This window comes from Polyangium spumosum (assembly GCF_009649845.1).
Classification (GTDB): domain Bacteria; phylum Myxococcota_A; class Polyangia; order Polyangiales; family Polyangiaceae; genus Polyangium; species Polyangium spumosum.
The window spans coordinates 228,052-458,737 of record NZ_WJIE01000005.1; the positions used below are offsets into that span (position 1 = coordinate 228,052).

176 protein-coding genes and 2 pseudogenes (1 of these 178 cut by a window edge) are annotated in these 230,686 nt (G+C 70.0%); 90 read left to right on the forward strand and 88 right to left on the reverse strand.

Going from position 1 to position 230,686, the window contains the following annotated elements; translation table 11 throughout:
• The 6 genes from GF068_RS18380 to ftsH form a co-directional block, all read left to right on the forward strand.
• Positions 1-632: the final stretch of a serine/threonine-protein kinase gene (locus tag GF068_RS18380; protein WP_153820712.1), read on the forward strand. The gene continues 1,981 nt to the left of window position 1, outside the view; the window shows 632 of its 2,613 coding nt (coding positions 1,982-2,613); its start codon lies beyond the left edge, outside the window; its stop codon occupies positions 630-632.
• A gap of 12 nt (positions 633-644) precedes the next feature.
• Positions 645-2,039, forward strand: a complete 1,395-nt coding sequence (locus GF068_RS18385; protein WP_153820713.1) for a sigma 54-interacting transcriptional regulator — start codon at positions 645-647, stop codon at positions 2,037-2,039.
• 199 nt (positions 2,040-2,238) lie between these two features.
• Complete coding sequence (locus GF068_RS18390) at positions 2,239-2,784, forward strand: AgmX/PglI C-terminal domain-containing protein (RefSeq protein ID WP_170319560.1); 546 nt, start codon at positions 2,239-2,241, stop codon at positions 2,782-2,784.
• A 48-nt stretch (positions 2,785-2,832) separates the two neighbouring features.
• Entirely contained in the window at positions 2,833-4,662 is a 1,830-nt protein-coding gene (locus GF068_RS18395; protein WP_153820715.1) for an FG-GAP repeat domain-containing protein, read from the forward strand.
• A gap of 50 nt (positions 4,663-4,712) precedes the next feature.
• Entirely contained in the window at positions 4,713-5,027 is a 315-nt protein-coding gene (locus GF068_RS18400; RefSeq protein ID WP_153820716.1) for a hypothetical protein, read from the forward strand.
• A 110-nt stretch (positions 5,028-5,137) separates the two neighbouring features.
• Positions 5,138-7,018 carry an ATP-dependent zinc metalloprotease FtsH gene (gene ftsH / locus GF068_RS18405; RefSeq protein WP_153820717.1) on the forward strand — a complete coding sequence of 627 codons (1,881 nt, stop codon included), beginning with the start codon at positions 5,138-5,140 and terminating at the stop codon, positions 7,016-7,018.
• A gap of 6 nt (positions 7,019-7,024) precedes the next feature.
• Here ftsH and GF068_RS18410 read toward each other — a convergent pair whose 3' ends face one another.
• Positions 7,025-7,459: a hypothetical protein gene (locus GF068_RS18410; protein ID WP_153820718.1), complete on the reverse strand. Its 435-nt coding sequence runs from the start codon at positions 7,457-7,459 to the stop codon at positions 7,025-7,027.
• A gap of 193 nt (positions 7,460-7,652) precedes the next feature.
• Between GF068_RS18410 and GF068_RS18415 the strand changes: the two genes are divergently transcribed.
• From GF068_RS18415 to cheB, 7 genes are all read left to right on the forward strand, one after another.
• Positions 7,653-8,414, forward strand: a complete 762-nt coding sequence (locus GF068_RS18415) for a class I SAM-dependent methyltransferase (protein WP_206079498.1) — start codon at positions 7,653-7,655, stop codon at positions 8,412-8,414.
• Between the two features lie 125 nt (positions 8,415-8,539).
• The gene (locus tag GF068_RS18420) at positions 8,540-9,004 is read left to right on the forward strand and encodes a chemotaxis protein CheW (RefSeq protein WP_153820719.1); all 465 of its coding nucleotides are present in this window, start codon (positions 8,540-8,542) and stop codon (positions 9,002-9,004) included.
• Entirely contained in the window at positions 9,001-10,500 is a 1,500-nt protein-coding gene (locus GF068_RS18425) for a CheR family methyltransferase (protein WP_153820720.1), read from the forward strand. Before GF068_RS18420 ends, GF068_RS18425 begins: the two co-directional genes overlap by 4 nt.
• 27 nt (positions 10,501-10,527) lie before the next feature.
• The gene (locus GF068_RS18430) at positions 10,528-12,003 is read left to right on the forward strand and encodes a CHASE3 domain-containing protein (protein ID WP_338046449.1); all 1,476 of its coding nucleotides are present in this window, start codon (positions 10,528-10,530) and stop codon (positions 12,001-12,003) included.
• A complete protein-coding gene (locus tag GF068_RS18435) occupies positions 12,000-12,515 on the forward strand; it encodes a chemotaxis protein CheW (protein ID WP_153820721.1) in 516 nt (171 codons plus the stop codon). The genes GF068_RS18430 and GF068_RS18435 overlap by 4 nt, the downstream gene beginning before the upstream one ends.
• Positions 12,516-12,537: 22 nt before the next feature.
• Positions 12,538-14,610, forward strand: coding sequence for a hybrid sensor histidine kinase/response regulator (locus GF068_RS18440; protein ID WP_153820722.1), 2,073 nt, complete (start codon positions 12,538-12,540; stop codon positions 14,608-14,610).
• A complete protein-coding gene (gene cheB / locus GF068_RS18445) occupies positions 14,607-15,701 on the forward strand; it encodes a chemotaxis-specific protein-glutamate methyltransferase CheB (protein WP_153820723.1) in 1,095 nt (364 codons plus the stop codon). Before GF068_RS18440 ends, cheB begins: the two co-directional genes overlap by 4 nt.
• 110 nt (positions 15,702-15,811) lie before the next feature.
• Here the strand turns inward: cheB and GF068_RS18450 are convergent, their stop codons facing one another.
• The 4 genes from GF068_RS18450 to GF068_RS18465 form a co-directional block, all read right to left on the reverse strand.
• Positions 15,812-16,294, reverse strand: a complete 483-nt coding sequence (locus GF068_RS18450) for a DUF6968 family protein (protein ID WP_153820724.1) — start codon at positions 16,292-16,294, stop codon at positions 15,812-15,814.
• Positions 16,291-16,986: a hypothetical protein gene (locus GF068_RS18455; RefSeq protein WP_153820725.1), complete on the reverse strand. Its 696-nt coding sequence runs from the start codon at positions 16,984-16,986 to the stop codon at positions 16,291-16,293. The genes GF068_RS18450 and GF068_RS18455 overlap by 4 nt, the downstream gene beginning before the upstream one ends.
• A gap of 381 nt (positions 16,987-17,367) precedes the next feature.
• Positions 17,368-18,495 (reverse strand): transposase, encoded by a 1,128-nt coding sequence (locus GF068_RS18460; protein WP_153820726.1) that lies wholly within the window; start codon positions 18,493-18,495, stop codon positions 17,368-17,370.
• A 162-nt stretch (positions 18,496-18,657) separates the two neighbouring features.
• The gene (locus GF068_RS18465) at positions 18,658-19,272 is read right to left on the reverse strand and encodes a hypothetical protein (protein WP_153820727.1); all 615 of its coding nucleotides are present in this window, start codon (positions 19,270-19,272) and stop codon (positions 18,658-18,660) included.
• Between the two features lie 28 nt (positions 19,273-19,300).
• Between GF068_RS18465 and GF068_RS18470 the strand changes: the two genes are divergently transcribed.
• Positions 19,301-19,489 carry a hypothetical protein gene (locus tag GF068_RS18470; RefSeq protein WP_153820728.1) on the forward strand — a complete coding sequence of 63 codons (189 nt, stop codon included), beginning with the start codon at positions 19,301-19,303 and terminating at the stop codon, positions 19,487-19,489.
• A gap of 207 nt (positions 19,490-19,696) precedes the next feature.
• Here the strand turns inward: GF068_RS18470 and GF068_RS18475 are convergent, their stop codons facing one another.
• Positions 19,697-19,954 (reverse strand): hypothetical protein, encoded by a 258-nt coding sequence (locus GF068_RS18475; RefSeq protein ID WP_153820729.1) that lies wholly within the window; start codon positions 19,952-19,954, stop codon positions 19,697-19,699.
• On the reverse strand, positions 19,951-20,304 hold the full coding sequence (locus GF068_RS18480) for a hypothetical protein (RefSeq protein ID WP_153820730.1): 354 nt from the start codon (positions 20,302-20,304) through the stop codon (positions 19,951-19,953). The genes GF068_RS18475 and GF068_RS18480 overlap by 4 nt, the downstream gene beginning before the upstream one ends.
• Positions 20,305-20,674: 370 nt before the next feature.
• Between GF068_RS18480 and GF068_RS18485 the strand changes: the two genes are divergently transcribed.
• The 5 genes from GF068_RS18485 (at position 20,675) to GF068_RS18505 (ending at position 23,978) form a co-directional block, all read left to right on the forward strand.
• Positions 20,675-21,208, forward strand: coding sequence for an NUDIX hydrolase (locus GF068_RS18485; RefSeq protein WP_153820731.1), 534 nt, complete (start codon positions 20,675-20,677; stop codon positions 21,206-21,208).
• Between the two features lie 16 nt (positions 21,209-21,224).
• Positions 21,225-21,557 carry a hypothetical protein gene (locus GF068_RS18490; protein ID WP_206079499.1) on the forward strand — a complete coding sequence of 111 codons (333 nt, stop codon included), beginning with the start codon at positions 21,225-21,227 and terminating at the stop codon, positions 21,555-21,557.
• Positions 21,481-22,290 carry a Smr/MutS family protein gene (locus GF068_RS18495; RefSeq protein ID WP_153820732.1) on the forward strand — a complete coding sequence of 270 codons (810 nt, stop codon included), beginning with the start codon at positions 21,481-21,483 and terminating at the stop codon, positions 22,288-22,290. Before GF068_RS18490 ends, GF068_RS18495 begins: the two co-directional genes overlap by 77 nt.
• 111 nt (positions 22,291-22,401) lie before the next feature.
• Positions 22,402-23,328: a branched-chain amino acid transaminase gene (locus GF068_RS18500; protein ID WP_153820733.1), complete on the forward strand. Its 927-nt coding sequence runs from the start codon at positions 22,402-22,404 to the stop codon at positions 23,326-23,328.
• A gap of 2 nt (positions 23,329-23,330) precedes the next feature.
• The gene (locus GF068_RS18505) at positions 23,331-23,978 is read left to right on the forward strand and encodes a hypothetical protein (protein WP_153820734.1); all 648 of its coding nucleotides are present in this window, start codon (positions 23,331-23,333) and stop codon (positions 23,976-23,978) included.
• On the opposite strand, the gene GF068_RS18510 is transcribed toward GF068_RS18505, so the two are convergent.
• Genes GF068_RS18510 through GF068_RS18520 form a run of 3 tightly spaced genes read right to left on the reverse strand, consistent with a single transcriptional unit; the run spans position 23,975 to position 26,552 of the window.
• Entirely contained in the window at positions 23,975-24,595 is a 621-nt protein-coding gene (locus GF068_RS18510; protein WP_153820735.1) for a hypothetical protein, read from the reverse strand. The two genes, GF068_RS18505 and GF068_RS18510, sit on opposite strands and share 4 nt — an antisense overlap.
• A gap of 17 nt (positions 24,596-24,612) precedes the next feature.
• On the reverse strand, positions 24,613-25,704 hold the full coding sequence (locus tag GF068_RS18515) for a hypothetical protein (RefSeq protein WP_153820736.1): 1,092 nt from the start codon (positions 25,702-25,704) through the stop codon (positions 24,613-24,615).
• On the reverse strand, positions 25,701-26,552 hold the full coding sequence (locus GF068_RS18520) for a hypothetical protein (protein ID WP_153820737.1): 852 nt from the start codon (positions 26,550-26,552) through the stop codon (positions 25,701-25,703). The genes GF068_RS18515 and GF068_RS18520 overlap by 4 nt, the downstream gene beginning before the upstream one ends.
• 502 nt (positions 26,553-27,054) lie before the next feature.
• On the opposite strand from GF068_RS18520, the gene GF068_RS18525 reads away from it, so the two are divergent.
• Positions 27,055-27,909 carry an OmpA/MotB family protein gene (locus GF068_RS18525; RefSeq protein WP_153820738.1) on the forward strand — a complete coding sequence of 285 codons (855 nt, stop codon included), beginning with the start codon at positions 27,055-27,057 and terminating at the stop codon, positions 27,907-27,909.
• 35 nt (positions 27,910-27,944) lie between these two features.
• Here the strand turns inward: GF068_RS18525 and GF068_RS18530 are convergent, their stop codons facing one another.
• Entirely contained in the window at positions 27,945-28,673 is a 729-nt protein-coding gene (locus tag GF068_RS18530) for a hypothetical protein (RefSeq protein WP_153820739.1), read from the reverse strand.
• 44 nt (positions 28,674-28,717) lie between these two features.
• On the opposite strand from GF068_RS18530, the gene GF068_RS18535 reads away from it, so the two are divergent.
• Positions 28,718-30,109: a cytochrome P450 gene (locus GF068_RS18535; RefSeq protein ID WP_338046450.1), complete on the forward strand. Its 1,392-nt coding sequence runs from the start codon at positions 28,718-28,720 to the stop codon at positions 30,107-30,109.
• Here the strand turns inward: GF068_RS18535 and GF068_RS18540 are convergent, their stop codons facing one another.
• On the reverse strand, positions 30,110-30,787 hold the full coding sequence (locus GF068_RS18540) for a VTT domain-containing protein (protein ID WP_338046451.1): 678 nt from the start codon (positions 30,785-30,787) through the stop codon (positions 30,110-30,112).
• A gap of 504 nt (positions 30,788-31,291) precedes the next feature.
• Here GF068_RS18540 and GF068_RS18545 point away from each other — a divergent pair.
• From GF068_RS18545 to GF068_RS18555, 3 genes are all read left to right on the forward strand, one after another.
• Positions 31,292-32,005, forward strand: coding sequence for a hypothetical protein (locus GF068_RS18545; protein WP_153820741.1), 714 nt, complete (start codon positions 31,292-31,294; stop codon positions 32,003-32,005).
• 112 nt (positions 32,006-32,117) lie between these two features.
• Positions 32,118-33,263, forward strand: a complete 1,146-nt coding sequence (locus GF068_RS18550; protein ID WP_153820742.1) for a hypothetical protein — start codon at positions 32,118-32,120, stop codon at positions 33,261-33,263.
• 96 nt (positions 33,264-33,359) lie between these two features.
• Positions 33,360-35,120, forward strand: a complete 1,761-nt coding sequence (locus GF068_RS18555) for an N-acyl-D-amino-acid deacylase family protein (RefSeq protein WP_153820743.1) — start codon at positions 33,360-33,362, stop codon at positions 35,118-35,120.
• Between the two features lie 6 nt (positions 35,121-35,126).
• On the opposite strand, the gene GF068_RS18560 is transcribed toward GF068_RS18555, so the two are convergent.
• The 3 genes from GF068_RS18560 to GF068_RS18570 are packed head-to-tail and all read right to left on the reverse strand — an operon-like array spanning position 35,127 to position 40,106.
• The gene (locus tag GF068_RS18560) at positions 35,127-35,951 is read right to left on the reverse strand and encodes a nucleotidyltransferase domain-containing protein (RefSeq protein WP_275939180.1); all 825 of its coding nucleotides are present in this window, start codon (positions 35,949-35,951) and stop codon (positions 35,127-35,129) included.
• A gap of 7 nt (positions 35,952-35,958) precedes the next feature.
• Complete coding sequence (locus GF068_RS18565) at positions 35,959-37,224, reverse strand: DNA polymerase beta superfamily protein (RefSeq protein WP_153820744.1); 1,266 nt, start codon at positions 37,222-37,224, stop codon at positions 35,959-35,961.
• 32 nt (positions 37,225-37,256) lie between these two features.
• Positions 37,257-40,106 (reverse strand): CHAT domain-containing tetratricopeptide repeat protein, encoded by a 2,850-nt coding sequence (locus GF068_RS18570; RefSeq protein ID WP_170319561.1) that lies wholly within the window; start codon positions 40,104-40,106, stop codon positions 37,257-37,259.
• Between the two features lie 50 nt (positions 40,107-40,156).
• Here GF068_RS18570 and GF068_RS18575 point away from each other — a divergent pair, with 50 nt between their 5' ends.
• The 7 genes from GF068_RS18575 to GF068_RS18605 all read left to right on the forward strand — a co-directional run bounded on the left by GF068_RS18575 (position 40,157) and on the right by GF068_RS18605 (position 52,264).
• Positions 40,157-43,867, forward strand: coding sequence for a WGR and DUF4132 domain-containing protein (locus tag GF068_RS18575; protein WP_153820746.1), 3,711 nt, complete (start codon positions 40,157-40,159; stop codon positions 43,865-43,867).
• Positions 43,864-44,949 (forward strand): AAA family ATPase, encoded by a 1,086-nt coding sequence (locus GF068_RS18580; protein ID WP_170319534.1) that lies wholly within the window; start codon positions 43,864-43,866, stop codon positions 44,947-44,949. The genes GF068_RS18575 and GF068_RS18580 overlap by 4 nt, the downstream gene beginning before the upstream one ends.
• A gap of 3 nt (positions 44,950-44,952) precedes the next feature.
• Positions 44,953-47,193, forward strand: a complete 2,241-nt coding sequence (locus GF068_RS18585) for a DUF5682 family protein (RefSeq protein ID WP_153820748.1) — start codon at positions 44,953-44,955, stop codon at positions 47,191-47,193.
• Positions 47,190-48,329 (forward strand): VWA domain-containing protein, encoded by a 1,140-nt coding sequence (locus GF068_RS18590; protein ID WP_153820749.1) that lies wholly within the window; start codon positions 47,190-47,192, stop codon positions 48,327-48,329. Before GF068_RS18585 ends, GF068_RS18590 begins: the two co-directional genes overlap by 4 nt.
• The gene (locus GF068_RS18595) at positions 48,326-50,158 is read left to right on the forward strand and encodes a hypothetical protein (RefSeq protein WP_153820750.1); all 1,833 of its coding nucleotides are present in this window, start codon (positions 48,326-48,328) and stop codon (positions 50,156-50,158) included. The genes GF068_RS18590 and GF068_RS18595 overlap by 4 nt, the downstream gene beginning before the upstream one ends.
• Positions 50,159-50,268: 110 nt before the next feature.
• Entirely contained in the window at positions 50,269-51,021 is a 753-nt protein-coding gene (locus GF068_RS18600; protein WP_153820751.1) for an SDR family NAD(P)-dependent oxidoreductase, read from the forward strand.
• Positions 51,022-51,046: 25 nt separating this feature from the next.
• Positions 51,047-52,264, forward strand: coding sequence for a 1-aminocyclopropane-1-carboxylate deaminase/D-cysteine desulfhydrase (locus GF068_RS18605; RefSeq protein ID WP_153820752.1), 1,218 nt, complete (start codon positions 51,047-51,049; stop codon positions 52,262-52,264).
• Between the two features lie 5 nt (positions 52,265-52,269).
• Here the strand turns inward: GF068_RS18605 and GF068_RS18610 are convergent, their stop codons facing one another.
• From GF068_RS18610 to GF068_RS18620, 3 genes are read right to left on the reverse strand one after another with little or no spacing between them, the layout of a single operon-like run.
• Positions 52,270-53,109 carry a hypothetical protein gene (locus GF068_RS18610; RefSeq protein ID WP_153820753.1) on the reverse strand — a complete coding sequence of 280 codons (840 nt, stop codon included), beginning with the start codon at positions 53,107-53,109 and terminating at the stop codon, positions 52,270-52,272.
• A gap of 43 nt (positions 53,110-53,152) precedes the next feature.
• Positions 53,153-53,854: a hypothetical protein gene (locus tag GF068_RS18615; protein ID WP_153820754.1), complete on the reverse strand. Its 702-nt coding sequence runs from the start codon at positions 53,852-53,854 to the stop codon at positions 53,153-53,155.
• Positions 53,854-54,666: a hypothetical protein gene (locus GF068_RS18620; protein WP_153820755.1), complete on the reverse strand. Its 813-nt coding sequence runs from the start codon at positions 54,664-54,666 to the stop codon at positions 53,854-53,856. The genes GF068_RS18615 and GF068_RS18620 overlap by 1 nt, the downstream gene beginning before the upstream one ends.
• A gap of 115 nt (positions 54,667-54,781) precedes the next feature.
• Between GF068_RS18620 and GF068_RS18625 the strand changes: the two genes are divergently transcribed.
• Complete coding sequence (locus GF068_RS18625) at positions 54,782-56,560, forward strand: FG-GAP-like repeat-containing protein (RefSeq protein ID WP_153820756.1); 1,779 nt, start codon at positions 54,782-54,784, stop codon at positions 56,558-56,560.
• Between the two features lie 43 nt (positions 56,561-56,603).
• Here the strand turns inward: GF068_RS18625 and GF068_RS18630 are convergent.
• Positions 56,604-56,909, reverse strand: a pseudogene (locus tag GF068_RS18630) (ArsC family (seleno)protein); the annotation flags it as partial.
• Between the two features lie 197 nt (positions 56,910-57,106).
• Here GF068_RS18630 and GF068_RS18635 point away from each other — a divergent pair.
• Positions 57,107-58,411, forward strand: a complete 1,305-nt coding sequence (locus GF068_RS18635) for an APC family permease (protein WP_153820758.1) — start codon at positions 57,107-57,109, stop codon at positions 58,409-58,411.
• A gap of 10 nt (positions 58,412-58,421) precedes the next feature.
• On the opposite strand, the gene GF068_RS18640 is transcribed toward GF068_RS18635, so the two are convergent.
• Together GF068_RS18640 and GF068_RS18645 are read right to left on the reverse strand one after the other, a co-directional pair.
• On the reverse strand, positions 58,422-60,005 hold the full coding sequence (locus tag GF068_RS18640) for a phytoene desaturase family protein (RefSeq protein WP_153820759.1): 1,584 nt from the start codon (positions 60,003-60,005) through the stop codon (positions 58,422-58,424).
• A gap of 96 nt (positions 60,006-60,101) precedes the next feature.
• The gene (locus GF068_RS18645) at positions 60,102-61,415 is read right to left on the reverse strand and encodes a glycosyltransferase family 4 protein (protein WP_153820760.1); all 1,314 of its coding nucleotides are present in this window, start codon (positions 61,413-61,415) and stop codon (positions 60,102-60,104) included.
• Positions 61,416-61,576: 161 nt separating this feature from the next.
• Between GF068_RS18645 and rseP the strand changes: the two genes are divergently transcribed.
• A complete protein-coding gene (gene rseP, locus GF068_RS18650; RefSeq protein WP_338046452.1) occupies positions 61,577-63,247 on the forward strand; it encodes an RIP metalloprotease RseP in 1,671 nt (556 codons plus the stop codon).
• On the forward strand, positions 63,240-64,589 hold the full coding sequence (locus GF068_RS18655; protein WP_153820762.1) for an RsmB/NOP family class I SAM-dependent RNA methyltransferase: 1,350 nt from the start codon (positions 63,240-63,242) through the stop codon (positions 64,587-64,589). Before rseP ends, GF068_RS18655 begins: the two co-directional genes overlap by 8 nt.
• A 3-nt stretch (positions 64,590-64,592) precedes the next feature.
• Here the strand turns inward: GF068_RS18655 and GF068_RS18660 are convergent, their stop codons facing one another.
• From GF068_RS18660 to GF068_RS18680, 5 genes are all read right to left on the reverse strand, one after another.
• The gene (locus GF068_RS18660) at positions 64,593-65,996 is read right to left on the reverse strand and encodes an FAD-dependent oxidoreductase (RefSeq protein ID WP_153820763.1); all 1,404 of its coding nucleotides are present in this window, start codon (positions 65,994-65,996) and stop codon (positions 64,593-64,595) included.
• An 80-nt stretch (positions 65,997-66,076) separates the two neighbouring features.
• On the reverse strand, positions 66,077-66,616 hold the full coding sequence (locus GF068_RS18665; RefSeq protein WP_153820764.1) for a potassium channel family protein: 540 nt from the start codon (positions 66,614-66,616) through the stop codon (positions 66,077-66,079).
• A gap of 4 nt (positions 66,617-66,620) precedes the next feature.
• The gene (locus tag GF068_RS18670) at positions 66,621-68,783 is read right to left on the reverse strand and encodes a flotillin domain-containing protein (protein ID WP_153820765.1); all 2,163 of its coding nucleotides are present in this window, start codon (positions 68,781-68,783) and stop codon (positions 66,621-66,623) included.
• A gap of 99 nt (positions 68,784-68,882) precedes the next feature.
• Positions 68,883-69,686 carry an OB-fold-containig protein gene (locus tag GF068_RS18675; protein WP_170319563.1) on the reverse strand — a complete coding sequence of 268 codons (804 nt, stop codon included), beginning with the start codon at positions 69,684-69,686 and terminating at the stop codon, positions 68,883-68,885.
• A gap of 40 nt (positions 69,687-69,726) precedes the next feature.
• Positions 69,727-71,241: a HEAT repeat domain-containing protein gene (locus GF068_RS18680; RefSeq protein ID WP_153820767.1), complete on the reverse strand. Its 1,515-nt coding sequence runs from the start codon at positions 71,239-71,241 to the stop codon at positions 69,727-69,729.
• Between the two features lie 67 nt (positions 71,242-71,308).
• Between GF068_RS18680 and GF068_RS18685 the strand changes: the two genes are divergently transcribed.
• Positions 71,309-72,265 (forward strand): amidohydrolase family protein, encoded by a 957-nt coding sequence (locus tag GF068_RS18685; RefSeq protein ID WP_153820768.1) that lies wholly within the window; start codon positions 71,309-71,311, stop codon positions 72,263-72,265.
• Here the strand turns inward: GF068_RS18685 and GF068_RS18690 are convergent.
• The 3 genes from GF068_RS18690 to GF068_RS18700 form a co-directional block, all read right to left on the reverse strand.
• Positions 72,257-73,021 carry a DUF1295 domain-containing protein gene (locus tag GF068_RS18690; protein ID WP_153820769.1) on the reverse strand — a complete coding sequence of 255 codons (765 nt, stop codon included), beginning with the start codon at positions 73,019-73,021 and terminating at the stop codon, positions 72,257-72,259. The genes GF068_RS18685 and GF068_RS18690 overlap by 9 nt on opposite strands.
• Before the next feature lie 10 nt (positions 73,022-73,031).
• Positions 73,032-74,006: an NAD-dependent epimerase/dehydratase family protein gene (locus tag GF068_RS18695; protein ID WP_153820770.1), complete on the reverse strand. Its 975-nt coding sequence runs from the start codon at positions 74,004-74,006 to the stop codon at positions 73,032-73,034.
• 66 nt (positions 74,007-74,072) lie between these two features.
• Entirely contained in the window at positions 74,073-76,550 is a 2,478-nt protein-coding gene (locus GF068_RS18700; protein WP_153820771.1) for a tetratricopeptide repeat protein, read from the reverse strand.
• Between the two features lie 445 nt (positions 76,551-76,995).
• On the opposite strand from GF068_RS18700, the gene GF068_RS18705 reads away from it, so the two are divergent.
• Complete coding sequence (locus GF068_RS18705; RefSeq protein WP_153820772.1) at positions 76,996-77,790, forward strand: enoyl-CoA hydratase/isomerase family protein; 795 nt, start codon at positions 76,996-76,998, stop codon at positions 77,788-77,790.
• Here the strand turns inward: GF068_RS18705 and GF068_RS18710 are convergent.
• A complete protein-coding gene (locus GF068_RS18710; protein WP_153820773.1) occupies positions 77,787-78,683 on the reverse strand; it encodes a 3-hydroxyacyl-CoA dehydrogenase family protein in 897 nt (298 codons plus the stop codon). The two genes, GF068_RS18705 and GF068_RS18710, sit on opposite strands and share 4 nt — an antisense overlap.
• A 312-nt stretch (positions 78,684-78,995) precedes the next feature.
• Between GF068_RS18710 and GF068_RS18715 the strand changes: the two genes are divergently transcribed.
• The 3 genes from GF068_RS18715 to GF068_RS18725 are packed head-to-tail and all read left to right on the forward strand — an operon-like array spanning position 78,996 to position 91,779.
• The gene (locus GF068_RS18715; protein WP_153820774.1) at positions 78,996-90,236 is read left to right on the forward strand and encodes a tetratricopeptide repeat protein; all 11,241 of its coding nucleotides are present in this window, start codon (positions 78,996-78,998) and stop codon (positions 90,234-90,236) included.
• Complete coding sequence (locus tag GF068_RS18720; protein ID WP_153820775.1) at positions 90,233-90,880, forward strand: DUF374 domain-containing protein; 648 nt, start codon at positions 90,233-90,235, stop codon at positions 90,878-90,880. The genes GF068_RS18715 and GF068_RS18720 overlap by 4 nt, the downstream gene beginning before the upstream one ends.
• Before the next feature lie 20 nt (positions 90,881-90,900).
• Entirely contained in the window at positions 90,901-91,779 is an 879-nt protein-coding gene (locus tag GF068_RS18725) for an aminotransferase class IV (protein ID WP_153820776.1), read from the forward strand.
• 59 nt (positions 91,780-91,838) lie between these two features.
• On the opposite strand, the gene GF068_RS18730 is transcribed toward GF068_RS18725, so the two are convergent.
• The 4 genes from GF068_RS18730 to GF068_RS18745 are packed head-to-tail and all read right to left on the reverse strand — an operon-like array spanning position 91,839 to position 95,291.
• Entirely contained in the window at positions 91,839-93,866 is a 2,028-nt protein-coding gene (locus GF068_RS18730; protein ID WP_153820777.1) for a hypothetical protein, read from the reverse strand.
• A 33-nt stretch (positions 93,867-93,899) separates the two neighbouring features.
• Positions 93,900-94,280 (reverse strand): RidA family protein, encoded by a 381-nt coding sequence (locus GF068_RS18735; protein WP_153820778.1) that lies wholly within the window; start codon positions 94,278-94,280, stop codon positions 93,900-93,902.
• Between the two features lie 15 nt (positions 94,281-94,295).
• A complete protein-coding gene (recR, locus tag GF068_RS18740; protein WP_338046453.1) occupies positions 94,296-94,967 on the reverse strand; it encodes a recombination mediator RecR in 672 nt (223 codons plus the stop codon).
• Positions 94,968-95,291 carry a YbaB/EbfC family nucleoid-associated protein gene (locus GF068_RS18745; RefSeq protein ID WP_153820779.1) on the reverse strand — a complete coding sequence of 108 codons (324 nt, stop codon included), beginning with the start codon at positions 95,289-95,291 and terminating at the stop codon, positions 94,968-94,970. It lies immediately after the preceding gene.
• Between the two features lie 149 nt (positions 95,292-95,440).
• Here GF068_RS18745 and dnaX point away from each other — a divergent pair, with 149 nt between their 5' ends.
• From dnaX to GF068_RS43645, 3 genes are read left to right on the forward strand one after another with little or no spacing between them, the layout of a single operon-like run.
• A complete protein-coding gene (dnaX, locus tag GF068_RS18750; protein ID WP_153820780.1) occupies positions 95,441-97,483 on the forward strand; it encodes a DNA polymerase III subunit gamma/tau in 2,043 nt (680 codons plus the stop codon).
• A gap of 8 nt (positions 97,484-97,491) precedes the next feature.
• The gene (locus GF068_RS18755) at positions 97,492-98,832 is read left to right on the forward strand and encodes an MYXO-CTERM sorting domain-containing protein (protein WP_153820781.1); all 1,341 of its coding nucleotides are present in this window, start codon (positions 97,492-97,494) and stop codon (positions 98,830-98,832) included.
• Positions 98,829-99,290 carry a peroxiredoxin gene (locus GF068_RS43645; protein ID WP_240807029.1) on the forward strand — a complete coding sequence of 154 codons (462 nt, stop codon included), beginning with the start codon at positions 98,829-98,831 and terminating at the stop codon, positions 99,288-99,290. Before GF068_RS18755 ends, GF068_RS43645 begins: the two co-directional genes overlap by 4 nt.
• On the opposite strand, the gene bioA is transcribed toward GF068_RS43645, so the two are convergent.
• Positions 99,287-100,624 (reverse strand): adenosylmethionine--8-amino-7-oxononanoate transaminase, encoded by a 1,338-nt coding sequence (gene bioA / locus GF068_RS18770; RefSeq protein ID WP_338046454.1) that lies wholly within the window; start codon positions 100,622-100,624, stop codon positions 99,287-99,289. The genes GF068_RS43645 and bioA overlap by 4 nt on opposite strands.
• A complete protein-coding gene (locus tag GF068_RS18775) occupies positions 100,621-102,168 on the reverse strand; it encodes a sensor histidine kinase (RefSeq protein ID WP_153820784.1) in 1,548 nt (515 codons plus the stop codon). The genes bioA and GF068_RS18775 overlap by 4 nt, the downstream gene beginning before the upstream one ends.
• A gap of 372 nt (positions 102,169-102,540) precedes the next feature.
• Here GF068_RS18775 and GF068_RS18780 point away from each other — a divergent pair, with 372 nt between their 5' ends.
• The 20 genes from GF068_RS18780 (at position 102,541) to gspN (ending at position 124,588) form a co-directional block, all read left to right on the forward strand.
• Positions 102,541-105,414 carry a vWA domain-containing protein gene (locus GF068_RS18780; RefSeq protein ID WP_153820785.1) on the forward strand — a complete coding sequence of 958 codons (2,874 nt, stop codon included), beginning with the start codon at positions 102,541-102,543 and terminating at the stop codon, positions 105,412-105,414.
• The gene (locus GF068_RS18785; protein WP_170319564.1) at positions 105,411-106,595 is read left to right on the forward strand and encodes a DUF4215 domain-containing protein; all 1,185 of its coding nucleotides are present in this window, start codon (positions 105,411-105,413) and stop codon (positions 106,593-106,595) included. Before GF068_RS18780 ends, GF068_RS18785 begins: the two co-directional genes overlap by 4 nt.
• 37 nt (positions 106,596-106,632) lie before the next feature.
• Positions 106,633-107,004, forward strand: a complete 372-nt coding sequence (locus tag GF068_RS18790) for a (2Fe-2S) ferredoxin domain-containing protein (RefSeq protein WP_275939181.1) — start codon at positions 106,633-106,635, stop codon at positions 107,002-107,004.
• Complete coding sequence (locus GF068_RS18795; protein WP_338046455.1) at positions 107,001-107,444, forward strand: hypothetical protein; 444 nt, start codon at positions 107,001-107,003, stop codon at positions 107,442-107,444. Before GF068_RS18790 ends, GF068_RS18795 begins: the two co-directional genes overlap by 4 nt.
• Before the next feature lie 19 nt (positions 107,445-107,463).
• Positions 107,464-108,024, forward strand: coding sequence for an isochorismatase family protein (locus GF068_RS18800; RefSeq protein ID WP_153820788.1), 561 nt, complete (start codon positions 107,464-107,466; stop codon positions 108,022-108,024).
• A gap of 134 nt (positions 108,025-108,158) precedes the next feature.
• Positions 108,159-109,562 carry a sigma-54-dependent transcriptional regulator gene (locus tag GF068_RS18805; protein ID WP_153820789.1) on the forward strand — a complete coding sequence of 468 codons (1,404 nt, stop codon included), beginning with the start codon at positions 108,159-108,161 and terminating at the stop codon, positions 109,560-109,562.
• A gap of 181 nt (positions 109,563-109,743) precedes the next feature.
• Complete coding sequence (gene gspC / locus GF068_RS18810) at positions 109,744-110,715, forward strand: type II secretion system protein GspC (protein WP_153820790.1); 972 nt, start codon at positions 109,744-109,746, stop codon at positions 110,713-110,715.
• A 50-nt stretch (positions 110,716-110,765) separates the two neighbouring features.
• Positions 110,766-111,059 carry a hypothetical protein gene (locus tag GF068_RS18815; protein WP_153820791.1) on the forward strand — a complete coding sequence of 98 codons (294 nt, stop codon included), beginning with the start codon at positions 110,766-110,768 and terminating at the stop codon, positions 111,057-111,059.
• Between the two features lie 40 nt (positions 111,060-111,099).
• Positions 111,100-113,694, forward strand: coding sequence for a type II secretion system secretin GspD (gene gspD, locus GF068_RS18820; RefSeq protein ID WP_153820792.1), 2,595 nt, complete (start codon positions 111,100-111,102; stop codon positions 113,692-113,694).
• 2 nt (positions 113,695-113,696) lie between these two features.
• Positions 113,697-115,478 (forward strand): type II secretion system ATPase GspE, encoded by a 1,782-nt coding sequence (gene gspE / locus GF068_RS18825; protein WP_153820793.1) that lies wholly within the window; start codon positions 113,697-113,699, stop codon positions 115,476-115,478.
• Positions 115,479-115,490: 12 nt separating this feature from the next.
• On the forward strand, positions 115,491-116,717 hold the full coding sequence (gene gspF, locus GF068_RS18830) for a type II secretion system inner membrane protein GspF (RefSeq protein ID WP_338046456.1): 1,227 nt from the start codon (positions 115,491-115,493) through the stop codon (positions 116,715-116,717).
• Positions 116,718-116,732: 15 nt separating this feature from the next.
• Positions 116,733-117,146, forward strand: coding sequence for a type II secretion system protein GspG (locus tag GF068_RS47070; protein ID WP_338046457.1), 414 nt, complete (start codon positions 116,733-116,735; stop codon positions 117,144-117,146).
• Between the two features lie 7 nt (positions 117,147-117,153).
• Positions 117,154-117,591, forward strand: coding sequence for a type II secretion system protein (locus tag GF068_RS18840; protein ID WP_153820794.1), 438 nt, complete (start codon positions 117,154-117,156; stop codon positions 117,589-117,591).
• A 9-nt stretch (positions 117,592-117,600) separates the two neighbouring features.
• Positions 117,601-118,362 carry a pilus assembly FimT family protein gene (locus GF068_RS18845; protein WP_153820795.1) on the forward strand — a complete coding sequence of 254 codons (762 nt, stop codon included), beginning with the start codon at positions 117,601-117,603 and terminating at the stop codon, positions 118,360-118,362.
• Positions 118,363-118,379: 17 nt separating this feature from the next.
• Complete coding sequence (locus GF068_RS18850) at positions 118,380-119,048, forward strand: type IV pilus modification PilV family protein (protein WP_153820796.1); 669 nt, start codon at positions 118,380-118,382, stop codon at positions 119,046-119,048.
• Positions 119,045-119,743: a type II secretion system protein GspJ gene (locus GF068_RS18855; protein ID WP_153820797.1), complete on the forward strand. Its 699-nt coding sequence runs from the start codon at positions 119,045-119,047 to the stop codon at positions 119,741-119,743. Before GF068_RS18850 ends, GF068_RS18855 begins: the two co-directional genes overlap by 4 nt.
• 5 nt (positions 119,744-119,748) lie before the next feature.
• Positions 119,749-121,110 (forward strand): type II secretion system minor pseudopilin, encoded by a 1,362-nt coding sequence (locus tag GF068_RS18860; RefSeq protein ID WP_153820798.1) that lies wholly within the window; start codon positions 119,749-119,751, stop codon positions 121,108-121,110.
• 27 nt (positions 121,111-121,137) lie between these two features.
• Positions 121,138-122,664, forward strand: coding sequence for a type IV pilus biogenesis protein PilM (gene pilM, locus GF068_RS18865; RefSeq protein WP_153820799.1), 1,527 nt, complete (start codon positions 121,138-121,140; stop codon positions 122,662-122,664).
• Positions 122,661-123,266, forward strand: coding sequence for a hypothetical protein (locus GF068_RS18870; protein ID WP_338046458.1), 606 nt, complete (start codon positions 122,661-122,663; stop codon positions 123,264-123,266). The genes pilM and GF068_RS18870 overlap by 4 nt, the downstream gene beginning before the upstream one ends.
• Positions 123,263-124,588 carry a type II secretion system protein GspN gene (gspN, locus tag GF068_RS18875; RefSeq protein WP_153820800.1) on the forward strand — a complete coding sequence of 442 codons (1,326 nt, stop codon included), beginning with the start codon at positions 123,263-123,265 and terminating at the stop codon, positions 124,586-124,588. Before GF068_RS18870 ends, gspN begins: the two co-directional genes overlap by 4 nt.
• Positions 124,589-124,663: 75 nt before the next feature.
• Here the strand turns inward: gspN and GF068_RS18880 are convergent, their stop codons facing one another.
• Both GF068_RS18880 and GF068_RS18885 read right to left on the reverse strand, forming a co-directional pair.
• The gene (locus tag GF068_RS18880) at positions 124,664-125,227 is read right to left on the reverse strand and encodes a cytochrome c maturation protein CcmE (RefSeq protein WP_153820801.1); all 564 of its coding nucleotides are present in this window, start codon (positions 125,225-125,227) and stop codon (positions 124,664-124,666) included.
• A 113-nt stretch (positions 125,228-125,340) separates the two neighbouring features.
• A complete protein-coding gene (locus GF068_RS18885; RefSeq protein WP_153820802.1) occupies positions 125,341-126,033 on the reverse strand; it encodes a hypothetical protein in 693 nt (230 codons plus the stop codon).
• Positions 126,034-128,047: 2,014 nt separating this feature from the next.
• On the opposite strand from GF068_RS18885, the gene GF068_RS18900 reads away from it, so the two are divergent.
• From GF068_RS18900 to GF068_RS18910, 3 genes are read left to right on the forward strand one after another with little or no spacing between them, the layout of a single operon-like run.
• Positions 128,048-129,469: a hypothetical protein gene (locus tag GF068_RS18900; RefSeq protein WP_153820803.1), complete on the forward strand. Its 1,422-nt coding sequence runs from the start codon at positions 128,048-128,050 to the stop codon at positions 129,467-129,469.
• A gap of 58 nt (positions 129,470-129,527) precedes the next feature.
• Entirely contained in the window at positions 129,528-130,328 is an 801-nt protein-coding gene (locus tag GF068_RS18905; RefSeq protein WP_153820804.1) for a hypothetical protein, read from the forward strand.
• Positions 130,329-130,382: 54 nt separating this feature from the next.
• Positions 130,383-130,562 carry a hypothetical protein gene (locus GF068_RS18910; protein ID WP_153820805.1) on the forward strand — a complete coding sequence of 60 codons (180 nt, stop codon included), beginning with the start codon at positions 130,383-130,385 and terminating at the stop codon, positions 130,560-130,562.
• On the opposite strand, the gene GF068_RS18915 is transcribed toward GF068_RS18910, so the two are convergent.
• On the reverse strand, positions 130,559-131,578 hold the full coding sequence (locus tag GF068_RS18915) for an SUMF1/EgtB/PvdO family nonheme iron enzyme (RefSeq protein WP_153820806.1): 1,020 nt from the start codon (positions 131,576-131,578) through the stop codon (positions 130,559-130,561). The genes GF068_RS18910 and GF068_RS18915 overlap by 4 nt on opposite strands.
• A gap of 16 nt (positions 131,579-131,594) precedes the next feature.
• Entirely contained in the window at positions 131,595-133,271 is a 1,677-nt protein-coding gene (locus tag GF068_RS18920) for an FHA domain-containing protein (RefSeq protein WP_153820807.1), read from the reverse strand.
• Between the two features lie 332 nt (positions 133,272-133,603).
• On the opposite strand from GF068_RS18920, the gene GF068_RS18925 reads away from it, so the two are divergent.
• Positions 133,604-134,578 (forward strand): NYN domain-containing protein, encoded by a 975-nt coding sequence (locus tag GF068_RS18925; RefSeq protein WP_153820808.1) that lies wholly within the window; start codon positions 133,604-133,606, stop codon positions 134,576-134,578.
• Between the two features lie 26 nt (positions 134,579-134,604).
• On the opposite strand, the gene GF068_RS45175 is transcribed toward GF068_RS18925, so the two are convergent.
• Positions 134,605-135,486, reverse strand: coding sequence for an MBL fold metallo-hydrolase (locus GF068_RS45175; protein WP_338046459.1), 882 nt, complete (start codon positions 135,484-135,486; stop codon positions 134,605-134,607).
• Between the two features lie 44 nt (positions 135,487-135,530).
• A complete protein-coding gene (locus GF068_RS45180) occupies positions 135,531-135,695 on the reverse strand; it encodes a hypothetical protein (protein WP_240807032.1) in 165 nt (54 codons plus the stop codon).
• 142 nt (positions 135,696-135,837) lie between these two features.
• Between GF068_RS45180 and GF068_RS18935 the strand changes: the two genes are divergently transcribed.
• The 5 genes from GF068_RS18935 to GF068_RS18955 all read left to right on the forward strand — a co-directional run bounded on the left by GF068_RS18935 (position 135,838) and on the right by GF068_RS18955 (position 141,415).
• Positions 135,838-136,995, forward strand: a complete 1,158-nt coding sequence (locus tag GF068_RS18935; RefSeq protein WP_153820810.1) for an acyl-CoA dehydrogenase family protein — start codon at positions 135,838-135,840, stop codon at positions 136,993-136,995.
• A 257-nt stretch (positions 136,996-137,252) separates the two neighbouring features.
• The gene (gene kaiC / locus GF068_RS18940; protein ID WP_153820811.1) at positions 137,253-138,983 is read left to right on the forward strand and encodes a circadian clock protein KaiC; all 1,731 of its coding nucleotides are present in this window, start codon (positions 137,253-137,255) and stop codon (positions 138,981-138,983) included.
• Positions 138,980-139,294: a circadian clock KaiB family protein gene (locus tag GF068_RS18945; protein WP_153820812.1), complete on the forward strand. Its 315-nt coding sequence runs from the start codon at positions 138,980-138,982 to the stop codon at positions 139,292-139,294. Before kaiC ends, GF068_RS18945 begins: the two co-directional genes overlap by 4 nt.
• A gap of 10 nt (positions 139,295-139,304) precedes the next feature.
• Positions 139,305-139,697, forward strand: coding sequence for a circadian clock KaiB family protein (locus GF068_RS18950; protein WP_153820813.1), 393 nt, complete (start codon positions 139,305-139,307; stop codon positions 139,695-139,697).
• Positions 139,694-141,415 carry a hybrid sensor histidine kinase/response regulator gene (locus GF068_RS18955; protein WP_153820814.1) on the forward strand — a complete coding sequence of 574 codons (1,722 nt, stop codon included), beginning with the start codon at positions 139,694-139,696 and terminating at the stop codon, positions 141,413-141,415. Before GF068_RS18950 ends, GF068_RS18955 begins: the two co-directional genes overlap by 4 nt.
• Positions 141,416-141,564: 149 nt before the next feature.
• Here GF068_RS18955 and GF068_RS18960 read toward each other — a convergent pair whose 3' ends face one another.
• Positions 141,565-142,296: a YqjF family protein gene (locus tag GF068_RS18960; protein WP_240807033.1), complete on the reverse strand. Its 732-nt coding sequence runs from the start codon at positions 142,294-142,296 to the stop codon at positions 141,565-141,567.
• A gap of 66 nt (positions 142,297-142,362) precedes the next feature.
• Between GF068_RS18960 and holA the strand changes: the two genes are divergently transcribed.
• Positions 142,363-143,421 carry a DNA polymerase III subunit delta gene (gene holA / locus GF068_RS18965; RefSeq protein WP_338046461.1) on the forward strand — a complete coding sequence of 353 codons (1,059 nt, stop codon included), beginning with the start codon at positions 142,363-142,365 and terminating at the stop codon, positions 143,419-143,421.
• A gap of 3 nt (positions 143,422-143,424) precedes the next feature.
• On the opposite strand, the gene GF068_RS18970 is transcribed toward holA, so the two are convergent.
• Positions 143,425-144,243, reverse strand: coding sequence for a lysophospholipid acyltransferase family protein (locus GF068_RS18970; RefSeq protein ID WP_153820816.1), 819 nt, complete (start codon positions 144,241-144,243; stop codon positions 143,425-143,427).
• 168 nt (positions 144,244-144,411) lie between these two features.
• The gene (locus tag GF068_RS18975; RefSeq protein WP_153820817.1) at positions 144,412-145,710 is read right to left on the reverse strand and encodes a hypothetical protein; all 1,299 of its coding nucleotides are present in this window, start codon (positions 145,708-145,710) and stop codon (positions 144,412-144,414) included.
• Positions 145,711-145,934: 224 nt separating this feature from the next.
• Here GF068_RS18975 and glmU point away from each other — a divergent pair, with 224 nt between their 5' ends.
• Positions 145,935-147,350: a bifunctional UDP-N-acetylglucosamine diphosphorylase/glucosamine-1-phosphate N-acetyltransferase GlmU gene (gene glmU / locus GF068_RS18980; protein WP_153820818.1), complete on the forward strand. Its 1,416-nt coding sequence runs from the start codon at positions 145,935-145,937 to the stop codon at positions 147,348-147,350.
• 12 nt (positions 147,351-147,362) lie between these two features.
• Here glmU and ribA read toward each other — a convergent pair whose 3' ends face one another.
• Positions 147,363-148,043, reverse strand: a complete 681-nt coding sequence (gene ribA / locus GF068_RS18985; protein ID WP_153820819.1) for a GTP cyclohydrolase II — start codon at positions 148,041-148,043, stop codon at positions 147,363-147,365.
• 239 nt (positions 148,044-148,282) lie between these two features.
• Here ribA and GF068_RS18990 point away from each other — a divergent pair, with 239 nt between their 5' ends.
• Complete coding sequence (locus tag GF068_RS18990) at positions 148,283-149,539, forward strand: ArsB/NhaD family transporter (RefSeq protein WP_153820820.1); 1,257 nt, start codon at positions 148,283-148,285, stop codon at positions 149,537-149,539.
• Position 149,540: 1 nt separating this feature from the next.
• On the opposite strand, the gene GF068_RS18995 is transcribed toward GF068_RS18990, so the two are convergent.
• The 6 genes from GF068_RS18995 to GF068_RS19020 form a co-directional block, all read right to left on the reverse strand.
• The gene (locus GF068_RS18995) at positions 149,541-151,964 is read right to left on the reverse strand and encodes a metallophosphoesterase family protein (RefSeq protein ID WP_153820821.1); all 2,424 of its coding nucleotides are present in this window, start codon (positions 151,962-151,964) and stop codon (positions 149,541-149,543) included.
• A gap of 723 nt (positions 151,965-152,687) precedes the next feature.
• The gene (locus tag GF068_RS19000; RefSeq protein WP_338046462.1) at positions 152,688-155,789 is read right to left on the reverse strand and encodes an efflux RND transporter permease subunit; all 3,102 of its coding nucleotides are present in this window, start codon (positions 155,787-155,789) and stop codon (positions 152,688-152,690) included.
• The gene (locus tag GF068_RS19005; RefSeq protein WP_153821191.1) at positions 155,786-157,003 is read right to left on the reverse strand and encodes an efflux RND transporter periplasmic adaptor subunit; all 1,218 of its coding nucleotides are present in this window, start codon (positions 157,001-157,003) and stop codon (positions 155,786-155,788) included. Before GF068_RS19005 ends, GF068_RS19000 begins: the two co-directional genes overlap by 4 nt.
• 2 nt (positions 157,004-157,005) lie before the next feature.
• The gene (locus GF068_RS19010; RefSeq protein WP_153820822.1) at positions 157,006-158,715 is read right to left on the reverse strand and encodes an alpha/beta hydrolase; all 1,710 of its coding nucleotides are present in this window, start codon (positions 158,713-158,715) and stop codon (positions 157,006-157,008) included.
• A 74-nt stretch (positions 158,716-158,789) separates the two neighbouring features.
• Complete coding sequence (locus GF068_RS19015; RefSeq protein ID WP_153820823.1) at positions 158,790-159,665, reverse strand: hypothetical protein; 876 nt, start codon at positions 159,663-159,665, stop codon at positions 158,790-158,792.
• Positions 159,662-160,030, reverse strand: a complete 369-nt coding sequence (locus GF068_RS19020) for a hypothetical protein (protein ID WP_153820824.1) — start codon at positions 160,028-160,030, stop codon at positions 159,662-159,664. Before GF068_RS19020 ends, GF068_RS19015 begins: the two co-directional genes overlap by 4 nt.
• 253 nt (positions 160,031-160,283) lie before the next feature.
• Here GF068_RS19020 and GF068_RS19025 point away from each other — a divergent pair, with 253 nt between their 5' ends.
• The 5 genes from GF068_RS19025 to GF068_RS19045 all read left to right on the forward strand — a co-directional run bounded on the left by GF068_RS19025 (position 160,284) and on the right by GF068_RS19045 (position 163,735).
• The gene (locus GF068_RS19025) at positions 160,284-160,787 is read left to right on the forward strand and encodes a hypothetical protein (protein WP_153820825.1); all 504 of its coding nucleotides are present in this window, start codon (positions 160,284-160,286) and stop codon (positions 160,785-160,787) included.
• Between the two features lie 64 nt (positions 160,788-160,851).
• Positions 160,852-161,469: an RNA polymerase sigma factor gene (locus tag GF068_RS19030; RefSeq protein WP_240807035.1), complete on the forward strand. Its 618-nt coding sequence runs from the start codon at positions 160,852-160,854 to the stop codon at positions 161,467-161,469.
• Positions 161,466-162,299, forward strand: coding sequence for a hypothetical protein (locus GF068_RS19035; protein ID WP_153820827.1), 834 nt, complete (start codon positions 161,466-161,468; stop codon positions 162,297-162,299). The genes GF068_RS19030 and GF068_RS19035 overlap by 4 nt, the downstream gene beginning before the upstream one ends.
• 127 nt (positions 162,300-162,426) lie before the next feature.
• Positions 162,427-163,422 (forward strand): MopE-related protein, encoded by a 996-nt coding sequence (locus GF068_RS19040; protein ID WP_153820828.1) that lies wholly within the window; start codon positions 162,427-162,429, stop codon positions 163,420-163,422.
• Positions 163,423-163,486: 64 nt separating this feature from the next.
• Positions 163,487-163,735: a hypothetical protein gene (locus GF068_RS19045; protein ID WP_153820829.1), complete on the forward strand. Its 249-nt coding sequence runs from the start codon at positions 163,487-163,489 to the stop codon at positions 163,733-163,735.
• Positions 163,736-163,872: 137 nt separating this feature from the next.
• Here the strand turns inward: GF068_RS19045 and GF068_RS43650 are convergent, their stop codons facing one another.
• The 24 genes and pseudogenes from GF068_RS43650 to GF068_RS19160 form a co-directional block, all read right to left on the reverse strand.
• Positions 163,873-164,895 carry a formylglycine-generating enzyme family protein gene (locus tag GF068_RS43650; protein WP_170319565.1) on the reverse strand — a complete coding sequence of 341 codons (1,023 nt, stop codon included), beginning with the start codon at positions 164,893-164,895 and terminating at the stop codon, positions 163,873-163,875.
• On the reverse strand, positions 164,895-167,555 hold the full coding sequence (locus GF068_RS19055) for a MopE-related protein (RefSeq protein ID WP_240807037.1): 2,661 nt from the start codon (positions 167,553-167,555) through the stop codon (positions 164,895-164,897). The genes GF068_RS43650 and GF068_RS19055 overlap by 1 nt, the downstream gene beginning before the upstream one ends.
• Positions 167,556-167,753: 198 nt before the next feature.
• Positions 167,754-167,873 (reverse strand): annotated as a pseudogene (locus tag GF068_RS47385) (MopE-related protein); the annotation flags it as partial.
• Positions 167,874-167,960: 87 nt separating this feature from the next.
• A complete protein-coding gene (locus GF068_RS19060) occupies positions 167,961-168,863 on the reverse strand; it encodes a hypothetical protein (protein WP_153820832.1) in 903 nt (300 codons plus the stop codon).
• Positions 168,864-168,911: 48 nt separating this feature from the next.
• Positions 168,912-170,555 carry a PP2C family protein-serine/threonine phosphatase gene (locus tag GF068_RS19065; protein ID WP_153820833.1) on the reverse strand — a complete coding sequence of 548 codons (1,644 nt, stop codon included), beginning with the start codon at positions 170,553-170,555 and terminating at the stop codon, positions 168,912-168,914.
• Between the two features lie 92 nt (positions 170,556-170,647).
• On the reverse strand, positions 170,648-173,368 hold the full coding sequence (locus tag GF068_RS19070; RefSeq protein WP_153820834.1) for a serine/threonine-protein kinase: 2,721 nt from the start codon (positions 173,366-173,368) through the stop codon (positions 170,648-170,650).
• A 75-nt stretch (positions 173,369-173,443) separates the two neighbouring features.
• Positions 173,444-174,193, reverse strand: a complete 750-nt coding sequence (locus GF068_RS19075) for a hypothetical protein (protein ID WP_153820835.1) — start codon at positions 174,191-174,193, stop codon at positions 173,444-173,446.
• Positions 174,194-174,252: 59 nt separating this feature from the next.
• Positions 174,253-175,473, reverse strand: coding sequence for a hypothetical protein (locus GF068_RS19080; protein ID WP_153820836.1), 1,221 nt, complete (start codon positions 175,471-175,473; stop codon positions 174,253-174,255).
• A 53-nt stretch (positions 175,474-175,526) separates the two neighbouring features.
• Positions 175,527-176,654 carry a hypothetical protein gene (locus GF068_RS19085; protein ID WP_153820837.1) on the reverse strand — a complete coding sequence of 376 codons (1,128 nt, stop codon included), beginning with the start codon at positions 176,652-176,654 and terminating at the stop codon, positions 175,527-175,529.
• Between the two features lie 192 nt (positions 176,655-176,846).
• Positions 176,847-177,410 (reverse strand): hypothetical protein, encoded by a 564-nt coding sequence (locus GF068_RS19090; protein ID WP_153820838.1) that lies wholly within the window; start codon positions 177,408-177,410, stop codon positions 176,847-176,849.
• A complete protein-coding gene (locus tag GF068_RS19095; protein ID WP_153820839.1) occupies positions 177,407-178,000 on the reverse strand; it encodes a hypothetical protein in 594 nt (197 codons plus the stop codon). The genes GF068_RS19090 and GF068_RS19095 overlap by 4 nt, the downstream gene beginning before the upstream one ends.
• Positions 178,001-178,022: 22 nt before the next feature.
• Positions 178,023-178,595 (reverse strand): hypothetical protein, encoded by a 573-nt coding sequence (locus tag GF068_RS19100; protein ID WP_153820840.1) that lies wholly within the window; start codon positions 178,593-178,595, stop codon positions 178,023-178,025.
• Between the two features lie 664 nt (positions 178,596-179,259).
• The gene (locus GF068_RS19105; RefSeq protein WP_153820841.1) at positions 179,260-180,048 is read right to left on the reverse strand and encodes an SAM-dependent methyltransferase; all 789 of its coding nucleotides are present in this window, start codon (positions 180,046-180,048) and stop codon (positions 179,260-179,262) included.
• A gap of 95 nt (positions 180,049-180,143) precedes the next feature.
• On the reverse strand, positions 180,144-180,419 hold the full coding sequence (locus GF068_RS19110; protein WP_153820842.1) for a hypothetical protein: 276 nt from the start codon (positions 180,417-180,419) through the stop codon (positions 180,144-180,146).
• Positions 180,420-180,585: 166 nt separating this feature from the next.
• On the reverse strand, positions 180,586-183,189 hold the full coding sequence (locus GF068_RS19115) for a protein kinase domain-containing protein (RefSeq protein ID WP_153820843.1): 2,604 nt from the start codon (positions 183,187-183,189) through the stop codon (positions 180,586-180,588).
• Positions 183,190-183,264: 75 nt separating this feature from the next.
• Positions 183,265-184,068: an SAM-dependent methyltransferase gene (locus GF068_RS19120; protein ID WP_170319566.1), complete on the reverse strand. Its 804-nt coding sequence runs from the start codon at positions 184,066-184,068 to the stop codon at positions 183,265-183,267.
• A 69-nt stretch (positions 184,069-184,137) separates the two neighbouring features.
• The gene (locus GF068_RS19125) at positions 184,138-184,398 is read right to left on the reverse strand and encodes a hypothetical protein (protein WP_153820845.1); all 261 of its coding nucleotides are present in this window, start codon (positions 184,396-184,398) and stop codon (positions 184,138-184,140) included.
• A 279-nt stretch (positions 184,399-184,677) separates the two neighbouring features.
• Positions 184,678-187,383, reverse strand: a complete 2,706-nt coding sequence (locus tag GF068_RS19130; protein WP_153820846.1) for a serine/threonine-protein kinase — start codon at positions 187,381-187,383, stop codon at positions 184,678-184,680.
• Positions 187,384-187,420: 37 nt separating this feature from the next.
• Positions 187,421-188,218: an SAM-dependent methyltransferase gene (locus GF068_RS19135; RefSeq protein ID WP_153820847.1), complete on the reverse strand. Its 798-nt coding sequence runs from the start codon at positions 188,216-188,218 to the stop codon at positions 187,421-187,423.
• 40 nt (positions 188,219-188,258) lie between these two features.
• Positions 188,259-191,180 carry a serine/threonine-protein kinase gene (locus GF068_RS19140; RefSeq protein ID WP_153820848.1) on the reverse strand — a complete coding sequence of 974 codons (2,922 nt, stop codon included), beginning with the start codon at positions 191,178-191,180 and terminating at the stop codon, positions 188,259-188,261.
• Between the two features lie 174 nt (positions 191,181-191,354).
• Positions 191,355-191,585: a hypothetical protein gene (locus tag GF068_RS19145; RefSeq protein WP_153820849.1), complete on the reverse strand. Its 231-nt coding sequence runs from the start codon at positions 191,583-191,585 to the stop codon at positions 191,355-191,357.
• Positions 191,586-191,767: 182 nt separating this feature from the next.
• Positions 191,768-193,519 (reverse strand): acyl-CoA mutase large subunit family protein, encoded by a 1,752-nt coding sequence (locus GF068_RS19150; RefSeq protein ID WP_153820850.1) that lies wholly within the window; start codon positions 193,517-193,519, stop codon positions 191,768-191,770.
• Between the two features lie 53 nt (positions 193,520-193,572).
• Positions 193,573-194,052 carry a hypothetical protein gene (locus GF068_RS19155; RefSeq protein WP_153820851.1) on the reverse strand — a complete coding sequence of 160 codons (480 nt, stop codon included), beginning with the start codon at positions 194,050-194,052 and terminating at the stop codon, positions 193,573-193,575.
• A 74-nt stretch (positions 194,053-194,126) separates the two neighbouring features.
• Positions 194,127-196,010 carry an OmpA family protein gene (locus GF068_RS19160; RefSeq protein ID WP_153820852.1) on the reverse strand — a complete coding sequence of 628 codons (1,884 nt, stop codon included), beginning with the start codon at positions 196,008-196,010 and terminating at the stop codon, positions 194,127-194,129.
• Positions 196,011-196,165: 155 nt separating this feature from the next.
• On the opposite strand from GF068_RS19160, the gene GF068_RS19165 reads away from it, so the two are divergent.
• From GF068_RS19165 to GF068_RS19175, 3 genes are all read left to right on the forward strand, one after another.
• Positions 196,166-197,296 (forward strand): hypothetical protein, encoded by a 1,131-nt coding sequence (locus GF068_RS19165; RefSeq protein ID WP_153820853.1) that lies wholly within the window; start codon positions 196,166-196,168, stop codon positions 197,294-197,296.
• Positions 197,297-197,494: 198 nt separating this feature from the next.
• Positions 197,495-199,087, forward strand: coding sequence for a zinc-ribbon domain-containing protein (locus tag GF068_RS19170; protein ID WP_153820854.1), 1,593 nt, complete (start codon positions 197,495-197,497; stop codon positions 199,085-199,087).
• A gap of 56 nt (positions 199,088-199,143) precedes the next feature.
• A complete protein-coding gene (locus GF068_RS19175) occupies positions 199,144-200,337 on the forward strand; it encodes a DUF4384 domain-containing protein (protein ID WP_153820855.1) in 1,194 nt (397 codons plus the stop codon).
• 16 nt (positions 200,338-200,353) lie between these two features.
• Here the strand turns inward: GF068_RS19175 and GF068_RS19180 are convergent, their stop codons facing one another.
• The 5 genes from GF068_RS19180 to GF068_RS19200 all read right to left on the reverse strand — a co-directional run bounded on the left by GF068_RS19180 (position 200,354) and on the right by GF068_RS19200 (position 210,719).
• On the reverse strand, positions 200,354-203,674 hold the full coding sequence (locus GF068_RS19180; RefSeq protein ID WP_153820856.1) for an AAA family ATPase: 3,321 nt from the start codon (positions 203,672-203,674) through the stop codon (positions 200,354-200,356).
• 61 nt (positions 203,675-203,735) lie between these two features.
• Positions 203,736-204,839, reverse strand: a complete 1,104-nt coding sequence (locus GF068_RS19185; protein ID WP_153820857.1) for a UDP-N-acetylmuramate dehydrogenase — start codon at positions 204,837-204,839, stop codon at positions 203,736-203,738.
• Positions 204,840-204,895: 56 nt separating this feature from the next.
• Positions 204,896-208,699, reverse strand: a complete 3,804-nt coding sequence (locus GF068_RS19190; protein ID WP_153820858.1) for a hypothetical protein — start codon at positions 208,697-208,699, stop codon at positions 204,896-204,898.
• Between the two features lie 54 nt (positions 208,700-208,753).
• A complete protein-coding gene (locus GF068_RS19195) occupies positions 208,754-209,068 on the reverse strand; it encodes an Mpo1-like protein (protein WP_153820859.1) in 315 nt (104 codons plus the stop codon).
• Positions 209,069-209,084: 16 nt separating this feature from the next.
• Positions 209,085-210,719 (reverse strand): tetratricopeptide repeat protein, encoded by a 1,635-nt coding sequence (locus GF068_RS19200; protein WP_153820860.1) that lies wholly within the window; start codon positions 210,717-210,719, stop codon positions 209,085-209,087.
• Between the two features lie 222 nt (positions 210,720-210,941).
• Here GF068_RS19200 and GF068_RS19205 point away from each other — a divergent pair, with 222 nt between their 5' ends.
• The gene (locus GF068_RS19205; protein WP_153820861.1) at positions 210,942-211,925 is read left to right on the forward strand and encodes a WD40/YVTN/BNR-like repeat-containing protein; all 984 of its coding nucleotides are present in this window, start codon (positions 210,942-210,944) and stop codon (positions 211,923-211,925) included.
• A gap of 5 nt (positions 211,926-211,930) precedes the next feature.
• A complete protein-coding gene (locus tag GF068_RS19210; protein WP_240807110.1) occupies positions 211,931-212,530 on the forward strand; it encodes a Uma2 family endonuclease in 600 nt (199 codons plus the stop codon).
• Positions 212,531-212,533: 3 nt separating this feature from the next.
• Here the strand turns inward: GF068_RS19210 and GF068_RS19215 are convergent, their stop codons facing one another.
• The 6 genes from GF068_RS19215 to GF068_RS19235 all read right to left on the reverse strand — a co-directional run bounded on the left by GF068_RS19215 (position 212,534) and on the right by GF068_RS19235 (position 223,908).
• Positions 212,534-213,295, reverse strand: a complete 762-nt coding sequence (locus GF068_RS19215; RefSeq protein WP_153820863.1) for a hypothetical protein — start codon at positions 213,293-213,295, stop codon at positions 212,534-212,536.
• 328 nt (positions 213,296-213,623) lie between these two features.
• Positions 213,624-214,952: a tetratricopeptide repeat protein gene (locus GF068_RS19220; RefSeq protein WP_170319567.1), complete on the reverse strand. Its 1,329-nt coding sequence runs from the start codon at positions 214,950-214,952 to the stop codon at positions 213,624-213,626.
• Positions 214,953-215,181: 229 nt separating this feature from the next.
• The gene (locus GF068_RS43655) at positions 215,182-216,513 is read right to left on the reverse strand and encodes a hypothetical protein (protein WP_170319568.1); all 1,332 of its coding nucleotides are present in this window, start codon (positions 216,511-216,513) and stop codon (positions 215,182-215,184) included.
• A 56-nt stretch (positions 216,514-216,569) separates the two neighbouring features.
• On the reverse strand, positions 216,570-219,191 hold the full coding sequence (locus GF068_RS19225; protein WP_153820865.1) for a CehA/McbA family metallohydrolase: 2,622 nt from the start codon (positions 219,189-219,191) through the stop codon (positions 216,570-216,572).
• 104 nt (positions 219,192-219,295) lie between these two features.
• Entirely contained in the window at positions 219,296-219,904 is a 609-nt protein-coding gene (locus GF068_RS19230) for a DUF924 family protein (protein ID WP_153820866.1), read from the reverse strand.
• A complete protein-coding gene (locus GF068_RS19235; protein ID WP_240807038.1) occupies positions 219,901-223,908 on the reverse strand; it encodes a transglutaminase-like domain-containing protein in 4,008 nt (1,335 codons plus the stop codon). Before GF068_RS19235 ends, GF068_RS19230 begins: the two co-directional genes overlap by 4 nt.
• An 85-nt stretch (positions 223,909-223,993) precedes the next feature.
• Between GF068_RS19235 and GF068_RS19240 the strand changes: the two genes are divergently transcribed.
• From GF068_RS19240 to GF068_RS19250, 3 genes are all read left to right on the forward strand, one after another.
• Entirely contained in the window at positions 223,994-224,488 is a 495-nt protein-coding gene (locus GF068_RS19240; RefSeq protein WP_153820868.1) for a hypothetical protein, read from the forward strand.
• A 60-nt stretch (positions 224,489-224,548) separates the two neighbouring features.
• Entirely contained in the window at positions 224,549-224,971 is a 423-nt protein-coding gene (locus tag GF068_RS19245) for a hemerythrin domain-containing protein (RefSeq protein WP_153820869.1), read from the forward strand.
• A 73-nt stretch (positions 224,972-225,044) separates the two neighbouring features.
• On the forward strand, positions 225,045-226,916 hold the full coding sequence (locus tag GF068_RS19250) for a serine/threonine-protein kinase (RefSeq protein ID WP_153820870.1): 1,872 nt from the start codon (positions 225,045-225,047) through the stop codon (positions 226,914-226,916).
• A 92-nt stretch (positions 226,917-227,008) separates the two neighbouring features.
• Here the strand turns inward: GF068_RS19250 and dnaK are convergent, their stop codons facing one another.
• Positions 227,009-228,913, reverse strand: a complete 1,905-nt coding sequence (gene dnaK, locus GF068_RS19255) for a molecular chaperone DnaK (RefSeq protein WP_153820871.1) — start codon at positions 228,911-228,913, stop codon at positions 227,009-227,011.
• A gap of 334 nt (positions 228,914-229,247) precedes the next feature.
• Here dnaK and rpmE point away from each other — a divergent pair, with 334 nt between their 5' ends.
• Together rpmE and GF068_RS19265 are read left to right on the forward strand one after the other, a co-directional pair.
• Positions 229,248-229,460 carry a 50S ribosomal protein L31 gene (gene rpmE / locus GF068_RS19260; protein ID WP_153820872.1) on the forward strand — a complete coding sequence of 71 codons (213 nt, stop codon included), beginning with the start codon at positions 229,248-229,250 and terminating at the stop codon, positions 229,458-229,460.
• A 100-nt stretch (positions 229,461-229,560) separates the two neighbouring features.
• Positions 229,561-230,676 carry a DUF1385 domain-containing protein gene (locus GF068_RS19265; RefSeq protein WP_240807039.1) on the forward strand — a complete coding sequence of 372 codons (1,116 nt, stop codon included), beginning with the start codon at positions 229,561-229,563 and terminating at the stop codon, positions 230,674-230,676.
• Positions 230,677-230,686: the final 10 nt, after the last annotated feature.

The following is a 230,686-nucleotide window of genomic DNA, read 5'->3' on the forward strand; positions in this document are numbered from 1 at the left end:
TCGAGGAAGCGCGGGAAGCCGAGCTGATCCGGCGCGAGCTCGGCGCGGAGACGGCCACGCGCGCCGAGCTCGCGCGGGATCGTGCGCTCATCGCGTTCGCCTCGCTCGACGGGAAGGCGGCGCGCGCGGCTGCCGAGGAGATGCTCGGCGAGCCCGATCCCGAGGCGAACCACGAGGGCGCGGAGCTGCGCATCGGCGCGATGCTGCTCGCGGGAAAGGTCGACGACGCGCTCGCGTCGTTCGGCTACGAGGTCGGCCGTCAAAAGGCCCTCGGGCGCGCGAAGCAGGCCGGCGAGCTCGCCGAGGAAGAGCAGCGGATCCGACGCTTGCTCGGGCGCACGTCGAAGGGCGAGGTGGTCGCGGCCGCGGCGGAGGAAGATCGCTCCGACTTCGAAAAGGGCCTCGCTCTCGAGGCGCGCGGCAAGCGGAGAGAGGCAGAGGCCGCCTACCGAGCCTGCCTCGTGCGGCCGTGGCAGAGGCCCTTCGACACGATCGCGGCGCGTGTCCGGCTCGCCGAGCTCGTGCGCGCCGCGGGCAAGGCGGACGAGGCGCGCGCGCTCGACGCCGCCGTGAACGAGGCCTGGGCCGGGGCGGATCCGGGCCTAGGCGACTTCGTTCGCCGCATGAAGTAAAACGGTCCGCGCATGACGAGCGGCGACACGAAGACGCTCTCGCCGACGAGGGACGCGGGCTCCGATCGCGCGGCCGTCCGCGCGCCTTTGCTCTTCCTCTGCCTCGAGAGCCACCGCCCCTTCGCCCCCGCCGCGCGCCTCTCGCTCGCGGGGATCGACGAGGTCACCTTCGGCCGCGGCGCGCCGCGCTCGTTCGAACGCCCGTCGCCGCGGCGGCTCGCCGTGCGCGTCGACGACGCCTGGATGAGCACGAACCACGCCCGGATCGGCAAGGTCCTCGGCCGCTTCACGATCGAGGACCTCGGCTCGAAGAACGGCACGCGCGTCAACGGCGAGGCCGTCACGCGCGCCGCGCTCGCGGACGGCGACCTCCTCGAGCTCGGCCGCACGTTTTTCGTCTTCCGCGAGGGCCTCGTGGTCTCACCGGATGAACCTCCGATCGTCGAGGTCTCCGCGGACGGGGCGAAGGCGCCCGGCCTCGCGACGCTCCTGCCCTCGCTCGGCCGCGCGTACGAGACGCTCGCCGTGATCTCGCGGGCGACCTTGCCGATCCTCGTGACGGGCGAGACGGGCACGGGCAAGGAGGTGACGGCGCGCGCGATCCACGCGCTCTCGGGGCGTCCGGGGGCGTACGTCGCTCTGAACTGCGGCGCGCTTCCCGAGTCGCTCGTCGAGGCGGAGCTCTTCGGCCATCGGCGCGGCGCGTTCTCCGATGCGAAGGAGGATCGACCCGGCCTCGTGCGCGCCGCCGATCGTGGCACCTTGTTCCTCGACGAGATCGGCGAGCTCCGGCCGCCTGCGCAGGCGGCGCTCCTGCGCGTGCTCGAGGAGCGCGAGGTGCGGCCGATCGGCGCGACGTCGCCGGTGAAGGTCGACGTTCGCTTCGTCTCGGCCACGAACCGTGGCCTCGAAAAGATGGTCTCTGCCGGCGCGTTCCGCGCGGACCTCTTCCATCGGCTCGCGGGCCATCACATCGAGCTCTCGCCTCTGCGGGAGCGCCGCGAGGATCTCTTCCTCGTCGCGGCCTCGCTCATCGAGCGTCACGCGGGGGCCGAGGCCTCGCGGGTGCGTTTTCACCCGTCGGCGGCGCGCGTGATGTTCGAGTATGGTTTTCCCGGGAACGCGCGGGAGCTGGAGAAGGTGCTCGGCGCGGCGCTCGCGCTCGCGGGCGGGGGCGAGGTCGGGCTCGAACACCTCCCGCCCTGGGCGCGCGGCGAGGCCGCGGACGAGCCAGCGGCGGCGGTGAAGGAGGGCGAGGGCGAACCGCTGCGCGAGGAGCTCGTACGCCTCTTCCGCGAGCACAAGGGCAACGTCTCGGCCGTGGCGCGCGTGATGGGCAAGGCGCGGATGCAGGTGCAGCGGTGGATGAAGCGGTACGGGATCGATCCCGAGGCGTTCAAGAAATAGGGGGGTCGAGCTGGTGCAACACCTGCAACAGGGGGGTGCAACCGGTGCAACCGCCACGATCGGCCCTGCAACAGCCGCATTTCGGAGAGCCAACCCACGAATTGCCGCCCTCGCGGCCTCCTTTCGACCTGGCACGCCCGCTGCAATGCCTCCTCGACGAAGCCGACGACAACCCCGGCAGAAATGAATGGAGGTTCCCATGACGACGCTCAAGCACTCGTTCCTCTCGCTCGCGATTGGCCTCTTCTCGGCGATGTTCATCGGTGGCTGCGCGGCCGAGGCGGCGAGCGTGGAGGACGAAACGACGGCCGAGGCGGCCTCGGAGGCGGGCCACGCAAAGAAGGGTGATTACGGGTATGAAATGCAGGATCTCCGCCTCGTCTCGGGCGAGGCCGCGCCCGCGGCCGACGCGGTGACGCCGGACGGGCGTATCGCTCCCGAGGAGGTCCTGCGCCAGGCGACGGCGAAGATCCCGGCGCTCCGGGCCTGTTATGCGGAGGCGCTGAAGAAGGACCCGGGCCTCGGCGGCAAGGTGATCGTCCGGATGCACGTCGAGGCGGACGGCAAGGTGAGCTCGTCGCGCGTCACCGGCGGCTCGATCGGCGACGCCGCGCTCGGGAAGTGCCTGGCCCAGGAGCTCGGCTCGATGACGCTGCCGGCCGCTCCCAAGGGCGCGCTCGAGGTCGTCTATCCGATCGAGCTCTCGCCCGACGATCTCGCGAAGAGCGCGCCCTCCGGCGCCTGATCCCTGGACGCTCGACACCGAGGCGCGTGCCGGCCTACCCTGCCCGGCATGCGCCTTCGACTTTCTGCTTCGCTCGTCTTTTTTTCCCTCACGAGCGTCCCCTTCACCGCGGCCGCCGCGCCGCTCTTCGTCGAAAAAACGGAGAACCTCGGCTCGCCCCAGCCCTGCGCGGCCTCGAACGAGGGCTGCTATTCGCATTACGTGCTCCTCGTCGACCTCGACCGCGACGGCGACCTCGACGCCGTCTTCGCGAATGGCGGCGGTTATTACACGCCCGCCACGACCGCTCCCCTCGCGGCCTACCTCAATGACGGCGCGGGCAACTTCGTGGAGATCGGCCCGACCTCGTTCGGCGGTTTCTCCGGGCGGGTGCGGCAGATCGCGGCGGCCGACGTGGACGCCGACGGCGACCTCGACCTCTACGCGCCGGACGCGTATGGCATGCAGCCAGACGCGCTCTTCATGAACGACGGACAAACCCCGCCCGGGTTCACGGACGAGGGGCCGGCGCGGATCGGCGTCTCGTCGCGCTCGGCGGGCGCGCGGTTCGGCGACCTCGACGGCGACGGCGACCTCGACCTCGTCTCGACCGACTGGGGTGCGTCCCCGCCAAACTCGGCCGGCACGGCGCGGGTGTACCTGAACGACGGGGCCGGGTTTTTCCAGGAGAAGCTCGAGGCCGTCCCGCAGGGCACGCAGGCGATCGGCACGGGGCCCATCGACGCGGACCTCGTCGACGTGGACGGCGATTTCGATCTCGACCTGCTCCTCGCCAGCCGCAAGGGAGAGTCGCTCCTCTTCCGGAACGACGGCGCGGGCGCGTTCGTCGACGCGAACGGGGACCTGCCGGACCAACCGGGCCCCTACGTGTACGGCCCCGACGCGTGTGACGTCGACGGCGACGGCGACCTCGACCTGTGGCTCGACAATGGCGCGGCGGACCTGCGCGAGCAGCTCGTCATCAACGACGGGAAGGGCGTCTTCTCGGACGAGACGGCGGCGCGGGTCGTGGGCAACCCCGGCGCGGACGACAACGAAGTGCAATGCGCGGACGTCGACGGAGACGGCGATTTCGACGCGGTGATCGCGTCGCTCTCGGGGAACGAGCGGATCCTCCTGAACGACGGCGCGGGGCATTTCACGTTCCCCCCGGAGCCCACGTTCCCCACGGTGAACGATTTCACGCTCGGCCTCGACCTCGGCGACGTGAACGGCGACGGGATCCTCGACGTGATCACGGCGCAGGGGGAGGGCGGAGACTTCTCGAACCGGCTCTATTTCGGCGTGGCGCCGCTCCCCAAGGACACGCGCCCGCCGGTCATCCGGGCGGTCGAGGCGCTGCCGAGCGGAATGCCGGGCGGAGAGCGGATCGTGCGTTTCGCGGTGAGCGACGAATCGACGACGGACGCGGGTCCGAGGCTCGCGAGGGCGTTCGTCGAGATCGAGGCCGCGGGCGGCGTCGCGGACGCAAAATTCATCGGGGGAGACCTGTTCCGAGCGACGTTCGTGGCCCCGCCGGACGCGACGGTCGTGTATCGAGCTTGCGCAGAAGATCGGCAAGGAAACAAAGCTTGTAGCGCACCCTTGAGTTTTGCGAGCGGGAGCGGAAGCGGCAGCGGCGGCGCAGGCGGCAGCGGCGGCGCAGGCAGCACCAGCAGCAGCAGCGGCGGCGCGGGCGGAAACGGCGGAATGGGCGGCGCGGGCGCGGGTGGCAATCCCGGGCCCGTGCTCGACGACGAGGCGGGCTGTGGCTGCCGGATCCCGGCCGCGCGAGGGCACGGCGGCGGCGGCATCGGGCTCGTCGCGCTCGTCCTCGGATGGCTCCTGCGACGTGGGCTGTCCCGTGACCACCGGGCGACGCCGCCGCGAAAACGTTGAAATCGAGCGCCGGGTCGCGCGCCCCGGGTCCTTCGTGGTAGCATCGGACCATGAAGAACTTGCTCCTTTCCTCGGCCCGCTCGCTCCTCCTGCTCGGCCTCCTCACCGCGGGCCTGCCCGCGTGCAGCACCGACGCCGAGGCCGTCTGCGAAGCCAAGTGCGATTGCGAGGGTTGCAGCCGCTCGCAGCTCGACGACTGCTATTTTCACGCCGAGCGTGAAGAGATCGACGCCGACCGCGCGAGATGCCTCGACCTCTGGGATGAGCTCCAGGCCTGCGAATGGGACACCGGGCGCTGCCGGGGCTCGGATTGGGACACGAGCTGCGGCCCCGAGCGTGATCGCTGGAACAAGTGCCGCAACTGAGGCCACGCGCGCGCCCGTTTCGCTCGTCCGCCCGCTCCCCGGTGCGCGCGTGAAAACGCCATGCGCAACCGGTTGCTGGGACACCGCGTCGTCTCCATGGCCCCCTCGGAATGCCCGAGACAAGCCAGAAACAACGCGGGTGGGGCTGGGTTTTCTATCTGTTCCTGATCCTCGCCGCGCTCTCGTTTTCGGGCGTCTTCGGGGCCACGAGCGCGCGCTCGATCCCCTACGACGAGGCGGTGCGGCTGGTCCAGGCAGGGCGCGTCGCGTCCGCCTCCATCACGGCCGAAGACGTCGTCCTCCACTTGAAGACGGAGGGCGCGCCTCCCGCGGAGACCACGAAAAAACCGCCGAGCTTCCTGCCCGCGCCGCCACCCGCGAAAGGCGAGGAGGTGCGCACCGGCCGCATCCCGGGCGTCGAGAAGGAGCCGCTCGTCGAGGCGCTGCTCTCGAAGGGCGTCACCGTCGAGGCCCGGCCCTCGCGCACGCCCTTCTGGGTCATGGCGCTCTGGTGGATCATCCCCCTCATCGCCATCAACCTCCTGTTCTTCGCGGCCTTCCGCAGGTCGACCGGCGGAGGCGTGGGCGGCCCGCTCGGGCTCACCCGCTCGCGCACGCGCCTCTACGATCGCACGGGGCGTGACCCGGTCCGCTTCGCCGACGTCGCCGGCGTCGACGAGGCGAAGGACGAGCTCGTCGAGGTCGTCGACTTCCTCAAACGCCCGGCCCGCTACCGCTCGCTCGGCGGCAAGATCCCGCGCGGCATCCTGCTCGTCGGCCCGCCGGGGACCGGAAAAACCCTGCTCGCCCGCGCCGTGGCCGGCGAGGCCGAGGTGCCGTTTTTTTCGCTCAACGCGAGCGAGTTCGTCGAGATGTTCGTCGGCCTCGGCGCCGCCCGCGTCCGCGACCTCTTCACCGAGGCCCGGAAAAACGCCCCCTGCATCGTGTTCATCGACGAGATCGACGCGGTCGGCCGCAGCCGCGGCGGCCTCGGCGCCCTCGCCACGCACGACGAGCGCGAGCAGACCCTCCAGCAGCTCCTCGCCGAGCTCGACGGCTTCGACCCCCGCGCCACCGTCATCCTCATGGCCGCCACGAACCGGCCCGAGGTCCTCGACCCCGCGCTGCTCCGGCCCGGCCGCTTCGATCGGCAGGTGATCGTCGATCGGCCGGACCTCGCCGGCCGCGAGGCGATCCTCGCGGTGCACGCGCGGCGCTTGCCGCTCGGGTCCGACGTCGACCTTGGCGCCGTCGCGCGCAGGACGCCCGGCATGGCCGGCGCCGACCTCGCCAACATCGTCAACGAGGCCGCGCTCGCCGCCGCGCGCCGCAGCGGCCTCGACATCACGCAGGCCGACTTCGACGACGCGCTCGACCGCGTGCAGCTCGGCCTGCGCCGCCGCGGCCTCATGATGACGCCCGCCGAGCGGCGCCGCGTCGCCGTGCACGAGTCCGGTCACGCCCTCGTCGCGCTCGCCTTGCCCGAGGCCGATCCCGTCGAGCGCGTATCGATCGTCGCGCGCGCGGTCTCGCTCGGCGTGACCATCCAGGTCCCGCGCGACGAGCGGCACGTGCTCACCGAGTCCGAGCTCGAGACGCGCGTGATGGTGCTGCTCGGCGGGCGCGCGGCGGAGGAGCTCTGCCATGGCTCGCCCTCGACGGGCGCGCATGACGACCTCGGCCGCGCGACCGCGCTCATGCGGGAGATGATCACGCGCTTCGGCATGAGCCGGCGGCTCGGCCTGCCTGCGCTGACGCGTAACGTGGGCGCGCCGCTGCTCGGCGTGACGCAGGAGGAGCGGATGTGCAGCGACGAGACGGCGCGCGAGATCGACGAGGAGGTGCGCGACCGGCTCGCCGAGCTCTTCGGGCGCGCCAAATCCCTGCTCGAAGGCCGGCGCGCGGGCTTGCTCGCCGCGGCGGAGGCGCTCATCGCGCGCGAGACGTTGACCGGCGCCGAGATCAAGCGGATCGCGGACGAGGCGGCCTGAGCGTCTTCAGTGAGCGGGGGCCTCCGCGGCCCTCCGCGGGGTCTCCACGCGGTGCTTGGGGGGAGTGGAAGGGGTCGCGTGGATCGCCCCGCGGAGGGCCGGCAGAAGTCCTACGAGGCCGATCGCGAGCAGCGGATAACCGGCGAGGATGAAGGCCAGGTCGCCGATGGCGAAGCCGACGAAGAGCATCATCAGCACGATGCACACGGACACTTGCGCTTTTTCGCGGTACGAGAGGCGCCGATCGACCGCCGCGAGCCCGACGGCCGCGACGCTCGCGCCCACGGAGCCGATGGAGCCGGCGATCATGACGCCGAGCCCGCCGCGGCCGATGATCACGGCGGCGAGGCCCACGGCCGTGAAGAAGCTCGCCAGGACGAGGTCCTTTCGGGACGAGTCGTCTGCCGCTCGCCCTTCGCGTGCCGATTCCGTGCGCTCCATGAACGTCCGCGCGGTTGCACCCCGCGTGCCCGCCGAATTCACCGGTAAAACCGGGCCAAACGCGGCACGAATCGAAGAAACCTGACGCTACGGAAGGCGCGCGGATTGCGCGTCACGCGCATGTTTTGCGTTTCGAATGGGCCGCGACGACGTGTATCGTTACGCAACGAAAGTCCGATCGAGGGAGCTTGCAATGTCGATGCCCGATCATGTCGCGAAGAACCGGGAGTACTGGAACCGTATCGCCTCCGAGTACCAGAAGGAGCACGAAACGCAGCTCGGCATCGTCGAGCCGACCTGGGGCGTGTGGGCCATCCCGGAGCGCGAGCTCGGCCTGCTCGGGGACGTCGCGGGCAAGGACGTGCTCGAATTCGGCTGCGGCGGGGCGCAGTGGTCGGTGGCCCTCGCGCGCCGCGGGGCGCGGATGACGGGGCTCGACCTCTCCGACGAGCAGCTCCGCCACGCGCGGGAGCTCACCACGCGCGAGGGCGTCTCGGTGACGCTCCTGCAAGGCAGCGCCGAAGCGGTGCCCCTGCCGGACGCGAGCTTCGACCTGGTGTTCTGCGATCACGGGGCGATGACGTTCGCCGACCCGTACAAGACCGTACCCGAAGCGGCGCGGCTCCTGCGCCCGGGCGGGCTCTTCGTGTTCAACATGGCGACGCCGTGGCTCTACGTCGCCATCGACAAGGCGACGGATCGTGTGGTGCCCCAGCTCCTCAACGATTACTTCAGCCTGCATCGCGTGGAGGAGGACGACGGCTCCACGTCGTTCAACCTCCCGTACGGCGAGTGGATCCGCCTCTTCCGGCGCTCGGGGCTCGTGGTCGAGGACCTCGTCGAGCTCCGGCCGCCCGAGGGCGCCACGACGACCTACGAGGGATATGCGCCCCTCGAATGGGCGCGCAAATACCCCGCCGAGCACGTCTGGAAGGTGCGGCGCGAGGCGCGCTGACGCGCAACCCTCGACGCCTCGCCGGCAAATCGTGTTTTGCCGGTGAAGAGACCGCTGTCCGCGCAGGGCAGCGCCGGGATACGCTTTACAAGCGCCGTCCGCGCGTGCGATGGACGAGGGTGGCCATGGGAGACCCCACGGTTCGACGCACCTTTTTGCTCGTGCGGGCGCGCTCCTGGATCTGCGCGTTGCCCGCATCCTCGGTCGTCGAGACGATGCGCCCCCTGCCGATCGATCCCGTCGCGGACGCGCCGCGCTTCGTCGCGGGCCTCTCGGTGGTGCGGGGCGAGGTGATCCCCGTGCTATCGATATCGAAGGTCCTCGGCGGAGCCGAGGCGAAGGAGGCGCGGCGGCTCGTGCTCGTGCGGGCGGGCGAGCGGCGGATCGGGCTCCTCGTCGAGGACGTCGTGGGCATCGAGGAGCTCGACGAGGCGCGCCTCGAGGCCGCGCCGCCGCTCCTCGGCGAGGCGCTGCCGCGGGAGGTCGAGCGCCTCGGATCCCTCGACGGGCAGGCGCTCGTGGTGCTCGACGCCGCGCGCCTGCTCCCGGCCTCCGCCTTCGACGCGCTCGCCGGTGCCGGAGCCCGATGAGCGCGCCCCGCGACGCCAAGGGAATCGAGGACCTCGTCGAGGCCCGCTTCGGCCTCGCGCCCTCGGGCTTTCAGCGGGACCGCATCGAGGTGCTCCTCGGGGAAAACCCGCCGCGAGGTGGGCCCATCCCGCTCGAGCGCCTGGTCGAGGCGGTGACGGTCGGCGAGACCTATTTCTTCCGCGAGCCCATGCAAATCGAGGCGCTCGTGCGGCGCGTGCTCCCCGAGCGCGCGCTCGTGGGGCCGCGGGGTCGAAAGGTGCGGATCCTCTCGGCCGGCTGCTCCTCCGGCGAGGAGCCTTATACGATGGCCATCGCGGCCGAGGTGAGCGCGCCGGAGCTCGCGCCGCTCCTCTCGATCACGGGGCTCGATCTGAATGGGTCCGCCATCGAGAAGGCCCGGCGGGCGCGGTATTCGTCGTGGGCCGTGCGCGGGGCCTCGCAGGAGATCCGCGAGCGGTTTTTCCAGAGAGACGGCGACGCGTTCGTCCTCGATCCGCGCATCCAGCGCCGCGTGGGCTTCGAGGAGGGCAACCTGCTCGAGGTGCTCGCGCGCTCGCCGGAGGCGAGCTACGACGTCGTCTTCTGTCGCAACGTATTGATCTATTTCTCGGAGCGCGCGCTCCGCCGGGTGCTCTCGGGTTTCTCCCGGGCGCTCGCGCCGGGCGGGTATCTCTTCCTCGGGCACAGCGAGTCGCTCCGCGGGGTCACGGACGAATTCGAGCTCGTGCACGAGCACGACGCATTTTATTATCGCTCGAAGGGCCCGGGCCCGTCCTCGACGACGGCGGCGCCGCTCCCCCCGCCCCCGCGCCGCGCGTCCGAGCCGACGATACCCGCGGTTCCGGCCACGCCGGAGGAAGCGGCGCCCTCCTGGGCGGAGGAGATCCAGCGCTCGACCGCGCGGATCGCCCGGATCGCAGAGACCCGCGAGGCCGAAGGCGCGGCGAGCGCGAGCCCCGCGCCGCCGGTGGCGGGCGCGCCCTCCGCGCTCGCGCGCGTGCTCGATCTGCTCGAAGCGGAGCGGCACGACGACGCGCTCTCCGTGGTGGCGGCGGCGGGGCCCTCTGCGCCGCCGGAGCTCGAGCTCTGCCGGGCGGCGATTTACGGAGAAAAGGGCCGCTCGCGGGACGCGGAGCGCACCCTCGGCGCCCTGCTCGCGCGGGGGCAATGCGAGACAGGGGCCCATTACCTGCTCGGGCTCTTGCGTGAGAACGAGCGCGACGTCGAGCGGGCCGCGTGGCATTACCGCGAGGCGAAGCGGAGGGATCCGCGGTTCTCGCTGCCGCACCTGCGGCTCGGCATGGTGCTCCGGCGCGAGGGCGAGCGCGCTTCTGCCCGCGCGGAGCTCGAGAGGGCCCTCGAGCTGCTCCGGACCGAGGAGCGCGCGAGGATCGTGATGTTCGGCGGGGGCTTTCGAAGAGAAGTATTGCTCGAGCTGTGCAGGGCGCAGCTCGGCGCGCTGGGCGTCCAGACACCGGAGCCGACGCCCATTTGATCGACAAGGACGAGGGAGGCGGGCTTCGTGGGAAAATCATGGACCGTGGGGCAACAGATCGCGGCGGGCTTCTTGCTCCCGCTGCTCATCCTCATCACGCTGGGCTCGTTCTCCTACCGGTCGAGCCAGCGGCTCCTCGCGACGAGCGAGGCGGTCACGCAGGCGCACGAGGAGCTCACGGGGTTATCGAACTTCCTCGCGTCGCTCGACGAGACCGAGACGGGCAAACGTGGCTACGTGATCACGGGCCGCGACGATTTCCTGAAGCCCTATTACTCGGGTAAAAAAGGCGTCGCGACCGAGCTCCGGCAGCTCGAGGAGCTCTTCGGCGACGACCCCATCCAGAAAGAGCGCATCGGCGAGCTCCGCCCCCTCGTGGAGGAGCGCCTGCGCGAGATCGACGAGACGATCGAGGCACGCAGGGAGAGCGGGTTCGACGCGGCGCTGAAGATCGTCCTCGAAGGCACCGGCGCGCGGGTGATGGAGAACATCCGGCGCATCGTCGCCGAGATGAAGGCGCACGAGCACAAGCTCCTCACCGAGCGGAACACCGAGGCGAAGCAAGCCGCCGCGTGGCTCAGCCAGATCCTGATCTTCGGCACGCTCGTGGCCGTGCTGATCGTCGCGGCCGTGGGCCTCGTCGTGACCCGCGGCCTCGGGGCGCGTATCGGCGCGGCCGTGCAGCACATCCGCAGCGCCGCGGCCGAGCTCGAGGCGGCCGCGACCCAGCAGGTCAAGGGCGCGAAGGGGCAGGTCTCGGCGGCGACCGAGGTGAGCACGACGGTGCGCGAGCTCGTCACGACGTCGCGCCAGATCTCGGAGAGCGCGCAGCGGGTGACGCTCGTCGCGAGCGAGACGGCGCAGGCGGCCCGCGGCGGCAACCAGACCGTCGAGGGCGCGCAGGAGGCGATCGAGACCGTCCGGCGGCAGGTCGACCAGATCGTCGAGCACATGCTCGATCTCGGCCGCAAATCCCAGGAGATCGGCGGGATCCTCGACATCGTCTCGGAGCTCGCCGAGCAGACGAACATCCTCGCGATCAACGCGACGATCGAGGCCGTCGGCGCCGGGGAGTCGGGGCGGCGCTTCGGCGTCGTGGCGAGCGAGATCCGCAAGCTCGCCGATCGCGTGGGCGGGTCGGCCAAGGAGATCCGCCGGCTCATCGAGGAGATCCGGACCGCGGCGAACACCACGGTGATGGCCACCGAGGACGGGGCGAAGGCGGTGGAGGCCGGGACGCGCCGGTTCGGCGAGGTGGCGCAGAGCTTCAAGCGGATCGTCGACTACGTGGGCTCGACGGCCGAGGCCTCCCGCGAGATCGAGCTCAGCACGAAGCAACAATCGAGCGCGATGGAGCAGGTCGCCTCCGCCATCGCGGACGTGGCCCAGACGGCGCGCGAGAGCGAGGCCGGATCGTCGCAGACCCTGAACACCGCGTCGCAACTCGCTGGTTTGTCCGGGGACCTCGTGCGCCTCATCCGGCGCGAGGAGTCGTCGGCTTGAGCGCGCACGCGCTCGCGCTGCGCCGCGCCTTCGACGCCTCGTTCGCCGCGCCGTCCCGCGACGCCGAGCAGGCGGGGGCGCTCGTCCTCGCCATTCGAGCGGGCAGCCAGAGCTACGCGGTCCGGCTCTCCGACATCGACGGCGTCCACGAATGCCGCAAGATCGTGCCCCTTCCCGGGAGCCCCCCGGGCCTGCGTGGCATCACCGGGATCCGCGGCCGCCTCTTCGCCGTACACGCGCTCGCCTCGCTCCTCGGCCTGCCCGAGCCTCGCGAGAGGCCGCGCTGGCTCCTCCTCGCGGGCGGCGACGCGCCCATCGCCCTGAGCGTCACGGCCATCGAAGCCTGCCTCGAGGTGAGCCCGGCCGATCTCGTGCCCGCCGAGGGGGACGGCGAGGGCTTCGTCCGCGAGCTCGTCACGATCGCCGGGCAGACGCGCGGCGTGCTCGTCCTCGAACCCCTCGTCGAGCTGGCCAAAACGCGGGCCGGCGAGCGCCACGAGGGGGCGCCATGAGCGAGCGCCGGGAGGGTCGGCGATGAAGGAGCTCGAGGATTATTTCCGGGACGAGGCGCACGAGATCGTCGAGGGCCTCACGCGGGACCTGCTCGTCCTGGAGAAGAACCCGACGGACACGGGGATCCTCGCCCGCTGCATGCGCCTCGCGCACACGCTGAAGGGGGCGGCGCGTGTGGTGCGGAAGAACCGCATCGGCGAGATGGCCCATACCATCGAGGACGCGCTGGCCCCGTTCCGGGACGGCGAGGAGCCGATCACCCGCGATTACGTGAGCGACCTCTTGCGGATCCTCGACCGGATCCGCGAGGAGACGACGAAGCTCGGGGCCGCGCCGTCGGAAATGGACGAGGCGCAGGGGCCCGCCGCGCTCACTTCGCCGCCGGAGGGCGACCGGCTGGAGACGGTGCGCGTCGACATCACCGAGATGGACGCCCTGCGCGAAGGTTTGTCGGAGGCGGCCATCCAGATCGGCCCGCTGAACGGGGGCCTCGGCGCGCTGCAGCACGCGCTCCGGCTCGTGGTCCTCTTGCGGAGCGAGCTCGCAGCCGGGGCAGGCGCGGGCGAGCGCGGGCGAGGCGCGAGGCTCGGCGCGGCGATACACGAGATCACGCAGAGCCTCCTCTCGGCCGAGCGAGACATCGGGTCGGCGGTCGGGCGGATCGAGCGCGAGCTCGGCGAGGTGCAGGAGCGCGCGTCGACGTTGCGGCTCCTGCCGGTGGGCGCGATCCTCGGCACGCTGGAGCTCACGGCGCGCGACGCGGCCGAGGCGCTCGGCAAGGACGTGAGCTTCTCGGCGCGTGGCGGCGACGTGCGCCTCGAAGGGCACGTGCTCTCCGCGGTGCGCGAGGCCTTGCTGCACGTGATCCGCAACGCGGTCGATCACGGCATCGAGCCTGTCGACGAGCGCATCGGCTGGGGCAAGCCCGAGGTCGGCCGCATCCACCTCGAGATCGAGCGGCGCGGCCGGATGGTCGTGTTCCGCGCGAGCGACGACGGGCGCGGGATCGACGTCGCGGCCGTGCGGCGAGCCGCCGCGGCGCGTGGCCTCGCCTCGGGGAGCGAGGCGCTCGGCGAGCAGGAGGCGCGCGACCTGGTCTTCCGCCCGGGGCTCTCGACGGCCCCGCAGGTCACGGAGATCTCGGGGCGAGGCGTGGGGCTCGACGTCGTGCGCGAGGTGGCCGATCGCCTGCGGGGATCGGTCCGGCTCGAGAGCAAGCTCGGCGAGGGCACGACGGTCGAGATCGAGGTGCCCGTGTCGCTCTCGTCGATCCCGGTGCTCTCGGTGATGTTCGGCGGATCGACGGCGCTCGTGCCGCTCGACGCGGTGCGGGGCACGCGGCGCGTGACGTCGAATGAGCGGCTCGCCGATCCCGAAGGCGAGCGGATCCTCTTTGGTGATCGGGCCGTGCCCTTCCTGCCGCTCGGCGTGGTGCTCGCGCCCGAGGGCGAGGCGCGCGAGTTGCCCGAGGTCTGCTCGGCGGTGATCATGCAGTCGGGCGAGGCGTGGATCGCGCTCGGCGTGGATCGTCTTCTCGGCACGATGGATGTCGTGCTCCGGCCGCTGCCGCCGGGCGCGGGGGCCCCGGCGGGCGTGGCGGGTGCGGCGTTCGACGCGCAGGGCGATCCGATGCTCGTGCTCGATCCCCCGACGCTGTCGAGGGTGAACACGCGCGAGATGACGACGGGCGCGCCGGCGACGCGGCGCCCGGCGCCGAAGCGTCTCCCGATCCTGGTCATCGACGACTCGCTCACGACGCGTATGCTCGAGCAGAGCATCCTCGAGTCGGCGGGTTACGAGGTGGACCTCAGCGCGTCGGCCGAGGAGGGGCTACGCAAGGCGAAGGCGCGCAGGTACGGCCTGTTCATCGTGGATGTCGAGATGCCGGGCATGAACGGCTTCGAGTTCACGAAGGCGACGCGCGCCGATCCTGCGCTGCGCGACGTGCCCGTCATCATCGTCACCTCGCTCGCGACGACGAAGGATCGCGAGCGAGGCGCCGAGGCCGGAGCGTCGGCGTACATCGTGAAGGGCGAGTTCGACCAGAAGCTCTTCGTTCGCATGGTCGCGGAGCTCCTCGGGACGGCCTCATGAGCAAGACACGTGTCCTCGTCATCGAAGACTCCCTCACCGTGCGCCGCCGTCTCGTGCTCGCGCTCGCGGCCGATCCTGGCTGCGAGGTCGTGGGCGAGGCCGGGGACGGCGAGCGAGGCATCACGCTCTGCGAGTCGCTCCGGCCCGACGTGGTCACGCTGGATCTGATCCTCGAGCGGGGCACCGGCATCGAGGTCACCGAGCACATCATGGCGTTTTGCCCGACGCCGATCGTGATCGTGTCGGCCGCGTCGAACCGTGGCGACATGACCAAGACCTACGACGCGCTCCGGGCCGGCGCGCTCGAGGTGATCGAGAAGCCGACGGGCGACGCGCCCGACGAGGAGTGGTCGCGGCGCTTCGTGGAGACGGTCAAGCTCGCCGCGAAGATCCGGGTGATCACGCACCCGCGCGGCAAGCTGAAGGCGAACCCGAGCGCGCCGCCCGTCCTCGCGCCTGCCCCGCTCCCGGCGCGGCCGGTGTCGCTCGTGGAGCCGCCCTCGAGCCACGGGCTCGTCGCGATCGGCGCCTCCACCGGCGGCCCTGGCGCGCTCGTGCAGATCCTGCGCCAGTTGCCCGCGACGTTCCCGCTGCCGGTGCTGCTCGTGATCCACATCGGCCTGCCGTTTGGCCGTGCGTTCGCCGAGTGGCTGGACGGCATGGTGCCGCTCTCGGTGGTGGAGGCGAAGCACGGCGATCTGTTGCCTCCGCCGGGCGCGGGGCGTGTCCTGATGGCGCCTCCCGACCGGCACCTCGTCGTGCGAGGCGGCAGGCTCTGGCTCGACGACGGTCCGGAGCGCCACTCGTGCAAGCCCTCGGTCGACGTCCTCTTCGAATCGGTCGCCGAGGAGTTTGGTCGTGCGGCGATCGGCTGCTTGCTGACGGGCATGGGCAAGGACGGCGCGCTCGGCCTGCTCGCGATGAAGCGCGCGGGCGCGATGACGCTCGTGCAGGACGAGTCCACGTCGGTCGTCTTCGGGATGCCACGCGAGGCGATCCGGCTCGGCGCGGCGAGCCGCATCCTGCCGGTCGGCGAGTTCGGTCGGACGTTGCTGATGCTCGGTCGCGCGGGGCGAGGGGGGAATGTGTAAAAGGAAAGGTCGGGGCAGAGGAAGCCACATATCCTCGTGGTCGACGACAACCTCACCGTGAGGGGCCGCGCGGCTCGTCTGCACGACGGGGCCGGGTGCCTCCACGAGCGTCATTCCGTCTTCGGCTTCGCCCGCGCCTTGCGGCGGGCTTCGCGACGCTCGTGGCGCTCGCGAATGGGGCGGACGAGCTCCTCGATCTCCCCTTGGATCATTTTTTCCATACGCTGTTCAAATGCGAGGCCAAATCCCGAAGGCATGACCATGTGAAAACCAGTGTCATTTTCCGCGTCTTCTGGGAATCCCTCCCATCGAAGCGGAATGCCGCTCTGCACGAGCTTGCTGCGGATACCTATGAGGGCATTTTGGAGCGCCGCCATCGAATCAATGCTTTTGCCGAATTGCATCGAGTCGTCCCCCAACCCCAGGATGACGAAGGGGCATCTCCACACATCGTCCCCAGGGGGTAATTCAGGAGAACCGACGCGGACCACGACGATGCCGCCAACGGCATCACGTCGCTCGAGGCGGCGCTCGGCGATCCAGCGTGTTCGTTTGGTTTTCGAGGTGGTCTTTTTAGGCTTGGACATTATCATTTCCCAAAATTTCTGTGGCAATAGCCGCGCTTCTCCTGTTCGGTCAGCAGGGTCTTTTCCCAGCACCTCGCACGGTCGTCACGCCTGCGAATCGCGTTGCAAAAGTTCTCCCACATCACGCCGCCGGCCGCGGCCGCGTCGAGGCAACGGTTCAGGTTCGGCGGGGGCTGCTTCGGTTTCCGAGCCACCTCCGCAATCTCCCCCGTGGCCTCCACCGCCGCGGCAATCGCGACGGCGACGGGGGCCGCATCGATGACGATCTCCGCGAGAGCGACCACCACCAGCACAAACGCCGCGGCGTTCCCGACGAGCGCACGCTCGGCCGCCGTTTGCCCGTTCGCAGGCGCGGGCGACGCGGACACGCGCAGCTTGCCGAGCAGCTCCTCCGACACCGTCATCCCTCGCAGCGCGATCCGCATGCAGATCGCGAGCTCCGGATGCGGCACGCCTCTTCCCTCGACCTCCACGACGCGGCCCTCTTCGTCGACCTTCACCGTCGCATCGAACGTGTAGTACCCCCCTCCGAGCTCGCCACCGAGCTCGTCGACACACGCCCGCAATCGCTCCGCGGTGGCGGCGGGGAGGCGCGGGCGATCGTCCGGGTGGTGGCGGATCGTGGCCGAGGAGCAGCCAAACGGCACGAGCGCCACCGTCGCGAGGCCGAGCAGCCCGAAGGAAACGAAGGTTCGCATCCGCTGAAGCCGCATGACCAAGATGCGACCAGACGTCTCGAGCTCCGTCAACCTGACCAGTACGCACCATCACCAAACGACGCGTCTCGAAGTCTCGCGCGGCCGTCTCGAAGTCTCGTGCGCGAACCCCGAAGGTCTCGCCCACGCGTCTCCAGGTCTCGCCCACGCGTCTCAAAGTCTCGTGCGACCGTCCCGAAGGTGAGCGAACGAACCCCGAAGGTCTCGCCCACGCGTCTCCAGGTCTCGCGCACGCGTCTCAAAGTCTCGTGCGCCCGCCTCGAAGGTGAGCGAACGAACCCCGAAGGTCTCGCCCACGCGTCTCCAGGTCTCGCCCACGGGTGGTGCGGTAATTACCGCAGTCGCGCGTCAATTGACCGCAGTTTACTCCCCTCCTTTCGGGTCATCGAACCCAGGGAACAGGGAGAGTTGGCCGATCGGCGGAGCCTTCGGGCGCCACGCGAAGAGGTCAAGCTGCCCGGTCGGATCGGCAACCGGCTCGACGGGGATCGCAACGGGCACCGGGGCGACCGGAGGCGGTTCATGGTGACGCTCTCCCGATGCCTTCCCGCCCCCCACGACGCGGAGGAAGCCGCGCCCGTTCGGAAGCTCCCGCGCCGTTGTCTCGGGGACGCGGGCCGCAAGCGGCTGACGTTCCGGGGGCTCGCACGGGCCCGCGGTGAGCAGGGCGGCCTGGAACTCTTCGATCGTCCACACGTGGTCGGTCAAGCCGAGCTGCATCGCCGGGGTCACGCGGAGCGTCTTCACGACCGTTCCCAGGTTGTACCAGGCGTAGTTCAGCGCGACGGCGGCCTTGTGCCTGTCGATGCGCTTGCTGAACGCGAGGCAAAGCCGACGCATGCGCCCGATGTGGTGACGCATCGTCGCGTTGTTCCGCTCGACGTAGGCCGTGCTCGCCGCGTCCAAATCCGGGGCGCCGAAGATCGCCCGCTTCGTGATGAACGGATCCCGGGGGGGCTCGTACCGATGATCGGCCGAACCCTCGCGCCGCCCGCGCTTCGTGTAGTTCTTCACGGTCTGCGCGTAATCGACGCCGGGACCGAACGCGGAGCCGATCGCAGAGACGTAGGGCGCGAACCCGTCCGAGGTCATGGCTGGCATCACGACCAGGCGGGCGCGAAGGTCGGTCATGAAGGCGTCCGTCGATGCCTGGTCGCGCTTGCCCACGTACCAGGCGATGACGAAGCGGCTCGACGCGTCCAGGGCGACGAAGGTGTACGCCTCGCCGACGTCCGGCCCGTCCTCTGGGGTCACGCGGGCCTGCTTCTTCCCGACGTAGCTCCAAATCTCATCGACGGTCACGAGGCTGCAATGCAGGCCCCGCGCGAGCCGGTTGTGAAGGTTCACCGCGCCCTCGCCAAGGGAGAGCGCGAACCGTCCGATCGTCTTCTGTTGGACGCCGGTCATACGCTCGACGGCGCGCTCGCTATTGCCCTCTACCAGGGCCGCAAGGACGCGGAGACGCTTCTCTTCGGAAAGGAAGTTCGCCATCGGGCACCAGCCCCGGCGACGGTCTATCGGGCGCCCCTCTGCGCCCTCGCCGCGTCGCCGTTGACGAACTTAAAGTACCACGAAACGCGCCGACAACGCGGAGAATCGGCGCGCAGGTCGGACACGGAATGTCCTAGCGATGTGGTGGGCCCGAAGTGCCGGTCAGTGCTTCGTCGCGATCCAATCGACGATCATCTTGATGATCGGTCCCATGGTCACAAGAAGCGAGACGAGGGTCTTGCCATAGCTCTCCACACGCCCCTTGCGAGGCTTGTCCAGCTTGGCTTCTTCCTCAAGTCCCTCGACCATTTCGATCGCTGTACTGCGCTTGTCCTCGGGCAGCCTCTGGGCCGCTTCGCGAAGCGCGGCGAAGTGCCCGATAATCTCGGCTGGCGCATTGATCTGCTGTGCCACGCTCATCGTATTGTGCGAGCCGGTCTGGACGCCACCCACCGTCCCGTGGAAGTGGTTGACTTGATGAATCACGGCCGCTGGAAAATGGTCCGTGTCTTCGTCCGGTGCTTCGCGAGACTGTTCGATCTCTACAACGCCTTGGTGTTTGATCATTAACAGGCTGCCGTGAAACTTGGCTAGCCCTTCGTCTGCAAGCCACCGGAACGCCGATTCGGCGTCACTGGGGGAGATACCCTCCTTGGTGAACCCATCGAAGAACTGATCGCCAATTACGTATGCATGTGTATCGCCGTCGGTCTCGTCGTAAAGGCGATTTAGAACGCACAGTCTGTGCTGCTTCTTTTGTTCAATTCGAGCAATCACACGAACTCCGTTCTCGTAGAGGTACTACATGAGTGACAGACAAGAGCAGGCCAATGGCACAACGTTGACGAACGCGCAGATCGCCACGATCATTGAAGCGGCGAATGAGGTGCGCATCGCTCGGAAGGTGCTGAGCCATAAGCTCATTCACCTTGATGACGTGCTCGAAGATGTTGGTTTGGGGAAACGGCGCGAGCAGGTGCAGGAGCACGGCTAACTCGTGAGGTACGCGATCCCCTTGACCTGGAATCGCCGCCCTGCCATGGTCGGCCGCATCCCTGGCAGGATGTTGGGCGAGCATGACGGGGCGCAAGCCTCACGGCTCGCCCTTCTACTTGGTGGACCCGACGAGCCCGACATGGGCGCGCCGACCGGACGGCGAACCGCCCGGCGCGTGCATGGATGGTCGGTTACAGACGGGGCGTCAAGAGGCGGGAGAGGTGGCGGGCGCGGCGGTGTCGATCCGGGCTTCCAACTCCCGGATGCCGCGGAGCAGTTCCCGACGCAGGTAGGCGCGGGCGTGGACGCGTTGCGACGGCGCCGCCGTGGCATCTTCGGCGAGGGCCCGAAGGTTCGCGACGACGGGGCGCAGCTCGCCCGCGTAGGCCGCCAGCGCGGCCGGGTCGGTCGTCTCGACGGGCGCCCGAAGCCGGGCCCGATCCCGAACACGCGATCGGCTCATGCTGCCCTCCCGATGACCGGCGTGGTCACGACGAGCTTGCCGCCGAGAAGCACCTCGACCGCGACGCCCGCGGCGGCGGCGATGCGGATGGCGAGCGTGCCCGTGGGGGAGCTCTTCGGGTTCGCGGCGCGGCGGAGCGTGCTCGCCGGGATCCCGGTCATGGCGGAGAGCGCGCGGAAGCTCCCGAACGCGCGGCGGAGCTTGCGGATCGCGACGCGCACGTGGCGCGCTTCGTCCTCGGAGAGCATGAGCGCGCCCGACTTGCGGCGGCGCGGCGTCTCGGGTTCGGTGGGCGGGCAGGGCGGATCGTTCTCTTGGCCGTATGAACCGGGCCATGACAGATCGTGCATGGGCGTGACCTCGTGCAAGCGTGGTTGCGTCAAGTCCGCCTCGGAGGTCGGTAGCCCTCCGGGGCGGGCGTCTTTCGGACGACGCACATCCTACGCGTTTCCGATCACGATTCGGCCGAATGACCGCAGTTTCAGCCAAATGACTGCACTACCCGCCCACGCGTCTCGAAGTCTCGTGCGACCGCCTCGAAGTCACGCGCGGGCGCCCCCCACCTGCGCCCCTTCGAACCCAGCCGACACGAAGACGACCCCCTGAGCCCCCGCGCCCGCACACTTCTCGCTTGACTTCCACGCCCGCTCTCCCCCTGCCCCCGCCTCCCCATCCGCCCCTCTCCTCTTGCCCGGCGCGTGCTATCCGTTCGAGGCCGCCATGCCTCTTCCTCCCGTTCAGAGACTGTCGAGCGCCATCATCGGACGGCACGGCATCTTCGACATCGTGCGCCACGAGATCGAGGGCACCGACGGTCCGCGTGTCTACTTCACGCTCCAGATGCCCGACTGGGTGTCCATCGCGGCCGTGACCACCGACGGGCGTATCGTGCTCGTGCAGCAGTACCGACACGGCATCAACGAGGTCACGCTGGAGACCGCGGGCGGCATCGTGGACGAGGGCGAGACGCCCGAGCTCGCCGCGCGGCGCGAGCTCCGCGAAGAGACGGGCTTCGCGTCGAAGGACCTCGAGCCCCTCGGATGGGTGCACCCGAACCCCGCCGTGCAGAACAACCGCTGCCACCTCTTCCTCGCTCGCCGCGCCGAGGCCGCCGGCGCGCCCGCGCCGGACGAGGACGAGCACATCGAGCCCGTCGTGCTCTCCGTCGGCGAGGTGCAGAAGGCGCTCGACGAGGGCACGATCGGCCACGCGCTCGCCGTCGTCACGCTCGAGCGCGCGCTCCGACGCCTGTAGCGCTACGCTCCCGCGCATGAACGGCGCGCCGGACACGAAGCAGCTCTTCGATCGGATCCTCGGCCTCGTGGAGGCGATGGAGGAGAACCAGAAGCAGAAGGTCCTCGACCTGGCGCGCCGCCTCTTGCCCCACCTCACGCCGGAGGACATCCGCAATCCCCACGATTTCCCGGACCTCGACGACCCCGACTGGCACTTCGAAGACGGGCAATTGACGGGAATTCAGTCCGTGCGGTTTGCGCTGCGGGCGCTCTCGGGCGAAGTTCTCTCTCATGGCGACCAAGGCGCGAGCCGGGCGGACGAGCTCCAAGAAGACGCAGAAAAAGCCGAACAAACAGGCGGCCGATAGCCCGTTCTTCCGCCCGTTCGCCAAGCTCGCCGCGAAAAAAAGCAAGAAGGCCGAGAAGCCAGAGAAGGCCGAGAAGCCCGAGAAGTCTGCGTCCTCGACGAAGCAGGAGGGCAGCGCGAAGAGACAAGCCGCGCAACGTGTACCTGTACAGCCAACGGCCGAGCAGGCCGAGCCGCAGACGGGGCCGAGCGAGGCCGAGACGTTCGCGATGTACATGGCAGGCGTGCGCGCGCTCGAGGATCGCAAGGCACGCGTCCCGCGCTCCTCGACGCCGATCGAGCCGAAATCCAAGGCGCCACGCGTGACCCAGGACCTCGACGAGGGCGCTCGTCACATGCTGCACTCGCTCGTCGCCGAGGGCGTCCGCTTCGAGGTCACCGACGACGGCGAGCGCATCGAGGGGCGAAGGCTCGACGTCGATCCACGCGAGCTGCGCCGCCTTCGACGCGGCGCGTATACCGTCGACGGTCGGCTCGATCTGCACGGCATGAACGCAGGCGAGGCGCGACGCGAGGTGGAAAAGTTCGTGCGCAAACGAAGAGCGGACGGAGATCGCGTGGTGGCTCTGATCCACGGGCGCGGCAACCACTCGCCGCGGGGGATCGGCGTGCTGCGCGGCGAGATCGCGGCCTGGCTGAGCCAGGGTCCGGTCGCCCACCATGTGGCCGCGTTCGCGTCCGCGCCCGAGGACGAGGGCGGAGCGGGAGTCGTACTCGCGCTCTTGGCACGCTGACGGGATCGGGCTACTTCCTCTCCCGCGCGCCCCTCACGCGCGGACGTGGCAACGAGAGGGGCGAGGCATGAAGAAGAAGCTCGGAACGACGAACCTCCGAAGGAGCGCGTGATGGTCGACAAGCTGAAGAAGATCTGGATGGAAGGCGAGTTCGTCGACTGGGACGACGCGAAGGTCCACATCCTGACGCACTCCTTGCACTACGGGCTCGGCGCCTTCGAAGGCATCCGGGCGTATCGCAGGGCCGACGGCGGCACGTACGTGTTCCGCTTGAAGGAGCACATCGATCGCCTCTTCGAGACGTGCAAGCTGCTCGCGATCCAGCCCCGGTTCACGAGGCAGCAGGTCGCCGACGCGAGCGTGGAGTTCCTCCGCCAGAACGACATGCAGGAGGGTTACCTCCGGCCGCTCGTGTACATGGGCGACGGGCCGATGGGCGTCTACGCGCACGACAACCCCGTGCGCACCACGGTCGTCGGCTGGCACTGGGGCGCGTACCTCGGCAAGGGCGCGACGGAGACCGGCATCCGCGCCAAGATCTCCGCCTTCGCGCGCCACCACATCAACGTGGGGATGCCCAAGGCGAAGATGATGGGGCAATACACGAACTCCTCGCTCGCCAAGCGCGAGGCGCGCATCGCCGGCTACAACGAGGCGATCCTGCTCGATGCGCACGGCTACGTCAGCGAGGGCTCGGGCGAGAACATCTTCATCGTGCGCCGCGGCCGGCTCATCACGCCGCCGCTCTCGGCCTCGATCCTCGAGGGCATCACGCGCGACACGATCCTCACGCTCGCCCGCGAGGAGGGCATCCCCACGGCCGAGGAGATGATCACGCGTGATCAGCTCTACCTCGCCGAGGAGGCGTTCTTCACGGGCACGGCCGCCGAGGTCACGCCGATCCGCGAGGTCGACGATCGCACGATCGGCGAAGGCGCGGTCGGCGCGATCACGCGCAGGCTGCAGCAGCGCTTCTTCGGCATCGTGCGGGGCGAGGACAACTCGCACCCCGAGTGGCTCACGCGCGTCCCCGCCTGACCGTGCGCGCGCCCCTCGCGCTCACCCTCGCGCTCCTCGCAGCCTGCGGAGGCGCGCCCGATCAACCCCCGACAAACCCGCCGCCGCGCCCGCTCCCCTCGGGGAGCACGAGCGCGGCCGCCGCGCCGCCCGACGCGATCGCCGCGGCCTCGTCGTTCACGACCTTCACCTCGGCGCGCTTCGACCTCGCCTTGCCGCTGCCCGAGGGCGCGTCGTTTCGTGTCGACGACCGGACCGAACGGTGGCTCGTGGCGCGGCACGACGCGACGAGCTCGGTCTTGCTCGTGCGCGCGTGGCGCGAGGACGAGACCATGAACCACGCGCGATGCGAGGCGCGCGCGCGCACCTGGCGCGACCTGCCGACCCGCGATGGAAGGCGCCTCGTCTCTGCGTCGCGCCTCGGGGTGCCCGCCGATCACGACACGCTCGTCGAGATCCTCCTCGGCTCCGCCGCGCCGAGCGCCGGCCCCGCCGAGGGCTTCGTGCTCGCGTTCGGCGGCTGGGCCAAGCGATGTTTCGTGTACGTCTTCAGCACGCGCGACACGAGCGAGCGCGTCGTCATGGAGCGCCTCGCCGTCATGGCCTCGGGCTCCCTCGCGCGGATCCGCGTCCAGAGCGACCTCGCCCCGCGGCGCTCGTCCTCCCCCTAGAGCCCCGCGAACGTCTGGCAGAACTTGCTCGCCTTCGCCTCGTCCTCCACGAGGATCCACGTCCCTTGCGAGGTCTCGCCGTTCGGCGGCATGTCGAGCATCTCGGGCAGGACGAGGCAGACCACCTCGTAACGCCCCTCGATCGTGCCCGCGGCGAACGCCTCGTCCGACGTCTCGAACTGCCCGTTGAGCTTGCCGGACGAGGTGCGCAAGGAGATCGTGCCCGGCCCGATGATCCGCGCGCCGCTCTGCGAGAGATGCGCGAGCGTCCCGCCGCCGTAGCCGTCGGAGAGCGCCACCGAGAAGGTCCCCTCGAGCAACGTCTCGGTGCTGATGTCGAACGCGACGCTGAGCCCGTAGCCTCTTCGATCCGCCGTCGAGAGCGTGACCGACGCCGTCGCCGATGGTCCGTCCGGCAGGGGCGCCCGCACCTCGATGCTCGCCGGATCGCCGCGGAAGATACGCCCGTCGGCGGTGCGGATCGTGAGGTCCTCGTTCACGACCGTCGACCGGAACGCGAACAGATCACTCACGTCACCCACCGAGCACGCCGCGCTGCTCGTGGCAACAAAGGCCGCACAGACGCGGAGCAGGAACCGGTTTTTCTCGTCCTTCATCGACGTATCCTCTGCCTTCAGCACCCGCAGTCGAGCACCTGGATGGTGAGCGGGTTGTGGATGACGTTGTCGCTCTCCGAGCTCTCCACGACGGCGTTGTTCGCGTCGACCTGGTGGTAGAGCCAGTACAGACCCTTCGGCGTCCCGCACGGCACCGTGGTCGTGATGCTCGGGTGGACCTGCTTCTCCGCGTTCACCGTCGCGCCGTACCACGTGCCGAGCGTGATCCCCGTCCACGCGTGCGCGGTGGGGCTCTGCGCGATGAAGAAGCGCTGGTCCGAGGCCACGGTCTTCGTGCCCGTGTTGGCCGTGGTGAAGTGGAACGAGAACGCCTCGCCGCGGCAGCGCTGGATCGTCTTCCACGGCGCCGTGCTGCGGATCGTGCCGCTCGTCAGGCGCTGCGCGGAGGCCATCAGGTTCGTCTCGCCGAGCGAGGACGGGTAGAGAAAGCGCCCGCCCGCGGCGTCGTCCGGCATCGGCTGCGCGAACATGGCGCTCGGCCCGCCGCCGAGCGGGACGGGCGGCGAGGGGCGCATGACCGTGAAGTCGAACGTGTGGTTGTCCGGGCCGCCCGCGGACGTGATCGAGAGGCCGTGCGCGTGACCGAGCTCGTGCAGGAACGTGGACCGGCCCGTCCGCGTGGGGCTGTAGGGACAGGCGCCCGAGGCGAACGCCTCGTCGGGGTTGTCGAAGCTCTGCGTCGAGAGGTTCGCGAGCAGGATGTTGACCTCTTCGATCCGATCGCAGCTCCGCACGACCACCGTCGTCCCGAGCGAGCCGTCGATGCTCGACGCCTCCACGAGCGCGACGTCGTTCCACCCGTCGTCGAGGTCGACGAAGCAGTGGTTCGTGGACCAGGAGCCGTAGTGGTAGACGGCGTCCTGCATGCCGCCGATGCCGCGCCACTGCCCGATCGACGCGGCGTAGGCCTTCGCCTGGCTCGAGCCCGAGGGGATGCTGCAGAGGTTCTGCACGAGCCCGAACGACGACTTCCAGCGGACGTTCTTGCCGTTGCACGTGAGGTACCGGAACGACTCGGCCCGGCTCGTGAGCGTCATGCAGACGAGGAGCACGCACGCCGCGACGAGCAGGAGCGGGACACGCGTCACGGGGCACCTCCGTCGTCCGTGCAAACGTCGAGCTCCTTGCTCGTCGTGTCCGAGACACCCACGGGCGGAGCAAAACACGCGAGCAGGTCGTCCGTGCTCGCGGCGCTCTCCGTGGGCGTCGGCGCGCGCCAGGTGTTCACGCGGCCCCACGGCCCGGCCGACATCGGCGCGGGCGAGAACGAGCCACGTGGCCACGCGCCCGTCGCGCGCGCGAACGTGCGCAGCGCCTCGGCGAGCTCCTCGGGGTCGAGGGCGCGATCGACGTCGGCCTCGGTGATCCAGGTGGCGCGCCGCGGCGGCGTCGAAGGATCGAGCGGGCCGCTCGGCCGCGTCCAGAAGAGCGGCCCGGTGAGGACCTCCTCCGCGCCCACGCCGACGACGAGGCGCCCGTAGGCATCCACGAGCGCTCGCTTCGCGCCGAGCGTCTCCAGGGAGAAGACGTGACCGAAGGCGATCGGCGAGAGCGTCCACTCGGTGCTCCGCAGGAACAGGAAGTAACGTTTGCCCGGGGCGAGCTCCGGCACGTGCGTGGCGATGATCTCCCTCCCGTCGGGGAGGTAACCTCCGAACGAGCGGATCTCGACGGAGCTCGGTGTCGACGGGCCGAGCGAGCCCAGGTGGACGGACACGTTCGTCAGGGTCGCGACCGTGCGCGGCCCTTCGACCTCGTCGAACCGGAAGCTCACGTCGGTGACGTCACCTTCGATCACGGCGGAGGTTTGTCGGAGCACCGCGGCGAGCGTGTCCGCGGGCGACGGGAGCGGTGCTGCGTGGGCCCCGCGGGCCCCGAGGGATGCGCAGACGATCACGATCAAACGAGCGACGAAACTCGGACGGATGGATCGCATCGGATCTCCTCCGGCGGATGGGTCTTTCTCGACGCGGCGGCGCGACCGGGCCGGGACGAACTTGGTCCCGACGAACGCGAACGATCTGGCGCATCGGGAATAAGCGAGCCATCGGGACATCAGGGCCGAGTGGAGGAGGCGCTCCCCGGCTCTGTCGGGAAAGGGATGTACGCGGCCATGATCGGCGCGATCCCGCGAGGGATCGCGGGTCCGCCCGGTTTGTCTCCCTGGAGGCTGGTTTGTCCTCCTGGATGACTTTGGTTTGTCCTGCGCGCGTGCCGCCTGCGAGGCAGATCACGGGTCGGGCGTGGACCGGAACCGTCAGGCAGGGGGCGGCCCGACTCTCCGAAGAGAGAATCCCTACATGGGGGGCGGAGAGCTCGGGATCTGCCCAGGGCTTTTGGTGGAATGGACTTTCGCGGGAGGGGCGACCTCGCTACGGTGCAAGAGAAAGCTCGTCCCAGGGACGTATTTCCCCCTGGGATCCACCGGGGAGAACGTCATGAACGTGCGCATCTTTGCTGCCTCCACGCTCGCCGCTTCGCTCGCCCTGAGCGGCTGCGGTTACTCCGAGGAAGAGTGGCAGGCGCAGCTCGACAAGTACAACCAGCTGCTGGCCGACAAGAACGCGAGCGACGCGGCCGCGGCGAACGCGCAGAAGAAGCTCGCGGCGGAGCTCGCGGCGGAGCAGGCGAAGGCCGCGGACCTGACGAAGAAGCTGTCGGACGCCGGGGTCGACATCAGCAAGCTGAGCGAGAGCCTGCAGGCGTCGGCGACGAAGGTCTCGGCGCTGAGCTCGACGCTCGAGGAGCGCGAGAAGGCGCTCGCGGAGTACAAGGCGCGCGCCAAGCAGCTCGAGCAGATCAAGGCTCGCTTCGAGATGCTGCGCAAGAAGCTCGACGAGCTCACGAAGCTCGGCCTCGCGGTGAACATCCGCAAGAACCGCATGGTGATCTCGCTCCCGGGCGACGTGCTCTTCGACTCGGGCCGCGAGACGCTGAAGAAAGAGGGTCAGGAGATCCTCGTGAAGGTCGCGAACATCATCAAGAACGACGCCTCGTTGCTCGGCCGCGACTACCAGGTCGCGGGGCACACGGACAACAAGCCCCTCGCGGGCGGCATCTTCCGCGACAACTGGGGCCTGTCGCTCATGCGCGCGCGCGAGGTGTTGCTCTACCTGGTGAGCCAGAAGGGCGGCAACATGCCGAGCTCGAGGTGGAGCGCCGCCGGCTTCGGCGACACGGACCCGATCGCCTCGAACGACACGGACGACGGCCGCCAGAAGAACCGCCGCTGTGATCTGATCGTGGTGCCGAGCGTCGAGGAGATGCTCGACCTCAAGGCGATCACGCAGTAACGCACCCCCGCCTCGCGGCCCCCCCTCGGCCCTCCTCAGCAGCCGCCGTCGTCGTACCAGGGGTTCTGGCTCTGGATCAGGCTACACTGATCGAAGCACGCCCCCCCGGCGCAGCCCTTCGCCTTCACCCCGTTCACGTCACACGAAATGGGGATGCCCCAGCAAACGCCCGTCGCCGTGGGCGCGCAGGCGTTCGCCGCCTCGACCCTTCGATTGCAACGGCGACCCGCCGGGCAAGGCGTCTGCGCATCGCAGGCCACGGCCTCTCCCGCCGGACATTCGCCCATCGATTTGATGCTCGACCCGAACACCGGCGCGTGCTCGGAATTCCAGTACGTCACCCCGTCACAGCCGCACACCGGGTTCCGCGCCTGCGATTGCAGCCCCGCCGGCGGTATCTGCGCGCAAACCCCGGCCCCGCACCCCGGCGCATTACAATAAAGCCCCGGCTCACAGCCGCCCACGCCCCCGTTGCAAGGCGCCCCGACGCCATTGCCTCCGCCAGCACCGCCGCCGCCGCTGCCGCTCGTGCTCGCGCTGCCGCCGCCGCTCGCGCTGCCACCGCCGCTCCCGCTCGTGCCGCCGCCGCTGCCGCCTCCTCCACCTCCGCCGCCGCCGCTGCCGCCGCCGCCCCCGGACGCACCCGTCCCCGCGCCGGAGGCGCCGCTCCCCGCGTCCCCCTCGCCTCCGTCGCCGCAGCCTGCGACGAGGGCCGAGAGGCCCCCCGCGAGCATCACCCAAATCAGGATCGATTGCGCTCTCATTCGGGCATCTTACACCGACGCGCCCTCGCTGCTACGCTCGCCGCGTGACCACCGCCGCCTCTCCGCGTGTTGCCGCCGTCGCGCCGGGACCTCCGGGCGCGCCGCTGCTCGGCAACCTGCCCGAGCTCCGCCGCGACAGGATCCGCATCTTCCTCGACGCCGCCGATACCTACGGCGACGTCGTACGCTTTCAATTCGGCCCCGGCCCCGGGCGCACGGCCCACCTCCTCCGCCACCCCGACCACATCAAGCACGTCTTCGTCGACGCCGCCGATCGTTTTACCAAACAAACCCCCGGCGTCCGCGAGGTCCGCGCCCTGCTCGGCGACGGCTTGCTCACGAGCGAAGGCGCCCTCTGGAAGAGGCAGCGCCGCATCGCACAGCCCGCCTTCCAGAAGCAACGTATCGCCGCGTTCGCCGACGTCATGGTCCGCGCCGCCGACGAGCTCGTCGACGGATGGATGCGCAGGCCCCGCCCCGACGCGCCCGTCGACGTCGCCAGCGAGATGATGCGCCTCGCGCTCCGCATCGTCACCGAGACCCTGCTCGGCACCGACGTCCCCATCGACGCCGCCGCGACCGCCGAGGCCCTCGACCTCATCCTCGAGGACGTGCGCAAGGGAGTGACGCGTATCCTCAAGATCCCCCGCGGCGTACCGACGCCGGACAATCGAAGGTTTCACGCGGCCGTCGCCGTGCTCGACCGCGAGGTCCTGCGCATCATCGAGCACCGCCGCAAGGCGCCCGGGGGCGGGACCGACCTCGTCTCCATGCTCATGGCCGCGCGTGACCCGGAGACGGGCGAGGGGATGACGGACCGCCAGCTCCGGGACGAGGTCATGACCATGTTCGCCGCGGGCCACGAGACCACAGCGAACGCCCTCGCCTGGACGTTTTACCTGCTCTCCACGCACCCCGACGTGCGGCGCCGCGCCCGCGCCGAGATCGGCCGCGTCACGGAGGGCCGCCTGCCCGACTTCAAGGACCTCGGCGCCCTCGACCTCGTCGGCCGCGTCTTCCAGGAGTCGATGCGCCTCTATCCGCCGGCCTGGATGATCTCGCGCCGCGCGGCCGACGACGACGTCATCGGCGGGTATTCGATCCCGAGCGGCTCCCTCGTCTTTTTGAGCCCCTACGTCACCCACCGGCACCCTTCGTACTGGGAGAACCCCGAGGGCTTCGACCCGGATCGATTCGCGGGCGGCGCGCTCGCCCGGATGCCGCGATTTGCTTATTTTCCGTTCGGCGGCGGGGCGCGCCAGTGTATCGGGTCGAGCTTCGCGATGGTCGAGGGGACGCTCGTGCTCGCCACGATCCTCCGGCGCGTCCGCCTCGACCTCGTGCCCGGACAGACCATCACGCCCGAGCCCGGGATCACGCTCCGGCCTCGGGGCAGCATCCAGATGCGCGTCGTCCCCGAGCCTCTGCCGGCTTGATCACGACGACTTCGCCTTCTCCGCCGCCGCCGCCTTCTTCGAGGCGAGGTGCGTCTTGATGGCGCCGATGACGGGCGGCATCACGGAGATCACGATGATCAGGTAAACGACCTTCTCGATGTCCTTCGCGCCGAGCACCTTGCCGAGGAAGTAGCCGAGGAACGTCATCGACACGACCCAGCCGATGCCGCCGAACACGTTGAACATGATGAATCGGCGATAACTCATCTTGCCGATGCCCGCGACGACGGGCGCGAACGTGCGGGCGAAGGGCATGAAGCGGGCGAGGACGATCGTCTTGCCGCCGTGCTTCTCGTAGAACTTCTGCGTCGCGATGAGGTAATCGCGCCGGAAAAACAGGCTTTGCTCCCGGTTGAAGAGCTTCGGGCCCGCCTTGTAGCCGATCGAGTACCCCACCGTATCCCCCACGATCGCCATCACGCAGAGCACGGCGTTCATGAGAAGGAGGTTCGAGAAGGTCGAGAGCCCGAGGGGGTTGATCAGATTCGCGTTGACGAGCACGCCCGCCGTCACGAGCAAGGAGTCACCCGGAAGGAAGAAGCCGACGAGGAGCCCGGTCTCGGCGAAGATGATCGTCATGAGCACCGGGTAGCCGCCCCAGGTGAGCAGCTCCTCGAGGTGGCGCAGCTTGGAGAAGAACTCGCGTAGAAGGTCCACGGGCGACCGACTAGCGCACCTTCGCGTTTTTGTCGATGACGTGCGCTCCTCCGTCCTCGACGCCGAGCTCCCCTCCTGCTGCACGCGCACGTCATGTACACCCTCGACGGGAGGGAGGTCCCTTCGGAGCCCACCTCCACACGCGCGCGCCGTGAACTTTCACGCTTTGGCGTGAAACGGCCTCCGTGCCTTCCCGTTCCTGACGAATCGGCGCGGTGTGCCAGGGCGGAGCGATGCTTCCCTGCATGGACGGACGCAGGGCGACTCCGTATCGGTCGGGCGTGACGGTCCGTGCCGGTCATGTGCGGGAACACGCCCGCTCCCTGGCTCCGTCCGGATCGGACCGCAGGGACTCCCGCGAGCTCGAACCCGCGATTCAACGCTGAAATGCGCTCCGGACCGGGGACGGCAAACGCCTTGCAATGAGCACCGGCAGCGTGAACGAAGCCGGCCGAGGCGCGCTCGCCCGGTCTCGGAACGCGGAACGAAGTGGAGGAGGATCCCATGCTCAAGCTCATCGCAGCCGCCGCTCTCGTCTCGACCACGGTTCTCGGCGCCACGGCCATGGCGCAGACGGGTCAATCCGGTCAGAGCGCGGGGCTGAAGCAGCTCTCGTGGCAGCAGCTCCAATCGGCCTGTCAAAACCCGGCGGCGTTCCAGAGCCAGCGTGCGCCGAACGCCATCCGGCTGACCTGCGAGGATACCCAGCTCGTCTGGGAGGCCGAGCAGAGCGAGGCGGTGTCGATGGAGGGACAGCGTCGCATCACGGCGTCGCTGAGCTCGGACAAGTATTACATCATTCGCCACGACCAGTCGATGGCGCTGCCCGACGTGGAGACGACGTGCCCGAAGTTCCGCGAGGTTCAGGTCAACTACACGCAGAGCTTCTCGCTCTCGTGCCAGGAGATCCAGAACTTCCAGGGCAACATGAACGACTTCTGCAAGGCGCGCCTCGACACCGCGAGCAAGGGCAACCAGGCGCTCGCGACCCGGACGGCGACGGGCCGCGTGTACGACATGTGCGCGGCGCCCTCGCTCGTGACCGAGGAGCCGAAGGCCCCCGAGCCGCCGGCGGCGCAGAACGGCGGCAAGGCCGCGCCGGTGCCGGCGGCGCAGCCGGCGCTGCCCAAGGCGGGCGGTCAGGTCGGCGGCGCGCGTCCGGGCATCGGCGGGCAGGTCACGCTCCCGGGCTTCGTGGCCGGCAGCAAGTCGCGCTGAAATGAAATAGGGCGCGCGTTCGTCAGGCGGCCGAGCCGCGTGGCTCGGCCGCCTGGCCATTTTTCCAAAAATCCCCTGAGCATTCCGGGAAAACCATCCAAGGAGACGGCTCATGGCGATTCGCATCGTGACGACCTCTTCCCTGCTCGCGATCGGCCTCGTAGGCGCCGGTTGCGGCACCGACGGCTTCTGGACGGTCGACGGCAAAGACGAGCCAGCGTGCGAGCAGGCAGGGGATTGTCCTGACAATACGAACGGAACGGGAGGTGGGAACGGAGGCGGCGGTGGTGGTACGGGTGGAGGCGACACGGGCGGCGGCGGCACCGGCGGCGGCGGCACCGGCGGCACCGGCGGCGGCACCGGCGGCACCGGCGGCGGCGGAGCCGGCGGCGGCGGTGGCAGCTCGGCGACGTATCAACCGCTCTACTGGGTGGAGAAGGGAGAACGCACGGCGGAGGTCAGCCGAAAACCCTGGTCGTCCTGGTGGTACCCGCTCTGGGAGGACACGCTGTTCCAGGGGAAAAATGAGGAGCTCTCGACGCTCGAGAAATACGACGCGTGGGCGGCGAAATTCGCCAACACGCGCACGGCGGCCGCGGCCTACGAGCGCAAGGAGCTCTACCAGCCGCGCGCGGCCTCGTGGTCGGGCCTCTGCGACGCCTGGGCCCTGGCCTCGATCCTCGAGCCCGAGCCGACGCGCAGCGTGAAGCACGGCGAGATCACGTTCACGGTGGCCGACCAAAAGGCGCTCCTTTTGAAGACGTACGAGAAGGTCCCGCCGCTGAAGCTCGTCGGCTCCCGTTTCGACGGCGAATGGGACGACGTCTACGAGGACGTCTTGCCTCACGAGCTGCACGGGATCATCGAGACCGAGCTCATCGGCCGCAAGAGGGCCTTCATCATCGACAACGACGCCGGCCCCGAGGTGTGGAACGAGCCGGCGTGGAAGGTCATCACGCGGATCGAGAGGGACGCGGACGACGAGGAGGTCGCGCACGTCCGCACCTGGCTGTTCCTCGCGAGCCCGCACGTCGAAGACAAGGATTTCGTGGGGATGATCGAGGACACGCGCGAGTACACCTACGACCTCCAGGGCAAGTGGCAAGGCGAGCGATTCGGCGTGTCGTCGAGCGCCTGGACGGACCGATCGCAATGGGACCACCCCGATTACGCGATCGTCGTTCCCGACCGCATCCCGCGCGGCAGCCACAACCCGCACATCCGCGCCCAGTTCGTCGACCGCATCCGCGAGCCGTGATTCCACACGCGGGGGCTGGGCTCGGGACACCCGGGCCACGCCCCCGATTTTTTTCGGCCTTGCCAAGGAGTCGCCCCTCGGCCGATGATCGGCGCCATGTACGACGTCAAGATCGTGGGTGGCACCCTCGTCGACGGGACGGGCGGGCCGCGCTTCGCCGGCGATATCGGCATCAAGGACGGCAAGATCGTCGACGTCGGCGCGTGCCCCGAGGGCGCGGCGCGCACGATCTCGGCCCACGGCGCCCTGGTGATCCCGGGGTTCACCGACATCCACACGCACTACGACGGCCAGATCTCCTGGGACGAGGAGCTCGCGCCCTCGTCGCTGCACGGCGTCACGACCTGCGTGATGGGCAATTGCGGCGTCGGATTCGCGCCCGTGCGGCCGACCGATCACGAGAAGCTCGTCGAGCTCATGGAAGGCGTCGAGGACATCCCCGGCAGCGCCCTCGCCGAGGGCCTGACCTGGGGCTGGGAGAGCTTCCCCGAATACATGGACGTCCTCGAAAAGAGGCCCCGCGTGATCGATTTCCTCTGCCAGGTCCCGCACGACGCCCTGCGCGTGTACGTGATGGGCGAGCGCGCCGTGGCCGAGGAGAGCGCGACGGCGTCCGACATCGAGGCCATGCGCGCGCTGCTCCGCGAGGCGCTCGTCGCCGGCGCGGCGGGCTTCTCCACCGGGCGCACCGACAACCACCGGAGCGCCCGGGGCAAACCCACCCCCGCCTCCGAGGCCCGGGGCGAGGAGCTCGCGGGCATCACGCGGGGCTTCGCCGGCCTCTCGCACGGCGTCGTCCAGGCCGTCAGCGATTTCGACATGTTCCGCGGCGAGGAGTTTTTCCAGGGAGAGTTCGACCTGCTCGAGCGGATGGCCGAGGCCTCGGGCCGCCCGCTCAGCGTGTCCACCATGCAACGCGACCACGCCCCGAAGCAATGGGAGCGCATCTTCGAACGCGCCGAGCAGGCCACCCGCGCCGGCAAGGACGTCCGTTGCCAGGTCGCCGCCCGTCCCATCGGCGTCTTGCTCGGCCTCTCGGCCACGTTCCACCCCTTCATGGGCTTCCCGAGCTACAAGGAAATCGCCTCCTTGCCGCTCGAGGCGCGCGTCGCGCAGATGCGGGATCCCTCCTTCCGCGCCCGGCTCCTCTCGGAGAAGAGCGGCAAGGTCGCCGGCGACGGGAGCCCCCTGCCCCCGCTCGCGGACTTTTTCCTGGCAAACCCGCTGCTCGTGGCGATGCGCCTCTTCCGGCTCGGCGAATCGCCGAACTACGAGCCTTCCGGGCTCGAGAGCCTCGCGGGCGACGCGACGCGCGGGGGTTTGCCCCTGCTCTCGGTCATCTACGACGCGATGCTCGAGCAGGACGGCCGCGCGCTCCTGTATTTCCCGCTCTACAATTACACCGAAATGAACCTCGACGTGGTGCGCCGCATGCTCCTGCACCCGCTCTCGTTGCCGGGCCTCGGCGACGGCGGCGCGCACGTGGGGACCATCTGCGACGCGAGCCTGCCGACGTTCTTGCTCACGCACTGGGCGCGCGACCGGGCCGAGGGCCGGATCCCCCTCGAATACCTCGTGAAGATGCAGACCCGCGACACCGCGCGTTTCCTCGGGCTCGACGACCGCGGCACGCTCGAGCGGGGGCAACGGGCGGACATCAACATCATCGATTTCGACAACCTGCGCCTCCGCGCCCCCTTCATGCAACGCGACCTGCCGGCCGGCGGGTATCGGCTCATGCAAAAGGCGGAAGGGTACGTGGCCACGCTGGTCGCGGGCGAGGTCGTCGTCGAGAAGGGGGCCTTCACGGGGGCGCGGCCGGGCAGGCTCGTCCGGGCCGGGAGAAGACGCGGCTGAGCGGCCTCAGAACCGCGCTTTCCGCAGCGCGATGAGCCAGTTCGAGAGCGCGCGGAACGCCTCGTCCGTCGGCGCCTCGGGCAACGTCGAGCCCTCGCGCGCCTCTCCGAGCAGGCGCATCGCCCGATCGAGGCTCTCGCGGAACCGCTTCACGTCCCCCGCCGAGAGCTTCGTCTTCTCGCCGGCCTGCTTCATGGTGACGAGCTCGCGCGCCTCCTCGAAGCCGTATGCAGGGAAGAGCGCGGCGACGTCCGTCACCACCTCCCCCGCGCGGAGCAGGTGCGTGCCCGTGAGCGCCGTGCGCAACACGTAGAGCACCCGCTTCGCCGTCGTCCCGCCCTCCTCCTCGGCCGCCTTGCGCTGATTCTGGGCGAAACCCGCGTAATGCCGGTGCACGCGCCGCGACAGGGCCGCGCGCACGAGCGGGCGCAATTCACCGAGCAGCGGGCTCGTGACGAGCGCGGGCGCCCCGAGGATCCGCTCCACGTAATTGCCGTTTCCCCCGAGGATCCCGGCGAGCACCGGGCCGATCTCGTTCGAGGTGTAATCGATCTCCACCCCGTCGATCACCTCCATGCGGTCCCGCGCCGCCGGCGCCATGTCGAGCCCCACGAGCAGCGACGTCGGCACGACGTGCACCGCCTTCAGATCGAGGTCGCTGTCGGGCGAGGCGAACCCGTACGCGTGCGCGCCGCTCAAAAGAACGACGAGGTGCTCGCGGGCCCTGCCCTCCTCTTCGAGGACGCCCCGCGCCACCCTCGCCTGCGCCTCGGGCAGGACGCCGAAATGCATCACGAGCTCGATCGCCTGTCGATCCTTCTCCGTCGTCATGAATCCCTCATTCGTCCCAGCGCGCCTCCGGCGGTGCCGGAGCGTCCTTGCCGAAGGGCCCCTCCCTGCCCTCGAAAAACCTCCGCGCGGCCTCCTCCCGGACCCGGCGCAGCGCCACTTCGGCGCGCCGCACGTCCGCGCGCCGCGGCAGCTTGCTCTCCCTGCGCGCCGCTTCGAGCTCCGGCGTCAGCGACTCCGCCAGCCGGATGACCTCCGCGAGCGGCACGCGCCCCTTCTTGATGTCGAGCAACACGGGCCGCAGCTCGTCCCGCACGCAGAGCTCCGGCGCTCCCGTCCGGAGCCACCGGATCGACAGATCGATGAGCCGCACCAGGTTGTACGCGTTCTTCGGCCGGAGCTCACGCGACGCCGGCAAGGACGAACCCTCGCCCGCGCGCGCGTACGCGGCGAGCGCTGACCACTCGCGCCCCTCGAGCAGGCCCTGATCGGCCATCGATCGGTAGAGCTGCTTCAGATACTCGCGCGCCCGGAGCATCGCGTCCTCGGCCGTCGGCGCGACGATGTGTGTCTCCTTCGCGAGCCTCGCCGCGGCCTCGTCGAGCGCGAGGCTCGGGTCCTCGCGCAGCCAGCCGAGCACGATCGAGCGGTGCTCGGCGAGGCGCGTGTCGTGCGAGAGGCGCGAGAGCTGCGAGAGCGCGTATCGCCCGAAGCTCCCGTGGATCTCCACCGAGACGAACGCGTCGCGCGCCTCGACGAGCCATTCGCCCATCGGGTCCTTCACGCTCGCCGGCTGCGACGCGGCCGCGAAGAGCATCTCCAGCGTGTTCGGGTCGGCCCGCAGCGCCTGCCGGATCGCCTTCCCCATCTCCCAGTACGTGCGGCTGCCGTCCTCGGAGACGAGGTCCTGCGGCGGCTCGACGAGCCCGGTCGTGAACGGGAACGGCAAGACGAACACCCCGCGCCGGTCCTCGTCCGAGTTCTCGTCCGACAAACCCCACGTCCGCGAGCCGACGACCGCGTCGACCACCACGCAAGGCAAGAGCGCGGTCCATGCGTCCTCGCGCCGCCGCGCGTAACGCACCTGCCCGACCTTGCGGGGGACGAGCTCCTCGCGCGAATACCGCACCGTGCCCACGCCGACGACGAGGACGTCGAAGAATCCCTCACCCGATCCCACCACCCGCCCGAGCGCGCCTTGCGGGACCAGGCGCTCGCCGAGCGTCCGATCCACGCGGGTCGTCACCTCGGTCCCGTGCGGGAGCGGCACGGCGAGGGGATCGACGTCCCCCATGCCGGAGAGCCTTCGCGACATGGCGCGAGCTTATCGCCACCCCGCGCGCGGAGCTACCCGCTCCGCGCCCGGCGCGCGGCGGCGAGCGCGAGGACGAACAGGGCGCCCGCCCAGGCCGCCTGCGTGCTCTCCTGCGCGCCCGCGACGCGACAACCGCAGCCCCGCGCGCCGCCGGGAGGGACGGCCGAGCGCCCCGCCGATGGGGCCGGGCCCTTCGCGGCCGTGACGCCTTCGAGCGGGCCCCACGCGCCGGACACGATGAAGCTCGCCCAGTAAAACGGGTGCTTCTGCGCGGGCCTCGCGAAGAGCATGAGCTGGGCCTCGCGCATCGCCTCGCTGCGGCCTTTCCCCTCGCGGAAGAGCTTCTGGTAATACGCCGTCATGAGGTCGCGCGTGGCATCGTCGTCGACCTGCCACAGGCTCATCACCTGCGTCTCCGAGCCGGCGAGCACGAGCGCGCGGCGCAGGCCCATGACGCCCTCGCGCACGAACCGGCGGTTGCCCTTCTCGAGCTCCACCGTGTCCACGTCGCCGATCCCCGTCTCACATGCGCTGAGCACGACGAGCTCGGTGCCCGACAGATCGAGCGCGGAGGCCTCGTACGCCGTGAGGATCCCGTCGTCGATCTGCCCCTTGCGCACGTTCGCGCCCGCGAGCGCGATGCCCGAGAGCAGCATCGGGTTCGTCACGCGAACCCGGCTCGTGGCTTCGCCCGCCGCGGGGATCTGCGGGAGCGCCTGGGTCGGCACTTCGAGCTCGAAGCCGCGCTTCCGGCCCTGCGCCGCCTTCCCGTCCTCGCTCAGGAAAAACCCGTGCGTCGCGACGTGCAGGATCCGCGGCGACGCCACCTGCTTGAGGGCTGTCTCCGTGGCGATTCGATCGATTTGCACGCGCGGCGAGGGCAAGAGCGGGCGCACGGCCGCCGCCTCCTCGGCCGTGCCCGGCAAGGGCGTGAATTTCACCCGCGAAATGAGGGGGAGCGACCCCTTCGGCGCTTCTGCCAGCGGAGCGGCGCCGGCATCCCCTGGGGCGTCGTAATCGGGGCTCGCCACGAGCACCGGCGCCGAGCGCTTCGGATCGCGCTCTCCGAGGCGCAACAGATCACGCCCGCTCGAGAGGTACGTCACCGCGTACTCCTGGAGGAGGAACTTGCCATTATCGAGCAGGAGCGCGCCGAACGGCAGGAGCGCGAGATCACCGTCCGGGGCCACGAGCAGGTGTTTCACCCCTTTGAGATGCGGGAGCAGCCGACCGAGCAGGAGGTTCTGGAGCAGATAGAGCTCCTTGTAGAACTTCGTATCACCCGGATCCTGCATGCCCGCCCGGATGCGGGCGATCTTCGCGTCCACGACGTTCGCCGGGACGTAGATCTGGCTGTGAAGGAGCGTCCCGTCGCGCCGGAGCACGTAGACCAGGTATTCGTCCCTGACGTTCACCCCCCTCGCGCTGTAATGGTTCAGCTTCTTCACCGTGTACCGGACGAACTCGACGAGCGCCGCGTCCTCGGGGATCCGCTCGGCGACGGCCTCGATCGTCACGGGCTTGCGCGCGCGGCGAAAGCCCACGCTGCGCGTGGTGATCTGCGCGTCGATCGCGTCGGCCTCCTTCGCCAGGCGCTCGACCTCCTTCTCGAACGCCTCCGTCGTCATGCCGCGGGGCCCGCGCCTGATCGCCGAGGCGAGCGCGCCGCGGACACGCGCGAGCTCGTCGAGCAGCGCCCGATCCTCGGGGCTCATACGTTCGCGCAGCGCGCCCATGCTCGCCGCCGTCGATTCGAGGACACGCGCCTTGTGGCGCAGGACCGTGCGGAGCACGAAGCGGGTCGTGTCCAGGCTCCTACCGCCGCGCGCCCACTGGAACGACAGGGCCGTCCGCATGGTCTCCTCGAGCTGCGCCGCGTAGGCGAGTTTGTCGTCCTCCGTGCCGCTCGCGAGGGCGTTCTCCAGGTGCTTCTCGTCGATGTCCTGGCCCTTCATCCGGAGCGCGAGCGCGCGGTCCATGTCCCTCCGCACCCACGCCTCGGCCCAGTCGTTGTAGAGGTCCGCGACGGAGGGGTGCCCCGGCCCGAGCGTCTTCCGCAGGATCCCCTCGGCTTTGAGGTAATACGCCTCTGCGCGGTCCTTCTGGTTCTCCGAGGCCAGGAACACCGCGATGTTGTGGTACAGCCGGCCCACCTCGGGGTGCATCGTTCCATAAAGGTTCTCGGCGATGGGCAGGGCGCGGTTGTATTGATCGGCCGCCTTGTGGTGCTCCCCCGTGCCGCGGTAGAGCGCGCCGAGGTTCGCGAGGTCGATGACGAGCGAGCGCTCGAGGCCGGGTTTGTCGTGCAGGGAGATGGCCCGCAAGAGGAGCTTCTCCGCCTGCGTGAGTTTCCCGGTCGCCATGTAGAGGCCCGCGAGGTTCCCGAGCACCGTCCCGAGGGCCGCCTCGCGCGGGGCGCCTCCCTTCTCTTCGAGGGCGACGGCGCGCTCGTAGGCTCGCTCGGCGCCCTTCATGTCGCCCTTTTTCTTGAGCAAGGTGGCGAGGTTCCCGAGCGCCGTGGCGAGCAGATCGCCCTGCCCCTTCGTGGCCTCGAGGATCTCGACGGCGCGGCGCAAGAACCCTTCGGCCTTCGGGTAATCGCCGGTCGCGAGGTACATCCCGCCGAGATCGGAGAGCGCCGAGCCCGTCTTCGGGTGCTCCTTGCCGAGGTTCTGCTCGCGGAGCGCGACGAGCTTCTGCGCGGCCGCGAGCGCCGCCGCATACTTTCCCGCGAGGTAAAGCGACTCGACCTCCTTTTCGAGCGCGTCGCCCTCGGCGACGGCGGCGGCGGGTTTCGCGGGCGTGTCTGCGCGCGCGAGGCCCCCCGAGAGCGTGCCGAGGGCGAGGGTGAGGGCGAAAGCGGCGTTCGCGAGGCGGCGCATCACTTTCGGTTCTACCATCGCTCGCGGGACGCGTGGTAGCCTCCCGCGCCATGCGTCGGTTCGAGTTCGTCGATGGGTCGTCGAAGAAGTTCTGGCAGATCGAGCGCGAGGGCGCGAAGCTCACGATCCAATGGGGCAAGATCGGCACGGCCGGTCAAAGCCAGGAGAAGGATCTTCCGAGCGAGCAGAAGGCGCAGGCCGAGCACGACAAGCTCGTCACGGAGAAGACCAAAAAGGGATATGTCGAGGTCGCGGCGGCTATGGCCGGCGCATCGAGCCCGAGCCCCGCGCCGAGGGCCGCGAAAAAGGCCGAGCCGCCTCCGGCCGAGCCGGCCCCGGCGCCCGCGCCTGCGCCCGCGTCCGCGTCCGCGGACGAGAAACCCGTCATTGAGCTCGACGCGGCTCGTTTCGTCTACCCCAGCACGTCCGTGCCCCATCGCAAGGGGCTCTTGCGCCCCTCCGCCGCCGATCTCGCGGCCGATCCCTGGCAGGCCGTCCGGACGGCGTGGATCCCGTGGGCGCCGCATTGTCCCTGGGACGAAATGGAGATCCCCGTCGAGATCGCGCCGGCCATTCGCGAGGCGCGCGCCTTCCTCGAAGGCACGGGCCCGACCGCGCTCTCTCCGCTCGCCGCGGCCGCGGTCTTCTCGCTGCTCGAAGTGCCTTTCGGAGGGGGCGCGTATCCCATTCTGCGTGCGCTCGCCGCGGCATCCGTCGCGAAGGACGGCCCGGCGTGGCTCATCGACATGGTCCTCGCCGCGATACGCGTCCGCCTCGAGCCGTCGCCCTACTACATCCGCAACAAGGAGGCCCCCGCGTTCCGCGGGTTCGTCCATCTCCCGGAGACCGTGGGCGTCTCCGAGATCGCGGGGGGCCCGACGAGCTTCTTCGCGTTTTACACGCAAAACCTCCCCGAGGACACCTACGCCGCCCTCGTCGAGGCCGTCTCGGCCCGCTGGCCCACGCTCTCCTACTGGCAGAAGCGCACCGTCCTCGCCTTGATCCCCGATCACACGCCCCTCGCCGACGCGCTCGGCGAGGAGTGGCTCGCGTGTGATGGTCACGTCGAAGGCTACGTCAAGCCCTCGTACGACAAGGACGGCATCAAGCCGGACTTCTATTTCGCCTATTCGCGCCCCATCCTCGTCAAGCTCGCGAAGAAGAGCGTGGCGATGTCGTTCTCGGGCAGCTACCTCGGCAACCATCTCTGGACCCTGCTCGGCCTCTGCGGCGCGGACGTCGTCCCCGTGTGCCGGATTCATTGCGACAACGCCGATTACGCGGCGTCCATCCGCGACGCGCTCGAGGTCGCGGGGTGCGTGCGCGGGGCCGAGACCGCCTCGCTCATGGCCTCGCAGCTCGCGCAGAAACGCGAGATCGCCGAGGTCGCCGAGAAATGGCTCCTGAAGAACCCCGCGCTCGCCGTCCCCCCGCTCGCGGACGCGATCGCCGCGGCCTCGGCGCTCGGCGATCGCGCCGCGCCGGTTTTTTTGCAGATCGACCGGACAACCCCTGGCCTCGCCGACAAACTCGACCTCCGCCCCGCCGCGCGCTCGGCGCTCCAGAAGCTCCGCGAGAAGATGGCCCCGCGGCCCGAGGCGTCGCCGGACGAGTTGCCCCGCATCCTCGCGAATCCGCCCTGGCTCTCGGGCAAACGCGCCGCCGCGCTCCCCGTCGTCGCGAACGTCGCGATGAAGGCGTACCCCGAGGTGCTGCACGACGAGGACGGGAGCCTCGCGCTGGTGAAAGCGGAGCGCGAGGCCGCGTGGAAAGGCTACAAGATGTCGTTCGCCACGGCCTCCGAGAACGTGGGCAAACGCTGGTACGGGAAGTACGTCTCGCAAAACTCGATGCAGCTCTCGGAGGCGGACCTGAGACGAGCCTTCGCCGAGTGGCCCGCCGACGCATGGGGCGCCGGGTATCACCCGCTCGTCCCGCTCGCCGTCCTCGGCCCCGACGCGATCGGCGGGTATCCGCGCATCGCCCAGAGCAATACGGCGCTCTTTTCGGCCGCGCTCGCCGACATCATGGAATCTCCGCGGCTCGCGGCCTTCTTCGCCCACGCCCGCTCGGTCAAATCCGCGCGGAAATCGGCCGAACGATGGTTCTCGAAGTTCCCGAAGGCCGCGGCCGTCGGCCTCGTCCCCGTGGCCGTCGGCGCACATACCCAGGCGCGGGAACGCGCGGAGGAAGCGCTGCGCTTTCTGGTCGCGAAGGGCCACGGTGAAATCGTCCGCGAGGTCGCCGAATCGTACGGCCCCGAGGTCGAGGCCGCCGTGAAGGCCGTCCTCTCCGCGGATCCGCGGGACCGGATCCCCGCGAAATTGCCGAAGATCGGCGATTGGGCCCGAAGCGAGGCCCTGCCGACGTTGCTGCTCGCGGGCCGCGAAAAGGCCCTGCCGAAATCGGCCGTCGAGGCCCTCTTCGTCATGCTGGCGATCTGCACGCCGGAGAACGTGTACGCCGGCGTGGAGGACGTGATCGCCGCCTGCGATCGGGCCTCACTGGAGGATTTCTCCTGGGCGATCTTCAACGAATGGCAGCGCGCCGGCGGCCCCTCCAAGGAGGCGTGGGGGATGCAGCAGCTCGGGCTCCTCGGCGGTGACGACGTCGCGCGCAAGCTCACGCCGCTCATCCGCGCGTGGCCCGGGGAGAACCTCCAGGCCCGCGCCGTCTCGGGCCTCGACATCCTCGCGCGTATCGGCTCCGACCTCGCCTTGATGCACATCCATGGCATCGCGCAGAAGGTGAAGTTCAAAGGCCTGCAGGAGAAGGCCCGCGAGAAGATGGACGAGATCGCGCAGAACCGCGGCCTCTCCGCCGACGAGCTCGCCGACCGGCTCGTGCCCGACCTCGACCTCGACGCGGACGGCTCGCGCACGCTCGATTTCGGCCCCCGGCAGTTCCGCGTCGGTTTCGACGAGGCCCTGAAGCCGTTCGTCGTGGATTCGTCCGGAAAAACGCTCACGGATCTCCCGAAGCCGAACAAATCGGACGACGCCGCGAAGGCCAAGGAGGCCGACGCGACCTGGAAGGCGCTGAAGAAGGACGTCAAGGCGATCGCGCAGAACCAGATCACGCGCCTCGAGCTCGCGATGTGCGCGGAGCGGCGCTGGGAGGTCGGTTCGTTCCGCGCCCTCTTCCTCGAACATCCGCTCCTCGTGCACCTCGTGCGGCGTCTCGTCTGGGGCGTCTATACCGAGGAAGGAAAATATCTCGCGGCCTTCCGCGTCGCCGAGGACAGCTCGCTCGCCGACGCGGACGACGCGGCGTTCAATCTGCCCGACGGCGCATACGTCGGGATCGTCCACCCGCTCGCGCTGCCCGAGGCCACGCGGGCGGCCTTCGGCCAGATCCTCGGCGATTACAGCATCGTCCAGCCCTTCCCCCAGATCGGCCGCGACACCTATGCCCCGACCGACGCCGAGGTGAACGACAGCAACATCAAGCGCCGCGCGGGGCAATTCGTGCCGGTGGGCAAGATCCTCGGCCTCGTCGAGCGCGGCTGGCGCAAGGGGCAACCGCAGGACGCGGGCTGGATCTGGGACATGTACAAGCCTTTGTCGGGCGGATGGACCGCGACGCTCCATCTGCGCACCGGCATCAGCGCCGACATGCAAATGACGGAGCCGAAGCAGGAGATCGGAGAGGTTCACGTCTCGAAGGGCCGGAACCACGACTCCGTCAAGCTCGGCACGCTCGGGCCGGTCGTGTTTTCGGAGCTCGTGCGGGACCTCGTGCAGCTCGGGAGCGCCTCGTGAAGAAGAAACAAGCGGCATTGCAGCGCGCGCCGGCGGAGCTCCTGTTCAAGGACGAGCTCGCGCGGCTCGCCGCGGAGGACACGGGCCCTCGCCCGCCCGGCTGGAGGCTCTCGCCGAGAGCCGTGCGGGCCTTCGTGCTCGGCGAGCCGTCGCGCGACATCAAGCCGAAATTCGTGGGCCATTCCGCGGTGATCGATCGGGCCATGGTCTCGCTCGCGACCTCGCGCGGCCTCTTGCTCATCGGCGAGCCCGGCACCGCGAAGAGCTGGCTCTCGGAGCTGCTCGCCGCGGCGATCTGCGGGCAATCGACGCTGACGGTGCAGGGCAGCGCGGCCACGAGCGAGGATCAGATCAAGTATTCGTGGAACTACGCATTGCTCCTCGCCGAGGGCCCGGGTGAACGTGCGCTCGTGCCCGGCCCCGTGCTCACGGGGATGCGCGAGGGCAAGGTCGTGCGATTCGAGGAGATCACGCGTTGCCCGGCCGAGGTGCAGGACGGGCTGCTCTCGATCCTCTCGGACCGCGTCCTCACGGTCCCCGAGCTCGGCGAGCCGGGCGTGGTCTTCGCGCGCGAGGGCTTCAACGTCATCGCCACGGCGAACACCCGCGACCGCGGGGTCAACGAGATGAGCGCGGCCCTCAAGCGCCGCTTCAATTTCGAGACGCTGTTCCCCATCGGCGACCTTTCGGCCGAGATCGAGCTCGTCCGCCGTGAATCCACGCGCCTGCTCGACGCGTCGGGCGTCAAGATGGTTTTACCGGAGCCGGTGCTCGAGGTCCTCGTCACCACGTTCCGCGAGCTCCGCACGGGGATCGCGGCCGACGGCCAGCCCGTCGAGCGGCTCTCGACCGTGCTCTCCACGGCCGAGGCGGTCTCGGTCGCGCACGCCGTCGGGGTCCGGGCGGCGTTCCTCGGCGACGGCGCGGCGCACCCGGGGGACGTGATCGATTGCCTCGCGGGCGCCGCGGTGAAGGACAACGCCGAGGACCTGGAGAAGCTCCGTCGTTATCTCGAGACCGTGGTGAGCAAGCGCAAGGCGCCGCATTGGGCCGCGCTGCACGCGGCGCGGTCGAGGCTCTAGGCCGTGGCGGGCCGGCTCCACGTCGTCGGCGTACGGCACCACAGCCCCGCGTGCGCGCGGCTCGTCTCGGCCGTGCTCGCGCGTGTCGACCCGGCCGTGGTGCTGATCGAAGGTCCGGCCGACTGGAACGAGAAAATGGCGGAGCTCGCGCTCGATCACGCGCCGCCCATCGCCATCTTCACGCATTACCTCACCGAGGACGGCCCCGTCTCGTCCTTCACGCCGTTCTGCGCGTTCTCTCCGGAGTGGATCGCGCTCCGGTGGGCATTCGAGCACGACAAACTCGTGCGGTTCTGCGACCTGCCCTCGTGGAGCAAGGCGTTCGTCGGGGTCGAGAATCGTTATCGCGACGAGGACGATCGATACGAACGGGCCGTCCTCGCGCTCTGCCGCCGCACCGGCACCTCCGACCTCGACGCGTTGTGGGATCACCTGTTCGAGGGCCGCTCCCCCGACGAGCTCGAGCCCGCGCTCGAGGCTTATTTCCAGCAAATACGCGGCGACGCAGAGGCCGACGAGCGCGACGCGCCTCGCGAGGCCTTCATGCGCGCCCATGCCTCGTGGGCGCTCACGCGCGGCGACGTCGTGCTCATTTGTGGCGGTTATCATGCGCCCGCGCTCGCCGATGCCCTGCCCGGCGGCCCCGAGCCCGTCCCGCCCGCGCCCTCGCTCGGCGGCCAGAGCCACCTCGTGCCCTGGACCTATACCCGCATGGACAGCTTCGCCGGATACCAGGCCGGTATGCCCTCGCCGATGTGGTGGGAGCTCGAATGGAAGCTCGGCGCGGACGTCGCGGAGGCCATGATCGAGCGCAGCATCGCGGCGCTCCGGTCGAATACGCAAAAGCCCACGGTCGCCGACCATATCGCCGCGCGTACGGGCATTCAGGCGCTCGCGGCGCTGCGGGGGCACGAGACGCCGAAGCGCGTGGACGTGCTCGACGGGCTGCTCTCCGCGCTCGTCCGCGAGCCGCTCCCCGGCCCGCCGCCGTGGTCGCGGCGCGGAATCGTGACGGGTGATCTCCACCCGACCCTCGCCACGCTGCTCCGCACCTTCACGGGGGATCGCGTCGGCCGTTTGTCCGCGGAGACCAAGCGCCCGCCGCTGCTCCGCGACGTGCACGAGACGCTCGCGAGGCTCGGGCTCTCGCCGCCGAGAAACCCCCGAACCATCTCGCTCGACTGGCGCATCGAGGGGGACCGCGACAAACTGCGGGCCCTGCATCGCCTGCGGTTGCTGGGGATCCCGGGGTTCGTCCGGACATCCGGCCCTTCGTGGGGCACGGACGCAAAGATGGCCGAGGCGTTTCGACTCGTATGGCGGCCCGATCAGGATCCGGCGATCATCGAGGCCTCCCGCTGGGGCTCGACGCTCGAAGGCGCGGTCTCCTTGCTCCTCTCGCACCGCTTGCTCGAGGCCGAGACGCTCGGCGCGCGCGTGGACGCGCTCGGGGACGCGGCGTTCGTGGGGCTCACGAAGCTCGCGGGCGAGATCGTCGAGCTCGTGGCGAATGCGGTGGCGAGCACGCCCTCGCTCGGCGCGCTCGGGCCGGCCGTGGAAAAACTCCTCGGATTGTGGCGCCACGGCGAATGGCTGGAGGTCGTCGGAGCCCCGCTCTTTTCGCCCGTGCTACGCGCGGCCGGCGAGCGGTCGCTCTCGCTCCTCGCGGGCATTCAGGGGACGGATCTGCTCCCGGCCGATCTCCAGGCGATGCGCGCGCTCGCCGAGCTCTTGCGCCACGGCGAGGCGCTCGGCCTCGATCCGGTCGATGGCCGCGCCGCGCTCGCGCGCAGGATCACGGACCGGGCCGCGCCCGCGATGCTGCGCGGCGCGGCGCTCGGGGCGATCTGGCTGCTCGACTCCGAGGCGGCGCCCGTCGATACGGCCATCGACGGCGCGCTCTCCGCCTCGTCGGAGGGGCGGCTCGGCGATTACCTCGCGGGCCTGTTCGCCCTGGCGCGCGGGCCTGCATTGCGTGACGATCGGCTCGTCGGCGCCGTCGACGCGGCCCTCGGCAAGCTCGACGACGACGCGTTCCTCGTCGCGCTGCCCGCCTTGCGCCTCGCCTTTTCGTGGTTTCCTCCGGCCGAGCGCGCGCGTATCGGCGCGCTCCTCGCGGGGCGCTGGGGCAAACGGCCGGATGCGTCGTGGATCGGGGACGTCCCCGCCGACGTGTTGCAGGCTGGGCTCGCGCTCGACGCGCGGGTCCTCTCGTGGGGCCGCGCGCTCGGGGTGCTCGAATGAACCGCTACGACGCGGAGACCCGGTGGCGGCTGCTCCTCGGCCCGGCCGGAGACGAAGGGCTCGGCGCCGCGGAGGGCGGAATGCAGGGCGAGGTGAGCGACCTCGAGCGCGCCCTCTCCTGGCTTTACGATCGCGAGATCGACGGCGAGAAGACCCGCTCGATCGCGCGCGGCGGCGGACCGGGCAGCGGCCCCGATCATCCGCTCGACGTGCCCGAATGGATCAACCAGATTCACGAGCTCTTCCCGAAAGAGGCCATCGAGCGCCTCGAATCCGACGCGCTGCACCGGTATGGCATCCTCGACGTGGTCACGCGAAAGGAGGTGCTCGAGCACGTCACGCCTTCGCTCGCGCTCGTCGAGGCGATCCTGCGCTGCAAATCCCGCATGACGTCGCCGGTGCTCGACGCCGCGCGCAAGCTGGTCGCCCAGGTCGTGGAGGAGCTCAGAAAGCGCCTCTGTGACGAGATCGAGCATCGCCTCGGCGCGACGCCCTTCCGGCACCGGCGCTCGCGCTTCCGCGTGGCGCGGAACCTCGACGCGCTCCGGACCATCCGGAGAAACCTCCAGCACTGGGATCCCGATACCCGAAAGCTCGTCATCGAGCGCCCCGAGTTCTTCGCCCGCGTTCGCCGCTTCGGGCCACGTCATCAGGTGATCGTGCTCGTCGACCAGTCCGGCTCGATGGCGCGCAACATCATTCACGCGGCCGTGCTCGCCTCGGTCCTCTGGAAGCTCCCGTCCACGCGCTCGCATCTCGTCGTGTACGACACGGAGGTCGTCGATCTGACGCAATACGTGGACGATCCCGTCGAGCTCCTCCTGCGCGTGCAGCTCGGCGGAGGCACGGACGGGGCGAAGGCGCTGCGATACGCGGCGGAGCTCGTGGACGTGCCACATCGGACGATCTTGCTCTGGATCACCGATTTCGAGGATCACGCGGACAAACTCGTGCGTGAGGTGACCTCGCTCGTGGGGGGAGGCGTGACGGTGTTCGGGGCGGCCTCGCTCGACGATCAGGTGCGCGGCGCGTACGACCACGGGGTCGCGCAGGCGGTCTCCGACGCGGGGGCGCACGTGGCGGCCACGACGCCGCGCGAGCTCGTCGGCTGGCTCGTGGAGAGGATGCGGCGATGAGGGCGGATCTCGCGGCCATGACGCCCGAGGCGCTCGCCGCGCTGGCGAACGTGGGGCTCGTGAAGCGCGCCCAGCGCGAAATCGAGGGCGGCCAGGGCCCGGTCGTCCACGAGGAGGAGGGCGGCGTCGTCGTCGCGACGTTCCCGGACGGCATTTCGACGCGGCTCTTGCCGGGCCATGCGCTGAAGGACACGCCCTGCGGCTGCGGGGCGAAGTCGGTTTGTCGTCACCGCGTCGCGGCGGTGCTCGTGTATGCGGCGGGCGCCGGCTCCGAGACGCGGCCCCCCTGGCAAATCGGCTCGGAGGAGCTCTTGGTTTGGCTGGGCGAACGGGCCTCGCTCGTGGACGCCGCCGAGGCCGCCGGGGTCGACGTCGAGCTCGGGACGAGCCCGCCGATCGCGCGTTTCTCCGGGTGCGCCGTGCGGTTCCTGGCGGGGGCCGATCTCGGGCATGCGCGGTGTGATTGCGCATCTACGCGCTGCGTGCACGTGCCGCTCGCGGTCCGGGCTTTTTGGCGCCTCTCCGCGGAAGCGCGCTCGCGAGGCGGCGGGCAGGTGCGCCTCGGTCCGCCGCCGAGGCCGACGATCCCGGCGTCCGTGCTCGACGGCGTGGAGGGCCTCCTCGGAAAGACCCTCGCGCGCGGGCTCGCGGACGCCCGCGGGCTCGCGCAGGCGCGCGAGGAGGTCCGCGCTCGATTGAAGGAATATCCCTGGCTCGACGGGCTCTTCGAGGACATCGAGGCGCAACGCGTGGCCTGGGAGAGCCGATCGGCATTACACGACGCCGGCGAGGTGCGGAGGCTGCTCGCCGAGGGATGGGCGCGGGCGCGGGCGGCGAGGAGCGGCGGCGATCCTGCCGCGTTGCTCGGCCTCGGCGAGCCACTCGAGGTTCCGCTCGAACGGGCGCGGCTGATCTCGCTCGGCGCGCGGCTCTCGGCCGCGGGGACCGCGCGCTCCCTGGAGGTGCTCTTCTGGGACGGCGCCTCGGTCGTGTCCTGGTCCATATCGATCCCGGACAAGGTCGATCCGAGCACGATGATCTCCGTCGCGGGCACGCCGCTCGGCGTGATGGCCGGCGGGCAGATCCTCTCGCGGCACCTCGTTCGTTTGGCACGACGCACCATTGAAGTGAGGCGCGGCCGGGACACCACGGTGGTCCCGCAGCGCGGCGATTGGGGCGACATCCCCGCGCCGTTTGGCTTCTCCGGCCCCGCGGCGCTCTTCACCGACGAGGCGAGCCGGCCCCCCTCGTTCTTGCGCCCGCGCGCGCGCACGGCGGCGCTCCGGGTCGTCGCGACGAACGGGGGCGTGCAGGGTTTGTCGTGGTCGCCGGGTCGACAAACCTTGTCGGGGTGGATCGAGGAGGGGGGCGCGGAGCTCCGCCTGGAGCGAGCCCACGAATGGTTTGCCCCCGGCGCGATCGCGGCGCTCGCGGAGGCGCTCCCCGCGGCGCGTTATGTCTCGGGCTGGCTGCGCGAATCGAGGGGCGGGCGGGTGCTCGAGCCGATCGCGGTGGTGACCGATCGTGTCGTCGTGCCGGATCTCTCGCCCGCCGCGCCGATCCCCGCGCTCCCGGTCGCCGCGCCCGAGGCGAGAGACCTGCTCGGCGCCGCGCTCGGGCGGCTCGAATCGGCGCTCGACGCGCTGGCCCAGGACGGCGTGCTCGCGGCCCGGATCCCTCCGCTCGCGCCGGCTCTCTCGGCGGTTGGATTGCGCGCGATGGCGGCGACGTATTCGCGGCTCGAAGCGGCGCGGGCGGCGGGAGACCTCGGCGAGGCAACCCAAGCGTGGGCCGACGCGGCGATCCAGGCGGCGCTCGCGCGGGCCTGAGAGGGCGCGACCGCCGCGCGCTTCGATGGCAAGAATGCGCCGACGAAAAGCGTTGACCGGGCTCCCTTCCTGCGTAAAGCATCCCCTGGCTTTTTAAAAGGAGAAAATCGATGCTTCTCGAAAACAAGGTCATCATCGTCACCGGAGCGACGTCGGGCATTGGCGCGGCGACCGCGCTGGAGGCGGCGCGCCAGGGGGCGAAGGTGGTCCTCGCGGGCCGCCGCGAGGACAAGGGCGAGGCGCTCGCGGAGCGCATCCGCGCCGAGGGCGGGAAGGCGCTCTTCGTACGTACGGACGTCTGCAGGGCCGAGGACATCGAGGCGCTGGTGGCGCGCACGCTGCAAGTCTTCGAGCGCCTGGACGGCGCGTTCAACAACGCGGGGATCCCCGGGCCGGTCGGGACGTTTGTGGACGTGCCGCCGGAGGAATACCGCAGGCTCATGGCGATCAACCTCGATTCCGTGCTCCTGTGCATGCAGCACCAGATCCGGGCGATGCGCAAGAGCGGCGGCGGATCGATCGTGAACTGCGCGTCCATCCTGGGCCTGGTTGGGGCGCCGGCCTTCTCGGCTTATTCGACGGCGAAGCATGGGCTCGTGGGGATGAGCAAAGCGGCGGCGCTCGACCACGCCGCCGAGGGGATCCGCGTGAACGCCGTGCTGCCCGGGCCGGTGGAGACGGAGATCTGGAACCACGTGAATCAGGGCGAGGCGGTCTTCGCGGCGTTCACGTCGGGCGTGCCGATGCAACGTTATGCGCGCGCGGAGGAGGTGGCGAGGCCCGTGGTCTTCCTCCTGTCGTCGTGGTCTTCGTACGTGACGGGCACGTCCCTGGCGATCGACGGCGGTTATACGAGCCGCTGAGGTCGCCATTCCAAGGAGGGGCCGGATGCAGTTCAATCGGCGCACGTTTTCGGCTCTCGCGCTCGGCACGCTCGTCGGGTGTGAGGAGCGCTCGTCCGGGACTGCATCCGCGCCCGCTGCGGCTCCTGCGTCCGCACCCGCTCCCGCATCCGCGTCCGCATCCGCGCCCCCTCCCGCCGAATACATCCCTCCTCTTCTCCGCGCCCATCCCGGCCTCGCGCCGCGCCTGCCTCGCCTGCCGCTCGGCCTCTTGCCCACGCCCGTCGAGCGCGCCACGAAGCTCGCCGCGAAGGCCGCGATCGCGGGGCTCCACGTCAAGCGAGACGACCTCTCCGGCGCGGCGTACGGCGGGGGCAAGACCCGAAAGCTCGAGTTTTTCCTGGCCGATGCCCGCGCGAAGGACACGCGCGAGATCGTCACGTTCGGCGCCTTCGGCTCGAATCAAGCGGTCGCGACGGCCCTTTATGGCGCCGCGCAGGGATTCGCGGTCACGCTCCTGCTCGCCCCGCAGACGCCGAGCCCGTACGTCCGGAAAAACCTGCTCGCCGCGCGCCGCGCCGGGGCCACGATCCGGGTCGTGCACGGCGGCGTCGCGGAGGCCGAGGCCCTGGCGAAACGGGCGGCGAAGGGGGCCAAGGGCCGGGCGCCGTACCTCGTCCCGCCCGGGGGCTCGTCGCCGCTCGGGAACCTCGCTTTCGTCAATGCGGCCCTCGAGCTCGCCGAGCAGGTCGGCGCCGGGGTTTGCCCTCTGCCCGATTGCATCTACCTCGCCATGGGCACCATGGGCAGCGCCGTCGGGCTCGCGCTCGGGCTCGAGCTCGCCGGGCTCCGGACCGAGGTCGTCGCCGTGCGCACGTCGAGCCCCGAGACGTCGAGTGAAGCGCGCTTCTTCGCGATGGCCAAGCAGACCGTGGCGTTCGCGCGTTCGCTCGATCCGACCTTCCCCGAGGCGCGCCTCGGCCGCGCCCGCGTGCGATTCTCGACGAACCACCTCGGCGCGGGATATGGCGCGCCCACACGAAAAGGAGAACGCGCGATCGCGCTCGCGGCGGAGACGGAGGGGATGACGCTCGAGCCGACCTACACCGGAAAAACCTTGGCCGCGTTGCTCGACGACGCCGAGCGGCTCGCCGGGAAGGTCGTCCTCTTCTGGAACTCGCACAGCAGCCGGCCGCTCCTGACCGAGGGCGTAAAAAGCGAAGATTTTCCCCCCGTTCTCCGGGGAATCGTCGCCGAGCGCTGAGCCCTTTACTTCTTCTCTTCGGGGGCGCCGGGCCGCGCGTCGCGTGGCCTCTCCGCGATCGCCGGGTCGATCCACGGGAGCGTCCTCCGCAAAATCTCCAGCGGAATGGGCGGCCGCTCCGCCGGGGGGCCCGAGACCACGATGTCCCTCTCGATCGCGGCGAGCGTCTCCCGCCCGAGCTTGCGCGCCGGCTCGACCGTGATTTGCGGGCCCTCGTGCCGATCGCTGTCGACCTCGATCGCGGCGAGCGTCTCCCGCCCGAGCTTCGGCGCGGGCCCGATCGTGATCTGCGGCGCCTCGGTCACGAGCTCGTCGAGCTTGATCGCCGCAAGCGTCTCCTGCCCGAGCCTCGGCGCGGGCCCGATCGTGATCTGCGGCGCCTCGGTCACGAGCTCGTCGAGCTTGATCGCCGCCATGGACGCCTGCCCGAGCACCGCGGGCCCGCGCACCTCGATCGAGGGCCCGGCCCCCGGCTCCTCGCGCGGCGCGAGCAGCGCTTCAATCGCGCCGAGCTCGGCCTCGAACGCCGCGCGCGCGCCGGGGCGCCCCTCGGCAGAGGCCAGCGCGAGGCATACGACGAGCTTCGACGCCGCCACGGCGAGGCAAACCTCGAGGGGCCCCTGCCCGCCATAAGGAACGAGCTCGCCGCGGGGCAAGCTCGTCGCCGCGACCCCACGCCGATCCGATACGGCGTCCGCGAGGCGCGCGAGCTTGTTTCGCCCGATCTCGGGCATCTCTCGCGGCGCGTCGCGCGTCACGAGCGCGCCTTCACGCGTCAAAGCAAAAGCGAACTCCGCGCCGGCGACGATACGAAGACGCTCGAGAAGATCATCGAGGGTCGACATCGTAGCCAATGTATCCCGAAGCGTCCCCTCGTGGCTAGCCTCTTCACGGGGCCCAGCTCACGCCCACCGTACGGCTCACCACGACCCACGCATAAAGGCCGACGAGGGTCGCGGGCGGGGCGATCGGCTCCTGCCACCTCGCCGTCCGCGTGAGCGTCACTTGCAGCGGACAAGGCGCAGGCGCGGGAGGATCGAGGGACAGGAGCTCGGCCTGGAGAATGTCGTAGCTGCCCACGTCGTTCGGCAACGTGCGAAGGAGGGGGCGAATGCACGACCCGTCGACCGTCAGGCCGAGCACGTGGTCTCCCCCGGGCGCCGCATTCCAGGTGAGCGAGAGCGGAGCGTCCCCCGCGAGCGGCGCGACGGTGAGCCCGATCGGCGGCTGCACGGGGATCACCCGGTCGAGGACGCTCCGGTCCGCGGGGCGCTCGAGGTCGAGAATGATATCGTCCGACAAACTTTCGACCTCGGCCAGGTAGACGGGGCGATCGTCCTCCTCCACCTCGCGCAGCGCGAGGGTTTGTCCCGCCATGCCGAGGCGCAGCGTGTCCCCGCCCGATAAACGCAGCGGGCCGAGCGGGCTCGAGACACGCACGCGCACCGTGGCCCCTTGCCCCTCGTCGTTCGCGTCGATCGAGAGGGTCATGTCGAGCGTCGAGACGTCGGTCGAACGTACGGCGGGCTCGTCGCAACCCGCGAGCGCGAGGAGGCCGAAGAGGCCGAGCGCGAGGGCGCGCGGTCGCATCAGAACACCACGAGCCCGACGAAGAGGCCCCCTCCGATCGAACGATAGAGCCGGTACGGCTCGCCGCCCCGCACCTCGTCGATACGCAGGCGCGCGCCCACCTGCAAGAGCCCGCGGCTCACGCCGAGCTCGACGTCGTGCTCCTGGAGCGAGAGCTCGTTCGTCGTGATCGGCACGAAGCGGTAGTTCGTTTGAAGTCCAACGGTCTCGGTGGGGAAGATGCGGAAGCGCGCGAGGGCGAACGCCGCGCCGTGATAACCCGGGTCGAGCCAGACGGGGCGGCCGAGCTCGAAGGCCCCGCCCACGCCGAGGACAAACGATCCCGGCGCCCGGCCCTTCCAGCGAAGCGGCGCGACGAGGCCCGCGCCCGAGACGCCAATCTCGACCCGCGCATTCTCGTCGAACCCGATCGGGCCGCCGTGCAGGTGAATCTCGAAGCCGAGCCGCTCGTGCGGAAAACGCACGACGTCGAGGTCGATGACGCCGACGAGGACGTCGTAACGCGCGAGCGTGCCAAACCCGAGCCGCTTGAGGCCACGCACGTACAGGACACCCGCGCCGAGCCGCGCCATCTCCACCGTCGAGCGCTCGCGCGGCGCAGGCTGACCCGCGGCCAGCGCATGGGGAGCCGGGGCGGGATCGGGCGGCGGCGGCGGGAGCTCGGGCAGAGGATCGTCGGGCGGGGGCGTGACGTAGGCCGGCGGCGCCGCGCCGAGCACGAAGGGCGCGAGGGCGCAAAGGCAGAAAAGAGCGCCGGGGACGGCGCGAGCCCTCTGTCGTGAAGCTCGAATTTTCGTGGCAGTCGCGCGCATGGCTCACCCGCGTGGGACGAGGCGGACCTTACCACGATCGGTCGAACTTTGATATCCTCGGCCCGCCGCCACTCCGGGCGGACGCGGCTCCTTTCTTTTGCGCGACGAGGACGACATGACCGGCATGCGCTCATTCCATCGCTCGATGTCCCGGCGGGGCAAACCCCTGCTCTCCTTGCTCCTCGCCTCGAGCGTCTCGCTCGCGGCGGCCTCCTGCGGCGACGACGGCAAGCCCGGCGGCAGGACGGGCGGCTCGACGACGGGCGGCACGCGGAACACCACGTGCGAGAAGGGCGAGAGCAAGGGCGAGGTGATGGCGCCCGAATACAAGATGACGCTCAAAGGGGAGACGAGCTGGTTCGCCTCGCCCGTGGTGCGTGACCTCGACGGCGACGGGAAACGTGAGCTCATCGCGGCGTATTATTCGGTCTTCGTGCACGACGCGGAGGGCAACGTACTCGCGAAGGCCGAGGGCGGCGAGGGGCGCGTCTATGCCCCACACGTCGTCGCCGACCTCGAAGGCGACGGGCTCGTGGACATCGTGTACGGCAGCGATCACGAGGTCTGGGCTTACGAGTGGAAGGACAAGACGCTCGTGCAAAAAGCGGGGTTCCCCGTCAGCACGACGACGGCGGACAACGCGCCCGAGGTGCGCGGCATGGCCGCGGGGGACCTCGACGGCGACGGCGCGCTCGAGATCGTCGTGACCACGACCCAGACGGCGAGCACGGAGAACGGCGGCGCGCAGGTCTTCGCCTTCCGCGCCGACGGATCGCTGCACCAGCCGGCGGGGCTCGCTTTCCCGGCGTGGCCCCGCTACAACAACCTCACGGGCGCGGGGAACGACGCCGATCGGAATGGCATGGGCCACGCGGGATACGGCTGCTATGGGCTCAACGTGGCGATCGGGAACATCGACGACGACCCGGAGCTCGAGGTGCTCGCGACCTACGACAACCACCACATCCAGGCCTTCAACCACGACGGCGTGGCCGTCGACGCCGCGCCGTTCTTCACGAACCGCGGCAGCGAGTGGGACGGCCAGCGTTTGACCTGGGGCCAGTTCATCCGCTGGGCCGATCCGAAGGTCGAGGCGGACCATTACAACCTGCACACGGGCGAGTGGCCGCACCCCTCGTTCGCCGAGTGGCTGCAATGGACGGCGTCACCGCCGAACGTGGTCGACCTCGACCTCGACGGGAAAAACGAGGTGCTGGGCGTGCCGAACATCGAGAAAAACGAGCCGTACGAGACGCAGGCCTACGCGATCATGGTGCTCGAAGGCGCGCACGGCGACGGGAGCCGCTCGGCCATGCGAAAGCCGGGCTGGGAGACCTTGCCGCGCGGGGAAAAACCGATCGAGGTGGAAGGTTATTACCCGCCCGGCGGCGTGCCGGCGGCGACGACCGTGAACATCCAGGGTGACGACAAACCCGAGATCGTGGCGCCGTTCAACGACGGGTTCGTCTATGCGTTCGGCGCGGACGCGAAGCAGATCTGGCGCTTCAATTACACGCACGGAAAATCGATCATGTTCGCGACCGAGGTGGTCGTGGCCGACCTGAACCAGGACGGCTCGCCCGAGCTGCTCTTCGCCACGTACGGCGATCCGGACGTGCTCGACTCGGGGTACCTCGTGGTCCTCGGCGCGGACGGGACGCTCCTGCACGACGTGCCGCTCCACAACACGGGCCAGCAAAATGGCAATGGCAACGGCGCGCCCGCGGCGCCGGCCGTCGGGGACCTCGACGGCGACGGGCAGCTCGAGATCTTCGTGCAGACATTCGAACACGGCCTCGACGTCTTCACCGTGCCCGGATCGGCCGAGAATTGCCTGCTCTGGTCCACCGCGCGCGGCGGGCCGCTCCGCATGGGGCAGCCGAACGGGGATTGAGGTTCGACGGTTCGGGGGCTCGCCGATCGAGCCCCCTCCCCGTTCACACCTTCCCCGTCCCGAGGACGTCCGCGTAAATCTCGGGATCGAACCCCACCACGAGCGTCTTTCCCACCCGCATCGTGGGGGCCCGGAGGCCGCCGGTCGGCCCGAGCAGGGCGCCGAGCACCTCCTCGTCCGGCGGGCGAGCGCGCATGTCCAGCGTGACGCGTTTTTTCCCTTTCACCGCCACGACCCGCTCGGCCTTTCGAGCGAGCGCGAGCGCGCCCTCCTCGCCGAGCTTCGCCTTGCCCGCGTCGACCATCTCCGCGATCACCACGTTTTCTTGCGCGAGAAACTCCCGCGCTCGGGTGCACGAGGTTCACCCCTTGCGGTGATAATACCAGTCGGCTCGTTCGCTCATGAATTCCTCCTTTCCCGGATACCTCGCAGGTTTTACCGGGAACGTCAAGCCGTTCTCGATCGGAAGGGGTTGCTTCGGTCCGCCCGTGCGTCCTAGACTCGGCGGCCCGCGCTGTCCGTCGTCTCTCGTCAGGGGTCCGCACCATGAGCGTCTCCACTCTCGGCGACTCTGCCGCAGCCCAGGCGCCCTCGCTGCGGCGCAGGCTCACGTTGTTCGACGTCCTCTGCATCGGCGTGAACGCCACGGTGGGATCGGGCGTGTTCGCGCTGCCCGACGACATGCACCGGGTGATGGGCGGGTTCTCCCCGCTCTCGTTCGCGCTCTGCGCGCTGCTCCTGATGCCGGTGGCCCTCTGCTTCGCCGAGCTCGCGGGCAGGCACGCCGAGACGGGCGGGACGTACCTTTATGCGCGTAATGCGTTCGGGGACCAGGCCGGCTTCCTCGTCGGGTGGTTTTGCTGGGCGAACACGTTCGTGAGCTGGGCGGCGAACGCGAGCCTCTTCGTGGAGCTCGTCGGGATCCGCGGGCCGTTCGTGGGATCAATCGGGGCCGCGGCGGTCGTGGTGGCGCTCGGGGTCGTGAATTATTTCGGCGTGAAGCCGGGCGCGTGGGTTGTGAACGCGATGACGATCGGCAAGATCGGCGCGATCCTGTGTTTCCTCGTGGTCGCGGCGTCGCTCTTCGATCCGTCGCGGCTCGGGGGAAAACTCCCGCTCGGCGCGCTCGGCGTGGGGCAAGGCGTGTATCTCGCGCTCTTCCCGCTGCAGGGTTTCGAGGTGACGCCGATCCCGGCGGGCGAGACGCAAAACCCACAACGAAACGTGCCGCTCGGGACGCTCGGGGCGCTGTCGATCTCGGCGCTGCTGTTCATCGTGGTGCAGGCGGTGCTCGTGTCGGTGTATCCGAAGATCGGCGAGCCGTCGGGCCAGCCGCTCGTCGACGCGGCGAAATTCGTGGGGCCGACGATCGGCGCGATCGTGGTCGCCGGCAGCCTGCTCTCGGTCGGAGGATTCACGGCGGGCAGCGCGCTCGGGTCGCCGCGATATGCGCAGGCGATCGCGGCGCATGGCCTCATGCCCGCGGGGCTCGCGCGGGTCCACGGGCGCTGGGGGACGCCACACGTGGCGATCTTCTGGACGACGGCGATCACGGCGGTGCTCGCGTTTTTCTTCGATTATCGGCGCCTCGTGGGGATGAGCAACATCACGATCGTGATCCAGTACCTCTTCACGTGCCTCGCGGTGCCGGTGCTGCGGAAGAAGGACGGCGAATCGCAGGGCTTCCGGGTGCCAGGCGGGAAGATCATTCCTTTCGTCGGGGCGGCGGGATCGGTCGGGCTGCTCGCCGGCGCGGAGAAGCCGGAGTTCTTGTTCGCCGCGGCGACGCTCGTGCTCGGGATCCTGGTCGCGGTGGGCACGAAAAAGATCACGAGCGCGCCTCGCTCGTGAATGCCTTGTCTCACGCGAGGAGCTGCTTCGCCACGATGTAGCCCGAGCCGCCGCCGACGCCGTGGCCGGGCCACGTGGCCGCGCCGATCATGTACAGGTTCGGCACCTGCGTGCGATGGCTCGGCTGGCCGGCGATCGGGCGCAGGAAGTAGCTCTGCGCGAGGTCGTGCGCGCCGCCATAAGGATCACCATCGCCCGCATTGGGGTTGAATCGAGCCAGATCGGCGGGCCCGATCACGCGCCGCGCCAGGATGGAGCTCTTCAGGTTGGGCACGTGTTTCGCCGCGATCTCGAGCACGCGGTCCGCGAAGCGATTCTTGAGGTCGTCGTTCCAGACCCCGTCGCCCACGTCGATGAGCCCAGCCGCGTCGCCCCGCGCGCGGCGCGGCACTTCCAGCATCTGCAGGCGCGCCACGGCCTTCCCGGGGGGCACCCGCGCCGGGTCGAGCGCCGAGGGGACGTCGAACGAAATGGTGGGCTCGGCGGGCAAGAGGCCGCGGGCGGCCTCGTTGATGGCCCTGGAGAGGCCGTCGAGGCCCGTCGTGAGGTGGACGAGGCCGCCTCTCCGGAGGCGTTCGTCCGGGAAATCGGGCGGCGCGGAGAGCGCCAGGTGGACCTGCACCGCGCCTCGACCATAACGAAACCCCTTCGCTTGCCGCTCGATCTCCGGGTGCACCACGCCCGTACCCGCGAGGAGCTTCAGATAGAGCTGATCGGGGTTCGTCGAGGCGATCACGGCGCGCCGCGCGTGGTACCTCTCCCCATCGGCCGTGACGACCCCCCTCGCCTCGCCCCCTTCGACGAGGATACGCTCGACGGCGCAATGGGATCGAATCTCGCCGCCATGGTCCTCGATCAGCCGGACGAGCGCCTTGACGAGCATCTCGCTCCCTCCCGCCGGCGTGGGCACGCCGCCGCTCAGCACGGACAGGAGAAAAAGCGTGAGCCAGAAGGCGCTGTTCGGCTCCTCGGGGCCGCGCCCGGCGTGGAGGAGCCAGGGCGAGATCAAGCCACGAAACACCTCGGATCGGAAGCGCGTCTCCAGGAGGTCCCGCGCCGACATCATGAAATCGGCCGCGAAGGACGAGAGGCCCAGCCCGCCTTCGCCGAGCATGAGCTTCCGGATGAATGCATTCGCCTCGGGGGACGCGAGGTTCATGGAGAACAGAGGGAAGATCGACCCCGCGTGGGCCGAAAAACCCTCGATCAGCTTCATGAATGCCGCGCCGTCGCCGGGCGCGAGGCGGTCGAGCTCCGCGACGCTCGCCGCCGGGTCGCGGAAGAGGACGGAGCTGCGCCCGCCGGGCATGGAGACGCCCGCGGGGATGTCGCAATTGAGATAATGGAGGCCACGCGCCTCGAGCTCGTCGCGGAGCTCCGCATACGCAGGCCCCGTGACGAAGAGCGGGTGGGCCGTGGCATAGGTGTCGTGGACGAATCCCGGCAGGGTGAGCTCCTCCGTGCGTACGAAGCCGCCGGGCCTGTCGTTCTTCTCGAGGACCAGCACGCTCCACCCCGCCCGCGCGAGGTAAGCGGCGGCGATGAGCGCATTGTGGCCGCCGCCGATGAAAATCGCGTCATGAGATCTCGTCATCGAACGTCCTCCGTCCGCGACGAGAAGAACCAATCGTATGACCGCTGTCAAGGGCGCAGCAGCCCACGCGGCTCGACGCCGTTCGTGGCGCCACCTTCAAGCCGCGGAGGGCGCGCTCGGCTGTTTTTGCCGATCGACGATGTCGCGGAGGACCTCGGCGAGGCGGCCAGCGATCGCGCGGCGGTGATAAGGTTCGAGGCCCTCGGGCCGGGCGGAGAGGAGCGGCTCGCCGCGCTGGAACGTCTTTGCGACGTCCTCGAGCGCCTCGGCAATGGCGGCAGGCTCGCGCGGGTGCACGACGCGGCCGAGCCGATGCCGCTCGACGAGGCGCGAGAGCGCGCCCTCGGGCGCGAGCGCGAGGCAAGGCCGACCGACGGCCATGATGTCGAAGATCTTGCCCGGATAAATGGCCGCATTGCCGGGGATGTCGTCGACGATCACCAGCGCGAGGTGGCTCTCGGCGAGGAGCGAGAGCGCCTCGTCGTGCGGGCGGAAGCCGAGGTGGCGGACCATGGGCAGCGGATCCGCCTCGAAGACGGCGCGCTCGGTGTCGACGACGCGGCCGACGAACCGGATGTCGAAGAGGTCCGCGAGCCTCGGCGCGCGCTCGGCGAGGAGGCGGAGCCCGGCGAAGAGACCACGCGGCGAGGTATGCCAGAAGGTCGTCCCGGCATAGGTGGCGACGAGCTTGCGCCCCGGCGCATACGGGAGCGGTGGAGGCGCGCCGCGGACGTGGGCGAAATCGTCCGGATCGTAGCCGTTCGTCAAGGTGACGACGCGGCCCTCGTCGAGGTCGCGATACCGCGCGAGCAGGTTCTCGCGGAACGTATCGGTCGCCGTGAGGATCCGCGCGGCGCGCCGGACGAGGGCGGGCTCGATCGCGTCGATCGCGCGGGCGAGGAGCGGCCCGCCGTGCATTTCGTAGGTGGCCGCCGTGCGCCATTCGTCACGATAGTCGAGGATGAACGGGACACGCGCGAGCGGGCCGAGCAAAAACGGCGAAAAGGGCGGGCCGCTGACGAGGACGGCGTCGACGTCCGCCGAGAGGCGGCGGATCGCCGGGGCGGCCGCGGGCAGCCAGAGGACCTGCGGGTCGGGGACGAGCGCGGCGGAGGCAAAGCGCGCGAGGGCGCGGCGCGCCCCCGAGAGGCGGCCCTTGGAGGCGGCGCCGCGCCAGACGGCGGCTTTTTTCTCGTAACTCGGCTCGAGGGTGCGTACGCGGACGACCTTCACTTCGGCCGGGACGTCGCGCAGCAAGGATTCGTCCCGGATGGGGACGGACGGGTTTTCCGCCGTGAGCACGGTGGTCTCGACGCCGCAGGAAGGCAGGTACTTGGCGAACTTGGTGACGCGCTGGACGGCGACGCCGCCGACGGGCGGAAAAGCGTACGAGACGATGAGCAGGCGCAAGACCGATCCCCCCAGTCCACGATGGTTCCAATGCCCGGGCCAACGATTGCACGGCGGCGAAGGCCGGGCAAATGGGGCTCCTCCGTGAGCGGCGAGAGCGTCCCGGGCGCCGTTTTTGTCCTTGGCGCCCCGCCGGGATCTCGCGTAGAGATACGCCTGCCGTGGATCTGCTCTACTTCGCGCTTCTCTGCTCCGTGCTCATCTTCGTGCACGAGCTCGGCCACTTCGTGTGGGCGAAGATCTTCGGCGTGAAGGTGCTCACGTTCTCGATCGGCTTCGGGCCGAAGGTGCTCCGGTTTCGAGGACGAGAGACGGAGTATTGCGTGGGGCTCCTGCCCCTCGGCGGCTTCGTGAAGATGCTGGAGGAGAACCGGCAGGAGCCGGTGCTGCCTGAGGATCGGAAGCGTACGTTCGAGGCGCAGGCGCTCTGGAAACGGGTGATCATCGTCATCGCGGGCCCGGCGATGAACATCCTGTTCCCGGTCCTCCTGTATTTCTCCGTTTTCGTGGGCGAGACACGTTTCTCGCCCCCGACGGTCGGCTTCGTTTTGCCCGGACACCCGGCGGAGGGGAAACTCGCGCCGGGGGATCGGGTGCTCGAGGTGGACGGCGAGCGAATCTCGACGTTCGCCGAGCTCGCGCGCATCATCGGGGAGAGCCCGGGCAAAGAGCTTCGCCTCAAGGTGTTTCGCGACAACGAGCACGTCGAGGTCGTGGTGGTGCCGGAGGAGAAGGTCGTCCGGAAGCCGCTCGACATCGTGGAGAAGGTCGGCGAAATCGGCATCAAGCCGAGCCGGCCCGCGGCGGTGGTGGGGATCTCGCGGCCGGATTCGCCGGCGTATCGCGCAGGCCTGCGGACGTTCGACCTCGTGACCGAGGTGCGGGGCCGGCCGGTGAAGACGTTCGCGGACCTGGAGACGGCGCTTTCGGAGAACCACGGCGAGACGGTGCCGGTGACGTATCTGCGCCCGGTGAAGGTGCCACGCGCGTTCGGCGGGCTCGCGGAGATGGCGGTCTACGAGTCGGGCGTGGCGGCGCTGACGCCGGAGGGCGGACACGGCGACCTGGAGGAGCGGACGGGGCTCGAATCGGCGGACCTCTACGTATTCGACGTGGCCGAGGGTTCGGCGGAGTGGAGCGCGGACATGCGGCCGGGGGATCGTATCGTGGAGGTCGATCAGGCCGCGGTGACGGCGTGGGCGACGTTCCTCGAGCGATTGCTGGTGGCGCCGGATCGGCCACACACGGTGACGTGGCTCCGGGGCGGGGTGAAGAAGAGCGGGACCATTCTCTTGCGGCGCGAGGACTGGATCGACGAATACGGCCAGCATCGGCCGCGGTATTTCGTGCGGGCGTCGAACTGGTCGCCGGTGATGCCGGAGGCGTACGTGGAGCACGCGTCGCTCCTGCCGTTCGCGCTCCGGAGCGCGCTCGACGAGACGTACGACGTGATCCGGTTCATCGTGGTGGGGATCGTGCGGATCGTCGAGGGCAAGGTGAGCATCTCGACGCTCGGCGGGCCGATCACGGTCTACGACGTGGTCGGCGAGGAGGGCTCGAAGGGCGTCTCGTACTTCGTGTGGGCGATGGCCGTGATTTCCATCAACCTCGGGCTCATCAACCTCTTGCCGATCCCGGTGCTCGACGGCGGGCACCTCCTGTTTTTCATGTTCGAGGCGGTGTCACGGCGGCCTCTGCCGCTCCGGGTGCGAGAAATCGCGAGCCTCGTGGGCCTGCTCGTGCTCTTTGTGTTGATGGGGGTCGCGTTCAAGAATGACGTGGAGCGACGGTGGGACGTGATTCAAGGGCAGTTGAGGGAGCTCGTTGATTAGCGAGGCGAGGATCATCGCGGCCCGGGTGCTCGCGCGGGTGTGGAGCACGGAGGCGTTCGCGGCCGCGGCGCTCGACGCCGAGCTCGGGCGGCACGCGGGGATGGATCCGCGCGACGCCGGGCTCGCGACCGAGCTCGTGTACGGCGTTTTGCGGACCGAAGGCGCGCTCGTCGCGAGGCTCTCGGCGATGACGCCGAAAGGCAAGCTCGACCTGCCCTCGCCGATCGCGCGGGCGCACGTGCTCATGGCGGCGTACGCGATCTGCTTCCTCGACCGGGTGCCGGCGTTCGCCGCGGTGAACGAGGCCGTGGGGGCGATCCGGTCGGAGGGGGACACGCGGACGGGGTCGTTCGCGAATGCGATCTTGCGGAAGCTGTCGGCAGAGATCGAGGCGAAGGGGCGGCCCTCGCTGACGGAGGCGGCGAGCGCGTCGGCGCCGGGCTGGCTGCGCGGTTCGCTACGGCGATCGCTCGGGCGGAGCGCGGCGGAGGCCTATCTCTCGGCGGGCCCGGTGCCTCCGCCCCTGGGTTTGTCGGTCTCGCTCGCGGAGGATCGGGCGGCGTGGATCGCTCGATTGCGTCAAGTTTGTCCGGACGGCACATTCGAGGAGGGGCAGGCCTCGCCACGGGCGATCCTGGTGCGCGGCGCCGGAGACGTGCGGCGATTGCCGGGCGTGGGTACGGCGTGGATCGTGCAGGAGGAAGGGGCGCAGGTGGTGGCGCTCGCGCTCGGGGCGAAGCGGGGCGAGCGGGTGCTCGACGCGTGCGCGGGGCGAGGAAACAAGACGTGGCTGCTCGCGGACGAGGTGGGGCCCGAGGGCGCGGTGGACGCGGCGGATCTGTACGCGCAGAAGCTCGATCGATTGAAGGAGGGGCCGGCTGGGAGAGGCGCTCGGAAGACGTACGCGGTCGACTGGGCGGCGAGGACGGGGGCGTTCGAGGAGGTGCCGCGTGATTACGATCGGGTGCTGGTGGACGCGCCGTGCTCGGGGGTGGGGACGCTCCGGAGGCGGCCGGAGATCGCGCTGCGGCGGACGGCAGACGACGTGAAGCGTTTGTCGGAGCTCCAGATTGCGATCGTGCGAAACGCGGCGACGCGGGTGAAGGACGGGGGGCGGCTCGTGTTCGCGGTGTGCAGCGTGCTCCGGGAGGAGGCCGAGGAGGTGGTGGAGCGGCTCGTCACGGAGGACGCGGGGACGGGGGTGCGGCTGGAGAAGGCGCCGATCGAGGCGGAGCTCCTGCCGGGGATCGTGGGCGAGGGGGCGGCGAGCTTCCGGCTCTTGCCGCACGTGCAGGGGACGGATGGGTATTTCGTGGGGGGGTTTTTGGTGCGGAGAGGCTGAGAGCTACCTCGCGACCTGCTCCACGAGCGCCCCCACCGCTTTCCGCACCGGCCGCGTCGAGCATTCGAGCACCCGGCTCACGATGTCCGGGCGGAACAGCTCCGACATCGGATCGACCATGTGCGTCACGCGGAGCATCGCCGTGTGCACCACGGGATCCCTCGTCGCGAGCCGAAGGATGATGTTGAAATAAGCCTCGGCGACCTTCTGCGCAGGCCCCGGTCGTTCCCCCGAGGTCCCGGGCCATCGAAAATCCTCCGCCGTCGCCATCACCCACGCCGGCTCCTGCATGCGCGCGAGGCAACGCTGGAATCGCCTGGACAACCCCGTCAGGCTCCGCCCCCCCACGCGCTCGCGCTGCTCTTCGAGGCAGGCCCCGAGCTCGAGCGCGCCGAGCGCGCCTACCGTCATGCCCTGGCCATAGAGCGGGTTCAGCGAGGCAGCGGCATCGCCGAGGACCACGAAACGCTCGGGGAAACTCGGCATTCGATCGAACAGGCGTCGGCGGTTGTCGGTCCGCGCATAACCGTAAATCGGTGAGATGGGCTCGGCCTCCGTGATGAGCTCGTGGATGTGCGGGTTGTCGAGCGCGCGCACCCAGACATTGAAGCTGCTTTCGTCCGTCGGCGTCCGGATCCTGGACGTACCCATCAGCGTCACGACCCACGTGTCGTGCTCCGTCATGAAGGCGACGCCGCCGCGTGGACGATCGGGGGCCCCGGGGAGCTCGGCCACGGCGTAAAAATCGCGGCGATCACGCGGGAAACGATACCAGCGGCTGGAATAGGAGAGCCCCGCGTCCACCACGACCTCACGAGGCGCCGGATAACCGAGCGCGACGAGCCAGTCGACGACCGGGGCTTCACGGCCACACGCCGCCACGACGAGATCGGCGAAGACCGTCGATTCGGCGCCACCTTCGACGTTTCGAATCCGTACGCCCGCGACGCCGCATCCCTCGGGGACGAGGCCCTGCACGACGACACCCTCCCGGAAGGAGACGCGACCTCCTTCGACGACACGGCGGCGTATGAGCCGCTCCCGGAACATGCGGCTCGTCAGGCGCAGCTCGACGCCGGCGCGGCGCCGCAGGAGGCGTCCTTGGGGGTATATCGAGATGCAGCGCTCGCCGACATCGTAAAGAGGCGCTCCCGCCGCCTCCATTTCGTCGCCGATGCCGGGGAAGAGCTGCTCGACGCACGCGTGCCCTTTGGCGAGCAGGACATGGGCATGGCGACTCTGAGGGACCCCCGCGCGAAAAGCCCCCTCCGACCCGGGTTTGTCGCGCTCCAGCACGGTGACACGATCGAAATGGTCCGTGAGCACGCGCGCCGCGACGAGCCCGGCGATACCACCACCCAGGACGATGGCGTGCCGGCCGGCTCCATTCGTTGCGGAAAGGGACATGACAGATCCTCCTCGGCGAAGCGGACCGGGAGAGGGGCGGTCCGGAACGACCGCATATCATAGCCGAACGAGAAAAACTGTCAGCCCCGCGCGTCCCGCTCGGACGAGCGGCCCTGGAGCTCGGTGAGGATCGCGTCGAGTCGAGCGAGAATGGCTTTTTGCAGGGCGATTGACTCCGCCGTACCGGCCACCACAGCCGGAGGGGTCGCCGCTTCGACGGAATTTTGCCGGCCCATAGCGGGCGGCGTGAACGCCCTCGCCGCGACGCCCGGGCCAAACGTCATGAGGAAGGTCGCGAGCGCCTTGCCCGATTCGGTGTGCGGGAACTTGTTGTCATAACCCACCGAGAGGCAGGTCGAGACGAACACCGCGGCGTCCCAGAACGTGCGGCACCGCGGGTTTTGATCCTTCTCGGCGAGCCAGAAGAGGTAAGCCCCGCCGAGCACGGAGACGAGCAGCGTGTCGAGCGGGTCGCGCAGCACGAGCTCACGAAACCCCTGCTTCCACGTGGAGTACCCGAGCGCGCCGCCCTGCGCGCCCGGGGTCGAGACGAGGCCCGCCGCGATCTGCGCGAGCGCAGAGAGCGCGGCCTCTTCGGGATCTCGGCGCGGCGCGGTCATCGATTCACTCGGCCGGGGCCGGGGCCGCGGGCGGATCGACCTCGTGCACCTGAATGCCAGCGCCGGAGGGCGCGCCGCGGGCGACGCCGAGGTCGTCGAGCTTCTTCGAGAGCTCCGGGTCCTTGTCGATCACGGCGCGGAGCTCGGCCGGGAGCGTGCCGAGGAAGGCGCGGGCCTTGTCGGCGAGGCCGCGCTCGTCGACCTGCGAGAAGGCGAGCATCTCGCGCAGGAGCGGATACGCCGCGCCGGCCTCGAGGATGGTCTTGAGGACGGGCGAAGCGACAGAGCCGAAGGGCGCGCTCGCGCCTGCCTCACCGTTCGTCGCGACAGACCCGCCCGTGCCCTGGAGCTGCAGGACCTTGATCTCGCTGATCGCGCGGGCCGGGGTCATGAGCTCGCGCGTGACGGCGGGCAGGACGTCGAGCGCCTTCACGGCGACGTCGCGGAGGAGGAACTTCGTGGCGACGGCGTTCTCGGCCTCGACGAGCTTGCGCTTGGCGTCGGCCTCGGCCTCGCCCTTCTTGCGCGTGGCCTCGGCGAGGGCGATCAAGGCCTGGGCCTCCTGCGAGGCGGCCTGGGCCTTGGCCTCGGCGGTGATGCGGACGCGGTCGCCGTCGGCCTCGGCGCCCTTGCGCATGACGTTGGCGCTCGCCTGCGCGTCGAGCTCGCGCGCCTGCGCGAGGCCCTGCGCGCGGGCGATCTCGCCCTCGGCGGCGGCGCGCTTGGCCGCGGCTTCACCCTCGGCGTGCGCCTTGAGCGCGGCGGCCTGGGTCTCGGCTTCGAGCTTGAGCTTGAAGGCCTCGCGCTCGGCGGCGATGCGCGAGCGTTGCGCGTCCTCCTCGCTCTTGATGACGGCGATGGCCTTCTCGCGGTTCGCCTTCGCGGTCTCCTCGACCGTGATGATCGCCTGCATCGCCTGTTGCTGCTCGGCCTCGGCCTGGGCCTTCAGGGCGGCGGCGCGCGCGGCCTGCTCCTCGCTCTGCGTGACCGCGATCTGCTTGGCGATACGCGCGGTCTCGACGGCCTGCTGCTTGATGATCTCGGCGCTCTCGACGGTCTTTTGCTTGTCGATCTCGGCGCTCTCGAGGGCCTTTTGCCGATCGACCTCGGCGGCCTGGACGACCTTCTGCTTCTCGATCGTCGCGGCCTCGATCTCGCGTTGCTTGGCGATCTCGGCGGCTTGCTGCGCCTTCTCGGCGGCGATCTGCGCCTCGCGCTGGCCCCGCTGGCGCGCGGCCTCGGCGACGGCGATCGCTTGCTCTTGCTGGATACGCGCGGTCTCGGTCGCTTTGCGTTTCTCGAGCGCGGCGAGCTCCTGCGCCTGCTCCTGGATGTAGACGGCCTTCGCGGTCTCGGCCTTCTGCGTCGCGGCGTACTCGGAGACGCGGCGGGCTTGATCGGCCTCGGCCTGCTTCTGATCTTGCTCGATCGTGAGGGCGCGTTTCCTGGCCTCGGCGTTCGTGAGCTGGATGGCGAGCTCTTTCTCGCGCTGGATCTTGGTGGTCTGCTCGGCGTTCGACTGGACGCTGTCGGTGATGGCGCGCAGGCCCTCGGCGTCGAAGACGTCGTTCGGATCGAGCTCGGTGACGGGGACCATCGCGAGCGCGGTGATCGAGACGTTCTCGAGCGTGAGGCCGTTCTTCTTGAGCTCGTCGGAGAGCGTGCTCTGGATGTGCTCGGCGAACTGCTTGCGCTGGCCGTGCAGCTCCATGAAGGTCTGGTTCGCGGAGACGGAGCGAAGGGCGTCGGTGAGTTTGCCCTCGATGAGGTCGCCGATCGCGTTCTCGTCGAAGTTTCGCTCGCCGAACGATCGCGCGGCGGCGAGCACGTCCTCGGTGATGGGCTCGACCTTGATGTAGAGCTCCGTCGTGACGTTGGCCTTGATCTTGTCCTTCGTGACGAGGGCGTTCTTGCCCGAGCGCTCGACGGAGAGCTTCATCGAGTGGAGCGAGACCCGAAGGAGCTGGTGGAGGATCGGATAGACGGTGATACCGCCGCCGATCACGACCTTGTTGCCGCCCGCGCCGGTGCGCACGAGGGCCTCGTCCGCGCCGCAACGTCGATAAAACTTCGCGAGGGTGACGAAGAACGCGACGAGGAGGACGAGGAAACCGCCCGTGCCGAGGGCGAATAACTGAAACTCGGGTTTCTGGAAGAGCTGAGGCATGGCTCGCTTGCTCCGATCGAGAAAGGCGCTGCTGCAGAGGCGACGATCGATGAGACCGCCTCGCAGGGGGCCGTGGCAAGGGAGAACGCGCTCGCCCGCTCAAGGAGCGCGGCGATCGCTGGATTTTTCGTTCGTCTCCGAGGCCTCCGCTTCGGTCTCGGCTTCGGCTTCGGTCTCGGCGCCGGCGCCCTGCGCGACGCGGAGCGCGGGCGCGGAGGGCGCGTCGTCGTCGAGGGGCGCGACGAAGATGCAGCCGTCCGTGCTGTCGTAATCGATGATGACGACCTCGCGGCCTGCGGCGATGACGGGCTCGCCCTCGCGAATGCGGCAGATGACGTGCACGAAATGCCCCCCGCGGTCCTTGGCGCGAATCTCGCCGAATTCAGAGGTGACGCGGCTCGAGATGACGACACCCGAGCAGCCGACGAGGTCCTTGCGGCTCGTGGCCTGCTCGCCGGCCGGCGCGACGACCTTGCCGAGCAGGCGCGAGGCGGTGCGCGTGACGAGGTAAGCGACGAGCAGGGAGGCGGGCAAGCTGAGCGCGAGGGAGGAGGGCGCGAGGGCGCCGGAGCGGCCGAAATAGAGGGTGTTGAGCGCGAGGCCGGTGATGCCGAAGGTGACGGCGAAGGTCTGCCAGAGGACGGAGAAGGGGACGCGGCCCGCGCCGAGGTCGAGGAGGATCTTGCCGCCGAAGCTCGCGTCCTGGTCGTGGTCGGCGTCGTGGTCGTGGTCGTGATCGGCGTCCGCGTCGACGTCGTGGTCGTGGTCGGCGTCGTGATCGGAGCCGCCGATCAGGAGGCCGAGGACGCCGGTCATTTGCAGGAGCGCGAAGAGGATCGCGACCGAAAAGACGATTGCGTAGGGGAGGTTCGCCCAGACGAAGAGGGATTGGAGGAGGTCCAAGGGGCTCCGCAGGGGATGGTGTGGTCGCGGCGGAGCGGGGTCAAGATGAAGGGCGACCGATCCGGGCGATTGCTCGCTGCAGGTCGAGGTTGTCGACGGCGCGGAGCGCGTCGAGTCCGCGCGGGGCGAGGCCGAGATCGCGGCAAGCTTCGAGGAGAGCGACGTGGACGGACCACGTCATGAGGGGCGGGGCTTCGAGGAGCGCGAGGAGGGGCTCGATTTCGCGGACGGCGCCGAGCTTCGTGAGCGTGTTGATGGCGTCGAGGCGGATCGCTTCACGCCGGTCCATGGCGAGCTCCGCGAGCCGGGGGATCGCCTCTTCGGCGGGCGCGTGGACGACGTAGGTGTCGAGGGTCTCGTAGGCGTGGGTGCTCGTGACGCCAGGATCGAGGAGGTGGCGAAGCACGCGCGCGGCGACGAGGGGGCTCGGCGTGGTTTTGCCGAGGTAATACATGGCGGTCTTCGAGACGTAGAAACGCACGTCGTCGAGCAGGGCAATGAGTGCGTCGTGGCGATTCCACGCCCCGAGGAGACGCGCGCCGTCGGCGCGGACGTCGGGATCGGGGTGCGTCACGAAGAACGGGACGAGGCGCTCGATGTCGGCGGGTGAAAATGCAGCCGGATCGGCCTGCTGCAGGCGGCGCTTCTTTTCGGCCCAGGGGCCGTCGGGGCCTCCGAGGGACTCCAAAAGCTGGTCCGCCGTGACGATATCTTGGACAGGGTTCGTTCGGACGAACGATTCGGGTGGCTCGTAACGTATCTCGTCGTCCGTGAAGGCGAGAATGGACCAGACCGGCTGCATCCAGGCGAGGAGCGCCTCGCGTTCGGCGCCCTCGGCGTTCTGGAGGTCGCCCCGGAATTGCCCGCGGATCTGCTCGAAGCTGTATCCCGCCTGCTCGCCGAGTTTTCCCTCGCGCGACGAAAGCTCGGCGAGGCGCGCGAGGGTGCGGCGGGTCGGATAATACTGGAGCGTGTTGGCCGCGGAGACGGCGACGTCCTCCACGACGTCGTCGAGCGCCGCGAGCAAGGGCTCCTCGGCGGCCACGGGTTCATCCCAGAGGAGCACGTCCGCCGCGGTCTCTCGCACGATCGGGTTCGGATGGGAGAGGGCCGCGATCTTGAGCGCCTGGAAGCGTGGCTCCTCGCAGGCCCAGATCATGGCGCGGATCGCCTCGCGGTGGAGGGGATGATCGGGATCTCGCGCAATCGGCTCGATGAGGTCGGCATGGCGATGATCCATGCCGAGGACGGCATACCGCTGCAGGATGAGGTCGCCGTCGCGCAGCATCCTCGCGAGGTGAAATCGGTTTTCAGCGCCGGCCCAGCGCAGGACCGAGCTCGCAGCTTCACGCACGGCCGGAGGCGCCGAGCGGTCCTGGAGCAATTCGATGAGCCGAGCCTCGGCCCGGGGGTCGTCGAGGCGATGAAGTGTATCGGCGAGCTCGTGGCGCTCGTCCTCGGGCGTCTCGGGATCGGCGAGGCAAGCGAGGAGGGCGAACGTGTAGGAGCGGTCCTCGTCGTCGCGAATCTTTTCGTGCGGGAAGACGACCGTCACGGCGCCAAGCGTACCACGACGTCTCCCCCTGTCACCCGGGCGCTCGTTGAGGCAAACTCCGCCCACCATGCACGACTGTCCCCTGCCCTGCCTCGCCGATCACGCGCCGCCGCCGCGGAAAACCCTCGGCGGCTGGCTGTCGGCGGACCAGGCTCCGCTGCCCGCCGCGAACGACGAGGAAGGCGAGCGGCTTTCGTCGTCCTTGCCCGAGGTGATCGACGCCCACGTGCACCTGTTCCCGGATCCGGTGTTCGAGGCGCTCTGGCGCTGGTTCGAGCAATATGGGTGGCCGATCCGGTACAAGCTGCGGGCACGGGAAGTCGCGCAATTTCTCCTATCGCGGGGCCTGTCGCGGATCGTGGCGCTGCATTACGCGCACAAGCCGGGGATGGCGCGGGCGCTGAACCATTTCGTGGCGGAGCTCTGCCGGGAAGAACCACGCATCCTGGGGCTCGCGACGGTGCTGCCGGGAGAGCCGGGGGCCAACGAGATCCTGGCGGAGGCGTTCGCGATGGGGCTCCGGGGCGTGAAGCTGCATTGCCACGTGCAATGCTTCTCGCCGGACGAGGAGGCGCTGCACGACGTGTACGAGGCGTGCGTCCGTGCAAACAAGCCGCTCGTGGTGCACGCAGGCAGGGAGCCGAAGAGCCCGGCGTACAAGGTGGATCCGTACCAGATCTGCTCGGCGGAGCGGGTGGAGCGGGTGCTCGCGGACTATCCAGGCTTGCAGCTCTGCGTGCCGCACCTCGGGGCCGATGAGTTCGACGCGTACGAGCGGCTGCTCGAAAAACACGAGAACCTCTGGCTCGACACGACGATGACGATGGCCGAATACTTCACGGGAGATCCGCCCGTGCGGCTCCTGCATTGCCGGCCGGAGCGGGTGGTCTACGGGTCGGATTTTCCGAACATCCCGTACGCGTGGGACCGGGAAATCAAGCGGCTCTCGGCGCTCGATTTGCGGGAGGAGCAGCTCGCAGGGCTCGTCGGGGGGAATGCGAAGCGGCTGTACGGCTCAGAATAACCCGGGCACGAGCGCCCTCCGCTCCGGCGGGTACTCCGGAAATTTCTCGCGATACCAGCGGTGGTGGGAGCGGGCGCGCGGCAGGAGGTTCGCGATCGTCCAGAGCGCGAACGCGAGGCCCGGCAAGGACCAGGTGCAGATCGCGAAGCCGGTCCATTCGACGATCTCGCCGAAATAATTGGGGCAGGTCACCCAGCGATACAGGCCGCCGCGGGGTATCTTGTAGCCGGTCTCGCCAGGCTTGCGCAGGTGGAGGAGGACCCAGTCGGCGTGCTGGTTGATGGCGAATCCCACGAGGAAGACGGCCGCGCCGATCCAGAAGCGGGGCTCTTCGAGCCAGGCGGCACCATAACGATCGGCGCCGAAGCCGAAGAGCCAGCGGCCATTGAGATAGCCGTTGATCAGGGTGAACGTGAATGCAGACGCGGCAATGGCGATCGGCATCCGCTTGGGGCCGCTCTTGATGCGGAAAGGAAAGATCCACGCGCGGTGGACGTAATGGAGCTGCCAGAGGAAGAGGAAGGCGAGCGAGGCCGGGTCCGTGGGCCGGCCGCCGAGATACCAGCAGGCGAAAAAGGCGAGGACCGAGGGCGACTCCATCACGAGCCAGCCCAGGCGATTGCCAATCGTGGGCCCCCACGATTTCGCCTCGTGCCGACCATAAGGCGCCGTGATGAAGAAGAGGGCCGGGAAGGTCAGGGCCGCGACGAGGAGGAATCCCCAGAGGAGGAGGCGGTAAAACGCGGGCTCGGTCATGAATCAGCCGTCAGAGCATGCCGGCCGCGCGGAACCACGCATAGGTCGCCTCGAGCGTCTCTTTCGTGGGGCGCGGCGAATACCCGAGCTCGGAGCGGGCCTTCGCGTGGCTCGCATATCGATGAATGCGGAGCGCGTGCAAGGAGACGCTGTTGAAGAGCGGGTCGGTGCGGAGGACCTTCGCAATGCCCGCCGCCAATGGCGCGACGGCACGCGCGAGCCACATGGGCGTCGTGAGGCGCGGCGGGCGGCGGCCCGTGACCTCACCCGCGAGCGCCGCGAGCTGGCCGACGCTGAGCCAATGGCCGGAGAGGAGGTAGTTCTCCCCACGACGGCCGCGGGCGTCGGCCGCGAGCGCCGCTGCCACGATGTCACGGACGTCGACCCAGGAGAAGCCACCCTCCACGACCCCAGGCATGCGGCCCTTGGCGAGCGAAAGCAGGACGCGGCCCATCCGCGAGGGCATGTAATCGTGCGGGCCGAGGACGGCCGCAGGATGAAGGACGACAGCGTCGAGGCCCTTCTCGACGGCGGAGAGGACGACGCGATGTCCCGCCGCCTTGGAGCGGTCGTACGGAGGCTGGCGCGGGTCGGTGATGAGGGGGCGCGTCTCGTCGAGGACCTCGCTCGCAGGTTCGGTGGAGAAGGCGTGAATCGAGCTGAAATGCACGAGCCTGCGGACACCGTGGCGCATGCAGGCGTCCGTGATGTTGCGGACGCCCTCGACGTTGATGGTGTCGACCTCGGGGTCGACGGGCTCGAGCGAGATCTTGGCGGCGCAGTGATAGACGAGCTCGGCGCCGCGGACGAGGCGATCGACGGTGTCCCGATCACGGACGTCGCCGGTGACGCGCTCGCATTCGACGCCGTCGAGCGCGCGCGGCGCATGACGATAAAGCACACGCACGCGATCGCCGCGCTCGACGAGCGCACGCGTGAGGTTCGCGCCCACGTGGCCCGTGGCGCCGGTGACGACGACTTCCATGGATGACTCCTCCGCGCCCGGGACTATACCGGGCGCGGAGGGCACACAATCCCCGATTTGGAGGATCTAGAGGATCCCGGGGAACTCGGTGTTCACGTCGTCGATGAGGTCCTGGCGGCTGATGCGCAGCCAGGCGTCACGCGCGGCGTAGAGGTGGTTCTTGAAGATGTCCGGGTCCGCCGCGACCTGGGCCAGGCGGTAATGCGTCCAGCCGATCGAGTAATCGTCCTTCAGCGCCGTGAAGAGGCCGAGGGCGGTCTCGTAATGCGAGCGGGCCGCGTCGTGCTCGAACTGGGTGAGCGCGATGTCACCGAGGCTCTGGATGCAGTTCGCCTCGCCGAGCTTCTCGGAGGCCTCGCGGAGCAAGGGGAGCGCCGCGAGGTAGTAGGCCTGCGCGTCCTCGATCTCGGTGCACGCGAGCGCGACGTCGCCGAGCGTCGACAGGCACGTGCCCTCGGCGAGTTTGTCGCCGAGCTCCTTCAGGATCGGCAGCGCCTTCTGGTAATGACCCTCGGCCACGGAGTGCTCGCCGAGCGCGAACGCGATGTCGCCGAGGTTCTGCAGGCACTGCGCCATCGAGAGGCGATCACCGAGCTCCTCGAGGAGAGGGCCGACCTCCTGGTAGAGCACGCGCGCCTCGTCGTACTGCGTGCGCTGGAAGGCGATGTCCGCGATGCCCTTCATGCAGATCGCGCTCGCCGCCTTGTCGCCGAGCTCGTTGAAGATCGGCAGCGCCTCCTTGTAACGCTCGCGCGCCTCGTCGAGATCGTCACGCATGGCCGCGATCTCGGCGAGGTTGCGCACGCAGTTGGCCTCGCCGAGCTTGTCGCCGATGTGCCGGTAGAACGGCGCAGCGTCGCTGTAGCGCAGCTTCGCCTCGTCGTACTCGTCGCGCTCGGCCGCGATGTCGCCGAGGCGCATGAGGCACGCGGCGATGCTGAGGCCCGCGCGCGCCTGGTGGAAGATCGGGAGCGCGTCGAGGTAACGCGCGCGCGCCTCGTCGACCTCACCACGCGCGAGCGCGATGTCGCCGAGGGCCTGCGTGCAGTCGGCCTCGCCGAGTTTGTCCCCACCCTCGCGCGCCGCGTCCCGCGCGCGCTCGACGACACGCGGCGTGCAGTGGCCCGAGGAGCCGATGAAGGTGGCGAGCGCGACGGCAGCGTCGATGCAAGCGATGCGATGCGGGCCGTCGAAGCCACGCAGGATCATCACCTCGATGTTGTCGCTGTCCAGGGCGAGGCGCGCCGCGCTGTCGTCGCCCGTCGGCCAGCCGATGTTCGGGCCGTTCGAGAGCGCGAGCGCGGTGTAGCGCTGCGTCGCCTTCGCGCTGTCCTCGAAGCCAGGGCGCTGCGAGGCGACGAGCTCGCGCACGGCGCGACGGATACGATAACGACCCGAAGCATCCTGCGCGAGGCCGAGGGCCGCGAGCGCGACGCCCGCGTCGGACGTGCCGGAGGCGGCGAAGTTCGCGAGGTCGTCCGCGCGAACGCCGTTCGGCAACGACGCGAAGAGCGGCACGAGGCGGCGCGCTTCCTCCGAGAGGCGGCCGCTCGCGAGCGCGAGCGCGACGGCGATCTCGATCGCGCTCGCCTCCTCGGGGCCGTCCTCGCGCATGAGGAGCTCGTTCTGCTTCTGGTGCCAGGTGCGCACGGCGAGGTCGAGCGGGCCGTCCCCCGCGACGCGCGCGAGCAAGGCGAGCGCGAGGGGATTGCCGGACGCCAGGGGGAGCGCGAAGGCGAGGCCCGGATCGGAGCGGCGCGCCTCGCCGGCGACGGCGCAGAAGGCGTCACGCGCAGCGGCCTCGTCGAGGGGCTTGACGTCGGCGACGTGGAAGCCCTCGGGCCGCGCGGCGTCCGTGCGCGCCGTGGCGATGACGGCGACGCCCGGGATGGCCGTGAGCTTCTGGAGAAGGTCACGCACGTTGGCGGGGTCCTTCGCGAGGGGCACGTCGAGATCGTCGAGGACGACCAGGGCCGGCGCGCGGCGGAGCGCGTCCCCGATGCGGTCCTGGAGCGGCGCCTCGGGCACGACGCCGAGCGCGCGGCTGACCTCGACGACGGCCGCGTCGGTGTCGGCGGCGGTGTCGAGGTGGGCGACGTACCTGCGACCGCCGAAGCGATCGACGGAGGCCTTCGCGTGGAGGAGCGCGAGCGCGAGCGTCGTCTTGCCGAGGCCCGCGCCGCCGACGAGCAGCACGGGCTCGGGTGCGTCGCGACGGACGCGCGCGCCGAGATCGGCGAGGAGCGCGTGCCGACCCACGCAGGGTCCTGCGTCGGGCACCGGCGCTCCAGCGACCCGTTTGTCCTCGGCGAGCAGGTGCTCGTTCCGAGCGACAGCGTCCGGGCGCGCGCCGGAGATCTTGTCGAGCAGAACCTTCGCGTCGGCGTTCTCCACGAGGAGCGCGATCTTCGCAGCGCGATCCGCCCCGCGCGCGACGCGCCGGGCGACGGTGCCGAAGTGCTGTGCGACGAACGCGTCGACGTCTGCGTCTTGGGGCAGGACTTCCGCGAGCAGCCGGTTCAGACCGGCCTTGGTAAGGACCATACCCGGCAGTTTCACCCCGAGACGCACGTGGGGACAAGATCGGTTGCGTTCTGGTCGGGCTTCAGCGCTCGTTTGGGAGGCCGGCGCGCCGAGGAAGCACGCATCACGTTGCGCAACGCGCGGGTCTCACCGTTCTGCCCGCTCGGCTCCCTTCCGTCGGCCCGTGGTCCCGAGCACAACGAGTGCGCATGAAGGAGCCAGCCTCGTTGTGGAGGGGTCGTGCGGACGTGTCGGATCGGCCTGGTCGATCGTCATTTCCGTGCACGAGTCGCGCACTTCCACTCGACAAGGAGCGCGCGGATGTCACACTCTCACTCGTCGCGCGCGTGCCGGTCCGCCCCCCCCAACCGGTGCGCTGCGCGACTTTTTTTTGCCCTCACGGCAAGCCCCGCAGACGGTTCCTCCCGACTTCCCACCGAGGCCGGGCCCTGGTAACGCGGGCGCCATGACGGAAACCGACCTCGTCCTCGTGGAGCGGACCGGATCGATCGCGACGATCACGATCAACCGGCCCACCAAGATGAACGCGCTGAACGCGCACCTCGTGGCGGAGCTCGCGCGCTCGTTCGAGGCGCTCGCGAGCTCCGGCGAAGGAGAGGACGTGGTGCGGGCGGCGATCCTCACGGGCGCGGGCAAGGCGTTCGTGGCGGGCGCGGACATCGGGGAGATGGCGGAGATGACGCCGATCGCGGCCAAGCGGTTCGCGGACGCGGGGCAGCGGCTCTGTCATCGGATCGAGGCGCTGCCGTTCCCGGTGATCGCCGCGGTGAACGGCTTCGCGCTCGGCGGCGGCTGCGAGCTCGCGCTCGCGTGTGACTTCATCTACGCGGCCGAGGGCGCGAAGCTCGGGCTGCCGGAGGTGACGCTCGGGGTGATGCCCGGCTTCGGCGGGACGCAGCGGCTCCTCAGGCGCGTGGGCGCGGCGCGGGCGCGGGAGCTCGTGTACACGGGCGACATGGTGGGCGCGGAGCAAGCGCTCGTGATGGGCCTCGTGAACGCGGTGTTCCCGGCGGCGGAGCTCGTGCTTCGCGCGCGTGACGCGGCGCTGAAGATCGCCTCGCGCGGGCCCCTCGCGGTGGCCGCGGCGAAGCGGGTGATGCTGCACGGAGAGGGGATCGACCTCGCCTCGGCATGCGAGCTCGAGGCGCAGGCGTTCGCGGGTCTGTTCGGGTCCGAGGATCAACGCGAGGGGATGAAGGCGTTCCTCGGCAAGGCGAAGCCGACGTTCCTGGGGCGTTAACGCGCCAGGCTGCTCGTCGTCTTCTGGCCTTTCTCGTCGTACACGTAGAAGCCGCGTCCGCTCTTCTTGCCGAGCCAGCCGGCCGCGACGAGGTTCCGGAGCAGCGCGGCGGGGCGGTACTTGTCTTCGCCGAGGTCCTTGTGGAGCACCTCGGCGATGGCGAGGACCGTGTCGAGGCCGATGAGGTCGGCGAGCTCGAGCGGGCCCATCGGGTGGTTCAGGCCGAGCTTGGCGCCGGTGTCGATGTCCTCGGGGCTGCCCACGCCCTCCTGCAAGGTGAAGCAGGCCTCGTTGAGGAAGGGGATCAACATGCGGTTGACCAGGAAGCCGGGTCGATCCTCGCTCGTGATCACCGTCTTGCCGAGACGAACCGCGAGCTCGTGGACGAGGGCGTAGGTCTCGGGCGAGGTCTGCACGCCTCGCACGATCTCCACGAGCTTCATGAGCGGCACGGGGTTCATGAAGTGCATGCCGATGACCCGCTCGGGACGCGAGGTGGCCGCGGCGAGGCGCGTGATCGAGATGGACGAGGTGTTCGAGGCGAGGATCGCGCCGGGCGCGAGGGCCGCGTCGGCCTTGCGGAAGAGGTCGATCTTGAGGTCGACGTTCTCGGTCGCGGCCTCGACGGCGAGCTCCGCGGAGGAGAAGCCATCCATGCTGCCGGCAGGGACGATGCGATCGAGCAATGCCCGATGCTCGTCGGCCGACATCTTCCCCTTTTCTACCTGCTTTCCGAGGATCTTGCCGATCAGCGACTTGCCCTTGTCCGCGATCTCCAGGGAGGCGTCGCAGAGGACGACCTCGATCCCGGCCGCGGCTGCGACCTGCGCGATGCCGCGGCCCATCTGGCCGGCGCCGACGACACCAATCCGTTTCACCGAGGAAGCGTTCATGGGGCCGCTTGATAACCCAACGCGCCGCCGCGTGGAACGGGCGAGGGCTCGTGGCGAGCGGACGAGCGCTTTCCCGCGGGTTTGCCGCGCGACAGGCGGACGGCCGGGCGGGATTGGAAACGGCGCCTTGAAACGCCAGGTGAATGCAGCGTAGAGTCGGCTCGCGTCAAATAAATCCGAGGATCCTTCTCTCGACGACGCATGGCGGGAGGAGGATGAGCTGTCTGGTCCAAGGAGCCCGCGCTGCACGTCGAGGTGCGGCTTTGGGTGACCGGATGATCGTGTCGTTGAGCTTCGCCGACCGGGGTAACGATGAGCGTTGAGAAAATTCGCGTGGCCCTCGGGGTCCTGCAGTCCGATCCCGAGAACGAGGCGGCCTGGAACGATCTCGCGGAGGCAGTGACGGCCCCCGACACGTCGACGAACGACGTGGAGCGTCTCCTGGGGCTCGCGCGGGCCAAGCAAGAGGAGCGGAGAGAATGGGGCGCGGTCGCCAAGCTCCTCGAGCTGGAGATCTCGTTCGCCTCGGGGACGCCCGTCGAGCCGCCGATGCAGGCGGAGCTGGCGCGCATCTACAACGAGGAGCTCCTCGACGCCGACAAGGCGCGAGCAGCCTACCAGCGGTTGATCGAGCTCCGGCCGAGCGACGAGGCCGCTGCCGAGGCGCTGGAGAGCGACGCGACGAAGCGCGAGCGGTGGAGCGAGATCGTCGACCGCTACGTGGCCGAGTCGGAGAACGCCGACGGTCCCGCCTTCAAGAGCTCGCTCCTGGCGAGCGCGGCGGACGTGGCGCTCCGGTACGGGCACGCGGAGGCGCGTGATCGGATCGACGAGCTCGTCGGCCTCGCGCTCGCGCTCGACCCGAAGAACGGCCGCGCGACGCGGCTGCTCGAGCGCGCGAGCGCGAAGGTCGCCGACTGGGACGGCGTGGCGCGGGCGCTCTCGTTCACGCTGCGCGAAGGCACGGCGAAGGAGGAGCGGATCGCGGCGGGGCTGAAGCTCGGCCGCGTCGCGGCGGAGAAGCTCGACGACAAGGCCCGCGCCCGCGACGCCTTCGCGCAGGTGCTCGACCTGCAGCCGGGTCAGCCCGAAGCGCTCGCGTTCCTCGCCGACCACTTCACCTCGAACGAGCAATGGGACGAGCTCGTCGCGCTCTACGAGGATCAGCTCAAGGGCGGCGGCGTGAAGCCGGGCGAGGAGCTCGGCGTGCTCATCCAGATCGGCATGGTGCACTGGCGGATGCGCAACCAGCCGCAGGCGGCGGAGGCGTACTTCGACCGCGTGCGTCGCGCCGATCCCACGCACGCGGGCATGCTGTCGTTCTTCCGCGAGCACCTGCTCGCCAAGGGCGACAAGGCGCGGCTCTACGCGATCCTCACGGATGCCCAGCGCGCGCTGCCCGACGGAGCCGACAAACGCGCCATCGCCTCGGAGCTCGCCAAGCTCGCCGAGTCGACCGAGAACGCGCACAAGGCGATCGATCAGTACAAGAACATCCTGCGCACCGACCCGGACAACCGCGACGCGCGCGACGCCCTGAAGCGGCTCTACATGCAGACGGAGGGCTACAACGCCCTCGTGGAGCTCTACCGGCAGGAGCTCGAGCGCACGCCGCAGACGGACGTCGAGGCGCGCATCCAGGTGCTGCGCGACATCGCCTCGGTCTACCGCGACCGCGCGAAGAACGACGCCGCGCTCGTGACGGTGCTGACGCAGATCGTCCAGCTCGACGAGCGGGACATCGACGCGGTGCGTGAGCTGACGCGCGTCTACGAGACGCTCGGTCGGTGGCGCGACCTGCTCTCGTACCAGCAGAAGCTCGCCGAGCTCTCCCCGAGCGACGTGGAGAAGGCGGACCTCTACCGCGCGGTGGCGCGTCGCTGGGTCGATCAGTTCTCGAACGTCCAGAACGCGGTCGGGGCCTACGAGTCGCTGCTCGCGGTGGCGCCGGGCGACGAGGAGGCCGAGTCGCGGCTGAAGGAGCTCTACCTGAAGCGGCGCTCGTGGGCGCAGCTCTACGCGCTCTACGAGGCGCAGCTCCCGAGGACGGAGGACGCGGCGCGCGTCGAGCTGCTCGGCGAGATGGCGAAGCTCGCGGCCGAGCGCCTCGATCGCGGCGCGGACGCGATCGCGCACTACAAGCAGATCCTGGAGCTCGACGCCTCGGCGCCGGGCGTGCTCGACGCGCTGGAGAAGCAGGCCGAGCGCGACAAGGATTTCGCGACGGTGGCCGAGGTGCTCGAGCGGCGCGTGGACGCGGCGACGGACGACGCCGGCAGGCTGAACGCGCTGCAGAAGCTCGGCGCGGTGTACGCGGAGCGGCTGAAGGATCCGGTGGCGGCGGCGCGCACGTGGCGGCGCGTGCTCGTGCTCTCGCCGGGGCACGCGCGCGCGCTCCGCGTGTTGCGCGAGTCGTACGTGGCGTCGGGCGACTGGGACGGGCTCGAGGAGCTCTACGCGTCGCAGAACGACTGGGAGGGGCTCGTCGAGTTCCTCTCGGGCGCCGCGGACAAGGCGAGTGATCCGAACGTCAAGCTCGACATCTCCTTCCGCGCGGCGCGGATCTACGAGGATCAGCTCGGCGCGCCGGAGCGGGCCGTGCGTTCGTACGAGCGCGTGCTCAGCGTCTCGCCGACGGACGCGCGCGCGGCGGCGGCGCTCGTGCCGATCTACGAGAAGGAAGAGAAGTGGGCGCGGCTGCCCGCGCTCTACGAGATCCTGCTCGGCGCCACGCAAGACGTGGAGGAGCAGGTCTCGATGCTGCGCAAGCTCGCCGCGGTGACGGGCGGGCCACTCGCGGACAAGAACAAGGCGCTCGGGTACGCGCGGCGCGCCTACGAGCTCGACGCGAGCGAGGACGGGCTGTCGCTCCTCGAAGCGTGGTCGCGCGCGGCGAGCTCGTGGGGTCCGTTCGTCGAGGCCGTCGAGGCGCGGCTCAAGCGCGACGAGGAGATCGACGGCGCGACGCGGCGGGCGCTGAAGCTGCGGCTCGCGGAGGTGTACGCGCGCGAGCTCGGCAAGGTGGACGAGGCGGCGGCGACGTACCGCGAGCTCGTCGAGGCGGATCCGACCGACGACGAGACGATCCGCGAGCTCGACGCGCTCCTCCGCGCGAACGAGAAGAAGGACGACCTGCGCTGGCTCTTCCAGCTCCGCGCCGATCAGGTCGAAGGCGAGGAGCGCGCCGAGATCCTCGAGGAGTGGGCGACGCTCGAAGAGGAGGTCTTCGGCGACAACGCGCAGGCGATCCTGCTCCTGCGCAAGGTCGTGGAGGTGACGCCTTCGCGCGGCGAGGCGCTGCGCGCGCTCTCGCGCCTGCTCATCGCGGCGGGCGAGGCGGCGGCGGGCGCCGAGGTCGTGGCGCGTCACCGCGACGTGTCCGAGGGTGATCAGCGCGGGCAATGCGAGGTCGAGCTCGCCACGCTCTACCTGGAGAAGCTCGAGCGGCCGCAGGACGCGTTCGACGCGGCGGTGCGGGCGCTGGAGATCCTCCCGCACGAGTCGGACGCCGTGAGCATCCTCGCGCGCCTGCTCGACAAGCCGGAGACGCGCGCGCAGGCGGCGCAGGTCCTGTCGATCGAGTACGCCGAGACGGGCGACGCGCGCCGCGAGGCGCACGCGATCAAGGTGCTGCTGGAGACGGAGACGGACACGGCGACGCGGCTCGCGCTCTTCCTCAAGCTCGCGGACGTCAACGAGGAGAAGCTCCGCGCGGTGGGCACGGCGCTCGACGTCGTGCTCGGCGCGCTGAACGAGTTCTCGAGCGAGCTCACGGTCTGGGACCGCGCCTCCGAGCTCTCCGCGCGGGCCGGCCGGCCGACGGATCTCGCCGAGGCGTACCGCACGCACCTCGTGGCGGCGCGGAACGTGGAGGGCAGCAAGAAGCTGCCCGACGACGTGGAGATCGAGCTCTGCGAGCGCGCGGCGATGCTCCACGACGAGCAGCTCGGCGATCCCGAGGGCGCGATGCCCTACCTCGATCGCGTGCTCGCGGTGGACCCGACGAACGAGCGCGCGTTCTCGCGCCTGAAGCAGATCCTGACCAACGCGGAGCGCTGGAGCGAGCTCGAAGCGCTCTACGACAAGGCCGCGCAAGGCACGCCGGATCAATCGACGCGGATCGAGCTGCTCAACGACGTCGCCGTGATCGCCGAGGAGATCATGGGCGACGCGGCGAAGGCGATTCGCTACTACGAGCGCATCCTCACGCTCGACGCGCTCTACGAGCCGGCGCTCGACGCGCTGCAGAAGCTCTACGAGCGCGAAGGTCGGTGGAAGGACCTCGCGGCGCTGCTCGAGAGAAGGCTCGAGACCGCGACCGACGAGGAGGCGGCCGACATCAAGCTGAGCCTCGGGCGGATCTACCTCGATCGCCTGCACGAGCCGGCGCTCTCGCTCGAACACCTCGAGCACGTGCTGGAGCAGAGGCAGGGTGACGCGGAGGCGCGCCAGCTCGTCGAGCGCCTGCTCGAGGTGGGCAGCCTGCGCCTGCGCGCCGCGCGCGTGCTGGAGGTCGTGTACGAGGCGCGCGACGAGGTGCGTCAGCTCGTGCGGGTGCTGGAGATCCGGCGCGAGGGCGCGGCGGAGGAGCACGAGCGTCGGGAGCTCTTGCGCCGCGTGAGCACGCTGCGCGACGAGCGGCTGCGCGACGACCCGGGCGCGTTCGCCACCCTGAGCGAGCTCGTCCCGCTCGAGCCCGACGACGCGATCGTCCGCGAGCGCTTCGTGGACATCGGACGAAGGCTCGCCGAGCACGAGAAGATGGCCGCTGTCCTCACGGCGGCCGCGGACGCGTGCAGCACGCCGCCGACCCAGGGCGAGATCCTGATGGTCGTCGCGGAGATCTACGCGGACATGCTGGCCGACCAGGATCGGGCCGAGAAGGTCTACCAGCGCGTGCTCTCGATCGACGCGAGTGATCCGAACCTGGTGATCCCCGCGGCCCAGGCGCTCGCGGGCATCTACACGAGCAAGGGCAAGCACGAGGCGCTCGCCGAGGTGCTCGGCATCGAGGTGCGCCTCGAAGAGGACCTCGAGAAGCGCAGGAACCTCTACCGGCGCATCGGCGAGGTGTACGAGTCGGTGCTCGAGGCGCCCGACAAGGCGATCGGCGCCTGGCGCGCGCGGCTCTCGGACGATCCGGAGGACCTCGAAGCGCTCTCCGCGCTCGAGCGCCTCTACGAGCGCACGGGCGAGTGGCGCGAGCTCGTCTCCATCCTGGAGGCGCGGCAGACGCTCTCGAACGACGAGCACGAGCGCAAGCGGACGATGGTGCGCGCGGCCGAGACGCTCGCGAGCAAGCTCGACGACGTGTCCGGCGCGATCAGCGGCTGGCGCAACGTCTCCGACGAGTTCGGCCCCGAGCCGGCCACGCTCTCGGCGCTCGAAGCGCTCTACGAGAAGGCCGAGCGGTGGTCGGATCTCGCTGACACCCTCGACGTGCACCTCTCGCTCGCGAGCGAGCTCGAAGAGCGGCTCGACCTGTTCGCGCGGCTCGGCGACGTGCGGCGCCTGCACCAGAGTGATCTGCCGGGCGCGCTCGACGCGTATCGGCAGGCGCTCGTCCTCGATCCGGCGAACGCGCGCTGCAGGAGCGCGCTCGAGGCGCTGCTCGAGGATCCCGAGGCGCGGCGTGATGCCGCCGAGACGCTGCACCCGCTCTACGAGGCCGACGGCGACAGCGACAAGCTGCTCCGCGTCCTCGAGATCGAGGTGGAGACGGCGGACAGCACGGGCGAGCGGCTCTCGAACCTCGAGAGCGCGCTGCGCACGGCGGAGGGTCCGCTCGGCGACACGGGCCGGGCCTTCGGTTATGCGGTGCGCGGCGTGCGTGAGTCCGCGGGTGAACCCGAGGTCGCGCAGTGGATCGAGACCGTCGAGCGCCTCGCGACGGCGACGGGCCGGTGGGCGGAGCTCTCGGAGCTCTACCGCTCGGTCGTGGACGGGATCCTCGACGGCGACGTGCAGCAGGACGTGCGGCTGCGCGTCGGCGAGCTCGCCCGGACCAAGCTCGACGACAAGGCGCTCGCGGTCGAGTGGTACAAGAACGCGCTCGACGCGAGGAGCGACGATCGCCGCGCGATGGTGGCCCTCGAAGAGCTCTACGGCGAGGCGAACGACGCGCCGAACCTCCTCGAGATCCTCAGGCAGCGCGTGGACAACGCCGAGGACGACGTCGAGAAGAAGCGCCTCCTCTTCCGCCAGGCGGAGCTGCAGCGCGACGCGCTCCAGGATCCGACCGGCGCGATCGAGACGTACGAGGCGCTGCTCGACGTCGAGCTCAACCCGAAGGCGATCGACGCGCTCGAGAAGCTCTACAAGGACTCGAAGCGCTGGGAGGACCTCATCAAGCTCTACGAGCGTCAGCTCGACGGAGCGGTGGGGGCGCCGGCCGAGCTCCGCGTGAAGATCGCGAAGGTCGCGCACGAGCGGCTGGAGGACGTGTCCCGCGCGTTCGACGAGCTCGCCGAGGCGCTCGTGATCGACTCGGCGCACGTGGGCGCGGTGGGCGAGCTCGAGGCGTTGCTCGAGGCGTCGGAGAACCCGGAGCACCGGGCGCGCGCGGGCGAGATGCTGGAGCCGGTCTACCTCCGCCGCGCCGACTGGGCGCGCGTGAAGATGGCCCTCGACGCGCGGCTCGCGGCGAGCGAGGACCCGTCGGAGCGGCGCGAGCTGCTCACGCGCCTGGCGACGCTGCACGAGGAGCAGCTCGAGGACTACAAGGCCGCCCTCGAGACGGTGGCGAAGCTCCTGCACGAGGACCTCGGCGACGAGAGCGTGTGGCACGAGCTCGAGCGCCTCGCGAAGGTGGCGAGCGTGGAGCGGCGGCTCGCCGAGATCTACTCGGCCGAGCTCTCCGAGATCACGGTCGACGACGGCCAGAGCGCCAAGCTCTGCCGTCGCACGGGCGAGATCTACGCGGACCTCGGCGACGTCCCGAGCGCGCTCAAGTGGTACCGGCGCGCCCACGAGTTCGAGCCGGAGTCGCGCGAGCTCTTCTCGGCGATCGACGGCCTGCTCGTGAAGGAGCGGAGGCACGAGGAGCGCGTCGAGCTCTATCGCGCGTCGCTCGACTACCGCTACGACAAGGAGCGCCTCGACGCGCTGCACACGATCGCGCGCCTCGAGCGGATCGAGCTCAAGCAGCCCGAGAAGTCGATCGAGACCTACCGCGCGGCCCTCGACGTCGACGAGTCCGACGCGCGCACGCTCGACGCGCTGACCGAGCTCTACGCGGAGCTCGGGCGCGATCAGGACCTCGCCGACCTCTACCTCCGGCGCGCCGAGTCCGCGGCGAACGGCGAGGAGGGCGCTCCCTACCGCCTGGCGCTGGCGCGGCTGCTCCGCGACAAGATCAAGGACACCTCGGCGGCGATCGATCAGCTCGAGGCGATCGTCTCCGACGTGCCCTGGCACCAGGAGGCCATCAAGGAGCTCGAGGCCCTCACGCGCGACGACGAGCACAAGGCGCGCGTCGTGGAGATCCTCCGTCCGCTCTACGAGCGCAGCGACGACTGGCGCTTGCTCGTGAAGCTGAACGAGGATCGCTACCACCTGGCGACCGAGGTGCACGAGAAGGTCGCCGTGCTGCGCGAGACCGCGCAGCTCTGGGAGACACGCGGCAACGACAGGAGCCTCGCCTTCCGCTCGATGCGCGCGGCCTTCGCCCTCGACCCCGAGGACGGGGAGACGCGGGCCGAGCTCGAGCGCCTCGCCACCATGCTGGGCGCCTGGGAGCGGCTCTGCGAGAGCTACGAGCAGGGCATCGAGAAGACGACGGACGACGTGGTCAAGCGCGAGCTCTTGCTCGCCGTGGCCAAGGTCTACGACGGGAAGGTCGACGATCCGCGGCGCGCCCTCGGCGCCTACCGCCGGCTCAGCGAGCTCGATCCGAGCGAGCGTGATCCGCTCGAGGCGATCGACATGCTGTCGATGCTGCTCAGCGATTGGCAGACGTTGATCCAGGTCCTCGAGAAGAAGAGCGAGCTCGCCTCCGACGACGAGAACGCGGCCATCTGGCGGCGCATCGCCGAGACGAAGCTGCAGATGCTCGACGACGAGGAGGGCGCCATCAAGGCGTACGAGCGCGCCCTCGAGCTCGATCCGGAGAGCACGGTCACGGTCGACGCGCTCATCCCGCTGTACGAGCCGCGCGACGCGGCCCAGCGGCTCGTCGAGCTCTACGCGCGTCGCGTCGAGCTCGCGGGCTCGGGCGAGGCCGACCTCCGGTACGACCTCAACGTCCGCGCGGCCGAGCGTTACGAGAAGTCCCTCGACGACCGTCGAGAGGCGATCAACGCGCTCAACCAGGCGCTCGACGCGCGTCCGTCGGACGCCCCGGTCCTCGCCTCGCTCGAGCGGCTCTACCGCGCCGAGAAGATGTGGGACGAGCTGCTCGACAACCTGAAGCTGCAAGCCAGCCTCGCGGAAGGCCGTGATGCGCGCGTGAAGCTCAGGACGGCGATCGGCGACCTCTACGCGACCGAGCTCGCGAGCCCGCAGGACGCGCTCGAGCACTACCGCCTGGTGCTCGACGACGACGCGACGAACGATCACGCGATCAAGGCGATCCGCGCGATCGGCGAGGGTCGCGAGGAGCTCCGCCTCGACGCGGCCGACGCGCTCGAGCCCGTGCTCCGCGCGGCCTCGCGCTGGGAGGAGCTCGTCGGCGTCCTCGAGATGCGCCTCAAGGCGCAGACCGAGGGCATCGACCGCGCCCGCACGCTCCGCTCGATCGCGATCGTCGAGGACGAGAAGCTCGGAAAGCCGCTGGCCGCCGAGGGCGCGCTTCTCCGCGCGCTCGAGGACACGCCGGACGATCCCGAGCTCCACGCCGAGATCGAGCGGCTCACCGAGCGCTCCGAGGGCTTCGGCCGGTACTGCGACGCCCTCTCGCAGCGCGCGGCGGCGACGTTCGACGCGGTCATCGCGAAGGACCTCTGGCTGCGCGTCGGCCGCATCGCCGAGGACAAACTCAAGGACGATCGGCGCAGCGTCGAGGCGTACGCGAAGGCGGTCGAGCAGGCCGGCGACGAGCCCGCGCTGCTCGAAGCCCTCGACCGGCTCTACTCGCGGCTCGGGGACAACAAGGCGCTCGCCGACGTCCTCGAGCGTCGCGTCGCCGCGATCTCCGACGAGCGCGAGCAGGCGAATTTCTACCACCGGCTCGCCACGATCCAGATCGACGCGTTCGGCGAGAAGTCACAGGGCCTCGCGACGCTCAAGCAGGCCCTCGAGCGGGCGCCCGATCACGCGCCTTCGCGCGCGGCGCTGGAGAAGCTCACCGACGAGCGGTCGCTCTTCGAGGAGGCCGCCGAGGCCCTCGAGAGCGTCTACAAGTCGCAGGGTGATCACGCGGCGCTCGCGAAGCTCTTCGAGAAGCGCATCGCGTTCGTCGAGACGCCCGCCGAGCGCGTGCGTCTCCGGCTCGACCTCGCCAAGGTCCTCGAGGATCGCGGCGGCGATCCGAAGGCGGCGCAGGCCGCGCTCGAAGCCGCGCTCGCCGACGATCCGGCCGACGTCGACGTGCTCGCCGAGCTCGAGCGCCTCGCCCCGATCACGGGCGGGTGGGCGAGCGCCGCGGACGCGCTGGAGAAGGCCGTGTCCGAGAAGAGCGACCTCTCGACGGACGCGGCGCGCGACCTGTGGATGCGCCTCGCCGAGTGGCGCAAGGACAAGCTCGCCGACAACGCCGCTGCCGAACGCGCGCTCGAACAGGCGCTGAAGCACGACCCGACGAGCGAGACGATCCTGCGCAACATCGAGGGCCTGCAGCGCGCCGCTGGCCGCGAGCGTGACCTCGTGGGCACGCTCCGCCGCCTCGCCGCGCTCGACGGCCTCGGCCACCTCGCCTCCGACCTGCGCCGCGAGGCGAAGGGCCTGGCCGAGGGCGTGCTCGCGGACGCCGAGCTCACCGAGGCGATCCTCCGCGAGATGATCAAGGCCGACGACAGCGACCTCTGGGCGCTCGCCGAGCTCACGAAGGTCCGCGAGAAGGCGGAGGATCACAAGGAGGTCTTCGAGCTGATCGTGCGTCGCATCGAGCTGCGCGCGGACGCCAACCTGATCCGCGACCTGCGTCATCAGGCCGCCGACGTCGCGCGGAACAAGCTCGGTGACGACAAGAGCGCGATCGAGCTCTACAGCCAGGCGTTCGAGGACGAGCCGAGCGACGCGAAGGCCTCCGACGCGCTGCGCGAGCTCTACACGAAGGCCGGCAAGCACAAGGAGCTGCTCGACGTCCTCTCGCGCCTCGTCGACCTCGCGGAGTCGCCGGCGACCCGCGCCACGCTCCGCCTGGAGAGCGCGAAGATCTGCATCGAGAAGCTCGACTCCACGAGCGAGGCGATGGAGCACCTGCGCGCGATCCTCGACGAGGAGCGCACGCACGAGCAGGCCACGCTCCTCCTCTCGCAGCTCCTCGAGAAGACGGGCCGCGACGACGAGCTGGCCGAGCTCCTCAACACGCAGATCGACCTCGCCAAGGAGCGCGGCGATCTCTCCGCGGAGCTCGTCTACAGCGTGCGCCTCGGCGAGGTCTTCGAGAACCGGCTGAACAACGTCCCGAAGGCGATCGAGACGTACAAGGCCGTGCTCGAGCGCGACGCGAGCCACAAGGGCGCGCTGCTCTCGCTCGCGCGCCTCTACGAGAAGAAGGGCGACAAGGCCGAGGCGGCCAAGGCGCTCGAGACGGTCCTCACCTCCGCCAGCGGCGAAGAGGCCGTCAAGACGTCGCTCCGCCTCGCGGATCTGTACACGGCGCTCAAGGACGAGGCGGCGGTCCGTCGTGTCCTCGAAGCCGGCCTGAAGGCCGACGAGCGCGCCGCGGACATCCGCAAGAAGCTGCACGCGCTCTACGAGAAGCAGCAGGCGTGGGCCGAGCTCGCCGACCTCGTGAAGGGCGACGCCGAGGCCGCGACCGAGCCCGGTCAGAAGGTGCAGCTCTACCGCAAGGCCGCGGAGATCCACCTCGGCAAGCGGAGCGATCCGGGCGCCGCGGCGGACCTGCTCGTCAAGGCCTCGGAGCTCGCGCCGAGCGATCGCGAGCTGCTCCTCGCGCTCTGCGACGCCTACAGCGCCTCGGGCCGCGGCAAGCAGGCCGCGGAGGTGCTGCAGAAGATCGTCGAGTCCTACGGGGGTCGCCGCTCGAAGGAGCTCGCGACGATCCATCACCGGCTCGCCAAGGCGTACCTCGCCGACGGCGACAAGGAGAAGGCGCTCGCGGACCTCGACATCGCCTTCAAGATCGACCCGGGCTCGGTCGTGATCCTCCGTGACCTCGGCGTGCTCTCGCTCGAGCTCGGCGAGTCCATGGAGGAGAAGGCGGCGCGCGACGCGCACTTCGAGCGCGCGCAGAAGACCTTCCGCGCGCTGCTCCTGCAGAAGCTCGACGAGAACTCGCCGATCACGAAGGCCGCGGCCTTCTACTACATCGGCCGGATCCTCCACGCGCAGGGCGACGACAAGAAGGCGATCCAGCAGCTCGACCGCTCGGTCGACGCCGACAAGAACTTCGCCCCCGCGAAGGAGCTGCTCGCCAAGCTGAAGAAGTGATCACGAAGGAGACGCGACGACGGGCCCTCGGCCACGCTGTGGGGCTCGTCGCCCGCGCCCTCCTCCGCACCGTCCGCTTCTCCCTCCTCACTCACCCCGATCTCGACGCCACGCAGCGCCTCCCCTGGGTGCTCGCCTTCTGGCACGGCCAGCAGCTCGCCCTGCATCGCTGGCCCAAGCGCCGCCGCACCGCCGTGCTCGTCAGCCTCTCCGACGACGGCGAGATCCAGACCGGCGCGCTCGGATCCCTCGGCCTCGTCGTCGAGCGTGGCTCCTCCTCCCGCGGCGGCGCCATGGGCCTCAAGGGCATCGTCCGCCGCATGCGGCACGGTCATGACGCCGCCTTCGCCGTGGACGGCCCTCGTGGCCCGCGTGGCGTCGTGCGGGGCGACGGCGACCGCGTCGGCGCCCTCCTCGCGGCTCGCCTCGCGGGTGGCCTCGTCGTGCCCCTCGCTTCGGCTTGCTCCTCCGCGTGGGTCCTCGCGCGCACCTGGGACCGGTTCGAGATCCCCCGCCCCTTCTCGCGTGTCGTGGTCGTCCTGGGCGCTCCGCTCGACCCGCGTGGCCTCGACGGCGACACCCTCGCGCGTGCGATCGACGCCGCTCGCGACGCCGCTCTGCGCGCGCTCGGCGCCGATCCGTGACAAGCTCTTCGGCGACCACCATGAGCCGAATCGCCTGCATCAATGGGAGGCTCCTCGCGCCCGAGGACGCCAAGGTTTCGGTCTACGACCGCGGCTTCCTCTACGGTGACAGCGTCTTCGAGACCATCCGCACCTACGGCGGCAGGCCCTTCGCCCTCGACGAGCACGTGCGCCGGCTCGAACGATCGGCCGCGCAGGTCGCGATCCCCATGCCGCTCGATCCGCCTGCGTTTGCCATCGAGATCGAGCGAGCCCTCGCGGCCGCTGGCAACCTCGAGAGTTACGTGCGCGCCACGCTCACGCGCGGCTCGGGCCCGCTCGGCCTCGATCCGCGCCACGCGGCGCATCCGCTGCGCGTGATCCTCGTCGAGCCGCTCAAGCTCCTGCCGGTGTCGATGTACCGCGACGGCGTCTCCGTCATCACGCAGCGCACCGAGCGTGCTTGTGATGCTGCGCATGGCGCCAAGGTCGGCAACTACCTCGCCAGCGTGCTCGCGATCCGCAAGGCGTGTGAGGTCGGCGCGCACGAGGCGCTCATCATCAACACCGCGGGGCAGATCGTCGAAGGCACGACCTCGAACGTGTTCGTCGTGAAGGATCGAGCGCTGATCACGCCGCCCGAGGAGGCTGGGATCCTCGCGGGCATCACGCGCGCGCACATCCTCGCGATCGCGGGCGAGGCGGGGCTCTCCGTCGAGTTACGCCCGCTCCAGCCCGACGACGTGCGCTCGGCGGACGAGGTCTTCCTCTCCTCGAGCTTGCGCGAAATCCTCCCCGTCGTCGCGGTCGACGGCGCGCCGATCGGCGACGGCAAACCGGGCCCGCACACGCGTGCGCTGCACCTCGTGTTCCGGCGACACGTGGGCATGGGCGACGCCAAAGCGCCCTGGGAAGGCTGACGAAATTCCCCCTCTCCACGGATGTGGAGAGGGGGGTCAGGGAGGTGAGGTCTGGCCGCTCAGGTCGACGCTTCCTGCGTCTCCTCCGCAGGAGCAGCCTGCGGCGCGCCCTGCGGCCCCATCGGCGCCACGGGGATCCGCAGCGACCCGCCGCCTTGATGCGCGAGCACGCTGATCCCCTTCTGGAAGAAGGCCAGCAGGAACGGGATCTCCCGCGGCGGCGACGTGATGAGCCCCGCCTCCTTCACCGCGCGCGCCACGGCGAGCACGTCCGTCGCGCGGTCGCTCCCCTTGCGCGAGCGCACCGAGATCGCCGCGTCGCGCATCCGCGTCGCCACGATCGTGCGCGCCTCGGGCGAGAAGAAGCGGTCCGTCGCGGCCTCGATCTCCTCCTTCAGCGCCGCGTTCACGGCCTGCGGATCACGCACGCCCTCCGGCCCGAGCCGCTGACCGAGCTTCTGCAGCAGGTCCTCCAGGCTCCCGCGATCGGGCAGCCAGGAACGGAACTCCGGCTCCTCGTGCAGCGTCGCCGACCCCGGCGCGCGTGCCCAGGCGAACTCGCTCGTGATCTCGGCCTCGAGGTCTGCCACCGGGTGCGCCGGCTCGGCCTCGGGGGCGGGCTCGACGAGCTCGCGGCAGCCTTCGAACCCGAGCGGCAGGATCTGCCCCGACGTCGCGTTTTGCTTTCGCGCCGCGGCGATCCGGTGACGCGCCCACTCCACCGGCACGGGCGCCGGCGACACGCCGAGCCCTTCGAGCGCGCGGCTCCGGCCTTCCTTGAGCTGCGAGCCGCTCATCCACGCGCTGCCCGCGTTCAGGATGCCGATCGGCTCCCGCACGATCACCTCGGCCAGGTGGTAACGACCGCTCGCGTCGCGGCTCGTGATCGAGAGGGCCGACGTCCCGCTCCCGTCGGGCGGCAGGAACGTCGCTTCGAGCGCCACCTCGGCTCGCGTGTCCACGCGTGCCACCCGCGGCCGCGTCGGGATCGCCGTCCCGCGCGACTTCAGGATGTTGATCGCGCGACGCGCCGCCTTGCGTGCGGCGCCCGGCGCGTCGTCCGCGTCGGCCACCGCGGCGATCGCCTCCACGTTCGAGGCCGCGAGCCACGCGTCCACGAGCGCGGGGCTCTGCTCGCCTGCCTTGCGCGTGGCCTCTGCGGCCGTCTCCCAGCCTGCCGACAGCTCCGCCGCCTCGAACGCCGGGGCCGCCGCGGCGGCCGGGGCCTCTGCGGCGCCTTCGGCCTTCGCGGGCTGCGTCGGGGCCTTCCCCTTTGCCTGCGCGGCCTTCGCCTTCAGGGCGAGCGCCTCCTTCGCCGTCAGCGCCGGCTTCGGCGCTGCGGCCTTCACGCCGCCGCTCGCCTTCGGGGGCGGCGCGATGATCGTCACGATGTTCGGCTTCGGCGCGGCCGGCTTCGCGGCGGGCGCGGGCGCGGCGGGCTTCGCGGGCGGCGCGGCCGGCTTCGCGGCGGCGGCGGGCGCGGCGGCGCTCGGCGCTTGTTGCGGGCGATCACGCCGCGGGCCTGCGCCCTCCGGCCTCGGGCCGCGGTCCGGCCTCGGGCCGCGGTCCGGCCTCGGGCCTCGGCCTTCCGGACGCGGACCACGCTCCGGGCGTGGACCTCGCGGCGGCCTCTCGCCGCCTTCGGCGCGGGCCTCGCCGGGCGGGCCTGCCGGGCGCGGCGGGCGCGGGCCCATCCCCATTGGCGAGCGTGCGGCGTTGGGGCCCGGGCGCGGGCGCATCCCTTCTTCCTGACGCGGCACGAAATCGCCGCCTGCGTCCCTGCGAGGGCCTCGGGCGGGCGGACGACCGCTGCTCGGCCTCGTGCCGGCGGGCGGGCGTGGCCCGCGCATGTCGATGCGGCGCACGCCTTCGGGCCTTGCGCCTGGGCCGCTCGTGGCGGCGGGCGGCTTCGGCGCGGCGGGCGCGGCGGCGGAGCCCTCGGGCTTCGCCTCCCCGGCCTCTTGCGTGGGCTGGGCCTCCGCAGTCGGGCTGTCGGTGCCGGGCTCGCCCTCGCGCCGCGTGCTCGCCGAGCGGACGATCCTGCGCGTCTTCTTCTCGGGGTTGTCGCTATCGTCCTTGGTGGTCATTTCGAGGCTCCCCTGGGGAATTGGGAATTGCCGTTAAAGGTGGGCAATCGCATCGATTTCGACGGCGGCGCCCTTCGGCAACGCCGACACTTGGATGGTCACGCGTGCGGGCGGCTCTGCCCCCACGACGTCACCGTAGATCCGGTTCACGACCGCAAAATCGCCGAGATCGACGAGCCAGATCGTCGTTCGTACGACGTCGGCCCACGACGCGCCGGCGGCGCGCAGCACTTCTTCGAGGTTCGCGAGCGCTTGCTTCGTTTGCGCCTCGATCCCGCCCGCGACGAGCTCACCCGTCTTCGGATCGATGGGGATCTGGCCGCTGCAGAAGACCATGTTCCCGGCGCGGGTCGCCTGCGAATACGGGCCGATCGCGGCCGGGGCGCGATCCGTGGAAATGATCGTTTTCGGCATCTTCCGTTCCTCCGTTCAGCCGAAGCTCTTCCGGCCCTCGATGGCGCGGCCGAGCGTGACTTGATCGGCGAACTCGAGGTCGCCGCCGTGGGGCACGCCGCTCGCGATACGCGTCACGCGGGCGCCGAGCGCGGCCATCTCGCGCGCCACGAGCAGCGCCGTCGCCTCGCCGTCCACCGACGGCGGCGTCGCCACCAGCACCTCGTTCACGGGCGCCGCCGGGTCCTCGACGATGCGCCGCAGCCGCTCGAGCGGCAGGTCCTCGGCGGAGATCCCGTCGAGCGGCGAGAGCAATCGTCCGAGCACGAAGTATTTCCCCCGCATCACCCCGCTCCGCTCGATCGCCAGCAGGTCCTGCACCCGCGCGACCACGCAGAGCAGCGCCTTGTCGCGGCGCTCGTCACGGCAGATCGCGCAACGCGCGACCTCGCCTGGTTGTGCTCCTTCGGCGAGCTCGGCGATGTTCCCGCAGCGCTCGCAGGGCCTCACGTGGTCGCGGAGCGCGGCGAGCTCGGCGCCGAGATCCCGCGCGACCTCCTCGTCCGCCGTGGCCACGAACAGGGCGAAGCGTTGCGCGGTCTTCTCGCCGACGCCTGGCAGACGCGCGAACAGGTGCGCGACGCGCGTGAGGCGTTCGGGCAGAGACGAGGAGCGCGTGACGTAGGAGTTGGGGCTCCGCGTGGCCACTTACGTGTGCATTCCCGGGATCTTCACGCCTCCCGTGACCTTCGCGATCTCGGCGTCGACGTGCTTGTCGGCCTGCTCGAGCGCTGCGTTCGCCGCGACGGCGACCGCGTCGAGGGCCATCTCCAGGCCTTCGGCGGCGAGGAAGTCCGGATCGATCGAGATCTTTCGGACCTTGCCTTCGCAGGTCACGGTGACCGAGACCTTCTCCGAGGCGGCGGACGCCGAGATCTCGTGATCTTTGATCTTGGCCTTGGCCTCGTCGATCTTGCGCTGCATCCGGGCCGCCTGACGGACCAGCTCGTTCATTCCGCCGCGAAATTGCATGGGGACCGCGTGTATGCCGTGAACTTGGCGGGGCTGCAAGGCCGGACGCGAGGGCCCGCGCGCGTACATCCGCCCGCTCGCCGCCCGCCGCGCATGCCCGCCTGGAGATACACGACGCCGCGGTGGCTTTCTGCTACGTCGAGGCGGCGATGAGTTACGTCGTCCTCGCGCGCAAGTACCGACCGCAGTCGTTCGAGGATCTCGTCGGTCAGGGGCACGTCTCCACCACGCTGGAGAACGCGATCGCCAAGAACCGCGTCGCGCACGCCTTCCTGTTCACGGGCGTCCGCGGCGTCGGCAAGACAACGAGCGCGCGTATCCTGGCGAAATCGCTCAACTGTGTGAAGGGTCCGACGTCCAAGCCCTGCCAGACGTGCCCGGCTTGCCTCGAGATCACCGTCGGCAGCGACGTCGACGTCCAGGAGATCGACGGCGCCAGCTACACCGGCGTCGACGACGTCCGCAAGCTCCAGGAGAGCCTGCCGTACCGGCCCTCGCGCGACCGGTTCAAGATCTTCATCGTGGACGAGGTCCACATGCTCTCGAACAACGCGTGGAACGCGTTCCTCAAGACGCTCGAGGAGCCGCCGCCCCACGTGAAGTTCATCTTCGCGACGACCGAGGTCCACAAGATCCCGGTCACCATCCTCAGCCGCTGCCAGCGCTACGACTTCAAGCTCATCAGCGCCCTCGCCATCACCGCGCGCCTGCGCTTCGTGCTCGAGCAGGAGGGCGTCGGCTTCGAGGACGCCGCGCTCTCCATCATTGCCCGCGAGGCCGCGGGCAGCATGCGCGACGCGATGAGCCTGCTCGATCAGGTCCTCGCCTGGGTCGGCGTCGACGGCGAGAAGCTCACGGCCGAGGGCGTCGCGCGTGTGCTCGGCGTCGCGGATCGTTCGGTCCTGCACGGACTCGCCGCCGCGCTCGTCGACGGCGACGCCGAGGCGTGCCTGCGCACGGTCGGCGACCTCGCCTCGCAGGGCTACGATCTGCCCCACGTCGCGCGAGATTTCCTCGCCCACCTGCGCGACCTCGTGGTCGCCAAGGTCTCGAACGATCCGAGCGGCCTGCTCGACCTCGCCGACCGCGAGCTCGCCGACGTGAAGGCCCTCGCGGCGCGGGCGGACGCCGACGACCTCACGCGCCTGCATCAGGGGTTCTCGCGCTCGTTCGACGACATCACCCGCGGCGGCCAGCCACGCGCCACGCTGGAGATGACGCTCGTGCGCCTCGCGCGTAGGCCCCCGCTCCTGCCCGTCGACGAGCTCATGCGGCGCATCGCGGACATGGAGCGGCGCCTGCTCGGCGGCGGCGGGGGCGGCGCGGCTCCGGGCGCCGCGGGGCACGGCAGGCCCATGCAAGGCGGAGGCACGCCGCCGGGCCAGCGCCGAGGCGCCTCGTCGGCCGACCCCTCGACCGTTCCACCAGCCGGGAACGTAGCCGCCGTCCCACGTTCGACCGCTCCGGCCCCCGCGAACGGCCCCGTCGACGGACCACCTCCCTTCTCCGCGCGGCAGAACGGCTCCGTCAACGGCCGACCTGCCTTCTCCGCACCGCAGAACGGGGCCGTCAACGGCAGACCTGCCTTCTCCGCGCCGCAGAACGGGGCCGTCGACGGACCACCTCCCTTCTCCGCGCCGCAGAACGGCTCCGTCAACGGCCGACCTGCCTTCTCCCCGCCGCAAAACGACTCCGTCAACGGCCGACCTGCCTTCTCCCCGCCGCAAAACGCCTCCGTCAACGGGCCCGCCGCTCCGAGCGCCGCCGACCTCGCCGCCCTCCGGGCCGTCATCGAGATCGTGCGCGAAAAACGCGCCCCGCTCGGCTCCGTGCTCGAGCACGCCGCGCTCCTCCGCATCGGGCCCGAGGGCCTCGTGCTCGGCTTCGAGAACGAGTTCCTCGGCCGGCAAGCGCACGATCCTGCCGCCCGCGAGGTCATCCGCGGCGCCCTCGCCGCGCACTTCGGCGGCAGCCCCGACCTCTCGTTCGAGATCCTCCGCCCCGGCAGCGGCGCCGTCACGCTCGCGCAGATCGAAGGCGCCGATCGCAAGGCTCGCCTCGACAGCGCCCGCCGCGCCATCGCCGATCACCCGCTCGTCACGGCTGCGATCGAGCTGCTCGGCGCCGAGCTGCGCGACGTACGCCTCGGACACGAGGACGCCGCCGCCGCCGAGAGGATGAGCACGCGCTAACCTGCGGCATGCGCGTCTTTCCTTTCGCCGCGGCGATCGCGGCCCTCTCGCTCCTCTCGCCCGCCACATCCCACGCGAACGGTCGTTTCCCCATCGCCGACCAGCTCGTCGTCGACCCGAACGATCCTTCCCACATCGTCCTTCGCACCACGTACGGCGTCCTCGAGACCTCGGACGCGGGCGGCGCGTGGTCGTGGATCTGCGAGGGCGCGGTTGGTTACGGCGGCACCCAGGATCCGGCCATCGGCGTGATGAGCGACGGCACGATCCTCGCCGGCATCTTCGAGGGCCTGAGCATCAGCCACGATCGCGGCTGCGCCTGGGACTTCGCGCCGGCCCCGCTCGAGAAGGAGTACGTCATCGACGTCTCCGTCCACAAGGACGACCCCACGCGCGCCGTCGCCATCACCTCCACCGGCAAGGGCACCGACGGCTTCCACGTGATCATCGCCGAGACCGCGGACAACGGCAAAACCTGGACGCAGGCGGGGAACGCGATCCTGAGCGACTTCATCGCCCTCACGGTCGACGTCACGCCGTCGAACCCGCAGCGCCTCTACGCGAGCGGCATCGTGGGCAAGTCCTTCGCGCCTGCGATCGAGCGCTCCGACGATCGCGGCGTCACCTGGACGCGCACCTACCTCGACGCTTCCTACGCCAAGTACGTCCCCTTCCTCGCCGCGATCGACCCGCAGAACCCTGACCGCGTCTACCTGCGCATGAGCGGCGATCCGATCGACAAGCTGCTCGTCAGCGACGACGCGGGCGCCACGTGGACCGAGGTCTTCGCGGCGGCCGACGATCTGCTCGGCTTCGCGCTCTCGCCCGACGGCGCGCGCGTCGCGATCGGCGGCCCCAAGGACGGCATCCAGCTCGCGAGCACCGCGGACCTCGCCTTCCAGAAGGTCAGCGACGTCTACACGCGTTGCCTCACGTGGACGACGGCGGGCCTCTACGCTTGCGGCAACCAGTTCGTCGACGGCTTCACCGTTGGCCTCTCGAAGGACGAGGGCAAGACCTTCGAGAACCTCTACGACTTGCCCGACATCTGCCCGCTCGAGTGCCCCGCGGAGGCCGAGACGACGGCCGCGTGCGTGATGAGCTGGCCGGGCATCGCGGCCACGCTCGCGATCGAGCCGAGCGCGTGTGGTGGCATCGGCGCGGGCAGCGGATCGGGCAGCGGCAGCGGCGGCGGTGGGCCGCAGCCGCTCGAACCGGCGGGCGGATGTGCCTGCGACCTCGGCGGCGCTTCGAGCACCTCCGGCGCGGCCGTCCTCGGCGGCCTCGCGGCGCTCGCCTCGTACTTTCGACGGCGGAGGGCGGCTCGATGCTCTAAGCTCCGCGCATGATCCGCGTCGGCGAAAAGGCCCCCGAGTTCAGCGCGAGCGCGTCCACGGGCGCAAACGTCAGCCTCTCTGCGATGCGCGGCAAGCGCGTCGTTTTGTACTTCTTCCCCAAGGCCTTCACCTCCGGGTGAACGGTCGAGGCGTCGCGGTTTCGCGACGCATACAAGGAGATCGTCGCCCTCGGCGGCGAGGTCGTCGGCGTCTCGACGGACAAACACGAGACGCAGTGTGACTTCGCGAAGTCCCTCTCCGTGGAGTTCCCCATGATCGGGGACGCGGACAAACGCATCGCCAAGGCGTACGGTGTCCTCTGGCCGATCATCGGCCTCGACCGGCGCATCACGTTCGTGATCGACGAGCAAGGCATCGTGCGGGGCGTGTTCAACTACGAGCTGCTCCCGCACAAGCACGTGGACGACGCGATCGCGCTGTTACGCGAGCTCGCCGCAAAAGCAGGCTAACCCAGCGCCGCCCGCACGCTCTCCTCGACGATCCCGAGCAACGTCTCGAGCTCGTCGTCCGGGATCGTCAAGGGCGGCGCCACGTACACCACGTCCCCGAGCGGCCGCAGATACGCCCCGCGCTTGCGCGCCTCCACGTAGACCTTCCAGCCGAGCTCGCCGAGGTACGCGGCTCCCTTCGACAGATCGAGCGCGCCGATCATCCCGAGCGATCGGCTCCGCACCACGCCGGGGATCTCGCGCATCGCGGCGAACGCCTTCGTGATACGCGCGGCCTTCGGCTGGACCTTCGCCACGATCTCTTCCTCGCGGAAGATCGCGAGCACCTCGCGCGCGATGGCCGCGCCGAGCGGGTTGCCGCAGAACGAGTGGCCGTAATAAAACGCCCGCTCCGGCGCGCCGAGGAACGCGTCGAAGACCCGCCCGGTCGCGAGCGTCGCCGCCATCGGGAACATGCCCCCGGAGAAGCCCTTCGCGAGGCACATCAGATCCGGCGCGACGCCCGCGCGCGTTGACGCCCACATCGCTCCCGTGCGCCCGTAACCCGTGAACACCTCGTCGATCACGAGCAGCACGTCGTACCGATCGCAGAGCGCGCGCGCGTGCCTCAGGTACGCCGCGTCGTACATCCGCATCCCCGCCGCGCCTTGCACGAGCGGCTCGAGCACCACCGCCGCGATCGTGTCGCTGCCCTCGGCGAGCAGCTTCTCCAGGGCCTCGAACGCGCGCGCGTATCCGGCGTCCTCGGGCGCGTCGCCCTCGGGCGGCGGCACGTGGATGCACTCCATGAGCACGCCCGCGAAGGGCCTTCGAAACACCTCCACGCCCCCGAGGCTCGCGGCTCCGATCGTCTCGCCGTGGAACGCTCCATCGAGCGCCACGAACCTCCGGCGCTGCGGGCGCCCCTCGTTCTGCCACATCTGCAGCGCGAGCTTCAGCGCGACCTCCACCGCCGTCGAGCCGTCGTCGCTGTAGAACACCTTCACGAGCCCCGGCGGCGCGATCGCGACGAGCTCCTCGCCGAGCTTCGCCGCGCCCTCGTGCGTCACGCCCGCGAGCGACACGTGACAGAGCCTGCCCGCCTGCCGCGCGAGCGCCTCGACGAGGCGCGGGTGGTTGTGCCCCAGCGTCGAGACCCACCAGCTCGAGTTCGCGTCGAGGTAGCTCCGCCCGTCGACGTCGAAGAAGCGCGCCCCCGCGGCCCGCTCCACGCAGAGCGGATCCACCTCGTCGATGTACCGCTGCATCGGCGTGTACGGGTGCCACACGTACTGTTTGTCCGCGCGCACGAGCTCGGCGCGCCATCGCGCCCGCGCGTCTTCGTCCTTCGTCACGCCTTCCTCCCTGCAAACGCGCGCCGCACCTCGACCGGCATCGGCGGCAGCGAGCTCGTGCGGCTCACCTCCGGCGGCACGCTCCTCCGCCCCGGCGGCGGCTCCCCTTGTTGCGGCAAGAAGATCCGCACCTCCGTCCCCGCGCCCACGTCGCTCTGGATCGACAGACGCCCGCCGTGCGCGTCCACGATACGCGCCACGATCGCGAGGCCGAGCCCCGTCCCCGCCGCCCGCGTCGTGAAGAACGGATCGAGCGCGCGATCCCGCACCGACGTGTCCATCCCCTCGCCCGTGTCCGCGACGCGCACCTCGACCCCGTGTACGCTGTTCTCCACCTGCGGCACGAGCGTGACCGTGAGCGAACCTCCGCTCGGCATGGCCTGCAGCGCGTTCGTCACGATGTTCTCGAACACCTGCCGGAGGAGCATCGGATCGGCCTGGATACGCTCGAGCGGCTCCGGCTCCACGAACGTCACCTTCACGCTCGTCTGGTTCTGCGAGAGCGCGAGCGCGCGCTCCACGATCTCGCGCGCCGACACGAGCTGCCGCTCGCAGCGCACCGGCCGCGCGTACCGGAGCAGATCCCCCACGAGCCGGTTCAGCCGCGACGCCTCCTCGTCGAGGATCCCGAGCAGCGTCTGCCGATCGTCCTCGCCGAGCCCCTCGCGCCGGAGCGTCGCCACGGCGGTCGTGATGATCGCCAGCGGGTTCCGCACCTCGTGCGCGATCACCGCCGAGAGCTCCCCGACGGCCGCGAGCTGCTCCTTGCGCACGAGCTCCGCCTGCGCCGCGCGTAGCTCCTCGTAGGCCCGCGCGATCTCCGCCGACCTCGTCTTCAGCTCCCCCGCGCGCTCCTCGAGCCGCAGCCGCAGCGACGCGTACCGCGACAGGAGCGACATCACGACGCCCATCACGAACGCCGCGTAGCCGTAGGGGCTCGCGAGCGGCTTGCCGTGCCCGAGCACGCCGTGAATGCCGTCGTAACCCGTGCTCACGACGAGCGCGAGCGCGCCCCAGAGCGAGGGCAAGAGGTCCACGCGTCCTCGCAGCGCGCCTCGCACGAAGACCGTCGCGCCGAAGAGCGACGCCACGAGCGCCCCGATCGACACCACGACCGAGAGCGCGCCGCGCGGCGTCACGACCTGCACGACCGAGACCCCGAGCACCGTCACGGGCGCCTCGGCCACCACCCCGTGGCGCCGCAGATCGTCCACCACGACGGCCACGGCGAGCGCCGCTGCGGCGCCGTAGATCCCCACGAGCGCGCGCCGCGCGAGCCTCCACTGCGAGAGCTGCGCGACCACGTGCGCGACGAGCCCCGCCGCGAGCACGCGCCCCACGTCCGAGGCGACGAGCACCATCCGCACGACGTCGGCGCCCCGGAGCACGTGCAGCGCCGCCACGCCCGCCGTGTGCACCGCGAGCGCGAGGCAAAAGAAACCGAACAGGAAGAAGTCGGCCTCGCGCCCGCGCAGGCGCTCCCGCCGCCGCGCGACGAAGCAGAACGTGGCGATCGCGACGTACGCGACCACCCAAGCGCTCATGAATCCGGCGATGGCGTGGGCGTGCAAAGTCCTCGGAGCTTTCCCCGATCCCCCGGCCCAGGGCTATCGGGAGCCGGCCTCCTCTTGGGCCGGGAAGGGCCTTCGCCCGGGCCGAGCATGCGCGTGGACAAGGGCCACGACAAGCCGATTTTCGCGCCTCCCTCGGGCCGCGCCCATCGCGCCGACCGTGGGGTTGTGAAACGGTTGCGGCCCGCGCAACTTTTTCCCCGGTAGATCCCGTTACCAGGCGCACGCCCTGGCCTCGCCGTGGCGGGGACGGGGCAAAGACCGTTCGGGGCACGTTGCTTGCTTCTTCGGCCCGGGATCCTGCAGTCTTGCTTGTCGCGAAGGATCCATCCGGAGGTTCGGTCCATGGCGCGTGCGTCGGGCACATCGAGAGGGACGCTCGGGGAGAACGGCTCGTCCGGCGCGAAGCGGCGCGCGGCGTGGAGATCGAGCTTCGCCCTCGCGATGTTCGCGCTCGCGCCGGCGGCGCTCGTCTTCGCGTGTTCGGCCGAGCAGCCGCTCACGCCGCGGCCTGGCGAAGGCGGCACCGGCGGCACCGGCGCGGGGACGAGCGTGGGCCCCTGCGTCGACGGCCAGGTGCGCGCCTGCTCCGTCACGATCGGCGAGCACAACGGCATCCTCACCTGCCTCGACGGCAAGCAGGCGTGCGTCGAGGGCACGTGGGGCGCGTGCGCCGAGGGCACCATCTCTTCCCGCGCGGCGCCTCCGAAGGCGAAGGTCCGACAGACCTCCGCGCGCCCCGACGACGGCGCCGGCGGCGTCATCGTCTACAGCCACACCGCTGGCCCGTGCGTGAACAACCCCTGCGATCCTTCCTGCCAGGTCTTCGAGGAGCAGCCCGACGCGGGCCTCACGCCCGACGCCTCGGGCAGCATCTACGACTGGCAGACCGGCGACCTCGGCGACTTCCCCGGGGGCCTCGTGAACAAGGGCCTCAAGGAGCCCTGCGCGCAGGCGAGCGACTGCCAGTACAACATGCAGTGCCGCAGCCCCGTGACGGGCACGTGCGCGCACCACAAGTGCGCCGAGGGCTCTGGCCTCGCCGCCGACTGCGATCCGTGCGTCACGAAGATCTGCGACATCGATCCGAGCTGCTGCGCCCAGCCCTACGAGGGCACCTGCGCGCACGACCCGTGCAAGGTGGGCGGCAAGCTCAAGTCGAGCTGCGACGCTTGCGTGAAGGAGGTCTGCAAGGCCAAGGCGAGCTGCTGCAGCGGCACCTGGGATCAGAGCTGCGTCGACCTCATCCCGAGCGAGTGTGGCAAGACGTGCGACGCGGCCCTCGGCGGCTGGGATCCGACGTGTGTCGACAAGGTCTACACGGTCTGCGGCGCCACGTGCCAGGACGCGGGGAACTGCGAGCACAGCAAGTGTTACGCGGGCCCGCCGCTCAACCCGGCCTGTGATCCGTGCGTCGCCAAGGTCTGCGCCGTCAGCCCCTCGTGTTGCTCGACGACCTGGGACAACCTCTGCGTCGACAAGGTCGCGACCCTCTGCCAGGAGAGCTGCCCGGTCAAAGGCGACTGCGTCCCGTGGCTCCCCGGCGAGACGGATCCGCAGTGCACCGGCATCGACCTCTCCGTCGGCGTCCCCTGCAACGGCGTCGTGCCCGTGTGCAACCACGGAAAAACCGAGGCGCCCGCGGGCGTCCGCCTCGTGCACTTCCCGGCGAACTCGCAGCAGTACCCGAAGTGCGCGCCCGACCAGACGCACCCCAACATGCAGGAGTGCCTCACGCAGGAGCCGATCCCGCCCGGCCAGTGCATCAGCGTCGACGCGAACGCTTGCGGCATCGGCAACGGCAACCGCGAGATCATGATCAACCCGCCGAAGAAAAACGCGGCGAGCCCCTACTTCGACGAGTGCTTCTGCGAGAACAACTGGTCGCTCTCGAGCGGCGGCAACGGCTGCGCGCCGCCCGAGTGCTCGGTCGTCACGAGCAAGACCGTCCGGCAGGTGAACATGTTCGTCCAGTTCGACCGCTCCGGCTCGATGACGATCAACGACCGCTGGGGCAAGGCCACCGGCGCGCTGAAGAACTTCTTCAAGGATCCCTCGTCCGCCGGCCTCGGCGTCGCGTTGCGCTTCTGGGAGCACTTCAAGCCCGTCGCCGGCTGCGACGACACGGCCTGCAACGTCGACGCTTGCTCCGTCCCGCTCGTCCCGCTCGCCAAGCTCACGAGCGACCCCGCGCCCACCGACGCGCAGGAGCAGAAGCTCGTCGCCGCCATCGACGCCACGCTCCCGACCGCTGACACGCCGCTCCAGCCTGCGCTCGCGGGCGCAGAGAAGTGGGCGAAGGCCTACCAGCTCGCGAACCCCGCGCAGCAGACCGTCGTCGTGCTCGTCACCGACGGCAAGCCGAACTCTTGCGGCAACGACAACGCCACCATCGCCGCCTTCGCCGAGGACGCGCTCGTGAACGCCGGCGTGCTCACCTACGCGATCGGCATCCAGGACTCGAGCCCGACGCTCATGAACCTCATCGCGCAGAAGGGCGGCACCGGCTCGGCGTTCTTCATCTCCGACGCCGACGACATCGCGCAGAAGTTCCTCTCGGCCATGCTCCAGATCAAGGGCGACACGGTCTCCTGCGAGTTCGACCTCCCGAACGCGGGCCTCTTCGATCCGACGAACGCCACCGTCGTCTACACGCCCACGCAGGGCCAGCAGGTGAACATGGCGAAGGTCCTCGACGCGGCCTCGTGCGGCAACGGCTGGTACTTCGACAACGCCGCGAACCCCTCGAAGATCACCCTCTGCCCGACCACGTGCCAGACGGTCCTGAACGACGCCGGCGCGCAGATCGACGTGCAGCTCGGCTGCCCCGGCTCCTACGATCCGGCCACGTACACGCACGTCTACCAGGCCACGTGCCCCACGGGGACGAAGGTGCAGTGGGGCTGGTTCGCCTACGACACCGTCACGCCCGGCGACTCGAACGTGATCTTCGCCGCGCGCACCGCGACCGCGGCGGACCAGCTCTCCGGCGCCTTCACCACGCTCGCGACGGCGCGCGCGACGCCCGCCGACACGCAGCTCTGCACCATGGCCGGCCCCGCGCCTTGCCCGATCGACGTCTACACGAAGCTCGATCTCCCGGGCGCGCGGCAGGAGTTCCTCGAGTTCTCCGTCACCTTCAACCCCACCACCAACAAGGGCGCGGCGCCGACGCTCAACGGCTGGGAGATCACCTACTCGTGCGTCGACAGCGAATGACCCGATCCCTCGCCCCCTCCCTCGTGCTCCTCGGCCTCGCGCTCGTTGCGTGTGGCGAAGACGCGCTGCCGCCCCGCACGCAGCCGACCACGAGCTCCTCGGGCTCGGGTGGACAAGGCGGCGACGGCGGACAAGGCGGCGCGGGCGGCGTCGGCGGACAAGGCGGCGCAGGCGGACAGGGCGGCGCGGGCGGCGTCGGCGGACAGGGCGGCGCGGGCGGCGGCGTCCCCGATCCGTTCTGCGGCGACGGCAACGTGAACCCCGAGCTCGGCGAGGAGTGCGACGATGGAAACCCCGCGCCGGGCGACCTCTGCTCTCCCGAATGCAAGCTGCTCTTCAACGAGGTCGAGCCGAACGGCACCGCTGCCGAGGCGAACCCGTGGGTCTCTCCGTTCGGCGCGGAGATCTCGCCTGCGGGGGACGTCGACGTCGTCACCTTCGAGATCACGGACGGCCCCAGGAGCGTGATCGTCGAGACGCGCGACTCGGGCGACGGCGCTTGCGCCGCGGGCCTCGTCGACACCGTCGTCGAGGTCCTCGGCGCCGACGGCGCCACCGTGCTCGCCGCCGACGACGACAAGGGCGAAGGATTCTGCTCGCTCGTCACCGTCGCCTCGTTGTCCGCGGGCACCTACCACGTCCGCGTCGTCGCCTCGCCCGAGGCCGCCGCCCCGACCTTCGCCTACCGCCTCGCGATCGGCGTCGTCACCGACGTCTGCGGCGACGACATCCGCACGCCTGCCGAGCAGTGCGACGACGGCAACCAGAACGCGGGCGACGGCTGCGGCCCGACGTGCCAGCTCGAGATCAGCGAGACCGAGCCGAACGACACCTCGGCCCAGGCCGACCCCTACGTCGCCCCGTTTCACGCCGTCCTCGCGCCGGCCTCGGACGTCGACGTCATCGTCGTGGACGTCGCGTCCGCCGGCTCGACGATCACCGCGCAGACCACCGACGCCGGCCTCGGCGCTTGTGCGCTCAACGAGCTCGACACGGTCGTCGAGATCCTCGACGCGGACGGCACGAGCGTGATCACGAGCAACGACGACTTCGTCGGCTTCTGCTCGTACGTCGAGGCGCCGGGCCTCGCGCCTGGCAAGTACTACGTGCGGGTCAAAGCGGGCCCGCTCTTCGACGGCGCGGGCCTCTACAGCCTCTCCGTCCTCGTCGCGCCCCCCTGACTTGACCGCCGCGAGCCTCGGCGTAAGGCTCGCCCACGTGCCCCAACGCAAGCGTTACCTCTTCGTCTGCGTGAACCGCCGCCCCGACGGCACGCCCAAGGGCTCGTGCGCGCAGCGCGGCTCCGTCGAGCTCCACGCGGCCCTCAAGGACGCGCTGAAGGACCGCGGCCTCGCGAAGACCGAGGTGCGCGCTTGCACCTCGAGTTGCCTCGACGTCTGCTGGGCCGGCCCGGTCGTCGCCGTCGAGCCCGACGGCTACTTCTACGGCCGCGTCACGACGGAGGACGTCCCTGCGATCGTCGAGGCCCTCGCCGCTGACACGCGCGTCGAGCGACTCGTTTTGCCCTCCAACGATTTCGACGAGAAGACCGCGGGCCCAGCTCTCCCCACGGAGGGCGGGCAGCCGTGAGCGGCTTCGAGTTCCGCGAGACGATGGCGGGCAGCTACCATCGCGTGGACGATCCGCACAAAGAGCGCCCTCTCTCGTTCACGATCCGCGCCCGCAGCGCGCCGCTCCTCCGCTTCCTCCGCCGCCCCGAGGTCGAGATCGAGGGCGCGATCGACGCCCCCGGCCTCGCGGAGCACCGCTACCTCCGCGGCACCCTCGGCATGGATCTGCTCCGCACCGGCACCCTGCCCTACGCCTTCCACTTCCAGGGCGACGACGACAAACCCTACGTCTTCGAGGGCCGGAAGAACGTCTCCGCGCGCGAGCTCGTCGAGTCCATGACCGTGCTGCCCGGCGAGATCAAAACCGCGGACGGCGACCTCGTCGCCCGTGCTCTCTTGCGCTTCGACGCGCGCAGCGATCTGCTCAAGTTCTTGAAGAGCTTCCGGCGCTCTCGCTAGCCGGACGGAGGACGAATCGATGCGACGGCTCGATCCCAAGGCCAGCGTGGTGCTCGTCGTCGACGTGCAAGACAAACTCGCCGCGGCGATGCCCGAGGACCGCATGAAGGACCTCGTCCGCGCCGCCACCGTGCTCCTCGAGGCCGCGGACCTTCTCGGCGCGCGCGTGCTCGCCACCGAGCAGTACCCCGCGGGCCTCGGCCGCACCATCACCCCGATCGGGGACAAACTCCGCGCCATGAGCGCGCCCGTCGTCGAGAAGATCGACTTCTCCGCCTGCGACGACATCGGCTTCGAACGCGCGTGGGCGACGAGCGGCCCTCCGCGCGCCGCGATCGTCCTCGGCATGGAGACCCATGTCTGCGTGATGCAGACCGTGCGTGAGCTCTGCACACGTGGCGTCGACGTGCACGTCGTCGCCGACGGCGTCGCCTCGCGCCGCGACGATCACCGCGCCGTCGGCCTCGATCTCTGCCGCGCCGCCGGCGCCACCCTCACCACCATGGAGACCGTCGTCTTCGACTGGCTCGGGCGCGCCGGGACGGACAACTTCAAAAAGCTCTCGAAGCTGATCCGGTGACAGCCTGACAACCCGACATCCTGGCGCCGACGCTCCTCGTCGATTTTAGCGATCCCGCACACCTCGTTTTTGCCAAGTTGACGGAGGGAAAGTCAGCGTGGACACGACGCCTAGGGTCGTGACATGTTGTCGACATGGTTGACGAGCTGTCAGGATCTTCGACGCCTGCGCCTCCCGAGGCGAAGGCGGGGGCCGACGCGCCCACCGTGCTCGTGGTGGACGACGAGCCCAGTAACCTTGCTTCCATCGAGAAGATTTTTCAGCGTGACGGCATGCGCGTGCTCACCGCGCCCTCGGCCCGCGCTGCGCTCGACCTCCTCCGGGGACATCGCGTCGAGGTCGTCCTCACCGACCTCATGATGCCCGGCACGAGCGGCATCGAGCTCCTCCGCGCGATCAAGCAGCTCGCCCCCGACACAGAGGTCGTGCTCATGACGGCGTACGGCACCGTCGAGACGGCCGTCCAGGCCATGCGCGAGGGCGCCTACGACTTCGTCGAAAAACCCCTCAAGCGGATGACGATCATCAAGAGCGTCCGCAAGGCCGCCGAGCGCCGCTCCCTCGTCGCCGAGAACCGCTCCCTCCGCCAGGAGCTGAAGCTCCTCACGAAGCGCGAGATCATCGGCTCGAGCCCCGCGCTCCGCCGTGTCCTCGACGTCGCGACCCAGGCCGCGCCCTCCTCTGCCACCGTGCTCGTCCTCGGCGAAAGTGGCACCGGCAAGGAGCTCGTCGCTCGTTACATCCACGACCACAGCGCCCGCCGGCACGGACCTTTCGTCGCGGTCAACTGCTCCGCCATCCCCGAGACCATCCTCGAAGCCGAGCTCTTCGGCCACGAGCGTGGCGCCTTCACCGGCGCATTCGCCCGCCGCGAGGGCCGGTTCGCCAAGGCCGCCGGCGGCACCCTCTTCCTCGACGAGATCGGCGAGCTCAGCCCTTCCGTGCAGGTCAAGCTCCTGCGTGTCCTCCAGGAGAATGAATACGAGCCCATCGGCGGCGATACCGTCCGCGCCGATGTTCGTATCGTCGCCGCCACCAACAAGGACCTCCGCGCCGAGATCGCGGCGGGCCGCTTCCGCGAAGACCTCTTTTATCGCCTGAACGTCATCGCGATCACGGTCCCTCCGCTCCGGGCGCGCCGCGAGGACATCCCGCTGCTCGTCGACCATTTCCTCGGCGTGTACTGCGCCAAGAACAATCGTGGCCGCCTCGAGGCCCCGCGCGAGGTCCTCGCGCGCCTGCTCGACTACTCGTTTCCGGGCAACGTCCGCGAGCTGGAGAACGTGATCGAGCGCGCCGCCGTGCTCTGCCGCGGCGAGAAATTGTCCATCGAGGATCTGCCCGAGTCGATCCGCGAGAGCGCGGCGGCCGCCCCCGAGACCATCACCTTCTCGGTCGGCACGCCGCTCGACGAGGTCGAACGCCGGCTCATCCGGGAGACGTTGCGTTACGCCCATGGCGACAAATCCGTCGCCGCCCAGCTCCTCGGGATCTCCACCCGCACGATCTACCGCAAGCTCGGAGAGATCGAGGGTTGATCACCGGGAAGAGCGGCGCTACCCCGGCGCTTGAAAATCCGATTGTCACTTTGGCAATCCTCACCGCCCCCACCCTACCCCCTTCGCCACGTTGTCGATCGTGCCCTCCCCGCGCGAAAAAAGGCCCGGGAAGCGCTAAGATCGGGGCTGGCACGTCTCTCGCTTGCACGGAGCTGGGCTCATGGGACTCGACGCGATCCTGAAGCGCTACTTTCCCGCGATCATCTGCCTGTTGATCGCCTCCGCCGCCTATTTCCAGGCGTCGGGAATGGGCGAGCTCGTCGCCGGCAGCGTGCTGCTCGATCCGTCGTCGATGCCGCCGCCGCCGCCGCCCAAGGGTGGCCTGCCGCACAGCGGCGCCGGACAGGAGCGCTCGGTCAACGCCGGGCCGATCCTGAGCCGCAACCCGTTCGACTCGGTCACGGGGCCTCTCGACGGCAAGCCCCTCGATCTGCCCGACGCGCCCGACGCGCCGGCGCCCGATAGCAGCGATCCTTATAGCGATCCCGTCTGCGACGTGGGCAAGGTCCTTCTGATCACGCAATCGGAGGATCCCGATTGGTCGTTCGCCGCCATTGCGGGCTCGGACGGCAAGGCGCAGCTCCGGCGGCGCGGCGACGACGTCGGGGGGCACGAGGTGTACTGGATCGGCTGGGATCGCGTGTGGCTCATGAGCGGCAGCTCGCGGTGCCAGATGCAGGTGCACGGCGAGGTCCCGCAGAAGCTCGCCTCCGCGCCGAAGGCCGCGGAGACCAAGCCGAAGCCGGCGCCGAAGCGAAGGGGCGCCAAAGCGGTCCCCAAGGAGATCGCGGACAAGATCCACAAGGTCAGCGAGACGCAATTCGACGTCGAGCGCTCGGTCGTCGACCAGATCCTGGAGAACCAGGCGGAGCTCATGCGGTCGGCGCGAATCGTACCCGAAAAAGAGGGCGACAAGGTCGTCGGGATCCGGCTGTTCGGCGTGCGCCCGGAGTCGCTCCTCGGTACACTCGGGCTCGAGAATGGTGACCGTCTCCAGTCCATCAATGGCTTCGAGATGGCAGATCCGCAAAAAGCGCTCGAGGCATACGCGCGGCTCCGCAGCGCGGACAAGCTCCAGGTGAGCGTCAATCGGCGCGGCAAGCCGATGACGATCGATTTCAACATCAAATGACCGGGACGAACGGTTCCGCGACGGACGGCATCGAGACGGGAGACCGAGGGATGGCGAAGCTCAAGCTGCCTGCATTCAACGAAGGGACGCTGCTCCAGCGGACGCTCCTCTACGTGGGGACGTTCGTGGTGGGCTCGATCGGCTTCGTCGCCCTCGCGAGCCTGATCGTCGTATCGGTCGCGAAATCGGTCCTCCCCGCGCGTGGCGAGGGCGGCGAGGACGGCGCGGACAAACCGTCCGAGGTCGCCGCCTCCCCGGGCAAACCGACCAGCAAGATCCCTCGCCCGAAGCGGAGATCGGCCTCCTCCGCGCCGGCGGAGCCGCCCGCCGAAGCCACGCCTTGAAGACTTCTCCTAGCGAATGACCGAATCGAACTCGAGGATCATGAAGACGCCTTACGGAAACTCCCGCCTGGGAAGGTTTGGCTTCGGTTTCGCGGCGCTGCTCTGCGCCTCCGCGCCCGCGATCGCGTCCGCGCAGAATGGTCCGCCGCGCGGCGCCCCCGTGCTCAAGACGCCCGGCGCGCGTCCTCAGCTCGGCCAGGCCCAGGGCGCGCCCGGCGCGGGCGGCCCCAATGCGGGGGCGCCCGCCGGCTTCCCTCCCGGCCCGCCCCCGCGCGCCGGTGCGCCTCTGGGTCCTCCGCCCGTCGTCGGCGAGGATCCCATGGCCGGCGTGAAGCAGGGCCCGAAGGAGATCGATTTCAAGCCGAAGCGCGGCAACTTCATGGTCTCCTTCAACCTGGAGGAGGCCGACCTCAACGAGCTCGTCAAGGCCATCAGCAACATCACCGGCCGTCGATTCATTTATGGCGGCAAGCTCCGCCAAATCAAGGCCACGGTGTATTCGCCGGACAAGGTCAGCGTGCAGGAGGCCTACAGCGCGTTCCTCTCGATCCTCGAGACGAACGGCCTCACCGTCATCCCGCACGGCCGCTTCCTCAAGATCGTCGAGACCCCCGGCGTCGTCACGCAGACGACCCCCATTTACGGCGCGGGCACCGCGGTCCCCGCCGAGGATCGCTTCATCACGCGCATGTACCGCGTCTCCAACGTCGATTCGAACGAGGCGGCGAACGTCCTCGGGAAGTTCAAATCGAAGGAGGGCGACATCACGGTCCACCCGTCCGGCAACCTCATCATCATGACGGACACCGGATCCAACGTGCAGCGCATGATCCGCATCCTCGAGGACATCGACGTCGGCGGCGCGGGTGATCAGATCTGGTTCGAGCCGATCCATTATGCCGGGGCGAACGACGTCGCCATGAAATTGAACGAGATCCTCGACCTCAAGCCGGGCGCCGGCGGCAAACCCGGGGCCAAGGGCGGCGGCGGGGGCGGCGGCGCGCGGATCCTCGCCGACGATCGCACGAATTCGCTCGTCATCACGGCCAACCAGCCCGATTACATGCGCCTGCTCGAGCTCATCAAGCGCATGGACGTCCCGCAATCCGGCGACGGGCAAATGCACGTCTTGCCCCTCCAGCACGCGGGCTGCAAGGACCTCTCGGGCACGCTCAATCAGCTCCTCGGCGGCGCGACCGGCGGCGGCGCGGCGCCGGGCGGCCGGCGCGGCGCCCAGGCCGCCCCGCCCGTCCCCGGCTCGACCGAGGACATCTTCGAGGGCCAGGTCAAGATCACCTGCGACGAGGGCTCGAACAAGCTCGTCGTCACCTCCTCGCTCCGCGATTATGCCGCGCTCCGCAGCGTCATCGACGAGCTCGATCAGCCGCGCCGCCAGGTCTTCATCGAGGCCGTGATCATGGACGTCAACGTCGATCGCACGCAGGACGTCGGCGTCCGCTGGCACATGGGCGCGCCCGTGCCTTCCCCCGTCGAGGTCGACGGCGTGACCGGCGACGGCATCATGTACGGCGGCAATGACCCGCTCACCTCCGCGGGCGCGCCGCTCTCCGTCGCGAATCAGCTCGGCGCATTCGCGCTCGGCGTCCGCGGGCCGACCATCGCGGAGTCGGCGAACCTGCTCGGCACGGGCATTTCGATCCCGGCGTTCGGCGTCATCATGCACGCGATGGCGACCGACTCCGATTCGAACGTCCTCGCCACGCCGCACATCCTCGCGACCGACAACATCCCGGCCACCATCGAGATTGGCCAGAACATCCCGCTCCAGACCAACGTCGGCGGCAGCCTCGGCGCGCTCGCGGGCGCGGCGGGCGGCGCGGGCGGCGCCATGGGCGGCATGGGCGGCATGGGCGGCCTCGGCCTGCTCGGCGGCCTCGGCGGCTTCGCCGCGCCTCGCCAGGACGTCGGCACGAAGATCGAGGTCACGCCGCACGTCAATGACTCCGATCAGGTCCGCCTCGAGATCACGGAGGGCATCTCGGAGGCCGGCGCGCCGCAGGGCCAGCTCGGCGCCATTCCGATCATCAAGCGCCAGGCGAAGACCACGCTCGTCGTCCGCGACCAGCAGACCGTGGTCATCGGCGGCCTCATGCGCGACGCCGTGACGAACTCCCGCACGAAGATCCCGATCCTCGGCGACATCCCCGTCCTCGGCGCGCTCTTCCGCACCACGAAGAAGACCACGCAGAAGACGAACCTCCTGCTCGTCCTGACCCCGTACATCATCCGCGATCAGGAGGACCTCCGCGCGATCTTCGAGCGCAAGATGCAGGAGCGGCAGGAGTTCCTCGACCGGTATTTCGTCTTCGGCGACTCGGAGTGGGAGCCCCCGAAGGATTACGCGCGCGCCAATGGCCTCGTCGAGGACATCCGGCAATCGCAGATCAAGATGGCCGACCGGGCGCGGCTCGAGGAGGAGGCCAGGCCGAAGGGCCCGCGCTCGCATGAGCCCGGACAACCCATTGCGGTGCCGAGCATCGCCGTGCGCGGCGACGACGGCGGCGGAGCGGTCCAGGCCATGCCTCCTCCGACCACCGGCAATGCGCCGGCGGCGCCCGTCCCGCGCCGCCGCCCGGCCGGCGCGCCGGCCCGGCCCGTACAGCGGGTGGAGTGATCATGAACCCGGTAGCCCGAGAAGAATACGTCGGCGAGATCCTGGTCCGCCACGGCGTGGTCGACGCCGAGAAGCTCGCGCCGCTCTTCGAGACCGTACGCGAGCGCGGCCAGGCGCTCACGGACCTCCTCGTCTCGTCGAACCTCGCGGACGAGGGCAAGATCGCCCGCGCGCTCGCGAGCGAAATGGGCCTCGATTTCCTGCCGAAGATCGACGTCGATCAGATCAAATTCGACGTCGCCTCGCGCCTGCCCATCACGTACGCGAAGCAGCGGTTCATCCTGCCCGTCTTCGAGGACGAAGAGAGCGTGCACGCGGTCGTCGCCGACCCGCTCGACACGCTGGCGGTCGACGACGTACGCGCGATCTTCGCGAAGCCCGTGGAGGTCTCGGTCGCGACGCGCAATCACGTCCACGAAGCGATCAACCGCGTCTGGGAGAAACGCGAGGGCCAGGGGAACCTCGAGGGCGACAAGCACGAGGAGGAAGACAACCTCGTCGACATCATCGACTCCGATGACGACGCCCCGATCATCGCCTGGGTGAACAGCCTCTTCGCGCAGGCCGTCCGCGAGCGCGCGAGCGACATCCACATCGAGCCCGAGGAGCGCGACGTCGTCGTTCGTTATCGCATCGACGGCGAGCTCTACGTCGCGCGCCGCGCCTCGAAGCAGTTCATGGCGCCGATCGTCGCCCGCGTGAAGATCATGGCGAGCCTCAACATCGCCGAGAAGCGCCTCCCCCAGGACGGCCGCATCACGCTGAAGATCGCGGGCAAGAGCGTCGACGTCCGCGTCTCCACGGTCCCCACGAGCCGCGGCTTCGAGCGCATCGTCATGCGCCTCCTGCACAAGACGAGCATCCTGCTCGGCCTCGACGATCTCGGCTTCGCCCCGCGCGAATACGGGATCATGGATCACCTCATCAATCGGCCCGACGGCATCATCCTCGTCACGGGCCCGACCGGCAGCGGCAAGACGACGACGCTTTATGCCTGCCTGAACCGCATCAACGACCCGAGCCGCAACATCCTCACGGCCGAGGATCCGGTCGAGTACGAGATCGGCGGCATTCACCAGGTCCACGTCCACCCCTCGATCGGCCTCACCTTCGCGAGCGCGCTCCGCGCCTTCTTGCGCCAGGATCCGGACGTCATCATGGTCGGCGAGATCCGCGACAAGGAGACCGCCGAGATCGCGATTCACGCCTCGCTCACGGGTCACCTCGTGCTCTCGACGCTGCACACGAACGACTCGGCCGCGGCCGTCACGCGCCTCGTCGAGATGGAGATCGAGCCCTTCCTCGTGCGCTCCAGCGTCATCGGCATCCTCGCGCAGCGCCTCGTGCGTATGCTCTGCCAGCATTGCAAGGTGCCCTATCAGCCGACGGCCTACGAGCTCCGGCAGCTCGGCCTCGACGAGGAGCGCCTCGCCTGGAAGGCGAAGCGGCTCCCGTCGCAGCGGTATTCGGTGCACGGGCTCGAATACGAATACGTCGGGCAGCACATGGGCAGCTCGCCTGTCTTCTTCAAGCCGGGCGGCTGCGATGCCTGCTTGCAGAAGGGGTTCGTGGGGCGGCGTGGTATCTACGAGCTGCTCGTCATCGACGACGCGATCGGCCCCCTCATCCTCAAGAACGCCGACGCGCAGACGGTCAAGCGCGTCGCGATCTCGCAAGGGATGGACACCATGCGCGACGACGGCGCGCGCAAGGTCCTCAAGGGTATGACGACGGTCGAGGAGGTCCTCGCCGCGACCCAAGAGGACGTCATCGTGGACGAATAGGAGGAGCGGGCCGTGGCCGTCTTCGAGTACAAAGGCATCCTCGTCGCCACCGGAAAGCCGGTGAAGGGCGTGCGCGACGCGGAGAACGCGAAGGCGCTCCGCGTCCTTCTGCGCAAGGACGGCATTCTCCTCACGACCGCCGCGGAGGAGCAGGCCGCCGCGGCGAAGACCAAGAAATCGATCAACCTCCTCGCCTTCGCGCAGCGCCCCTCCACGAACGACGTCGCCGTCGTCACGCGCCAGCTCGCGACCCTGCTCAAGGCGGGCATTCCGCTCTTCGAATCGCTGACCGCGCTCATCGATCAGGTCGAGAAGGAGGCGCTGAAGCGCGCGCTCACGCAGGTGCGCGAGCAGATCCGCGAGGGTACGAGCTTCGCCAAGGCGCTCGAGCAGCACCCCTCGATCTTCCCGCCGCTCTACGTGAACATGGTCCGCGCCGGCGAGGCGTCGGGCATGCTCCAGCAGGTCCTCGAGCGCGTCACCGCGTTCCTCGAGGCCCAGGCGAAGCTCACGTCGAAGATCACCTCGGCGATGGCGTATCCCATCCTGATGGCGATCCTCGGCACCTCGCTCGTCTCGGTGCTCATGATCGCGGTCGTGCCCAACGTGACCTCGATCTTCGCCTCGATGGATCAGGCATTACCCTGGTACACGGCGGCGCTCATCGGCCTCTCCGATTTCCTGAGCAACTACTGGTGGCTCGTGCTCGGCCTGCTCGCGGGCGGCATCTGGGGGTTCCGGCGCTGGGTGCGCACGCCGGCGGGCCGGCTGAAATGGCACGGCATGCTGCTCAAGGCGCCCATCGTCGGCAAGCTCGTGCTGATGATCGCGATCGCGCGCTTCTCGCGCACCCTCGCCACGCTGCTCAGCGCCGGCGTCGCGCTGCTCGGCGCGATGGATATCGTGAAGAACGTCCTCGGCAATGCCGTCCTCGAGAAGGTCATCGCCGACGCGATCGGCTCGATCCGCGAGGGCCAGAGCATCGCCGAGCCCTTGAAGCGCAGCGGCCAGTTCCCGCCGATCGTGACGCACATGATCACCATCGGCGAGAAGAGCGGCCAGCTCGAGGAGATGCTGGAGAACGTTTCGAATGCGTACGATCTGGAGGTCGAGACCCGCGTGACGGTGCTGACGAGCCTGCTCGAGCCCCTCATGATCGTGTTCATGGGCGGCGCGGTCGGGTTCATCGCGTTCTCGATCCTCATGCCGCTCATCCAGATGTCGAGCTTCGCAGGGTAGAGGGGGAATCGGGGCGTGGCGCGGCGCAGGCAGCGAGAGACGACGATCTGGTTCCCGTGGGAGCGGGGCGGGGGCATCTTGCGCGGCCGCGGCATGGCGCGGGCGAAGCTCGTCGCGCTCGCGCTCGGGATGGCCACGCTCTTGCTTCTGCTCGGCGCGCGCGAGCGGCGCAAGACCGGCGTCCGCTCCACGATGGCCACGATCGGCGTCGTGCGGGCGGGCCTCGACGCGTACCGGGCGGATCACGAGCGAAAGTGCCCTCCGTCGCTCGATGCGCTAAAAACGGAAGGTTATATCGGGATCGACCCCATCGACGCGTGGGGCAGGCCGCTCCGGCTGGTTTGCCCTGGTCAGAAGGACCCGGAGGGGTACGATCTCACGAGTGACGGGCCGGACGGCGAAATCGGCGGTCTCGACCGCGTGGAGTGAACGGATCATGAAGGTGAAAGCGAATCGAATCCGGAAGTGGAAGCGTGCGGCGTCGCGGGGCGTGACGCTGGTCGAGGTCCTGATCGTGCTCGCGATCATGGCGATCATCGCGGGCGGCGCCACGGCGCTCGTGTTCCCGCAGCTCAAGAAGAGCCGCGTGAAATCGGCCGTGCTCTCGGCGGGCGTCATCAAGACGGCCGCGCAGCAGTACCAGCAGCTCGAGATGGCCGGCAGCAGCACGTGCCCGACGCTGAAGGACCTCATCGACGGCAAGCAGATCGACGCGAAGAAGACCGACGATCCGTGGGGCACGCCGTTCAAGATCACCTGTGAAGGCGACGAGATCACCGTGATCAGCGCGGGCGCGGACCGGAAGGAAGGCACGCCGGACGACGTGAAGGACGATTTCAAGGACGCCGACATCAAGCGCGTCGGCGATCTCTGACGAGGATCCATGCCGGCCGCCTTCGCCCGTCCCTCGAAATGCCACGCCGCCGCGTCCTCGCGCGGGCGGCGTGGCCTGTCGCTCGTGGAGGTCTTGATCACCCTGGCGATCATGACCCTCATCACGGGGGCGGCGGTCCTCGGGCTCGGCGGCCTCAAGCGCGCGCGGCTCCGGCAATCGGCGGTGATGATCACGAGCGCGGTGCGCGTCGCGTACGGGCACGCGAATGCGATCGGAAAACCCGTGCGCCTCGTGTTCGATTTCGAGAAGCGCTCGGTGGTGCTGGAAGAGGGCACGGGGCAGCTCGCGATCGACCGGCGGACGAAGACGGGCGGCGCGGCGGGCGCGACGGAGTCCGAGCGCGAGGCGGAGCAGCAGAAGGCGCAGGACGACAAACTCGAGCAGCAGGGTCTGCGCGCGCCGAAGCCCTCGTTCACGCCGACCTCGGCGTTTGGCTTCGAGGGGGACAAGGAGAACCCCGGCAAGTCGCTCGCGGACGGCATTCGTTTCATGTCGGTCGACACCGCGCACCAGGACGAGCCGATCGAGGAGGACCGGGCGTATCTTTATTTCTTTCCGGGCGGACAAACCGAGCGCGCCGCGATCCAGATCGTGCTCGGCAACCCCGCCGAGGCGGACAAGGACAGGGATTTCATGACGATCCTCGTCTCGCCGCTGACGGGCAAGCCCACGATGCAGAAGGGCCGCGTGGAAATGAAGCGGCCTCGTGACGACGAAGAGGAATCGGAGCGCGAGGACTCGGGTTTCTAGAAAACGGGTATTCGGGGATGAAGCAGAGGAAAGGGTTCACGTTGCTCGAGGTCATGATCGCGGTCGCGATCCTGGGCCTCGGCCTGACCGCGATCCTCGCCGCGCAGGCGGGCTCGTTCTCGATGTCGGCGCACGCCCGCAACATCAGCGTCGTGACGGGGCTCGCGCGCTGCAAGATGGGCGAGCTCGAGGAGGTCCTCCAGAAGCCCGACGGCTTTCAGGAGCTCGACGTCATCGAGAGCGGCCCTTGCTGTGAGGGCGACGAGACGCCGAACGTGAGCTGCACCTGGAAGATCGAAAAGCCCACGTTCCCCGATCCCGTGTATGGCGAGATGGAGCTCGACACGGGGCTCGACATCGGCGGCAGCCCCGGCGGCGGGCTCCCCGGGATGCCCGGAATGCCCGGGATGCCTGGCGGCGGCGGCCTCGATCCCGCGTCGCTCGGCGACGGCGGCCTGCCCGGCGATCCGACGGAGATGCTCGGCAGCTTGCTCAAGGAGGGGATGCGGAACGCTTATCCCACGCTGAAGAGCATCTTCGAGAACAGCACCCGCCGCATCACGGTGACCGTCACCTGGAAGCAGGGCGAAAAAGAGCAATCGTTCGACCTCGTGCAATGGTTCACGCGTCCGCCCACGCAGGGCATCGACGAGGACGCGCTCGACGGCGGAGGGCCGAACGGATGAGGCGCGCGTATCGCAAACACGAGCGCGGCGTGACGCTCATCGAGGCGCTCATGGCGATCGGCGTCCTCGCCCTCGTCGGCTCGCTCATTTATGGCGCGTTCGACGGGATGGCGCGCTCGCGCAAGGGCCTCTCGAACATCAACGATCGGTACCACCAGGGCCGCGCCGCGATCAGCCGCGTCAGCCGCGACCTGCAGATGGCGTTCGTCTCGCTGCACCAGCCGCTCATCGCATTACAATCGGTCCGCAACACGGCGTTCGTCGGAAAGGACGACGGCAACCTCGACCGCGTCGATTTCACCGCCTTCGCGCACCGCCGCCTCTCGCGCGACGCGCACGAGTCGGATCAATGCGAGGTCGGCTTCTTCGCCGTGCGAAACCCCGACACCGGCGGCATGGATCTCGTGCGCCGCGAGTCCCGGCACATCGACCTCGACCCCGCGAAGGGCGGCGTGGTCAATGTCCTCGCCGAGGGCGTCGAGCTGTTCGACATCGAATACCTCGACCCGGTGACCGCGGAGTGGACGACGACGTGGGACACCACGCAGGCGGGCTCGGGGCAATACCAGCGCTTGCCGCTCCAGGTGCGTATCACGCTCGTCCTCTCGGGCGGGCCGGGCGACAAGCCCATCCCGTTCCGCACGCGGATCTCCATGCCCGCGCAAAACCCCATCGCGTTCGGCGTCCCGAGGTGAATGAGATGCGCGTCTCGGCGACCCCGAAGCGGAAGAAGAAGCGCCGCAAGAAGGACGAGCGTGGCATCGCGCTGCTCATGGTCCTCGGCGCGATCACCGTGCTCACGGTCTTCCTCACCGAATTGCAGCAGGAGACCACCGCGGAGCTCGCGTCGGCGATCGCCGATCGCGACTCGCTGAAGGCCGAATACCTCGCGAAGAGCGCCATCAACCTCTCGCGCCTGCTCATCGCCAGCGAGCAGACCGTGCGCCCGACGATCACGCAGGGCCAGATCGGGATGATGCTGGCGATGCTCACGCAGGGCCAGCCGGGGCAGATCCCCATCTGGGAGAACGCGAACGAGGTGCTCGGCCTCTTCAATGACCAGACGGGCGCCGACGAGTTCGTCGCGGTCTCCGGCATGGATATCTCGACGGGGAAGAACCTCGGCGTCTCGGGCGGGCGCTTCGATTTCAAGATCGTCGACGAGGACGGCAAGATCAACCTGAACGTGGCCGCGAGCGGCAGCGTCACGGGTGAGATCCAGATGGTCAAGCAGCTCGCCTCGCTCATGTCGCAGAAGCCCGCGCTCTTCGAGCAGATGGACGCCGACGGGCAGGTCTCCGATCTGCGCTCGATTTGCGGCGCCATCATCGATTGGGCCGATCCGAACGAGCAGGCCGTCGTCTGCGATCCGCTGCTCACGGGGCCCGGGGGCTCGGCCTCCGAGGACAATTTCTATCAGACGATCGGCCTGCCCTACCGGCGCAAGAACGCGGCCTTCGATTCGCTCGAGGAGCTCCGGCTCGTGCGCGGCATCGGCGACGATTTCTGGGCGAACCTCGTCGAGCCCGATTCGGGCCGGCCCGAGAGCCGCATCGTCACGGTGTGGGGCCAGGGCAAGCTCAACGTCAACAGCGCGCCGGCCGAGGCCATGCTCACGGTGATCTGCGCCCACGCCGTGCAGGCCGCGACGCCGATGTGCAACCCGCTCGACCCGACCGGCCTCGTCTTCCAGCAGGGCTTCGTGGGCGCCGTCAGCGCCGTGCGGAGCTTCGTGCGGGGCATTCCGCTCTTCAGCAAGCCGGCGCAGTTCCGGCAGATCATCAAGGGGCAGGGCATGCTCGGTCAGATGATCGGGCCCATGATCGGCCCCGTCGTCTTCCAGAGCGACTCCGAGTTCGACAAGTCGATCACCACCTCCTCCAAGGTCCTCAGCATTTACGCCGAGGGCGTCGTCCCCGGCCGCAAGCGCACGACGCGCGTGCGCATCCACGCGGTCATCGACACCCGCCAGCCTCCGCAGCAAATGCAGCCCGGCGGCCCCGCCCAGGCCTCGCCTTTCGCGAACCCGGCGGGTAACATCGTTCATTATCGCATCGAGTGATCGTTCGTTCGTGAGAGAGTATTCGAGATGTCCAGAATCCTCGGTATCGACGTCGGCAAGGCGGTGGTCAGGGCGGCGCTCCTGCGCCTCTCGTACCGCAAGATCACGCTGGAGGCCCTCGGCGAGGCGCCGGTCACGGGCCTCTCGGTCGACGCCATCCGCGCCGCGGTGGGCGGCCACAAGGCCGACGCGATCGCGATCGCGATCTCGGGCGAGCGCACGTTCTTCCGCTCGGTCGACATGCCGACCTCGGCGCTGAAGGAGATCGAAAACGTCCTGCCGTTCGAGCTCGAATCCATGATCCCGTTCGAGATCACGGAGGCCGTGTTCGATTACCGCATGGACAAGAACCCCGGCGGCGACACGGTGCCGATCTTCGCGGCCATCGCGCGCACGGAGGACGTCAAGGAGCGCATCGACCTGGTGCGCGAGGCGCTCGGCATGGAGCCCGAGCGCGTGGGCACGGGCGCGCTGCCGCTCGCGAACCTCGCGGGCGCGATGCCGGAAATCGAAAAACCGTTCGGCAAGGAGGCGCCCGCGGGCGAGGCGGCCCTGCCCGTCGCGATCCTCGACCTCGGCGAGGCCACGAGCGACATCGTGATCCTGCGCGGCGGCGAGCCCGTCTTCGCGCGCACGCTCTCGCGCGGCACGCTCGGTTTGCCCGGGAGCGCGCCCGCGCTCTCGCGTGAATTGCGACAAACCCTGGCCGCCTGGCGCGCCTCGGGCGGCAGCCAGCTCGCCGGCATGTACCTCGTCGGCGGCGGAGCGAGCGCGCAAGGTGCGGAGGCGTTCCTCGCGACCGAGCTCGGCATCACGATCCTGCCCTTGCCGAAGCCGCGCCTCGAGAACGTCACGGCCGAGCAGGAGGCCATGCTCCCGCGCTTCGCGAAGGCCATCGGCCTCGCGATGGGCCTCGCCGGCAAGGCGCGCGGCCTGAATTTGCGCCAGGGCGACCTCGCGGCGGCGCGCAGTTATCCCTTCCTGCGCGAAAAGATCCCGCTCCTCGCGGGCCTCGGCGCCGCGGTCGTCGTGAGCTTCGTCTTCAGCCTGCTCGCCCAGCACCGGAGCCTCTCGGCCGAAAAAGACATGCTGCTCTCGCGGCTCGAGACGGCCACGGGAGACGTCTTCGACGAGGAGACGAAGGACCCGGCCGCCGCGCGTGGTTTGCTCGACAAAGGCCCCGCCAGCGCCGACGAGGACCCGCTGCCGCGCGCGGACGCCTTCGACGTCATGGTCAAGCTCTCGGAGTCCGTGCCCAAGGAGGTCGTCCACGACGTGCTCGAGCTCGACCTGAACCGCGGGCACGTCCGCATCGAGGGCACGGTCCCGTCGATCCCCGACGCGCAGGCGATCTCGGAGAAGATGAAGGAGCACAAGTGCTTCAAGGACGTGAAGATCAGCCGCACGGCCCAGTTCGGCAAGCCCGAGGACGGCAAGCAGAAGTACGTGCTCGAGTTCGAATTGAAGTGCGACGACAAGAAGAAAAAGACGACCGCCAAGGCTGACGCGGCGGACACGTCCTCGCCCGCGGCGGGCAAGGAGGAGGGCAAGTGACGCTCGCGGATCGCTTGGACAAACTGGAGCCGCGCGAGCGCAAGCTGCTCGGCGTCCTCGTCGGCACGCTGGCGGCGATGGTCGTGCTCGCGCTCCCGATCTACGCGTGGAGCGCGGTGAGCTCGTCGCGGACCGAAAACGACGAGATCCGCGCCCTCATCGAGGAGGTGTACAAAGCGCGCCTCTCGGTCGCCGAGCGCAAGGCGAAGCAAGACGCCCTCCTCGCGCGGTACGGCCGCCCCGCCCCCGCGCTCGCCGGCTTCATCGAGGAGGCCGCGAAGCAAAACGGGATCACGATCGCGGACGCGCAGGACAAACCCGATGTCCCGCACGGCAAGCGGTACACCGAGCGGCTCACCGTGGTCAAAATGCACAAGGTGGGCATGCTGGCGCTCGTGAAGACGCTCGAGAAGATCGAGCAATCGGGGCACGCGGTGGCGATCACGCGCCTCAACATCCGCCCGCGCGCCGGTGAGCCGGACTCGTACGAGGTGGAGCTCGGCGTGAGCGCCTACGACCGCAAGCCCGACGCGAAAGAGAAGGAAAAGGAGAAGGACAAGGGCGAGCCGAAGGATACGGCCGACGAGGAGAACAGCCCGTGAAGTCCCGATTCCTGCGCATCACGAAGCTCCTCGCCTACCCGGCGCTTTATTGCCTCCTCCTCGGGCTCTTCTTCTACCTGGCCTTCCCCTGGGATCGCCTGAAGGACCGCCTCATCGCCGAGTTCCAGGCCACGCAAAAAGGCAAGGACGCGAAGAGGATCGAGATCGACGAGCTCGATTCGTACTGGTTCACGGGCATCGAGGCGACGGGCGTGCGGGTCTACCTGCCGCCCGACGACGCGTCCTCGAGCTCGCGCGCGGCCGGGCCCTTCGGCGGCGCATCCGACAAGGACAAACCCGCGCCGAAGGAGAGCGTGCTCGAGATCGACGAGGTCGAGGCGCGTCTGCAGATCCTGCCGCTCCTCGTCGGCCGCGTGCGCATCAAGGTCTGGGCCCGCGCCTTCGACGGCGAGATCCACGGCACGATCCCGTACGGCGCATCGAGCGGCCCGGTCGAGGTCGAGCTCGAAGGCGTGGACCTCGCGAAGGTCGACGTGATCAAGGACTTCCTCGGCGTGCCGCTGAAGGGCGTCGCGAAAGGCGCGTTCGAGCTCACCGCCGAGGGCGGGAAGTTCAACAAAGCAAACGGCTCGCTCGACCTGACGATCGCGGGCATGTCCGTCGGCGACGGCAAGTCGAAGATCAAAGGCCAGATCGCGCTGCCCGAGGCGAAGCTCGGCGACCTCGTGATCGCCGCCGAGGCCAAAGAAGGCGTCCTCAAAATCACGAAGCTCGAGGCCAACGGGACCGACATCGAGCTCGCCGGCGACGGGAAGGTGAACGTGCGCGAGCCGTGGAACATGTCCGCGGCCGATCTCTACGTGCGCTTCAAGTTCACGGACGCCTATCGCAACAAGAGCGACCTGACGAAGTCGCTGCTCGGCGCGCCAGGCTCGAGCGCGCCGTCGTTGTTCGAGCTCGCCGACCCGAAGATCAAGAGGTCGAAGCGGCAGGATGGGTTCTACGGATGGCACGCGCACGGCGCGCTGTCGCGGATGAGGTTCGATCCACACTCGACCGACGGGGCCGCCGCAGGTCGTGGGCGCGGCAAGGGCGATTCGCCGTTCCCGACGAGGAAACCCGGCCTGCCGCTGGGCACGTCGACGGCAAAGGACAAGGGCGACGAGGAGCGCGCCCCCGCCGCGCCGGCGCCGAAGCCCGCCGAGCCCGAGCCCCAGGTGGTCGAGCCACCACGCGAGGCGCCCCTGCCAGCCGAGCCCGCGGACCAACCCGACGACAAACCCGAAGGAGCCCCCGCGATGCCCCCGGACGATCTGCCGGCGCCCCCCGTGCCGAGGCGAAGGCCAACGGAAACGGAATGAGGAGCGGATGAAATGAAAAACGCCGGGCCCTTTCGAGGAGCCCGGCGTTTTTTTGAGAGCCGATGCCGGATCGGATCAGTTGATCGGCATCCCCTCGCCCTGCGTCATCTCGTGGGTCTTCGGGTCGTACTTCGAGGTGCACTTCGCCATGACGAGCGTGGCCTCGAAATCGGTCGCCGACTTGAGCGAACCCTCGACCGTGACCTGCACGCCGCCCGCAGGGACGTCGCGGAAGGTGTCGGGAATGACGCACTGCGGATAACGCACGGGCAAGGTCTGCTGCTTGTCCTTGCCATGAATCGTGAACCGATACTCGCAAGGCTTGTCGCGCTTCTCGAGGGTGCCCGGCACGAGCTCGCCCTCGACGCGGACCTTGCGGCCCCTCAGTTTGTCCTGCTGGGCGAGGAGCTGATCGACGGGCGTCGCATAAATCGCCGCCTCCTTGAAGCCGAACAGGAAGAGCCCGACCAGCGCGCCGCCCATGACGAGCAGGGTGATCAAGAGGCCCACACTTCTGCTGGGCCGCTGCGCCCGCTCGGCCGGCTGGAGCACGACGATGGGAGGCACGGCCGCCGGTCCCTCGTCGTCCTTGTCGATCCCCGCAGCCTGCGCGAGCTCTTCGTCCAGCTTCTTGCTCATGACACGCTCAGGGTAGCGAACGTTTCCGGAGAGGTCGAGGGCCTGAAAAGGAAAGCAGGGCGAGGAGAGGCCCCTCCTCCCCCGCCCTGCCCGTTCCAGAGCCGAGCCCCGGTTCAGCGGTCCTGGTTCTGCTGGCCGTTCTGACCGCTCTGGATGCCCTCCTGGCCCCACCGGCGCACGAAGTCACGCGTCTGGTTACGCAGCGTGGGCACGCCGGCCGTGTCCTGGGCGAGCATGAGGATGCGGATCTCGTTGCCCTGCTCGATCACGCCGGACCGACCCGCCATCTGGCCGAGGTCGAAGAGGGGGCAACGCTCCGCCGCGCTCGTGGGGCGCGCCGCGCGTTGCTCGCCCGCAGGCGGGCTCATCGTGTACGCGATGTGGAGCGCATCGCCGCGCAGGGTGGAGAGGTCCACGCCCGACTTCGGGGTCGCGATGATCGCGACGCCCCCCTCGATGTCCTCGACGCGGAGGTTCGAATGCTGGACGAGCGAGGAGCACATCTCCTGCTCACTCAGCATGCCCATGTCCCCATGCTCCTGGCCCGTCTGGCCCTGGGCCCACTGCCCCGCCGTGCCGCGGCCAGCCTCGGTCTGACCCGTCGGGCCCTGGCCCCACTGCCCGGCCTGGCCCTGGCCATACGGGCCGAGTTGCCCCTGATCGGCGGGGACCTCGGCCTCGAAGGCCGGGGTCTGCCGCTGCTGCTGCGCACTCCGCGCGGGCTGCTTCTCGTTGCCCCCGCACCCCACGCCGAGGGTCATGAGGGCCGCCGCACCGAGCATCGTGAGCTGCATGGTCTTCAACATCGAAAAGTCCTCCTGAGAGGTAGAGGCATGCCCTCCGAACACGCGCGAGGAGCCTTCAAACAAGCCTCGCGTGCTCCGGCCGAGCCCCCTTCCGGACGGGGGTCATTGCAGCCGACGTGCCCCCCGGCACGATCTGCCCGGACACCTCGAGAGCGGCACGGGCTGCACGGGCTCGTTGTCCCTGGACACGACGCGCGCGTGCTGCTCTTCCTGCACGTCCGGCAGAGTCCGCGTTAAGGTGAGCGCGATCGTGGCGCGCCTCCCTTCCTCTCTCCGTGTGCAAAAAGGCCCGAGCCTGCTCCTGCTCGGTCTGCTCGTCTCCGGTCAAGCTTGCTCGGGCGCGAGTGTACGTGACAGGCAGCCGCCGAACGGCGGAGGAACACCAAGCGAGCGGAGGGAGCCGGCGACGGTGACGGTGACGCCGAGCTCGGCCGCCGGAGACCGGGTGTTACGTTTGTCGCTGGGAACGGTGGAAGAGGCGGGATTGCCGATATCGGTGGAGCCGGTCGTGGGAGAAGCGGCTGCGCTCCTGGTGTCGCAAGCCGCAGGCGAGCCCGAGGGATATGTCCGGTGGGTGGAAGAGTCGGGCCGGATGGGGCCGATCGTGCGGCTCGTGGACGAGAATGTGGTGCTGGCATTCACGAGGAGCGACGGGAAGCGGGCGCTTCTGACGTCGGGGAGCGGGGAGCGTTTGTGTTTGTCGGTGTTCGATAAAGGGTCGGAGGTGGCGGAGATCCGAGGGTGCGAGCGGGTCGGAGATGTGAAGGCTGTCGCGGTGAGCGGGGAGCGGGTGGCGCTGATTTCGGTGGAGACGGTGGGGGGAAAGGGGTCAGGGGGGGAGGGGCGAGCAGGGGCGGGGGGGGGGGGGGGGGGGGGGGGGGGGGGGGGCGGGGGGGGGCGGGGGGGGGGGGGGCGGGGCGGCCGCGCCGCCCCCCCCCCCCCCCCCCCCCCCCCCCCCCCCCCCCCCCCCCCCCCCCCCCCCCCCCCCCCCCCCCCCCCCCCCCCCGCTCGCCTCGTCCAGAAGCGGAAGTCCACGGCCAGGCCCAAGGGCGCGGGGAAAAGGGGGAATGGGAAGAAGGCGCCGGCGCGGCCGACGGTGGAGGTGACGGTGCGCTGGGTGTCGAAGGATGGGGCGTTCGAGGGGGAGGCGAAGGCGACAGGGCTGCGGTTCGTGCCGCCGCTGGACGGGATGGGGGTCGTGGATGCCATGGGGTCGGCGCGAGGGGTGGAGGTCGTTTGGTACGAGAGCGCCAAACCAAGGCGGAAGGTGAAGGGGATGGGGTGGGCCGCAATGGGCGGGGGGGTGATCGGGGCGGATGGGAGGTTCGAGGCGAAGAGTCGTACGAAGGTGGTGGAGGGGGAGCTCGAGTGGGGGGCTTTGAAGGGGTTTTATGCGCCGCGATTGGTGGGGGACAGTCAGGTGGGGCTGTTGACGCTGCCCGTGGCGCGGGGCGGGCGTTGCGAGGTGAGCTGGCTCGGGGGACGGTCGGTGAAGCTCGGGCGGAGGGAATGCGCGATCGAGCCAGGGGCGGGGGATGGGCTCGAGAAAATTTTGCAGGCGGAGCCTCGGCGTATGGCGGGGCAGGGGCGCAATGACGTGGGGCTGGTGGTGTGGGCCGGGGAGAGGGCGTTTTTTACGACGAGGGACGGGCGGGGGTTATGGTCGGCAGGGCGGGATGGAGCGCCGCGGGAGGAGGCGGTTCCGTTTCCGGCACGGCGAGGGCGGGTGAGCTGGGCGAGGGTTTGGCCCGATGGAACAGGGGTGGCGCTGGCCGGGGGGCGCTTGGGTTTTCTGGAGGGGGACGGGGTGCGGGATGGTTTGTCGAAGGAGGATATTTTTGCAGGGGGGCGGGGCGCCGGGGCGGTGGCGGGGATCGGGAAGGTCGGGGGAGCGGTCTGGGTGGCGCGGGGGGATGTGGGGCGGGTGGCGCCGACGGCAGGGGTGGCGGAGGTTTGGCGGGGCCGGGTTTGGCCGGAAGGGGCGGCGCTGGTCGGGGGGAAGGAGAAGGGGTTGTTGATCGAGCTGTCCGGGGGGCGGCTGCACGTGGCGGGTCTGGGGGAGGACGGGAAGGCAGGGGCGCCGGCCCTGTCGGACGGGCGGGCGAGGAGCGCGGCTTCGCCGGTGCGGCCAGGGTTTGTCGCGGTGGAGCGGGCCCGAGGCGGGGCGATCGTGGCGGGGGTCGGGGTGGGCTCGGAGGAGGTGGTGGCGTTCGTGGTGGATCCGGCGGGGCGGGTCGGACCGGTGGCGCGGACGTCGCTGACGGTGCGACCCGGAGAGACGGGTTTGCGTTTGTCAGGGCTGCCCGGGGGCGGGGCGCTCCTGTCGGATGAGGGGCGGCGGCAGGTGGTTTGGCTGGACGAGGAGGGGCGGGAGGTCGGGGCCGCGAGGTGGCCGGAAGGGGCGGCCGAGGGCTTTTGTCTGGACGGGACGCCAGGGCCGAGGTTTTATCCGACGGCCACGGCGGGAGGGTTTGTCGAGGTGGGGGCGCTGGGGGCGGCGGGGACGTGCGTGGTGGGGGAGCCCGGGTGGGCGACGGACGGGTCGCTGCGATGGTTTGGCACGCGAAACGAGGGGCGGGACGTGGTGCCGGAGGTGGGGGTGGTGCGAGGGCTCGGGCCGGCCGTGGAGCGGCCCGGGGAGGAGGCGACGGTCGTGGAGGCGGTGAAGGCCGCGGCGCCGCGGCCGTGTCCGCCGGACATGGTGCTGGTGCAGGGGACGTTGTGCGTGGACCGGTTCGAGGCGTCGATGGTGGACGCGGCGAGCGGGGAGGCGCTGTCGCCGGATTTCCCGGTGACGCCCAACTTGCTGGAGATCACGCTCGGAGATTGGTCGACGGGGCGGAGCCGAATGGGCGGGGTGCACGCGCGGGCCATGCCGCTGCCGCTCGTGCCGGGGTGGCAGCGGGGGCAGAAGCTCGAGGTGATGGCGGTGCCGCGGCGTATGGCCCGGCCAAACGGATATTTGACGGGGCTCGTGGCGGAGAGCGCCTGCGCGGCGGCAGGGAAGCGGCTGTGTACGCTGCCGGAGTTCGTGCTGGCTTGCCGGGGGCAGGACGATACGCCTTTTCCATACGGGGAGACGTACGTGGAAGGGGCGTGCAACGTGTTCCGGGAGGGGCACCCGGCGGCGATCTTGCACGACAATGCGTCGATCGGTCACCTCGATCCGCGCCTGAACCACGTGCGGGCCGGGGAGGCGCCGCTGTTCCGCAGGACGGGCGCGACGCCGACGTGCAAGAGCCGCTGGGGCAGCGACGCGATCTACGATATGGTCGGCAACCTGGACGAGTGGGTGGACGAAGAGGGCGGGGCCTTCGCGGGCGGGTTTTACGCGCGGTCGACGCGGAATGGCTGCGACGCGGTGGTGACGGCGCACCCGAAGAGTTACCTCGACTATTCGACCGGGGTGCGGTGCTGCAAGGACGCCGAGCCTTGATCGTCCGCCTGTAAGCTCGCCCGGCGGCGCGCGTTCTCCCGCTCCGAAAGGGAGTTCCATGCCTCGCACCGCCTCCACGTGCCTCGCCCTCGCGGCCCTCGCGCTCGCCGCCCTCTCGGGCTGCGGGACCAGCCACATGCCCGCCCGCGGCGCGGGCTTCCAGATGGATCGCGAGGCCGAGATCGACGACGAGGACATCCGCAAGGCGTTCGAGGCCCGGCCCCAGATGCCCACGAGCTCGATGCGGCTCGCCTACTACACGCTCGACCCCGAGGTCGCCCCGGACCTCGAGAAACTCTTCACCGCGCTGCCCGGGGTCACCAGCGTGTACCGCATTCCGTCGTTGCTCGTCACGGGCGAGCGGCGCCTGTCGGAGGAGAACGGGAATCGATATGGTTACGGGCCGCCGCGCGAGGTCTCGCTGAAGAAGCTCCGGTTGCTCTCGGCGCGCGCCAACGCCGACGTGCTCGTCATCGTGGACCATGGCTACCAGAACCTCGGCGTGAACCCCCTCATCGCCACCACGAGCCTGCTCCTGCCCGTGCTCTTCGTCCCGTACATCGATACCGTGGTGAAAGGATACGTGGAGGCGTTCGTCGTCGACGTGCGCAATGGGTACCTCTACGGTCACGTCTCCGACGAGGACCAGCGCGGCGAGCCGTACGCGACGATCTACGCGAAGAAAGCCCAGGAATACGCCAAGGAGCAATGGTTCGATCTCAGGAGCTCGCTGCAAAAGCAGCTCGTCACGCTCGTCGAGAACGAGCGCGCGCGAAAGCCCGAGCCGAGCCCGCCCGGCGCGACGCTCCCGCTCGCCGCACCCCCGGCCGCGCCGCCCGGGGCGGCTCCGGCGCCCTGAGATCGTCGGCCCTGCCCGATTGACGTGGCAGGGCGGCCTCGTCACATCCGAGATATGCGACCCGTCCTCCGCAATACGCTCCTGCTCGCCGCCCTGACGCTCGCCGCCGCCTGTCGCGAGCCCCGGCCCACGGACAAACCGCCCCACGTGCCGCCCGGCCCCATCGCGCCGACGAACGACACGCCCGGGACGGGCGCGCCGGACGCGCCGGAGACGGACACGAAATCGAACTAACGCGCCTTCTTCCGGGTCTTCGTTTTTTCGACCCCGGGCGCGTCCATGCAGCAGCGGAAACCCGTCGAATAATCGTGGTACGTGGGCTCGTGGGCGATCGTGGTGTACGTGCAGCCCGGGCCGTGCTCGATGGTGGTGCTGAAGAAGCCACCCACGAACATGGCGTTGCCGACCCTCCACGGCTGCTTCTTCCGCTCGACCTCGTCCCGGGCGAGGATGTCCTCGATGTCGGAGCCGACGTCGTCGCTCACCCACTCGTGGAGGTTGCCGACCATGTCGTGGACGCCCTCGTCGCTGCCGCAGGTCTCGTATTCGCCCGACCGGGCGAGGAATCCAGGCTCGCGGTCGAGCTTCGGGTCGTTGAAGACCTCGTACGTCCAGGCGCCGGGGCGATTGCCGTAAAGCTTCTCGAGGAGGTGAATCTTGCCGGTATTGCAGGCCCCGCGCTTGCCCTTGTTGCCATAAGGATACCGGTAGCCGTGTTTGCCCCGGCAGGCCCGCCTCCACTCGTCGCGGCGGCACAGGCGTTTGCCCGCGTGCGCGCAGGCCTCGGCCGCCTCGACGCGGCTGATGTACGCCTGCGGAAAGGCGCCCGCCGCGCTCATGGCGAGGTAAAACGTGCCCTTCTCGGGCCGCTCGTAATGCGGCCAGGGCGAAAGGACGCCGTCCGCGGTCTTCGTGGCGAGGTGCGCCTCCCACCGATCGACACAATAACGGCCGATCTTCAGCATTTCGGAGGGACAACCCGGCGGCGCCCCACCCTCGGCCTCCGCGTCCACGCCCGCATCCACAATCGTGACCGTGACCGCGACCGCCCCCGCGTCCGCGTCCGCCCCAGCGTCCGTGACCGCCGCCTCGACCGCGGGCACGGCGGAGCCGACGGGCACGGCCGCCGCCGTCGAGCTCGGCGCGGCGTCGCTCGGTTTGGCCTCGGAGGAGCGGCACGCGGCGAGGGCCATCGACGCGAGGAGCGCGGCGGCGGCGACGAAAACAGCGGGGCGAGGAGCGACGTGCATGGGAAGCAAAAGCTTTCTAGCGCTCTTCCTCGTACCGGAGCTCGCAGTCGCCGACCCCGATCACGTCCCCGGGCGCGAGCGCCTTCGGGGCCGTGAGGCGCTTGCCATTGACGTACGTCCCGCTGCCGCCGCCGAGGTCGGTCAGGTAAAACCTGCCGTCCTGGCCGACGATCGAGCAATGCTCGCGAGAGACGTCCTTGCCCTCGAGGCGGATCTGCGCGTGGTTTGTCTGGCCAACCGTGATCGTCGTGCCTTCGAGGCGATAGCCGTCCTTCGGGCCCTTTCCCTGCACGACGAGCAGGCGGGCGCGAGGGAGGTTGCCGGCGATGGTGGCCATGGCGCGGCGGCTGAGAGGGCCCGCCTGGCTCGCGCCCGCGCGGCGCGAGGCGGCGGCGGCGCGGCCCGCCTGGGCCTTGCGGAAGAGGCGATACGCCGCAGGGTTCGGCTTCTTCGCGAGCACGTCCGCCTCCTCCGCGAGCTGCGCGATCGTCTCGCCGAGCGGCGTGCCGTCCTCCGCTTCGATCGACGCCAGGGCCTCCGGAGCACCTTGGGCGTCCTGCGCGCCGAAGCCCATCAGATCCGCCTCCGCGCGCATGCCGTCCACCGCGCGCCGCAGCAGCGACGCCGCCTGCTCGAACGAGCCCTGATCGGCGAGCACGCGCGCCGCGGTGCGCGCCTCCTCCGCGAGCGCGACGAGCACACGCGCCCGCGCCACAGGGTCACGCTGGGGCGCGCCGGGCGCGACGTCGACGCCGATCGTTCGCTCGGTCGTGTGCACCTCCGAAGCGCCGGGCCGGCGATGCGCGAGGCGCGCGCGCACGACGTCGAAGGCGCCGCTCACGGAGGCGCCGGGCTCGAGGACGAGCTCGATGACGAGCGACGCGCGCTCCCCCGGCTGGAGGTCCGGCATCTCCACGCGCGCGGCGCCCATGGTCTTGCGCACGCGCACGTCGCCCGCGATGCGGATGATGTCGACGCCACGCTCAGGCGAGAGGTCGACCGACACGCCCTCGGCGACCGCGTCGCCGGTGGCGCCGACGGCGAGCGCGAGCTCGGTCGCGCAGAGCGACGGATCCCGCACGTAATAGTACTGCCCGCCGCCCGCGACCGCGATGCGGCGCAGGATGTCCTCGTTGTGCTCCTCGCCGTAGCCGAGCGTGGAGACCGCCGCGTCGCCGCGGAACGAGGCCGCGATCTCCGCGAGCGCCTCGGGGCGCCTGTCGCCGAGCGTCGGGTCGCCGTCGCTGAGCAGGAGGATGCCGCGCCGCTCGTCGGCCGCGCGCGGGCCGAGCGCGCTCTTGCTGACGCGCAGGCCACTCTCCATGTCGGTGCCGCCCTCGGGGTCGATGCGGCGCAGGCTGCCGGCGAGCCTGCGGCGCGCGGCGGCGTCGAGGCGCTCGAGCTCGGCGACGACCTCGGCGCCCTCGGAGAACGAGACGATCCCCACGCGATCGGTGGGCTCGAGCAGCTCCACCATGCGCTCGATGGAGCGCACGACTTGCTCCATCGGTTGACCCCACATCGACGCGGAGACGTCGATCGCGAACACGAGCGCGAGCGGCGGCCTCTCGTGCCGTTCGTCCTCGGGGAGCGCGGCCGAGACCTCGACGACGAGGTGCGCGCGCTGCGGCGCGCCCGGAGCGACGCTCCGGACGTCGAGCGCGAGCGACAGATCGAGGGCAGGACCGGGCATGCGCTCCCAAGAATACCCGGCAGAGCGCCCAGCGCGAGACGAGATCGTTTGGGTGCTGCCAGCAAGAGCACAGGCCGGACGGAGCGGCCCGCCGTCCCCCCAGGGTACGGCCGACCATAACACTACGATGATGGCGCAAAGCGTGAGCGGGCGCGGTGAGCGGGCGTCCTGCAGCGCGTGAAATGGCTTCAAAGGCCGTGGAAGCCGGTTGACCACACGAGGAGCCTCGGACTAAAGACTCCCGCCCCCGCGATCGTGGGTGGAGATCGCTCGAATGGTCGTAACCGGCTTCCCCGGGGGGCGCCGGTTTCTTTGTTTGAAGCGGCGGTGTGATGCGCGTCTGTATTTTCTTCGACGGCAAGAATTTCCACTCCGGATGGCGTGACGAGGCCGGAGGTCGGAGGCTCGCGTTCCCCAAGCTGTCTCGGTGGCTCGTGGACCGCGTCGGCGGATCGCTGCTCTGGGGCGCTTATTACTATACCGGCATCGAGACCGGCGCGGCCGCGGTGACCGAGGGGCAGAAGAAGCTCGCGGGCTTCCTCGACATGCTCGAAGTGCAGCCCGGCTTTTTCGTGAAGCGTTTCCCGCGCAAAACATCGATGTTCCAGTGCGCGGCCTGCGGGGCCGAGAACCGGTATACCCAGGAAAAAGAGGTCGATACCTCGATGGTCGCGGACATGCTCCGCCTCGCGGCCGTCAACGCGTTCGACGTGCTCGTTCTCGTCTCGGGCGACTCCGATCACGCGCCGGCCATCGAGGGCGTGCGGCAGCTCGGCCGCCAGGCCTACGTGTCGACCTGGGGGCGCGCAGGGCTCTCGGCGCGGCTGCGAAAAGCGGCGTTCGATCACATCGATCTGCTCGAAGGCATCTCGTTTTTCGAGGACACCGAGGGCTCCGGCCCGCCCGCGCCGCCGGGCCCCGAGCCGCGCTGGGCGAGCGAGGACCTGCCTCCCCCCTCGCCGCCGCCGCCGCCGATGCTGCCCCAAAACGCGGCGACGCCCAGAGAACCGACGCACGACGAGTGCGAGGAGCCGCGCGACGAGGACCCGGACGCGCTCGAATCCCCGCCGCCCTCGTACCAGCCGTCGGACGACGAGTCCGTGTTCATCGAGGAGCTACGCGCCGCCGAGCGCAGGCTCCGAAACGGGTACGTCGGGGCGAACTACTTCGTCACGCGATGGCAATCGAATCGGCTCGATCCCTCGCCCGACGCGCGGCGCCGCATGCTCGAGCACCTCGTGACCTCGCGGCTCATCGAGGTCTACCACGCGCCCGACGGAAACGCGGCGATCCGGGCGCGCGAGTAGGCATTTTCACGTCGAACGTTTCGAGCTCAAAGGGAAAGGTCGCCGAGGAGCGGGAGGGCGCCCACGCGCACGTCGCGCGACGCGCGCTGGAGCCTCTCGGCGAGCGCGCCGAGGCCGACGGCCGGGAGCGCGCGCGCGGGCGCGTCGAGCGGGCGGAAGAAATCGTCCCAGTGCGAGAGCAGCACGGAGGCGGGCGAGACGGCGCGCATCACGCGCTCGGGCAGGTCGACCCCGCTGCGCCAGCCCGCGACGCAGAGCAGGAGCAGGTCGACGTGTTTCGGCGCGGGCTCCGCGGGCAGGAGCTCGGCGCTGCCGAGGTGCACGATCGTGCGGCCCGCGGCCTCGATCTCGACGCGGAAGACGGCGCCGCAGCGGTAACCCTCGGCGCGGACGGGGACGGCGTCGCAGTCGTCGATCTCGCCGGGGAAGGGCACGCGGCCGAGGGCGAAGCGCGAGTGCGCGCTCGGGACGAAGCGCAGGCGGAAGGGGCCGATCTCGCGGACGATCGGCGCCTGTCCCGGGGCTCGCTCGACCACCTCGACGCGCGCTTCGGGCACGCCCGCGGCGCGGCAGAGCGCGGCGGCCGAGCGGGAGCCGAAGACCCGCGCGCCCGTGCGTTTGGCGATGAGGGGCACGTCGAGGGCGTGGTCGAAGTGCGTGTGGCCGACGATCACCGCGTCCGCGCGGCCGATGTAGCGCCCGACGGCGCCGAGGTCGGGGGCGAGCGGGGAGGTGATGCAGCGGGCGAGCGAGGCGCGCGTGACGTAGGGATCGATCAGGAGGACGTGATCCTCGCAGGTGATCTCGAACCCGGCCGTGCCGAGCCAGCGGAGGGTCAGGGGGGCGCGGGCGGCCGTGCCCTTGGGGGCGAGCTCGTCCGGGTGGAAAAACAGGCTCTCGGGGCGCACGGACGCGGGTATAGGCGTGGTGCGTCGCGCCGGGAACGTTTTTCCTAGCGCCCGCGGCGGCCGAGCGGGCGGAAGAGGAGCCCGGTCACGGCGAAGGCGATGGCGATGACGAGCAGGACGTGGATCCACGGTCCTGCCTCGTAGACGCCCGTCGCCGCGAGCAACCACGCGAGGAAGGCGAACGCCGTGAGGCCCCAGAAGAGCAGCATCGACCTCGGGCGTTGCGAAGGGCGTGCCCGGTCCGCGTGGGAAGGTGTGTCTCGGGGTTCGGGGCGTAGCCCGGCTTGTCCGGGCGTAGCCCCGAGCGTTGACCAGGACGTTCGTGGCGGCTCTCGTGCTAGTGTCCCGCGCATGAGCGACGTCGCTTTCGACCTGGAGAACCCGACTGAAGAGCACCGGATGTTGCGCCAGATGGTGCGGAATTTCGTCCGCGACGTGGTGGAGCCGCAGGCGGAGGAGCATGACCGCACGGGCACGCTGAACGTCCCTCTGATGAAGCAGGCGGGGGAGCTCGGTCTGCTCGGGCTCACGATCCCGGAGAAGGACGGAGGCGCGGGCATGGACGCCGTGGGCGCGGTGATCGTGCACCACGAGCTCTCGAAGAGTGATCCGGGCTTCTGCCTCGCGTACCTCGCGCACGCGATGCTCTTCGTGAACAACTTCTACTACGCCTCGAACGAAGCGCAGCGCGAGCGCTGGTTGTCCAAGGTGATCTCGGGCGAGTGGATCGGGGCGATGGGCATGACGGAGCCGTCGAGCGGCACGGACGTGCTCGGCATGCGCACGACGGCGCGGCGCGAGGGCGACGGGTTCGTGATCAAGGGCCACAAGGCGCTCATCACGAACGCGGTCGACGCCGACGTGTTCATCGTCTACGCGAAGGTCGACGGCGACATCACGACGTTCGTCGTGGAGCGTGACGCGCCGGGGTTCTCGGTCGGCAAGAAGACCGAGAAGATGGGCATGCGCGCGAGCACCTTGAGCGAGTTCATGCTGGAGGACGTCTTCGTCCCGGCGGAGAACGTGCTCGGCTCGGTGGGCGGGGGCATCCGCAACATGATGCGCAACCTCGAGATCGAGCGGCTCACGCTGGCGGCGATGAGCCTCGGCATCGCGGATCGGTGCATGGACATCATGGTGCGGTACGCGGCGGACCGGACGAGCTTCGGCAAGTCGATCGCCGAGCACGGGCAGATCCAGCGTTACATCGGCGAGAGCTTCGCGAAGACCGAGGCGGCGCGGGCGCTCATCTACGCCGTGGCGCGCGACGTGGGCCCTGCCAAACGCAACCGCATCGGCACGGACGCGGCCAAGCTCTTCGCGGCGCCGGTGGGCAAGGAGGTCGCGGACAACGCGATGCAGGTGCTCGGCGGGTGGGGATACTGCAACGAGTACAAGGTCGAGCGTTTCCTGCGTGATGCAAAGCTCCTGGAAATTGGCGGTGGTACTTTGGAGTCCCACCAGAAAAACCTGACGAAAGAGCTCCTGCGGATGGTGAAGCAGGATTAGGGCTCACACGCAGGGCGGTTTTCTTTCGACAACATATCCTCCTCACCCTACCCTATCGTCAATCATCTTTGACCGGGGGGGGGTGTAGCCGTGACAACCTGTATCCCGCCTTGCATGGCGCTCGTGTCCGTGCGATAGGCTGGAATTCGGAAAGGATACGCCGCAGACGGAGCCGAAACGCGGCTTTCGTCGGCGGGCTCGGGCGATCGTTTGCCCATTGTTCTGGGAGCTGGGTTCGTATGAGCACATACGATTCAATGGATGTTGTGGGCAAGACCGTGAAATCGTCGAACCTTTTGCAAAAGGTGCCCACCGGCATCAAGGGATTTGATGAAATCACGGTCGGGGGGCTCCCGAGGGCGCGCACGACGCTGGTATGCGGGAGCGCGGGGTCGGGGAAGACGCTCTTCGCAATGGAGTTCCTGGTCCGCGGCGCGGTCGAGTATGGCGAGCCGGGGGTATTCCTCGCCTTCGAGGAGACCGCGGACGAGCTCGCGCAGAGCGTCGCCTCGCTGGGCTTCGACCTCGACCGGCTCGTCAACAGCAAATTGCTGGCCATCGACTACGTGCACGTCGAGCGGAGCGAGATCCTCGAGACGGGGGACTACGACCTCAATGGCCTCTTCGTGCGGCTCGCGTACGCGATCGAGTCGGTGGGGGCGAAGCGCGTGGTCATCGACGCCCTGGAGACGTTGTTCTCGGTCCTCGGCAACGAGGGCATTCTGCGCTCCGAGTTCCGGAGGCTCTTCCGCTGGCTGAAGGATCGAGGCGTCACCGCAATCATCACCGGCGAGCGCGGCGACGGGTCCCTCACGCGGCACGGGATCGAGGAGTACGTCTCCGACTGCGTGATCCTGCTCGACCAGCGCGTGCACGAGCGGGTGGCGACGCGTTACCTGCGCGTCGTGAAATACCGGGGGACGAAGCACGGGACGAACGAGTATCCGTTCCTCATCCACGGCGGCGGGATCTCCGTCGTGCCCGTGACGTCGCTCGGGCTCTCGCACCCCGCCTCCGAGGAGCGCATGTCGACCGGCGTCCCGCGCCTCGACGCCATGCTCGACGGCAAGGGGATCTTCCGCGGCTCGAGCGTGCTCGTCTCGGGGACGCCGGGCACGGGCAAGTCGAGCCTCGCGGCGCACGTGGTGCACGCCGCCTGCCGACGCGGCGAGCGTTGCCTCTACTTCGCGTTCGAGGAGTCCGAGGGCCAGTACGTGCGCAACATGCGCTCGATCGGCGTCGACCTCACGCCCTGGCTCGACGAGGGGCTGCTCGCGTTCCACGCGTCCCGCCCGACGCTCTTCGGGCTGGAGATGCACCTCGCGCACATGCACCAGCAGATCGAGTCGTTCCAGCCGGGCGTCGTCGTGGTCGATCCCGTGACGAACCTCGCCATGGTGGCCTCGCCCTTCGAGGTGCGCGCAATGCTGATGCGGCTCGTGGACTTCCTGAAGGGCCGCGGGATCACCACGCTCTTCACGAGCCTGACCGCCGGCGGCGACGCGATCGAGGAGACGGACGTGGGGATCTCGTCGCTCATGGATACGTGGCTGCTCCTGCAGTTCCTCGAGGGCAGCGGCGAGCGGAACCGGGGGCTCTACGTGCTCAAGTCGAGGGGCATGTCGCACTCGAACCAGGTGCGCGAGTTCGTCATGGGGTCCCACGGGATCGACCTGCTCGACGTGTACGTGGGGCCGGCGGGGGTGCTGACGGGTTCGGCGCGGCAGGCGCAGGAGGCGCTGGAGCGCGCCGAGGCGCTCGCGCGGCAGCAGGAGATGGAGCGAAAGCAGCGCGACCTCGCCCGCAGGCGCGCCCAGCTCGAGGCGCAGATCGCCTCGCTCCGCTCGGAGTTCGAGGCCGAGGAGCAGGAGGTCCTGGCCATCCTGGAGCAGGAGAGACGCCAGGAGGCGCTCCTCGGCCGCGATCGCGAACAGATGGCCCGTCTTCGGCAGGCGGACCCGAGCAAGCACAACGGAGGTGCCGCATGACGAGCCACGTGAACGGGGTCGATCACGACCTGAGCCCCGAGATCTGGGAGCTACGGCTGTACGTCGCAGGTCAGACGCGCAAGTCGCTGCTCGCGCTGTCCAACCTGAAGCGGCTCTGCGAGGAGCACCTCGCGGGCAAGTACAGCATCGAGATCATCGATCTGCTCGTGAACCCCAAGCTCGCGGAGGGTGATCAGATCCTGGCGATCCCCACGCTCGTGCGGCGGCTCCCGGAGCCGATCCGCAAGATCATCGGGGATCTCTCGAACACCGAGCGCGTGCTCGTGGGCCTCGACGTCCGACCTCGTTGAGAGCGCGGCCATGGGGGGGAGCGATCACGACGACGGGCGCAGCGACGGGGCGAGCGCCCCGGCGACCGCCGAGGACACGAGCGCCTTCTGGCAAGCGCTCGCCGACGAACCACGAGAGACGTACGTGCTGCGCCTCTACGTCGTCGGGAACTCGCCGAGGTCGCGGTGGGCGATCCGCAACGTGCGGAGGCTCTGCGACCAGCACCTCGCAGGCCGCTTCGACCTCGAGGTGCACGACCTGAACCAGGAACCGTGGCTCGCGCGCGACGCGCAGATCGTCGCGGCGCCGACGCTGGTGCGGGAGTATCCGCTCCCGGTGCAGCGCATCATCGGCTCGCTCTCCGACATCGAGCGTGTCCTCGCGGGTCTCGGCGTTCCTCCGCAATCCACGGGGGATGCATGACGAAAAAGGACGAGGAACGAAACGACACGGCCGAGGTCGTCGCGCACGACCTCATCCTGCGCCTCGACGAGGCCGAGGCGACGCTCGCGGCCATCCGCGCCGGCGAGGTCGACGCGCTCGTGGTCACCGCCGAGGGCGCGCCGCGGGTGTTCGTGCTGAGAGGCGCCGATCACGCGCACCGGACCCTGCTCGAGACGCTGAACGAAGGGGCGATGACGATCGCCGGAGACGGGACGATCCTCTTCGCCAACCGCAAGCTCGCCGAGATGCTGGGGCGCCCGCTCGGCAAGGTGCTCGGGGGCTCGCTGCGCGCGTTCGTCGCGCCGGACGGGGTCGAGGCGCTCGCCGCGTTGCTCGAGAAGGCCACGCAGGGCAGCGCGAAGGGGGAGCTCGCGTTCGTGCAAGCGAGCGGGGCGCGGCTGCCCGTGATGCTCTCGATCCGGGACGCGGGCGAGGAGGACCCGACGTTCACGGTGGTCGCGACGGACCTGACGCCGCTCAAGGCCGCGGAGGCGGCGCTGCGGCAGGCGAACGACGAGCTCGAGGCGCGGGTCGCGGCGAGGACGGACGAGCTCTTGCGGGCGAACGAGGCGCTGCGCGAGGCCGATCGGCGCAAGGACGAGTTCCTCTCGATGTTGGGGCACGAGCTGCGAAACCCGCTCGCGCCGATCCTGACGGCGGCGGAGATGATCCGGGTCGCGACGCACGGCGACACGCGGGTCGAGCGCTTCCGGAGCGTGATCGAGCGGCAGGCGCGGAACCTGTCGCGGCTCGTCGACGACCTGCTCGACGTCTCGCGCATCACGCGCGGGACGATCACGCTGCAGACGAAGCTCGTGGATCTCGGGACCATCGTGCGCAGCGCGGTGGACGCGGCGCGGCCGCTCGTCGACAGCTCGGGCCACACGCTCCGGGTCTCGCTGCCCGCGGCGCCGGTGCTCGTGGAGGGTGATCCGACGCGGCTCGAGCAGGTGATCGTGAACCTCCTGAACAACGCGTCGAAGTACACGGAGCGCGGCGGCGAGATCGCGCTCTCGGTGGCGCAGGACAAGGCCTCGGTGACGGTCTGCGTGAAGGACAACGGGATCGGGATGCCCGCGGAGCTCTTGCCGCGCGTCTTCGATCTGTTCGTGCAGGGCGAGCGCGCGCTCGATCGGTCGCAGGGCGGGCTCGGGATCGGGCTCACGCTGGTGAAGAGCCTGATCACGATGCACGGCGGCGCGGTCGAGGCGCGGAGCGAGGGCGTGGGCAAGGGCTCCGAGGTCGTGGTGCGCCTGCCGCGTGTCGTGCGCGACGCGGCGAGCGCGAGGCCGCATCCTGGCGAGGAGGATCCGGCGAGCGCGCAGCGGGCGCTCGTCGTCGAGGACAACACGGACGCGGCGGACATGCTCGCCGAGCTGCTCGGGCTCTGGGGCTACGACGTGCGCGCGGCGCAGAGCGGCGCGGAGGTCGTGCTGCTCGCCGAGACGTTCCGGCCGCACGTGGTGCTGCTCGACATCGGGCGGACGGACATGGACGGCTTCGAGGTGGTGCGGCGGCTGCGCTCGACCTGGCCGACGTCGAAGGCGCTCGTGATCGGCGTGAGCGACGCGGGCGAGGCGGATCGGCGCAGGTTCGAGGAGGCGGGGATCGATCACCAGCTCCGCAAGCCGCTCGATCCGCAGGCCCTCCAGGGGCTGCTCTCGGGCCGGAAGGGGAGCGGCGCGAGGCGCTCGTGAGGGTTTGTCCGGATGCGCGGGGCCCTCAGAGGGTGTTCCACAGGCGTCGCGAGCGGCTCGAGGCTAGGGAGGGCGAGCGAGGCGTACTTTGTACGCTGAGCGAGTCCGACCGACGCATCGAGCCGCGCAGCAGCCTGTGGAATACCCTCTCAGCCCACGGGCACGAGGTTGTAGACGTCGACGTCGACGCCGGGGCTGTAGAGCGCGAGCGGCTCGCTCGTCGGCGGGGGCAGCCCCGCCGACGCGACCATTCCATCCCGCCACGACTCGACCTGCACCTCGTGGAGCGGATACGGCACGTGGTGCACGCGCCCGATCGACAGACCCGCGCGCGTCCGGGCATACAGGATGTACCGCTCGGCGAAGAAATGCGTCAACGTGCCGGGTTTGGCGGGGCCGATCGACGCGCCGACATGGTAACGTGCCTCGAACTCGGCGGGCGTCGGCCCCGGGAAGAGGCGCTTGCTCCGATATTCGACGGTATCGCCGGTGATATCGAGCTTCATCGAGGCGCGGTGGTAGGGCAAATGCCAGCCGGCCCGCGCGACCGCGACCGCGATCGTGGCCGCCGCGTCGAGGCTGAAGAACCAGACGCCCGGGTCCTCGCCGCGCCGGTGCACGTAGGTGCGGACGTTGAGCTCGTGGAAATGGCTGATCCCCGGCACGGACGGGGACCAGCGGGGCGCGACGTCCCGCATCGTGAAGGGCACGACGCCGACCCACGCCTTTCCCTCGTAGGTGTCGACCGTGAGCTCCGAGGGCAAGAGCCTCGCGAGCGCCGCGGCGGGCACCTCCCAGTGCAAAAACAGCAGACTTCGCCACCGCTGAAAGCCGGCAGGCCGGCCCGGCGGACGTTCGGCCGGAGAGAGGCGGTCGATCATGATGGGGAACATGGTACCTCTTCCCGCGCTTGACGCGCCCCTCCGGAGGGACGAACGAGGTAACCCGTGACGCCCGAGCAAGCCATCCAGGAAGCCACGAAGGGGACCTTGCGGCCCGTCTACCTCGTGGTCGGCGAGGAGCGGTACCTCGCCGACAAGGTCGTGCACGCCCTCCGGGACGCGACGATGCTCGGCGGCATCGCGGGCTTCAACGAGGACAAGTTCACGGCCGGCGAGGCGAGCGTGGACGCGATCCTCTCGGCCGCGAAGCAGGTGCCGATGATGGCCAAGCGGAGGTTCGTCCTCGGGCGGGGCCTCGAGCGCTGGGAGAAGAAGGGCGAGAGCGACGACGACGAGGGCGGCAGGGGCGCCTCCGAGGGCAAACGCGGGGCGAAGGAGCTCGGCCCGCTCGACGCGCTCGCCGAGTACGCCAAGGCGCCCGCCTCGACGACGGTGCTCGTCCTGTCGGCGACGAAGCTGCACGCGCAACGCAAGCTCGTGACCGCGGCGAAGAAGGAGGATTTCCTCGTCCACTGCGAGCCCGTGAGCCGCAAGGCCCTGCCGACCGTGGTGCGGCAGATGGCCAAGGAGCGGGGGCACGACATCTCGCCGGACGTGGCCGATCACCTGGCCGAGATCGCCGGGCCGGAGCTCGGGTACGTGGCGGACGCGATGGAGCGGCTCAGCCTGTTCGTCGGCGAAGGCAAGCCGATCACGGAGGACGCGGTCGTGACGATGGTCATGAAGGTCCGGCCGAGCTCGGTGTGGGACCTCGTGGACGCGCTGACGCGGCGGCGGCTCGACAAGGCGCTCGCGGTGCTCGCGGACGTGGTGGACACGAAGGACGGCGGGCTGCCGCTGCTCGGGCTCATCGCGTCGAACGTGCGGAAGATGGTGAAGATGGACGCGGCGCTGCGGGCGGGATCAAGCGTGAACGAGGCGGCCGCGCGCGCGGGGCTGCCGCCGTTCAAGGCGCAGGAGACGGCGCAGACGTTGAAATCGCTGCCGCGGGGGATGCTCGTCTCGTGGGTGCGGCTGCTCGCGGAGGCGGATCGAGCGCTCAAGGGCTCGAAGCGCTCGCCGCAGGCCGTGCTGGAGACGATGGTGATCGCGATGTGCCGGTAGGGATCAGGCGGGCGGAGGCGCGATGGCGGCCTGTGCCGCTGGCGCGTCGTTGCTCTCGGGGCTCTCCTCCGTGGGCAGCGTGGGCATCCACTTGCCGAGCCGCTCGAAGGCCGCCGAGATATCGCCGCGCACGCGGTCGCGCAGGGCGTCGAGGTCGTCCATCGTCAAACCTTTCACCTCGACGGGCGGCAGGACCTCGATGCGGGCCTGGCATTTCACCCCGAAGACCCAGGAGTTTTTGGGGATCGCGTGGCGCGTGCCGGCGACCACGACGGGCAGGATGGGCACGCCCGTCTCGAGGGCGAGGCGGAAGGCGCCGTCCTTGAAGGGCTTGATCTCGCCGTCGGCGGAGCGCGTGCCTTCGGGGAAGATCATCACGCTCATCCCGCGGTCGAGGTACCATTTGCAGCGCTCCATCGCCGATTTCGCGCTCTCCTTCTCGCCGCGGCGGAGCGGGATGTCGCCGGCCATGGTCATCATCCAGCCGAGGCCTGGGACCTTGAAATTGCTCTCCTTCGAGAGCCATTTCATCTCCCAAGGCAAATAGCTGATCGCCGGGATGTCGGCGATCGACTGGTGATTGGCGACGACGATGAAAGGCCCGCTGCCCTTGGGCCTCTTCCAGCCCGTGACCTTCGCGCTCCAGAGCGGGTTCAAGCGGATGAGCATCGTCCCGCAAATACGGAAGAACCGCCCCGTGACTTTTCGTACGCGGTCGAAGGGTGTGGTCAAGACAAACACCACCGCGACGGCGCCGGTCGACACCGCCACGACAGAAAAGATCTCGAACCAGTTCCAGAGCGAGACGAGCTTGGCCTTCATGAGCGAAGGCCCATCTTTACCCGACCGCTGAAAAGCCGGCAAGAGGAGGGAGGGCTGTTTCGAGGATGACGCAATGCGTGTTTTGCGCTGCGTCGTTGGATGTCACGCAATCGTGACGAGAACCTGACAGAAGGCGGAAGGAATTTTTACATTCGTGCCGCGAGGCGGTTATTTTTTGCCGCCCTTGCCGCCGCCCTTGTCGCCGCCGCCGCCCTTCGCGCCGCCGCCGCCGCCCTTCGTGCTGCCGCCGCCGCCCTTCGTGCTGCCGCCGCCGCTGCTCTTCACGCTGCCGCCGGCGCTGACCCTCACGCTGCCGCCGCCCTTCGCGCTCGAGCCGTGGTCCCTGTCCTTGCCGCCGGGGTGCCGGGCGTTGTCCTGCTTGAAGCCGCCGCTATCGCGGGCGAAGGTGCCGTCCTGGCCGAAATGCCGGCCATTGTCGCCCTTCCTGCGGTCGTCGTCGTCGTGCCAGCGCCCGCTCTTGCCCTTCACGCGGACCCGATCGTGGTCGTGGTGGTGATGGTGGTCGTCGTATCGCACCTTCACGTGGGCACGACCATACACGTCGACGCCGCTGTCGAAGCCGCCCCTCAGGCCGAAGCGAATCCGCGGCGCGCTGGCGATACGCACCGTCGCGGTGGGGGCATACACGCGAATACCCGGACGATATCCCCAGATCGCCGCGTGGGTCCTGCTGCCGACGCTGAGCGAGGCCGTCACGCGCAGCGGATTGAGCAGCGACGCCGAGGCCCCGAGCCTCGCCGAGAAGTAAAAGCCGGACGGCTCGGGATCGAAGTTCACGAACGTGGTCTTCTCGGCGATGAAGCCCATCCGGAGCTTTCGCGACTCGATCCGCACGGGCTTCAGGTCCACGTCGAGCACGTACACGCGCGTCTCGCCCGTGTCCGCGTCGGCGACCATCTCCAGCCGATCCTCTCCGACGATCTGGATCGTCCCGCCGTGCGGGCCCACGGTCTCGTCGGGCAGCTTCGCCTCCGCCGTGACCTTGGCGCCCGCGACGAGCTCCGCCGTGCCGCCCACGGGCACGTGCATGACGCCGCTCCACGGCTTGCCCGAGATCGTCACCGTGTAGCTGACCTCGGTCAGATCCGCCTCGAGCTTGGGCCCGGCGGCGACGAGCAGGCCCGTCTTCGCGTCGAGCACGAGCGGCACCGTCTTCGGCTCGCCCCCGTCGACCTTGAAGATGACCGAGCCGCCGACGTCCTGCTTGACGCGCCCGGTGGCCGTGGCCGTGACCGCGGCCTTCACCTGGCCGTCGCCGTCGATGCGCCACGCGACCGTACCCTCGTCGTGCTCCTCGACCAGCGCCTCCGCCCCGAGCTCCGCGTTGACAGCAGCCTCGGCCTCGATCTCCAGGCCGGGTGCCGGCGCCGGCTCCTCGCCCTTGCTGCAAGCCGATGCGAACACGAGCGCGAGAGTCACGAGTGATACGTGAGCGAAACGGGTCATGAGATCCCTCCGTCCTTCCCCTGTGTGCATACACCGGGCCTGACGAGCGGATCACCAAAAAGCTTTCATTGCTCGCGAAGAGATCTCATTTTGGCACGGTTTCGACGGCAATCCGGTCACGTCACATACCACCCGACGAGACCAACCTCGCATTCCGTTTTGCAAGCAGGACGGTAGTTTTCCAATTCGACGGGCGAGGGACGACCGTGCTAGGTTCGGCGCCGATGACGACCCAAGCCGGATCCCCCCTCACCGCCATCGTCCTCGCCGCCGGGCAAGGCACGCGCATGAAGAGCGCGCGGCCGAAGGTGCTCCACGCGCTCTGCGGCCGGCCGATGGTCGACTACGCGATCGAATCCGCGCTCGCCGCGGGCTGCGGGGACGTCGTGGTCGTCGTGGGTTATGGCCGGGACGAGCTCGCCGCGCACCTCGAAGAGGCGTTCGGCGATCGGGTGCGGACCGCGGTGCAGGAGCAACAACGCGGGACGGGCGACGCGGTGCGGTCGGCCTTGCCGGCGCTCGATCCGGCCGCCGAGCGGGTGCTGGTGCTGTGTGGAGATACGCCGCTGCTCGATCCGGCCGAGCTCGTCCGGCTCGCGCGCTCGCTCGAGGGGGGCGCGCCGCTCGCGATGCTGACGGCGGTGACGGAGGATCCGACGGGGTACGGGCGCGTGCTGCGCGACGCGGGAGGGAACATCGCCGCCGTGCGGGAGCATCGCGACGCGACGGAGGCGGAGAGACGCGTGCGCGAGGTGAACACCGGCGTGTACGTGGCGCGGGCGAGCTTTTTGCGAGAATCGGTGGCGGGGCTTCAACCAAACAATGCGCAAGGCGAGCTTTATTTGACGGATATCGTCGCCATTGCGGCGAAGGCGGGCGGGGTCGCCTCGGCGCGGGCCGAGAGCGCCGCGGCGCTCGTGGGCGTGAACGACAGGGCGCAGCTCGCCGCGGCGGAGGACGTCCTTTACGGGCGCATCGCGGACCGGATCCGGCGCGCGGGCGCGACGGTGCGAGCGACGGCGCGGATCGACGCGACCGTCGTCGTGGAGCCGGACGCGGTGATCGAGCATCACGTGGTCCTGCGCGGAAAAACCCGGATCGGGGCGAACGCGAGGATCGACGTGGGCTCGGTCTTGACGGACGTGGAGGTCGCGCCTTCGGCCGTGGTAAAACCTTATTCGGTCGCGAGCGACGCGACGATCGGCGAGAATGCGCAGATCGGGCCGTTCTCGCACCTGCGACCGGAGAGCCATATCGAGGCCGAGGCGCACATCGGCAATTTCGTCGAGACGAAGAAGACCGTGGTCCGGCGCGGGGCGAAGGCCAATCACCTCGCGTACCTCGGCGACGGCGACATCGGCGAAGGCGCCAACATCGGCGCGGGGACCATCTTCTGCAATTACGACGGGTTCAAGAAGCACCGCACCGAGATCGGCCCGGGCGCCTTCATCGGCAGCGACTCGCAGATCATCGCGCCCGTGCGGATCGGCGCGGGCGCGTACGTGGCGACGGGCACGACGGTCACGCGCGACGTGCCGGACGACGCGCTCGCCATCGGCCGCGTGAAGCAGGAGAACAAAGAGGGCTACGCCTCGAAGCTCAAGGCGAGGCTCAAGGCTGGCTCGTTGAAGAAGGGCTGAGCGCCCCTCCCCTCACTCCGCGTCGATGCCCTCGGCCGAGGCGTGCAGGGCCGCGTCGAGCGCCGGCAGCGCGTGCCCCATGCGCTGCCGCTTCGCCTCCAGGTAACCCTGGCTGAACGGGTTCGTCCCCACGATCGAGGGCTCGCGCGTCTCGACCCGCGTCCCGAACTGGCGCAGCGCCTGCACCTTGAGCGGGTTGTTCGTCATGAGCTGGATCGAGGCGACGCCGAGGTGCTCCAGCATCGCCGCGGCGGGCGCGTAATCCCGCGCGTCGTCCGGCAGCCCGAGCAGCCGGTTCGCGTCGACGGTGTCGTGCCCGCGAGACTGCAGGTCGTACGCCCGGATCTTGTTGGAGAGCCCGATGCCCCGTCCCTCCTGGCGCAGGTACAACACGACGCCCTGCCCGCGCCGCGCGATCTCGGCCTGCGCCGCCTCGAGCTGGCCCCGGCAGTCGCACTTGAGCGAGCCGAAGACCTCGCTCGTCAGGCACTCCGAGTGCACCCGGACGAGGACGGACGAGCGTCCTCGCACATCCCCCATCACCAGCGCCACGTGGTCCGGCGACAAGCCGCTCTCCGCGGCTTGCTCCCCGTACCGGAACACGATCATGTCGAACAAACCCGTCTGCGTCGGCACCGGGGCCTTCGCCAGTATCTCGAGCCGAGGCCGTATCACCACGTCGGGGACGTACATCTCGCTCTCCTCCGCGTATGCGTGGACGTGTATAGCATCTCCCGGGAGATCCCAGGTTGCTCGGGAGCTCCGGGGGTTGCTTACGTAGCGTAAGGCCCCGGGCGTGACAAGGTCGGGAGCGCCCGGACGCCCCGCCGCGGGTCCGAAGAGGACAAACCCGCGGGCTCGCCCGCCCGCGTTCCGCCGAGCCCCCGCGCTCCGCCTTCGAGCAAGCTTCCGACGCCGCCCCGCTACCCGCCATGAGCCACCTGCCCACGCTCGTCGTGTTCGTCGCGACCTACGCCTTGATCGCCTTCCGGCGGCTGTCGCTCCTTCCGATCGGCAGGCCCGGGGGCGCGCTCGCCGGGGCCTGCGTGATGGTCGTGCTCGCGTCGATCGAGCCGCGCTGGGGCATCGACGCGGAGGCGGCCTTCGCCGCGGTCGAGCCGAACACGATCGGGCTCTTGCTCGGGATGATGCTGCTCTCGGCGGCGCTCGCCGAGGCCGGGTTCTTCGAGAGGGCCGCGTCGTTCCTGCTCACGCGGCAGCCCTCGCCGGTCGGGCTCCTGTACGGGACGACGCTCGCCTCGGGCGTGCTCTCGGCGGTGCTGGTGAACGATCCCGTGTGCGTGCTCTTCGCGCCCGTCGTGGACGCGACGGCGCGCCGGGCGGGCCTGCCGCGCGTGCCGTACCTGCTCGCGCTGGCGATGGGGGCAAACGCGGGCAGCGCCATGACGCTCGCGGGGAACCCGCAGAACATGCTCGTCGCGCACCTGTCGGGCCTGTCGTACCGGGACTACCTCCTCCGCGGCGGACCAGCCGGGTTCCTCGCGTTGCTCGTCACGGCCGCGACGCTGCACTTCCTCTTCCGCAAGCGCCTCGTCGTCTCGAGCGCGACGACGCCCGTCGAACCGGCTGCGATCGCCGCGCCTCGATCCCGCGGCGAGCTCGCGCTCGCGCTCGTCGTGCTCCTCGGCGTCTCGATCGCCTTCCTCGCGGGCGCGAACCTCGCCTTCGCGGCGCTCACGGGCGCGGCGGCGCTGCTCGTCCTTCGCAGGCGTGATCCCACGTCGCTCTTCTCGGGCGTCACGTGGACCGTGCTCGTCTTCTTCGGCGCGCTCTTCATCGTGGCCGCCGCCTTCCAGCGCACGGGCCTCGTCGACGAGGCGCTCGCGGCGGCGCGGCCGTACATCCCAGCCGATCCGGGCGCCTCGATGGTGGCGCTCTCTGCGATGTTCACGCTCGGCTGTCAGGTCGTGAGCAACGTCCCCTTCATCCTGCTCGCCGAGCCCATGATCCGCACGTTGCCCGATCCCACGCTCGCCTGGACGGTCACGGCGATCGCCACGACGCTCGCCGGCAACCTCACGCTGCTCGGCTCCGTCGCGAACATCATCGTCGTCGAGGCCGCGCACGCGGAGGACGAGATCGGGTTCGTCACGTACCTGCGCGCGGGTTTGCCCGTGACGATCACCTCGATGATCGTCGCGATCGGCTACCTCCTGCTCGCGGGTTGATCTAGTCCGTCGCCGACGACAGCAGCGACTTCAACACGTGCCGCGGATACCGCTGCTCGCTCTCGCTGAGCCCGTCCTTCGCCTCGGCCACGAGCGTCCAGAACACCACGTTCACCACGGTCTCCAGCATCCGCCGCAGCTTCGCGGCCTCGGGGTCCAGCGTCTCGGTGCAGATCGCGCGGGCGAGGTGGCCGAGCGCGCGCTCGACCTGCGTGTTCTCCTCCTCGCTCGCGAGACCCACGACGCCGAGCGAGCTCTCCTCCTCGGGCGCGAGCCGGAGCGGGAAGCACAGGATCCACCGGTAGTTCCGCGCGAAGAGGCGGTGATGGTCCGGGCTCGGCTGGTAGATGATGCTCGTCGTCGCGTTCGCATCTCGATGCCACGCCGCCGTCTTGTTGAAGCGGAACGCGTGGCCCGCGACGCCGCTGCCGCAGGCGAACCGCGCCGCCCAGGACTGAGGCCAGAACTGGCCAAACGCCGGGCAGAGCAAACGCAGGCTCGCGTCCCAGATCATGCCCATCCACGAGCCACGCTCGCCGAGCAGGCCCTTCGTGATCGGCACGGTCTGCGCGCCCCAGGGCGAGGCCGTGGCGATCTTCAGGATCGCCGTGCCCACCGCCTCCGTCAGCTTCGCCGACATCGACTGGAGCGACATCGGCTTGCCGCAGCAGCGCTCGAGCAAGGCGCGCGCGGTCCACTTCGCGGCCTCGGGGTACTCCTTGCCGAGCCCTCCGGGGCGATACGCGAGCGAGTACCGGTAGCCCACGATCGGCCCCGGGATCTTGAGCTCGACGTGCGCCTTGCCGACGATGAAGTGCGAGCGGCAGCGCTCCTGCTCGAACTCCACCGGCTCCCAGCGCTGCTCGCCGAACTGCTCGTAGCAGCGCTCCACCATCGGGTACGCGTCCTCGATCGTCGCCCCCGAGCTCTCCGCGAAGACGAGCGCCAGCGTGAGGTGATCGGACTCGAAGCGCACGACGTGCGAGCGGACGTCGTAGCCGTCGATCAGGTTCGGGTACCAGCGATCGCGCTTCTCCAGCAGGTTGAGCTCGGCCTGCGTGAGCGCGACGGCGTTCGAGAGGTGGTAGCTCCACGTCAGGTAACGCTCGGTCTTGTCGGCGCCCTGGAGCATGAAGCGCACGCGCCCGCCGCCGAGCGCCTCCTCCTTCACGTCGCGGCGGCCGCGCCACGTCGTCGCGCGAGGCTCGGCCTGGACGTTGTTGTACGGCGGCTCGAGCACGGCGATCGGCGTCTCGACGGGCGCCACGAAGTCACGCAGCTCCACCTCGACGAGCGCGATGCCGTCGTCGCCGACGCTCCAGATGCGCGTGTGCTCGCGGGCCTTCACGAAGCGCTCGGCTTGCGCGACGGGCTCCCAGTTCACCTCGAAGTACTTGCGCTTCGGCTCGAGCGCGTACTCGCCGGCCTCGCCGTCGCGCTCGTACACCTCGACGCTGACCGTGCTCGGGCTGAGCCGCACCACCGAGAACTGGTTGCCCACGGCGCCGGGGCGCTCGTGCGCGGCCGAGCCGAGCGATCCCGTGGAGATGATGACGAACCGGCTCTTGAAGAGCTCGACGAGCTTCGAGCTCTCCTGGTGCGTGTGGCCGTGGAAGCCGATGCGGAAGCCCGCGGCGTAGAGGGTGCCGACGTCCTGCAGCGTGAGGTAGTCGGGGCGCCCGCGCTCGCTGGTGAAGCCGTGGTGCCAGACGGCGACGCGCAGCGTGTCGCGATCGAGGCCGTTGGCGAAGTCGCGGGCGGCGGAGACCGCGCGGGTCGAGATGCAGGCGCCGGTCCAGTACTTGTCGTTCCGGTGGCAGGAGTTGAAGCCGAAGAAGGCGACCTTCTCCGAGGGGAAGACGTGCGCCGACCAGTGCTCGCGTTCGTTCGCGTCGAGCAGATCGAAGGTCCGACCGCGACCATCCAAGGACTCGCCGTAGAAGCGGTCGAAGAACCGCTGCACGTTCGCGAAGCGCTTGTTGTACTCCGCGCCGACGCGCAGCTTGACGAGGTCGAGGTGTCCGTAACGGCCCACGTCGATGCGCAGATCCGAGAGGTCGGGCGAGCGCTTGAGGCGTTGCATCTCCTGCTCGAGCAGGTCGAAGTCGTGCGCGGTGCGCAGCGTCGTGGCGCGCACGGGCTCGCCGATCTCGGCGCCCCAGTCGACGTCGTGGTTGCCCGGGACGAAGATCACGCGCGCGCGCTCGCGGCCCGCCACGAGGGGCAGGACGCGGTGCTCGGCGAACTCGAGCAGCTCGTCGTACTCGTCGGCGCTGCCGCGCTGGGTGAGGTCCCCGCTGACGACGACGAAGTCGAAGGGCGCCGGGTGCAACGTCCCGAGCGCTTGCGCGGGGTGCATCCACACGTCGTCGAGCGTTTGCCCGGGCTCCGTGACGTGAAGATCCGACAGATGAAGGATGTACATTCGGTCCCAGCGCTACGTCGACGCGCGGACCGCTCTTACGGATCTAGCGGCCGCTCGCAGCGCGTCGCCTCGAGGTCGACGGGTTTTCGGAAGGCACGGACTCACGTTGTGTGTTCGGCGCGAAAGAGCCCGACAGGAGCTCCTTCGTGTACCGCATGGCCTGCATGGCCACCGCGCGGTCGATGACGAAGGGTTCACGAACGAGAACCACTGCATCCTGAAACGCCGCTTCGCGAGGGGCAACAGCGGCGGCCGGGGCCGCGGGTCGGTTCTTGGCGCTCGCACTCATTGGGCATCATCTCCGCAAGGCCGATTTTTCAGATTTTCCAGGAAGACCTGGCCAGAAGGCAAGACAGAGAGCGAGAGACCGAGGCGCCGCAGCGCGACAAAGCCGCGTTTGCCCCGGCACCGCGTGCGCGCGGCGCGATCGTCCCTCGGATCGCGGCTGCGTGACACCCTCGGCCTCCGGCGGTCGGCATGCGCCAATCCTACACGATGTGCAGAAGAAGCAAGCCTGCACCGACGCGGATTGTGCACGTTCGTGTCGCCCGCGGCGAACCCCGGACCGTCCTGGCTGCGGAATGTTCCTTGCAGCATCACGAGCCTGCGGCGCACCTAAAGCCGCGCCTCCCAAACCGCAACAGCCTCGATCGACTTTTCTGCCGGGACGGCACGCGGCGAGCACGCATCGGTCGGTGGAGTTTCCACCCGAGGCCCGGCGCGTCAAGCGTGAGGCGGAGGCGGGACCGGCTCGGCGATCGGCGGCGCAGAGGCGCGACGGAAGCGCGCGAGGCGGGACGCGACGCGGTCGGCGACGACGTAAAACGCCGGCACCACGAGCAGCGAGAGGCCCGTCGAGATCACGAGGCCGCCGATCACCGCGATCGCCATGGGCGCGCGCACCTCGCTGCCCTCGCCGAGCGCGAGCGCGGAAGGGACGGCGGCCATCAGCGTGGCGATGGACGTCATCAGGATGGGCCGGAGGCGAACCGGCCCCGCCTCGAGCATCGCGTCGAGGGCGTTTTTGCCCTCCTTGCGTAACTCGAGCGCGTAATCGACCAGGATGATCGAGTTTTTCTTCACGATCCCCATCAAGAGGACGATCCCGATCATGCTGAAGATGTTGAGCGTCTGCTTCATGAGCAGCAGCGCGAACGCGGCGCCCGCGACGGAGAGCGGGAGGATCGTCAAGACGGTGACCGGGTGCAGGAAGGAGTTGAACTGCGACGCGAGCACCATGTACGCGACGATGATCCCGAGGATCAGCGCGAAGACGAGGCCACCCATGGACTCGCGGAACGCGACCGACGCGCCGCCGAGCACCACGTGGTAACCCGTCGGTACGTCCTTGGCCATCTTCTCCACGAGCGCGAGCGCGTCGCTCTGCGACTTGCCCGGCGCGACGTTGCCGAAGATGGTGATCGCCCGCTCGCGATCACGGCGCGTGATCGCCTGGAGCGCCGGCCGCTCCTCGTACTTCACGAGCGTCGAGAGCGGCACGAGCTCGCCCGTGTTCGTGCGGATCTTGAGGCGCGCGAGGTCCTCGGGCCGCGAGCGCTGGCTCGCGAGCAGGCGCATGCGCACGTCGACGCGCCGCCCGCCCGCGCTGTACTTGCCCACGCGCGCGCCGCCGACGAGCGCGTTCAGCGTCGTCGCGATCTCCTCGACGGAGATGCCGAGATCCGCGGCGCGCGCGCGGTCGGGCACGATGCGTAGCTCGGGCATGCCGAGCTGGTAGTCGGAGTCGAGGTCGACGACGAGCCCGGCCGCCTGGAGCTCGGCCTTCATGCGCTCGCTGTGCCGGACGAGCTCGCTCCACTCGGGCCCGCGGATCGAGAACTCCACGGGGAAGCCACGCGACGCGGTGAAGCCCGACTGCGAGAGGTCCTGCACGACGGCGCGGACGCCCGGGATCGAGTTGAGCTCCTTGCGCAAGACGGCCGCGAACTCGTTCTGCTTGAGCTTGCGCTGGTCGCGGGGCACGAGCGTGGTGAAGATCATGCCGCTGTTGACGGCGCCCGAGCCGAAGCCGCCGACGATCACGAGCGCGCGCTGGACCTCGGGCGCGTTGTTCACGATGGCCTCGGCCTTCGAGACGATCTTGTTGGTCTCGTGGATGTCGGAGCTGACGGCGGTCGTGAGCCGGACCATGAGGCGGCTCTGATCCTGGGAGGGGACGAACTCGCCGGGCAGCGCCTTGAACGCGAAGACCGCGCCCACGAAGAGGCCGACGGACGAGAGCAGCACGAGCGACGGGAAGCGCAGCCCCCGCGCGAGCAGCCACCCGTACCCCTTGCCGAGCTTCTCGAAGGCCTCGTCGACGAAGACGCCGACCTTGCTGCGCCCCTCGCGCGAGGTCACGAGGAGCTGCGCGCAACGCGCGGGCGCGAGCGTGATGGCCTCGACGTACGAGAACGCGACGGCGATGCAGAGCGTCACGCCGAACTGCAAGAAGAAGCGCCCCATCACCCCCTCCATGAAGATGACGGGGATGAAGATCGCGATGACCGCGACGGTCGCGGCGAGCGCGGCGAAGGTGATCTCGGCCGTGCCCTCGCGCGCGGCGCGCACACGATCCTTGCCCTGCTCGGCGTGCCGGAAGATGTTCTCGAGCACCATGATCGCGTCGTCGACCACGATGCCGACCGCGAGCGAGAGGCCGAGGAGCGTGAAGGTGTTCAGCGTGAAGCCGAGGAAGTAGATCGCCGCGACCGTCCCGAGCAGGCTCATCGGGATCGCCAGGATCACGTTCAGCGTGCTCGAGAGCGAGCCGAGGAAGAGCCAGCAGACGAGGGCCGTGAGCACGACCGCGAGGATGAGCTCGAGCTCGATCTCGTGGACCGACTGCTCGATGAACCGGGTCGAGTCGAAGTTGATCGCGAGCTCCATGCCCTCGGGCAAGGTCTTGCGGATCTCGTCGAGCCTCTCCTTCACGCCGTTCGCGACCGCGACCGCGTTCGAGCCGCGTTGCTTGCGGATGCCCATGCCCTGCGCGGGCTGGCCGTTCACGCGCGACATGCGCCGCACGTCCTCGAAGCCGTCCTCGATGAGCGCGACGTCCTCGATGTACGTGGCGACGCCGTCGCTCTCGCGCACCACGATGCGGCGCAACGTGTCGAGGTCGAGCGCCTCGCCGAGGACACGCACGTTCACCTCGCGGCCCGCGGTCTCCAGGCGCCCCGCCGGCATCTCCACGTGCTCGCGGCGCAGGGCCGCCATGACGTCGGTGACCGTGATGTTCTTCGCCGCGAGCTTGTCCGCGTCGAACCAGACGCGGACGTTGCGCTCGAGGTAACCGCCGAGCGTCACCTCGCCGATCCCCGGCACCGTCTGCAGCTTCTCCTTGACGCGGTAACGCGCGTAGTCGGCGAGCGTCTGGGGCGGATACGGACCCGACAAACCCACCCACATGATGGGCTGATCCTCGGGGTTCGACTTGGAGATGACAGGCGGGTCGATGTTGGGCGGCAGGCGCCTCTGGGCCTGCGAGACCTTCGCCTGCACGTCCTGGAGGGCGGCGTCGACGCTACGCGCGAGGTCGAGCTCGACCGTGATCGAGGCGCTGCCCTGGCGCGACGAGGAGGTGATCGACTTGACGCCCTCGACCTGGACGACGGCCTCTTCGATGATCTCGACGATGTCGTTCTCGACGACCTCGGGCGCGGCGCCTTCCCAGGTGACGTTGACGTTGATGGTCGGAAAATCGACGTCGGGGAACTGGCTGATGCCGATACGCGTCGCGGCGACGAGGCCAAAGACGATCGTCGCGAGCATCATCATCCACGCGAGGACCGGCTTGCGCAGGCAGGCTTCGGTGAGGCTCACGGGGCGCTCCCTCCTTTCGATGGAGCGCCGACGCCTTCGGCAGGCGCGGCGCTCGGGGCGGGCGCGGACGCGGGCGCGGCGCTCGCGGCAGGCGGCTTGGGCGACGCGACCCGCACGGTGCTGCCGTCACGCAGCGGCTCGGCCCCGCGCACGACGAGCATCTCGCCGGGCGAGACGCCCTTGCGGACCTCGACGCGCCCGTCGGCCGTGCGCATCCCGAGCGTGAGCACCCGCTCGTGCGCGACGTTGTTCTCCACGACGAACGCGAGGAAACCCTTCTCGCTCGGGCGGATCGCGGTCTGCGGGATGACGGCCGAGTTCTCGCTCGCGCCCACGCGCACCGTGACGTCGGCGAACGCGCCTGGCCGCAACATGTCCTTCTTCTCGTCCGAGACCTCGGCGACGACCGGGACCATCCGCGTCGCCGGATCCGCGGCGTCCGCGACGAGCGTGAGCTTCCCGGCGAAGTCGTGATCGACGCCCGTCACCCTGAACGAGACGGCGAGCCCCGCCTGCAGGCGCGGCGCGTCGGCCTCGGGGACGGGGAAACGAAGCAGCAGCGGGTCGCGGCGCAGCACCGTGCCGAGCACCGTGCCCGGCTGGACGTACTGGCCGGTCTGCACCGTACGTGTCTGCATCTTGCCCTCGATGGGCGCTCGCACGTACGCGTCGCGCAGGTTCAGGTTCGCCTCGTCGAGCGCGGCCTTCGCCTCGGCGACCTGCGCCGCCCCGGTGCGTGATCGCGCCTTCCAGCCCTCGATGTCCTCCTTCGAGAAGACGCCCGCGCCGTCGGGGCCCGCGTTCGTGCGGCGCTCGAGGTTCTGCTGGGCCTCGGCCGCCGTGGCCTGCGCGCGCTCGAGCATGGCCTTGGCGCTGCGCACCGCGAGGTTGAAGCGCGCCGGGTCGATCTCCACGAGGACCTGGCCCTTCTTGACCACGTCGCCCTCGGAGAAGCGCACGTGCTCGATCACGCCGGCGACACGCGCCGTGACCTGCACGCGCTCGTAGGCGTCGACGGTGCCGACCGAGGTGACGGTGTACTCGACCCGCTCGGCGGGCACGGGCGCGAGCTCGACGGGGAACGCCATCTTCCCCTTGCCGCCGCCGGGCGGGCCTTCGTCCTTCTTCGAGCAACCGAAGAGCACGATCGCGGGGAGCGTGACGCCGAGGAAGAGCAGGAGAGCGAGGCGACGTGTGGCTTCGAGGACAGGCATGATCACGGGGCCGAGGGAGCGAGGACCACCCCGCCAGCGGGGCTGTTCGTGGTCATCCACGTGGTGAGCGCGTCGTACCATTTCGTGACGTCTCCCCCGCCGTCATCGGTGCCGGACAGAGGGTCGATGTGGGTGAGCTCGATGATGTCGAGCACGCGGAACGCGTCGGGATCGGTGCGCGGCGTGCCCGCGAGGGGCCTCTCCGGCCCGATGGGCACGTTCTGAACGAGCGCGCGCAGCGGGTCGAGCGCCGCCGTGTCGCCGACGAGGTTCGCGACGGCGGCGAAGATCGGCAGATCCATGGAAGCGCCGTGGATCGCGCGCATCCCGTGGGCGGCGAGGGGCCAGTCGCCGTCTTTCAGGACGAGCGTGGACGCCGCCTGCGCGTCGAGCGAGAGGCGCGCCGGGAAGTACCACTCGGCGAAGTCGAGCGAGGGGCCCTCGAACCAGGAGCGCGAAATGTCCTCCAGGGAGGTGTGCTCGCGGGGGCTCGTCGCGTCGTACTCCACCCAATCGTACGTAGCCGTAGGATCGGAGGGCTGCACGAGCTTCGTGCCGAAGAGGCTGTCGTACTCGCCGAGCGCGCCGCCCTTGCTCTCGCCGCAGGAGACGGCGGCGAACGAGACGCCGTTCGACGCGTCGTCCATGGCGAAGCCCATGGCCGCGCGGTTCGTCATGCGCGGGACCTCGGTGAGCGAGAGCAACGTGCGGAAGGCGTTGTCGCGGTAGGGATCCTCGGTGATCTCGGCCGGCGTCCAGAGCGCGCGCATGCCCGCGATGGCGGCGACGGGGTAGACCTTGAGGCCGAGCAAGGGGAGCGCGATGTACCGCGTGTTCTTGCGGATCGCGTCGAGGCCGGGAGGCGCGAAGCCGCCGGGGCCCATGCCCGTGCCTTGCATGTACTCGTCCTCGGTGAGCGGAGGCGCGGCGGCGCCCTCCTGCCGCGCGACGCCGTCGACGAGGACGAGGCCGGCGAGCTCGCCGTAGCCGGGTTTGCCGTCGAAGTCCCAGGCCGCGTACTCCTCGGCGATCGTCGCGCCGAGCGAGTGGCCGACGAGGAAAACACGCGCCTTGCGCTCGGCGGGCGCGACGACCTCGATCACGCGGCGCAGGTCGCCGATCGTGGTGTCGAGGCCCCACTCGGAGGCGTAGTCGACCTTCGCCTGATCGACGAAGCCCGGGAAGGTCTTGCCCTCGGCGGCCTCCTCCTCGAAGTAGTAACGCTTGGCGATCTCGGGGTCCTTGCGGAACTCGGCGACGTCGAGGCCGTGATGATCCTCGAGCAGGTTCGCGCGCCGATCGATCGCCCAGGCCTCGAAGGCCTCGCCGTCCTTGCTCCGGCGCACGACGGCGCGGGCCATGGGATCGTAGCTGCCGGCGCCGCCGAGGAAGCCGGGCATGAGGACGGCGACCGCGCGGGCAGGGGCCGGCGGATCGGCGTCGACGCGGTAACGGACGACGCGGACGACGTTGTACTCGGCGGGCGTGGCGCTGCCGGTGACGGGGTTCGGCGGCGGCGTGACGCCGGGCACGAGGAAGACGTCGCGGCGAATCCGCACGGGCCCCTCCTCGACGACGACGGAGTCCGGCGGCGGCGTGTAGGGCGCAGGCGCGACCGGGCCCGGGGCCGGGGCGGGATCGGAGCAAGCGGCGAGGAGAGCGGAGGTGCTCGCGAGGGCGAGGACCGAGGGGCGCATGCGGCGGAGGGGCATGCGGGGCATCCTAAGGAAGGGCGGGGGATGTGGGGAGGGTTCGGCCCGGATTCCGACGCCAAAAGGAGGCTGGATCAGGCGCGTGGTATCCGGGCCTCGGCGTGCTCGAGCAGCGCGGCGATCCGGGCCTCGTCGCCCTCGACCGCGAGCGCCTCACGCAAGGCGGCCTTCGTGTCGGGCGCGACGGTGAGGTCGACGGCGATCCGCAGGCGGCGCAAATGCTCACCGTCTCCCGAGGCGGCGAGGGCGACGAACGCGGCGGTGCGATCGACGATCGGCGCGCTCGGGCTCTCGGCGACGCGGAGCAGCTCGTCGGCGGGGACTGGCTGCGTGCGCATGCCCTCGTGGGCGCCGGCGCCGATCGCGCGCAGGGCGCGGGCCCAGGCGTCGAAGGGCCTGCCGCCGCGGCCGAGGGCCTCCGGGGCGCGCGCGGGGCGGCTCAGGCTCGCCTCTTCGATGGTGACGCGGAGGAAGCTGAGGAGGGCGTCCCGCTCGGCCCAGCGCTCCTTGAAGACGCTGGTGGCGAAGGCGAGGGCGCTACCCGAGCGGAGGGCGACGTTGATGCCGGGGTTGCGAAAATAAAACCCGTCGGTGGTCTCGACGTAGGCGATGTCGCGATAAGCGATGAAGCGCGCGCGGATCCAGACGAGGAGGAGCCCATCCTTTCCGACGACGAGCTTGCGCGGGAAGAGCACGACGACGAGCGACGCGAGGACGAGCGCGGCCCAGAGCAAGGAGGCCCAGGGCCCCTTGCGCGTGAGCCCTGGCGCGAGGCCGAGGAGGCCGAGGCCGACGAAGATGCCGACCCAGGGCAGGAGCGGCGAGGGCAAGGAGAAGACGGGGCGCTCGTCGGGCCCGCGGCCGAGATCGCGGAGCAAGGCCTCACGCGAAGGCAGGCCCGAGGGGGAAGGGCGCGCGGCGCGGGCGCTGCTCTGTTTCGGGCGGGTCATTCGCGGGGCATGATGCCACAAGTGCTCCCCATGCCCCGGGCCTGGGCCCTCCCCTCGATCCTCGCCGCCCTCGTGTCGCTCGCCTTCACGGCGGACGCACACGCCACGAGCAACCTCCGCCTGCGCTGGTCCGCCCCGGAAGGTTGTCCCACGGCCGAGGTCGTCTCTGCCGAGGTGGATCGGCTGCTCGGCGGGCGCGGCTCGCAGGCCGAGCCGCTCGACGTCTCCGCCGAGGTGACGCGCGACGACGCCGGGCGGTATCGCGTGCGGCTCACGACGCCGAGCGACGAGGGACCTCGCGCCCGGGAGGTCGAGGCCTCCTCCTGCGCCGCCCTCGGCGAGGCCGCCGCCCTGATCATCGCCATGATGATCGAGCCAGCCGTGATCGCCGAGCCCCCGCCGCCGTCCCCCCCACCTTCGAAACCTCAACCGCTTCCACCTCCGCCCCTCCCCCCCACGACCGGAACCGCAACCGCTTCCACTCCCGCCCCTCCCCCCCACGACCCGGACCGGAGCACGTCGCACCTTCGAAGGTCCCCCCCACGACCCGAACCTCGACCGACTCCACCTTCGAAGGTCCCTCCGTTGGTTCCCGCACAACCGCCTTCACCTCCGCCCATGGCCCTCGTCGCCCGCGCCCTCGCCGACGTGGGCACCTTCCCCTCGCCCACCCTCGGCTTCGGCGCCGCCGTCTCCCTCTTCGTCGGCCGCTACCGCCTCGAAGCCGGCGTCGCTTACCTCCCGACCCGCTCCTTCCCCTTCCCCACCCTCGACGCGGCCCGCGGCGACATCGACCTCCTGCTCGCCCACGTCGGCGCCTGCGCCGCCTTCTTCCAGCGACCCCCCTTCGAGCTCGGCCCCTGCGTCTCCTTCGAGGCCGGCCGCCTCCAGAGCAGGAGCGCAGGCGTCTCCTCCCCGGGCCAAGGCGCCGCGCCCTGGCTCGCCTTCACCGCGGGCGCGCGCTTCGGCTGGACGTTCGTGCGGCCCTTCTCCCTCGTCGTTGGCCTCGGCGCCGGCGCCCCCGTCGTGCACCCGGACCTCGTCGTCTCGGGCCTCGGCGCCGTCCATCGCGCCTCCCCCGTCGTCGGCCGGGCCGAGCTTGGCCTCGAGGTGCGGTTCTGAGATTTTTGTTCACGGGTCCGCCCGGCGCCGGCCACCAAGGACACGCTTGCCCCCTTCCGCATCCTTGCCCGCCGCCCTCTCCTCGCCGCTCGGCCCCGAGCCGAAGGCCACGGCGCGCCCAGGCGGCGGCGAGCCGCAGGCCGTCGTGCCGCCCTTCGAGGCCGTCTACGAGGAGCACTTCGACCTCGTCTTCCGCAACGTCCGCCGCCTCGGCGTGCCCGACGCCCTCGTCGACGACGCCGTCCAGGAGGTCTTCCTCGTCGTGTACCGCCGCCTCGGCCAGTTCGAGGGCCGCTCCTCGTTGAAGACCTGGATCTGCTCCATCGTCACCCGCGTCGCGAGCGACCACCGGCGCGCCCTCCGGCGCAAGAGCCCACACGCTTGCGGCAAAGCCGAGGCCGTCGACGTCGACACGGTCGTCGACGAGCGCGCCGAGGGGCCCCACGAGCACACGGTCCGGCTCGAAGGCGCGCGCCTCCTGCACAAGCTGCTCGACGAGCTCGAGTTCGACAAACGCACCGTGCTCGTGCTCGCCGAGCTCGAGGGCATGACCGCGCCCGAGATCGCCGACGCGCTCGGGGAGAACGTGAACACGATGTACGCGCGCCTGCGGGCCGCGCGGCGCGATTTCGATCAGGCGGTCGCCCGGGAGCGGGCCCGCGATACCTGGAGGCTCCGATGAACGAGCTCGGTCCCGAAGCTCGGGCCATCCTCGATGCAGGGCGCGACGGTGACGACCCCTCGCCGGCCGATCGAGCACGCCTGCGCCGCGCCCTCTCGGCCGCCCTCGTCGCAAGCGGAGCCACGATCACGCTGGGCGAGCGGGCCGCCGAGGCGACGACGTCACTCGGCGAGGCCGCCTCGACGACGACGAAGCTCGCGTCCGCCGCCAAGGCCGGCGCGGCCGTGACGCTCGGCGGCGTGGCCTGGAAAGGAATGCTCGCGCTGATCGTGGTCGGCGCCGCCTCCGCAGGCGCGCTGCTGCGGCCCGTCGCGACCCACGTGGAGACGCCGCCCGCGGCGCCACGCATCGAAGCGCCCGCCGCGCCCGGAAAAACCATCCCGGCCGAGGCGCCCGCCCTCGCGGAGGAGCCCGAGGTGGCCCCGACGAGCGAACCGCCGCCCGAGCCGGCGCCCGCGCCGCGCCCGGCGCCGACGTTGAATGCGCAGGCGACGCGCCCGGCGCCGACGGTGACTACGCAGGCGACGAACGAGGCGCCGCCCGAGCCCGCGCCCGCGGACACGCTGCTCGCCGAGACCCGGCGCCTGCGCGAGGCGCACGGCGCCATGCAAAACGGCGATCCCGCGCAGGCATTACGTCTGCTCGACGAGGCGAAGGCGGGCGCGGAGGGGCAATCACTGCGCGAGGAGCGGGCCGCGGCGCGCGTGCTCGCGCTCTGCAAGCTCGGCCGGACCGCGGAGGCGCGCGCGGAGGCCACGAAGTTCCTCGCCGAGAGCCCGGCCTCTCCGCTCGCCGATCGCGTGCGGAGGGCCTGCCCTCCGAGCCCCTGACGATTTCGACACGGAAAGGCCGGACGCCGGCCACGAACCAGACGAAGACCCGGACGCGGGCGCAGCCGTCCTGTTCCCGGACGAACGGACGCGCGCGCCCATCCATTGACGAGAGAGACGACGACCCATGAAGAACTTCCGCGCTTCCTTCCTCAAGGCCCTCCTGCCGCTCGGCGCCCTCTTCGCGATCGCGCCCTTCGCCGGGTGCATCGAGCCCGTGATCATCGGCGGCAACGGCCAATGCGCCTCCGACGCCGATTGCGCCGACGGCCAGGCCTGCGTGAATGGGGCCTGCACCACGCCGAACACCAACGACGACCCGAAGCCCGAGGTCTGCAACGGCCTCGACGACGACCTCGACGGCGTGATCGACGCGACGCCGAACGGCCCCGTGGTCTGCCCCGACGGGAGCATCTGCATGAATGGCATGTGCGGGGGGCAGCCGCCTATGCAATGCGGGCCGATGGCGGAGTGTCCGCCGAACAGGTACTGCGACGCGTCCGGCGTATGTCAGCTCGTCTGCGATTGTCCCGCGGGTATGGTCTGCGACCCGTCCGGCATGTGCGTGCCGGAGCCCATGTGCAGCGCCCTCCCCGAGACGTGCGACGGCATCGACAACGATTGCGACGGCCAGGTCGACGAGGTCGAGCCCGGCGCGACCCTCTGCCCGAACGGCGGCGCCTGCGTGATGGGGCAATGCGGCGGGGTCGTCGCGTGTATGGCCAACGCCGACTGCCCGGCCGGCGAGGTCTGCACGAACGGCGCCTGCGTCCCGTTCGGCGCCTGCATGACGGACGCCGATTGCCCCGCCGGTCACCTCTGTAATCCCGCGACCGCGACCTGCTCCCCCTCGAACGGCTGCGTCCCGAAGCCCGAGGTCTGCAACGGCGTCGACGACGATTGCGACGGCCAGGTCGACGAGCCCACGCCCGGCGCGATCCTCTGCCCGAACGGCGGCGCCTGCGTGATGGGCTCCTGCGGCCCGCAGGCCTGCATGAGCAACGCCGACTGCGCGGTCGGCCAGATCTGCACGCCGAACGGCGTCTGCAGCCCGATCCTGCAATGCGCGAGCAACGCCGATTGCCCGGCGGGCACGCTCTGCGTGAACGGCCTCTGCCAGTGACACGCTGAGCCCGACGGCCGCCCTGGCACGTGTGCTGCTACGTCCGCCCTCGAAAGGAGTGCGCATGGCGACACAACAGCAGACGCAGCAGCAGAAGACCGGGGCCTCGAACCTCGAATACGACATCGTCGCGGAGATGCACGAGCTGCTTCAGGGCAACTCGGCGCTCGAGCAATACATCCAGGACGCGCGCCAGGCGGGGGACAAGGACGCCGAGCGCTGCTTCCAGCAGATCCACGACCAGAACAAACAAAACGTGACGGAGCTCCGCACGTTGCTCGCGAAATGTATCGGCGCCGCCCAGGCGTCGTGATCGCGGCCCGCTGACCAAGGGCCGCGCCGGTCGCCCGCCCCGCAGGCAGTTTTCGCACGGCTCGCCGTGTCGATACACGACGGGGACGCGGCGACCGGGCGGCCCCCTCCCCTGCCGCGTGTGTCCGGACGAGCCGGTCAGCCCTCCGCGTCCCGCGCGCACCGGAACCCGCTCATCACCATCCGGTAACGCGCCGGGTGGTGCACGCGGTTCGTCGCGCGGAGCCCCTTCGCGTGGTAATTGAACCCGCCGCCGCGCAGGACCCGCTCGCATTCGGTGGGGATCGCGTTCGACCCGGTAAAACCCTCCTGGTGCTTTCGCCGGAGCTCGGCGTGGGCCTTTCGCGCGTCCTCGCACGTGCCGCCGCGGCCCTCGGAGGCGAAGGGGCGCCTGTAGGCGAAGGGATCGTAGACGTCCTCGGCCCACTCCCAGACGTTGCCGGCGAGGTCGTGGTGCCCATAAGGGCCGCGCCCGTCGGGGTGTGTCCCGACGTCCGCCGTCACGCTCGAGGCGAAGACGGCGCGCTCGGGGCTCGGGGGCGCGTCGCCCCAGGGGTAGCGGCGGCCCTCGGCGCCTCGCGCGGCCTTTTCGAGCTCGGCCTCGCGCGGGAGGCGCTTGCCCACGAACCCGCAATAAGCGCGCGCGCTGTCCCAGGAGACGCTGCTCACGGGTTGCTTCGGTCCACGAAAACGTTTGTCGGGGCCGACGCCGTTTTTGTCCGCGTTCTTCGGCTCGGGCGGCGGGCATGTCTTCGCCTCGACGCAGCGCGCGTATTCCCCGTTCGTCACCTCGAGCTCGTCGAGGTAATACGCCGGCAGCGTCACGGTGTGCGACGGCCATTCGTCGGGCTCGCCGCCCTCGTCGGCGCCCATGACGAAGGGGCCCGCGGGCACGAGGATCATGCCGTCGATACGCGTCGGCAGCCCGAGTTCGCTCGTCTCCGGGGGCGCTTGCACGGGCGGCTCTGCGGAGGGGCGCGGCGGAGGTTTTTTGGGTTCGAGCGGCGGCGGCGCGGCGATCGACGGCGGATTCGGGACGACTTGCAAGGGCGCGGGCGGCTTCGCGGAGGGCCCCACGGAGGGATCGGGGCCCGGGCTCGTGCATGCGGTCGCGAGGAGGATGGCCCCGAGGATCGGAGCCTCACGGAGGAATTTGGTCATCACTGGCAGCGGCGGATCACGACGTCGTCCACGTTCCAGGACGACATCGAATACAGAAATGAGGTCTGGCCGATCGCGAACCCGAAGCGCACCCGCAGGTTCGTGTTCTTGTACGCGGTGAGATCGTGCAGGATGTTTTGCCAGGCGCTGTCCTCGATGGACGTCGTGTCGCTCTGCCAGACGACGACCCAGCTCGAGCCGTTGTACACCTCGATGGCGTTCGTCATGTAGGGCGCGTAGTCGCTGTTCAAGAAGCGCCAGAAATCGAGGACGATGGAGCCCGCGCCGGAGGTGTTGATGACGGGGCTCGTGAGGTAATACATCGGGTGCGTGGCGGCGATGCTCGCGTTGCCGCCGATGACCACGCCGGCGAGCTTGTTGTCCGACGTCGGCGTGTGATCGAGGGACGGGTCGGGGTAACCGTCGTCGTGCCCGCTCGACGCCGTGGCCGCGCCGATCTGCCATTCCGTGCCGAGCGTCCAGCCATTCCAGCCGTTTGCCGCGGTCGCGGTCGCGAACGTCTCCTCGAAGACGCTGGTCACGCCGCAGACGAGCGCGCCGTTCACGCATTGTGTGGTGTTGTTCGTGCAGGGCGCGGGCAGGGTCGGCCCGCAGACCATGCCGCCGCCGGGGTTGCCCTCGTCGGTCGTCCCGTCGCAATCGTTGTCGAGCCCGTCGCAGACCTCGGCCGAGGGGCTGTTCGTCGGGACGCACACCGTGGAGCCGCTCTGGCACACGAGCGTGCCCGCGCCGCAGACGCCCGGCTGGCCCGTGGTGCAAGCGCCGGACGCCGTGCCCTCGTCGACCACGCCGTCGCAGTCGTTGTCGAGCCCGTCGCAGACCTCGGCCGAGGGCAAGGTCGTCGGCGTGCAGACGACGAGCCCGCCGGCGCACGTCGTCATCCCGGCCCCGCAGACGCCCTGCTGGCCCGTCGAGCAGGCCATCCCGCCGCCCGGGTTGTTCTCGTCGACCATCCCGTCGCAGTCGTTGTCCTTGTTGTCACAGATCTCGGTGGTGGGCATCGTGGTCGAGACGCAGACGAGCCCGCCGCCCTGGCACTGGTATATGCCGGCCCCGCAGGCGCCCGGCAGGCCCGTCGAGCACACGCCGCCGCTGCCCGGGTTGCCCTCGTCGGCCGAGCCATTGCAGTTGTTGTCGAGCCCGTCGCAGACCTCCAGGCTCGGCTGGTTCGTCTGGACGCACGCGAGCTGGCCATTCTGGCAGGCCGTGGTGCCGGCCGCGCAGATGCCCGGTTTGCCGGTCTGGCAAGGCGTACCGCCGCCCGGGTTCTGCTCGTCGACGGCGCCGTTGCAGTTGTTGTCGAACCCGTCGCAGGTCTCGACGGAGGGCTGGTTGTTCGGATTGCAGACGATGCCGCCGCCCTGGCAGGCCGTCGAGCCCTGGGCGCAGACGCCGAGCTGGCCGGTGTTGCAGGTGATGCCGCCGCCCGGGTTTTGCTCGTCGGTCTGCCCGTCGCAATCGTCGTCCTTGCCATTGCAGGACTCGGCCACGGGCTGGACGGTGGCCATGCACTGGAGCACGCCGCCGCTGCAGGCCTGGGTCCCCTGCGCGCAGGCGCCCGCTAGCCCCGTCTGGCAAGCGCCTCCGCCGCCGGGGTTGCCCTCGTCCACGTTGCCGTCGCAATCGTTGTCCTGGCCGTCGCAGACCTCGTTCGAGCCGACGCCGGGCACACACGTCTGCGCCTGCCCGCCCGAGCAAGCGGGCACGGTCACCTGGCAGGCGCCGAGGCCGCAGGTGAGCACGCCGAGCCCGTCGTCGATGAGCAGGTTGCAATCGTCGTCGACGCCGTTGCACGTCTCGGCCTTGGGGTTGCCCGGCGTGCACGTCTGCGGGACGCCGTTGATACAAGCCGCGACGCTGGCGAAACAAGCGCCGGCGCCACACTCGAGCAGCCCGAGCGCCTCGTCCGTCTGTCCGTCACAATCGTCGTCGGCGCCATTGCAGGCCTCGGTCCCCGGGACGACCTCGCCCTCGCAGGCGCCCCACGCGCCGCCCGCGCACGTCTGCGCGCCGGGCTTGCAAGCGCCGACGCCCTGCGTGCCCGCGCCGCCCGAATAACAGGGCTGCGTCTGTCCATCGGCGCACGAGCAGCCCTCGTCGATCATGCCGTCACAATCGTCGTCGGCGCCGTCGCAGGCCTCGGCGGTCGCGGGCGGGAGCGGCGTGCACGTGGGGACCTCGGCGCCCTCGCAGCCCGGGACGGTCACCTGACACTGGCCGAGCCCGCAGGTGACGTCCGCGATGCCGTCGTCGACCTGGCCATTACAATCCTCGTCCCGGCCGTCGCACACCTCGGCGACCGGCAGGACCTGCCCCTCGCACGCGCCAAAGGCGCCGCCCATGCACGTCTGCGTGCCCTGCTTGCATTCTCCCTCGTCGGCGGTGGCCGGCTCGCCGTCATAACAGGCGCGCGTCTCGCCGTCCGTGCAGGACGCGCCGCCACCTTGCCCGCCCGCGCCGCCGCCGCCGCCCATACCCCCCGCGCCGCCGCCGCCCTGCCCCGCGACGCCGCCCTGCCCCGCCGTGCCGCCGCCGGCCCCGCCCGCGGTGCCGGTCGAGGGCTCGCCGCAACCAGACGCCCCCACGAACGAAACCGCGAGGCCGAGAGACAGCAAGGAAGCACGCGCGAATCGTCTCATGTGCGTATTGGAAGACAAACCTCGGGGGCTGTCAACTTTCAATACGTCTGCGGGAGCGGGAAACGCTCGATGGAGGCGACGCCGACGGGCCCGACGCCCGGTGCCCGGCGCGCAAGGGTTTGCCTCGGGAGCCGCACAATCGGCCTTGCAAGCGCCCGCCGCGCAGACCTCGCCGGGCCCCGGGCAGAGCGATCCACCTTCGTCGACGGCGCCGTCACAATCATCGTCGATGCCATTGCAGAGCTCGTCCGCCGTACACAGGACGCCCCCCGCGCCGCCCGACGACGAAGACGCGCTCGACGAGGACGCGCCGCCCATGCCCCCCGCGCCGCCGGCGGACGAGGAGGACGACGAGGACGACGCCGAGGAGGCGCCGGCGCCACAAGGCGCATGCGCGCGAGTCGTTCAGCGCAGGAGCTCTTCCGGCACGAACCCGTATTCGGTCTTCGTCTCGATCGAGCTCGCCTTCGCGGGGACGACGTGGTGGTTGCGCAGGAGCATCACCGAGACCACGCCGAGGGCCGCCACGAGCGGCACGTAGCCGAGCACCCGGCTCACCCACGAGCGCTGCACCACCTCGGCGTCACGCACGACGTCGAGGATGTCCGGGTGCTCGGCGAGCAGCTTGTTCCAGAGGGCGCCGTGGACACGCTCGGCGTCGGTCTTCATCGGGCCCACGGAGAGCGAGGCGTCGATACACGCGAGCGTGAACGCCGCCTCGAGATACTCCCGATCACGCATCGACGGCTCGAGCGCGAGCACACGATACCCCGCCTTCACGGGCCCGCCCTTGCGGTAATCCGAGCCGATCATCGCCGACGCCGCGCGCTCCTCCAGGAACGCCCGGAGCTCCTGGGCGATGCGGCCCCGCGTGTCCTCGTCGAGCACCGAAGGGTCGACGGGGTGCTTCAGGAACCGGGCGTAGACGAGCCGCTGCGCCTTCTCCTCGCGGCTCAGGCGGCCGATCCTCGCGAAGGCCGCCGTGGTCAGGCCCGCGAAGAGCAGGACGAGCCCCGCGCCGACGTACGCCGTCGGGACCTTCGAGGTGCCAGCCATGACCAGCCCCGGGATGAACACGCAGAGCGTCGCGGCGACCCCGTAGGCGCGCAGATACCCCGCGGCGACGCTCTTCCAGTGCATCTCGACGTTCACGACCCGGTGCGTGTCCGCCGTGCCCTCGGAGAGCACGATGTGCGACTGCACGGGGTAGATCGGCAAGAACTGGAGGAAGGCGAACGTGGTCGCGATGTAGGTGCTACCTACCTGCTCGATCTTGCCGTAGAGGCGTCGTCCACCAATCCAGAGCACGCCCGCAGGCTAGCCGGGCCGCCCGCGTTTTTCAACGCCCGGCGAAGCTCAAGAGCGCCGGCCACGTTTTCCAGGGCCCGGGGCGAGCGTCTCGATCACGCGGTACTGGCCGGTGGGGAAATCGCGGCGCGGAGGGTTGCGGCGGAGCGCGAGCAGGGTGATGTCGTCGTATTGCGGCGCGGCGCCGATGTGGTCGCGCAGCGCGGCCACGACGTCGCCGAGCAGGGCGGTGACGGAGGGCGCCTCGCCGCGCACGATGGAGACGAACCGCTCCTCGGTGAAGGGGTTCTCGGCCGCGTCGAGCGCGTCGCTGACGCCGTCCGTGAAGGCCACGAGGGAATCACCGGGCAGAAGGACGAGCCGGCCCGTCTCGAAATCGACGTCCCTCATGGCGCCGAGGGCCGTGCCCGTGGATTCGAGGCGCCGCTCCACGCCCGTCGCGCCGAGGACGATGGGCGCGTCGTGCCCGCAATTGACGTACGAGAGCTCGCCGGTCTCCGTATCGAGGATCCCGAAAAAGAGGGTCGTGAACATGGCCGTGCGGCCGTGGTTCTCGGCGAGGTAATCGTTCGTCTGGCCGATCGCGGCGAGGGCCCCCTGCCGATCGGAGGCCCGGAGCGCGAAGGCGCGCAAGAGGCCGCGGACGAGCGACATGAAGAGCGCGGCGCCGACGCCCTTGTCGCAGACGTCGGCGATCGCGACGGCGACCTCGCCGGAGGAGAGCCGAAACACGTCGTAGAAATCGCCCGAGAGCTGGCGCGCCGGCAAGAACCGCGCGGCGATCTGCCAGCCGGGCAAGGAGGGCAACTCGCGGGGGAGGAACTCGGATTGCAGGACGCGGCCAATCTGCATTTCCCGCTCGACGGCGAGCAGGCCCCGCTCGGCGCGCTCGCGGGCCACGGCGAGCTCGCGGTAGAGGCTCTCGAGCTCGGCGACGCGTTGCTTCAGCGCCACGTCGGTCTGCCCGAACAGCTTGGCGTTGTGGATCGCGATCGCCGCCTGCCCCGCGAAGGCCTCCAGGAGAGCGAGCTTGTTCTGGGAGAACTGGCCGGTGAAGGCGCGGTTGTCCACGTAGAGGACGCCGATCACCTGGCCCCGGATGCGCAGCGGAGCGGCCATGATGCTCGTCAGGCGGAACATGGCCACGCTGCGCTGGAGCGCGAATCGCTCGTCGGTCTGCGCATTGCTCGTGAGGACGCTGCGCTCGCTCTTCAGGACCTCGTCGATCACGGAGCTCGAATACGCGAACTCCATGCTCCGGATGGTGTCCTGATCGAGGTTCCGCGCGACCTGGACGTCGTGATTGCCGTGCGCGTCGACGAGGACGAGGTAGCCGCGCTCGGCCTTCGTCAACTCGATCACGGAGTCCATGACCTGGTTCAGCACGGTCTCGAGGTCGAGCGAGGAGGTGATGGCCTTGCCGACCTCGAAAAGCGCGACCTGGGCCTCCCGCGAGAGGGCCCCCTCCTGCTCATGCTCGCGTGGCTGGGCGTCGAGGGCCGTACGAAAGGCGGAGAGCGAGGTGATCAGGGCGTCGATGTCGCTCGTCAGCTCGAGCGAGGTCTCGCTCGTCCGCTCGCGCAAGAGGCTGGCGGCCCGCGCGAGCTCGAGCTGGAGCCGCGCGGCGTCACGGCTGATGCGCTCGGGGTCCGGAGCTTTCGGCTCGTCGGGGGCTCTTCGGGTGAAGGTCATGAGCGGGGACTCTCGGGGCAGCTCGAAGGAGCACGCATCTTACGTGGCAAGCCGGCGCGCGCCTACCGTGTCCCGCGCGCGCCTCGTGAACGTCATCCGGCGTTCGGATTCGAAAGCCTCGGCGTACGAGGCCCCGCGAGCCCTCCCTCGGCGGGGACGTCGCAGCCGAGGCCCTTCGCTCGCTTCTCGACCTCCCGCGTGGTGACCGATTCCTTCGGGTTGCTCCAGCGGGAGAGGACGGCGCGATAAGCGCTGCAAGCGCCGGGTTTGTCGCCGCTCGCCTCGCGCGCCATCCCGAGGCGCGCCTGGAGATGCATGTACAGGAGCGTGCTCCCGAGCATGGGGCAGAACTGCGTGGCCTTCTCGAGATACGGGACCGCCTCGGCCTCCCTGCCCACGAGGAGGCGCACGTACCCGAGCGCCCCCGTCCTTCCAGCCTCGCCGCTGTCGACCTCGCCCGCGGGCAGCCGCATGAGCTCTCCCTCCTCGGCGAGGGCCTCCCGCGCGAGCTCGGGCGAATGGGCCGGCCAGCCGTACGCCGCATCCCAGGCCATCCGGCGCTTCGCGTCCGAGGAGACATCTTGCTTCGCGAGCCACGAAGACCGCGCCGCCTCGTACTCCGCGCGCGACTCCTTGCCGGCGCGGAGCCTGAGCGAATGCATGAATATCGTGGGATCCGGCATGTGGTCGACCATGACGACCCCCGCTCGCAGGGAGCTCTTCACGAGGTACTCGTCCGCGATCGCCGCCGCTCCCTCGAGATCGCCGAGCTCGAGGCGCGCGAACGTCCGCAGGTGATACACGAAGAGCTCTTCGTGCGGGACCGGAGGTGTCATGGATGCCATCGCGTCGGCGATGCGGGCCCCGGTCGTGAACTCGCCAAACGTCATCGCGCGGCGGGCGGCGAGGTCGTCGGCGTGCCAGAGGTCGCCGATCGACCGGAACCGTCGCTCCGCCTGATCGAGCGCCGCGCGCACGGCGGCCTCGGGCTCGCCCGCGCCGAAGAGAGCGCCGCCGAGCATCATGTGCGGCTTGGGCGAGGAGGGCTCCTTGGCCATCCACCGCCGCGCCGTCTCCGCCGCGACGTCGCACTTGCCGAGCATGGAGACGATCGCGATCTTGTCGTGGAGGCAATCGACGGCGCCGGCCGAGACCTCGACACATTTGTCGAGCGCGGCGAGCGCCTCCTCGTACCGGCCGAGGGGCCTCAAGGCATACTGCTTCGTCTGCCAGCAATCGGCATACTGCGGGTCGAGCTCGACGCAACGGCTCGCGAGCGCGAGGACCTGCTCCTGGTCGACGTTCCCCTGGCTGAAATGGAGCTGGCGCGCGTGCCAGAAGACGAGCTCCGCGTCGCCGGGCCATTTCGCCGAGATCGCCGCGAACTTGCGGACGGAGGCCGCGACGTCGGGCGGATCGTTCTGGATCACCGGCTCGTGTGCGTCGAGGAACGCCTGGCCGCGCTCGGAGAGCGAGGCGCGGAGGCCGATCGCCTTGCGGAACGCCTCGCGGGCCGCGTGAATATCGAAAGCAGCCCCGAGCGCCGCATACCGGAGGTGCGCCTCGGCCATGCCCGGGTCGGCCTGGCGCGCCCGATCGAATGCAGCGACCGCGGTCTCCCACGTGGCGTCCCGGATCGCCTGGAGCCCCTCGCGATACGCGAGCCGCGCCGCCGCGCTCTCCGTGGACGGAATGGGCAACTCCGTGACGGCCGTGGGCACGGGGCCCGCCGGCGCGGGCAAGGCGGAGGGCGACGGCGTGCCCTCGACGCTCGGCGCGCGAAGGCCGACGACAGCGCCGCCGACCGCGAGCAAAACCACGAGGGAAGCCGCGAGGACGAGCGGCCTGCGCGAGGGCCGCGGGGGCTCGAGCGAGGCGGCGGCGGACGCGCGGGTCTCGCCGGAGGCGGCGAGGGCGACGTTGCGGCGGCTCGTGATGGCCTTCGTGTCCTCGGCCGTGACGAAGGCGTGGAGGTTCTGCGCGAGCTCGTCCATCGAGGCGAAGCGCGCGTCGGGCTCCTTCTCGAGGGCGCGGGCGAGGATCTGCCAGACGCCCTCGGGCACGCTCGAGAGCGGCGGAGGTTCGTCGCTGAGGATCGAGGCCATGAGGCTGACGGCGCCCCTGTCCGTGCGAAACGGGAGCTTGCCGGCGAGCAATTCATAAGCGACGACGCCCCAGGCGAACTGATCGGCGCGCGCGTCGATGTCCTCGCCGCGGATCTGCTCGGGCGCCATGTACGCCGGGGTGCCGACGAGCGCGCCCTCGGCCGTCATCGTGACAAGCGCCCCGTCGGCCGTGGGCCCGAGCAGATCGCCGCTCGTGCGCGCGAGCTTGCGAGCGATGCCGAAATCGAGGACCTTCACCGCGCCGTCGTCGCGCACGACGACGTTCTCGGGTTTGACGTCGCGATGGACGAGGCCCGCCTGGTGCGCGGCCGAGAGGGCCCGCGCGATCTCGAGGAGGATACGCAGGCGCGTGCCGAGGGGCTCGTCACCGCCGACGAGCTCGCGCAAGGCGCGGCCGAGGACGAGCTCCATGGCGATGAACGGCGCGCCGTCGAGCTCGCCGACGTCGTAGATCGCGACGATGCCGGGATGCGAGAGGGCCGCGACCGCGCGCGCCTCGCGGAGCATACGCGCGACGGCGCGGCCCCAGGTCTCGCTGTCGGCCTCGCCGGCCACGCGCAGCACCTTGAGCGCGATCTTGCGGCGGAGGCGCGTGTCCTCGGCGCGATAGACCTCACCCATGCCGCCCTCGCCCAAGAGCGACTCGATGACGTAACGGTCGAACGACTCCCCCGGCGAAAAACGCATGACGAGGACATCGTAGCCCGTAAGCGGGCCGGCGCCCAGGGAGGAGGCGCGGTTGGTCAGGGATCGCGGGGGCTGCTAGGCGCCGCTGCCCGCCGGGACCTCTTCCTTCGCCGCCTTCTTCACCGGATCGTCCTCCCACATCACGAGGGGCCGCAGCAGCGTATCGGCGAGCTCCTTGGTCGCGGGCTGCTTGCGCTTCACCGAGCCGAGCACGGCGGTCACGTAATGCTTGAGCGAATCCGTGAGCGCGTCGAGCCGCGTGCGCACGGCGGCGCGCTCCTCCACGGGCACGGTGTGCACCATGCCGAGCACCTTGCCGTATTGCTCGTGAACTTGCCGCAGGTGCGCGAGCAGCGGGCCGAGGCCGAGATCGTCGAGCTTCCCTTCGAGGTTCTCCCGCGTGATCGTCTTGAGCTTCGTGTCGACGACCCCGTATTCGTCCCGCGGTCGCATGTTGATGAAGCCGAGCCCGTCCTCGACGCCGAGGTGCGCCCCCACCTCCACGGCCACGTCCCCGAGCCCGAACTGCCCGCGCACCCGCGACCAGCCGAGGAGGATGAGAATGAGCGCGGCGGCCGCATTGTCCTCCATCTTGTCGACGGTCCGCACCTCGCCGGTCTGCGGCTCGGAGCCGAGCGTGTCTTGCAAGGCGGCGCGGTCCACCTTCACATCGTCGAGGGCATCTTGCACCGTATCCGGCAGGATACGTGGATGGCCCGCCTCGTCCCGCGCGGCCGCCTCGAGCTGCTGGGCGAGGACCGTGGCCTGGTTCGCGTCGAGGCGCGGCAGGGGGACGACGGTTGTCGAGTCAAGGATACGTGCCATGGGCGGAGAACCTACCAGCCTTCCCTACACAATGTCCACCCCCGATCGCCGGGGCTGGCTCAGGTATCGAACACGTACGACGGCCGGCAACAGAACGTGATCGCGTTCTCCAGGTCCACCTTCGCCTCGCCGAACGGCTCGCCGCCGCTCGCCTCGCAGGTGCCGGCCATGTACATCGGCGGACTCGTCTCCTTGCTGCCGAGGGCGCGGCCGAAAGGCACGACAGGATCGCAATCCTCGACGATCGAACCCGTCGTCTTCTCCATGAACTGCGCCGAGCACGCTCCGTCCTGAAACAGCCGCAACGTCGACACACACGACCCGCCGCTCGGCGCGCCGCATGCACATTCGGTGCACCCGCGCCCCTCCTTCACCTCTTCCGGGTACATCCAGCGTGCTTGTTCCCCGCGGTAATGCTCGGGGCAGTCCTTGTGCAAACCCTCGCGCCAGATGCAGATCCGATGAGGAAACAGCGCCTTCGGGAGGCACATCTTGCCGGCGTTGTCGCAGAGCGAGGTGTCCCCCTCCCCGCGACAGGCGAGGCTCGCCGTCTGCCATTTCGTGACGAGGCCGGCGACCTTCGGCACCTCCACCACGTCCACCTCGCATTTCTCGTTTTGCGGCGGCGGCAGCGGCCCGATCTCGATCGATTGCAGGCACGGCACGCCGCTCCCGGGCGGACACTCGGCGCCCTGGGGCAAGGCGTTCGCCGCGGTGCAGCTCCCATCCCAGCCGGGCGGGCCGTCGAAGGGGAGCGTCGCGGCGCTCGGGTCGTCGCACGTGCCGGCGCGAATGGTGATGGAGGTCGGGACGGGGTCGCAATCGGCCGTGGCTGGCTTGCATTTGCAGCCGTCACAGGTGGCGGGGGGCGCGATGAGGTCCGAAAACATACGCGCTTGCACGGCGGGCGCCGTGTCCGCGGGGCATTTCGGTTGGTTCTCCTCGCCCTCGACGTTGTCGCCGAACCAGACGAGGAGGGGTTCATTGGGATGCCAGAGGAGCGCGTCGTCGCCTTCCGGGAGGGGGACGCAATCATGCGTTTCGACCGGACAGCGGCCATTGTTCGCGGTCGGGCCGTCCGGGTCGGCGTCACTTGCGTCGGTCGCGGGGGCGTCGGTGCCGGCGTCCTGCTCGCAGATGGGAGCGGTGAAGCGCGCGTCAGGATCGCAATCGTACCCGGCCGTCTCGGGCGTCCCGCCACACCCGGCTCCGAGCGTCGCGGCCCCCCCGACGAGCAAACCTACGAGCGCGAGCCCCGTTAGAACCCTCAACTTCAGCATGGATCCATGGTGGGGGGTTCGTCGGGGCACTGTCAAGGGTTCGCCGACGAACCCTAGAACTTCCTCAATAGCGCGAGCGACGTGCCGACCATGACCGCAGGTTGTTCTGCGAGGACAGTCTGGCCAACGACGATCCGCGTACCCCGCGAAACCCCAAGGACATCTCCGCTCAGCCGGAGATCCCATGCGGGGCCAAGGTCGAACGCGACGCCCGCACGTCCACCGAAGCCAGGGCGCAAGAACACCTCCGAGCCACCGCGAAAATAACCGTCGTCACCGCTCACCGTAACCACCCCTAAATGCCCGAGCCCGCACCCGAAAACCCATCGCCAGTTCCCGCACAGCCCGAGCAATCCCCCCGCCGTCATCGTGGAGATCGGATTCCCCTTGACATCCCCCGCAAGCCATGCCGCCCGCCCCTCCAGCTCCACCGACATGTGCTCATGGAGCCGCAGCCCCCCCGTGATCGACGCGCCCACCGCAGGCGCCCACGTCGCCGCGCCAAACACCACGACGGGCCCCACGCCGACGAAACCACGCATCGGCTCCTTCTCGGCATTCGCCGCCGGATCGTCGTACGCGTATGGATTCTCCTGCTTGGGGATATCCCGCTCGACGTAGATACCGAGCGTGCGATCGGCCTTCGCCTTCGTCACTGCCAGCGGGGGCGGGACCGGGACGACCTCCGCGGCGGGTGAGGCCGCGACCTCTGCGTTCGGCGCGGGGAGGCATATCGATCCGGGCGAAGTCGCCACCTCCTCCGGGGGCGCTGCGAGGTGCGCAGGCGGCGCCTCGCCGGGCCACGCCCGAGGGCCGAGCAGAAGCAGCACGAGGGTCGCGACGTCATACGCGAGCTCGCGGCACGTCCCCTGCACGTCGCTCACCCCTCGCCAAGGCTCCGCGCCCTCGATCATCCTCGGCGCCCTGATCTCGGCCTGAAAGCCATTTTTGACTTTCTGGACGTCGACCCTCACGACGCCCGGGGCGCCGGGACGGACGACCAGATAACCAAATTCTGCCGCCATCTGGAGCGCAACCTCCTCGGCATCCGGGCACGACGCGTCAGGGGGAGCGTCGTAGTCGAGGCGAAACACAATCCTGTGCTTCGGCGCGGCGGAGGCGGGAGGAGAGGCGAGGAGCGAGAGGCAGAGGAGCGGGGCGATGGCTCGGGCGCGCAGCATGGCGCGGAGAGGATACAGCAATCCGGCAGGAAAAGGTGGAGGCCGACGCGAGCGTCTTCGTGCTACTCGGGTCAGGAGCGCACGCCCGGCGTCGGCCTCCGGGGACAACCCCTACCGGGGACAAACGGAGGTGTCAAGCAAGGGGGACAAACTTTCTGCCCCGGGACCAACCGGGACGGAGGACAACCCCTACTACGGCTCGACCCAGGTCCAGACTTTCGAGAAGAGGCAGATGTAGATCGTCGCCTCGCCCATCAACGCCCCGTCCATCGCCACATCCGGCACCAATTCGTTACCGAGTTCCGGCGGGATCGTCTGATATCCGGGGTACGTGGCTTCGATCTCCGCGGCGACCACGGCCGGTTTCTCGTCCGGCCCGCCCATATCGTGGATTCCATAATATGGCCCCAGCAGGCTCACGTGGAAGCTGAGCGAAGCCCTGCTACTGAGGGAGGGAACGGGCTCCAAGTCCTTGGGTCGATAAATGCGGGCCGAATAGGCTGGGCTGAGCCACCCCGCTAACAGGTTGATCGATTCGTTTTGAAGGCCGTATCGATCCCCCAGGCGGTCGATCATCGCCTCCCAAGTCGGGTACTCCGCGCGCCCGCGATTGGATGCTTCTACGAGGCGGCGGTGCTCCTCGGTGTCGTCGTAGACGGGCTCGCCGGGAGGCACGTGGATGCGCGAGAAGTTATGCACCCCCCGCGGGTAGAAGCGGTAGACAATGTCGAACAGTTCAGCGCGAGTTATCGTCATTTCTTCACCGCCGAGGCGCCGAGATACGGGTACGTTTCCTTGAACGCCTTATTCACATTGATGATGAATTTTTCGCAGAAGATACCCGACGGGAGCTCAAAGTTCGTCTCCCGGTCGGCCGCGACCGCCTCCGTGATCTCGACGCTCAGGTTTGCAGCACGGATTGCCGAAATTTTGCCCATGTGCTCGGTCCGAAGCGGCATTCCGATTGTGAAAGGGCAGTGCCATTGTTTGGCGCCCTCCTCTCGGAAGTCGTAGAACTCCAGATTGCACTTTGCCTGTTGGTACCCGCCGGGGCCGGGGCCGTCATGGTGGACGGTGGTGACGAACGGGAAGTCCGACGGCTTGAAGTATACGAACCTCCCCGCCATGCAGGGGTTGGCTTCTCCGCCGCCGCCGTAGTCGAGCGGCGCCCCCCCGGGGAAATCGCCCGAGCTCGTCGCGCCGACCCCGGCGCCGATCGGGATCGGGCCATCGTCCCCGAAGCCGCCCGACGTGTTGTTGACCCAGCATTCATCCGGGTCAACGGTGTTGCACCCGGCCACGAGCATCACGAGGAGAGAAGTTATCGAGCCGAACGGCGTACGCATGGGGAGCAGCCTTTCTATTTGGTCAATGGTGAGATCCGAGCCGAAAGATGGGCCCCGCGGAGCAGCGGACCGAGACGCCGCTCCACACGGGAGAGGCGGCGCCCGTGATCCAGGTGGCCGCGCAGTCCACGGAAACGCCGAGGCCTCCCGAGAGGTACGGGCCGAAGACGTCGAGCCGCGCGCTGGCACCTGGGGCGAGGCCCTGCACCTGGGCGCAGAGCCGCGGGCCGCAGAGCGGGAGCGAGTACGCCGCGAGGGACAGCCCGGCGCTGACGTTCACGCGCTGCCAGGCGAGACCGCCGCCGACGGTGGTCTCGTTCTTGATCCCGAACCGTCCGCCGTTCGCGCCGAGGAACGATGCCGTGTCACGTACCACGAAGAACCCGCGCTCACCGCGAAGGCTGAGGCTCGCGCTCGGGCTGATCGCGAACCGCCCGGAGACGATGCCAGCAGCGAGCACGCCGAAGCCAGTCCCCCCCGAAAACTCGACGTCCGGCTCGGCGCTGGCGCTCTCGCTGAACAAGAGTGGCGCTGCCAGGGTGATCGGAAACAGGAACGCCCTGATCCGCCGAAGAAAGCGATGCGCGCCACCCATGCCCCGACCCTCCGCGTCCCGGTGCGTACCCCTCGCCCCAGGTGTAGAGGGCTACGAGTGCGCCGATGCCTCGGTCAACCGTCTTCCCGGGCGTTTCCCGCATCCGCGCGCGTCGCCGCCTACCCCGCGAGGGTCGGCCCACGCAAGCGAATGCGCCTCGGGGCCCCTCGGAGGGTGCCCAAACGCTTCGCCTTGCGCGCCTCCTGCCCTCTGAAGGGTCGCACCACGCGACGTCGAGCGGCGGAGGCGCCCTTCGAGGGGTCGAAAATGGCTCCGCATTGTGGAATTCATGGCCCCCGGAGGGGCCTTTCGCGGATCCCCTTGCGACGAAGACCCTCCCAGGGCCTCACTCCCCGCAAGCCGAAGCGGTCCTCGACCCTCCCGGGGTATCCCCCGCCGCAACACGAAGCGTCGAAAGGCCCTCCCGGGGTGCCTCTCGACGGTCCGTCTTCCCACGAATCGGCCCCCCGAAGGCTCCGCGCACGCAAGCACGAGCGTCTCCCGATACCCGGCAGGGCAATTCGCACGCAAGGCGACGCGGATGTCGACCCCTCGAAGGGCTCGGTGCGCGCTTCGGCTCGCGCTCGCGTGGCCCTTCAGGGTGAGGTCACCCGGTCTTGTTTTCGTGTCGCGGTGGGTTCGTCAGGGATCAGGCCGCGGATCCCTACCGGACCGCCATCCCGAGGCGCTTGCAAAGCTCGAGGTCGGGCGTGGGTCGCTCGGAGGCGGGTACGTAGAGGGTGCTCGCCGGGGTGAGCTGCACCTTGGTGAGGTCGCGAATGGGTACCCAGTCCGCCCTCGGCTTGCAGCCGGGGAAAATGGCGGATTCGTACACGCACACCTCGTGGTCCGGCGAATAGAAACGGGAGAGGTACTCGACGAAGAGGGGAATCTCGCGCAGCTCGTAGTGCGTACGGCTGTAGTCCATGTGGCCGAAGACGCCCACCTGCCAGAGAATGAGCACAGCCTTCGGATTGGGGACGAAGCCGGCGGTGACGAACGTCGTGGCCTCGTAGCTCTGGCATCCGGGTGACCCCGGATCGACCCCGAGCTCGGCGAAGAGGCAATCCTCCGCCGAGATCCCCGGCAACATGAACGCCTCGTAGCCCTGCTTTCGAAGCCTCCGGATGGCCGTGTGCGTGGGATACGCGAACACGCCGGGGTGGCCATAATAAACGGCGCACGTGCGGAGGCCGGCGTGCACGCACTCGATCATGCGCTCGACCATCTTCTCGTACGTCTCGCGGCGGAGCTTCCCCTCCTCGTAGAACACGGCGAGCGACTCGGCCTTCTCCGGGTTGAGCCGCTGAATGACGCCCTCGGCAACGGGGTCTGTAACCACGTAGAGGACCTTGTCGGCCCCCTTGATCCAGGCGAGCGCCTCCTGGGTCAAGTGGCCGACCGTCTTGATGCCGCTACCCACGACGACGAGCGAACCTTTTTTGCTGTCCAAGGACTGTTCTCCGCGGCGTCTCGCTCACGCGCACGCCATCGCTTTTCGAGGAAGGGAGAGGAGAGGCGGCTCGGGCCCGAGCCGCCCGCCTTGCTTCAGCTGGCCTCGCCCGGATCGCCCGGATCGCAATAGAACGGCCACGTTTGGTTCGTGTTCCCGTACGCGCAGCTCGAGAGCCGCTCCGCCGGATCGTACTTCCAGCCCTTGATATGGGCGAAGATCGCGTCCGGGTTCCCGGTCTGGAGCACGCGCTCGTCCTCCGACGAGAGCTGCGCCGAACGAATGGACGACTGCGGGTCGGTCAAAAAGACCATGAGCTGGTCGTGGTTCAGCGCGACATCGGTCAGAAAATCTTTCAGACGTGATTCCATGTTCTCACTCCTCGATTCCTGTGCTCGTCATGGAGCATCCATCGGATGCCGTTCAGAGCCACACTTCGTCCAGCTAACAGCGTTCCGGTGTTCGACGCAACTAATTTCTAACACGAAGGACCCTCGCGTCCTGCATCCAGCCAGCGCGGCTGCCATCGAGCCCTCGTCAGGGTCCGCGCCGAGGCTCACAACCGAGCGCCTCGACCCGACGCGCCGCGTCGCGCGCCGTGATCGAGTCTTTCGCCTCGCCCCAGCGCGAAAGGACGGCCTCGTAGGCCTCGCACGCGAGGCCCTTTTCACCACGCGACTCCCGTGCGGCACCGAGGCGACGCTGGTTCTGTAGATAGATGACCGGATCCATCAACATGCCGCAATGGCTCACGGACTGGACGAGGTCGGGCAGGGCCTCGGCCATCTCGCCCGCGAGGAAACGGACTTTTCCGCGCTGCGCGGCGGCAAGCCGGTCGCGGTCGTACGGGACGCCGTCCGGGCGCGAGCCGAGGCGAGGCAAGGCCGCGAGCGCCTCGCGGGCTTCCTCGGGCGTGCTCGCAGGCACGGCATAGGCGTCGTACCATGCGCCGAGCGCCGCGGCCGGGCCCTGCGCGGCGCACCGCGCGACCCAGCCGTCCCGCCACGCGGCGTGCGCGGCGTCCGAGACCAGGCCGGCCCGATGCGCGGCGTCGCGGAAGGTCGGCTCGGGGTTGCCAAAGCAGCCGGCGGCGCGCGAGCGGAGGGAGGCGGTCTGCCGCGCGAGGAACGATTGCGCGACGCGGCCCGCCTCCGCGACGCGCCCGAGCTCTTGCAAGAGGAGGACGTGCCTGGCCGCGGGCTCGGCCTCGTGATCGATGTCGCCGGCGGCGCCCTCGGCGTCCTCTGCGATCTGGAGCGCCCCCTCGAAATCGCCCGTGCCCGCCGCGAAGCCACACGCAAAGACCACGGCATCACGCTTGTGCCCCGCGGCGCGGAGCTTCTGCGTCGCGATGTCGACGACGAAGCGGACCTCGGCGTCGGGCCGGCCCTGCCCATAAAGCGCCGCCGCCAGAAAGCCGTGCGCCCGACCGACCTCGGGCTCTCTCGTGATCCAGCTCCGCGCAATGGGTTCGAGGCCCGCGCAGCGGCCCTCCCGGACCTCCAGGGAGGCTCGCTCGAAGATACAATCAAACGCCGCAGGAGACACATCGAAGCACCGATCGAGCGCGCGCTTGGCGTCGTCGACCCGCCCGAGGGCGACGAGGGCGTGCGCCTGCGTCTGCCAGCAATCGGCATAACGATCGTCGAGGGCGAGGCATCGCTCGGTGAGCGCGAGGAGCTCGGCGGGGGGGTGCTGGTCGAGCGGGGCGAGCTGCCAGTAGACGAGCTCGGCGTCACCCGGATACCGGTCCGAGAGGAGCACGAGCCGGCGGCGCATCTCGACGAAATCGGGCGGGTGGCGCTGGAGGAATGGCTCCATCGCCTCGAGCAGGGAGCGATCCCGATCGCCGAGCGACGAGCGCAAGAGGAAGGCCCTTCGATAGGCCTCACGCGCGGTGCCGAGGTCGTCGCCGTCGCTCGCGACCATCGCATACCGGAGGTGCGCGAGCGCGAGCGAGGGATCGGCCTTGCGAGCGCGGTCGAACGCGGCGCGCGCCGTCGTCCAGGAGGCGTCCCGCAAGGCCTGGACCCCCTCGCGGTACGCAATCCGCGCCTCGGGGCTCTCCGTCGCCGGGAGCGGCAGATCGGTGATGGCGACCTTCAAAAGCGGCGCGGCCGATCCCGAAGGCGGCGCCTGCGTCCCCTCGCCAGGTTTCTCCCGAAGAAATACCCCCACCACGACGACGAGCGCGGCGAGCGCGGCGACGACCACGAGCGCGCGGCGGGCGCGAGGCGCGGCGGGCGTCGGCGGGTTTGTCGGCGGGGGCGGCGCGGGGTGGGGCTCCGGGGCCGGCGCGGCGAGGAAAAGCGCGAGCTCGTCGGCGATCGCATCCATCGAGGGGAATCGAGCGGCGGGGTCTTTCGCGAGCGCGCGCTGGACGAGGGCACGAATGCCCTCGGGCGCGCGGGTCATGGGCCTGGGCTCGTCGGCGAGGATCGACGCAATGAGGCCCGCAGGCCCCTTGTCCGCGCGAAAAGGGAGCTCGCCCTCGAAGAGCTCGTGCGCGACGACGCCAAAGGCGAACTGATCGACGCGCGCGTCATACCCCTCCCCCGTGATCTGCTCGGGCGACGTGTATGCCGGTGTGCCTTGAAAGGAGCTCTCGTTCGTCTCGACCTCGAGCGTGCGCCCCGTGGGATCGACCTCGCGATCGAGGCCACGCGCGATCCCGAAATCGAGCACCTTCACGGCGCCCGCCGCGCTCACCACGATGTTCTCGGGCTTGACGTCGCGATGCACGAGGCCGGCCTGGTGCGCGGCGGCGAGGGCACGCGCGATGTCATGGAGGACCTGGATCTTGCGGGGGAGAGGTTCGTCCCGTCCGATGAGCGCGCGCAAGGGTTCGCCCTCGGCGATTTCCATGGCGATGAACGCCGTGCCGTCGAGGTCGCCGACGTCGTAAATGGCCACGACGCCGGCGTGCGAGAGCCCCGCGGCCGCGCGCGCCTCGCGGAGCATACGCGAGGACTCGCGCGTCCAGGCGTCCTCGGAGAGATCGGCGTCCTTGCGCAGGACCTTCAGCGCGACCCTGCGGCCGAGGCGGGTGTCGCGGGCGCGATAGACCTCGCCCATGCCGCCCGCGCCGAGGAGTGATTCGATGACGTAGCGGCCGAAGGTCTCACCGCCGGAGAACCGCATGACGGGGACACCGTAACCCGTCCGCGGGCCGGCGCCCAGGGAGGAGGCGCGTGTTCGTCGAGCGTCCGTCGAGCGTCAGGCGGGGCGCGGCGACGTCGCGACCGGGAGGCCGAGGCGCTCCAGGGCCGCGGGATCGGGAACAGCGCGTCGTACGGGCGGCACGTACATCGTGCTCGCCGAGGTGAGCGGCACCTCCACCAAGCGTCGGAGCGGGATCCAGTCGGCTCGCGGTTCGCACTCCGGAAATATGGAGGCTTCGTAAACGCACACCTCGTGCTCCAGGGGGTAAAACTCGGACAGGTACGCGAGCAGCTCGGGGAGGCGGCTCAGATCGTACTCCTCCGCCGAATAGGTGTGCTGCGCGAATGCGCCGGGCTGCCATACCACGAGCGCCACCGTAGGATCCAGCTTGTAGCGATACAACGCCAGCTGGGTGGCTTCGTAGCTCTGACACCCGTGCTGCGCCGGATCGACGCCGAGATCTGCGAAGAGGCAATCCTCGGCGGAGATGCCGGGGAGCATGCGCGCCTGGTACCCCTGGCCGCGAAGCCTGCGAATGGCTTCATGCGTGGGGTATGCGAAGACACCCGGGTGCCCGTAAAACACAGCGCACGTACGCAGCCCCGCGACGACACATTCAACCATACGAGCGATCATCTGCTCGTAGGTCGTCATCCGGGGTTTCCCGGGTTCATAAAACGAGGCCATGGACTCTGCCTCGGGGTTCAGTCGGCTGATCACGTTCTTGCCGATCGGGTCTCCGACGACATAAAGAACCTTTTCGGCAGACTTGATGCGAGCGATCGCTTCTTGTGTCAGGTGACAGGTCGTGTTGATGCCGCTGCCCACGATGACCAGCGAGCCCTTTGTTTTCTCCAATGTCGATCTCCTGGCGAATATCAGCACCCGGCGCCCCGTCCTGGACGCCGGGTACCGACGACGGATGGTCTATCGTTCCATCGAGACTACGTAAATATAGGTTTCGTTCTTGAGCGCCATCGCCCGCGAGGCCAGCGGGGCATCGTCGGTCCAGGGCACGTCCATGACGCGAGCGAAAATCTCATGCCGATTCGAGCGCAGAAGAACGTCCTGGTCCTCCCGCGGTAGATCGGAGCCAGCCATCGCGCTCCGGGGATCGGTGAGGTACGCCGCCAGCTTGGCGGGCTCGAGCGCCAGATCCGTGAGGAACTCCTTCAGAGAAGCTTGCATCTTGATCAACTCCTTGCTCGCGCGGCGTCAGCATCCATCGGGTATGGTGCCATCGCCATGCCAGAGCCAGCTTACGGTAGGGGAACCTACCTTAGCAAGCGCTTTCGCCCACGCCGTGGCCATCTTCCGGCGTCGTGGCCAACGCAATCGGCATCTCGGGCCGTAACGAGCGCACGTGGATCGTCGTATTCTTGCCGCGGAGATACACGGCCGCGACCCAATCTCGCGCGTCGGCTCATCGGTCGGACAGCGTCGGCGACGGTCGACGGGCGGCGCTCGTCACGGGCCAGGCAAAGGCTTGCAGGCGAGCGCCGTCGCATGCTCGCGAGCCTCCCGCGCCGTGCGCGACGCACGCGCCCCGCCCCAGCGCGAGAGGACGCGACCAAAAGCCTCGCATGCGCCCGCGTGATCACCGAGCGCCTCGCGTACGAGCCCGAGCTGGAGGAAGCTCCGCATGTGACGCAGGGAATCCGTGAGGCCGATACAAGCCGCCGTCGCCGCCACGAGGTGGGGGAGCGCGGCAGCAGGCTCGCCCGCGAGCCAGTGGATACCCCCGAGCGCTCTGTCGAGCGCCAGGCCGACATGCGGCGCGAAAGACCGCTCCTTGGCGAGCGCCTCCGGCGGTAAAAATGCGAGCGCGACCTTCGCCTCCTCCATCGTGCGGGCGGTGTTCCCATAAGCGTTCACCCACGCGGAGACCCGTGTCACGTCGCTTTTGGGGACGGTGCTCAGCCATGCCGCTCGCTCGGCCTCGTAGGCCTCGCGGGTGAGCAACCCCGCGGCCCACATGGCCCGCCAGAAACGCATCGCGGAGTCGCCGCCGAGCTCGTCGGCGAGCAGCGCCCCGCGACGCGCGACGATCGCCTGGGCCTCGCGCCCCGCGTCCGCGTCGCGGCCCATCTCTTCGAGCACCTGCACGAGCACATTCGCGGGCCAGTTGTGCACCCCGGCGCTCGGATCGCCGGCGACAAAGCGCTGGAGGTCCCGGAGCAAACGCTCGGCCGCCTCGAAATCTCCCGTCGATAACGCGTACAGAATGAGATGCTTCCGGGCGTCACCTTCGAGCGACTCCGCGCGGTACATGGCCGCGGCGTTCTCCACGGCGGTCCGCACGGCGGCGTCCGGCGCGCCACGCGCGAAGAGCGCCGCGGCGAGCTGCATGTGGGCGACCGGGGCCTTCGGGTTCTTGGCGATCCACTCCCGCGCCCCTTCCTCCGCGGCCACGCACCGGCCCGTCTGGAGGAGCGTCGAGCCACGATCGTAAAAACAATCGGACGCGGCCGGCGTGGCCTCGATGCAGCGGTCGAGCGCGGCGAGCCCCTCCTCGATTCGCCCCATGCGGTGAAGGAGCACGCGCGCCTTGCATTGCAGGCAATCCCCGTAGAGCGGATCGACCACGAGGCACCGATCGATCAGCGCGAGGACGTCGGCGGGAGGCTGGTGGTGCAGCGCGAACATCGAATACAGGTTCAGGATCTCGGCGTCGCCCGGGAACCGCGCCGCGGCGACGGCGAGGCGCCGGGTGACCTCCGGGATGTCGCCCGGCGTGCGCTGGAGAAGAGGCTCGTGGGCGTCGAGGAGCGCCTGGTCCCGGGCGTCGAGCGCCACGCGGCCGAGGACCGCGCGGCGATAATGCTCACGCGCGACCGTGATGTCGGCGTCCTGGAAGATGATGGCCATGCGCAGATACGCCGCGCTGAGCGAAGGATCGGCCCGCGTGGCCCGCTCGAAGGCGGCATACGCGAGCCGCCACGCGCCGTCCCGCAGCGCCTGCAGGGCCTCCCGGTACGCGGCGCGCGCCTCCTCGTTCGCGAACCTCGGCAGCGGCACGGCCGTGATGGGCATGGGGGCGGGCTTGAAATGGGTCCGCGCGAGCACGGGCGGCGGCGCCGTGGGGGCCCTGCGCGCGAGGAGGAGCGCGACGGCCGCGACGGCCGCCGTCACGAGCGCGCCGAGGCCGACGAAGCGGCGCGAGCGCGAGAGGATACGCGTGGACGCCTCGGGCGCGTGGTTCGTGGCGGCGGCGCGGCGCCCGGCCGAGCGGCGCGTCGTCGTCCCGCGCGTGGAGGCGCTCGCGGCAGGGCGCGTGGGGCGCGTGGCGCTCCCGGGCGCGTCCTTTCCGCGCGGAAAGGTGGTGATCGGCGTGGCGAAGGGCGCGAGCGCCTCGGTGATGTCGTCCATCGAGGCGTGGCGATCGGCCGGCTCCTTGGCGAGCGCGCGCAGGACGACGGCCTCGATCTCGGGCGGGACGTCGTCCATCGGCGGAGGGTCCTCGCTCAGGATCGAGGCGATGAGGCTCATCGGGCCACGATCCGAGCGGAAAGGTAACCTGCCGACGAGCAGCTCGTACGCGGTCACGCCCCAGGCGAACTGGTCCGCGCGCGCGTCGACGGGCTCGCCCTTCACCTGCTCGGGCGCCATGTACGCGGGGGTGCCGACGAACGAGCCGTCGCCCGTGCGCGTGGCGAAATCGTCCTGTCCATCGGAGGCGATCTCGTCGGTGCGCCGCGCGATGCCGAAATCGAGGACCTTGATGGCGCCGTCCTCGCGGATCATCACGTTCTCGGGCTTGACGTCGCGGTGCACGAGGCCGGCCTTGTGCGCGACGGAGAGGACCCGCGCGACGTCCGAGAGCAGGGAGATCCGCTCGCCGATGGGCGCCTCGACGTGGACGAGGTCCCGGAGCAGCTTGCCCTGCACGAGCTCCATCGCGATGAAGGGCGCGCCCTCGTGCTCGCCGACGTCGAAGACCGCGACGATGCCGGGGTCGCTCAGCGCCGCCGCGATCCGCGCCTCGCGCAGCATGCGGCGCACCTGCCGGGTCCAGGTCTCGCTCGCACCCTGCGCGTCGCGCCGGAGCACCTTCAGCGCGACGCTGCGGCCGAGGCGCGTATCCCGCGCGCGATACACCTCGCCCATCCCGCCCTCGCCGAGCCGAGCTTCGACGACGTATCGATCGAACCTGTCTCCAGGCGAAAGGGGCATACGACCCAGGGTAGCGCGAAGGGACGTTCGCAGGAAGTCAGCGCGCGAGGGCCGCGCGCTCGATGCCGAGCGCGGCGCACGTCTCCTCGTCGAGCACCGAGCTGCGGGCGGGGGGCACGTAGAGCGTGGTCGCGGGCGTGAGCCTGGCCTCGATGAGCTTCGCGAGCGGGATACGCTCCATGCGCGGGGCGCAATTGATGAAGACGGCGGCCTCGTACAGGGTGACCTCGTGGTCCTCGGGGTAATGCTCGCACAGGCGCTCGACGAGCAGGTGAATCCAGCGGCCGCGGTTGCCCTCGGGCTGATAGGTCGCGTCGCCGAACATGCCGACCTGCCAGAGGATCAACGACGACGAGGGGTCGACGACCTTCCGGAAAAGGACGAACCGCGTGGCCTCGTGGCTCTGGCAGCCCGAGCTCGCGGGGTCGACGCCGAGATCGGCGAAGAGGCAATCCTCGGCCGAGATGGCCGGGAACATCGTCGCCTCGTAGCCCTCGGCGCGCGCCCTGCGAATGGCCTCGTGCGTCGGGAAGGCGAAGACGCCCGGGTGGCCATACGCCGCGCAGCAGGTCCTGTGGCCCTCGCGGACCGCGCCGAGGATCCGCTCGACCATGGCGTCGTACGCCTCTTTGCGATTGCGACCCAGCCGATAAAAGCGGCCGAGCGACTCCGCGGCGGGGTGGATCTGCTTGATGACCTGCTCCCCCACGAGATCCGCGATGATGTAAAACACCTTCGTGGAGGTCTTGAGCCGAGCAATGGTATCGCCGGTGAGCTGACCGACCGTCCGGATACCGGTGCCCACGACGACGAGTGAACCTTTTTCTTTGATCATGCGGCCTGATGTCTCCCGTGACGAACGCACGGCGCGCGCCTCAGTCGGCGCATTTCAACGCTCTCGCCCGGGCCGCGGCGCTCTGGGCCGTGACCGACGCCTTCACCCGCCCCCAGCGATCGAGGACGGCCCGATAGGCCGAACACGCCCCCTCCTTGTCGCTCCGCTGCTCGCGCGCGACGCCGAGCCGGTAGATCGCCACGGTATGCCAGATGGGCTCGTCGAGGGCCGTGCAGGAGCGAGAAGCCGCCTCGAGGTGCGGCAGCGCCGCCGCCACGTCGCCGGCGAGGAAAAACACGCCGCCGAGGAGCATCTCCACCCGCGGCGCCATTTGTGTATAAAACGCCGCGGGCTGGAGCGGCGGCTGCACCGCGAGGGCCTGCCGCGCCTCGGCCTCCGTCCGGGCGGGCATCGCATACCCGACGAACCAGACGGCCGCCTGCTTCGGGTCCCCCGCGCCGCCCGCCCACGCGTCGCGCGCCGAGGTGTATTGCGCGGCGTCGAGCGCGCCTCCCCGCCGCTTGGCCTCCAGAAAGGCCACGGTCGGATCCCACCAGGCCGTCTGCACGACCGGCCGGGTCCAGGCCGAGCGCTGCGCGAGGAACCGCTCCGCCACCTCGGCGGCTCGTTTGTCCTGGCCCGTCTCCTCGTAAAGCTGGACGAGCGCGAGGGCCGGGACGATGTGCTTCTCCTCGAGCGACTCGCCCGCGATGTCCCGCTCGAGCTCGCGGGCGATCTGCTCGGCCGCCTCGAAATCGCCGGACACGATGGCGTGGTGGATCCGCAGCCGACCGGCCGCCTCGTTGCGCCCCTGCTCGCGGAATTTCTTCGCCGCCTGGTCGACGGCCGCCTTCACGGCCGGGCCCTTCTTCCCGCCCGACTGCAGGGCCACGGCGAGCTCGCTCAAGGCGAGCGCCGAGCTCGGGTCCTTGGTGATCCAGCGCCGCACGTCGCTCTCGAGCCTGTCGCATTGGCCGAGGTGTTTGCGCGCGAAGACCCGCTCGCGCAGGCAATCCACCGCCGCCGGCACGACCTCGACGCAACGATCGAGCGCCGCGAGCGCCTCCTCTTCCTTCTCGAGCTGGAAAAGCGACAAGGCCCGGATCTGCCAGCAGTCCGCATACTTGGGGTCGAGCTCCAGGCAGCGGTCGGTGAGCGTCAGCAGCTTCGCCGGCTCGTGCCGCGTCTGCAGGTTCACCTGCAAATCGACGAGCTCGGCGTCCCCGGGGTACCGCTTCGACGCGCCCTCGATCCGCTCGAGCGTCTCGGCCAGGTCCGGCGGGTCCCGCTGCAGGAGAGGCTCGAGCGCGTCGAGCATGACCTGATCCCGCTCCGTCATGGAGCTCCGGAGCTGCATCGCGCGCTGGAACGCGATCCGCGTGCTCGCCGTGTCGGTGCGGAACCGCTCGATCAGCGCCAATCGCAGATATGCCGCGCCAAACCCATTGTCGGCCTTCGTCGCGCGCAGGAACGCCACCCGCGCGACCTCCCAGGACGCGTCCCGCAAGGCCTGCAGGCCCTCCCGGAACGCGGCGATCGCCTCGGGGTTCGACGATCCGGAGAGCGGCAGATCCGTGATCGGCGTCGCCGCGGGCGCGGGCGCGGCGGGCTCCACGGGCGGCGGCTCGGCGCTCTGTCGATACCAGAACGTCCCCCACACCGCCGCGGCCACGACCCAGATCGCGCCGAGCCCGAGCACGGGCCACCGCGCCCACCGCCGCCCGAGCTTCGGCGGAGGCGTCGTCGCCATCGCGGGCGATTCGAGCGTGGTCACGGCCGTCGTGGTCTTCCCCGCGTTTCCCGGCATCTCCACGCGCACGACGGGCGTCGGCGGCGCCGGCGTGACGCGCCCGCTCTTGTCGAGGTCGGGCGAGCGCATCGTGTGCGTGGGGGGCGCGGCGCGCGGCGGCGGCGGGCCGGACTCCGACTTCGTGGCGATCTCGACCTTGGGGTTTGGCGCCGCCCGGAGCGGCAACACGCGCGCGTTGGGCGCGATGTCCTCGGGGGCCAGCGTCTCCGGCTGCGAGGACTCCCCGGGGACGAGGGCGTCGTGCAGCCCGCCGGCGTTCTCGGCGGCGACGTAAGGCGCGAGCGCGTCGACCACGAGGTCCATCGAGGAGAACCGGTCGACCTTGCGCTTGGCGACGGCGCGCCGGAGCACGCGCTCGACCACCGGCGGCACGAGGCCTTCGAGCGACGGGGGCTCGTCGTGCAGGATGGCCGAGAGCAGCTTGACCCCCTCGAGGTTCGCGCCGAAGGGCACGCAGCCGGTGATGAGCTCGTACGCGAGCACGCCCCAGCCGAACTGATCGGTCCGCGCGTCGACCGGCTCCCCCTGGAGCTGCTCGGGCGCCATGTACGCGGGGGTTCCGACCATGACGCCTTCACTCGTCACCGTGTCGGCGCCGCGCATCGACCCGAACTTCGCGAGGGCGGCGCCGCGCTGCGTGGAGGCGGCCTCGTCGACGTCGAGGTGCACGCGCCGGGCGATGCCGAAGTCGAGGACCTTGATGGTGCCGTCCTCGCGAAGCATCACGTTTTCGGGCTTCACGTCGCGGTGGACGAGGCCGGCGCGGTGGGCGGCGGAGAGGGCGCGGGCCACGTCGAGCAGCCACCCGAGCCGCGTGGTGATCGAGGCGCCGCCGCCGATCAAGCGCCGGAGCGACAGGCCCTCGATGAGCTCCATCGCGAGGTAGGGCAGCTTCTCGGCCTCGCCGATGTCGTAGATGGCGATGGTGTTCGGGTGGTTCAGGGCGGCGGCGGCGCGGGCCTCGCGCAGCATGCGGACGAGGGCGCGTTGCCAGCCCTCGGGATCGGCGGCGGCGTCTTTGCGCAGGACCTTCAGGGCGACGCGGCGCTGCAAGCGCACGTCGCGCGCCTGATACACCTCGCCCATGCCTCCTTCGCCGAGGAGCGCCTCGATCACGTACCGGTCGAAGGTGTCGCCCGGGCGTAGGCGCATGGCGTCATGCTACCGCGGTGCGAGCGCGTTGGCTAAGATCATGCGTCGCGCCGAACCTTTGGATAGACGGATACCTCGCCGCGCGAGCGCGGGCGGGTCGAAATACATTGTCGGGGTTGCGAAGCCCACGCCGCAACGTCGCGTCGCGCGACGGTGCGGCGTGGTGATCACGACTCAAAAGATCATGGCGAGCGTCGGGCAGTTCCACGGCGCCGAGGCGGGCCCGCCGCGCTCCGTGCAAAGCCAGTCCGACATGAGCGCGGCGTCACCGCTCTGCACCACCAAGCGCTCCTCGTCGCCGAGGTGCGCCGTTTTCATGAGCGCGTCGGGATCTTCGAGGAATGCGGCCAAACGGGACGGATCGAGGGCCATATCGGCCAGAAACCGACCAAGAGAAGCTTCCACGTGGGGCTCCGTACGTGTCGTGCGGCTCTGAATCGACGATGACTCCATCGCCCAATTCAAGGTGGGACGACAGGCCGGCAGTATCGTGAGTTTACGTGAGAAGCCTCTCCCGGAGCAAGCCTTTTCTGGCTGACGGGATCTTCGTTTTTTGGAGGGGTGACCGCGAGGGGGGTGGGGGGAGACTAGAACTCGGCGGGGTCGGAGTGCGTGCCCATCACCTCGCGCAGGACGTCGCAGATCTCCTGCTCGGTGCAATAGGCCTTCGCGGCGGCGATGATCGGGGGCATCAGGTTCGCCGTGCCTTTCGCGGCTTCACGCACGGCGGAGAGCGCCTCCCGTACGGCGTCCGCGTCGCGGCTCGCCTTCACCCGGGCGAGGTTCTCGCATTGCGTGCGCTGCACCGTCTCGTCGATCTTGAGCAGCGGGATGTTCTTCGGATCGGACGAGACGAACTTGTTCACGCCCACGATGACGCGCTGGTCTTCCTCGACCTCGCGCTGGAAGCGGTAGGCCGAGGCCGCGATCTCGCGCTGCGGATACCCCTTCTCCACGGCCGCGACCATGCCGCCCATCTCGTCGATGCGGCGGATGTAGTCGAGCGCCTCGGTCTCGAGTTTGTCGGTCAACCATTCCACGTGGTAGCTGCCGCCGAGCGGGTCGATCGTGTTCGCCACGCCGCTCTCCTCCGCGATGATCTGCTGCGTCCGGAGCGCGATCGTGACGGCCTCCTCCGTCGGCAACGCGTACGTCTCGTCGAGCGAGTTCGTGTGCAAGGACTGCGTCCCGCCGAGGACCGCCGCGAGCGCCTGCAGCGCCACGCGCACCACGTTGTTGTGCGGCTGCTGCGCCGTCAGCGACACGCCCGCCGTCTGCGCGTGCGTGCGGAGCTTGAGGCTCTCGGCCTTGCGCGCGCCGTAACGCTCCCGCATGAAGCGCGCCCACATGCGGCGCGCCGCGCGGAACTTCGCGATCTCCTCGAAGAAATCGTTGTGCACGTCGAAGAAGAAGCTGAGGCGCGGGGCGAACTCGTCGACGTCGAGCCCACGCGTGATGCAACTCTCCACGTAGGCGAGCCCGTCCGCGATGGTGAAGGCGAGCTCCTGGGCCGCCGTCGCGCCGGCCTCGCGGATGTGGTAGCCGCTGATCGAGACCGTGTTCCAGCGCGGCACCTCGCGCGAGCAGAACTCGATCATGTCCGTCACGATGCGCATCGCCGGCCGCGGCCCGACGACCCAGGCGTGCTGCGCGATGAACTCCTTCAAGCAGTCGTTCTGCACCGTGCCGCCGATCTTGTCGCGCGGGATGCCCCGCTTGTCGGCGAGCGCGATGTAGAAGGCGAGCAACACGACCGCCGGCCCGTTGATCGTCATCGAGGTCGTGACCTTGTCGAGCGGGATCCCGTCGAAGAGGACCTCCATGTCGCGCAAGGTGTCGACCGCGACGCCGCACATGCCGACCTCGCCGAGCGAGCGGGGCGAGTCGGAGTCGTACCCCATCAAGGTCGGGAAATCGAAGGCGGTCGAGAGGCCCGTCTGGCCCTCGGCGAGCAGGTATTTGAAGCGCTGGTTCGTCTGCTCGGGCGTGCCGAACCCGGCGAACATGCGCATCGTCCAGAGCTTGCCCCGGTACATCGTCGGCTGGACGCCGCGCGTGAACGGGTACTCGCCGGGCAGGCCGAGGTCGGCCTTGTAGTGGGTGCGTTTGTCGGCCGGCGTGGCGACGTCGAGGACCTCGAGGCCGCTCCATGTCGTGAACTTTTGCAGCCGCGGCTTCACCTTCCGCTCGGCCTCGGCCACGGGGCCGATCCGCCACGCCGCGAGCGCCACGCGCAAGGCGCGCAGGCCCTCGTCGTCGAGCCCGAGGCTCTCCCCACCGCCGCCGTTCGAAAAGCGCCGCTCGTCGGTCTCGAGCGCGCGTGCGTCGTCGTGTGCCATGGCGGCCGCAAATGTAGCGCGCAGGAGCCCGGCTTGTCTTCTTCCTGCGGCCGTTACATGCAGCCGGTCGGCTCGAACACGTCGGAGGCGAAGGGCGTGGCGCCCGTCTCGAGGCTGTCCTGAAGGGTCCCGGCGATCCGGATGCCCGCGGGCAAGCAGAGCGCCTCTTGCGTCTCGCTGGGGAAGGTCTTGTCGCCGAGGTCGAAGACGAAGTCGACCGTGACCTCGCTGTCCGGCTGCACGGTGACAGGGAACGTTTTGTCCGCGATGAGCGAGAGGCCGGACACGACGGACTGCTGGTTCGGCGCGTCCGTGATCGCGACGGCGCCGAGCTGCACGGTGCTCGGCCCGCTCGCGCGTGGCCCGAGCACGAGCGTGAGCTTGAACGAGCCGCTGATCGACGCGCCGAGCACGCCCGCCTCGATCTTGGCGGTCGGCGCTTCGATGCGGGGCTCGACGAAGACGACGTCCTCGTTTTCACCGATGCAGCCCGCGAGGAACAACGACACCACGGCGAACCACGCACGCTTCATGCGCCCAGGATACCCCCAAAGCGCGGAGGAGGCGCGCAGCAGCTCGGGGGAGGCGTCGCTGCCGCCGACCGCCTTCAAGGCGGCGGCGGGTTGATGCCCTTCGAACGCGCCTTCTCGCAGCCGAGCTCGACGCCCGTCGGGCCCGCGTCCGTGCGGAGGATCTTGAACTCGACGCGGCGGTTCTTCTCCCAGGCGACGGCGTTGTTCTTCGGATCGACGGGGCAGTAGGGGCCGTAGCCCATGGCGCGCACGCGGCTCGCGGCGACGCCGCGCTCGACGAGCGCCTTCACCACCGACTCGGCGCGGGCCTGCGTGAGCTTGACGTTGGCGAACTCCGAGCCGCGCACGTCGGCGTGCCCCTGCACCTCGAGCAGCTTCAGGCTCGGGTTGCCCTTCAGCGTCGCGGCGACCGCGTCCACGATCGGCAAGGATTGCGGGAGGATCTCGGCGCTGCCCGTCTTGAAGAGGATCTTCTCCAGGATGAGGACGTTGTTGTCCTGCACGATGACGCTGCCCTTGTCGGGGCAGCCGTCCTCGTCCTCCTTGCCGTTGTACGTCTCGGGTTCGTCCGGGCACTTGTCCACGCCGTCGAGGATGCCGTCGCCGTCGTTGTCGTCCTCGGGGCAGCCGTCTTCGTCCTTGAAGCCGTCCTTGTCCTCCGGCGTGTTGATGCACTGATCCTTCACGTCGGGGACGCCGTCCTTGTCGTTGTCCTCCTCGGGGCAGCCGTCCGTGTCCTCGAAGCCGTCCTTGTCCTCGGCGTTGTCCGGGCAGCCGTCCTCGGCGTCGAGGATGCCGTCGCCGTCACGATCACCGCTGCGGACCTGGACGGGCTCCTCGACCGGGTCGTCCTCGGGGCAGCCGTCGGTGTCCTCGTCGCCGTCCTTGTCCTCGGGGTCGTCCGGGCACTGGTCGACGTCGTCGGGGATGCCGTCCTTGTCGCGGTCCTCCTCGAAGGGCTCGAAGACGAACGCGAGCATGCCGCGCTGCGAGGCGGACTGAAAGCCGGGCAAGTAGCCGACGCCGCCCGCGATGGAGAGGTACGAGTTTTTCTGGATGAAGATCTTGAAGCCGCCGAGGACCTCGGCGCTGAGGCGCTGCTTCGCGTCCGAGGCGCCGCCGAGGAGGTAACTCGCGTAGGTCTCGGCCGTGATGTCGAACTTGTCGCCGATACGCACGCTCGCCGCGAAGCCGCCGGTGCCGAGGTCTCCGTACTGGAAGACGCCCGATTTCAACTGCGCGAGCCCGGCCTGATCGAGGCCGAAGGTCGCGTTCGCGCCGGTATGGCCGCGGTAGCCGGCGTTCAAGCCGAGGCGCACGACGTTCGTCTTGCCGAGCTGCTTCTCGACGACGAGCTGGGGCCAGTAGAAGAAGCCGGGATCGGCGCCGAAGTTGCGCTGCCCGCCGACGCCGTAACCACCCTGCACGAGCAACGCGAGGCCGATGGGGCCGGTGGGATCGAGCAGCCGGAGTTTTCCGTGCACGGCGACGTGGCCGAGGGCCTCGGCGGTCAAACCGTCGTCGTCGTAGTTGCCGGCGCCGCCGGGCCCGATGTCGGTGACGCTCGTGCCGTAGTTGAGGACGACGGGCGCGGTGAGGCCGAGGACGAGCCTGTCGGCGATGCCGTAGTTGAAGCTGAACGTGCCCTGCAAGGCGTGGTCGACGAGGTAGTCGGCGCCGTGGCCGGGCGCGAGCGCGAGCAGGTTCCGGCCGTAGTCGAGCACGAGGCCGAAGCTGATGGCGTTGCCAGGTAGGACGGTGGCGCCGTTGACCGAGAAGAAGCCACGCGAGTCGACCGCGGGCCGGAAGAGGTGCAGGTCCGCCCCTTCGCCGTTCGAGGCGGGGATACGGTCGGTGTTCTGCGCGAACGCGGGGCGGGCGCCGAGCAGCGCCACGAGCGCCACGAGCGTCGCGGCAGGGCGGCGGCGCAGGCCGGAGAGCAAGCCAAGGGTCGTCATGACACGGACCTCGTCAGCGATTCGGGTGGATCGATTTCGCTGGAACCTTTGGAAAAGCCGTATCACCAGCGCAAAACAACTGCAAAAGGATCGCAAGGTCGAGACGAGGCGCTCCGTCCACGTTCCTCCCGGTTGATCTGCTACCGTGCTCGGCCGTGCGCTGCCCCGGCTCCTTCGCACGTGGTTCGGTCGCGGTCCTCGCCTTCACGACGGCGACGGCCTTCGCGGCGAGCACGAGCGCCGAGGGCAAACCGACGCTGAGCGGGTCGTGGTCGGCGAGCCCGGTGTCGGAGAGCTTTTCGTTCGGCAACTGGGTCGACGCCTGCGGGCCGAAGCCACGCGGGCAAGGCGGAGGCGGCGGGTCGGTGCAGATCCGCGAGCAGGGCGGCGAGCTCTCGATCGTGGGCGCAGGGCGCGCCTGGAGCACGGCCGAGTGCTGGGAGCAGGCGCCAGGGCTCGGGCGGGTGAGCCACTCGCAGTCGGGCGGCGGCAGGTTCTGGCGGACGCGGTGCAGCCTCTCGAACGAGAAGCAGCGCATCACCGTGACGACGACGGTGTCGGCGACGGACTCGTCGATCACGATGCAGGAGACGTCGGAGCATCAAGTCACGGCCGAAGGCGTGACGTGCACGGCGACGGCGAGCCGATCCCGATCGTTCGGGCTCGTGAAGCGCGAGGGAGAAGAGGCGGCGCCGAGCGCGTCGGCGAGCGCGTCGGCGAGCGCCGCGCCTTCGAGCCCGCCCGCCGACGCAGCCGCCTCGGGCGCGCCTTCCGCGCCACCCGCGCCGAAGGCGAGGCCGATCGGGATCACGAGCCCGAGGAAGGACGACGCGCCGATCCCCGCAGGGCCACGTGATCCCGAGGGCGCGGAGCGAGGCGACGCGGCGGCGACCGCCACGGGCGCGGTGGGCGGGCGCAAGGGGGTCGCGGACGACGTGGGCCGCGAGCGCAAGCAGACGTTCGTGGCGATCGTGATCGGCCTCGCCTTCGTCCTGGGCTTCGCGGGCCTCGTGCTCCTGCGGCGCGGACGAAGGCCGGCGGAGGCGGCGAGCTTCGCGGAAGAAGAGGAAGCCTTCGCGGAAGGCGACGCGGCGGCAGAAGCGGAAGCCGAGGCGGACGCGGAGATGCCGGCCGCGGCCCCCGAGGTCCAAGCCGCGGCACGAACGTCCCCCACGGCGGCGGCGGCGGCGGCCAGGAAGGTCTGCCCGACGTGCGGGGAGCGCTACGGCGCCGAGGACCAGTTCTGTGGGGCAGACGGCACGACGCTCGTGCCGCTGAACCGCTGACGCCCGTCCTGTAGATCCGGCCGAGTTGCTCGCACGTCGGACGAGCGTCTGTAGGTAGCTTGATCGCGCTCGTGCGAAACCGTTATGCTTTGTGTCGGCGTACGGAGAGGCCGGTAACGACCGGACCCGAGGTCCTCGGCGAGAGAGCAAGACGATCGTTCGTGCACGTGCGCGAGACCCGGAAGGGCAGCTTTCCCCATGAAGATTACGTGTCAGTCGTGCCAGGCGAAGTACACGATCGCCGACGAAAAAGTCGTCGGTAAGACCGTCAAGATCAAGTGCAAGAAGTGCGGCTCGGCCATCGTCGTCAACGCGAACGAGGCCGGCGCCGAGGCACACGGCCACGGCGGCGGTGGCTACGAGGACGACGATGACGGGGCGACCCGCGTGTTCTCGGGTGATCCCAACGCAGCCGCAGGCGGCGGAGGCGGCGACGAGTGGACGGTGAACGTCGCCGACGACGATCAACGCACGATGTCGACCGCGGCGATCGCAGCCGCGTACGCGACAGGTACGGTCACCGGTGACACGTACGTCTGGAAGGACGGCATGTCCGACTGGCTGCCGCTCTCCCAGGTCGCCGAGCTCATGGCGGCCGTGGGCGGCGGCGGTGCGGCAGCGGCGGCGGCGCCGGCCGGCGATCCGGACATGAACGCGACGCTCATGATGCCCGAGGGCGCCGGCGCAGCTCCCGCGGCCGCGCGCGCCACGGCGGCGCGCAAGACGGGCGGCCGTCAGGACCTCTTCGGCTCGCAGAAGGGCGAGCCGGAGCCTGCGGGCGCTTCGGTGCCACCTCCCGGGGGTCCGAAGGGCAGCGCGGTCGGCGAGCGCAACGAGAACTCGGTGCTCTTCTCGCTCTCGGCGCTCACCGCGGCCGAGAAGGCGGCGTCGAAGGACGAGCCGAAGAAGAAGGACAGCCGCGGCGGGCTCGACGACATCATGAACCTCGGCGGCGGCGGCCTCGGCGGGCCGATGCTCGCGCCGCCTCCGCTCATGGCGCCCGTCGTGGAGCCGCCTCCGCAGCCGATGATGGCGCAGATGCACGGCATGACGGGCACGCAGATGCCGCTGACGGGCACGCAGATGCCGCTGACGGGCACGCAGGTGCCGCAGGTGGTGATGGTGCAGGTGCCCGAGCAGAAGAAGAGCTCGGCGGGCCTGATCGTGGGCATCGCGCTCGGCGTGGTGGTCGCAGGCGCGGCGGCATTTTTCCTGCTCGGCGGGCAACAGAAGACCGAGACCACGACGACGGAGAACACGGCGACGTCGGCGACGGCCTCCGCAGCGCCCACGGCCGCGCCCACCGCGGCGCCGACGGAGACGGTGGCGGCAGCGCCCACCGCGTCGGCGAGCGCGGAGCCGGCGGCGGACACGACGAAGGCCGGCTCGAGTGGCGGCGGGCCCATCGCGAACGTGGGCGGCGGAGGGGGCCCGAGGCCGACGGCCACGGCCGCGCCCACGGCAGCCCCCGCGGCCACGCCGACGGCGGCGCCGACGGCGGCGCCCACGGCCGAGGCTGGCAAGGAGTTCAACCGCGGCGCGGCCTCGTCGGCGCTCGGCTCCGCGGCAGGCGCGGCGAGGAGCTGCAAGACGGCCGATGGACCGACGGGCACGGGCCGCGTCAAGGTGACGTTCGCGCCGAGCGGCAACGTGACCTCGGCGCAGGTGCTCGGCCCGCCCTTCGCGGGCACCTCGGTCGGCGGCTGCGTGGCCGGCGTCTTCCGCGGCGCGCGTGTCCCGCCCTTCGACGGCGCGCCCATCGCCGTCACCAAGACGTTCTCGATCAACTGAACCGAGCGCGCGGGGGGGGCTCGTCAACGCGGGCCCTTCCCCGTACCCTCGGCGGCATGTCTCAACGCCGCCGCTTCCTGCACATCGGCCTCGGCGCGCTCGCCGTGGCCGGCATCGCCGCCACCGGCGCGTCGTGCGTCGCGAAGACCCCGAACAACGTCTCGTGCGGCGACGAGGTGCGGCCTGCCATCGATTGCTCGAGCGAGATCGCCCCGGGTGACATCGGCGTCCTGAACCTCGACTCGGACAGCGCGGCGTTCGAGGACGTGGCGATCCGCCGCATCACGGCGGAGACGGAGAAGTACGTCGCGGCGCACACGCGGCTCTGCCGGGACTACAACGCGTGCGCGATCGACAAGGCGAAGTACGACGAGGAGAAGAAGGCGCTCTTGCAGCTCCTCAGCCCGATGGGCTCGATGGTCGCGGCGGTGAAGGGGGCGTCGTCGGAGGGCGAGCGGCGGGCGGCGCTCGACACGCTCTACCAGCACGCGGTGCCGGAGGCGGAGCGCAAGGAAGAGGTGACGCTCTCGCTGTCGATGGAGGCGGAGCTGCCGGCGAGCGCGGGCGGCGGGGTGCGCGTGGTGCGTCCCGACGAGCCGCTGCCGACGAACACGCGCGTCTACTTCAAGGTCGAGGTCAAGCCGCGGGCGTACGTCTACATCTTCCAGAACAACACGAGCAGCGGGCTCTCGGTGCTCTTCCCGGACGAGCGGATCGGCACGAAGAACCCGCTCGAAGGCGGCAACGCGTCGCGCATCCCGAGCGGCGATCTGCGCTTCCGCTTGAACGACAAGGACATCGGCTTCGAGGACGTGTACATCGCGGCGTCGCGCACGCCGCTGCCGAACCTGGACGAGGCGCTCGCGCGCGTGCGCGACGGCAAGGTCACGCGCATCAAGGACGACAAGCTGCTCGACGGGATGAAGCACCTGCCGGTCGAGGGGGCGGTCGCGAAGAAGGACTCGAAGTGCCGGGACGTGGGGCTCGAGCGGTGCCCACGCGTCCGCGGGCTCGAGCTCGACCTCGGCGGCGGTTCGTCGCCGCAGCCGGGGTTCAAGCCCGCGTCGTTCGTCGCGCGCACCGAGCCCGGCGATGGGCTGATCCTGAAGGTGTTCTCGTTCGAGCACACGAGCGAGGGCGTGGCGTACGAGAAGGCGGCGAAGAACTACGCGAAGCTGCCGGCGCCGAAGACGCGGGGCGTCGTGATCCTGGAGCGAACCCGCACGCGTGGCGTCGTGATCCTCGAGTAACGAAAGCTCGAGAGGGCTAGCTCGCCGCGAGCAGCTTTCGCGCCACCTCGATGAGCTTGCGCGTCGGAGGGCGCAAGGACGCTTCGGCCTGGCTCGCGGCCTCGACGGCGCTCCGGAGCCCGTCCTGCGCGCCCGGCTCCGCGCGGCGCGCCGCGCAGAGCGCGAGCCACAAGGTAGCTCGCGCTGCGTGGTCGACGTTGCCGTTCTCCAGGGCGATCACACGTGCGTTCGTCGCATCCCTGAAGGCCTGCTCTTCGTCGCCGTTCCGCTCGCAGATCTCGACACGGCGGAGGAGCGCGAGCGTCGCGCGGTAATCACGTCCCGGTAGCGTGATGTCGATGGCCTCGTCGATCGCGGCGCGCGCGCGGCCGAGCTCCTCGATGCGCAGGAGACCGTCCGCGCACACGGAGAGCGCGCCCGCGAGCATCACGAGGTCCCCGGCGGCGCGGCACGTCTCCGCGGCGCGTTGCGCGGCCTCCACGGCCCGAGCCGCGTCTCCCGTGCGAAGGTACGTCGTCGCCGTGTTCACGAGGACCTCACGCTCGAGCGTGCCGAACTTGAAGCGCTTGGCGCGCTCCGCGATGCTCTCGAAGAGCGGCAGCGCCGTCGCGAAGTCGCCGGCGTTCGATCGAGCGCACGCGAACGCGTTGTCCGCGTCGAGCTCGGCCCAGGGAGAGCCGAGCTCCCGCGCCGCGGCGCGCACGAGCTCCGTCGCGCGTTGCAGCCTCCCGACGTCGCTCGGATCGACCTCCGCCAGGAGCTCCAGGCGCATCCCGAGGGCGCGATAACGGAGCTCGAGGGGGCTCTCGGAGGCCAGCACGATCGCCTCCTCGGCGAGCGAGAGCCCGCGATGCCCACGCGAGAGCCTGGCGACGGCGAGGCGCGTCTCGATACGCAGGGTGACGTCCCCCTGCGCGTCGGCGTCGGCGACGAGGGTCGCGTCGTGATCGGCAGGCAGATGCCGCAGGATGGCCGCGATCGCGAGCGTGTGCACGCGTGCTTCGAGCCGCACGCCCATGTCCGACACGCCGTCGAGGTGAATCCTCTCGAGCCGCTCTTTCGCCTCCGCCGCGCGACCGGCGCGAAACAAGGCGTCGACCACGTGGAGCTCCGCGCGCGCGCGCTCGGCGCCTCTCGAGATCTGCGCGAGCCTCTCGCCGAGCTCCATCGCGCGTTCGAACTCGCCGCCCGCGAGCGCCTTCTCCACGGCGCTGCCGTACCAGCGCGCGGCCTCCTCGCGATCCCCGAGCGACTCGTAACCCGCCGCGAGGAACGCCGCGTTCTCCTCGGCGACCTCGCGCCGCCCCACGGCCTCGAGCAGGCTGCGGTGGATGCGCCGGAACCACGGCTTCTGCCGCACGTCTTCGAGCGCCGCTTGCCGGACGATCTCCTGCGCGAACCCGTAATCCTGCCGCTCGCCGCGCACGATGAGCAGCCCCGACTCGACCAGGAGCTCGAGCGCTTGCTCCACGCTCCGCGCGTTCGTCCCCGCCGCCTCCACCGCCGCGACGAGCTGCTCCACCGGCAAACCCGAGCCGTAGAGCGCCACGCACGCGAGCACGTGTTGCGCCGCGCGCTCGCCGTCCGAGCCCGGGTCGAAGAACGAGTCGAGCCGCGCGCGCAAGAGGTCCCGCACCCCCGGCACCGAGGCCTTCAGGATCGACTCGTCACGCGGTCGCCACGCCGCGTCGCGCCACACGAGCGCGCCGGTCTCGTTCCACACGAGCAGCGGCTGCACGAGGAAAAACGGCACGCCCCCCGCGCCCTCGACCACGACGCGCTCGATCTCCTTCGAGATCGGCGCGACGTTCTGCACGAGCGCCGAGGCGTGCTTCGGGCCGAGCCCGTCGAGCATGACGCGCGTCGCGCCCGCCCCGATGCCTTGCTCGACGCAGCCCACGAAGCGGCGCAAGGCGACGCTCGGGTTCGGCTCGTCGCGCACGGTCACGATCACGAAGAGCCGACCGCGTCCCTTGCGGATCGCTCGCTCCGTGAGCATGCGCAAGAGCCCGAGTGTGTGCTCGTCGGCCCACTGCGCGTCGTCCATGTCGAGCACCGTGGGCTCCTCGAGGCTCGCCTCCACGAGCGCCTCCTCGATCGCCTCGATCGACGCCTCCAGCGCGGCGCGCGTCATCGCCGCCTCGACCGAGAGCGCGCGCTCGATCGCGTCGCGCATGCGCCCGAGCCCCTTCACGCCCTCGATCGCGGTGCGCAGCGCCCGCAGCGGCGTCCTGCGCTCCACCGAGCAACGCGCGTCGATCACGCGGCCGAACCCGTACGCCGCGGCCGACGCGACGATCTCGTCGGCGAGCCGCGTCCGACCCACGCCGAACGATCCCGTCACCAGCGCGACCCGCACGCTGCCCGCCGCCGCCTCCTCCGCGGCGCGCTCGAGCGTCTTCACCGCCGCCTCCCGCCCGACGAGGCGTGGCCTGTCCGTGAGCTCCTGCGGCGCGTTCTTGTCCTCGCCCACGAGCTTGCGCACCGCGCGATCGATCGGCTGGTGCTCGCGATGCTCGCCGATCTCCGGATCCGTGCAGCGCCACGGCTTGCCCGGCGCGTGCGGCCCGTCCGCGAAGAGCAGCCGCTTGTCCACGAGCGGCAGGTACGGCGAGACCGGCATCCACGTCCCGTCGTCACGCACCACGTACGCGACGCCCGACTCGACGCCCGCGGGCAGCGCCCCCTTCGTCTTGCGCCAGACCCCGCCCCGCAGCGGCGTGCCCATGCGCGCCTCGTACGTCGGCGGATCGAGCGACACCACGCACCGGAGCGAGAGCGACAGGAGCGGCTCCGTGCTCTCGAGCAGCGCCATCAGCTTCTCCAGCGCGTTGTCGCCGGAGCCGCCGCGGTGGATGAAATCGTTGCGCGCAGAGACGAGCTCGGTCAGCGGTCGCCCCGAGGTGAAGGCGAGCATCTGCGCGAGCGCGGGATCGTACGCCTTCAAGGCGTTTCCCACGGCGCGCGTCAGCTCGCACCACATCCCGTCGGAGATCCGCGCGGCGCGCGCGAGCGCCTCCGCCACGGGCCGCGGCGCCGTCGCGCCCGAGAGCTTCGCGACGAGGGCGGCGAGGCCGAGCGAGAAGCCATAACGAACGATGCCGATCCCCAGCTCGAAGAGCCGCTTGCGCACGCCGGTCGCGTCGCCCTCGGCCCGCGCGATCTCCACGCCGACCGCGAGCGTGGCCACGGGCTCGGGCATCGTCGCGATACGCGCCGCGAGCTCGTCGAGCAGGTCCTCGTCGAGCGGCTTCGGCGGCCGCACGCTGCGGAAGGTGCGCGGATCCGCGCTCTCCTCGTCGGGCGGCTGGCCTTCGTCGTCCTGGGGTGCGACCACGGGCGAGAGCGTAGCGCGTAAGCACGTTCGCGGCGGGAAAACCCGCGGAAAACGCGCGGGTTCAGGTCGTTGGGTGCCCCACGAGGTCACTGACCTCTTCCGGCCGGAAGCCGAGCATCACGGGCTCCGGCACGAGCCGCACGCCGAAGCGGTCGAGCACCACGTCGCGGATGCGCCGCGCGAAGCGGAGGATGTCGTCGGCCGTCGCGCCGCCGCGGTTGACGATCGCGAGGGCGTGACGCGTGGACAGACCCACGGCGCCGTCAGCCGTGCCCTTCTTGAACCCGGCGCGCTCGATGAGCCACGCGGCCGGGAGCTTCACGCGGCCCGGGCCCGCGGGAAACTGGGGGATGCTCTCGCCGGGATCGAGCACGTTCGTGGCCTCGATCCGCGCGCGCGCCTCGGCGAAGGTCGGCTCGTCGAGCGTGGGGTTCACGAAGAACGACCCGGCGCTCCGCGCGTTCTCGTCGCCGGGCTCGACGAGCATCGACTTGCGACGACGCAGCGTGAGCACGGCCTTGCGCACGTCCACGAGCGAGGGCGCTTGCCCGGCGCCCGTCTCGCGCAGGTGCCGCTCGAGCTCCGCGTACCGCACGGCCGCCGCGCCGCCGCGCTTGAGCGAGAACGTCACGCCGACGATCACGAACCTCCCGCTCGCGCGGCGCTTGAAGACGCTGTCGCGGTAGCCGAAGCGGCAGCCGAGCCGATCGATGCCCACGGTCGCGCCGCTGCGCCGATCGATGCCGTAGACGAACGTGATCACGTCGCCCGCTTCCTGGCCGTACGCGCCGATGTTCTGGATCGGCGCCGCGCCCACGTCGCCCGGGATGCCCGAGAGGCACTCGAGCCCGGCCCAGCCTTGCTCCACGGTCATCGCGACGAGCGCGTCCCAGCCCTCGCCCGCGCCCGCGCTCAAGGTCACCCGATCCCCCTCGATCGCGTGGTTCACGCCGGAGACCGCGACGCGCAGGACGAGGCCATCGACGCCGCGGTCCGCGACGAGCACGTTCGAGCCGCCGCCGAGCACGGTGACGTCGAGCCGCTGGCTGCGCGCCCACGCGAGCGCTTCGAGCACGGCGTCCTCCGTGCGCGCCTCGACGTACCGCGCCGCCGGTCCGCCCACGCCGAGCGTGGTCCGCGGCGCGAGCGGCACGTCGAAGAGCATGCCCTCCGGCGCGCGGAGAGGCGCTTGAGGCGCCTGGGGGCGGAGGCCACGCAGGCTCAGGGCGACACCTTCACGCGCGTGCCGGCCATGAAGCCGTCGTCCACGGCGCGCACGCGCTCGACGAAGTTGTCGTAGTCGCTCGCCGCGACCGTGCCGGTCGGCAGATCGAGCACGAACGCCTCCTCGATCACGCCCGCCTCGTACGTGCCCTCGCGCGACGCGGCGAGGCCTTCGTACGCGACCTTCACCGCCGACGGCGCGCGCGCGATCGCGGCCCCCTTCGGCAGCTCGATGCGACGGCGCACGCGGTACTGCAGCGGCCTGTCGATGGTCAGCGCGCTCTCGCGGCCCGCGCGTGACGCGTAGAACGACGCGAGCGTGCTCGAGAAGCCGCGGGCGAGGTGCATGGGCTCGAGCCCCGGGAGCAGCCACGTCTTGCCGTCGCGGGTCTCGGGCTGCGAGTAGCCGAAGATCGCGATCTTCGCGCGCACCGACACCTCCCACGAGCCCTCGCTCGACCCGAGCTCCACGTCCTCGACGTCGGCCCACGGCACCCACGTGAGCACCACGTTGCGCAGCATCTCGCGCCGGTCCGTGCCGACGACCATGTCGAGCGAGTCCGCGAGCGACTGCGCCTCGCGCCCGCGCAGCGCGATCGAGAACGTGCCACGCGCGACGCCCGACGCGTCGAGCGCGAGCTTGATGTCGATCTCGTCGCCCTTCTCGCTCGCGTCGCCCTGCACCGTGACGAGGCTGCCGTCGGGCAGGATCGCGTTTCGGCCGCGCAGCTCCGGGCTCACGCGGCCCGGGGGCAAGGGCGGCCCGTCCACGTCGGCGTCGATCCAGAGCTCGCCCTCGGGCAAACGCGCGACGACGAGCGGGTAGCGGAACCGGCCCACGTGGGGCGGGAAATCCGGCGCGCCGCTGAAGGGCTCGGTCTCCGCGATCGCGAGGCGCGCGTCCACGCCGAGCTCGCGCAGCGCGCGCCACACCACGAGCGCGCGGCTGCCCTGGCCGAGCTCGAGCACCGTGCGCGCCGTCGTCTGTTGCGGGCCCGTGCCGTACATGGCCGACACGTCCGAGAGCTCGCCGCCGCCGGGCACCTTCACGCGCTTGCCGACGGCCGTGACCACGCGCTCGACGAGCGCCTTCGAGGGCGTCGTGACGCTCCCCGCGGCCTCGCGCGCGAACCGCGCCACGTACGGATCCTTGTCCTCGAGCGCGCGGACGTGGTCGTCGAGCAAGCGCCCGAGGTTCGCCCACGTCTGCGTGCCGAAGCAGATCGCCACCGACTGCTCGAGCCTCGGCACGCCGTCCTCGATGCGGCGCGGCTCCTTGTTCTCGATGCGCCAGACGCGGACCTCGTCGCCCTTGTCCGTGCGCACCTGGGGCTTGCCGAGCAAGGCGTGTGACCAGAGGCCGAGCGCGAGCGAGGCGGGGCGGCGCAGCTCGATCTCGGCCTCGCGCACACCGGTGCGCGCCGGCAAGAGATCGGGCCCGTCGACCACGATCTGCCCGCCCGCGTCCGGCACCACGAACCCTTCGAGGATCTGCTCGACGTAGTCGCCCTTCTCGAGCTCCGACAGATCGCTGTGGCTCTGCGCGGCGTGCGCGACCTGATCGGGCTCGACCACGCGGCCGTCGCGCTTGTGGATCCGGCGCCTGAGCAAGCGCTGCGCCGCGTTCGCCTCGATGGCGGGCCCGTACGAGACGGCGCCCTCCGCCACGTCCGTCGTGCCCGACACGCGCCGCAGATCGTAGACGAGGTACCGGAGCACGCCGCCCGCATCGAGGGCGTAACGCTCCACGTGCCGCAGCACCGCCGTCCCCGCGCCGGGCATCACGTTCTCCGCGCGGTCCGCCGCCACGAGGCGCGCGCCTTCGACCTCGAGCTCGCGCGCCTGATCCGGCTCGAGCGCGAGGATCCGGCGCAGGATCGGGATCGCGTACGGCGCGTCGACGGCCACGCGCTGGTCGCGCTCGAGGCGCGGACGCACGAGGTCCGATCGGTTCTTGCCGGCCGCGAAGCCCAGCGCGTCGAGCAAGCGCCGCCGCGCCGGCGGCGTCGCGTCGTAGGCCGCGATCGCCGCGTCGAGGTCCCCCGCGAGCACGTGCAGCCCCACCTCGGTTCCGCGGAACGCGTCCGGCGACGAGCGCAGGCGCCGCACGCGGCCGAGCTCCGCGAGCGCCGCGCGCGTGTCGCCCCGCTGCTGATGCGCGTACATGCACGCGAGATCCGCGCGGCTCGTCCCTCCCGAGCACGCGGCCTTCACCGCATCGGCGCCCACCCGCCCGTGCAGGTACGTGTCGACCCGCGCGAGCAGCGGTGATCCCGGCGCCGCCGTCTCCAGCGCGCGGTACGCGTCCTCCGCGACGTCGAGCATCTGCCCGCGCTTCGCCGCGGCCGCCACGTACGTGAGCGTCATCGGGTCCGTCACGGACTTCTCGGCCGCGGGTTTGTCCGCGGTCGTCCCCGGCGTCCCCGGTGAAGGAGGCCGCACGCCGAGCTCGCCGAGCGCGTCGGCGAGCCCCTCGACCACGCGCCTGCGCTCCGTCAGCGCCGCGCGCGTCACGAGCGCCTCCCACGCCTTCGGCCAAGCCGCGAGCGTCTTCTCCGTGTACGCGCGCAGCCGCTCGATCTGCTTCGAGTCCGGCAGATCGTCGGCCTTCGCCGTCGCCCGCGCCGCCAGCAAGAACACCCGCGGGCTGCTCGTCTCCGGCAGGCCGCGCTCCTCGAGGAGGTGCTCGGCGATCCGCGCCTCGCCGAGCCCGAGCAGCGCCGCCGTCGTGAGCGCGAGGGGCGCCTCGCCGCTCCGCGTCGCCGTGATCTCGATCGGCGTCGCGCTCGCGGCTTTGTTCACCGTCGCCACGTCACCCGCGCTCGGCGCGCGCAGCGGCAGGGGCAGGCCGTCGTCGCCCCACACGTCGAGCTCGATCTCGTCGCCGTCGTTCATCTGCCCGACCCGCACGACGACACGCGCGCGCCCCGCCGAGAGCTCCACGCTCCCGAGCCGCGTCACGGCCGACGACCCGGCCTCGAAGCCGCGACGGAGCACGCGTGTCCCCGCGACGTCGACCACCGCCGCCGACGTCGACGAGAGCGCGAGGTAGACCTTCTGCGCGCGCGGGTTCTCGATGTCGACCACGACCGCGCGCACGCCCGGCAGCGAGAACGTCGCGTTCGCGTCGAGCTTGCACGCGTTCGCGCGCGCCACGTACGGCGTCACCTCGGCGAAGAACGGCCGCGCCCCCGGGTACGTCGCGCCGAACGCGCCCGCCGGCGCGATCTGCGAAGGCTCGGCGAGGCCACGCAGCGCGGCGAAATCGAGCGGCGCGACCACAGCCGCCTCCCGCGCGCACCCGCGCCGCTCGCCCCACACCATCGCGGCCTGATCCTGCCCGACGTACATCGCGAGCTCGTGCAGCGCCGTCGCCAGGAGCCCTCGCATCACCGGCAACACGCCGGGATCCTCGCTCTCGGCGATCCGCTCGCCCGCCGCGCTCCACGCCGCGCGCAGCCGCTCCACCACGACGGGCATCACGTCGCGCGAGCGATACGCGACGGCCTGCTCCCCGGGCAACCCGAGCGCCTCGACCTCCCGGAACGCGAGCGCGTCGAGCGCCGCGACGACCGCGGCGAGCGCCTCGGGATCACGCCCGTTCGCGACGGCCCTGTCGATCGCGTCGAGGTACTTCGCCGACGCGAGCGGATCGACCGCTTCGGCGTCGAGCGCCTCGACGAACGACTCGGCGAGTTTTGCCCACGGCGGGGCCTTGGGCACGACGGGCGTCGGGCCACCACAAGCGGCGAGGAGGAGCGCCGCGGAGACGAGCCCGAGGCGGGCGGAATGAAGGCGCATCGGCGGGCTCCATGCTGCCTCATCCACGCGCGCTTGGCACGCGCGGCGAGGCCGTCAGGCGGCCGGAGACTCCTCGTACACGCGCAGGCCGTACTTCTCCATGCACCAGAGCAGCCCGATCACGAGGCTGCGCTTGTCGTCCACGAACGAGGGCTTTTTCCCCTCGAACGCGTGCCCCACGAACTGGAAACCCCAGCCGACGGTGAACATGGCCCCCGCGAGCGGCAGGCCGACGAGCGTCGCGCCCACGGGGAAGCTCAGCGCGATGAGGGGGATGCCGACCTTGTGACAAGCCTGGTTGCGCGGATCGCGGTGGTCGTCCTGGTACTTGTGGAGGAGCCGGGTCCACTCGGCGTTCAGGGTGATCATGTCGGGCGCGAGCCTATCACGGCCGCCCGGGGGAGCTCTTCAGTTCCCGTCGCGGCGGCGGCTGTCCCCGGCGAGATCCAGGGCTGTAGATGCGCGCCGGTGTGCCCGAGGGAGGCTCGGCGCCCGCGAGCAGCCGCGTCGCCTCCTCGCTCATCGCCGCTCCCTCGGCCGCCTCGCCGCTCGACGTCAGCGCGTCCCCGAGCCGCCAGAGCGAGTCGGCGAGCTGGTAGCGCACCTCCGCGTTCTTCCGATCCTGCGCGTAGAGCTTCCGATCGATCACCAGCGCCTCGCGGTACGCCGCCACCGCGCCGATCACGTCGCTCGCGTGCACGCACGCGTCCGCCAGCCGCTTCAGCGAGTACGACACCTCCCCGAGCGCCTCCGGCACCTCGCCGAGCGCCACGAGCACCCGACGGCGCAAGAGCAGACACTCCGAGAACGCCACCGCCGCGTCCGCCGGTTTGCCGGCCGCGAGCCGCGCGTCGCCGATCCGCTCGAGCGCGTCCGACAGCTCGAAGAGCGCGTCCGGCCCCTCGTCGCCTTGCCGCATCGCGCGGATCGCCCCGAGCGCGAGCTCCTCGAAGCGCGACGCCGCCACGTGCTCACGCCTCTCCCGCGCGATCCGCGCCGCCAGGCAATACCAGGCCGGCGGCACCTGCCCCGGCATCCGCGCCCCGTACATCGCGAGCGCCTTCTGCACGTGCACCGCCGCGCGCGACAGGTCCTCGTTCTCCGCCTCGATCTCCGCGAGCACCGCGAAGACCCGCGCCTCGTCGAGCGCGTCGCCCCGCACGCGGAGCAGGGTCGCCGCCTCGTCCGCCGCGTCCTTCGCGTCCTGCAGCCTCCCCTGCCGCAAGAACCCCTCGGCCGCGTCGACGAGCGCACGCGCGCGGATCACCTCGGCCCGCGGCGCCGAGGGCGTCGCCAGGGTCGCCGGCGCGAGCGACGCGGCCGGCATCGAGGGGGACGACGTGCGCGCCGAGTTCTCGGCTTGCCAGACCTTGAGCCGCTCCGGGCTCTGCGAGATCGCCACGAGGTCGTCTGGATCGACGGACGCGGCGCGCATCGAGCTCGTCGACGGCCGCGTGCTTCCCCGCACCGGCAGCGGCGTGCTCGGCCGCACGGACGCCGCGTTGCGGGGCGTGATCAGGTACGACAGCGCCTTCACCTGCCAGAGATCGGGCGCGGCCTTCGACACGGGGTCCACGACGCCCGGCGGCGCGGCGAGCACGATGCCTCCGAGCAGCACGCCTCGCAGCTCCTCGAAGAGCGCCTCGATCTCGATCACCGTCTGCTCCCAGGCGCGTGTCCACGGCGTCTCGGGCGCGCCTGGGGCCTCGGCGTGCAGCGCCTCGATCCAGATGAGCGTCGCGTTCGCGAGGCTGCGATCCTCGAGCATCCGCGTGGGCAGGCCGAGCAGCTCTTCCGGCGTGCTCGGCACGAACGTCACCATCACGTGGTTCTCGCTCGTCACGTGCCGCTCGATCCGCTCGCGCAGGGTGCGCAGCTCGGGCGGCACGGGGGAGAAGACGAACCCGACCCAGAACCCGATCACGTTGTCGAGGCGCTCGCGGATGAGCTCCCACGCCGCTTCGCCGCGGATGGCCGGCGCCTTCGGTGCCGGTTGTTCGTCCTGTCCCCAGCCTGCCATCGGTTCGCGGCTCCCGGAAAACCTTACCATCATCGGGGCGACATCGCCCTGTCACGCGCACGAAGCTTTACGGCCTCGGCCTGCATGCCCTACCCTACCCGTACGTTCATGGTGCGCCGAATCACTCGTTTTCTTCGTTCCGTCCCGCACGCGGGGCTTGGGGTCGTCCTTCTCGCTTGTGCTGCGTGTGGGGGTCCGCAGACGCAAACCCAGACGAAACCCGTGGCGAGCGCGAAGCCGGCGGTCACGGCTCCCGAAGAAGAGGGCCCTGCGCTGGGGCCGCTGACGCTCACGCTCCCGGACGGCGCGCCGTCGGCGTGGGTGGGGCAACGCGGCAACTACGTGGATACGCTGAGCGGCGTCTGGGGCATGGACAAGCTCGTGATCGCCGTCGGCGGCGGCGGGACGATCCTGCGCAGCGAGGACGGCGGCATCAACTGGACACGCCAGGCCTCGCCGAAGGACGCGTGGCTTCGATGCATCTGGGGCAGCGGCCCGGACGACATCTACGTCGTGGGCGGCAATGCGATCATGCACTCGACGGACGCCGGCATCACGTGGACGCCGCAAAAGGTCCCGATCACGGGGACGTTTTTCATGGCCGTATGGGGGAGCGGCCGGGACGACGTCTACGTCGTGGGCGGCGACGGGAACATCCTGAACACGACGGACGGCGGCAAGACGTGGAAGCAGGATCCGAGCGGCGTCGTCGGCACGCTCTACGACGTCTGGGGGAGCGGCGCGGACGACATATACGTGGTGGGCCAGGCGAGCCGTGACGGCGCGCCGATCGTGCTTCAATCGAAGATCGGCGGGCACCTCTGGGCGAAGCTGCCGGTGGACACGCTCGACGCGCCGCTGCGGCAGATCGCCGGCGCGACCGTCGATCACCTGTACGCGGTGAGCGCGAAGGGGACGGTGTACGAATCGAACGACCGCGCGGCGACGTGGAAATCGATCGGGAGCTTCGGCGACGAGCTGCTCGGCCTCCGGGTGGTCGGCAAGGGCGACCTCTACGTGATCGGCCGAAACCAGCAATTCCAGCACACGACCGACGGCGGCAAGAACTGGAAAGACGAGCTCGACTGGCCCCACGGCGCGGCCGCGCTGCAGGGGATCTGGGGCAAAGGCAAGACCGAGCTGTTCCTCGTCGGCGAGGGGACGCTGGAAGACGGGCAGAAGGGGAGCTTGGTGCGGAGGCGGTGACGACGATGACGGGCGCGCGTGCTACCCTCGGCAGCACCATGGGCACGGCCGAGCGGATTGTCCCGAACCAGCCAATCACCTTCGAGGAGGCGGCCCAGCTCGATCCGGACGAGCTGGCGGGCGAGATCGTCGATGGGGAGTGGGTTCCGATGACCAGGGGTACGTGGCGACACGGAGAGATCGTTGGCTCGATCTATTTCTTGCTGAAGCTGTATGCGCGTGAGCAGCCGGGCTGGAGCGTGGCCGTCGCCGACCCGGGCGTGAAGCTCGCGCGAAACCCCGATCGCCTGCGGGGCCCGGATGTCGCCATGGTGCGGACGGAGCGGGTCCCCACGGGCAAAGGCGTGGACGGCTGGCTGGAGGGCGCGCCGGATCTCGCCGTGGAAGTGGTGGGCGACAGTCAATCCATCTCGGAGATGACCAAGAAGGCGCTCGAATACCTCGCGGGCGGGTCGAAGATGGTATGGCTCGTCGATCCGGAGCCCCGCCGCGTCGTGCTCTTCACGCCCCCCAACCAGGTGAAGATCCTCGGCCCCGAGGACACGCTCGACGGCAGCGACGTGCTGCCGGGGTTCTCTTGCAAGGTCGCGGATCTGTTCGTGTGACCGTCAGCCGTTCGATCCGCTGACGGGAGCGGACTCGCTCGCGGCCGCCGCGCGCTTTCGCGGCCGCTCCTTCCATTGCGTGAGCGGCGCGAGCAGCCGCTCCGCGAGCTCCGCCGTCGCAGGTTCGCTCTCCCGTACGTACGCCGCCACGCGCAGCACGTAGCTCCGCAATGCATCGAGCGCCGCGCTCTGGGCCTTGCCCACAACGGGCGGCTCTGCCGCGGGCTTTGCCTTCGTGATGCCGAGGGCCTCGCCATAGGCCTCGTGCGCGAGGACGAGCTCGTCGAGGAAGGGTTTGCCGCCGAGCTTCTCGATGACCGGGCCGAGGGCCTTTTCCTCGATGAGGCGCATCCGGATCTCGGCCTCCTGCCATTCATCGGCCGCGCGCAGGGTGAGGAAGCCGAGGCCCTGACGGAAGAGAGCCTCGTACACGAGCTCGGCGTCGGCCACCTCGGGGTGCCTCTCCGGGGGCAATCGCTTGAACGAAAGGAGCCAGTCCGAGAGCGCGCCGAACGCATTGTCCTCGACCCGATCGGCCGAGCGGACGCCGGGCGCCGCGTCTCCCTCCCCGGCGGTGCGCCTGCCGAGCTCGATCTGGAGGATCTCGTGCGCGGCGGTGAGGTCATTGCGATCTGCGGCGAGCGAGGCCGGGAGCTTCTTTTCACGCGCCGCGGCCTCGAGGAGCTCGGCCATGAGGCGAGCGGTGGAGACGGCCGTCATGCGCGGCAATACGACGAGTGTTGCAGGCGAGAAGGAGCGGGCCATGGGAATCCTCCTCCCGGGGCGAGGCCCGGGGGACGTGGTTGGGTGAAGCGCGCGTTGGACGCTCGTGGCGGAAGATTCTTTCCGTCGGAAACGTGCGAGGGGGTTGGTGTTGCGCTGGCGATTGCGGGTGGGGCTACCCGGGGGGGTTCGCGGGGCGCAAGCGGTGGCGCTTCGGGGACCCGGTGGGGGTTGGGTGAGCGGTGGGGTTTGCGCTTTCGCGACCGGGTGGGGGTTCCGGAGGGGCAAGGCGTTGCGGTTGGGGAACCCCGGGGGGGTTCGGGAGGCGCTCGGTGTTGCGGTGAGGGAACCCCAAGGGGGTTGGGGAAGGTCAAGCCGTTGAGGGCTCGGGCGGGGTGAGGAGGGCATCGATGTCTGCGAGGATCTGCTGGGCCACCGGGAGGTCGCCGCTCCCGATCTCCTGGAGGATGTCCACCCCCTGCTGCACGAGCTGCCGACCCTTGGCAACGCGGCCGGTCGTCACCTCGAGCTGTCCGAGCATGACCAGGGAAAGGGCGAGACCGGCACGATTGCCGATCTCCTCAAGAACCCCGATCGATTCCTCCAGCAGCTTCCGCGCCTCCTCATACCGGCCCTGACGAAACTCGATGAGCGCGAGCTGATGCAACGAAGCGGCCCGCCCAGCACGATCCCCGAGCTCCTCCCTCACCCCGATCGATTCCTCCAGCAACTTCCGCGCCTCCTCGTAACGGCCCTCGCGAAACTCAATGCTCGCGAGCTGATGCAACGAGGCGGCCCGCCCCGCACGATCTCCGAGCTCCTCCCTCACTGCGATCGATTCCTCCAGCAGCTTCCGCGCCTCCTCGTAATGACCCTGTCGATACTCGATGCTCGCGAGCTGATGCAACGAGGCAGCCCGCCCCACACGATTCCCGATCTCCTCCGTCACCACGATCGATTCCTCCAGCAGCTTCCGCGCCTCCTCGTAACGGCCCTGCCGCTCCTCGATGATCGAGAGCTGATGCAATGAAGCAGCCCGCCCAGCACGATCCCCGAGTTCCTCGTTCACCTCGACGGATTCACGAAGCAGCTTCCGCGCCTCCTCGTAACGGCCCTGCCGCTCCTCGATGATCGCGAGCTGGTGAAGAGCCCACGCACGGCCGGCGCGATCGCCTCGCGCCTCATAAGCTTCACGGGCCGTCCGGAGATGCTCCCGTGCCTCCTCGTAACGGCCGTTCGCTCCTGCCAGGAACGCGTCACACATCCGTCGTCGCGGATCGGTCTCCCGCGCCTCGGGCTCGTGCATGTCGAGCTGCGCCAGCAAATCGGCGGCTTCGTCAAGCTGCCTGAAACGAATCGCCCGAATGGCCCGTCTCAGCAGATCCCCCGCTCCGACCTCGCCCACCGGGGCCGGTTCTGCCATCACGCCCGGCGCATCGATCGTCGCCAGCATCTCCCGCAGCGGCTCCGGCTTCTCCTCCCACAACCAGAAGCCGAAATCGACGAAATCAGGCGCCTTCATCTGGAGCTCGCGCCCCACCTCCGGATGCACGAGCAGGATCCACATCATCGGAAACGCCTTCACGAGTTCGTCCCGCTGCACGTTGAGCTGCGCGATGATCAAGCTCCGATGCTCTGCCTCCTCCAGCCGGTGCAAAATCAACGCCGAGGCCCCGGCCGCCTGCGCCTCCTCCAGCAAAGCCCAGAGCCGCTCCTTGCTCGGGCCGATCCAATGGAGCGCAATCGCGCGCGCACGCGGCACCTTCGCTTGCGTCCACGCGAGGAGCGCGTCTCGCTTCCAGGGCGTCGTGACCTCGACGATCGCAAGGGAAAAATCCCCCTCGACCGACCAATCCACGAACCGCCGAAAGGCCGCGCCGTCCTCCTCCCCGAGCAGCGCCTCCGGCTCGCGAAGGACCGCCGGGGGCCTATCGCTTGGCGCCGTCATCCCGGAACTCCGGTAGCTCCGCCACGAGCGGATGGACGTCGTACCAGCCCTCGCCGTTGTACTTGAAGGCGAGCCGATGGAAGAGCACGGAGAGGCTATTTTCGTCCGCCGAGAGTTGCTTCGTCTCCGCGATGTAGCGCAGCGCCGGCCACCAGCCATTGACGTTGATCTGATCCCGGATCCGCTGCTTGCGCCGGGCGATGGCCCGCTCCACGTCCGCCTCGACGATCGCCTCGCCGTTCGCGTAAAGCGCCGCCATGGAGACCAGATCCAGGAGCTCCCGAATACCACCTCCGCTCGCCGCGATCAGCCGATCCCGCACGGCCTTGCTGGGCATCATCAGGTCGAGATCGATCCGCTTTCCGAGCGCCTGCTCCAGCAAATCCCGCCCCGGTCCGTCGAACGCCCGCTCGTCGTAGACCTCCGCCGTGCGCGCCCGTAGCCGCACCGTGAAGAGGTCGAAACATACATACCGATCGTCGAGCTGCGCGGAACGGGGCTTCAAGAGGAGGCTGATCGGCGGCGTCACGACGAGATTACATCGCAAGCTGCGTATGCGATCAGCGCCGAGCACCAGAAGCTCGTCGATGATCGTGGGCGTATAACGGTCGAGGTTGTCGACCACGAGGAGCAACGAGCGCGGCGCGATGGCGGCGTTGGCCGCGTCCAGCATGTCGTTCACGCTCTGGAGCAACGTGCCGGGGTACCGCTTCAAGACCTGCTTCACCTCGGTCCGATACTCGCTCTCGTGTTTCAGGAGCGCCTTCGCCTGCGCGAAGAGGCTGCCGAGAAACGGGACCTCGACCTTGCCCTCCACACCCGCCGCGACCTCGGCGCTGTACCCTTGCGCCCACTTCGTCGTCTTCACGGCTTCCGCGAACCACGTCTCCACGCGGCCGAGCAGGTCCGCGTCGAGCGGCTTGCCGAGCCGGCGCATCTCCACCTCGACGGCCAGCGCAATGTTGAACAGGAGATCCTCGGACTCGATCTGGATCGGGTCCATTTCCACGGTGGCCTCGAGGTACACCATGTGGAACCGCTGCTCGACGTGCTTCGCGATCCGCTGGATCTCCGTGGTCTTGCCGGCGCCGCGGTGGCTCACGAAGGCGGCGTGGACGTACTGGCCCTCCTTGCAGGCGAGCAGCTTCGTCGCGAGCATCTCCGCCGCCTTGTCGCCCCGCCCCTCGGAGAGGTCGGCGTAGCGCGGATCGTCACTCGCGAGCGGCACGTCCTTGTCGCAATTGTGGATGATCTCGCGGCGCGTACGAGCGAGCACGAGCTCGGAGGAAGCAGCGGGGACGAGCGCGGACATGGCCCGCAAGCTACCACGGCGCCTCGTCCCCGCAAAAGATCAGCGCGGACGCCCGCTCAAGGCTTCAAGAAAAACGGATTCGCCACCGCGAACGGCCTCCTGCCCGGGTGCAGCGGCGCGAGGTCCCCGGCCCCCTTCGCGTGGAACAGCACCCAGTTTCTCGGCCGCGACGGGTCCAGCGTCACCGTCACCTGATTCGAATACTTCTTCGACGGCCCCGCCCATCCATCCACCGGGATCAGCGCCTCCGTCGATACCGTCTGGCCATTCACGATCGTCTCCAGCGTGTCCGCGTTCACCCAGCTCGCCGACTCGATCGTGATCGTGAACGTCGCCATCCCGCCCGCGCCGGCTTGCACCATTTGCCCGGGGCTCTCCCCGTTCGGGCCCGTCGCCGTCATGTAGAGGCCGCCGCTGATCGTCGAAGCCCCGCTCGCGATCGCGTCGCGCACCATTTCCTTCGTGAGCATCGTCGGGTCGTCGTGGCCGAATGACAGGCACGTCCGCGGGTATCCGATCGGGCTCGTCCGCAGATGGTGGCTGTCCGAGCTCCCCACCGCCCAGAACGTCATGCCCGCCTCGAGCAGCGCGAACCAGTCCGCGACCGAGTCCTTCCGGTTCGCCTCGAAATCCGAGTCGTTGAAGACCTCGATCGCGTCGAAATCGTCGCTCCAGAACCCGTCGCGCCCCTTGCCCGTCTTCCGGTCGAGCCCCGCCGCGCTGAAATACGCGCCGAATCCGCCGCCGCTCGGGTGGTTCACGATGAGCACCGGGTTCTCCGGCAGCGCGCGCACGAGCGCGAAGACGTCCTTCGGGTCCTTGCCGATCCAGTCGACCGCGCCATTGTTCGCCTTCGTCGGGTCCGGCGTCATCGGCACCACCCCGAAATGACCCCACTTGAACGTCGTCAGCTCCTCCGACGCCATACCGAACGCCCATTGCGTCAGGCCCATGTCCTGGATGAGCGGCTGGAAATCCTCCACCCACTCGTGCTCGCTCGACACCGGGATGTCGAGCCCGTCGGCGATCGCGCCCCGCACCTTCTGCACGGCGCGGTCGTTCGAGTCCGCCGAGAACTGCGAGTGAATGTGGAAATCGGCGCACATCACGCCCGCCGTGTCCACCGAATGCGCGAGGTCCACCGGGACCTCCAGCGTCTCGCCCGCCGCCACCGTCACGTCCGTCGCGACGAGCTCCCATTCGTAGCCGCGCGACACGATCACCGAATGCTGGCCCGGCGGCACCGACACCGTCGCGTCGCCGTCCATCGCGAAGACCTGATGCAATCGACCGTTCGTCTCGTCCGGCGTCCCGAAGGCCTCGGGCGAACCGGCCAGCGAATCCTGCGGCACGACCTGCACGCGCACCGGCAATGCCGCGGCCGTCGCCGCGTCCTTCGCGACCACGTGAATCGTGCCGTTCGGATCGAGCGGGATCGTCGCCGTCGCCTCGTCCGCCCCGATCCCGAAGCCCGCGTGCGGCGCAAACCCGCGCTTCTGCGGGACGAGCGTCACCGGCGCGCCCGGCGGCACGTGCACCACGAACGACCCGTCCGAGCCCGTCCGCGTCCGGCTCAAATACGCGCCCTCCGCGCTCACCGCGTGCAACCACGCGCCCGGCACGCCATTGCCTTGCGCGTCCTCGACCTTCCCCGTCACCTCGCGCCAGGGCGCCTCGCCCGTGGCGCGCCGCACCGCCTCGCGCAGCCCGTCGTAATCAGGCCCGCCCGCGATGATGTCCATCCGATCGGCCGTCTTCGCCGAGCAAGCCTCCGCCACGAACCCGGGGCCGTAGAAGAGAGAAAAACCGCTGACCGTCAGGCCATACGCGAGGTCATTGTCCGGGAAGCGGAAGGCGAAGCCGAAATCACCGCCGTCGTAACCCGCCCACGCCACGCGCCCCGAGGGCTCCTCGAAGCCGAACTCCGGCGTCACGAGCTGCGCGTTGCTGTAATGAAAGAACCCGAGGAGCTCGTCCGGATCCGGGCGGTCGGTGCCGAAATCGATCGGCTCGTTCGTCGCGTTCACCACGCCGACCCGCATCGTGACCCGCTCCTCCCCCGGCCGGAGCACGTAATCGTACGCGGCCTCGAGCTCGTAGGCCCGCGGGAACAGGTATTCGAGCGGCCCCTGCATGAACGGGATCTTCGAGAGCTTGCCCGTGACACGCACGACGGCCTCACCGCCGTCCGAGCCGTCCTTCAGGACGGTCACGCTCGTCGGATCGACCATCTCGATCGAGAGCCCCGTGAGCGTCTCGCCGTACATCGAGATGCCCGTAGGCTTGCCCTCCGCGTTCGCCTTGTCGATCGAGAGGATCTCGCCGCCGAAGCGCGCATACCCGTCGGAGAAATCCTTGTCCTCGATGAAGACGACGATCTTGTCGTTCGCGAGGACGAAATCCCCGGGCTCGATCTTCTGCCGGCCATGCCCCGGCTGCGCGATGCCCGCGAGGTCCGTGACCTTGCCGGCGCGCGCCTGCCCCGCCGCCTTGGCGCCGAACGGGTCCTTGTGCCCGTTCGGATCGCCGGGCTCGAGCTTCAAGGCCGCCGTGTCGCAGCCCGCAGGCGCGGGCGGCGGATCCTCGTCGGTGTCGCTACACGCAGCCAGGAGGGGCGCCTGGATGAGGACACACAGAAGGGCACGAAACGAAGGCGCGGCAAGCGAAGGACAACGCATGAGACCTCCTCCGAGGCGGGATGCCCGACCCCGAATGGATAACTCTTACGTTTCAATGACGATCTTGTGAAGCCCCCAAGGCAGCGCCGGGTGATCGTCGGACCTCAAAAGGAGGAGCCAGGCTCCTTCAGGAACACGATCTCCTCGTCGGTCGAGGCGCGCCCGAGGATCACGTTGCGGTGCGGAAAACGACCGAAGCGCTGGATGACGTCGCGATGCCGCACGGCGTAATCATGGAAGCCGTCGAAGTACCCGCGCGCCTCCCCCGGCGCGTCGCCGAGGAGCCGGGCGAACCGCGCCACGGCCTCCTCCTGCGCGGCGAGGTCCTCGGCGTGCTCGAGCGGCAAGTACACGAACACGCGCTCGAAAGGGCGCAAGGAGGCGTCCTCGCCCGCCGCGATCATCTCGCGCGCCGCGGCGAGCGCGAGCGGATCCCCGGCGAAGGCGCGCGGCGTGCCGCGGAAGATGTTCCGGGTGAACTGATCACAGAGCACGATCAACGCGAGCCGACCGCGCAGCGTCGCACGCCACGAAGAGAGCTCGCCGCGGAGGGCGCGCTCGACGAGGTCGCCGAACGTCTCGCGCAGGAATCGATCGGTCTCGTCGCTCTTGGCGAACCAGAGCCCGCTCTGGCGCTTCACGACGGTCGCGTCGTCGGCCTCCGCGCCGAACCACGCCAAAAGGACCTTCTCGATCTCGTCCCTCTCGCTCATCGCGCGCCGCCCTTCTGCGCCGTCTTCTGCGGCGCGGTCTTCGCAGGCTCGCCCGGCACGAGCCGCACGACCCGGTGCATCAGGCCGTCGACGCGCTGAAGCCACGCGCGCCACTTCGTGTACTTGTCGAGCGGGATCGTCGACATGTCGAACACGAGCGTGCGCTTGACGACGACGGCGCCGCCCTCGCCCGGCGAGAACTCGATCTTCGCGCGGCCGAACTCCCCGCCCGCCTCCTCGCCGCCCGGCGGCAGCTCCGCGAAGACGTAACCCTCGGGCGGCACGATCGTGATCGCCCGCGTCTCGTGCCGCGGCGCGAGGAACGGCGGCAGCACCACCGGCAGCGTGCGCGACGAGAGCGGCGCGAGCTGCGAGGTGAGCGTCGCCGTGTCGCTCACCGGCACCACGAGCTCGTTGCCCTCACGCCGCGCGATGCCCTGGCTCGTCGCCTCGTACGAGAGCTTCGCCGCGCCGTTCGGCAAGGCGCCGTCGAAGCCGACCTCGCCCGTGAGCTCCACGCCGGGCACCCATTTGCCCGTGAGGTACTGCTCGGCCCACTGCTTGCGCGCGTCGGGCTCGACGAGGTTCGTGCGCAGCTCGAAGGCCGCGTCGCCCACGTGCCGCTCGTTCGCCGTGAGCTTGCCGCGGCCGCTCGTGTCGAGCTCGATCTTCCACTCGGCGTCGATGCCGTGATCGTCGGGCGAGCTCGCGGGCGTCTCGACCATCTTCGCGGGGCCGTCGTCGATGAAGAACGCGAGCGTGCGCGCGTCCATCGCCGGCAGCGGGCCCATGCGGCTCTGCGGGCTCGTCGCGTCGAGCCACATCGCCGGCGCGCCGTCCTTCGCCGGGATGTACGCGATGCCGTGATCGAACATCGGCACCGCGACCTTCTCGCTCCGGAGCAGCATCGACTGCCCCGTGTAACGCGTCTGCACGAGCACCTCGGTCGCCTCGATGCCGATCGCCTTGAGCAGCGTGATCAGCAACATCGCCTTGTCGTCGCAGTCGCCTTGCTTGCGCGCGAGCGAGATCTGCGGGCGGTTCGGCAGCCACGCCTCGCCCGAGACGTAGTTCACGTACCGGATCGAGTCGGCGACGTAGTCGAAGACCGCGCGGATCTTCTCGTCGCGCGTCTTCTTGCCCTTCGTCAGCTCGGCCGCGAGCTCCTTGATGCGCTCGTCGGGCGTGGAGAAGCCCTCGATCGCGCTCCGGTACCAGCTCCGGAAATCGGCCCAGCCCGCGAACGTCGAGCCCACCAGGACGGGCACCGTCTCGGCGATCGGCGGCGCGAGCGGCTCGTCACGCACGTTCGTCGGGTTGTCCCAGACGAAGCGCTGGATCAGGCGATCACCGACGGTCTTCGTCTCGGTCCGATCGGCCTTGCCGTTGATCACGTCGACGGCGAGCGGCGAGGCCGCGGGCGCCTCCACGACGACCTCGTTGAACAGGATCGGCCGCGTATCCATCGAGCCCACGTAGTCGATGAAGTAGAACGGCGCGTCGCCGCGCCGGCCCACGGGGTCGCGCGTCCACGAGCGCACGCAGACCTCCACGACGTCACCCGACGAGAGCTTCGGCCAGCGCACGTACACGCCGCGCCCGCCGCCGCCTTGCTCCTCGGGCAGCGCGATCGAGCCGTCCTTGCGGTGCACGCGCGCGAAGAGCAGCTCCGTGCGATCCCCCTCGGTCGGGATGTCCGACTCGTAGAGGTCCATCTCCGTGCGCGGCTCGACCACGATCTCGCGCGCGTAATGCATGAGCTGCGAGACGCGCCGATCGGCGTGATACGTGACGTGCCGCGTCCAGTGGAGCTGCCGATCGAAGACCTCGCCCTTCTTCGCCGGGTTCGCCTTCGCCCGCGCGAGGAAGACGCTCGGCTGCACGATCGACTGCTCGTCGGGCATCGTCGTCTTGCCCTGCGTCGTCCGCGTGCGGAGCGCGATCTCCGCCTTGCGCTGCTGGTCCGTCGGCTCGAGCGCGAGCGCCCGCGAGAGCGCCTCGGTCACGCGCTCGGCCGGCTCCGAGGGCGGCGCGCCCCGCCTCGCCTCGTCCGCGAGCACCGCCTTGCGCGCCGCCGCGAGCCCGTCGAACGCCGAGGCCTTGTTCGGCGAGAGCAACGTCGCCACATAAAACACCTCGCGCGCCCAGGCGTTCCGGCCCGCGTCGAGCAAGAGCCGCCCGATCGCCACGAGCTCGTCCGCCGATCGCTGATGCGGCAAGCTCTCGGCCGCGGCCCGCTCGAGCTCCGCGCCGCCTTGCGCCCGGAAGGCCGCGACGTACCGGCTGTCCCGCGCGCCCGCGCGTTGCTCGACGAGCTTGCGCGCCGCGAGCAGCGCCGTCTGCGGATCGGCGCGCGTCACCGACGAGAGCTCGGCCCACACCGCCGTCGGCGCGCGCCCGCGGCCCTCGCCCGTCATCGCCAGGAGCTCGTCGCGGTGCGCCCGGTACGCGCCCTGCGCGCCCATGTGCGAGCGCCCCGCGATCTTGAGCAGCCGCGCCTCGAGGTCCGTCGCCTGCGCGAGCGGCGCCTCGCGGACCCGCGAGATCGCCCAGTCCGGGTAACGCGCCGCGAGCGAGGCCTCGAAGAGCCGCCGCTGCGCGAACCCCGCCGCCGCCTCGTCCTTCGACGCCCTCCCGCGCTCGAACGCGAGGTTCAGCCGCTCGCTCCGCTCCGCGCCGAACGGCGAGACGTACCCCGCGAGCGCGAGCAGGTCGGGCGAGGTCTCCTTGCCCCGCAGCGCCGCTTCGAGCAGCCCCGGCGCGCGCGGCGAACGCGCGTCCTCCGCGCCGCCGAGCGTGCGCAGGATGGCCGCCCGCAGCGCCACCTCCGGCGTCGGGCTCGCGCCCACGTCGAGCCCCGCTTCGAGCTGCGTCTTCACGCGCGTCACGCCTCTCGGCGGCTTGATCTCGGCAGGAACCCGCGCCTCCTTCGCCGGGTCCACCTTCGCTTGCTTCTTCGCCCCCTTCTTCTCCGCGACCGCCGGCAACACCACGCTCGTGATGTCCGACGACGACGACACCGTGATCGGCGCGCCCGCCTCGTCCGTGAACCGCAAGCGCACGCGACCCTCGTCCGAGGTCGCGCCCGAGCAGACCTTCACCGCGACGAGGTGCGGCCCCGGCGTCGGCTCGATCCGCGCGGCCAGCCGATCCAGCACGAGGCGCGGATGCACCTCCTCGCTCATCGCGACGTCCGCGCCGTCCCAGAGCAGCCGCACCTTGCCGGTCGACGCCACGCGCACGACGACGGGCTTCTGCGCCTGGCCCTTGGGCGGGTTCGCGAAGACGACCTTCGACGCGAGGTACGTGCAGCTCTCGGCCCGCGGGTGGATGTAGAGGTCGAGCGGGACGCCGCGCCACGTCGACGACTGCGGCAGGATGCGCCGCCACGCGACGTCGTAGACGCCCCACGAGTGACGCGCCGACACGTCATTGAACTTCTGCCCCGGCGCCTCGGGGCCTTCCTTGTCGCGGATGCCTTCGCCCTTGTCCTGGAACGGCCCGAGGATCGCCATCGAGCGCACGAGCCCCGTCGTATCCGGCGCGAGGTCGTACGCGATCACCTTCGATCCGGTCCACGCGCGCCCTGCCGGGCTCGGCGAGAGCCACGCCGCGAGCGCCCGCGCGTCCCCTGCGACCGGCGACTTCGACGCGGCCACCACGCGCAGGCCCTGGCGCACCTTCCCGAGCGACGCGCGCTCGTCGAGCGTCGTCGCCACGAGCAGCCCCGCCAGCGCGTCCGGCCCGCCCGCCCTCGCTCGCTGGAGCGCGAGATCCACCATCGGATCCGGCTGCGCCGCCGTCCAGCGTGGAGGCGCCTTGGGGAGCGGCGCGGCGGGTTTGTCCTTCGCCGGATCGGCCTTTTTCCCGGGCGATTGCGCGAGCGCCGTGCCCGAGACGAGCCCGAGCGTGATCACCCACGCGACGCCTCGCCTCCATGGCGCTCCGCTGCGCAGACGTCGTGTTCCTTCGCCGATGGCCTGCGCGATCGAAGACCTTTCCATGGGTACTCGATGCATAGCGCGGTCGCTCGGGGGGAGCGAGTCCCTCTTCTTGGCCCACGCCGCGGCGCGCCTTTAGCCTGCGCGCATGCGCCGCGTCTCTCGCTTGGTCGTCGCCCTCGCGCTCGCCTTGACCGCCTCGCTCGCGCCCGCGGAGAGCGCCTTCGCGAAGGGCAAGGCCCGGGTCGAGTGGACCCGCGTCGACGCCCCGGAAGGGAAAAAAGACGGCGATCGGATCGCCCGCACCCTGCGCGGCCTCCTCAAGGAGGCCAGCCGCAAGGCCGATTTCGGCAAGTCCGGCAAGGTCGCTCTCCGCGCGAAGATCACCGAGTACGTCGTCGAGAAAAAGGGCGACGTCCTGCGCATCCGCTGCACCGTCATCGGCCGCGTCGAGGGCGGACCCAGCGCCAAGAGCCGCGTCTCCTTCGGCGGCGACCCGAAGGACCCGAAGGGCCTCGAGAAGCAGGTCCTCTCCACGGTCGCCCACGGCGTCACGAGCCGCCTGGCCGCGATCGCCCGCTCCCGCGCCGAGGCCGAAGAAAAGAAGAAAAAAGCGGCCCGTGACGCCGCGGACGAGAACTGAACACGTTTCGCTCTCGCCTCTCGACCCTCGCGGCAAATTGATTTAGTCCAGAGAGTCGACATGGAATACGACCGCATGCTCGCGACGCTCTTCGAGGAAGAAGACCGCGCGCGCGAGATGGCGAGCAAGCTGATGAAGGTCTCCCAGGAGTCGCGCGAGGCGGCCTCCGCGGAGCGTCAAAGCCTCGTCGCTTTCCTCAAGGGCCCGATGGAGCGGCACATGGCATACGAGGAGCGCGCGGTCTTCCCGCAGCTCGACCGCCGCGGCCTCGGCGCCGAGGTGCAAGTCGCGCTGCGTCACCACGCGATGATCCGCGAAGACGCCGAAAAGCTCGCGGCCGCGAGGCCCGGTGACGACGTGAGCCAACTCATCTTCGACGTGGCGCGCCGCATGCTGCACCACACGAATTTCGAGGGAGATTACATCTACCCCGAGCTCACCTACGAAGCGTGGCGCGACCTCATGAAGGAGACCGCGGGGTGAAACCTATCCGCACCGAGAGCGAGCTGCGGATCTCGACATCTGCCCTGGCCGCCACGTACTCTGTGGGTTCCTGATGAGCCTCGAGGCAGGCCGCGTCCTCAGCACCCGCTACCGGCTGGTCCGACCCCTCGGGCAGGGCTCGCAAGGGGCCGTGTGGATCGCGGACCACCTCGCGCTCAACACCGAAGTCGCGGTCAAGCTCATCGACCCGGACCTCGCCAAACGCGAGGACGCCCTCGAGCGCTTCAAGCGCGAAGCCACCGCCGCCGCGCAGCTCCGCAGCGCCCACGTGGTCCAGATCCTCGACCACGGCATCGACGAAGGTCAGCCCTTCATCGTGATGGAGCTGCTCGACGGCGAAGACCTCTTCGAGCGCCTCAACAAACGTGGTCGTCTCTCCCTGCGCGAGACGTCCAAGGTGATCACGCAGGTCTGCCGCGCCCTCGCGCGCGCGCACGCCGCCGGCATCGTCCACCGCGACCTCAAGCCCGAGAACGTCTTCCTCTGCAACAACGAGGACGACGAGGTCGTGAAGGTGCTCGACTTCGGCGTCGCCAAGGTGACCGACCCGGCGAAGGCCACGATGCAGCGGACCAACGTCGGTACGCTCATCGGCACGCCGCACTACATGAGCCCCGAGCAGGTCAAGGGCATCTCCGAGATCGATTTCCGCACCGATCTCTGGGCGATCGGCGTCATCGCCTACCAGTGCGTCGTGGGCGAGTTGCCCTTCGACAGCGAGGGCGTCGGCGACCTCTTGATCAAGATCTCGGTCGCCGAGGCGCCCGTCCCGTCGAAGGTCTGGAAGGGCGTGCCGCCGCAGTTCGACGCGTGGTTCGCGAAGGCCTGCGACAAGGACCCGAACAAGCGCTTCCAGAGCGCGCGCGAGCTCGCCGAGAACCTCGCCCGCGTGGTCGCCTCCGTGCCCGAGGCGATGCGCGGCGAGCTGCCCCCGCGGCCCATCTCCATCCGGCCGCCGCCCGTCGCGCCCGCGTCCTCGCCGGGCATGCCGGCGCCCCCGAGCATCCCGAAGAGCACGAAGGCCCCCGCGCTGCCCCCACGCGCGACCGCGTCCCCCGCGAAGCCGCCCCCGCGCGTCGAGCGCGCGAAGACGGAGGTGCTCGACCCCGCCGACGTCGAAGTGCTCGACACAGGCGCGCGCGGACCCGTCTCGGAGGACATCGACGACTTCGAATTCGACTTCGACGAAGAGCCGCCGGTCGTCGTCTCGACGTCACCGCCCGGCGTCGTCGCAAAAGCGCCCGCCGCGCAGACGCCCGCGCCCACGACGAAGCTCTCGTCGGGCATCCACGCGCCACCCGCCGCGCCGTCGCCGCAGCCCGCGGCAGCGCCCGCGCAACGCGTGAGCGCGACGCCGAACCCGTTCACCTCCGACCTCGGCGCGCCCGTGTTGCCCGCGGGCCTGCTCGACGCGCCCGCGCCGCGAGCCTCGGTCCCGGCCCAGGAGCCCACGCAAGCGGCGATCCCGAGGCACCCCGCGCCCATCACGGCGCCAGGCGTCGACAGCGGCGACCGGATCTCGGCGCCCCCCGAGATCGACGGCGCGCGCCGCAAGCGCACGCTCACGCTCGTCGCGTTGCTCTTCGTCGCGGCCGCCGGCGGCATCGCGTACATGGTCATCCGGTCGAACATGCTGCCGCCGAGCCCGGTGCCGGCCGCCTCGGCGCCGCCCGCGCCCGAGCACATCGAGCCGCCGCCCGTGGTCGAGGTCCCCTCGCCGACGGCGAGCTTCGGCGCCACGGCCGCGCCCACCACGAAGAAGGGCCCGATCAAGTCGGGTCCGACGACGAAGAAGACGACCGCCGCCCCGAACACCACGACCAAGTCGGCCCCGACCGCGACGGCGAAGCAGCCGGAGCCGCCGCCGGACGACGGGACGATCGTGATTCCGGATCCGCCGAGCGACGTTCCTCCGGCGCCGTAAAAGAGAAAAACCCCGCGCCGCGGAGAGCGGCTGCGGGGTTTTTGGTGGGGACGCCCCGGCGGGTTTGGCCGGGGCGACCTCGCGGTTACGGATCAGGAGCCCTCTTCGAACTCCGCGTCGATGACGCCGTCCTTGCCCTTGCCACCGGCGGGCGGGGGCGGGGCGCCGCCGTCACCGGGCGGGGCGCCGCCCTGCGGACCGGCCTTCTCGTACATCACGCTCGCGATGCGGTGCATCTCCTTCTCGAGCTTCTCGAGCGAGGCCTGCACGGCCGCGTCGTCCTGCTTCTCGATCGCCTGACGACCCTCGGCCACGATGCCGTTCAGCGCGGACACGTCGCTCTCGGGCAGCTTGTCCTTGTTGTCGGCGATCGTCTTTTCGATCGTGTAGCAGAGGTTGTCGAGCTTGTTGCGCCGCTCGATCTCCTCGCGACGGCGCTTGTCCTCGGCCTCGTGCTCGCCGGCCTCGCGGACCATACGCTGGATCTCGTCCTCCTTGAGGCCGCCGGAGGCCGTGATCGTGATGCGCTGATCCTTGCCCGTCGCCATGTCCTTCGCGTGCACGCTCAGGATGCCGTTCGCGTCGATGTCGAACGTCACCTCGATCTTCGGCACGCCGCGCGGCGCCGGCATGATGCCCTCCAGGTGGAAGCGGCCGAGCGTGCGGTTGTACCGCGCCTCGGTGCGCTCGCCCTGCAGCACGTGCACCTCGACCGAGGGCTGGCTGTCGGTCGCCGTCGAGAACGTCTCCTTCTTCTGCGTCGGGATCGTCGTGTTGCGCGGGATCATCACCGTCATCACGCCGCCGAGCGTCTCGACGCCGAGCGAGAGCGGCGTGACGTCGAGCAGCACGAGGTCCTTCACGTCGCCCGAGAGCACGCCGGCCTGGACCGCGGCGCCGACGGCCACGACCTCGTCCGGGTTCACGCCCTTGTGCGGCTCTTTGCCGAAGAACTTCTTCACCGTCTCCTGCACGAGCGGGATACGCGTCGAGCCGCCGACGAGCACGACCTCGTCGATCTGCTGCGGCGTCTTCTTCGCGTCCGAGAGCGCCTTGCGCACGGGCTCCATCGTCCGCTCGATGAGCGGCCGGATCATCTGCTCGAGCTTCGCGCGGCTGAGCGGCTTCTGCAGGTGCTTCGGGCCCGACGCGTCGGCCGTGAGGAACGGCAGGTTGATCGTCGTCTCCTGCACGTTCGACAGCTCGATCTTCGCCTGCTCCGCCGCGTCCTTCAGGCGCTGCACGACCATCTTGTCGTTCGAGACGTCGATGCCCGTGTCCTTCTTGAACTCGGCGACCAGCCAATCCATCACGAGGTGGTCGACGTCGTCGCCGCCGAGGTGCGTGTCGCCGTTCGTCGAGATGACCTGCACGACGTTGTCGCCGACCTCGAGGATCGAGATGTCGAACGTGCCGCCGCCGAAGTCGTAGACCGCGATGACCTCGTCGCTCTTCTTGTCGAGCCCGTACGCGAGCGCGGCCGCGGTCGGCTCGTTGACGATGCGCTTGACGTCGAGGCCGGCGATGCGACCGGCGTCCTTCGTCGCCTGGCGCTGCGAGTCGTTGAAGTACGCGGGGACCGTGATGACCGCCTCGGTCACCTTCTCGCCGAGGTAGTCCTCCGCCGCCTTCTTCAGCTTCTGCAGGACCTTCGCCGAGACCTCCGGCGGCGAGTGCTGCTTGCCGCGCAGCTCGATGGTGGCGTCGCCGTTCTTGCCCTTCACCACCTTGTACGGGACGCGCTTGGTCTCTTCCGTCACCTCCTCGAAGCGGCGACCGACGAAGCGCTTCGCCGAGTAGATGGTGTTGAGCGGGTTCGTGACGGCCTGGCGTTTCGCGATCTGCCCGACGAGCACCTCGCCTTTGTCGTCGAACGCGACGACCGAAGGCGTGATCCGCGAGCCTTCCTCGTTGACGATGACCTTGGGCTCCTTGCCCTCCATCACCGCGACAACGCTGTTCGTCGTGCCGAGATCGATGCCGATGATCTTGCCCATGGAAACTTTTCCTCCGAGACGTCGCGCACGGAATTCGGCGCATGCGAGGCAGAGCGGCCGGGAAGAGCCTGCCTGGGAAAACGCGAGCGGGATGGGCCGGAACCCTCTGAAATCCTTCTTGTTTTCTGAGTCGCTCCGGCTTCGCGGGTCGCTTCGGGGTCGAAAGTAACCACACGCCCCCTCACGTCAACGGAAGCGCTGGCAGAACTCGGAAAAATCCATGCCCGGGGCCGGCCGTCCTGGAAGAACCCGCCCGGAAACGATCCCGTCCCTTGCGATCTCGGGGAGGTGCATGCTAAGAGGCTCGGCCCTTCTTCGGAGGAAGGACCGCGCCATGAAGCAAGGCATCCATCCCAACTACGTCATGTCGACGATCAACTGCGCCTGCGGCTCGGTCGTCACCACCCGCTCGACCCGCGGCAGCTTCACCACCGACATCTGCTCCGCGTGCCACCCGTTCTACACGGGCAAGGCGAAGGTCATGGACGTCGCCGGTCGCGTCGACCGCTTCCGCAAGAAGTACGCGCAGACGCAAAAGGCGACCTGAAACCCGCGGAATTCCCGTTCCGCGGCTTCCCCCCCGTGGGGCGCCCGCTCTGCGGGGGGGCGCCTCCCACTCGGGTACTTCCCGCGCTAGAGTCTTGCCGATGAGCCAGGAAGTCGCGCGCCCGTACATCGGCGGGCAAGCCGTGATCGAGGGGGTCATGATGCGATCCCCCCGCTCGCTTTCCATCGTGTGCAGAAGGCGCTCGGGCGAGCTCGTGGTCCGTGAACGGGCCGCGCCCACGCTCGCCCAGGGCCCGCGCACCTGGCCGCTCGTGCGCGGCGTCGTCACCGTCGTCGAGTCCCTCAAGCTCGGCTCGCAAGCCCTGCGCTGGTCGGCCGATCTCTACGAGCAAGACCTGGACGACGAGGACAAGCCGAAGAGCAAGAAGCCGCCCTCGGCGAGCAACGTGCTCACGGCCCTGTCGCTCCCGATCCTCTCGATGGTGACCTCGGGCGGAGAGGCGGCGCCGTCCTCGGGCAGCAAGGGCGCGGGCGGGTTCGGGTTCATCTCGATCCTGTTCGCCATCGGCCTGTTCGTCGCGGCCCCGCAGGCCGGCGCCGAGGGCATCAACAAGCTCTTCCAGCTCGACCTCGACGTGAGCTCGCCCGGCTTCCAGGCCCTCACGGGCGCGGCGAAGCTCCTCATCGTCGTCGGCTACATGCTGCTCATCCGGCAGGTCGCCGAGATCCGCCGCGTGTTCCAGTACCACGGCGCCGAACACAAGGCGATCTCGACCTACGAGGCCCAGGAAGAGCTCACGGTCGAGAACGCGGCCAAAAAGACCACGCTCCACGCGCGCTGCGGCACCACGTTCCTCGTGATGGTCGCGCTCGTGTCGATCCTCGTCTTCTCGGCCATCGGCGCGTTTTTGCCGACGATCCCCGGCGGGCGGCTCGCGCAGAGCGTGGGCTTCTTCTTCATGAAGCTGCCCTTCCTGCCGTTCATCGCGGCCATCACGTACGAGCTGCAGCGCTTCTTCGCGCGCTTCTGCACGGTGGGCCCGCTGCAGGTGCTCCTCTGGCCGGGCTTCCTCGTCCAGAAGATCACGACCGCGGAGCCCGAGCCCGCGCAGCTCGAGGTGGCGCTCGCGTCGCTCCGCGCGACCCTCTGGCGCGAAGCCGCGGCCCAGACCGCGCCGGCCGAGGTGCCCGACCGCGTCTTCCCGGACTACGGTCAGCTGCTCGCCGACCCGGGCTACGTCGGCGCGCGCGTCTGAACCGGACCTA

What these genes read in the sequence shown, in the direction of transcription:
- GF068_RS18385 (WP_153820713.1), top strand. Translation starts at nt 645, where the DNA reads ATGACGAGCGGCGACACGAAGACGCTCTCGCCGACGAGGGACGCGGGC.
- GF068_RS18390 (WP_170319560.1), top strand. Translation starts at nt 2,239, where the DNA reads ATGACGACGCTCAAGCACTCGTTCCTCTCGCTCGCGATTGGCCTCTTC.
- GF068_RS18395 (WP_153820715.1), top strand. Translation starts at nt 2,833, where the DNA reads ATGCGCCTTCGACTTTCTGCTTCGCTCGTCTTTTTTTCCCTCACGAGC.
- GF068_RS18400 (WP_153820716.1), top strand. Translation starts at nt 4,713, where the DNA reads ATGAAGAACTTGCTCCTTTCCTCGGCCCGCTCGCTCCTCCTGCTCGGC.
- ftsH (WP_153820717.1), top strand. Translation starts at nt 5,138, where the DNA reads ATGCCCGAGACAAGCCAGAAACAACGCGGGTGGGGCTGGGTTTTCTAT.
- GF068_RS18410 (WP_153820718.1), bottom strand. Translation starts at nt 7,459, where the DNA reads ATGGAGCGCACGGAATCGGCACGCGAAGGGCGAGCGGCAGACGACTCG.
- GF068_RS18415 (WP_206079498.1), top strand. Translation starts at nt 7,653, where the DNA reads ATGTCGATGCCCGATCATGTCGCGAAGAACCGGGAGTACTGGAACCGT.
- GF068_RS18420 (WP_153820719.1), top strand. Translation starts at nt 8,540, where the DNA reads ATGGGAGACCCCACGGTTCGACGCACCTTTTTGCTCGTGCGGGCGCGC.
- GF068_RS18425 (WP_153820720.1), top strand. Translation starts at nt 9,001, where the DNA reads ATGAGCGCGCCCCGCGACGCCAAGGGAATCGAGGACCTCGTCGAGGCC.
- GF068_RS18440 (WP_153820722.1), top strand. Translation starts at nt 12,538, where the DNA reads ATGAAGGAGCTCGAGGATTATTTCCGGGACGAGGCGCACGAGATCGTC.
- cheB (WP_153820723.1), top strand. Translation starts at nt 14,607, where the DNA reads ATGAGCAAGACACGTGTCCTCGTCATCGAAGACTCCCTCACCGTGCGC.
- GF068_RS18450 (WP_153820724.1), bottom strand. Translation starts at nt 16,294, where the DNA reads ATGATAATGTCCAAGCCTAAAAAGACCACCTCGAAAACCAAACGAACA.
- GF068_RS18455 (WP_153820725.1), bottom strand. Translation starts at nt 16,986, where the DNA reads ATGCGAACCTTCGTTTCCTTCGGGCTGCTCGGCCTCGCGACGGTGGCG.
- GF068_RS18460 (WP_153820726.1), bottom strand. Translation starts at nt 18,495, where the DNA reads ATGGCGAACTTCCTTTCCGAAGAGAAGCGTCTCCGCGTCCTTGCGGCC.
- GF068_RS18470 (WP_153820728.1), top strand. Translation starts at nt 19,301, where the DNA reads ATGAGTGACAGACAAGAGCAGGCCAATGGCACAACGTTGACGAACGCG.
- GF068_RS18475 (WP_153820729.1), bottom strand. Translation starts at nt 19,954, where the DNA reads ATGAGCCGATCGCGTGTTCGGGATCGGGCCCGGCTTCGGGCGCCCGTC.
- GF068_RS18480 (WP_153820730.1), bottom strand. Translation starts at nt 20,304, where the DNA reads ATGCACGATCTGTCATGGCCCGGTTCATACGGCCAAGAGAACGATCCG.
- GF068_RS18485 (WP_153820731.1), top strand. Translation starts at nt 20,675, where the DNA reads ATGCCTCTTCCTCCCGTTCAGAGACTGTCGAGCGCCATCATCGGACGG.
- GF068_RS18490 (WP_206079499.1), top strand. Translation starts at nt 21,225, where the DNA reads ATGAACGGCGCGCCGGACACGAAGCAGCTCTTCGATCGGATCCTCGGC.
- GF068_RS18495 (WP_153820732.1), top strand. Translation starts at nt 21,481, where the DNA reads ATGGCGACCAAGGCGCGAGCCGGGCGGACGAGCTCCAAGAAGACGCAG.
- GF068_RS18500 (WP_153820733.1), top strand. Translation starts at nt 22,402, where the DNA reads ATGGTCGACAAGCTGAAGAAGATCTGGATGGAAGGCGAGTTCGTCGAC.
- GF068_RS18510 (WP_153820735.1), bottom strand. Translation starts at nt 24,595, where the DNA reads ATGAAGGACGAGAAAAACCGGTTCCTGCTCCGCGTCTGTGCGGCCTTT.
- GF068_RS18520 (WP_153820737.1), bottom strand. Translation starts at nt 26,552, where the DNA reads ATGCGATCCATCCGTCCGAGTTTCGTCGCTCGTTTGATCGTGATCGTC.
- GF068_RS18525 (WP_153820738.1), top strand. Translation starts at nt 27,055, where the DNA reads ATGAACGTGCGCATCTTTGCTGCCTCCACGCTCGCCGCTTCGCTCGCC.
- GF068_RS18530 (WP_153820739.1), bottom strand. Translation starts at nt 28,673, where the DNA reads ATGAGAGCGCAATCGATCCTGATTTGGGTGATGCTCGCGGGGGGCCTC.
- GF068_RS18545 (WP_153820741.1), top strand. Translation starts at nt 31,292, where the DNA reads ATGCTCAAGCTCATCGCAGCCGCCGCTCTCGTCTCGACCACGGTTCTC.
- GF068_RS18550 (WP_153820742.1), top strand. Translation starts at nt 32,118, where the DNA reads ATGGCGATTCGCATCGTGACGACCTCTTCCCTGCTCGCGATCGGCCTC.
- GF068_RS18555 (WP_153820743.1), top strand. Translation starts at nt 33,360, where the DNA reads ATGTACGACGTCAAGATCGTGGGTGGCACCCTCGTCGACGGGACGGGC.
- GF068_RS18560 (WP_275939180.1), bottom strand. Translation starts at nt 35,951, where the DNA reads ATGACGACGGAGAAGGATCGACAGGCGATCGAGCTCGTGATGCATTTC.
- GF068_RS18565 (WP_153820744.1), bottom strand. Translation starts at nt 37,224, where the DNA reads ATGTCGCGAAGGCTCTCCGGCATGGGGGACGTCGATCCCCTCGCCGTG.
- GF068_RS18570 (WP_170319561.1), bottom strand. Translation starts at nt 40,106, where the DNA reads ATGCGCCGCCTCGCGAACGCCGCTTTCGCCCTCACCCTCGCCCTCGGC.
- GF068_RS18575 (WP_153820746.1), top strand. Translation starts at nt 40,157, where the DNA reads ATGCGTCGGTTCGAGTTCGTCGATGGGTCGTCGAAGAAGTTCTGGCAG.
- GF068_RS18590 (WP_153820749.1), top strand. Translation starts at nt 47,190, where the DNA reads ATGAACCGCTACGACGCGGAGACCCGGTGGCGGCTGCTCCTCGGCCCG.
- GF068_RS18595 (WP_153820750.1), top strand. Translation starts at nt 48,326, where the DNA reads ATGAGGGCGGATCTCGCGGCCATGACGCCCGAGGCGCTCGCCGCGCTG.
- GF068_RS18600 (WP_153820751.1), top strand. Translation starts at nt 50,269, where the DNA reads ATGCTTCTCGAAAACAAGGTCATCATCGTCACCGGAGCGACGTCGGGC.
- GF068_RS18605 (WP_153820752.1), top strand. Translation starts at nt 51,047, where the DNA reads ATGCAGTTCAATCGGCGCACGTTTTCGGCTCTCGCGCTCGGCACGCTC.
- GF068_RS18610 (WP_153820753.1), bottom strand. Translation starts at nt 53,109, where the DNA reads ATGTCGACCCTCGATGATCTTCTCGAGCGTCTTCGTATCGTCGCCGGC.
- GF068_RS18615 (WP_153820754.1), bottom strand. Translation starts at nt 53,854, where the DNA reads ATGCGACCGCGCGCCCTCGCGCTCGGCCTCTTCGGCCTCCTCGCGCTC.
- GF068_RS18620 (WP_153820755.1), bottom strand. Translation starts at nt 54,666, where the DNA reads ATGCGCGCGACTGCCACGAAAATTCGAGCTTCACGACAGAGGGCTCGC.
- GF068_RS18625 (WP_153820756.1), top strand. Translation starts at nt 54,782, where the DNA reads ATGACCGGCATGCGCTCATTCCATCGCTCGATGTCCCGGCGGGGCAAA.
- GF068_RS18635 (WP_153820758.1), top strand. Translation starts at nt 57,107, where the DNA reads ATGAGCGTCTCCACTCTCGGCGACTCTGCCGCAGCCCAGGCGCCCTCG.
- GF068_RS18640 (WP_153820759.1), bottom strand. Translation starts at nt 60,005, where the DNA reads ATGACGAGATCTCATGACGCGATTTTCATCGGCGGCGGCCACAATGCG.
- GF068_RS18660 (WP_153820763.1), bottom strand. Translation starts at nt 65,996, where the DNA reads ATGTCCCTTTCCGCAACGAATGGAGCCGGCCGGCACGCCATCGTCCTG.
- GF068_RS18665 (WP_153820764.1), bottom strand. Translation starts at nt 66,616, where the DNA reads ATGACCGCGCCGCGCCGAGATCCCGAAGAGGCCGCGCTCTCTGCGCTC.
- GF068_RS18670 (WP_153820765.1), bottom strand. Translation starts at nt 68,783, where the DNA reads ATGCCTCAGCTCTTCCAGAAACCCGAGTTTCAGTTATTCGCCCTCGGC.
- GF068_RS18685 (WP_153820768.1), top strand. Translation starts at nt 71,309, where the DNA reads ATGCACGACTGTCCCCTGCCCTGCCTCGCCGATCACGCGCCGCCGCCG.
- GF068_RS18690 (WP_153820769.1), bottom strand. Translation starts at nt 73,021, where the DNA reads ATGACCGAGCCCGCGTTTTACCGCCTCCTCCTCTGGGGATTCCTCCTC.
- GF068_RS18695 (WP_153820770.1), bottom strand. Translation starts at nt 74,006, where the DNA reads ATGGAAGTCGTCGTCACCGGCGCCACGGGCCACGTGGGCGCGAACCTC.
- GF068_RS18700 (WP_153820771.1), bottom strand. Translation starts at nt 76,550, where the DNA reads ATGGTCCTTACCAAGGCCGGTCTGAACCGGCTGCTCGCGGAAGTCCTG.
- GF068_RS18705 (WP_153820772.1), top strand. Translation starts at nt 76,996, where the DNA reads ATGACGGAAACCGACCTCGTCCTCGTGGAGCGGACCGGATCGATCGCG.
- GF068_RS18710 (WP_153820773.1), bottom strand. Translation starts at nt 78,683, where the DNA reads ATGAACGCTTCCTCGGTGAAACGGATTGGTGTCGTCGGCGCCGGCCAG.
- GF068_RS18715 (WP_153820774.1), top strand. Translation starts at nt 78,996, where the DNA reads ATGAGCGTTGAGAAAATTCGCGTGGCCCTCGGGGTCCTGCAGTCCGAT.
- GF068_RS18725 (WP_153820776.1), top strand. Translation starts at nt 90,901, where the DNA reads ATGAGCCGAATCGCCTGCATCAATGGGAGGCTCCTCGCGCCCGAGGAC.
- GF068_RS18730 (WP_153820777.1), bottom strand. Translation starts at nt 93,866, where the DNA reads ATGACCACCAAGGACGATAGCGACAACCCCGAGAAGAAGACGCGCAGG.
- GF068_RS18735 (WP_153820778.1), bottom strand. Translation starts at nt 94,280, where the DNA reads ATGCCGAAAACGATCATTTCCACGGATCGCGCCCCGGCCGCGATCGGC.
- GF068_RS18745 (WP_153820779.1), bottom strand. Translation starts at nt 95,291, where the DNA reads ATGCAATTTCGCGGCGGAATGAACGAGCTGGTCCGTCAGGCGGCCCGG.
- dnaX (WP_153820780.1), top strand. Translation starts at nt 95,441, where the DNA reads ATGAGTTACGTCGTCCTCGCGCGCAAGTACCGACCGCAGTCGTTCGAG.
- GF068_RS18755 (WP_153820781.1), top strand. Translation starts at nt 97,492, where the DNA reads ATGCGCGTCTTTCCTTTCGCCGCGGCGATCGCGGCCCTCTCGCTCCTC.
- GF068_RS18775 (WP_153820784.1), bottom strand. Translation starts at nt 102,168, where the DNA reads ATGAGCGCTTGGGTGGTCGCGTACGTCGCGATCGCCACGTTCTGCTTC.
- GF068_RS18780 (WP_153820785.1), top strand. Translation starts at nt 102,541, where the DNA reads ATGGCGCGTGCGTCGGGCACATCGAGAGGGACGCTCGGGGAGAACGGC.
- GF068_RS18785 (WP_170319564.1), top strand. Translation starts at nt 105,411, where the DNA reads ATGACCCGATCCCTCGCCCCCTCCCTCGTGCTCCTCGGCCTCGCGCTC.
- GF068_RS18800 (WP_153820788.1), top strand. Translation starts at nt 107,464, where the DNA reads ATGCGACGGCTCGATCCCAAGGCCAGCGTGGTGCTCGTCGTCGACGTG.
- GF068_RS18805 (WP_153820789.1), top strand. Translation starts at nt 108,159, where the DNA reads ATGGTTGACGAGCTGTCAGGATCTTCGACGCCTGCGCCTCCCGAGGCG.
- gspC (WP_153820790.1), top strand. Translation starts at nt 109,744, where the DNA reads ATGGGACTCGACGCGATCCTGAAGCGCTACTTTCCCGCGATCATCTGC.
- GF068_RS18815 (WP_153820791.1), top strand. Translation starts at nt 110,766, where the DNA reads ATGGCGAAGCTCAAGCTGCCTGCATTCAACGAAGGGACGCTGCTCCAG.
- gspD (WP_153820792.1), top strand. Translation starts at nt 111,100, where the DNA reads ATGAAGACGCCTTACGGAAACTCCCGCCTGGGAAGGTTTGGCTTCGGT.
- gspE (WP_153820793.1), top strand. Translation starts at nt 113,697, where the DNA reads ATGAACCCGGTAGCCCGAGAAGAATACGTCGGCGAGATCCTGGTCCGC.
- GF068_RS18840 (WP_153820794.1), top strand. Translation starts at nt 117,154, where the DNA reads ATGAAGGTGAAAGCGAATCGAATCCGGAAGTGGAAGCGTGCGGCGTCG.
- GF068_RS18845 (WP_153820795.1), top strand. Translation starts at nt 117,601, where the DNA reads ATGCCGGCCGCCTTCGCCCGTCCCTCGAAATGCCACGCCGCCGCGTCC.
- GF068_RS18850 (WP_153820796.1), top strand. Translation starts at nt 118,380, where the DNA reads ATGAAGCAGAGGAAAGGGTTCACGTTGCTCGAGGTCATGATCGCGGTC.
- GF068_RS18855 (WP_153820797.1), top strand. Translation starts at nt 119,045, where the DNA reads ATGAGGCGCGCGTATCGCAAACACGAGCGCGGCGTGACGCTCATCGAG.
- GF068_RS18860 (WP_153820798.1), top strand. Translation starts at nt 119,749, where the DNA reads ATGCGCGTCTCGGCGACCCCGAAGCGGAAGAAGAAGCGCCGCAAGAAG.
- pilM (WP_153820799.1), top strand. Translation starts at nt 121,138, where the DNA reads ATGTCCAGAATCCTCGGTATCGACGTCGGCAAGGCGGTGGTCAGGGCG.
- GF068_RS18880 (WP_153820801.1), bottom strand. Translation starts at nt 125,227, where the DNA reads ATGAGCAAGAAGCTGGACGAAGAGCTCGCGCAGGCTGCGGGGATCGAC.
- GF068_RS18885 (WP_153820802.1), bottom strand. Translation starts at nt 126,033, where the DNA reads ATGTTGAAGACCATGCAGCTCACGATGCTCGGTGCGGCGGCCCTCATG.
- GF068_RS18905 (WP_153820804.1), top strand. Translation starts at nt 129,528, where the DNA reads ATGCCTCGCACCGCCTCCACGTGCCTCGCCCTCGCGGCCCTCGCGCTC.
- GF068_RS18910 (WP_153820805.1), top strand. Translation starts at nt 130,383, where the DNA reads ATGCGACCCGTCCTCCGCAATACGCTCCTGCTCGCCGCCCTGACGCTC.
- GF068_RS18915 (WP_153820806.1), bottom strand. Translation starts at nt 131,578, where the DNA reads ATGCACGTCGCTCCTCGCCCCGCTGTTTTCGTCGCCGCCGCCGCGCTC.
- GF068_RS18920 (WP_153820807.1), bottom strand. Translation starts at nt 133,271, where the DNA reads ATGCCCGGTCCTGCCCTCGATCTGTCGCTCGCGCTCGACGTCCGGAGC.
- GF068_RS18925 (WP_153820808.1), top strand. Translation starts at nt 133,604, where the DNA reads ATGCGCGTCTGTATTTTCTTCGACGGCAAGAATTTCCACTCCGGATGG.
- GF068_RS45180 (WP_240807032.1), bottom strand. Translation starts at nt 135,695, where the DNA reads ATGCTGCTCTTCTGGGGCCTCACGGCGTTCGCCTTCCTCGCGTGGTTG.
- GF068_RS18935 (WP_153820810.1), top strand. Translation starts at nt 135,838, where the DNA reads ATGAGCGACGTCGCTTTCGACCTGGAGAACCCGACTGAAGAGCACCGG.
- kaiC (WP_153820811.1), top strand. Translation starts at nt 137,253, where the DNA reads ATGGATGTTGTGGGCAAGACCGTGAAATCGTCGAACCTTTTGCAAAAG.
- GF068_RS18945 (WP_153820812.1), top strand. Translation starts at nt 138,980, where the DNA reads ATGACGAGCCACGTGAACGGGGTCGATCACGACCTGAGCCCCGAGATC.
- GF068_RS18950 (WP_153820813.1), top strand. Translation starts at nt 139,305, where the DNA reads ATGGGGGGGAGCGATCACGACGACGGGCGCAGCGACGGGGCGAGCGCC.
- GF068_RS18955 (WP_153820814.1), top strand. Translation starts at nt 139,694, where the DNA reads ATGACGAAAAAGGACGAGGAACGAAACGACACGGCCGAGGTCGTCGCG.
- GF068_RS18960 (WP_240807033.1), bottom strand. Translation starts at nt 142,296, where the DNA reads ATGATCGACCGCCTCTCTCCGGCCGAACGTCCGCCGGGCCGGCCTGCC.
- GF068_RS18970 (WP_153820816.1), bottom strand. Translation starts at nt 144,243, where the DNA reads ATGAAGGCCAAGCTCGTCTCGCTCTGGAACTGGTTCGAGATCTTTTCT.
- GF068_RS18975 (WP_153820817.1), bottom strand. Translation starts at nt 145,710, where the DNA reads ATGACCCGTTTCGCTCACGTATCACTCGTGACTCTCGCGCTCGTGTTC.
- glmU (WP_153820818.1), top strand. Translation starts at nt 145,935, where the DNA reads ATGACGACCCAAGCCGGATCCCCCCTCACCGCCATCGTCCTCGCCGCC.
- ribA (WP_153820819.1), bottom strand. Translation starts at nt 148,043, where the DNA reads ATGTACGTCCCCGACGTGGTGATACGGCCTCGGCTCGAGATACTGGCG.
- GF068_RS18990 (WP_153820820.1), top strand. Translation starts at nt 148,283, where the DNA reads ATGAGCCACCTGCCCACGCTCGTCGTGTTCGTCGCGACCTACGCCTTG.
- GF068_RS18995 (WP_153820821.1), bottom strand. Translation starts at nt 151,964, where the DNA reads ATGTACATCCTTCATCTGTCGGATCTTCACGTCACGGAGCCCGGGCAA.
- GF068_RS19005 (WP_153821191.1), bottom strand. Translation starts at nt 157,003, where the DNA reads ATGCCTGTCCTCGAAGCCACACGTCGCCTCGCTCTCCTGCTCTTCCTC.
- GF068_RS19010 (WP_153820822.1), bottom strand. Translation starts at nt 158,715, where the DNA reads ATGCCCCTCCGCCGCATGCGCCCCTCGGTCCTCGCCCTCGCGAGCACC.
- GF068_RS19015 (WP_153820823.1), bottom strand. Translation starts at nt 159,665, where the DNA reads ATGACCCGCCCGAAACAGAGCAGCGCCCGCGCCGCGCGCCCTTCCCCC.
- GF068_RS19020 (WP_153820824.1), bottom strand. Translation starts at nt 160,030, where the DNA reads ATGGCGATGATCAGGGCGGCGGCCTCGCCGAGGGCGGCGCAGGAGGAG.
- GF068_RS19025 (WP_153820825.1), top strand. Translation starts at nt 160,284, where the DNA reads ATGGCCCTCGTCGCCCGCGCCCTCGCCGACGTGGGCACCTTCCCCTCG.
- GF068_RS19035 (WP_153820827.1), top strand. Translation starts at nt 161,466, where the DNA reads ATGAACGAGCTCGGTCCCGAAGCTCGGGCCATCCTCGATGCAGGGCGC.
- GF068_RS19040 (WP_153820828.1), top strand. Translation starts at nt 162,427, where the DNA reads ATGAAGAACTTCCGCGCTTCCTTCCTCAAGGCCCTCCTGCCGCTCGGC.
- GF068_RS19045 (WP_153820829.1), top strand. Translation starts at nt 163,487, where the DNA reads ATGGCGACACAACAGCAGACGCAGCAGCAGAAGACCGGGGCCTCGAAC.
- GF068_RS43650 (WP_170319565.1), bottom strand. Translation starts at nt 164,895, where the DNA reads ATGACCAAATTCCTCCGTGAGGCTCCGATCCTCGGGGCCATCCTCCTC.
- GF068_RS19055 (WP_240807037.1), bottom strand. Translation starts at nt 167,555, where the DNA reads ATGAGACGATTCGCGCGTGCTTCCTTGCTGTCTCTCGGCCTCGCGGTT.
- GF068_RS19065 (WP_153820833.1), bottom strand. Translation starts at nt 170,555, where the DNA reads ATGACCTTCACCCGAAGAGCCCCCGACGAGCCGAAAGCTCCGGACCCC.
- GF068_RS19070 (WP_153820834.1), bottom strand. Translation starts at nt 173,368, where the DNA reads ATGCGTTTTTCGCCGGGGGAGTCGTTCGACCGTTACGTCATCGAGTCG.
- GF068_RS19075 (WP_153820835.1), bottom strand. Translation starts at nt 174,193, where the DNA reads ATGGCACGTATCCTTGACTCGACAACCGTCGTCCCCCTGCCGCGCCTC.
- GF068_RS19080 (WP_153820836.1), bottom strand. Translation starts at nt 175,473, where the DNA reads ATGCTGAAGTTGAGGGTTCTAACGGGGCTCGCGCTCGTAGGTTTGCTC.
- GF068_RS19085 (WP_153820837.1), bottom strand. Translation starts at nt 176,654, where the DNA reads ATGCTGCGCGCCCGAGCCATCGCCCCGCTCCTCTGCCTCTCGCTCCTC.
- GF068_RS19090 (WP_153820838.1), bottom strand. Translation starts at nt 177,410, where the DNA reads ATGACGATAACTCGCGCTGAACTGTTCGACATTGTCTACCGCTTCTAC.
- GF068_RS19095 (WP_153820839.1), bottom strand. Translation starts at nt 178,000, where the DNA reads ATGCGTACGCCGTTCGGCTCGATAACTTCTCTCCTCGTGATGCTCGTG.
- GF068_RS19100 (WP_153820840.1), bottom strand. Translation starts at nt 178,595, where the DNA reads ATGGGTGGCGCGCATCGCTTTCTTCGGCGGATCAGGGCGTTCCTGTTT.
- GF068_RS19110 (WP_153820842.1), bottom strand. Translation starts at nt 180,419, where the DNA reads ATGGAATCACGTCTGAAAGATTTTCTGACCGATGTCGCGCTGAACCAC.
- GF068_RS19115 (WP_153820843.1), bottom strand. Translation starts at nt 183,189, where the DNA reads ATGCGGTTCTCCGGCGGTGAGACCTTCGGCCGCTACGTCATCGAATCA.
- GF068_RS19125 (WP_153820845.1), bottom strand. Translation starts at nt 184,398, where the DNA reads ATGCAAGCTTCTCTGAAGGAGTTCCTCACGGATCTGGCGCTCGAGCCC.
- GF068_RS19130 (WP_153820846.1), bottom strand. Translation starts at nt 187,383, where the DNA reads ATGCCCCTTTCGCCTGGAGACAGGTTCGATCGATACGTCGTCGAAGCT.
- GF068_RS19135 (WP_153820847.1), bottom strand. Translation starts at nt 188,218, where the DNA reads ATGATCAAAGAAAAAGGTTCACTCGTCGTCGTGGGCACCGGTATCCGG.
- GF068_RS19140 (WP_153820848.1), bottom strand. Translation starts at nt 191,180, where the DNA reads ATGCGCCTACGCCCGGGCGACACCTTCGACCGGTACGTGATCGAGGCG.
- GF068_RS19150 (WP_153820850.1), bottom strand. Translation starts at nt 193,519, where the DNA reads ATGGCACACGACGACGCACGCGCGCTCGAGACCGACGAGCGGCGCTTT.
- GF068_RS19155 (WP_153820851.1), bottom strand. Translation starts at nt 194,052, where the DNA reads ATGAAGCGTGCGTGGTTCGCCGTGGTGTCGTTGTTCCTCGCGGGCTGC.
- GF068_RS19160 (WP_153820852.1), bottom strand. Translation starts at nt 196,010, where the DNA reads ATGACGACCCTTGGCTTGCTCTCCGGCCTGCGCCGCCGCCCTGCCGCG.
- GF068_RS19170 (WP_153820854.1), top strand. Translation starts at nt 197,495, where the DNA reads ATGAAGATTACGTGTCAGTCGTGCCAGGCGAAGTACACGATCGCCGAC.
- GF068_RS19175 (WP_153820855.1), top strand. Translation starts at nt 199,144, where the DNA reads ATGTCTCAACGCCGCCGCTTCCTGCACATCGGCCTCGGCGCGCTCGCC.
- GF068_RS19185 (WP_153820857.1), bottom strand. Translation starts at nt 204,839, where the DNA reads ATGCTCTTCGACGTGCCGCTCGCGCCGCGGACCACGCTCGGCGTGGGC.
- GF068_RS19190 (WP_153820858.1), bottom strand. Translation starts at nt 208,699, where the DNA reads ATGCGCCTTCATTCCGCCCGCCTCGGGCTCGTCTCCGCGGCGCTCCTC.
- GF068_RS19195 (WP_153820859.1), bottom strand. Translation starts at nt 209,068, where the DNA reads ATGATCACCCTGAACGCCGAGTGGACCCGGCTCCTCCACAAGTACCAG.
- GF068_RS19200 (WP_153820860.1), bottom strand. Translation starts at nt 210,719, where the DNA reads ATGGCAGGCTGGGGACAGGACGAACAACCGGCACCGAAGGCGCCGGCC.
- GF068_RS19210 (WP_240807110.1), top strand. Translation starts at nt 211,931, where the DNA reads ATGACGGGCGCGCGTGCTACCCTCGGCAGCACCATGGGCACGGCCGAG.
- GF068_RS19215 (WP_153820863.1), bottom strand. Translation starts at nt 213,295, where the DNA reads ATGGCCCGCTCCTTCTCGCCTGCAACACTCGTCGTATTGCCGCGCATG.
- GF068_RS43655 (WP_170319568.1), bottom strand. Translation starts at nt 216,513, where the DNA reads ATGTCCGCGCTCGTCCCCGCTGCTTCCTCCGAGCTCGTGCTCGCTCGT.
- GF068_RS19225 (WP_153820865.1), bottom strand. Translation starts at nt 219,191, where the DNA reads ATGCGTTGTCCTTCGCTTGCCGCGCCTTCGTTTCGTGCCCTTCTGTGT.
- GF068_RS19230 (WP_153820866.1), bottom strand. Translation starts at nt 219,904, where the DNA reads ATGAGCGAGAGGGACGAGATCGAGAAGGTCCTTTTGGCGTGGTTCGGC.
- GF068_RS19235 (WP_240807038.1), bottom strand. Translation starts at nt 223,908, where the DNA reads ATGGAAAGGTCTTCGATCGCGCAGGCCATCGGCGAAGGAACACGACGT.
- GF068_RS19240 (WP_153820868.1), top strand. Translation starts at nt 223,994, where the DNA reads ATGCGCCGCGTCTCTCGCTTGGTCGTCGCCCTCGCGCTCGCCTTGACC.
- GF068_RS19245 (WP_153820869.1), top strand. Translation starts at nt 224,549, where the DNA reads ATGGAATACGACCGCATGCTCGCGACGCTCTTCGAGGAAGAAGACCGC.
- GF068_RS19250 (WP_153820870.1), top strand. Translation starts at nt 225,045, where the DNA reads ATGAGCCTCGAGGCAGGCCGCGTCCTCAGCACCCGCTACCGGCTGGTC.
- dnaK (WP_153820871.1), bottom strand. Translation starts at nt 228,913, where the DNA reads ATGGGCAAGATCATCGGCATCGATCTCGGCACGACGAACAGCGTTGTC.
- rpmE (WP_153820872.1), top strand. Translation starts at nt 229,248, where the DNA reads ATGAAGCAAGGCATCCATCCCAACTACGTCATGTCGACGATCAACTGC.
- GF068_RS19265 (WP_240807039.1), top strand. Translation starts at nt 229,561, where the DNA reads ATGAGCCAGGAAGTCGCGCGCCCGTACATCGGCGGGCAAGCCGTGATC.